Origin of the sequence: Porticoccus sp. W117 (assembly GCF_030341905.1) — a bacterium.
GTDB lineage: Bacteria > Pseudomonadota > Gammaproteobacteria > Pseudomonadales > Porticoccaceae > SCSIO-12696.
Genome location: NZ_JATAAF010000002.1, coordinates 57,672 through 288,357, shown reverse-complemented (window position 1 = coordinate 288,357; position 230,686 = coordinate 57,672). Strand labels below are relative to the sequence as shown.

Here is a 230,686-nt window from a genome sequence, read left to right as displayed (position 1 = left end):
AATCATTCCCCGGCATGCTCTACAGCACCGCTGGCGTGCACCCCCACCACGCCAGCGAGTGGAACACCAGCAGCAGCGATGCCATTCGCGCCCTTGCCGCTTTGCCACAGGTGGTGGCCATCGGCGAAACCGGGCTGGACTTTAACCGCAACTTTTCCACGCCTGAAGAACAACAACGAGCCTTTGAAGCACAACTGCAACTGGCCGCAGAACTGAGACTGTCGGTATTTATGCACGAGCGCGATGCCCACCAACGGCAACTGGAAATACTCCGGGAATATCGTGATCACCTGGTTGACGGCGTTATCCACTGTTTTACCGGCAGCAAACAAGCACTGTTTAACTACCTGGATATGGATTTGCACATCGGCATTACCGGCTGGGTGTGCGATGAACGCCGAGACACAGAGCTGCAAAAGTTGGTGAAAAACATTCCCCTGGAACGCCTGATGCTGGAAAGCGACGCCCCCTACCTGCTGCCCCGCAATATCGACCCTATGCCCAAAGACCTTAAAAAAAGCCGTCGTAATGAACCGGCATTTTTGCCTTGGGTGTTAAAGGAAATGAGCCGGCATTATGGGTTATCGGAGGAGGAAATTGCGGTGGGGACTACAGCTACGGCGAAGAGGTTTTTCCGTTTTTGAAATCCCTTATCTGTATTTTTCACAGCTAAAACCTGAAAGCCAATCTAAAAAATCATGACTTTTCCAATCTATCCGTTGGATGATCCTCACCATCCAAAACTGGAACATCTGCCAATACAAAAGGATCAACACCGTCCAAACATGCAATATTAAAAGCATACTGCTCAGGGTTAGAACGCCTTTGATGGTGTGTATAAATGCCGCACTTTGAACAAAAGAAATGCTTGGCGGTATTCGTGTTGAATTGATACAAGCTCAAAATCGATTCACCCTCATCGATTGTCAGGTCTTTGAGCTGAACAGAAGCTACAACGGCACCACGCCTCTTACACATTGAACAGTTGCAGCGGCGTGGATCAATTAAGCCGTTTTTTAGATTAACTGAAAATTTTACGCTACCGCAATGGCACTGCCCTTTGTGAACGGCTTTAACGTCAATGTAATCAACCAGCGGTTTTTTGCTGAGAGTGTAGTTGATACCCATATGTCACTCCTTGATTGTTCGCAAAAATAAATGCCTCTCGTCATTGCGAGGAGCCTTTCGTTTTAAAGAAAGGCGACGCGGCAATCTTGTGGATCTTGCTGCCAAATTCAGGAGATTGCCGCGTCGCCCTTCGGGCTCCTCGCAATGACGGGGAACGTTACTATCTCAAGGCTTTCGAAACTTCAACGTCCAACGATCCGTATTACCGGTTACCGTTTTGCGCCCTACTTCGTAACGCAGTTCATCATCGAGTTTGTAGTGCAAAGGCGAATAATCCACCAGCTCAAAACCAGCTGCCTGAATTTCCAGAATCGCCTGTACAGGGTCGAAGCGGCGGCGGTTTTCTCGCGTTAGCTCCTGCATATGGCGGCGGGTGTGATCCACCACCCCATAAATACCACCGGGCTTCAGCGCTTTAAATACTGCGTCGTTGAGCGCTGTGCGGGAGTCTGTATCCAGGTTGTGGTAGTTGCGAAAGGTCAGCACCATATCGGCGTTTCTCTTACCCAGATCAACATCACTAAGGCTGTATAGCAGGGGTTCGGCAGTGGAACGGGCAAAAGTGGATTTTTCACTGGCAACTTTTACATCGCCAAATCCTGGCTGTTGCAACTGTTCGCCAAGTCGGGATGTACCAAGCGCCACGGTGAGCTTGCCTTTATCTGCCAGTGCCGGCGCCAGCAGTTTGGTGTACCAGCCGCGGCCAGGCATTAGCTCAATCACCTTCATATTGTCTTTCAAGCCAAAAAACGCCAGCGTCTCTACAGGCCTGCGGTTGCGGTCCCGTGCTACTTCCTTTTCGCTGCGAATATCTGCCTTCATGGCCTCAGCCAATTTCGCTGCTACCGGGTCTGGCTCGGCGGCAATGCTGAACGTGCTGGTGGCAAATGCCAATGCGGCAATAATTATTTGAAATTTCATACTTTCCCTCCAAAAAAATTAATAAATATCGGTCTGAAAAACGCTCAACCTGAACAACTACAACCGACCGGATAACTATAGCCGCTTTTTAACCCTTGCGGTGGGTAATGCTTGCAGCGGGTCATCCGGCCATGGGTGCTTGGGATAACGGCCTTTCATTTCTTTTTTTACCTGCTGGTAACTGCTGTGCCAGAAACCCGCCAAATCCTGGGTAATTTGTAACGGGCGCCGCGCTGGCGACAGTAGGTGCACGGTCAACGGTACTCGCCCCCCAGCAACGGTCGGGGTTTGTTGGCAACCAAACATTTCCTGCAGTTTCACTGCCAATACTGGTGGCGACTGACTGTAATCCACTGTGATGTTGGAGCCTGACGGCACTGGCAACGTAACCGGAGCCAGCTCATCCAATTGTTGCGGCAACGGCCAGGGCAGTAGATTGGCCAGTATCGCCTTCAGATCCAGCTGCTGAAAATGGCTAAGGCGAGTGACCGGTTCTAAATAAGGCGCCAGCCAGCCTTCCAGGCTATTCAGCAGTGCGTCATCAGAAAGATCCGGCCAAGGGTCACCGATGGTGCGATGCAATAGCAGAACCCGGTGGCGCCACTGTTCCAGCGCTTTAGTCCAGGGCAGTAGCTGCAAGCCCTGCTTTCGCACCAAATCCAGCAAGGCGGCGGTTTTTTGTTGTGGGTCGATGGTGTCCAGTGGCCGGGAATTCAACAGTATGGCGCCAACCCGCTGCTGACGCTGGGCAACAAACTGCTGGCTGCGGTCATCCCAATGGGCTTTGTCTTCGGTTTTTAGCAATCCGCAAAGGTGGCTATCAAACAGCGCTTCAGATAACGGCACAGCGGTGTAAATGCGATCTTCCGCACTGCCTGCTTGCCCGCCCAGATCCGCTACCACCAACCAGGGCTCGCCTTGCAGATTCCCCTGCCCCGACAGGCGCGCCCTGCGGCCATTGCTCAACTGGTAGCTATCACCGCTTTTGTGCCGGGCAATACGGTCGGGATAAGCCATACCCAACAACAACCCCGGAGCCATATGAGCATCCACCGGGGCATCTGTTTGAGTGCCTTTTGTTTGAGTATCTTTGCAAATAGCCAGAAAACGACGGGATTGTTCGCGCACCCGCTGTTGCCAGCCTTTCAGGGTGGGCGGGCAACCACTGGATGACAACAACACAAGAGCGTCAATCAAGTTAGCACCACAAGTCACAGGGGTGCGTTCAGATAAGAGCGCCGCCAGATCACTGGCGCTTTTTTGCAGCCCCCACTGCTCTGAAAGCAGCAGCATATTGGCCAGACGTGGATGACAGGGAGTGGCGGCCATGCGCTGGCCGTGGGGCGTCAACTGCCAGCTGCCGTTATTGGTGCGTTCAATGGCAGCGAATGCCGCTAGCAATTCCAAGGCCTGCTGCCAAGGGCCACCAGGGGGCGCATCCAGCCATTGTAGTTCGCTGGCATCACCTACGCCCCAAGCCAGCAATTGCAACACCATTGGTGCCAGATCCGCCTGTAGAATTTCCGGGGTAGCATGCGCGGCAAGCTGCTGTTGCTGCTGGTCACTCCACAGGCGATAACACCTGCCAGGCCCCAGACGGCCAGCACGACCGGCCCGCTGCACACTGGATGCTTTGGATATACGCCGGGTGCGCAGGCGGGTCATGCCGCTATTGGGATCAAACTGCGGCTCCCGCGCCAGCCCGGAGTCCACTACCGTGGAAATTCCATCGATGGTGATACTGGTTTCAGCGATGTTAGTACTCAGCACGACTTTGCGCACACCTGTACCACAAGGCTCAATGGCACTGCGCTGCTGTTCAAGGCTGAGCGAGCCATAGAGTGGCGCCAACACCACATCATCCCTATCCACCAAGCGCTCGCGCAAACTGCTGGCCACCCGATTGATTTCCCCCTGCCCCGGCAGAAAGACCAACAGGCTACCGGACGTTTCCGACAACGCGCGCATTACCGTGGCAACCACCAGTGGCTCAATGGGGTCGCCAGCTTTGTGGTTCCTGCCGTAGACAATATCTACCGGATAACTGCGCCCCTGGCTGGTCACAATGGGTGCATCGCCCAACAACTGTGCCACCCGTTCACCATCCAGAGTGGCAGACATGACCAGCACTTTCAGCGATTGTTGCTGATCCCGAAACAATTCTCGCCCTTGCAGTGCAAGCGTAAGGCCAAGGTCCGCATCCAGGCTGCGTTCGTGAAATTCATCAAAGATCACCAGGCCAACCCCGTCCAGTGACGGGTCGTCCTGAAGCATTCGGGTAAGAATGCCTTCGGTAATCACTTCGATACGGGTTTCAGCACTTACCTTGCTCTGCAGACGCATGCGGTAACCCACGGTTTTGCCCACTGGTTCACCCAGCAGTTGCGCCATGCGCTCCGCCGCCGCTCGGGCAGCCATGCGGCGGGGTTCCAACAACAGGATTTTCGGTTTGTTCAACCAAGGCTGTTTCAGCAACTCCAATGGCACAACGGTGGTTTTACCGGCACCGGGTGGCGCCTGCAGTACCAGCTCATCATTGTTGGCGAGGTGTTGGCAGATATCCGCCAGCACCTCGGTAATGGGCAATCCGTCATTCACGATTTGTACAAGTCGCCAGAACCGGCACCACAGGCAATGATGGTGCGCATCATATCTTCCAGTTTGATGTCCGGGCGCAGCTCAACTTGATCCGGTTTCAGGTGGTACATATTGCCGGAAGTGGGATTGGGGCCGGTGGGCACAAATACGGTAAAGTCGCCGCTATCGTGTCGCGAAGTCACAATAGCAGTCACCGAGGTGGGGCACTGGGGGCCGAAAATTTTTACTCTGGCCACTTCACCATTGGCAAACGGCGATTTGCTGGCATCGCCAAAAAACTGGGCAATCACTTCCTTGACCATGCGATAGCCCGGCGCCAGCTTCAGCAAGTAGCGGTCGAACAACCGGTGAGCCCAGGCACCAATGCGAGTTGATACCAGGGTTCCCACCACAAAGCACAGCACCAGAATAATGGCAATTACAATCAGGTCGCCCACCAGTTCCGGTAGCCGATTATCGGCAACTACCAGGTTGGTAAGTGGCTGAATCCAGTTGGTAATCAACGCAAACAACCACTTGAACGCCGCCGCCAGTATCACTACGGGCAGCAACACCATGACACCACCGATAAAGATTTTTTTCATAGTTAGTTATCCCTCAATTTCAAAAAGCATGAATCGGGTGCAGTTAGCAGTGACCGCGGCCAGCAGGGCAGATTTTTGCTCCTGCAAAATCTGCATTTCCGCCATCCATGGCGGTCAGATGCTGGCCACGAGCCCCCATGGAAGGGCTTTCTCATAAAAAGAAAGCGGCGTGTCACGGCTAACTGCACCCGGTTCATGCCAACTCCGGAAAGCATTGTAACGGAGAAAAACCGCAATTCGATTCAGCTTGTATTCAGGTTCGCAGCGCTAATCTTGTCAGCAAGTCGGAAGAACCGGCTCTACACCCTGAGGAGATTGATCATGAAATCTATCATTCTGAAAACAGCATCTTTCAAATCTGCCGTGCTAAAACCGGCATTGGTGGTTATGGCGCTGGTCACTCTGTCTGGCACTGCCATGGCCGGAGGCCATCGCGACTACCACGATCGCCATTACGACAGACACCACGACAAGCACCATTACCGCGGCAACCATACGGACTACGCCCGGGTCATCAGTGTGAAACCCATCTACAAGAAGGTTCGCACTTACCACAGTGACTATCGTTATGACGACGGTTACGACTACTACGACCGCGGCTCCTCCAAAAAACCGCTGATCGGTGCCATTATTGGCGGAGGCGTGGGCCATGCACTGGGCAACCACAAGAAAAGCAAACGTGTGGGTGCGGCAGTCGGTGCCGTACTGGGCGCAGCTATCGCATCGGATGTCAGTAAAAAGCACCGTCACCATGACTATCACGACCGCGGTTACTACGACTACCATAAGGAAATCGTCGGGTATAAAGTGAAATACCGCTACAATGGCCGGGTGTACAAAACCCGCACCAACTACGACCCCGGCAGACGCATCAAAGTAGTGGTAGATGTGCGCCCCGCACACCGTTATTAATAATCAGCTTTTGTCCCACAAGCAGAGGAACCTGTTATGAACTGCCTAGTAAAAGTTACCAGCAAGTTCCTCTGCGCCTGTTTACTGGGCAGCACCATTACTCTGGTCAGCCCACCCGCCGAAGCAGACATTAACCGCAAGCAGGCGGCTGCCATCGCCAGTAAACAGGGTGGCAAAGTGTTGAAAGTTACCCCCATCAAGCACAACGGCAAAAAAGCCTTTCGCGTTAAAGTGCTTACCCCGTCGGGGAAAATTGTGCAGCTGGTTATCGATGGCAACAGTGGAAAAGTGATCAGGGGCAGATAATGCGAATTCTGATTGTTGAAGATGAAACCGCGCTGCGCGAACAGTTACAAAGCGCATTGACTGCCGAAGGCTATGCGGTAGATGCCGCCGCCGATGGCAACGAAGGGCTCTACCAGGGCAGTGAATACCCTTACGATCTGGCGGTTGTGGATATTGGCCTGCCCGGCATGGACGGTATTGAGTTAATCAAAACCCTGCGCCAGAAAGATCACCAATTCCCCATTCTGATTCTTACCGCCCGTGGCAACTGGCAAGACAAAGTAGCCGGGCTGGAAGCGGGTGGCGACGATTACCTGGTAAAACCCTTTCATCCGGAAGAGTTGAAGGCCCGCATTCATGCTCTGTTGCGCCGGGCTGCCGGCCGCGCCAGCTCAGCCCTGACGTTTGGCCCACTACAGATAGACACCGCCAGCAAACAGGTCACCCTGGAAGGCGCACCTCTGGAGCTGACCAGTTACGAATACAACACCTTGGAATACCTGAGCCGAGAGCCCGGCAAAGTGGTTTCCAAAACCGAGCTTACTGAACACCTCTACGACCAGGACTTTGATCGGGACAGCAATGTGATTGAGGTGTTTGTTGGTCGCCTGCGTAAAAAACTCGACCCCGGCGGTACCCTCAAACCCATCGCCACTGTGCGCGGCCAGGGGTATCGTTTTACCCTGCAAAGCACGGCTACGGGCACTATAGAATGACGGCCTGGCTACACTCTCTGGCTGGCCGTTTTGTATTGGCCTCTTTGTTATTGCTGCCTTTGTTTTTGGGCCTCAGCGGCCTGGCACTGGAACGCAGCTTTCGCCACAGTCAGGAATCCGCCCTCGAGGAGCAACTGAAAAGCACCGTATACCTGCTGATGGGAGCCGCAGAACTGGAAGGTGAGCAATTGTGGATGCCGGAACAGCTCACCGAACCGCGTCTTAACCAGCTCAATTCCGGCCTGCTGGCCACTATCGGCGACAACCAGCAAGTACTTTGGCAATCGGCCTCCTCTCTGGCCACTACCCTGCCCCCTTCCACCAACTCCCTGCGCACTGGCCAGCAGCAATTTCAAAAGCCTGCCAGTGACGAGCAACGCTATTACCAGTTTCACTACGATGTCAGCTGGCAACAGGCGTCCGGCGACAGTCGTCAGCTGCGTTTTAGTGTCGCTCAGGATCGCACTCCCATGCATACGCAACTGAGCGCCTACCGCCAACAGTTGTGGCAATGGCTCGGCGGCCTCGGCCTGTTTCTGCTGGCTATACAACTGTTGATTATGCGCTGGGGTTTACAGCCGTTGCGCCGAGTGGCTGAGGATTTACAGGCCATCGAACAAGGTGAACAGCAGCAGTTGCAGGGCAATTACCCACGGGAAATCACCCCGGTGACGGAAAACCTCAACCGTGTACTGGAAAGCCAGCACCAGCAGCGCGAGCGCTACCGCAATACCATGGCAGATTTGGCCCACAGCCTGAAAACACCGTTGGCGGTGATGCGCGGCCAATTACAGGGCGATGGCTCAGATGTGGACATGGATCAGCAGCTGGAACGTATGGACCAGATTGTGCGCCACCAATTACAGCGTGCGGTCGGCGGCAGCAGCGCCAGCCATCAACTGTTACCGGTGGAACCAGTGGTGCAGCGTTTGGTCAGCACACTGGAAAAAATTTATCAGTCTTCGGACATTCAATTTACCACCGAGCTGGATACCAATTGCCAGTTTCGCGGTGATGAAGCGGATTTAATGGAATTGCTGGGCAACCTGCTAGACAACGCCTGCAAATACGGCGCAGGGAAAGTGACTGTCGGCGCCGAACTGGATGGTAAGCGCTTGCAGCTAACCGTGGACGACAACGGCTCCGGCGTGCCGCCACAACAGCGCCAGGCCATTCTGCAACGGGGTACCCGCGCCGACACCAGCCAGGCCGGGCAAGGCATTGGTTTGGCGGTGGTATTGGATATAGTCAGCGGTTACGGCGGTGAATTGCATATTGAACCGTCGCCGTTGGGCGGAGCACGATTTCGGGTGGTGCTGCCGATTTGAATCGGCTTCGGGCTGCGGGCTTCGCAATACCTTTTCTCATGTCATCCTGAGCGCAGCGAAGGATCTCTTACTTCGCATCGCTATCGAGATTCTTCGCTGCGCTCAGAATGACAACATCACTCGGGTTGCGCGCGACACGAAACCCACAACCCGAAACAATGTTTAACAAGCGTGCAACACAAACTCCAAACGCCCATCCAGCATCAACACCCCGCGCTGAATGGTAAACCCCTGCAACTGCCTCTCCACCGATGCCTGAGCATGACAGTGCTTTTGCAAGCCCTGCCGCGTGCAGGGTTTGATGGTAAAACTGTTTTCTGATCGCACACCGTAGCCATAATCCGGCGGGGTTTTCTGGCGGTCCCGCTGCACAAAGCCGTGGCCGCGACTGCCTTTGTGCAAGTGGGGTTGCAGTGCCTGAGAGAGTGCCGCCAGGGCGCTGCTGTCCAGATAATTGAACAGATCCCAAAACAAAATCAGGTCAAAACGGGCATCCGCTGGCAAAGCCAGTGCTTCAGTAAACTGTTGCTGCAATTGCTGTTGTTTCTGCTCCTCCGTCAGACCCTCTTCCGTGGCCGCCATGGGCAACAGGTCAAACAGATCAGCAAACTGCAGACGGCAGCGATAGGCGGAGAAGAATTCCAGGGTGGCCGCCACACCGGGGCCAATGTCCAATACGGAAAGCGGCTGCTCAGGCTCCAGCCGTTCCGTCAAGGTGGCAAAAAGCTGGCTCTGCTGCACGGTGGCAGCAGAGCCAGTGTCGCCGCTTTCCTGACGGGGTGGTGGTTCCGCTGTGGTCTTGCGAAACACCGGGATCAAGAAGCGCTTTTCGCCGCCTCACCGGGCTTGTTGTCTTTGTGAAGCTCTTTCACTTCAGCGGCTTTAGGCGCCTTGGGAGCGGCTACAGCGCCATTGCCTGGGTCCATATCAATGCTGCCCTTGAACTTGGCACCGTCTTCCAGAGTCACTCTGGGCGCCACAATGTTGCCGCGCACATTGCCACTTTTGGAAACCGTCACTTTCTCGTGGCCGGAAATGTCCCCTTGAACCTCGCCGTCAATACGCACGGTTTTGGCGGTAATATCTGCTTTTACAGTGCCGCTTTTACCAACAGAGAGTTCGTGGGAGCTAAGATCAATGGTGCCGTCTACCTTGCCATCGATCACCAGGTTCTCACCACCGCTGATATCGCCCTTGATATGAATGGTAGAGCCAATCATGGCGCAGGCGCGGGCTGGTGAGGTAACGCTGGTGGCCGCCAGATCGCCACGGTCAACCTGGCTGCTGCTGGTGGCGGGTTTGCTTTGCTTGTCATCGGTTTTTTTATCGAACATAGCTGTGCTCTCTCATGCGTTGCGAAAAGAAATACGGACGTGGAATCATCAATGCAATGGCAACAGCTTACCAGTGCGCAAGTCACAGAATAAATAGATAGAAAGGGTATCTGTGGCTACAATTCGTGCCCCATTCACAGCCAGCGGTCATATTCACAGCCATGCGACTATTTCTCGCCCCCATGGAGGGGGTGGTCGATCACCATATGCGCGATCTGCTCACCGGTTTGGGGGGTGTGGATATCTGTGTCACCGAGTTTGTGAGGGTCACCGATGCAGTGCTGCCGGAAAGGGTCTTCAAAAAACTCTGTCCGGAACTGGCCAATGGCTGCCAAACACCTGCGGGAACACCGGTACGGATTCAGCTGCTGGGCAGCAACCTGGACAAACTGGCCCGCAACGGCGCCAAGGCCGCGCGCATGGGCGCCAGCGCGGTGGATTTAAATTTCGGCTGCCCGGCAAAAACCGTCAACAGCAGCGATGGCGGTGCCACCTTGTTGAAAGACCCGCAACGGGTGTACGACGTGGTCAAGGCAGTGCGCGATGCGGTACCGCAGCATGTGCCGGTCACCGCCAAGATCCGTCTCGGTTTTGCCGACCGCAGCGCTTACCTGGGTAACGCCACTGCCGCCTGGCAAGGGGGCGCCAGTGAACTGGCGGTACACGCCCGCTCCAAAGCAGACGGCTACAAACCACCGGCGTACTGGGATTACATCGGTCGTATACGCCAGGCAGTGGAAATACCGGTGATTGCCAATGGAGAAATCTGGTCGCTGGAAGACTATCAACGCTGTAAGCAGCAAACCGGCTGCAGTGATTTTATGCTGGGGCGAGGTTTATTGGCGCGGCCCGATCTGGCCCTGCAAATCAAACATTTTGAGGCGGGCACTGCTTACACTCCCCTGCCCTGGGGCGATGTCTGTCAATTGCTGTACGGTTTTTACCGGGAAACCGGTGCTGCCTATCCGGAGAAATTTCTCGGCAACCGCGCCAAACAATGGCTGATGTATTTGCAGCGCACTTACCCCCAGGCAAAGGAGCTGTTTGAAGAAATAAAACGCTTTCGGGAACACGAGGATTTTCAGGCGGCGTTTGACCGTCAGTTTGACAATAGCCGGGATATTGAGCAGATTGGCGACACAATAATTTAGAAAAGGAGCACCACCATGACCGACAACCCCTACTCTACTCCGCAGGCAGATATATCCGGCCCGCAGTCCGGGCAAGGTATTTCTCAAGATGTTGTTGATAAATTAACAGGTACTCGGCCTTGGGTTTTGTTTATTGCAATAGTCGCCATGTTGTTCGCTGTATTGATGACAATCATTGGGCTAGTATTTTTCTTTGGAGGTGCAGCTCTAGGGCTGAGCGATGGAGCAGGTATTGGGTTTGCCGGCATAGGTTCAGTTATGGGGATTATGTACCTTGTGATTGGCTTATTTTACTTTTTCCCCGCAATCTACATGATTAAATATGCCAGCCGTATTAAAGATGTGGTTAGAAACCCTAATAATTCATCTTTGGCGATAGCGCTGGATCAACAACGTAAACTTTGGAAATTTCTGGGCATACTCACAATTATTGCCATCGTGTTCTTTATAGCGAGCACAATCATTATGCCCATCGCCTTAACAGCAATGGGTGGAGTTTCTGGAATATAAGTTACCGTCATCCTGAGGGAGCGAAGCGACCGTGAGGATCTCAGGGTCTGAAAGTTGTGAGATCCTCACGTCGCCCTCCGGGCTCCTCAGGATGACAAGAGCGGCGACACGCCGCTCTTGTCACTTCAAACTCTTCGACACCACCTCATAGACATCTTTCGACAATTCTTCTGTTGCCAGAATCCGGCTCAATTGCTCTTTCATCAATTGCTGCCTTTGCGGAATTTGCTTTTGCCATTTACTCAGCGGCGCCAGCAGGCGGGCGGCAATTTGTGGGTTGAGGGTGTTAAGTTCGATCACCATATCCGCCAGCAGTTGGTAACCGGCGCCATCGGTGCGGTGGAAGTTAACGTGGTTGTTGGCGCAGAAAGCACCGATCAGGGAGCGCACTTTGTTGGGGTTTTTGATATCGAACGCCGGGTGCTGCATTAATTCTCTCACCCGCTCTACAGCCCCCTGCTGCGGTGCGATGGCCTGTACGGTAAACCATTGGTTGACCACCAACGCCTCTTGTTGCCATTTTTCATAGAATGCGATAATTAATTCAGCGGCCTGATGTTGCGCTTGCGGTTTGTCGCTGCATACCAACAGTGCCAGTGCGGCGGCGCTGTCGGTCATATTGTTGGCATTGTCGTACTGGCTGCGTGCCAGTGAAATGGCATCATCGTCCGCCAGCATCAAATAACCGAGCGCAACATTTTTCAGGCTGCGCTTGGCGATCTGTGCGGCACTGGGTTCGTAGGGTTCACTCACCTGATTGCTATCGTAAGCGGCTTGAAATTCCGCTTTCAGTTGCTGCGCCAGTTGGTCGCGCACAAACTCACGGGCGTTGTGAATTTCATCCACATGGATAACGTCCGCTTCTTCTGCCAGGTAGGCTTCGCTGGGCAGTTTCAGCATCAGCGCCACCATGGCTGGATCCAGAGAGTCATCATTCAGCACAGTACGGAATGCTGCCACCAAGCTGCTATCCAGCTCCATGGTGGCGCCATCCAGCTGAGCTTGCACCAAACCTTCAAGGATACCTGTAGCAAGTTTCTGACAAGCGTCCCAACGGTTAAAACCGTCGCTGTCGCGGCTCATCAAAAAAGTCAGGTCAGCATTGCTGTAGGGAAAATCCAGTTTTACCGGGGCCGAAAAGTCTCGCAGCAATGACGGCACAGGTTGCTCTGTGACGTTTTCAAAAACAAAACTCTGCTCGCTCTCGGTAATTTCCAGCACCATATCCGTATAGGTTTCGGTTTGCTCAACACCCTGCAATGTCAGTGGCAAATCCCCCTGCTGACCCACCAGACCCAAGGTTACCGGGATATGGAAGGGTTGCTTTTCCGCAGACTCCGGCGTGGCCGGACAGCTTTGGGCAAAGTTCAGGGTATAGGTTTGCGCGTCGGCGTCGTATGAGCCATTCACGTCCAGCCGCGGAGTGCCCGCCTGGCTGTACCAGCGCTTGAATTGCGTCAGGTCGCGACCGGACACTTCTTCCATGCAGCGGGTAAAATCTTCGATGGTGGCCGCCTGGCCGTCGTGGCGATCAAAGTAGAGGTCACTGCCCTCACGGAATAATTCCGGCCCCAGCAAAGTGTGATACATACGCACCACTTCGCAGCCTTTTTCGTACACGGTAAGGGTGTAAAAGTTGGATATTTCGATAAAACTGGCGGGCTGCACTGGGTGAGCCATGGGGCCGGCGTCTTCGGAAAATTGAGCGGTGCGCAACAGGCTGACATCTTCTACCCGCTTCACCACCCGCGAGCCCATATCTGCTGAAAACTCGGCGTCACGAAATACGGTAAAACCTTCTTTCAAACTCAGCTGGAACCAATCGCGACAGGTGACCCGGTTGCCGGACCAGTTGTGAAAATACTCGTGGGCAACAATAGCTTCCACTCTTTGAAAAGCCGCATCGGTGGTGGTTTCGGTTTTTGCCAGCACCGCTGACGTATTAAAAATATTGAGGCCTTTGTTTTCCATGGCGCCCATATTGAAAGCGTCCACGGCGACAATCATAAAAATATCGAGGTCGTACTCACGGCCATACACTTCCTCATCCCAGGCCATGGATTTTTTCAGGGAACGCATGGCGTGGTCGCATTTATCGATGTCTTTTTCTTCCACAAAAATGCGCAACTCAATATTGCGGCCGCTCATGGTGGTAAAACTGTCTTCGATGTATTCCAGGTCACCGGCCACCAATGCGAATAGATAGCTGGGTTTTTTAAACGGGTCGTGCCAGGTAACAAAATGACGGCCGTTATCCAACTCGCCGCTGTCGATGGGGTTGCCGTTACTGAGCAACACCGGGTAGCCGGCTTTGTCCGCCACTACGGTGGTGGTGTATTCGCTCATCACATCCGGGCGATCCAGGTAATAGGTGATTTTGCGAAAGCCCTCTGCCTCGCACTGGGTGCAAAACATGTCATCGGATTTGTACAGACCTTCCAGGGACGTGTTTTCCTGGGGTTTGATAAAGACGGTAGATTCCAATACAAACTCAGCGGGCACCTGTTCGATGGTCAGGCTTTCTGCATCGGCGTAATACTCATTGGCATCCAGAACACGGCCATCAATTTTTAACTCGCGCAGTTCCAACTCAATACCATGCAATAGCAATGGCGCGTCTTCACCTGCGTGGCTGTTGCGGCGCATCTTGAGTGTGGCGGTTACCGTGGCGCCCTCCTCCATTAATTCCACCCGCAGTTCGGTGGTATCAATCAAGTAGTTTGGCGGCTGGTAGTCTTTCAGGTAGATGGTTTTGGGTTGTGCGTTTTTCATGGTCAATCCTTTTGGTGGATTACGCCTTCAGCTAATCCACCCTACGGGTAGGGTAATGGTGTATTGTAGGGTGGATTAGCGAAGCGTAATCCACCGTTTGCTTAAAAATTGACAGTAATGTTATAAGCGGTAAATTTACGAATATTGATTACCCCGGTATCGAACATCAGGTACTGGCCTTTAATGCCCATTAAACGGCCTTCAACCACCGGGGTTTTGTCGAAATTAAAACTGGTGACTTTGGTGGTGTACTCGATCACCGGGTAATCGATATTTATCGCCTCAGCGTCGTCGACAGGCTGGATGGCGTTAATGCCAAAGCGGTCGGTCAATTGCGCCAGTTCGCTATTGCACAGGTCAAACAGTTCGTCCCGTTTGGCGGCCAAATCCATTTCCACCACATCATTTTTAAGCATGGCGCGCCAATTGGTTTTGTCCGCTACATGCTGGCGCAGCGCGTCTTCCACCAGGCCGGATTGCTGCCGTGTGGCAACTCGCAAAATCGGTAACGCCTGTACCGCCCCCTGGTCGATCCAGCGAGTGGGAATCTGATTGATGCGGGTAATGCCCACCTTGATACCCGATGAGTTTGCCAGGTAGACAATGTGGTCGGTCATGCAGAACTGTTCGCCCCATTCCGGCTCCCGGCAGGTGCCTTGTTCGTAGTGGCATTTTTCCGGGCTGATAATGCAGCTATCGCACTGAGCCAGACGACTAAAACAAGGGTAACAATAACCTTGATTAAAGCTTTTTTTGGTTTTGCGGCCGCAGTGATGGCAGTGAATGTCGCCGGCGTATTCCAGCCGTAGCTGCTCCCCCACCAGCGGATTGAGGTCTATTCGTTGATCGTCCAGAGGCAATTGATAGTGCACCTTGTCGGCCAACTCCACGATCATTTTTTTCAGGTGGCCGCTATGGCAATTGGCATTCATCTACTGCTTCCACTTCAGGGTTTCGGCATCATCCAGAGACAAGTCTGTTTCGCAATCAGTGGGTTTGGGGGGTACATAACCGCTGCGCTTTTCCGGGGGCAGATGCTTGTGCTCGTAGGCAATCACTGCCTGCATACACAGCTCTCGCTGTTCTGCGGTCAGGGCGTTGCCATCGGGCCATTTGCCCAGTTCCACCGAGCGCTTGAGGTTTTGGTAGATATCCGGGGTGATATTATTGAGAAGCTGCTGAAAATCCATAAATCTGGCCGGGCTTATAGAAAAGACTGCGGATTATATCAGCGCTTTGGCGCTGGCGACGACATCAGTGCCAACGCCATACCGGTGAGTAAACCACCGAGGTGGGCCCCGTTAGCAATGGCAGAGCCAAACAGCTGCCAAAGAGTACCGGTTATACCAAGCACCAGAAAGATAAACATTATGCCGTAGAGCATGGGGGGCAGATTCAGTAGAGGATGCGGTTTCAACTTCTGGCGCACACACAGATAGCCCATTAACCCAAATACAACGCCGGACATCCCCCCAAAAGATACTGACTGGCTCCATAAATACTGCGCAATATTGCCACCCAACCCAGTAAGAGTGATAAGTAAGAGTAATTTAGCACTACCCAGAACGTGTTCTAAACGGCTGCCAAACACCCACAGCCAAAGACAGTTAAATACCACATGGCTGATGCCAAAGTGCAAAAAGATAGGAGTTAGCCAGCGCCAAATTGTAGATAGAGACCATTCCTCTGTTGTTGGAAAGTAAAAAAAGCTTACAAGATGATCAAACCTCGCATCTAATAGAGCGCCAGCCAAGCTGAATGTAATGGCCCACATCACCACTGGAAACTGGCGAAATAGATTTCCAGCCTGAGAAGCCAACTTCTTTATATCTACGTTATGCGATTGTCTTCGCAGTGGAGTAGCACTGCCATAACGCCAAGGGTCTTGAGCGGCTCTGCGCTCCGGCTCCTGAACCTTACGCACCAGTTGATCCACTTCCACAATATGTTCTGGCTGTTCGATCCATAGGGATTGACGCTGTTCGTCACGCACAATTCGGTGATTGATGCCCCGACGCTGTAACTCAGCCAGCAGTTTTTCCGGATTCCAATCCAGGGAAAACTGCGCCACCAACGTCCAGCTGTTTTCGTTGACTGTCATTTAGGGGTTTTTATTATTGCGATGGATGGCGCCAACGCGGCTGCCCCAGCCCAATTTGCTGCGGCAAATTTCGTAGAAGTTGTGATCACTGGGGTGAATCAGGCGCAGTTGCTTGGCCTTTTTGCGAATACTGATAACGTCCCCCGGCTCAGTTTCCACATGGTTCTGGCCGTCGCAGGTAACAAAGGGGTGCAGTTCATTGAGGTCGCTGACGCGAATTTCAATTTCGCTGTTGCCTGGAACCACAATGGGGCGGCTGCTGAGGGTGTGGGGATTCATGGGCACCAGCACGATGGCGTCAAGGTCCGGGTTCAATATTGGGCCGCCTCCGGAAAGTGCGTAGGCGGTGGAGCCGGTGGGCGTGGCCACAATCAAACCGTCAGACCGCTGGCTGTTGACGAAGTGGCCGTCGATATAGAGTTCAAATTCCATCATTCGCACCGACTGGCCGGGGTGCAGTACCACATCGTTAAGAGCAATTCCCGCACCTATCTCTGTGCCATTACGCGTCACGGCAGTTTCCAACAGAAAGCGGCTGGATTCGATGTAATTCCCCGCCAGCACCTCGCGCACCCGCGGGCCAATTTCATCCGGGTAAATGTCGTTGAGAAATCCCAGACGACCGCGGTTGATACCCAGCAATGGCACATCAAAATCCACCATCTCGCGGGCGGCACTGAGCATACTGCCGTCCCCTCCCACCAGGATGGCAAGGTCAATACAATCAGCAAATTCCTGGCATTCGCACACCGGGTAGTCGATGCCCTCGTCGTCAAGACTCTCTTCCTTAAGAAAGGCAGCCGCACGAGCCTCAACCATCAGGCTGTGATCAGCACCCAAATCGCTGATCAGGTAACGCAACGAATCCACAACTTCGGGATATTGAACTCGGGCCATCAGGCCAATGCGGGGAAATGAGGGCATACCATGCTCTTGTGATAATCGTTGAAACACCGATTATACACAGGGATTCTCCGACATGGGCAGCGCCATTCAACGAACAAAAGAAGGATCAACCTCGCCCTTCAGGCAAGCCATCATGTAGGGAAATTCTTCGGTGATGTAGTAGCCGTAAACGCCGTTCACGGTCATACCATTGCACTCGTCGAGATCACCCAGGCCATCCACGTATTCGTAGTCGTCGCGGTAGGTACCATCGTAACTACCACCGGGGCTGCCCTCTCCGGTGGGCCGATTGCCGTTTCTCAGGCGATAGCTTGAGGTGGCTTGACGCACTGAGCCATTGTCATCGAACCAGGTGCCAAATATGGGGAAGCCGTCAGCGGCAAAACCCACCACCGGGGATTCAATATTGGTGTGAGTATGAAACAGGGCATTGGGTGAACCGTGGTAGTGGTAGCTGCCGTTGGGCTGGGCATGGGCGTTGTGGCTGTCCAAAGAAAAGGCGCTGTTTTCAAACACCGGGTCGAAGCGCCAGGGCTGATCCATGTTGTTGCAGCCGGTACGCTCATCCCCCACCCCAAAACAGGCGGCGGCCAGCAGATCGACTTTAACGCCGTTGAGCATCACACCATTATCCGAACCAATGGCAATGGGGGTTGCCTGGGCGGCAAATTGCGGGCTCACCGTGATTTCGTAATTCTGGTTTTGCTCCGACACGTCGTTGGCAAAGCTGCGGCTGCCATCGTTGAAATCGTGGTTGGGAATGCCATTGGACTGAATCACACACTTGTCGCCATTGACGCTGATGGTCAGCGCCCCGGTAAACAGCACATTGTTATTCACGTCCCGCGCCGACGACTCATAGTTGTTGATGTAGTCCTGGCAATTGGCGCTCAGGTTGGTGAGTATGGTGCCGGTTATATCCACCGGTTCGCCGCTGGGAGGAATACCGGTGCCACCCCCTGCCCCCTGGCGAATTTGCAGTGCTTCGGTGCGCAGCTGATCCACAGTGGTGGAGAAATCCAACCCGCTCAACAACAGGTCATTGGTTTCATCCGGGTTATCGATTAAGTCATACAGTGTTTGGCTGCCATCACTGAATTCCACCAGTTTGTAGCGATCATTGCGAATGGCCCAGCCGGAGAACTGATCGCTGTCAAAATCGGTGTAGATATACTCCCTGGATGGGCTGTTGGCATCTGCAAGCAAACCGGCAAAACTCTGGCTGTCGTGAATCGAAGTAGTACTGCTGCCCGCCAATTCAGTAATGGTGGCAAACAGATCGGTGCTGTTCACCAGGGCAGTCTCGCGCTGGTTCTGCCGGGTAATACCGGCACCGGAAACCACCAGCGGCACGCGCACACCACCTTCGGTCAGGCTGCCTTTGGAGCCGTTGCTGTACACCAGCTGATCGGTAACCCTGGCTGGGCTGCCGTTGTCGCCAATGTACAAAATAATCGTGTTGTCTCGCTGTTCCTGCCCCATGGAATTCAGCAGTCGGCCAATTTCTGCGTCCATGGCTTCAATGGCGGCCAGGTAATAATCCCGCGAATTGTTGCCAATGTCTGTATCCGTTCCCGACAGGTTTGCGCTGTGTAAATCCTCAGGTGGTAAATGAAATGGCGAATGAGGCGCGACATAGGCGAGCCACAAAAACCAGGGGCCAGACTGGGATTGCATCCAGTCGAGCGCCTGGTCAGTCAATGCTGTGGTGTTGTAAGTGGTGGATTGGGACGTTTGCCCATTGACAGTGAAATTCCACTGGTTGTAGTCGTTCAAACCCCCACCCAGTAAACCGGCAAAGTGCGGGATGCCCATGTCGTTGGGGTGACTGTCTGCAACGCCGCCCCCACCCAGGTGCCACTTGCCCACCAGGGCAGAGCCGTAGGTCGCAGTGGCTGCATCGTTGGCGAGAAACGAATGCAACGTCACCTCGTCGTCGGGCAGGCGATCGCCAATAGCCGTCACGCCTGTATTCACACCGTATTTGCCGGTGATAATGCTGCTGCGGGTTGGTGTGCAACCCGGTGTTGCCCAGAAGTTATCAAACACCAGGCCGTCATCCGCCAAAGCATTCAACGTTGGCGTGTTGGGAGGGTCCATGGACAGGTCGTATTGCGCCGACGAATCCAGACCTTGATCGTCAGAGATAATCAGCAGGATATTAGGCCGAGAGGGGTCGACGCCACCGGGAGGGTTGGGGTCTGGATCTGGGTCTGGAACAGGATCGGGGTCAGGAACCGGAACAGGATCCGGCGTACCACTGCCGCTGCTGTTGTCGGAACCACCACCACCGCCACAACCAGCAATCACAAAAACCATCAACGCCAAACACACTACCCGCAATTTCATAACTTCGCCCCATTTGTTTTAGACGCTTAGAGTGTATGAGGGGCTTGTGCAAGTTTGGGTATGCTGACTGTAAGGGGTGGGTAAATTTTGTGTAAAGGCACTCATCGTTGGCTCACCGCCATAAAAAAACCCGCCTCTATCGAGACGGGTTTTTTTATGGCGGTGAGCCAGGGATTCGAACCCTGGATACGGATCAACGTATACACCCTTAGCAGGGGTGCGCCTTCAGCCACTCGGCCAGCTCACCGTTAAAACTGTATTCCGGTAGTTTCTCCAACCTTGAAGGCGCACCGGTGCGCGTTGCTTCGAGCCTTACGGCTCTTGTCCATTGTAAATGGTCGGGACGGCAGGATTTGAACCTGCGACCACTACACCCCCAGTGTAGTGCGCTACCAGGCTGCGCTACGCCCCGAAAGAGGCGCATATGATACTGATTGGCCACGGCAATGCAATGAAATTTTACGGCCCTGTGGCAATTCCTCGTTAACTTTTGGTATCCGCTTTTCAAAACTTTGCTATGTTATCGATATGTAGCGATTTCAATGGCTGATTATGAATTCAAAACAGATATTGATAACCGGTGGTACGGGCTTTATTGGCAAATATCTCTGTCGACGTTTGCTGTCCGATGGACATGGCGTACATGTGATCAGTCGCCACCCCGACAGAGTTGCTGCGAGCATGCCCGATGGCGTCAAGTTGTATTCGTCTCTGACAGAGCTGGATTCTTCGATGGCCTTTCAGCAGGTCATCAACCTGGCTGGTGAGCCATTAGCTGCAGGGCGCTGGAATGAACGCCGCAAGCAACAGTTTCGCGACAGCCGTATTGAAACCACCAAACAGCTCTACGACTTTTTTGTACAGGCACCCAGGCCGCCGCAGGTGTTGCTTAATGGCTCCGCCATTGGTTATTACGGCCCTCAGGGTGAGGAACCGTTAACGGAGTATTCCTCAGCACAGGACTGTTTTTCTCATCGCCTTTGCCGCGACTGGGAGTCGTCAGCCAACGCGTTTGCCAGCCTTGGTTGTCGGGTCTGTTGCCTGCGCATCGGTGTGGTTCTGGGAGCCGGGGAAGGCGCTCTGGCTCGAATGCTGCCAGCATTCAAAATGGGGTTAGGGGGTAAGTTGGGATCCGGTGAGCAATGGTTTTCCTGGGTGCATATCGATGACCTGGTGAACATGCTTATCTATTGTCTGAACCACCCGGAAATGCGAGGCGCGGTTAATGGCACGGCCCCTTGGCCGGTCACCAATCTGCAGTTCAGTCGCCAGTTGGCCTGCACCCTGAATAGACCCATGTTGTTGCCCATGCCCGCGCCGGTGGCGAAAATATTGTTTGGCGAAATGGCGGAGGAATTACTCCTGACCGGGCAGCGAGTGGTGCCACAGAAAATAACCGATGCCGGGTTTCATTTTCAGTACCCGGAACTGGCTCAGGCACTGCGCAACCTGCTGGGTAAAGAGGATCAATCGCCGCGGTAGACGCAGCCGCTGGTACAGGTTTCGCGAATCACGATTTTTGACAGCTCCGGCAACTCTGGCTTCAAACGTTGCCAAATCCAGCGGGCGATATTCTCACTGGTGGGATTTTCCAAACCGTCGATATCGTTCAGATAATAGTGATCCAGCTGATTGTAGATGGGCTTAAACGCTGCCTTGATATCGCCAAAATCCATTACCCAACCAGTGTCTTCCCCAACCGGGCCAGCCACGTAAATAGCCACCAGAAATGAATGACCGTGAAGGCGCGCACACTTGTGCCCCTGAGGAACATTAGGCAGGCGGTGGGCTGCTTCGAAGCTGAATTCCTTGAATATTTCCATGGTGTTTGCCGTTGTTTTGAACAGGTTGATCAAGGGTTGAACAGGCGGGCTATGGTAGTCCTGCAGTGGGTCTGTGTATAGCATTTACTGCTGTAAAAAATTCTTCAAAAACCGTTTGACAGTCCATCGGAATTGGGTAGAATGCGCATCTCTTTCGAGGGGTGGTTAGCTCAGCTGGGAGAGCAACGGCCTTACAAGCCGTAGGTCACAGGTTCGATCCCTGTACCACCCACCACTTACTTTAGGCGAACAGCCTTTCTGTGACAGGCAAGTAAGTGAAACGAAAGAAAGCACAGCGGCCCGGTAGTTCAGTTGGTTAGAATGCCGGCCTGTCACGCCGGAGGTCGAGGGTTCGAGTCCCTTCCGGGTCGCCATATACAGATCAAAGGCTTGCGGTTTACCGCAAGCCTTTTTTCGTTGTTTTTATATAGATAGCCCTTCTGGTACGAATTGCCTCTCAGATACCCCAGATACAACAAAGGCGAGAAATTTCTTCCTCGCCTTTGTTCGATTACCACCGAATTTACAAGATACGACTCAGGATTGCCCCTGCATCATTTTCTCTTGTTGAATGCGCTGGTAAATCTCTTCACGGTGTACCGATACGTCTTTAGGCGCATTAACACCCAGGCGAACCTGGTTGCCTTTAACACCCAATACGGTAACGGTAACGTCGTCACCAATGACCAAAGTTTCACCGACTCGGCGAGTAAGTATTAACATGGTTTAACTCCTATACTGCTTTCCTGCGATGTCCACATCGCATGCGTTTACAGGTTGGCTATTGTATTGTTATGGGCCAACCCCCCTTCCAGAAAAAGAGCCAATCACACTCTTTTTCCAAAAATTCTGTTAATAGAATCGTCCTTTATTCCATGAGCAAGCGCTGTTCAGGCGTTGCTTTTTTCAACATCCAGTTCAAAGGCATCGTGCAGGGCGCGCACTGCCAATTCCAGATACTTCTCCTCAATCACTACGGTAATCTTGATCTCGGAGGTGGTGATCAGCTGAATATTGATATTGTGGTCAGAAAGCGCCTTAAACATAGTGGAGGCAACACCGGAATGGGATTTCATTCCCACACCCACCACAGACAGTTTGGCGATCTGATCGTCTGTTTCAACGGCTTTCGCCTGCAGCTCTGCCGCAACCCGCTCGGCAACCGCTTTTGCCTGAGGCAATTCACTGCGGTTAACGGTAAAGGTCAGCGAGGCTGGGGCATCATCCTCTGCCACATTCTGACAGATAACGTCCACGTCCACACCCGCCTCCCCCACAGGGGCGAGCACATTGTAGGCCACACCGGGATGATCCGGTATACCACGCACTGTTACTTTGGCTTCTTCACGGTTGAAGGCGATGCCGGTAACGACCGGTTTTTCCATCTCCTCTCTCTCCTCAAAGGTAATCAGGGTGCCACCGCCCTCTCCAAAACTGGACAGCACGCGCAGCGGTACTTTGTATTTACCTGCAAATTCAACAGAGCGAATTTGCAGCACTTTGGCGCCCTCACTGGCCAGTTCCAGCATTTCCTCGAAGGTCACTGTATCGAGGCGGCGGGCATTGGAAACCACCCGCGGGTCTGTGGTGTAGACGCCATCCACATCGGTGTATATCTGGCACTCATCGGCCTTGAGCGCAGCGGCCAGGGCCACTGCGGTGGTGTCGGAGCCACCGCGCCCCAGAGTGGTGATATTGCCCTCGGCATCGGTTCCCTGGAAGCCGGCAACCACGACCACTCTGCCACGATCCAGATCGTCTCTCATACGATGGACATCGATATCTTCAATTCGTGCCTTGGTATGGGCACCATCCGTCAAGATGCGAACCTGGGAGCCAGTGTAAGAACGGGCGTCACAGCCGCGCTTGTGAAGTGCCATGCTCAGCAGAGCGATTGTCACTTGCTCACCGGTAGACACCAATACGTCCATTTCACGGGGGGTGGGCTCGTGGTGAATTTCCCGTGCCAGGCCAATCAAGCGGTTGGTTTCTCCACTCATGGCGGACAACACCACTACCATGCCGTGGCCTCGGCGGTGAAAATCCGCCACCTTGTCAGCCACCGCTTCGATGCGCTCTACCGAGCCCACAGAGGTGCCACCGTATTTTTGTACAATCAGATTCATCAGTTAAACAGTTGCCTGAAAGGCCTCATTTGCAGCTTCGTAAAAACGAGCCGATTAAACAGCAATTTGACGAAAAAGTTAAGATTTTTCATCAAATCGACAACGCTAACACTACAGTTTGTCCGCAACCCAACCAATCACACTGTCCACCGCTGCGGGCAGAGCGGCCACATCGGTGCCACCACCCTGGGCCATATCCGGTCGGCCACCACCTTTACCGCCCACTTGCTCGGCAACAAACTTCATCAAATCACCAGCTTTGACCTGGCCAGTAACCGGCTTGGTGACACCAGCCACCAGGGAAATTTTATCGCCACTGGTGGCGGCCAACAGGATGACTCCCTTATCCAGTTTAGACTTAATTTGGTCCATAAGGTCTCTCAGGGCTTTGCCATCCACGCCCTCGACCACGGTAGCCAACACTTTCACACCCTGAATATCTTGTGCCTGGGCGACCAGATCACCACCGGTAGAGCTGGCCAGTTTGGCTTTTGCGGCATCCAGTTCTTTACCCAATTCCCGGTTGCGCTCTACCAACTGGGTGACCTTGTCTGCCACTGTAGCCACCGAGCTTTTTACCGTTGCCGCAACCGTTTGCAGGCGACTGTCCAATTGATCGAACAGTGCGATGGCGCCAGAGCCGGTCACCGCCTCAAGACGTCGAACACCGGCGGCAATGCCTGACTCCGCGGTAATACGCAGCAAACCAATATCGCCAGTGCGCTGTACGTGGGTACCGCCACAGAGTTCTACCGAGAAGTCGCCGCCCATGGTGAGCACCCGCACTTCTTCGCCGTACTTTTCGCCAAACAACATCATGGCGCCACTCTCTTTGGCAGCGTCCATGGTCATTACCTCGGCAGTGACCGGTGTGTTGCGGCGTATCTCGGTATTCACAATTTGCTCAACTTGCTTCACTTGTTCAGCGGTCATGGCTTCAAAGTGCGAGAAGTCAAAGCGCAGGCGCTCCGAATCCACCAGTGAGCCTTGCTGGGTCACGTGGTCGCCCAACACACGGCGCAGGGCCGCATGCAACAGGTGGGTAGCAGAGTGATTCAGAGCGGTGGCTGTGCGCACATCTTCATTCACTGAGCTGGTGGCAACATCGCCCACGTTCGCTGTGCCTTTCTGCAGCACACCAACATGCAAATGGTTGTCGCCCTGCTTGATACAGTCGTGAACTTCAAAGCGGCCATTGGCCAACTCCAGGTAACCGCTATCGCCTACCTGGCCACCACCTTCGGCGTAAAAGGCAGTTTGGTCGAGCACGACCACAGCTTCCTGCCCTGCAACCAATTCCTCAACGGACTCGCCCGCCACCAACAGGGCCGTTACTATGCCCTGCTGTTGCAGCTGTTGGTAACCGGTAAATTCGGTAGCGCCATCCAGATTTACCGAAGCGCTGTAATCCACTGAAAAATTGCTGGCGGCGCGAGCACGAGCCTTTTGCGCCTCCATCTCTTTCTGGTAGCCGTCAAGGTCAATGCCTAAATCGCGCTCGCGGCAGATGTCGTTGGTCAGGTCTGTCGGGAAGCCGTAGGTATCGTAAAGCTGGAACACTACTTTGCCGGGCAGCTCATTCCCCGACAAATCATTCAGGGCTTGCTCCAATACAGCCATGCCCTTATCCAGGGTTTTGGCGAATTGTTCTTCCTCAGCTTTGAGGACTTTTTCCACTTGACCCTGACGGCTGGCCAGCTCTGGATAAGCCGCTCCCATTTCGGCAACCAACGCCGCTACCAAGCGGTAGAAAAATGGTTCGCTCACACCCAGTTTGTGCCCCTGGCGCAGGGCACGGCGAATAATGCGGCGCAATACATAGCCGCGGCCTTCGTTGGACGGCAATACGCCATCAACAATCAAAAACGCTGAAGAACGTATGTGGTCGGCAATCACCCTGAGTGCTTTGTTCTGCAGATTGTTCTCGCTAGTGACTTCTGAAGCGGCAGCAATCAGGTTGCGAAACAGATCGATGTCGTAGTTGTTGTGTTTCCCTTGCATCACCGCGGCGATGCGTTCCAACCCCATGCCGGTATCGATGGAAGGCTTGGGCAGCGGCGTCATGGTGCCATCCGCATCCCGCTGGTATTGCATGAACACCAGGTTCCAGATTTCGATGTAGCGATCCAGGTCGTCGTTTTCGCTGCCAGGGGGGCCGCCGGGCACATCCGCCCCGTGGTCATAAAAAATTTCCGAGCTGGGGCCGCAGGGCCCCGTGTCACCCATGGCCCAGAAGTTGTCTTCATCCAGGCGGGAAAAACGCTCCGGGCTGACGCCCATTTCCTTTAGCCAGATATCCGCCGCTTCATCGTCGGAAATATGCACCGTTACCCACAGGCGTTCTTCCGGCAGGCCAAGCACCTTGGTAAGAAATTCCCAAGCGTATTGAATGGCATCGCGCTTGAAGTAATCGCCAAAGCTGAAATTGCCCAACATCTCAAAAAAGGTATGGTGACGAGCGGTGTAACCGACGTTTTCCAGGTCGTTGTGTTTGCCACCAGCGCGCACGCAACGCTGGGAACTGGCGGCCCGGCTGTAGCTGCGTTTCTCATCACCCAGAAATACATCTTTGAAAGGCACCATGCCCGCATTGGTAAACAACAAGGTGGGGTCGTTGCCGGGAATCAGCGAGCTGCTCTCCACCACACTGTGGCCTTTGCTTTCAAAAAACTTCAAAAATGCGTCGCGTATGGCTGCGCTTTTCATAATTTAACTTTCCATAAATTCATGAGGCCTGCCCAGCCTCTGCGAGGTAATGCAGTCAAAAGTGCTTAAAAGCCCAGCTGGGCTTCGGAGAATTGTTTGTCACCAAGGATGTGAAAGTGCAAATGAAACACCGTCTGCCCGGCGTCAGCGCCATTGTTGGCGATCAGGCGAAAGGCGTCGCCCACACCAGACTGGCGAGCGATTTCGCCAGCTGCCAACATCAAGTGGCCAAGCAATGCCTTGTCTTCCTCGGCGGCATCCACCAAACGGGGAATGGGCTTTTTGGGAATCACCAGCAAGTGAACCGGTGCCTTGGGTGCGATGTCTTTGATGGCGATACAGTGATCGTCTTCGTAAACAATATCCGCCGGGATATCGCGATTGATAATGCGGGTAAATAAGGTTGGCTCAGACATGTCGCTCACTTCAGTTTTTCGTCACTGCTCAAGGTGCGTGCTTCGCTCTCCAACATCACCGGGATGCCGTCTCTGATGGGGTACGCGAGGCCACTGGCGCGACACACCAGTTCCTGATTATCACGATCGTATTCCAGTGGCGCTTTGGTTACCGGGCACACCAGAATGCTTAACAGTTTTTTATCCATTTCAGCTTCACTGAATAAAATAGAGAGGGGCGATTTTACGGCAAAGAAGTGTGCAACACCACGTTGTATCTGGATGCGAGTGGGGCTTCTACTCCGCTGGCAGTGCCTTGAGCACCAGTTGCGGATCGATGCGCACATCCAACCAATTCATGCGCCAATCCAGATGGGGTCCGGTGGAACGGCCGGTAGAGCCCACCCTGGCAATGGGGTCGCCAGCTTCCACTCGCTGGCCATCCTTCACCAGGGATTCACTGAGGTGGATAAAGGTTGATGAGAGGCCATGGCCATGATCGACAATGAGGGTTCCGCCGGAGTAATACAGGTCGTCGTGCGCAAAGGACACCACACCGGGGGCCGGTGCCCGTACGATTTCGCCTTTAGGTGCCGCAATATCAATGCCGTAGTGAGGGCTTTTGGGGACGCCATTGTAGATACGCTGACTGCCGTAAACACCGGTGATAGTGCCTTTCAGTGGCCAGACAAAGCCCTGCAGAAAATCCACTCTCTGATCACGGCGGCTGCGTGCTTCACGCACTTGGGCGGATTCACGGCGAATTCGCTCAAGCACTTCTTGCGGAGGATTTACCGTGCGGGCCGGCACACCATCCACACGTTGCACTTGATAGTCGCGCTGATGTATTGGGTAGCTTTGGGTAACCTCTTCACCAAAGGGAGATATGGAAGTTAGTGAGACACTTTTGGGAGCATTACGCCCCAACCCAAGCAAAAATTGCCCTTGCGGCCCCTGGCTCAGCAGAAGGTCACCAAAACGCACTTGATAACCCTCTTCCGCCTGCCCCAGCAGCAAGCCACCCTGCTGCCATTCGCCATTAAGACTAACACCAGGTAGTTTGACAGTAGCGTCCTTAACCTCTGCCACACTAACCATGGCGGTCAATATAAACGGCAGAAACAGCGCTCTGGCCACAATGCGATCAATCATTCGCAATAGCCTCTGGTGCCTCTTCAGGGAGCAGGTAAGGTTCAAAACTTTTTATCTGGCAGCTGGCGCCGGTTTCCAGTGATGTGATGCGATCAAAGCGTTCGCAGAGTTTGCCAGTGCGGGTTTCATAGGAGATACCTCGCCGGCGGACACCTCGGCAAGGGCGAGCCAACGTCATCAGAATGTACTTCTTGCCGCTTATTTTCAGAATGGCGCTCTGATCATCCACAAAGTTCATACTGCGAATGCGATTAGTGTTGATGCAACCACTGTGGATACCCCATTTTTTAGGATCCAGGTCATAGTCATCAGGAAGGGGTTCCTGCTCTGCCATAACTAAAGCAGAAGCCAGCCAGCTAACCGTGAAAAAAATGTATCGCAACACAAAGCGCAGCACAGACAGTCATCTCCAAACAATGAGTTCAGAATCAAAAACGGAAGTGTATAAGGATTCGTTGACGGTGCCTACCGGCGCAGAGTGACTTTACAGAGAAGATTATGTCTGTTGGCAGTGTTCCAGAGCATAGCGAATCTGCTCACCACTGAAGCCTCTGTACTGAAGAAAGCGGGCTCGCTTACTCTGCTCTTTGATGTCAGCGGAGCTGTTTACCCCAAAACGGCGCTGGGCCACCTGGCGGGCTAACTCGAACCAATCAGTCTCTTGTTGCTGAAACAGCTCGTCCATCACCTGCGCAGATACACCGCGCTGTTTGAGCTCATTGCGAATACGATACGGCCCCTGCCCTTTGCGCAAGCGGCTGCGCAAAAAGGCTTCAGCAAAGCGTTGATCAGATTGCAAACCCTGTTGTTGTAAAGCCTCCAGAACCGGGGCAATTTCGTTGCAATCGCCGTAACGTGCCGCTAACTTACTGCGTAACTCGCTCAGGCTATGTTCCCGGCGAGCCAGCAGGTTCATGGCAGTCAGCCTGACGGTATTGGTATCCACATCGGACATAATTTTGCCTCAAACTAAAAGCCCCGCGACGGCGGGGCTTTCGAGAGAGTAATCAGTCGACCAGTTCCGGTCCTTTGTCTTCCTCACTGGCAGTGGTAGCGCTGAGTAGCTGACTGCGTATGGCGCTTTCGATCTCCTGGCCAATCTCGGGGTTTTCCCGCAGGTACTCACAAGCGTTGTTCTTGCCCTGGCCAATCTTGCTGCCTTTGTAGGAGTACCAGGCTCCGGCTTTGTCCACCAGACCCAGCTTAACGCCCATATCAATGACTTCGCCCTGGCGGTTAATGCCCTTGCCGTAGAGTATTTGGAATTCGCTTTGTTTGAAGGGTGGCGATACCTTGTTCTTCACTACTTTCACACGGGTCTCGTTGCCCATTATTTCGTCGCCCTCTTTCACCGCACCGATGCGGCGAATATCCAAGCGTACTGAGGAATAGAATTTCAGGGCGTTACCACCGGTAGTGGTTTCCGGGTTGCCAAACATAACACCGATCTTCATACGAATCTGGTTGATAAAGATCACCAGGCAGTTGGCGTTCTTGATGTTGCCGGTAATTTTGCGCAGTGCTTGGGACATCAAGCGAGCCTGCAAACCCACATGGTGGTCGCCCATTTCACCCTCAATTTCCGCTTTGGGCGTCAGTGCGGCCACGGAGTCTACTACCAACACATCAATAGCGCCGGAGCGCACCAGCATATCGGTCACTTCCAGCGCCTGCTCACCGGTATCCGGCTGGGACAGGATCAAGTCGTCTACATTAACACCCAGCTTTTCCGCGTAGATAGGATCAAGGGCGTGCTCCGCATCAATAAAGGCACAGGTACCACCCTTTTTCTGGGCCTCGGCGATCACCGACAGAGTCAGGGTGGTTTTACCGGAGGATTCCGGGCCATAGATTTCCACAATACGCCCTTTGGGCAAACCACCGATGCCGAGAGCTACATCCAGCCCCAGAGAACCCGTAGATATGCTGGGGATAGCCACCTGCTCCCGCTCCCCCATGCGCATTACGGTGCCCTTGCCAAACTGACGGTCAATCTGGGACAGCGCCGCCTGCAATGCTTTCTCTTTATTGGCGTCCATTTTTATCTACCTCGTTGCTAGCCGTTATTGGGGCCCCGCCCCTTCTTTGCCGAATTACTGTACAAAAAACCAGTATTTGATGAGCAATATAAACCAAAAAAACAAAACTGTATAGCCATACAGTAAATTATTTAAGAAGATGAGTTGGCTATCATCAATATTCCATTAAGCGCATGAACTACCGCCTGCTGTCTCACCGATTGACGATCACCGGAAAAGTGGCACATCTCAGATGCACAACTGGCGTCGCCAAGCTGCCAGGCAAACCATACCGTACCAATCGGCTTGCCCTCACTGCCTCCATCTGGGCCGGCAACACCACTGATGGCTACCGCCAGATCAGCATTGGCAAAAGCCTGGGCTCCCTGAGCCATTTCCCGCACCACTGCCTCGCTGACTGCGCCATGACTGGCCAGGGTATCACCAGACACTCCCAACAGCTGCTGCTTTACGGCGTTGGAATAGGTAACAAAGCCCGCCTCAAACCAGCGAGAGCTGCCGGGTACAGAGGTAATTGCCTCGGCAACCCCACCACCGGTACAGGATTCCGCACAGGTTACCTGCCAGCCTCGGCGCATCAAAACATCGCCAAGTTGCTGAGCCAAGCTGTTTGAAGAATCAGACATGGGGCCATTATCGGTATTTTGCCCAAAGCCGCCAATGACATATTTTCCCTGATGGACTCGGCAAGTAATTTTTTTGGTCTGACTGCATCCAAAAAACCTGTTGGTTGCGTCTATAAAAGTTGAGACAAACCGTTTGCCAATCGTCTATAGAACGACGGAATTGCCGGGAAGCCAGGGATATCATCGTGAAACGAGCACACAAAATCATCCTGCCAATCGCTGTATTGGCTGTGAGCGCCATTGTTGTCGGCGGACTTAACGCGTTTAAACCAGAGCCGGAGAAAAAAGACGACTCAGATCGGCCTTTGAGCGCCTTTGTGGAAACCGTCAAATTCCAGCCTACAGTACTGCAGGTACAAACCCGTGGCGAGGTGCAGCCACGTACAGAAATTGACCTGATCAGTGAGGTCAGCGGCCGTATTCAGGAAGTATCCAGTCAATTCGTGCGGGGCGGCGCAATCACACCGGATACGGTACTGATACGAATCGACGATGCTGACTACCGACACGCGGTGACCCGCGCTCAAGCCAGAGTTACCGCGGCTGAGGTACAGATTCTGCAGCGGGAAGCCGAAGCCCAAGTGGCCAAAACTGAGCTGGAGGGGAAACCTCACACCCCACTGGGCTTGAAAATCCCACAATTGAAAAATGCCCAGGCAGAATTGTTGGCAGCTCAGGCCGATTTGCGTCAGGCCCAGGAAAACCTGGCTCGTACCCGTATCCGCCTGCCCTTCAACGGGCGAGTACTGGAGAAGCAAGCAGGCATTGGAGAATTTGTCAGCGCCGGAACCCGCCTCGGCAAAGTGTTTGCCACCGATGTGGCGGAAGTTCGCTTGCCCCTGACCGACGAACAGCTGGCCTTGCTGAACCTGCCCATTGGCTACCAAGCCAACGACAACAATGGTCCGGAAGTGCGCTTTGAGGCAGAGCTGGCTGGGCAAAACCACCAATGGTACGGCCGCCTGGTACGTATCGAAGCCACTATTGACCCGCAAACCCGGCTGATCCACGGGGTAGCCGAAGTCAAAGCGCCCTACAGCCCGGCCTCAGCCAGCCAGTCCGGGCAACCGTTTGCTGTAGGACTGTTCGTTTCCGCCACCATCGACAGCAAAACCATTGAAGCCCACGTGATCCCCAGCGCCGCCCTGCATTCCGGCAACACTATCTACGTGATTGAGAATGACCGCCTGCAGATACGGGAAATCGATGTGCTCAGCCACCTCAACAACCAAGTGATTGTCAGTGACGGCCTGGAAACTGGCGAGCGAGTGGTGATATCCCCCATCAAGGACCCTATCAACGGCATGTTGATCAACCCGGTGGATAACCTGCAGCCGGCATCAAGCTCTCCGGATAACAGCGCCGCAGGCGGCAACGGAGTCAGTGCACGATGAACAGTGCAATCGCCTGGTGGGCGAAAAACCCGGTGGCCGCCAACCTGATGATGGTAGGCATCGTGCTCTCCGGAATACTCGGCTACCTGGGCATGGAGCGGGAAATCTTCCCTACCTTGCGGGTACCGCTGGTGCAGGTAACCGTGCCCTGGCCCGGTGCTGGCACTCAGGACGTGGAAGAGCAAATTGTTATCCGCGTGGAAGAGGCGCTGTCAGACATGGACAACATCGACCGCCTGCGCTCCACCGCCAGCGAAGGCATTGGCCAGATATCCGTGATTGCCAAGAACGATGTGGATATGGCCCAGTTTGTCAACGACATCAAACTGCGAGTGGATTCTATCAGTTCGTTTCCGCGCAATATCGAACGCCCGGTGGTGCGGGAATTTGTCACCCGGGAAGAGATGATCCGCATTGCCGTACACGGCCAGGTAGGCGAGCGGCAGCTAAAGCGCCTGGCGGAGCAAATTCGTCAGGAAATGACGGTTTTGCCCGGCGTGGCCATTGTCGATTTATTTGGCACCCGTCTGGAAGAAGTGTCCATCGAACTGTCTGAGCAGGCCATGAGCCGCTACGGGCTTACCTTTGACGACGTGGCCAACGCCATTCGCAGCCACTCCATCAATCTATCCTCCGGCCAGGTGCGCACCGCCACCGGTGACTTGCAGCTGCGCGCCCGCAATCTGGCCAATAATCAGATGGATTTTGAAGCCATTGTGGTACGCCAGGGCGCCAGCGGCGGCACCGTCTACCTGAAAGACGTGGCGCGAGTTATCGATGGTTTTGAAGACAACGAAATTCTCGCTACCCTCAACGGCGAACCGGCCATACTGGTTCAGGTAATGACCACGGAAAACATGGACGTGGTCAAAACCAGCGAATCGGTTAACGAATGGCTGGACGGCGCCAAAAAGAGAATGCCGCAAGGGGTTGGCCTAACCCTGTGGTGGGACGCAGCCACTCTCTATGAAGACCGCATGAACACCATTATCGGCTCCGCAGGCTATGGCCTGATATTGGTGTTCCTGGTATTGCTGTTAACCCTGCGCCCGAAAGTGGCCCTGTGGGTAACCGTGGGCATTGCCACCGCCTATGCCGGTGCCTTTGCCCTGCTACCCGCCAACGATGTTTCCCTCAACATCCTCTCCACTTTTGCCTTTTTGCTAGTACTGGGGATTGTGGTGGACGACGCCATTGTGGTGGGCGAAAGCATTCACCAGGCGGGCAAAACCGAACCCGATTCCAGCAAAGCGGCAATTCTCGGCACACAGCTGGTGGCAAAGCCGATTCTGTACGCGGTACTCACCACCATGATTGCCTTTATGCCCTGGTTCTTTATCTCCGGGGTGGAAGCACAGATTACCCGCCAGATATCCATCATTATCGTGGCGGCACTGTCGTTCTCGCTGATTGAAGCGTTTTTTATTCTCCCGGCTCACTTGCGCAAGCTGCAACCCCGCAGTCACGAACAGCAACAGCGCAATCGCTTTACCCGTTTGCAATACAAAGTGGAGCACAGCATTACCAAACTGGCCACCGCCCGCTACCAGCGTTGGGTCAACAGCGCAGTGAAACACCGCTACCTGACTGCCAGCGTATTTTTTGGCTTTTTTGTTGTCAGTGTTGGCCTGTTCAATACCGGTTGGGTGAAATTCTCGTTTATGCCGGAGATCGAGAGCGAACAGATCATCATCAATGTGGACCTGCCGGACGGCACCCCCTACTCCCGTGCGCTGGAAATACTGGCCCAGCTGCAAAATGCAGAAAAGGCGCTGGAGCAGGAAGTTAACGACATGGCCGAAGATAATCAGGGCGAACTGGTGGAAAACTGGTACACCCGCTCTCGCCGGGACAGCGTGATCGCCATCGTTAAATTGGCACCACCGGATGTGCGCGACCTCAGTGCCAAACAAGCCGCCGAACGCCTGCGGGAACTGATTGGCGAAATTCCCGACGCCGACGACATTACCGTGCAGTACACCACCAACAATCAGGATCCGGATCTGCAGTACTCCGTCAGCCATCCGGATCTGGATGCCCTGCGCAATGCCGTACTGGACCTGCAACAACACCTGCGCAGTTACGAAAGCGCCTACGATGTGCACCACGACCTGCAAAGCAACGCCCGTGAACTGCGCTTTACCCTGTTGCCCGGTGCCAGCAAGTTGGGGCTGACCCTGGCAGATATCTCCCGCCAGGTACGCCAGGCCTACTACGGCGAGGAAGTGCAGCGCCTGCCCCGCAATGGCAACGACGTCAAAGTGATGGTGCGCTACCCCAAAGAAAGCCGCACCAGTCTGCAAAGCCTGCAGGACTTTCGGGTGCGCACCGCAGACGGCCGTCAAGTGCCACTGCTGGCGGTAGCGGAAGTGGAATACGAGCAGGGTTCCAAGCGCATCAACCGCCGCGAACGTCGCCGCTCCGCCGTTATCAGCGCCCGCCTGAAAGGCGACATTCGCCACCAGATTCAGACAGACCTGGACGACAACTTTTTCCCGGAATGGAAACAGCGTCACCCCGGTATCATTCTCGGTGCGGTGGGCGAGGCGGAAGGTGAGCAGGAATTTATTCAGGAAGTCACCAGCCTCTACCTGGTGGCGCTGTTCCTGATGTACGCCCTGATTGCCGTGGCGTTCCGGTCCTATTGGCTGCCCTTGCTGATTATGACCGCCATCCCCTTTGGCTTTATGGGGGCGGTATTTGGCCACCTGATTATGGGGCAATCCATGGCGCTGTTTTCCTACTTTGGCATCGGCGCCGCCGTGGGCGTGGTGGTGAACGACAACCTGGTGCTGGTGGACTATGTGCTCAGACTGCGAGCGGAAGGCAAAAACGCCATCGAAGCAGTTACTCAAGCCGCGGTAAAACGCTTCCGCCCGATTTTGCTCACCTCGCTGACCACCTTTATCGGCCTGATGCCAATGATGGCAGAGCGCTCGATCCAGGCGCAGTTCCTGTTGCCCACGGTGATATCCCTGGCTTTCGGCGTCGCCTTTGCCACCTTTGTCACCCTGCTGCTGGTACCGGCCTTGTACGCCATCAGCGACGACTGGCTACAACGCCTGCGCCGGTTGCGTCCCAAAACTGCCGTTCAGGAACCCAGTAGCTCCGTGTGATTGATTCTGAGTCACCCTCCATCACTGAAAGGTGACTCAGAAATCACTCTTTCCCCAAAAACCGCATTTGCGGTTTTTTCCCGCGCCCCTATCCCGTAGAATTTCCTCTTTGCCGTAACCACTCTGTTAGACATTCCATGACCGTCAAAACCCTGGAACAACACACCCCCATGATGCAGCAATACCTGCGCATCAAAGCCGAACACCCTAACGAGCTGGTGTTTTACCGTATGGGGGATTTCTACGAGGTATTTTTTGACGACGCCAAAAGAGCCGCGCAACTGCTGGATGTGACCCTCACCGCTCGGGGCAAATCCGGCGGCAACCCCATTCCCATGGCGGGAGTGCCCTACCACGCGGTGGAAGGCTATCTGGCGCGCCTGGTGAAACAGGGCGTATCAGTCGCTATTTGCGAGCAGATCGGCGACCCGGCCACCAGCAAGGGGCCGGTGGAACGCAAAGTGGTACGCATCGTTACTCCCGGCACCATCTCCGACGAGGCCCTGCTGGAAGAACGCCGCGACAACCTGTTAGCCGCAGTGGCCTGCCAGGGGGAATTCTTTGGCATTGCCACTTTGGATATCGGCAGCGGCCGCCTGCAGGTGCAAGAAGTGATCGGCAGTGAAGGCCTGCTGGGTGAACTGCAACGGCTGAGCCCGGCAGAGCTGCTGCTCAGTGAGGAATTCCCTGCCATTGATGCTATCGAACAACGCTCAGGCACCCGCCGTCGCCCACCCTGGGAGTTCGACAGCGACAGCGCCCGACGCCTGCTGTGCAGCCAGTTTGGCACCCATGACTTGAGCGGTTTTGGCTGCGAGGAATTGCAACTGGCGGTGTGCGCCGCGGGCTGTTTATTGCAGTACGCCAAAGACACTCAGCGCACTGAGCTCCCCCATATTCGCGGCATCTCCGTGGAGAACCGCGACGACGCCGTGATTCTCGACGCCGCTACCCGCCGCAATCTGGAAATTGACTGCAATCTCAGCGGTGGCATCGACAACACACTATTGGCGGTGATGGACAACACCAATACCGCCATGGGCGGCCGCCTGTTGCAACGCTGGCTCAACCGCCCCCTGCGCAATCTGCAAACCCTGGTGGGCCGCCAGCAGGCCATCGCCGAGCTGCGCAGCAACTACCGCTACGAATTGCTGGCGGAGCAGCTGCGTCAGGTGGGGGATATGGAGCGTATTCTCGGCCGGGTAGCGCTGCGCTCTGCCCGCCCCCGCGACCTTACCCGCCTGCGGGATTCCCTGGCGGTACTGCCGCAACTGCAAAACGAACTGAAATCCACAGAAGCCCCTCAACTGAAGCAACTGGCGCAAGAAGCCGGCGAATTCCCTGAACTGGTCGACCTGCTGCAAAAAGCGGTGATCGACAACCCGCCGGTGGTGATTCGCGACGGTGGTGTGATTGCCGAGGGCTACGACAGTGAGCTGGACGAGCTGCGCGGCATCAGCGCCAATGCCGGCGACTATCTGGTGCAACTGGAAACACGCGAGCGCGAACGCACTGGTATCAGTACCTTAAAAGTGGGCTACAACCGGGTACACGGCTACTACATCGAAATCACCAAGGCCAATTCCGAGCAGGCCCCGGCGGAGTACATCCGCCGCCAGACCCTGAAAAACGCCGAGCGCTTTATCACCCCGGAACTGAAAGAGTTTGAAGACAAAGCCCTGTCTGCCAAAAGCCGTGCCCTGGCGCGGGAAAAAGCCCTGTACGAAGCGCTGGTGGAAACGCTTAATGAACAGTTAGGGCCGCTGCAAATCTGTGCTGCTGCGGTATCGGAACTGGACGTGCTGGCCAACCTGGCAGAGCGCGGCGACAGCTTGAATCTGATGCAGCCGCAGCTCACTGAGGAACCGGGGCTGGCCATTCAGGCAGGCCGTCACCCGGTGGTGGAGCAAGTGCTGGACACGCCCTTTGTGGCCAACGATCTCAGCTTTCACGATGACCGCCGTATGCTGATTATCACCGGCCCCAATATGGGCGGTAAATCCACCTATATGCGTCAGGCAGCGCTGATTACCCTGCTGGCCCATATCGGCTCGCCGGTGCCCGCGGAAAGCGCCACCATCGGCTTGGTGGATCGCATCTTTACCCGTATCGGTTCTTCCGATGACCTGGCCGGTGGCCGCTCCACCTTTATGGTGGAAATGACCGAAACCGCCAATATCCTCCACAACGCCACGGATCGCTCATTGGTACTGATGGACGAAATCGGTCGCGGCACCAGTACCTTCGATGGCCTGTCACTGGCCTGGGCCTGCGCCGTGCACTTGGCTGAACAAGTGCGCGCTTTTACCCTGTTCGCCACCCATTACTTTGAACTCACCGCGCTGCCCGAAAAAATGCCCACCGTGGCCAACGTGCATCTGGACGCCACCGAGTACAACGACAGCGTTGTGTTCCTGCACGCTATTCAGGAAGGCCCGGCCAGCCAGAGCTACGGTATTCAAGTGGCCAAGCTGGCAGGGTTGCCAAACAGTGTATTGGCATTGGCCCGCAAGGAACTGGCGATTCTGGAATCCGGCAGCCACCAGGCGGTAGCCGCTGTCACACCAGAGGCTCCGGCCAAAGCACCGCTGCAGCCTGCTCAGGCCGAGCTGTTTAGTGACGACAGCGGCAAAAAACTGCGCCAGGCTATCGCCGCTATTGACCCCAACAACCTGACACCGCGCCAGGCTCTGGATGAGCTGTATCAGCTGCAAGAATTATTGAAAAAGGTATAATGCGCGCGATTTGAAAACACCGTCATCGCGAGCGCAGCGCGGCGATCTCCATACAGGCACTCCGAAATCAGAAGATTGCCGCGTCGCCTTTCCTTATATAAAAGGGCTCCCCGCAATGACAGCAATAGTAATCAGGAGACATAGCCATGACCTTTGTGGTGGGTGAAAACTGCATCAAGTGCAAACACACAGACTGCGTTGAAGTGTGCCCGGTAGACTGCTTTTACGAAGGCCCCAACTTCCTGGTGATTCACCCGGATGAATGCATCGACTGCGCCCTGTGTGAACCGGAGTGCCCGGTTGACGCCATCTTCTCCGAAGACGAACTCCCGGATGGCCAGGAAGTGTTTCTGGAATTGAACGCCGAACTGTCAGAAGTGTGGCCCAATATTACCGAGATGAAAGAGGCTCCGGCGGATTCCGCGGAGTGGGATGGTAAGCCGGGGAAATTGGCGTTGCTTGAGAGGTGACTCAGCCGCACGTCTGACGTCGCATGTCGCACGCTAAAATCGAAAACAGGAGCCATCGGCTCCTATTTTTGGTTTAAGGCTATGTGTTTTGATCAAAATATTTCAGTTTGCGATACAACTTAACCAAAGACAGCGGTCGCAGTATTAAAAATATGCCTACAAAGAATAAAAAGACCCTTCCAATGCTCAACAAGTCATAAATCGACTGATTAGTAACAAGGTAAGCCTGCATTGCATTAATTAGAAAGTAGCCGCTATAAACTAGCAGATACACACCCAAACAGAACATAGCGGCAGAAACCAAAGCATAATCCGTTAGCTGTTTTTCACCACTATCCTCATCAATTCCCAGGCTGATCTTTCGAGATATTTTCGGTGCAGAAACCCACAGCAATATCGAGACAATGAAGGATAGCCCCACAAAAAGTACCAGCAAAACTACAGATTCGCCCCCTACACGAAGAGTGTGCGGCAATGCTGAAAGAGCCGGAATACCATCTTTTATTCCAATACCGAAAAAATAGATTGCCAGTAATCTAATTGCTAGCAAAGATATTGCATTCATTCCTCAAACACCGTATCGCTATCCAACCCCTGCCGCTTCAACAGCTCTTTCAATCGTTTTAACGCATCAATCTGAATCTGCCGGACACGCTCACGAGTCAACCCTACCTCACGACCAACCTGTTCCAAAGTAGACACTTCGTAGCCCTGAATACCAAAACGGCGGGCGATGACTTCCCGTTGTTTTTCCGGCAATTCGTCTACCCAGTGTTCCAATGCAGACACCAGGTCGTCGTCTTCCACCAGGTGCTCCGGGTCGTCGCCCTGTTCATCGACGATGGTATCCACCAGGGTACGGCTGTTGTCGTAGCCCAGGGTAATGTCTACTGAACCCACCCGCTCATTGAGGCCCAGCATTCGGTAGACCTCGTCGATGGGCTTGTCCAGCAAGTCAGCGATTTCGTCGGCGGTGGGGTCGTGATCGAGTTTTTGCGCCAACTGGCGAGCAGCACGCAGGTAGACGTTGATTTCCTTGACCACATGAATGGGCAGGCGAATGGTACGGGTCTGGTTCATCAGCGCCCGCTCGATGGTCTGGCGTATCCACCAGGTGGCGTAGGTGGAAAAGCGGTAGCCCAGTTCCGGGTCGAATTTTTCAACCGCCCGCATCAGCCCCAGGTTGCCCTCTTCGATCAAATCCAGCAGTGCCAGGCCACGGTTAACGTAGCGACGGGAGATTTTTACCACCAGGCGCAGATTACTTTCAATCATGCGCTTGCGAGCAGCTTCATCGCCAGCGCGGAACTGGCGGGCAAAATAGACTTCTTCTTCGGCAGTCAACAACGGCACAAAGCCAATCTCCTTCATATAGAGACTGGCGGCATCCATGACCTGCTCGTTATGTTCGACAGAGGTATTCTCGGTGGCCTCTTGCCCGGAACCTGAGTTGCTCCGTTTCCCCATGCACAACCCTCGTAATTTTTATTGGGTTGGCATCAAAGGTACACCTCATTCAGCGCTTGGGCAACAATCGAAGAGGGTCGGTAGATTGGCCGTTGCGGCGAATTTCAAAGTAGATGCGGTCGCGGTTGCTGATATCACCGCCCACTTCTGCCAGTTTCTGGCCCGCAGTAACCCTGTCGCCTTCTTTGACCAACAGTTTGCGGTTAAGGGCGTAAAAGCTCAGATAAGCGTCGCTGTGTTTGATAATCAGGGAGGGGCCATAGGTGGGCAGACCATTGCCCGCATATACAACCTCGCCGGGGGCAGCGGCGCTTACCGCGGTACCTTGTTTGGCGTGCAGATAGACGCCTTTGAAGCGTTTATTGGCATCGTAATAGCGCACTAGCCTACCCTTCACCGGCCACTGCCAGCGCCAGTTTTTTGCAGTAGCCGTTACGGGTTTTCGGGTTGCGGGTTGCGGGTTGGCAGCCGGCTTAGTAGCTTGAGGCTTTGCTACTGGCTTCGGCACAGGCTTGCTGGTAGATGCTGAAGATACAGGCTTGGGCACTGTTTTGACGGGCGCTGCCGCCACCTTGGGTGCACTGGCCTTTGATGTATCCAGAGTCAAGCGTTGGCCAGGGAAGATGGTATAGGGTGCACGAATACCGTTGGCTGCTGCCAGTTTGCGGTGCTCCAACCCATAGCGCCAGGCGATGGAGTAAAGGGTTTCACCACGGGAGACCCAGTGAGTGTCGATGCGGTCCGGCCCCACCACATCACGGTCGGAAATGGGAGCAATGCTGTGATTGGAACAGGCTAGTTGCAGCCCCAGTAAGGCAACCAGCAACAGCCCGCTAAACGCTTTTAAGGGTGCTTCTAAAAATAGTGATATTTTGGTGAGAGCAAGGCGGCAGCGCACGGAGGCCCGCAGTGTATAAGGCATACATGAGGAGCCGAGTACGTTGCCAACGCAGCTATCGCAGAAATAGCGCATTTTTAGACGCGCCCTTTATGACGTCCACCGAGGCGCTCCAGACCCAATACCAATGCAACCCCCAATAAGGCCAGTAAAATCGCCGGCCAGGTTTGCGGGTCATCGCCAAACAGCTGCCAGTATTCGCCGGGCAACAGGTTGCGCTGCTCCAGTACCACTTCTTTACCGGAGGCGGTAAACATCACAATGAGTTTCTCTTTCCAGGGCCAGACTATGGCCAGAGAACCCACCAGAAAGCCGGTGAGCAACCCCAGGGTGGTGCTGCGGTAATGTTCCAACAGCCACCCCAGCAAGCGAGAGAAGCTCATCAGCCCCACTAAACAACCACCGGCGAAGACCATCAGCACCACTACCTGTAGTTCGCTAATGGCCTCTATCAGCACCGGATACAAGCCGATTAGCACCAGGATAAAACTGCCGGAAATACCCGGCAGAATCATCGCGCATATGGCCACCGCACCGGCGGCAAAAATCATCAGCAGAGATTCGCTGGCTGCCGCCCCTGGCATCCAGAAAAGGCCTGCTGCTGCTGCCGTACCCACGATGATCGCCAGCCCTTCCTGCCAGCGCCAGCGATCCAGGTTGCCCAGCATCCAGATAATGGACGCCACAATCAGGCCAAAGAAAAACGACCACAGCAAAATGGGGTGTTCCTGCATGCCGTAGCTAACCAGCTTGGCCAAAGAGAGGATGCTGAGCAAAATGCCGGTGAACAGTACCGCGAGGAAGGTGCCGTCGATGACTTGCCAAAAGCCCTTGATATCACCGCACAACAAGCGCTTGAGATTGGCCAGATTGACCGCGCGAATGGCATTGAGCAGGCGCTGGTATATGCCGCTGATAAACGCAATGGTGCCACCAGACACTCCCGGCACTACATCCGCAGCACCCATGGCAGCGCCTTTGAAAAACAACAGCAGGTAATCTACAGGTCCGCGCATAATCTTGTTGCGGCCCTGTTATCGAGAAAGGCCGCTAAGCAGCGGAACAAAACGTACCGGTTCGATCACTTCTTCGGAAAAGTTGTTGCTGTCACCTTCACGGATGATCATGCGCAATTCCTGTTCGCCATCCGGGCCGATCGGAATAATCAAGATGCCATCCGGGGCCAATTGATGCAGCAATTCTTCCGGCAGGCTCTGCGGCGCAGCAGTGCTGATGATGCCGTTATATGGTGCGTAATCCGGCCAGCCAAAACCGCCATCGGAAAGCGCAGCGGAAACATTGCGATACCCCAGGCGGCGCAACAGGTCACGAGAACGATTGAGCAATGGACGAATGCGCTCCACCGTGTACACCTTGTTCACCAGTTGGGCCAACACCGCCGTCTGGTAGCCGGAGCCGGTACCAATTTCCAATACTTTATCCAGAGGGCCGCGGGACAGTAACAGCTCGGTCATACGCGCCACAATGTAGGGCTGAGACAGGGTTTGTTTGTGGCCGATGGGCAATGCGGTGTCTTCGTAGGCGCGATGAGACAACGCCTCATCCAGAAACAGGTGGCGCGGAGTGGTGCGAATAACGTCCAGCACTTGCTGGCTGGTGACGCCCTGCTCCACCAAGCGTTGTATCAAACGTTCGCGGGTACGTTGCGAGGTCATACCAACCCCACCCACTTTGGCAGACAGCCCAAAGGTACTCAACGGCGGCTCCTGTTACAGATGAAAAGATGGCGCGACTATATCATGGCTCGACGGCACGATCACGATCGGTAGACACTGTGGTTAGCTCGCGAATAACCGCGGTGGCATAAGCACCCGGCGGCAGCGAAAATTGCAGCAGCAAATCCTCACCGTCAAACCGCCATTCGAACCTGTCCGGCAATAACTGTAGTGGCCTGCGCTCCTGGCCAAGGCCGCTGTGTTCCAAGGCATCACACCAGCCAGGCAGCGCTTGCACCACCATCTGTTCCAGTTGCCTCACCGCTTCTGGTGCAGAGCTGCGCCCCCGCCCCCACATAGCTCCTGTAGGGATTTCTTCACCAGGCAACGTCGAATACCAGTTGCCCTGCTCCACCCGTTGTGCCAACACGCGATTAAACAGGTAGGAGCGCCCCGCAGATAGCACAATACCTCCGTCACCACCGGGACGACGCCCACGCCTGCGTTGGTTGGCACGGGCATCACCAGACTGACCCACAAAGCGTTTTTCAAATTCCCGCAGGTTGTTGCCATGGTGGCCAAAACGCTGCTCGCCAAAATAGTTGGGCACCCCCTGCTCAGCTATTTGCTCAAGGCGTTGTTGCAGTTGTTGCCGATCACCGGTTATGGCCTGCAGGCGAATTTCAAAGTGATTGCCAGCGTGATCGCCACGGCGCAGTTTGCGGTTGTGGCGGTCACTGGCCAGCACGTCAACCCCCTCAATGGCGTGAACTCGCGCCATGTCCAGCTCCTGCTTTGGCAGGTAGAGGCTAAACCACTGGCTAGTGACCGCACGGCGATCTTTCAGGCCACAATAACCCACATCCATTGGCCGCAGTCCGGCAATATCCGCCAACTGTTGTGCCAGCCAACGGGTATTCTGGTTGCGTTTGCGCAGGTGCAGCAGCAGATGTTCACCGTCGCCGCAAGGTTCGAAGCCCAGCGCTTCGTCAACCACAAAGTCTTCTGGCTCGGTACGAAAACCGGCGCTGCCGAGGGGGCCGCCGTGGGCAAAGGGAAAATCCAGAGAGTAGTCAGTCAAGGGAAAATCCAGTCGTGTCATCCTGAGCCGCGCAGCGGCGTGAGGATCTCAGGGTCTGAAAGTTGTGAGATCCTCACGGCCACTCCGTGGCCTCAGGATGACGCTGCAAGAGCGGTTATCAACACCACCGCATGGCAGGCAATGCCTTCTTTACGGCCCTCAAAGCCCAGCTTTTCGGTGGTGGTGGCTTTGACATTGACGCAGCTGGCATCCGCATTGAGATCGGCCGCGAGATTGGCCGTCATAGCTTCTATATGAGGCGCCATTTTCGGGGCTTGGGCGACGATGGTTATATCCGCATTGCCCAGCTGCCAACCTTTTTCAGCCAACAACGACACCACATGCCTCAACAACTGGCGGCTGTCGATGCCTTTATATTTGGAGTCGGTGTCGGGGAAATGGCGACCAATGTCACCCAGACCAGCTGCGCCAAGTAATGCGTCGCAGAGGGCATGAATTAACACATCGCCGTCGGAGTGGGCGACAAAGCCCTGGGGGTAAGGAATGGCCACGCCGCCCAGCATCAAATGATCACCGGGGCCAAAGGCGTGTACGTCATAACCGTGGCCAATTCGTATCATTTCGTTTCACCTTGAGCTGTGAGGATGGCGGCGGCTATTGCCAAGTCTTCCCCGCGGGTAATTTTGATATTGTCCCGTTGCCCTTCTATCAGCTTGTGATCAAGGCCTAATTGCTCAATGGCCGAGGCTTCGTCAGTGGGTTGAGTGCCATTCTGCCCAGCACTTTCCAGCGCTTTGCAGAGAATGCCATAGCGGAACATTTGCGGCGTTAAAGCACTCCACAGTTGGCGGCGATCTTCTGTGGCGATAACCTGGTGGTCGCCGCTCACGCGCTTCACCGTGTCGGCAATAGGAGCCGCCAGCAGTCCGCCCACAGGGTGGTTTTGCAATTGCTGCATCAAGTTGGCGATATCCGCTGCTCTGACACAGGGGCGGGCGATATCGTGCACCAAAACCCAGTCATCTTGCCCCGCGCGGCCATCCAGCGCCTGCAGAGCCAGGCGCACGCTGTCTGCCCGCTCGGCACCGCCAATGGTGGTTGTAATACGAGGGTTATCGAGCCTCAGTGTTGGCCAATAGCCATCCTCCTGGCCAAGGGCCACCACGCACTGTTCTATGTTGGGCAGAGACAAGAGGCGCTCCAGCGTCCAACGCGCCACTGGTTTGTCGAGAAGGTTTTGGTATTGTTTTGGCTGCGAACCACCAAAGCGACGACCTACGCCGGCCGCTGGGACAACAGCCCAGTACTTGGGTTGAGCATTGCTCACTTGTCGTCGTCCTTTTTGTCTTGATCCTTTTCCACCACAATATAAAAGGTTTCGCCTTCTTTGATCATACCCAGGTCACTGCGAGCCCGCTCTTCTATAGCATCCATACCATTTTTCAGGGCTTTCACTTCCTCGCCAATGGCCTGATTGCGGGCTTCCGCTTGCTGATTGATGGCTTGCTGCTCGGCCACGGCTTTTTCCAGCTCGACCTTCTGGGCAACACTGCCCTCGCCAAACCACAGGCGATACTGCAGGGCGATAAGGAAAACAATCAGAATTGCGATAAGCCAGCGCATGGCACAAGTTTAATGTAAAACGGCGGGGATAGCCCCGCCGTTTTAACCAATATTGTCATCCTGAGGAGCGCAGCGACGTGAGGATCTCAGACTCTGAAAATTGTGAGATCCTCACGCGCCTGCGGCGCTCAGGATGACAGAGTTGGCTAGGCCAACTCTGTCAGTTTTTAAACTCACCCCGACCGCGATAAGGCGCCTTGTCACTGCCCAGCTCCGCTTCGATACGCAGCAGACGGTTGTATTTGGCAACACGGTCAGAGCGACACAGAGAACCGGTTTTGATCTGGCCTGCAGCGGTAGCTACCGCCAGGTCGGCGATGGTGGTGTCTTCGGTTTCGCCGGAGCGGTGGGAGATCACCGCGGTGTAGCCGGCGTCTTTGGCCATCTGGATAGCATCCAGAGTCTCTGTCAGGGAGCCGATCTGGTTGAACTTGATCAGGATGGAGTTACCCACGCCCTTGTCGATACCTTCTTTCAGAATCTTGGTGTTGGTCACAAACAGGTCGTCACCCACCAACTGGCACTTGTCGCCGATTTTATCGGTAAGTACTTTCCAGCCGTCCCAGTCGCTTTCGTCCAGGCCGTCTTCGATGGAAATAATCGGGTAGCGGCCCACCAGCTCCGCCAGGTAGTCAGCAAAGCCTTCGGAATCAAAGACCTTGCCCTCACCAGCCAGGTCGTATTTGCCTTCTTTGTAGAATTCAGAAGACGCGCAATCCAGCGCCAAAGTCACGTCTTTGTCCAATTCATAACCGGCATCGGCCACCGCATCGGCGATCACCGCCAAAGCTTCTTCGTTGGAAGCCAGGTTAGGCGCAAAACCACCTTCGTCACCCACTGCGGTATTGAGGCCGCGAGCTTGCAGTACTTTCTTCAAAGAGTGAAAAATTTCGGCACCCATACGCAGGCCTTCAGCGAAGCTGGGTGCACTGACGGGCTGTACCATAAATTCCTGAATATCCACGTTATTGTCGGCGTGCTCACCGCCGTTGAGAATATTCATCATCGGTACCGGCATGGTGAACTGACCGGCGGTGCCGTTAACTTCGGCGATGTGAGCGTACAGAGGCATGCCCTTGGCCTGAGCCGCCGCTTTGGCCGCTGCCAGGGAAACCGCCAGAATGGCATTGGCACCTAGATTGGCTTTGTTGTCGGTGCCATCAGCAGCAATCATCTGGCCGTCAAGTTCGCGCTGGGCAGTCACATCCTGGCCCACCAGCAAATCGCGGATAGTGGTGTTGATATTGGCCACCGCAGTCTGCACGCCTTTGCCCAGATAGCGGCTCTTGTCACCATCGCGCAGTTCCAGAGCTTCACGGGAGCCGGTGGAGGCACCGGAGGGCGCACAGGCGGAGCCCACAATGCCGTTTTCCAGCACCACATCCGCTTCAACGGTGGGGTTGCCGCGGGAGTCCAGCACCTCGCAGGCGCGAATATCAGCAATAGTAGTCATTTAAGTTGTCTCTCTTACAAATATAAAAATTAGAAATTCGTCATTGCGAGGAGCCGAAGGCGACGCGGCAATCTCCTGAATCCTCTGCCACACTCGCGGAGATTACTTCGCTTTGCTCGCAATGACAGGGTTATTCGATGTTCAGCTCTGGAAAATTCTTCACCAAATCATCCACCGCTTTCACTTGTTGCAAAAACGGCTTTAGCTTATCCAGTGGCAAGGCGCTGGGGCCATCGCACAGGGCTTTGTCCGGATTCGGGTGCGCTTCCAGGAACAAACCGGCAATACCCACGGCCATACCCGCGCGGGCCAATTCCGCCACCTGGTGGCGACGGCCTCCGGAGGCAGCGCCCATTGGGTCACGGCATTGCAAGGCGTGGGTCACATCAAAAATCAGCGGTGCGCCTTTGCTTACCTCGATCATGGTGCGGAAGCCCAGCATATCAACCACCAGGTTGTCGTAGCCAAAACAGGCACCGCGCTCGCACAGCATCACCTGCTCGTTGCCACATTCGGCAAACTTCTCTACCAGATTATTCACCTGAGGCGGGCTCATAAACTGAGGCTTTTTAACATTGATGACCGCGCCGGTTTTGGCCATGGCTTCTACCAGATCGGTCTGGCGCGCCAGGAATGCGGGTAACTGAATAATATCCACCACATCCGCCACCGGCTGGCACTGCTCAATTTCGTGCACGTCGGTAATCACCGGCACATTGAAGGTGTTTTTGACCTCTTCAAAAATCTTCAGACCTTCGTCCATACCGGGGCCGCGGAAAGAATGCACCGAGGAGCGATTGGCCTTATCGAAGGATGCCTTGAACACGTAGGGAATACCCAGCTCGCCGGTGACCTTTACGTAGTGTTCGGCGATTTCCATGGCCAGATCGCGAGATTCCAATACGTTCATACCGCCGAACAATGCAAATGGCTTGTCGTTGGCGACCTCGATACCGGCTACATTGATAATTTTTTGCATAACTGCTCCTTACTCGCCTTTGTGCGCTTGTTCATTGTAGGAAAGCGCTGCACGAATATAACTGGAAAACATCGGGTGACCATCCCGTGGCGTGGACGTGAACTCCGGGTGGAACTGACAGGCAAAGAACCAGGGGTGGTCGGCAATTTCCACCGTTTCCACCAAGTGATTGACCTCAGACCAGCCACCAATTTTCAGACCCGCCGCTTCCAACTGGGCCACGTAATTGTTGTTCACCTCATAGCGGTGGCGATGGCGTTCCATCACCACATCGCTGCCGTAAATTTCCGCTGCTTTGGAACCCGGCACCAGCAGCGATTGCTGAGTGCCCAGACGCATGGTGCCGCCCATATCGGAGTCGGTATCGCGCACTTCCACCTGGCCGGTTTCGTCCACCCACTCGGTAATCAGGCCGACGATGGGGTGGTCAGTTTCCGGGTCAAACTCGGTGCTGGTAGCACCGGCAAGGTCACACATATTGCGGGCATATTCGATCACCGCCACCTGCATGCCCAGGCAAATGCCCAGATAGGGAACCTTGTTTTCACGGGCGTAGCGGACGGCGGCAATTTTACCTTCCAGACCGCGCTGACCAAAGCCGCCAGGCACCAGAATGGCATCGGCGTCTTTCAGAATTTGAGTGCCCTGCTGCTCCACATCCTCGGCGTTAATGTGCTGAATATTCACCTTGGTTTTGTGGTGAATGCCGGCGTGACTCAGCGCTTCGTTCAAGGATTTATAGGCGTCCAACAGCTCCATGTATTTGCCTACCATGGCCACGGTGACTTCTTTCTCCGGGTTCAGGTAGTTATCCGCTACCCAGTCCCAATCACTGAGGTCTGCCACACCACATTCCAGGCGCAAACGATCCACCACAAACTGATCCAGACCCCAACGGTGCAGATAGGCAGGTACGTGGTAAATGGTTTTGGCATCCAGCAAGGGAACCACCGCGCGCTGTTCCACGTTGGTGAAAAGGGCGATCTTTTTCAGCTCCGACTCGCTCACTTCCACTTCCGAGCGGCACAACAGCACATCCGGCTGCAAGCCGATGGAGCGCAACTCTTTCACCGAGTGCTGGGTGGGCTTGGTTTTTACCTCGCCGGCAGTAGCAATATAGGGCACCAGAGTCAGGTGCATCAGCATGGCGCGCTCCATGCCCAGCTCTACTTTCAACTGGCGAATGGCTTCCAGGAAGGGTTGTGATTCGATGTCACCTACAGTACCGCCGATTTCAACAATGGCCACATCGTAGCCTTCACCACCAACCAGCACCCGACGTTTGATTTCGTCGGTCACATGGGGGATCACCTGTACAGTGCCGCCCAGGTAATCGCCACGGCGTTCGCGGCGCAAAATAGTCTCGTACACCCGACCACTGGTGAAGTTATTGCGTTTGCTCATTTTCGAACGCAGGAAGCGCTCGTAGTGGCCCAGGTCGAGGTCAGTTTCAGCACCATCTTCGGTAACAAACACCTCGCCGTGCTGGAACGGACTCATGGTGCCCGGATCCACATTCAGATAAGGATCCAGTTTAAGAATAGTCACCTTAAGGCCACGGGCCTCAAGCACCGCGCCCAGGGAAGCGGAGGCAATGCCCTTGCCCAGAGAAGAAACCACACCGCCAGTTACAAAAATAAAACGTGTCATAAAAGCTCGCCCAGAGCTGCTGTTACATACGACAACATGCCCTAAAGTGTTCGGTTGTTATTTTGGGTCGTTCAAGATAGCGAAAGAGAGGTTTTAGGCAGGAACATTCGCCTGTGCCCATCTCGATCAAGATGGGAGCGCAGGATACCAGAAAGGCCAAATGGAAGCCATAGCGTACCCCCCTATAACATCAAGCCCATAATACTCTGACAGCGACAATAACACTGCCAATGGGCCAAAGCATTAAGGCTGCTAAAACAACTAATGGAAGTGCCTGAGACCATGATTCCAAACCTGCCCAATACCGTAAAACGGTGGCCCCAAGAAAGACTCCCAATATCCACAAGCCTTCAATTTCAGGAAACGCCAACAACGTCATAAGGGACATAGGCAGCCACAAATACCGCAGCCGAATATCCAGTTCTAGAAGACGAGCCGCCAGAACACAAGCAAATACCTGACAAAAAATTCCCGCGATCAGCAGCAAGCCACCTAAAATGAATACTCCCTGCAAGGGGCTTAACCGCGACAGCTAGCGGGCAGGTACATGTTGTCAAGATCAGTGCGATCTTCGCCGACAGCTTCCATTCCATCGACCACAGCCCCTTTGCCACACAACCATGAAAAGGGGCTGGCGGGACTGCCTGTCACAACCATTGGGCGCAAGGTGAGCTGTTTACCTGACAGTTCCTGATTGATTTTATTGCCCAGGCTTACATGAATAGCGCCATCCACAACCTTCATGCCCGCCACATAGTTACCCAGCAGTTTGTTTTCAGGCGGAACACCGGCTTCATTATTATTTACTGGAAAACGCCCTCGATCGCGATAAAACTCTTTAATGGCTGGTTTGAGCTCTTCAGCCAAGGTAATCGCTTCTACCAGCTGAGCTCTCACTATATATTGCTGGTATGCAGGTAATGCAATTGCCGCCAAAATACCGATAATTGCCACCACAATCATCAGTTCAATCAAGGTAAAACCCACTTGTCTGTTCATTTGTTCTCCTTGTCAAATAGTGCCGCCGAGGGCAAAGATGGGCAAATATAACCCTGCCAACATAGCGCCAACAAAAATCAAGATAATAATCTGCAACACCAACGTAAATAAGCGCACGGTGTAGTTACTCGAGGTTATTATCCGCCGGGAAATGTGCACCAACCCCTGCTCCAATTCGATCTCTCCAGCATCTAATGCCTCACCAATGCGATACATAGCCAATACTTCTTCCGTCAGCAAAGCACTAAATTCACTCGTTGGCGACTTCAACATACCTGCCTCCGCCATGGCCTTAACAGCTTTTTGCTCGCAACCATTACTGCCAATACTGGCATCAGATGCTTTTAGCAAACTCTGGTAAGCAAGTACGGTGTAAGCCGTAGTCAGAGTTTTCACCGGCCAAAGGAAAAACAGCTTTTCGGCAATAGAAAAGTCACTGTAGCGTTGGTGTTTAAGCAGCACCAAGACGAAAAATAGAGCAGCCAAAAGTATAAGCAATAGCGCCATCCATGGAGATAAGCCGCCGCCGACATTGAGTACAAGTTTAGTAAACTCAGGTAATTCAGAACCAAAGGCTTCAAAAGCCGATTCAAAAGAGCCTGCAACTTTGGCAGATATAATTCCTAATATAAGCAGCGCAACCGATAAAACCGCACAGGCATAACCAACCGAAGTGACCAACCTGGCTCTCATCAAAGCCAAGACATCCCAAAGAGGCGACATGCGCTCCCGATATCGCTCGTAAGACAGACTGGCTGCATTTTCAGCCAACTGCTCTTGCAGATGTATATACCCTCTATCCATACCCAAAGGAGCAATGGTGCGAGCAATCTGGAAAGCCGACTCTCCCCTGGCAACAGCTTCTCTGACTTTTGCTATCAAATAGTCCCCAGGCTTACCCAATTCATCTGACAGAATATCCACCACTGATTTCAATGGCCTACCTCGTGAGCTGGCCAATAAAAGCTGTCGGCAAATCAGCTCCCGCATCAATCCATCTTTGGTCATTTGTTATCCTCTGGCGTTTTCAATGGATGGCATAGAAAGCGAAATTTATATAAGGCTTTTGCATTCATTGCTGTATCGGTGCTTGGTTGACTACAGTTCCAGCGCCTGAAATGACTGACGTCATTGTGCAGTGGCCCAAAAATCAGCTGATGACCTGAATAATCAAGGCTGTCTTGATCAAAACTCAAAGTTACGTCACCTTGCTCAGATAAGTCCGCGAAAATTCCAAAGCTGTTATGTTCTTCAATTTGTGTAATAAGGGATTCAGGCAAATCTTTCTCTGAGGGCCAATAGCCACGTTCAGAATGAAAAAGCGTCATCTCTTGTTTCAAAGTTCCCAAGTCACTGAAGAGTTCACTGGCGTATGCCGTCGTGGTCAGACCGGGCCAATGGGCGAATGCCAGTAACAGAAGCACAATAATTATCAGCACGGCGCTAAGAACACTGGCTAGCAAGCGCTCAATGTAGGATTCGACAGGGGAACTATCAATCAGAGGAAGTGAAGTATTCCGTAGCATTTTTATCCAGACTCCATTCAACCTTTGGCAAACCCGCTTCACTAAACAGGTCAGCCGCCGCTATCAATTGATCGCATTTATACAGTAACGGCACTCTGTCTCGCAACCAAGGCTCCAAATGGTACTCCTGTAGCAATTTTTTCAGGGTTTGCGAGCTGTTGCGCCCATCGGGTTGGCAGCGTTCGCCGCCTTGGCGAAAGCGTACGGTTACCGGCTTGGCGAATGGTTCAGCGGCGGTTAGCTTGCCGCAGCCTTCTATATAGAGTGGCTGCTTTCCATCCCAGGTGATTTCCGTGCCCTCAGCAAGGGCTGGTGGCAATGGCGGCAGCAGGTAGACTCGGTTGTTGTAGCGGCGCAGTTGGCAGTCGCCGAAATCGACAATTGGGCTGGCATCGGCTTTGGCTTCCAGCAGTTCCCGGTGAATAAGCTCCAGGCGTTTTTTTGGAGGCATCGCGTAGTGGTGTTTTTCCAGCCAGAAGCGAATCAAATTGTGGCGGCGCAAATGACTCAGTTGCGCCAGTGCTTGCTGTTCAATACTGACACCGAGACGCTCCTGCCTTTCATTGCCGGCTTGTAAATCCGTTGTCGCCAACTGGCGGTTGAGTTCGTCGCTGTCGGCACACAGCGTCGCCACTTGGGAAAGACGCTTTGCAAGGTCTGGCCAGCGTTTTTCTATGGCCGGCACCACACTGTGTCGCAGGTAGTTGCGGTCGTAAGTCAGCTGCTGATTGGACTCGTCCTCCACCCACTGCAGGCGGTGATGCCTGGCGTATTGGTGCAACTCCTCACGGCTGATGTCCAGCAATGGCCGCAGCAGCTGGCCTTTGCCCAGTGAGCGGGAACGCGGCATACCTGCCAAGCCGCGGGGACCAGAGCAGCGCATCAGTCGGTACAGCACAGTTTCTGACTGGTCATCAGCGTGGTGCGCCAACAGCAGTAAATCCCCATCATCTAAAGCGGCTTCAAAGACTTTATAGCGAGCGTTGCGAGCAGCCAGCTCAATATTTTCGCTGGGCTCCAACTCCACTCGAAATGCCTGCAATGGCACATCCAGCTGGCGACATTGCTCAGCGCAATGGGCCTGCCAGTTATCTGCATTGGGAGAGATTTGGTGGTTGATATGCAGAGCTGTGATTTTCTCTGGTCCCAGCAGTGTGACCACAGCATGCAGCAGAACTTGGGAGTCCAGACCGCCGCTATAGCCCACATAAACTCGCTCTGCGTTTTGCAGAGTCGCAAGATCGGGAGCCAGCAAATCGGTAGTGAACATGGAGGCAGTGTAACCAAAAAAGCCAGAGCGGTGCTCTGGCTTTTATTGCTTTAGTTAACCCCAAACTATTTAAGGGCTATCTACTAATGTATTTATTCCGGATTTCCGTAAGCCATCAAACGCTCAAAACGTTTTTCCAGCAGCCGCTCCATGGGAATATCTTTCAGGTTTTCCAGCTGGGTGCTGAGCCTGTCACGCAGGGTATCGGACATGGCTTCGATATCCCGATGTGCACCGCCCAAAGGCTCGGGAATAGTTTCATCCACAATTCCCAGAGACTCCAGAGTATCTGAGGTCACCCCCATGGCCTGAGCAGCGTCCGGTGCTTTTTCGGCGGTTTTCCAGATAATGTTGGCGCAACCTTCCGGTGAAATCACAAAATAGGTGGCGTATTGCAACATATTGAGGTGGTCACCCACGCCAATGGCCAACGCGCCACCAGAGCTGCCCTCGCCGATCACGGTGCAGATCATCGGGGTTTCCAGTCGCGACATCACCGCCAGGTTCTGGGCAATGGCTTCAGAAATACCGCGCTCTTCAGAATCAATGCCGGGGTATGCTCCGGGAGTGTCAATCAGAGTGATGATCGGCATTTTGAAGCGCTCGGCCATTTCCATCAGGCGCAGAGCCTTGCGATAGCCCTCTGGCTTGGGCATACCGAAGTTGCGATGAATCTTGTCGTTAACACCGCGACCTTTTTCCTCGCCAATCACCATCACCGGCATGCCATTAAGGCGGGCAGTGCCACCAACAATAGCGTGGTCGTCACCAAAGTGGCGATCACCGTGCAGTTCATCAAAATCGGTAAACACGCGCTTGATGTAATCCACGGTATAGGGGCGCTGGGGATGGCGCGCCACTTGCACTACCTGCCAAGGTGTCAGGCTGGAGTAGATGCTTTCGGTGAGTTTGTGAGATTTGTCCCGCAGCTTGGCAATTTCCTCGGTGATATTGAGGTCATTATCGTTGCCGACCAGCTGCAGCTCTTCAATTTTGGCTTCCAGGTCCGCGATGGGCTGTTCAAAATCGAGATAGTTAAGATTCATTCGCCGTTGATCCGTAATTATTAAGTGGCAAAAAACGGGTATATAGATGGCCGTAGAGTACTATTTGTTGCCTGAAATGGCCACTAACTTTGTTGGGTGGGTTATACCCGTGGGGTGTAGGCGCAAACCATTACTCCCGCGGGCGGCGATAACGGTTGGCACCCTTGAGTTCAGCGGTTTTCAGCTTGCCCGCTTCATAAGCCAGGGATACATTGTCTGCCCCCAGCTGTTCCCGAAGGCGATGGAGTAGCTCATCCCGAATCGATACCCGCCAGCCGTCACCAAGCACCACATCGCCACTGGCGCTGGTGTTGCTGCAGCTCACTTTGACGGCCACCGAGCCTTCGCGAAAGTCCGCCAGCGCCTCCGACAGGCGCTGAGCACTGTCGGCCTGGCGGTTCTCCGGGCAGTACCTTAAAGACAGGTCTTTGACCGCCATATCCCTGGCATCTGACAGGGTACGCACGGTTTCTGCGCGAATTGCCAGGCCACCGGAGAAATCATCGGTTTGTACTTCTCCTTCCATCACCAGGATTTCGTCTTTGGCGATTTTTTCCCGGTAGTCGCGGAAGCGATCGGCAAATACCAGTGCCTCCATACGGCCACTGCGGTCGTCCAGGCTGACGCTGGCCCAGGGCTCGCCCTTTTTGTTTTTGCGCACCCGCATATCCACCACCAATCCGGCCACCACTTGTACTTCGCGGGGCTTGGGCTGTAGATCACTGATGCGGGCGGAGACAAATTGCTTCAGCTCCCGGTCGTATTCATCCACCGGGTGGCCGGTCAGATACAGCCCCAACGTGTCTTTTTCACCACCAAGGCGCTCTTTGATACTAAGGCTGCGCACCCGGTTAAAGCTGGTATAAGTGATTTCCGGGGCACTTTCCTGAGGAGTGCTGCCAAACAAATCAGCCATGCCACTGTCGCGGTTGCGGGCGTTTTGATCCGCCAGTTTGACCGCTTCTTCCATGGCCGCCAGCATAATGGCGCGACTGCGACTTAAGCGCTGCTCATCGTTACCTTCAACTTCGGGGCCGATGCGATCCAGAGCACCACTGCGTATCAGTGCTTCCAGAGCGCGCTTGTTGACCTTGCGGGAGTCCACCCGGTTGCAGAAGTCGAACAGGTCTTTAAACGGGCCGTCTTTACGGGCTTCGAGAATATTGTCGATAGGGCCTTCGCCGAGCCCTTTGATGGCCCCCAGACCGTAGATAATGTTGTCCTGCTCGTCCACGGTAAAATAGAACTCACCGGTGTTCACATCCGGTGGCAGCAGGGTGAGCTCCATCTCCCGACACTCTTCGATAAACGTCACCACTTTGTCGGTTTTGTCCATATCCGACGACATGGTGGCGGCCATGAATTGTGACGGGTAGTGAGCCTTGAGCCAGGCGGTCTGGTAAGACACCAGCGCATAAGCTGCGGAGTGGGATTTGTTAAAGCCATAACCGGCAAACTTCTCCACCAAATCGAAGATTTTCATCGCCAGCTCGGGATCAACCCCCTGGCCCTTGGCGCCCTCCTCAAAGGTGCTGCGCTGCTTGGCCATTTCCTCTGGCTTCTTCTTACCCATGGCCCGGCGCAACAGGTCGGCACCGCCGAGGCTATAACCCGCCAGTTCCTGGGCGATCTGCATCACCTGCTCCTGATAGACGATCACCCCGTAGGTGGGCTCAAGAATCGGCTTGAGTTTATCGTGCTGGTATTTGGCGTCCGGGTAGGCCACTTCGGCGCGGCCGTGTTTGCGGTTAACAAAGTCATCCACCATGCCGGAATCCAGCGGGCCGGGGCGGAACAGTGCCACCAGAGCGATCATGTCTTCCACGTTGTCCGGCTGCAGGCGCTTGATCAGGTCTTTCATGCCCCGGGATTCCAGCTGGAATACCGCGGTAGTCTGGGCTTTTTTCAGCAGTTTGAAGGTCTCAGCATCATCCAAGGGTATGGCATTGATATCCAGTTCTTCTTCACCTTGGCGGGCTCTGGCTTTGTTTACCATAGCCAGAGCCCAGTCGATAATCGTCAGGGTGCGCAACCCCAGGAAGTCGAACTTCACCAGGCCCGCATCTTCCACGTCGTTTTTATCGAACTGGGTAACCAATCCCTCGCCGGACTCATCGCAGAACAGCGGCGCAAAGTCGGTAATGCAGGTGGGGGCAATGACCACACCACCGGCGTGTTTGCCCACGTTGCGGGACACCCCTTCCAGCTGCACCGCCATATCCCAGATTTCCTGGGCTTCGTCGTCGCCGTCCAAAAATTCCCGCAACACCTCTTCACCGGCCAACGCTTTGGCCAGTGTCATACCCACGTCCGGGGGAATCATTTTCGAGAGTTTGTCTGCAAGGCCATAAGACTTGCCCTGTACCCGCGCCACGTCGCGCACCACCGCCTTGGCGGCCATGGTACCGAAGGTGATGATCTGGGATACCGCGTCCCGGCCGTAGGTTTCCGCCACGTAGTGTATGACCTTGTCGCGGTTGTCCATGCAGAAGTCGATATCGAAGTCGGGCATGGACACCCGTTCCGGATTGAGGAAGCGCTCAAACAGCAGGTCGTATTCCAGCGGATCCAAATCGGTAATTTTCTGGGCGTAGGCCACCAGAGAACCGGCACCGGAACCACGCCCCGGCCCTACAGGAATATCGTTGTCCTTGGCCCACTGAATAAAGTCCATCACGATCAGGAAATAGCCGGGGAAGCCCATCTGCATAATGATGTCCAGCTCAAAACGCAGGCGCTCGTTGTAGGGCTTTTTACGGGCTTGGTAGTCCGGGCTGGCTTTATCGAGAATATCCTTTAAACGCCATTCCAACCCTTCGTAGGAAATTTTCTGGAAGAACACATTTGTACGCACCATGTCCGCGTATTCCGACTCCCCCTCCCTGCCCTGCCATTTTCCTGCCATGGCCTGTTTGGCAAAATCTTCCAACTCTTTGTAAGGGGTGTGATCTTTGAAAAACGGGTCGTTTTCAAAATCTTCGGGGATGGGGTAATCCGGCAGGTAATAAGTGCCCAGTTCAATATCCAGAGTACAGCGTTTTGCGATTTCCACGGTGTTTTGCAAGGCTTCGGGGATATCCGCAAACAGCTCCGCCATTTCTTGCGGAGAGCGCAGATACTGCTGCTCGCTGTAATTGCGAGCGCGGCGGGGGTCGTCCAGCACCCGGCCATCATGGATGCACACCCGTGCTTCGTGGGCGTCAAATTCATCAGCAGTCAGGAAGCAGACCTCATTAGTGGCCACCACCGGGCAGCCTAGTTCGGCAGCCAAATCCACCGCGGCGTGCAGGTAACGCTCTTCATGAGGGCGACCGGTACGTTGCAGTTCCAGATAGAAACGGTCGGGAAAATCTTTTTGCCAGCGAGCCAGAAATTCCGCCGCCTGATCGCGATTGCCAGACAGCAGAGCCCGCCCCACATTGCCCAGGCGACCGCCAGAAAGCGCGATCAGCCCTTCGGAAAATTCGCTCACCCATGCCTGCTGAACGATGGGCCGCCCCTGTGATTGACCCTCTCGATAAGCGCGGGAAATCAGCTTGGTAAGATTCTTGTAGCCCACAGCATTTTGCACCAGCAGAGTGAGCAAACTCGGCTCGTCTTCGCTGTCCTCTCCAGCCACCAGCAAGTCGCTGCCAGCAATGGGCTTGATGCCGCTACCCTGTGCCGCCTTGTAGAATTTAACCAGGCCGTAGAAGTTGCAGAAATCCGTAATCGCCAGTGCCGGCATGCCCAACTCGGCCACCTTAGCCACCAACGGCTTGATGCGAACCAGGCCGTCAATCAGTGAGTATTCAGTGTGCAGGCGGAGGTGGACGAAATCTGTTGTCATAGCTGGGGGAATTATTGTCTTTTGAAATAACAGGAAGAATCGGAATTCTAACAGTTATTTTAGGAGATGAGAGACGAGAGATGGGAGACGGGGCACATCTCTCGTCTCTCATCTCTCGTCTCTCATTCACACCAGCGGCAACTGCTCCACTTCCAACATCCCCTTCACCGGTTCAAAGGAACGGCGGTGAATATCACAGGGGCCGAGCTGCCTGATGGCGTCGGTGTGCTGTTGAGTAGCATAGCCCTTGTGGGCAGAAAATCCGTAGCCGGGATAGGTATCCTCAAAGGCGATCATTTCCCTGTCGCGGGTGACTTTGGCAACGATGGAGGCGGCGCCAATTTCCGCCACCTTGGCATCGCCCTTCACTACGGTTTCGCCGTTGTAAGGCCATTTGGGCATTTTGTTGCCATCCACCGCCACGTATTCCGGCTGTACCGACAAACCGGTGACGGCGCGGTACATGGCCATCATGGTGGCTTGCAGAATATTGTAGCGGTCGATCTCTGCCACACTGGCGCGGCCCACACACCAGGCCAATGCTTTATGGGTAATTTCTTCGTAGAGCTGTTCGCGTCGTTTCTCGGAAATTTTTTTGGAGTCACCCAAGCCTTCGATGGGTTGCAGGGGGTCGAGAATGACTGCCGCGGTCACCACATCCCCGGCCAAGGGGCCGCGGCCCACTTCATCCACACCGGCCAGCAGCTGGCCGTTGTAGTCCAGTTTGTAGGGTGCCTCTGATTTGGGTTTCTTCTTTGCCATAAACTGTTGGTGGGTTACGCCTGCGGCTAACCCACCCTACTCCGTTCTATCAGCTTGGAAAGTGAATCCGCAGCGGTTTCGCTGGCCTTGCGGCGCAACAGTTGGTGGAGCTGGGTAAATTCATCAACCAGTTGCTGGGTGCGCTCCGGGTTATTGAGGTAATTGAGCAGTTCCTCGCTGATATTGTCCACGGTGGCATCATCCTGAATCAGCTCTGGCACCAGGCGCTGATCCGCCAGTAGATTAGGCAATGCCACATGGGGGACTTTTACCAGGCGGGAGAAAATAGCGTAGGAACCCTTGCCCATTCGGTAACTCACCACCATGGGCTTTTTCAGCAACATGGCTTCCAAAGTCACCGTACCGGAAGCCACCAACAGCGCATCCGCCGCCGCCATCGCCAGCAAGGCATTGCCATCGGTGACGGTAATATCCAGATTGGGAAACTGTTTTACCAACTCGTCGATTTGCTGGCGGCGGTGGGGGTTGGCCGCAGGAATCACAAAGCGAATGCCCTCCACTTGCTGTTCCAGCTTTTGCGCCACTTGCAGGAACAGTGTGCCCAGTTGAGCCACTTCGGAGCCGCGGCTGCCAGGTAACAGCGCCAGCAATGGTTTGCCTCCGCTCAAACCCAATTGTTCCCGGGCGGCGGCGGTGTCGTTCTCCATAGGCAGCTTGTCTGCCAGAGGATGGCCCACACAGGTTTCCGGCACCCCGTGCTGTTGATAAAACCGCGATTCAAAGGGAAACAGGGTAAGAATATGATCAACGCTGCGGGCGATGGTTTTTACCCGTCCCTGACGCCAGGCCCACACCGACGGGCTGACATAATGGGCTGTGGTAACACCCGCACGGCGCAGTTTGCCTTCCAGGTGAATGGTGAAATCCGGCGAATCGATGCCGATAAACAGCGCCGGTTTGCTGTCGCGAAAATGTTTGTACAGGTTACTGCGCATGCGCAGCAGTTCCGGCAGGCGTTTCAGAGGCTCGACAATGCCCATCACCGACAGCCGCTCCATGGGGTAAAGGCTGTGAAAGCCTTCGGCGATCATCTTTTCGCCACCAACCCCTTCAAACCGGGCGTTTGGGAAACGCTTGCGCAGCGCGAAGATCAGCCCGGCACCCAGCTGGTCGCCAGAGGCTTCGCCGGCGACTATGCCGATGGTGATGGGAGTTGAATTATCCATTTTCGATGCTGAATGTAGGGTGCTTTTTTTAGGTAGATCGGCGCAGCGTAATCCACCGCGATGGTTATGGTGGATTACGCTGCGCTAATCCACCCTACGGGGTGTTGCCTTGTGCTAGCGAATAATCCCGCTCTTGGCCGCTTTTACGCTATCCACCATCACTTGCACCGCAGGCTCTGCATTGGCGGCCTTTTGCATTTCCGCCAGCGCATCTTCCAGCGATAGCCCACGACGATAGAGGGTTTTGTAGGCGCGGTTGATATCGCGAATTTGGTCTTTGCTGAAGCCGCGGCGCTTTAAACCTTCGATATTGACGGTCTTTGGCTCTGCCGGGTTGCCAGCAGCCATCACGTAAGCGGGCACATCACGATTGATAAAGCCGGCAGCGCCGATAAAGCTGTGGGCGCCCACTTTGCAATACTGGGCCACCATGGCATAGCCTGCCAGAATGGCCCAGTCGCCGATCCAGACATGACCCGCCAGTGCGACGTTATTCACCAGAATACTGTGATTGCCAATCACGCAATCGTGGCCCACATGAGCGTAGGCCATCAACAGGTTGTGGTTACCAATGGTGGTTTCGGAACGATCCTGAATGGTGCCCCGGTGGATGGTCACCCCTTCGCGAATGGTGTTGTGATCCCCCATTACCAGGCGAGTGGGCTCGCCTTTGTATTTCAGGTCAGGGGTGTCTTCGCCAACGGAAGAAAACTGAAAAATGCGGTTGTGCTTGCCAATGACCGTCGGGCCTTTGATCACCACATGGGGGCCAATAACCGTGCCCTCGCCAATTTCTACATCCGGGCCAATAATAGAAAAAGCGCCGACTTCTACATCGTCGGCCAGCTTTGCTGCCGGATCGACAATAGCATGGGGGCTGATCACAGGTTTATACCTGTTTGAGAGCGCACATCAGGGTTGCCTGGCAAGCCAGCTCACCGTCTACGGTAGCCTTTGCCTCAAACTTGAGGATATGGCGCTTGCGTGACAGCAGGCGGGATTCCAGTACCAATTTGTCACCAGGCACTACTTGGCGGCGGAAGCGTACACCATCGACACCGGCGAACAGGTACAGAGTATTCTCGTCGTGGCTTTCTTTCTCATCGGCAAAACCGAGAATGCCAGAAATCTGCGCCAGCGCCTCAACAATCATCACACCAGGAAAGATTGGAGCCTGGGGAAAATGGCCGTTAAACACCTCTTCATTCGCAGTGATGTTTTTGTAGCCCACAATGTGGTCACCGGACTCAATCTCGGTGACGCGATCGACCAGCAAAAACGGGTAGCGGTGCGGCAGATAGTGTTTTATTTCGTTGATATCCATGGGTACTCCAAAAAAGGGACTCCAAAAAGTTCTCAGCAACCGGGGCCGAATAAGCGGCGGATTATAAATCAAGTGATGTCGATATTGCGAACTGTAGGGCGGATTAGCGACAGCGTAATCCGCCGCCCCTGTGGTGGATTACGCTGTCGCTAATCCACCCTACAATTCACAAAATTTACTTTTCATTCTCTGCCAATTGTTTCTCTAACCGCCGCAGACGTTTACTCATCTCATCCAGCTGATTGAAACGGGCGGAATTGCGGCGCCATTCCCGAATCGGGCTTGTAGGCGTACCGGCACCGTAGGCACCGGGCTCATCGACACTTTTCATCATCACAGCCGTACCAGCCACATGAACGTTATCGCCGATATCAATATGGCCCACAGCCCCAGAACGGCCCGCCCAGGTGCAATTCTTGCCAATGGTTGTACTGCCGGAAATACCGGTAAAGGCCGCCATCGCGGTGTTTTCACCCACTTTGACGTTGTGGGCGATCATTACCTGGTTGTCGATAATCACGCCGTCGGCGATTTCAGTATTGCCCAGAGCGCCACGGTCAATGGTGGTGTTGGCGCCGATTTCCACCCGATTGCCAATCACCACACCACCCAGCTGGTGTATTTTCACCCAGTTGCCATCTGCGTCTGGGGCAAAGCCAAAGCCATCGGCGCCAATTACCGCGCCGCTGTGGATGGTTACCTGATTGCCCATTGAAACCCCGTGGTAAACCGTAACATTGGCTGCTAGCTGGCAACCCTCTCCTATTCGGGTGTTATCACCGATGGCTGTACCTGTACCTATGGCAGTGTCGGCGCCAATAACTACCCCTTCACCAATCACCACATTGGCAGCCACTGACACACTGGGGTGGAGCTGCGCACTGGCGGCCACCACCGCTGAGGGATGAATACCCAGATCAGCTTTGGGAGCATTATCCAGCAGTTTGGAAAGATGGGCATATCCCAGATAGGGGTTATCCAGCAACAGGGCGTTGCCGCTGTATTTGTCGGCCATTTTTGGGCTGAGAATAACGGCAGACGCCTCGGTTGTTTCCAAAAAGCGTTCATAGGCGGGGTTGGCAAGGAAGGATATCTGCCCTTCTGTGGCCTCTTGCAGTGTCGCCAGGCTGTGTACCTGGCAAGCAGCGTCCCCGCGCAACTCCGCACCCAGCTGTTGCGCCAGCTCACCCAGCGTCATTTGTTGTGGCATAACCCTCTCCGGCATATTTCATCAGCGGTTTTATGGCACCCATAATAAACGACCCGCAGTGTCAGCAACACTGCGGGTCGAGAATAAAGACAAGAAAGCTCAGATTAACTATTTATCGGCAGCAGACTTGTTGATGCGGTCGATCAGCTTGTTGGTGATATCCAGGCCAGCGCCATTGGACCAAACGGCATCTTTTTTCAGTAACAGCTCAACTTTTTCTTCGTCAATCAGCGCTTGTAACTGCTCAAAGGCCACTGGCTGAATAGCCTGAAGCGTGGTTTGCTGAACAACACGCTGCTCTGCCTGAATTTTGCGCTCCAACAATTGCAGATCCGCCCGAAAGGATTCCATCTCCCGGTTGGCTTTGGCCTTTTTGGCATCATCCCAACTTAAATTATTGGTTTCGAAATCCTTTTGCAGCTTTTGAGCATCGGCTACCAGGCCATCGCGCTCGGCCGCCAGTTTCGCCAGATTGGAGTCGGCGACAGCGGCTTCTGAGTGTTGTTTCCACATCTCTGAACTCACAATTGCTCGCTCCATATCGACAACAGCAATTTTGGTTTCCGCCACCGCCGTCAGGCTAAATGCTGCAATCAAGGCGAACAGTGTTGTTTTTAATTTACCCACGTTATTTCTCCAAAAATTCATCAGGTTAAGTAAAAATTAGAATTGGTTACCGAGAGAGAACTGGAAGCTCTCTTCTTCGTCCAGAGGGCCGGCGTTAAAGGGTTTGGAAATACTGAATGTAATTGGCCCAAAGCCAGACAGCCAGGTGGCGCCAAGACCAAAAGAATAGCGCAGCTCATCCACACTGGGCTTGGCACAATTAAATGCACTTTGGCCAGGCAATATAATTGTGCCTCGATTAACAGGGTTACCAAGGATATCTGTTCCAGTACGAGGATCAGTAAAGGTAGTGGTTTCAGAGCGGCATTCCGTATCAAAAATATTACCCGCATCCACAAAAAGACTGGCCTGAACCTGAGACTGATCTTTAATAAAGGGCAGTGGGAAAATCACTTCGGCACTGGCTTCAACAGACACATTACCACCAAACGGATCCGTGTTATTCGCATTGAAACCTCCGGGGAAAACCCTGTTAATTTCAGCGTTCAGTGCGTCTACGTCATTTGGATCAATATCATTAGCTGGAATCACTGCGCGAACAGTTCTTGGCCCCAAGCTATTGCGCTCAAAACCACGGATAGAGTTAAAACCGCCGCCGTAGAAGTTTTTATAGAACGGCAAGCGATCCGTATCCCCGAGGCCATCACCGTAGCCCAGCTCGGTACGTAAGCGCAGAGACCAACCATTAAGATACTTGCTCAGGCGATTTAACGGAAAGTACTTCTGGCCACTGTAGGTCAAACGGTAGTAAGAAAGATCGCTGGCACTGGGTGGGGCAACTTCCAAACCCAGACTTTGACGGGAGCCACTGGTAGCAAAAATACTGTTATTGAGGCTAGACTGAACCCATCCCAAATTAAGAGTAAAGATATCGTTTTTAAAGCCATTATCGGCGATAAATTTCAGTACATCAGCTGCCTGAGTACTATTGCCCAGTTTTTGAAATTCATAACCAAAACCATAACTGAGGCGCTGGGTATTAGACAGTGGGTAACTGAAATTAACGTTAATACCCTGATTCTCGGTATTAAAGCTACTTAAATTAAAGCGGGAAAAGTCGCTCTCCCTGGCAAAAATAGAGAAGCCGGCACTGACCCCGTCCACATTAAAATAAGGGTCGGTATAAGAAATAGTTAACGATTTTTGAAAGTCGTTTCTGTTGAGAGCAAAGCCAACGACTTTACCAGTGCCCAGGAAGTTGTTTTCCTGCAGATTGCCACCTAACTGCAAACCGGAGGTTTGCGAAAAGCCCAGTTGTGCGCCGATGGAACCTGAAGGCTGTTCCTCAAAAGACAGGTTCATATCTACCTGATCGTCCACCCCCGGTACTTCCGGGGTATCCACCTCAATGGAGTCACGCTTTACAAAAGCGGTGCGCTGCAAGCGCAACTTACTGCCTTCAATACGGGCGTTGGAAGCCACAGCTCCTTCCATCTGTATCATTTCCCGGCGCACCACATCGTCGGCAGTTTTGGTATTGCCACGAATATTGATGCGGCGCACATAAACGCGCTTTTTGGGATTGATGGCAAAGGTAATCTTGGCGGTGCTCTCTTCGCGATTCAGTTCAGGCACCACCTGAACGTCTGCAAAAGTGTAACCATCATTGCCTAGTAGTTGGGTAATTTGACCCGCACTCCACTCGGCCAACTCCTGAGAATAGGTTTGACCTTCACTAATAACTATAAAATAACGAATCTGCTCTTCGGGAAGCACTAAATCACCAGAAAGTGCCACTTCACTGACTTTGTAGAGGCTCCCTTCTTCAATATTAATGGTGAGGTACACAGACTCCTTGTTGGGACTCACTGATACCTGTGTGGAAGTGACGTTAAACCCCAGGTAACCGCGGTTTTTGTAATAGGATTCCAGCCGTTCCAGATCACCGGTGAGTTTTTCCCGGCTGTATTTGTCGTCGTTGCGAAACCAGGACAGCCAATTTGTAGTAGTGAGCTCAAAGTCTTCCCGCAGTTGATCTTCGTCGAAAACGTCATTGCCAACAATATTGATGTGTTTGATGGCCGCTGGCTTGCCCTCGGTAATATCCAGGTACACCGCCACCCGGTTGCGGGGAAGGTTTTCAATCCGGCTCTCTACAGAAGATCCGTACAGGCCGTTTTTGGCGTATTCCCCTTTCAGGCTTTGGGCGATACCGTCCAGTACGTCGCGTTTGAAGATGCGCCCTTCCGCCAAGCCATTGTCTTGCATACTGGACAGCAATTGTTCTTCAGGAATTTTTTTGCTGCCGTCAATGGTGATGGACTCCACCGCCGGGCGTTCTTTGATTTCAATAATCAGGCGGCCATTTTCTTCGGCGAAGGCAATGTCTTCAAAATTGCCAGTTTTGAACAGCGCCCTGGCTGCCTGACGCAGAGATTCCTCATCCACCAGGTCACCCACAGAGATCGGCAGCGAGGCAAATACCTTGCCCGCTGAAACCCGTTGCAAACCCTGAATATCAATATCGCGAACTTCAAATACTTTGCCGTATGCGGCGCCACTGAACAGAGCCAGCGCCAGACAAACTCCTACCCACTTGCGTTGCTGCATAGACTTCTTGCTTTTTATCATCGTTATTGTTGATCACTTATGTTTTGTTCGACCACACTGTCATCCGGAAGCTCGCGGCGAATGTCGTTGCCAATGGCAAATATCATCAGCCCCATTACCAGGAACAGACCAATTTTGTAGCCAATAACCTGTACTTTTTCAGATACCGGGCTGCCTTTGATGGCCTCAGCGATGTAATACACCAAGTGGCCACCATCCAACACAGGAATGGGAAGCAGGTTTAGCACTCCGAGATTGACGCTAAGCAGAGCCAGGAAGCCAAGGTAGTAAACCAGCCCCACCTCGGCGGTTTGGCCCGCAACTTTAGCAATGCCCAGTGGCCCACTCAAGTGCTCCGCGGAAATACGCCCGGTAACCAGTTTTTTCAGGGTAACCAGTGTAAGTACGGATTTATCCCAGGTGTCATTGAGAGCGCGGCCCACGGACTCCAGAGGGCCGTATTTATCCAGGCGCCAATAGCGGTTCAATGGGCCCACCCCCAGGCGGCCAATGGATTCACCATCTACCTCAACTCTGGCAGGCGTTGCCGTTAGCGGAAATTGCACACCATTGCGCTCCACTATCAAAGCAATGGGTTGTTCGGCCCGCGGTTTGATATGGTTTACCCACGCCTGCCAGTTTTCCATGGACTCACCATCAGCACTGACAATCCGGTCACCGGATTCCAAACCCGCCACATCAGCCGGGCTGTCGGACTCAACAGAACCTACTTCTGCCTCAAATTCTGGCAGGGATAGATCCAGGCCGATGGCTTTCAGCAGATCGGGCTTTTTGCTGTCTACCTCCCACTCACCCAGTGGAGTGGTATAGGTGTAAACCTCTTCAGAACCTGTGGGGGAAGCGCTAAAGGTTATATTTGACGTGTCTCCCAGGCGCAGGATCAATTGCTCGTGAAAGCTCTGCTGAGTTGGGGTTTGCACGCCGTCCACACTGAGAATTTCCAGCCCCGGCTGCAGTCCGGCACGGTCGGCAATGGAGCCTGGGGCTACCTGGCCAACAATGGCGGCAACGCCCACCACGCCCTGCATGGCAATAATCCAGTAGAAGAAAATGGCGAGCAAAAAATTAGCGGCGGGGCCGGCCACTACCACGGCTATGCGCTGCCACACCGGTTTGCGATTGAAGGCATAGGGCAAGTCTTCCGGAGCAACGTCATCTTCCCGCTCGTCCACCATGCGCACATAGCCGCCCAGAGGAATCCAGGCAATAGCGTATTCGGTGCCGAGCTTGTCAGTCCAGGTAACGATAGGCTTGCCAAAGCCAATGGAAAAGCGCAGCACTTTGATACCGCAGCGACGGGCCACCCAAAAGTGTCCGAACTCGTGAAAACTGACCAGCACGCCCAAGGCGAGAATGGCGTAAAAGATGGTCTTGGCAACTTCCACTAAAAATATTCCCCTTCTATCACAATAACTCTGTGGCTTTCTGGCGAGCCATCTGATCGCTCGCTTGGACAGCTTCAATGCTGTTCGGTTCACTGCCCTGCCATTGCTGCAGTACTTGATCTACCAATTCGGCAATGCGAGGGAACGCCAGCCGACCCTGTAAAAACGCCGCCACGGCCACCTCGTTTACCGCGTTCAGGGCAGCAGCCAGGTCTTTGCCCGCTGCGGCGGCCTGGCGGGCCAGTCGCAAGCTGGGGAAGCGCTGTTCGTCCGGCACTTCAAATTCCAACCGTGCAGCCGCCACCATATCCAGTGATGACACACCGGACTCTATGCGCTGGGGCCAGGCCATGGCGTGGGCGATGGGGGTACGCATATCCGGGTTGCCCAATTGCGCCAGCACACTGCCGTCCACGTATTCCACCATGGAGTGCACCACACTTTGCGGGTGCACCACCACTTCCACCCAATCTGGACTGACGTTAAATAACCAGCAGGCCTCAATCAGTTCCAGTCCCTTATTCATCATGGTGGCGGAATCCACCGATATCTTGCGCCCCATGGACCAGTTGGGGTGGGCACAGGCCTGATCCGGGGTTACCGCTGACAGTTCCGCCAATGGCGTGGTGCGAAATGGGCCACCGGAGCCGGTGAGAAGAATTTTGCGCACTCCCGCTCTGTCAAAGTGGTCATACCCCTCTGGCAGGCACTGGAAGATGGCATTGTGTTCGCTGTCGATGGGCAACAGCTCAGCGCCGCCGCGCTGCACCGCCTGCATAAACAGGTTGCCCGCCATCACCAGGGATTCCTTGTTGGCCAGCAATACGCGCTTGCCGCTTTCTGCCGCCGCCAGAGTGGGCAGCAGACCGGCGGCGCCGACAATCGCCGCCATCACCATATCCACCTCATCGGCAGAGGCCACATCACAGAGCGCTTGCGGGCCTGCCAACACCTCCGTGGGGATATCTGCCAGCGACTGTTGCAGTTTGGTGGCCTGGTCTTTATCGGAAGTCACCGCATAACGGGGCACAAACTGGCGGCACTGTTGCGCCAACAGTTCCACCTGGCTGTGACAGGTAAGGGCAAACACAGAGTAGCGATCCGGATGGCGAGCCACCACGTCGAGAGTACTAACGCCAATGGAGCCAGTGGCTCCCAACACTGTGAGTTGCTTTATAGCCATGGTTCAGCTGGCCAGGAGGTATATCAGTGTAAATATGGGGAATGCAGCGGTCATGCCGTCCACCCGGTCGAGGATGCCCCCGTGCCCCGGCAAGATCGAACCACTGTCTTTGATATTGCGTTGACGTTTAACCATGCTTTCCAGCAGATCGCCCAACACAGAGGCTACCGACGTACAGGCAATCAACAGCGCCAGCAGCAACCATAGATTGGCATCCGCAGACAGCTGCCAGCCGAGAAACAGCAGCAGCAAGCCATTTACCAGCAGCCCGCCAACCACACCCGCCCAGGTTTTTTTCGGGCTTACCTGAGGAGCCAACTTGCGGCGACCAAAGTGCTTGCCAGCAAAGTAGCCACCGGTATCCATCAGTACCACAATGGTGACCACAGTAAGCAACGTCCAGCGACCGGCATTTTCACTGGGCAGTGAAGCAAAGCCGTTGGAATACAACAGAATAACCATGGCCAACCAGGTGGGTGCCAGCACAAACCAGCCCATCAATACTTTGACCCAGGTATTGGCCCACAGCACCGTGGTTTTTGGGAAGCCCTTGACCCACAGTAGGGCGATCAGCCACCAGCCGCCAGCACTGGCCAACAGCGCCAACTGGCTATCGCGCTGGGCATGAAGCACATAATCGTTGGCCAACCACATCAACAGGCCACTGCCGACCACAAAGGCCAGCCGCGCCAACAGGGAGCGCAGGCCCGCCAGGTTGCTCCATTCCCAGGACGCCAGCAGCACCAGCGCCGCCGCCAGCCAGGCAAACCCGGCTTTGGGCAGATAGAAAAGTGCCGCCAGAAACAGGCCAATCAGCACCAGGCCAGTGGCAATGCGTTGTTTAAGCACCAGGTGCCTCCTCGGCTTCTATCTGCTCGGCGGTCATACCAAAACGACGCTGGCGATGGCGGTAGTCGCGCACTGCGTCACCAAAAGCCGCGGCGTCAAAATCCGGCCACATCAGTTTGGAAAAATGAAATTCCGCATAGGCCATCTGCCACAGCAGGAAGTTACTGATACGTTGTTCAAAGGCAGTGCGAATGCACAGATCTACCGGTGGCAAATCCGCCAGGGAAATTTCTGTAGCGAGCAAGTCCTGATCGATCTGGTCGCTGCTCAGTTCTCCGCGCTCCACGCGGGCGGCCAACTTTTGCGCAGCCTGGGCAATATCCCAGTGGCCGCCGTAATCCACCGCCAGCACCAGAGTCTGGGTGCCGCCGCGGGTTTGCTGTTCGGCGTCTTCTATGAGTTTGCGCAAACGGCCGCTGAAACGTTCACGGCAACCAATCACCCGCAGTGCCACCCCTTTCTCTTTGAGGGTTTTGACTTCTTTCTTCAGGTAGGAGGCAAACAGCGACATAAGCCCCTGCACTTCCACCGCCGGGCGGCGCCAGTTTTCGCTGCTAAAGGCGAACAGGGTGAGCACCTCAACGCCGTGCTCTTTGCAGGCTTCCAGGGCATCCCGCACTCGCTCCACACCCGCCTGATGACCGGCGAGGCCACCAAGGCCGCGCTGTTTGGCCCAGCGGTTATTGCCGTCCATAATGATCGCCACATGGCGCAACGGACATTGGTTGAGTGCGCTGCTCATCGCGACAACTCAGAATGTACAGAGAACCGGGCGGACATCAGATTTCCATCAAGTCCTTTTCTTTGACCGCCAGCATCTCGTCCACCTGACCCACAAAGCGATCGGTGATTTTCTGCACATCGTCCTGGGCCTTGCGATCTTCGTCTTCGGTAATCTCTTTTTCCTTGAGCAGTTCTTTGACATCGGAGAGCACATCGCGGCGAATATTACGGATGGAGATACGGGCGTTTTCCGCCTCGCTGCGGGCCTGCTTGGTGTAGCCCTTGCGGGTTTCCTCGGTGAGTGGCGGCATGGGAATGCGGATCAGCTCACCGGTGGTCACCGGGTTGAGGCCCAGGTCGGACTTCATAATGGCTTTTTCAATTTCCGGCACCAGCTGTTTTTCCCACACGCTGATGCTCAGGGTGCGGGCATCCAGTACAGAGATATTGGCCATCTGGTTGAGCGGTGTATCGGCGCCATAGTAAGACACATTGATACCATCCAGCAGGCTGGGATGAGCGCGGCCGGTACGAATTTTGGAAAATGCGGTGGTCAGGGCGGAGATGCTTTTGCCCATGCGCTCTTCGGCGTCTTTTTTCAGATCGTTGATCACTCTTCTACTCCCTTCTGTTCTTCAATCAGGGTGCCCTCTTCGCCACCCACAACAATACTTAACAGGGCGCCGGGCTTGGACATACGGAACACCCGCAGGGGCATCTCCTGTTCCCGGCACAGGCAGATAGCGGTGAGATCCATCACCCCCAGTTTTTTGTCCAGTACCTCGTCGTAGGTGAGGTGGGTGAACATTTTTGCCTCTGGATATTTCATCGGGTCAGCATCGAATACGCCGTCCACTTTGGTGGCCTTGAGCACCACATCCACTTCCACCTCGATGCCTCGCAGGCAAGCGGCAGAGTCGGTGGTAAAGAACGGGTTGCCGGTACCGGCGGAGAAGATAACCACTTCGCCCTGTTCCAGGTAGCGCATGGCCTTGCGGCGGTCGTAATGCTCCACAACACCACTCATGGGAATGGCGGACATTACCCGGGCAGAAATGTTGCTGCGTTCCAGGGCGTCGCGCATGGCCAGTGCGTTCATCACTGTTGCCAGCATGCCCATGTGGTCGCCGGTGACACGCTCCATACCCGCTTCACTCAGGGCCTGGCCACGGAACAGGTTGCCGCCGCCAATCACCAGCCCCACCTGAACACCAATGCCCACCAGCTGGCCAATTTCCAGGGCCATGCGGTCGAGCACTTTGGGGTCGATGCCAAAACCCATTTCCCCCATCAATTCTTCACCGCTGAGTTTCAGCAGAATGCGTTTGTACTTCTTGTCCTTGGTGGCGGCGCTATTGGGCATGGTTTCTCCGGTTGGCTATTTGGTTATAAGGCAGGCGACATGGGCTTTCAAGACACGCCGTACTTTCTTTATCAAAGTAAGCGTCCATGTAGGCTCGACTGCGGCATCCATGCCGCAGACGGTCTTGAAAACCCATCTCACCTACCTTTCGTGCTTCCAGCAAGTGCTGGCAGATACAAATACGGGAGCCCAATTTTGGGCTCCCGTATTGTACAGATTTTCTGTCTGTTGTCCTCGGTCTTATGTGCCTTGAACAGCAGCAGCTACCTCGGCAGCAAAATCTGTTTCTTCTACTTCAATGCCCTCACCCACTTCGTAACGGGTAAAGGAGGCCACTTCGCCACCGGCGTTAGCTACCAGCTTGCCAACTTTTACGTCCGGGTCTTTTACGAAAGGCTGTTCCACCAGGCTGTTTTCCGCCTTGAATTTGTTCATACGGCCAACAATCATCTTCTCGATGATTTCTTCCGGCTTGCCACTTTCGCGAGCCTGGGCGGTGAAGATTTCCTTTTCTTTGTCCAGAACGTCCTGAGGCAGATCTTCTGGCTTGGCCACTTGCGGGTTAACCGCAGCAACGTGCATGGAAACGTCTTTGGCCACTTCGTCGCTGCCGCCAGTCAACGCGGTGAGAACGCCAATGCGGTTGTTGCTGTGTACGTAACCGCCAACCACAGTGCCTTCTACAACGATAGCGCGACGTACGGAGATGTTTTCGCCAATTTTCTGTACCAGCGCTTCGCGAGCGTTTTCCAGGTCACCGTCCATCAGGGCAGCAACGTCGGTTTGCTTGTCGGCGAATACTTTTTCGGCAACGGTATTAACAAAGCCCAGGAATCCTTCGTCGCGAGCAACGAAGTCGGTTTCGCTGTTCACTTCAACCAGTACGCCGTAGCTATTGTCGTCGGCCACTTTAATGGCAACAACGCCGTCGGCGGCAGTGCGACCGGCTTTTTTGGCTGCCTTCATACCGCTGGACTTGCGCAGCTCTTCAATCGCTACTTCGATATCACCACCGGCAGCAGCCAGTGCTTTTTTACATTCCATCATGCCGAGGCCAGTGCGCTCGCGCAGTTCTTTTACCAATTTCACTGACATTGATCAGTCCTCATAAAATTGCTTGAGTTGTTACTGTCACGGCAGCAGCCGCAACTTAATAGAATTTCAAAAAAGGGGCCTATAGCCCCTTAATTACACCGTCATTGCGAGCGAAGCGAAGCAATCTCGTAATGCAAGGAGATTGCCGCGTCGCCTTTAAAAGGAAAGGCTCCTCGCAATGACGAGGGGCAGGGATTACTCCGCTGCAGCTTCCTTGGCTTCCGCTTCCACCTCGACGAATTCGTCTTTGCTGGTGATGCTGCTGCCTTTTTGCTTGCCTTCCAATACAGCGTCGGCAATGGCTGCGGTGTACAGCTTGATGGCGCGGATAGCGTCGTCGTTGCCGGGGATGATGTAGTCAACACCGTCCGGGTTGCTGTTGGTGTCAACAATACCGATAACGGGAATACCCAGCTTGTTGGCTTCCTGAATGGCGATGCGCTCGTGGTCAACGTCAACCACAAACAGCACGTCCGGCAGGCCAGCCATGTCTTTGATACCACCGATGGAACGATCCAGCTTTTCCATCATGCGAGTGCGCATCAGCGCCTCTTTCTTGGTCAGCTTCTCGAAAGTACCGTCCTGGCTCTGAGCTTCCAGGTCGCGGTAACGACGGATGGAACCACGGATGGTCTTGTAGTTGGTGAGCATGCCGCCCAGCCAGCGGTGGCTGACAAAAGGCATGCCGCAACGCTCGGCCTGTTCGCGAATGGATTTCTGAGCGGCGCGCTTGGTGCCAACAAACAGAATCTTGTTGCCGTGGGCCGCCAGATCGTGAACGGCTTGCAGGGCGTCGTTGAACGCGGGAACAGTTTGCTCGAGGTTGATGATGTGAATTTTGTTGCGGGCACCGAAAATGTATTGACCCATTTTCGGGTTCCAGAAGCGGGTCTGGTGACCAAAGTGAACACCAGCCTGCAACATGTCTCTCATAGAAACAGAAGCCATGATAAATCCTTAAATTGTACGGGTTGGGTCTTCCATATATCCCACTATTCAACCTCATACCCTTTTCTCATCAACGATAAGCAGGGGAAAGGCACCCAGAACAGCGTGTCGATATATGTGCGACGTTTATTAGCCTTCACAGGGCGTACCTTGCTCGGCGGCGCGCTTTATACCACAGATGGGAGCAGCAGTAAAACTCTCTGTCTTGATTATTACAATCGGCGGTTTTGTTGAGTCACGTTTACAGCAAAGCCCCATTATTTAAGGAAAAGGTCGAAGGGCAAGGTCAGCGACTTCTGGCCGTAGTCAACCCTGAAAACTGAGATACAAGGTTGCCGCACTAACGACAGTTACCAACAGCAGCGCAAGGTACAGAAGTATCTTCGCCGGGATTCCGGGGCGAAGTTCTGCGGGCAGCAACTTTCTTTCCAGATAGAGTATCCCTGCGATCAGAATCGGGCCGGTTAGCGCGGTGTTGATACCGCCAATAATGATCAGTAGCAGCGGCCTTTCGAACGTCAGGTACAGGGTTAAGATATAGAAAGGTAAAAAGTAGCCGAACCCTCGGATGAGTTTTCGTCGCAGAGCTATGTCATCCCGCACCATGCCCGTTTCAATCAGGTAGTCCGGCAGCTTGCGACAAAGCCCTCCAAGGGCGCTAAGTACCGTAGAGAACAACACCATAAACGCAGCGATCAGAAACAAGTCTTTCGCCCATTCCCCCAAAATCTGCGAATACATGGCCGAGAGCACGGAAATCATGGTGTTGTTGTCAGGCACGGAACCCATCTTGTGCAGTACCGCTGCCCCCAGAAGATAGAACGGTACCGTCGCCAGGGTGAGCAATACCAAGGTCAACCAGACATCCGTGCGCAGCACCCGCAACCAGCCACGGGCCCGCGCCAGTCCACTCGGCGTTGATGAATCACCGATATTTCGCCCATAACCTTTGTCCAGGCAGAAATAGCTATAGGCAACGGTTTCTGTGCTGTTAACCCCTGTGTATCCGAATACAGCCAACGCGAGCGAGAGGTAAATAACATCGAAATGGATGGATTGCGCGCTGACAATCTCGGTGACGGACACCGCATAATCAGTAAATTGCAAGGCAACCGCGCAATACACCGTAATTGCGGTGAATGAGCTGACGAGGACAAGCAACAAGGTCTCAAGCAGACGGTAGGAACCAATGCCAAGAACAATAGATGTGACCAGTGCTATCGATACCGCTGCTACCGTGCTTGACACGCCCGGTACCACCAGGCTCATTGCCTGTGCGGTACCGCCAAGAATTCCACCGGCGCCCAACATGCTGATCATGGTCGTCACTAACAACAGCCAGACTATCCAGGACGCCCGCTTGTGCCTGCCCGGTAAGGTTCCCGGCACATGGTTAAAGGCATTCAGGTAGGTCTTGTCGCGAACGATGCAGATTTTGGCCAACTCTGCCTGGACGATGGATTTGGACCAACACGCCAGCAACAAAAACCACAACAGAGCGAAGCCAACAGCCGCGCCCAGTGAAGAGGTGAGGATAAGTTCGCCAGAGCCAACAATACTGCCGGCAACCAGCACGCCCGGCCCCAAGTGCCGCAACCGGCCAATAAAAGTGGAAGGAGCATCCTGCATAAAGTTATGGTAGGCGAATCAAGACAGCGGTGTCGAGCACACCCTTTACGATAAAAAGCAGGGCTCAATACGAAGAACCATAAAAAAAGCCCCGCCACATGGCGGGGCAAAAAGTCTAACCCGATCGGTTGAGTTTGGGGATACTCTTGGAAAAACAGCCGAATCAAAGCTGATAAACCCGACTGCTGCCGAATTAGACTGGTAACCCAACATGACAGTAAAGGGCTACACACCCTTCAATCATTAGTGGGCGCAATGGCCACTCAAGTTCAATAAAAATTCACCAGCAGCCCATTGAACCTTTTTCCGGGCAGTGGCCACTAACAGGTGTCGAAAACAGATGGATGTGGATTATTGAATAGCCAGGTTCAAAAACAGGATCAATTGGATTTGCAGTTATTGCAGGCATCGGGCGCGGGCGACAAGCAGGCATTTTCGGCGCTGTATCGTCGCTACTACCCACTGCTGACGCGCTTTGCCTACCGCTACCTGAAGCAACTGGATGTGATCGAGGAGGTGGTCAACGATAGCCTGCTCACTACCTGGCAAAAGGCGGGCGACTTTCGCGGTGAATCCCGTGTATCCACCTGGATTATGGGCATCGGTATGCGCAAGTGCTGGGAGGCAGCCCGCAAGTTGGAGAAACACGCCAGCCAGGATCTGGATTCAGTACCGGAGCAGGAAGCCCCGGCTAACGACATGGAGCGCTGGGATAACCGCCAGCAGATTGAGCAAGCCATGCAGCATCTGTCACCAGAACAGAGAAGTTGCGTTGAGCTAGCTTACCAGTCTGGCTACACCTGTGAAGAAATCGGGCAGATTATGGAATGTCCAGCCAATACGGTAAAAACCCGGCTGTTCCATGCTCGCAAGATATTTAGAAAGGTATTCGGCCACGAAAACGTGCCCATACCGTCTATAAAGGGGGAAACACCATGAGAAGCGACGAATTGAGGCCGCTTTACCACGATCAATGCCAGGCTCTGCTGCCAAGTTTTATCAACGGCCAGCTGGATGCCGGGCAACAACGCCAGGTGCAGGAGCATGTGGCGCAATGCGAGGCCTGCTTTGCCGAACTGCAGCAAGCCCAGCAGGTGGTGGATGCCATTCGCAGTGAGCCCGCCGAACTGGAAGCACTGCTCGCCACTGAACGCATGGAAGCCAACCTGGAAAAAACCCTGCAGGCGATGGAAGGGCAAAGCCCACAAGACACTCACGGAGGCAAGGTGACCTGGCTGTCCAGCTGGCGGCGCCAGTGGGCCAGCACGCCCGGTGTATCGAAAACTGTCGTCTGGGCTCAGGCCGCCTGCCTGGTACTGGTTGTGGGCTTTTTAATGGTGTTGCCAGCGCAACAACCAGCACAACAACAGGGCGTGACCCTGGAAACCTATTCCAGTGACGATTCCCTGGTGCGCTCCGCAGCGGAACACAGCCAGGTGTATCGGGTGATTTTTCAACCGGCAGCCACCGAAATGAACATACGCACCCTGCTCAACACCGTGGACGCGCAAATAATCAGCGGCCCATCTAATGCGGGGCTGTACACCATATCCACCCTTAAGCCCTCGGCCCAGCAGGAACTCATTTTGCAAAATTTGCGTGGCAGCCCCTGGGTAAAACTGGCTGAGCCTTCGGTGCATTCCCTCAAGGCGTCACAGCAGGATGTGCAGCAATGATGACGGCGGCTCACAAGGTGAAGGCATACGCAAAAATAATCGCCGTTGGCGCAGTATTGTTGCTGGCAGCCTGTGGCAATGCCCAGCTAAACAGCCCGACTAATCTGGCACCACTGTCAGGGATTACCGTACCCAGTGGCTATACGCCAATCCTGATTACCCTGCACCACAACGCTAATCAGGAACAAGCAGCGGTTCGCTCTTTTGGGCGCAACTACCAAGCCCCCCTGAACTACAGCAGCACACTGCTGGTGCGGCGCCAGGTAAAAGAGATCGCCCGCGACTACAAATTGCGCGAGGAAAAAGGCTGGCTGATCAACTCCCTGTCCATTTACTGTGTCTTGCTGGGCGTACCAAATGATCTGGTGCTGGCGGATGTAATGCAGCAATTGCGCAACGACGCCAGAGTTGAATCGGTGCAGCACATGATGAGCTACTCCGTACAGAGCAGCCCCTACAACGACCCCTACTTTGAACTGCAATACGAAAACAGCCGGGAACATATAGCCAGGCTCCACCGGGAGGCCACCGGCCGCGGCGTCAGGGTCATGGTGATCGATACCGGCGCCGACGTCAGCCACCCGGAATTAAAGCCGCAAATAAAAACGGTGGAAAATTTTGTCGACAACAACCGCCAACGCTTCAGGGCGGATATTCACGGCACCGCCATCGCCGGCATTATTGCTGCCCAGCCCAACAACGAGCTGGGCATTGTTGGTTTATCCCCCGACGCCGATGTATCGGTGTTAAAAGCCTGCTGGCAGCTGGGAGGCAGCACCAGCAAGGCCCATTGCAACAGTTTTACCGTAGCCAGTGCCATCAGCCACGCCATTGACAGCAAGGCGGACATCATCAACATGAGCCTGGCTGGGCCTCAGGACCCACTCATCGCTCGCCTGGTAGCGCAAGCTCTGAAACAGAATATTCTGGTAGTTGCTGCAGACCCCGGAGATGCCGCCATAGGCTACCCTGCCCGCCTGCCGGGGGTGATCGGTGTTTGCCGCCATCCCCCTGAAAGCGGTGACGAAGGCCGCTTACTTATTCATCTCAATAGCGCCAATGTGCTCACCACCGCCCCCGACGGCGGTTTTGACTTTTTTTCCGGTTCCTCCATGTCGGCGGCCAAAGTATCTGCAATGGCGGCATTGATGCGTGAAAAACAACCGGATCTTGACCCTGGGCAGGTAGTAACAAACCTTCAGCACATGGTGCCCGCTGAGATCAACACAAATAACAGGAGCAAAAAGAAGCTGCCTTGAAAATACTGTTGTCGATAGTGGCTCGCCCCTGGCGACAGCTCCTGGTAGTGGGGCTGTCCGTATTGTCGTGGGCAGCAGCTGCCCAGACTGATAACGACGCCCACGACTCATGGCAATTTAGCGGCGACGTCTCGCTGTCCTCCGACTACATTTATCGCGGTATATCCTTGGCTGAAGGTACCACCAGCCCGCAGATAAAAGCCTGGTTGGGGCACGAATCCGGCTGGTTTGCCTCGGCCTGGCTGTCAAAAGCAGACATTGGCGGTTTGGGAGGCCAGGCACGATCACGGGACTGGGAAGCGGAATACAGCGTCGGATACCGACACTTGCTCAACGCCGACTGGCAACTCAGCGTCAGCAATGCCTGGCTGGAATACCGGCAGCAAAACCTGCCGCGCAATGCAGATTATCAGGAACGCCGTGTTCAGTTTGATTACCAGGAAAAACTGACTTTGTTTGCCGCCTACACCGACGCCATCTGGAACACCCGGCACAGCCAGTTTGTGGTTGCCGCCAGCGCCCGACAGCACCTGCCCTGGCAAAGTATCGGTGAGGTGGAAGTTGGCTTGGTGGACCTGGGGCAACTGGATGGCGATCAATACCACTACGCCCGGGTCAGCATCGGGCGGCCTTTCGCCAAACGCTGGGTCGGCTTACTGGAATACCACTACAGCGGCAACACCAGCGGTTTTTTCAACAGTGCACGCACCGGCAGCCAGGTAACTGTGGGCCTGAGCTACCATTTTGCGCATTAGCCGCTAATGCCTGATGACCCCAGGCATACGAAACAATGTACTGCGCCACACCATCCACACAGCAGCCAAGATCGTCAAAGAACCAAACAGCGCCACCGCGGGCAGCAGCCCCACCCAGGCCACCAACTGACCACAGCTCCAGGCACCCAGAGGCGCAGCGCCAAACAGGGACAGCTGGTAAACAGACACCATTCTCGACGCATGAGTTTTCGGGGACAAGTCGTGCACCATGGTGCGCCCCAGCACCATGGACCAGCCGGAAAACAGCCCCCACAAAAAGATCACCGCAAACAGCGCCCAGGCAGACAAATGGCAAGCAAGCAGCGCCAGCAAGCCGCCGCGAATCAGCAAACTGATCACCATAAAGCGCCCCGCCCGCCAGTGGCTGCCAACACCGCGAATCACCAGCACATTGGCGGTAATAACACCGGCAGTAAAGGTGAGTTGCAACCAGGCGAAAAAAGCAGCGCCACCGCCGTAAAGCTCACGGGCCAACAACGGCAACACCACCAGATAAACCCCCAGCCCCAGAAAGCCGGTGGCAAACACGGCTGCCATCAAATGGCGCAGAGGCAACGTCTGCCAGGCCAGCTTTAGCCCTTCGCTAATGGCATGGCGAGAGCGAGTGGCGACGGCTACTGACGGCGTCTCTGTCAGCAGGCTGCGCCGCAATAGCAATCCGGTAGCTACTGCCAGAACCAGCTGTACAACAACCAGTGTGACCAGCCCAACACTGTCCAGCCAGCCCGCGGCAAACATACCCACACTCTGACAGGCAAATTGAACCAGGCCCATACGCGCCACCGCGCGATCGAGCTGCTCGTTGGCCACCTTGGGTAACAGGCTCTCCCGCGCTGGCTGCACAAAGGCAGTGATGGCGCCATAGGAAAAACCAAACAGCACCACCAGCAGATAACTGAGATGATCTCCCAGCGCCAGCCATAGCAATAGCCCGAAGGGAATCAGGTAGAGCAGGTAGAGACGCAGCAACAGGCGCCCCTGATGGCGATTTTCCGACAGCGCGCCACCCAACAGCACAAACAACAGCGCTGGCAACATAGCCGCCATCTGGGCGACGCCCACGCGCTCGGCACTTTCGTGAAGCACCCCCACCACCAGCCAGGGGTAGAGCACAATCTGCAGGCCGCCCAGCAGTGAACCGGTGCCGACGCCGGAGAGGAAGTAGCGAAAGCCTTTTTCAGGAGCCCCGGTATCACTCATTTAAAACAACTCGTCATTCCCGCAAAGGCGGAAATCCAGGTTTTTAAGCCCATATCAACATGGATCCCCGCTTTCGCGGGGATGACGCAGCGGTGCTTAGAGGCTTTCAACATCAGTGGTCGCGATTGCGCCACTTGCGAAGCAGAGCAAGTAAGGTACCCGCCAGAAAGGCAATACCCACAACCACCAGCAAACCCACCACCAGTGTCAGCACTGTTCTCAGGGCACTGTCCGGTGTATCAAAGATATACAGAATACCCACCAGCAAAATCACGCTGGCGGCCAGCCCAAGCATCAGGGTTTTTGGATTTTTAAATTTTGCCATGATGTTTATCTTCAATGGATTTTTGTCATTCTGAGCGTAGCGAAGACAAATAAAAGTAACTAGAGCTGCAATCCTTCCCGATTCCACTCACACTGCAGCCGTAAATCATCATCACCTGGTGCGTGAAAGTCACCATCCACCTGCCAGTTAAAGCTGTGCACACCGTAGAGTTCAGTTTCCAGCTGCACCGTGGCGGATACCCAGTACATTTTTTTCAGCAAGGTTTCAAAACGCTGCAACCACTGGGCCCATTCGTATTCCACGCCGCGATAGCAGGCACCGAAGTGCACCACCTGGCAACCCAGTTCATCGTCTTGCATGGGCAGCGCAAACATTTCCCGGCTGAGCAGCGGATAGCCGTCTCGCTCCGGCAGAGTTTGCAGTGCACAGCAGTTATTTTCGTGACGATTGTCGCCGTCACCAAAGCTCATGTCGCGGATGCAGCCATAAACCAGGCTTTCAGAACCCATCGCTCTCATTGGTGACCCTTCAACATGTCAATCAATTGTTGTTCATCCATCACTTCAATTCCCAACTGCTGTGCCTTGGTCAATTTGGAACCGGCCCCCGGCCCCGCCACCACACAGCTGGATTTGGCAGATACGCTGCCGGCCACCTTGGCTCCCAGTTGTTGCAGTTTTTCCTTGGCTTCGGAACGGCTCATGGATTCCAGCGTACCGGTAAGCACCCAAGTCTGGCCTGCCAGTGGCAACTCACTTTCAGAGCGAGGGGTAATGGCGGGCCAGTTGACCCCAGCCTGTTGCAGTTGCTCGATTACTTGTCGGTTGCTGGGGCTGGCAAAAAAGTCGGCAACAAAGTGCGCCACCACCGGTCCCACATCATCTACTTCCTGCAAGGCTTCTTCATCGGTTTGAAACAAGGCATCCAGCGAGCCAAAGTGATTGGCGAGACTCTGCGCGGTCGCCTCCCCCACTTCGCGAATACCCAGCGCATACAGAAAACGGGGTAACGTGGTGTCGCGGCTTTTTTCCAGAGCTGCCACCAGATTGGAAGCGGATTTTTCCGCCATACGTTCCAGATCGGCAATTTGTTCCACGGTCAGAGCAAACAAGTCGGCGGGCGTTTGCACTAAATCCCGATCCACTAATTGTTCAACAATCTTGTCACCCAGGCCATCCACATCCAACGCCTTGCGAGAGGCGAAGTGCTTGATGGCCTCCTTGCGCTGAGCCGGACAAACCAGACCACCGCTGCAACGGGCTACTACCTCCCCTTCAATTTGTTCCACCGGAGAGTCGCAGGCCGGGCATTTATCGGGAAATGCAATGTCTTGAGCATCGTCCGGGCGACGGTCTGCCACCACGCTCACCACCTGGGGAATCACATCGCCGGCGCGACGAACCACCACAGTATCAAGCACCTTTAAGCCAAGGCGTTTGATTTCATCGCGATTGTGGAGCGTAGCATTGGTGACCGTCACCCCACCGACAAACACCGGTTGCAGACGCGCCACCGGGGTTATGGAGCCGGTGCGACCCACTTGGAATTCCACATCCATCAGTTGGGTCATTTCTTCCTGAGCGGGAAACTTGCGGGCAATGGCCCAGCGCGGCGCCCGCGCCACAAAGCCCAGGCGGTTCTGCAAACTGAGGTCATTGACCTTGTAAACGATGCCGTCGATATCGTAGTCCAGACCATCCCGCAATTGTGAGAGTTTCTCGTAGTAACTCAGACAGCCGTCGATATCACCCACCGCCTGCAAATGTTCATTTACCAGAAAACCCCACTGCGCCAACTGGGCCAATACACCAGTGTGCGTCTCTGCCAACTCGCCGCCTTCCACGACGCCAACACTGTAGGCACACATTTCCAGCGGGCGGCTGGCGGTGATTGTCGAATCCAGTTGCCGCAAGCTGCCTGCGGCGGCGTTGCGAGGATTGACGAACGGCTTCTCTCCTGCATCGCGAGCGGCCTTGTTCATGGCTTCAAAACCGCTGCGGGGTAAATAAATCTCGCCACGTACTTCCAGCAGTTGAGGATGGTCGGAACCCATGAGGCGCAAGGGAATAGAGCCGATGGTGCGCACATTTTGGGTAATGTCTTCGCCGCTGGTGCCATCGCCTCGGGTGGCACCCCGCTCCAGCACACCGTCGCGGTAAATCAGGCTGGCGGCAATGCCATCCAGTTTTGGCTCACAGGCGTACTCGATGGCGCCATCGCGATTGAGGCGCTCCGTTACCCGGCGGTTGAAATCGAGCACTTCGTCATCGCTGAATGCATTATCCAGGGAGAGCATCGGCATCAAGTGCCGGGCTTGCTGGAACACATCCAACGGAGGCGCCCCCACTCGCTGGCTTGGAGAGTCCGGCGTTTTTAGTGGCGGATACTGGCCCTCCAAATCCTGCAACCGACGCAGCAGGCGGTCGTATTCCCCATCGGGAATTTGCGGGTCATCGAGTACGTAATAAAGGTGATTGTGGTGATTAAGCTGGTCACGCAGGCGGCTGGCTTCGGCAGCCGCTTCGGCGGGAACGGAATCCGCTGAAGACATCAAACGCGCTCAGACAGTGCGCGGCGCTGAAAATCCCGCACCCGCTGCTTGTAGTGTTCCACGGTCTGTTTGGTTACCGCACTGCCGGTTTCATCCTTCAGCTCACCACCCAGTTTTTCCATGCAACCAGCGATGGTTTCCAGCATGGTACTGAAGGCCGCTTTGGGGTCATCCACTGAGCCCAGATCGATAAAAAAGCTGATGCCGGGGGTTTCCAGATCACCGATGGTATTGAGATCAAAAGTCCCCGGTTCCACGCTGTTGGCAATGCTGAACAGCACATCGCCAGAACCATCACTCTCGCTGTGGCGGTGAAAGATATCCATGGCACCAAAGCGCATGCCCTCTTCCACCAGAGTTTCCAGCAGCTCCTGACCGGCAAATTTGTTGTCTTTGCCAGAGCGCAGGTGGAAGGCGATGACTTCCTGGGGGCCGTCGCGCTTTTGTTTGGCGGGGCTTAGTTCCAGGGTAGCCTGCTCGGGTTGCGTGCTACGGGTTTCGCGTTTCGGGGATTTGGCTGCGGGCTTCGGGCTGCGGGCTGCGGGCTGTTCAGAGCGGGTTTCGGGTTGCGGGTTGCGGGTTGCGGGCTGTTCGGTGGCAGCTTCCGGTTGTGGTGCTTCTGGCTCGCGCACTGCCAGAGGGGCAGCGTCTTCCTTAGATGTTTCGGGATCAGGAATTTCCGCTTCCGACTTCTGACTTCCGACTTCCGACTTCTGGAAAGCAAGTTTTGGCTTGCTTTCCTCAGCGGATTTGCGAATTTCGCCGTGCAGTTGTTCGGCGTCCTGGTCGTCGCGAACGCTGATAACGCGAGCACCGCCGTTAGGCAGTTCGCTGCCGTAGTTGTTAAAACCGTCGTCGCTGTCTTCGTCAAAAATGGGCTGTTTGCGACGCGACATCCGAATGCGATCGTGACGAGAGTGGCGCGCCCGCCGTATGCCGTCGATCAGAATGGCAATGATCAACAGCGCGCCCAGTGTAATTAGAAGTTCCTGGCTCATGGTTCTGTCTGTCGTTACGCTTCCGCCAATTCTACTGCTTCGTTGACATCCACGGATACCAGGCGCGACACACCCGGCTCGTGCATGGTCACACCCATCAGCTGATCCGCCAACTCCATGGCAATCTTGTTGTGGGTGATGTAAATAAACTGCACCTGCTGGGACATCTCTTTCACCATGCGGATATAGCGCCCCACGTTGGCGTCATCCAGCGGCGCATCCACCTCGTCCAGCATACAGAACGGCGCCGGGTTGAGGCGGAAGATGGAAAACACCAGAGAGATGGCGGTCAGCGCCTTCTCGCCACCGGACAGCAGGTGAATGGTGGAGTTTTTCTTGCCCGGTGGCCGCGCCATAATGGCCACGCCGGTGTCCAGCAGGTCTTCACCGGTCAGTTCCAGATAAGCGTGGCCGCCGCCGAACATTTTCGGGAACAGCTCTTGAATACCGCTGTTGACCGAATCAAAGGTTTCCTTGAAGCGGGTACGGGTTTCCCGGTCAATCTTGCGAATGGCGTTTTCCAGTGCTTCCAGTGCTTCTTCCAGATCGTTGTTCTGGGCGTCCAGGTAGTTCTTGCGCTCTGACTCCACTTGGTACTCGTCGATGGCCGCCAGGTTGATGGGGCCAAGGCGGGATATACGCGCCGCCAGGCGTTCCAGTTCCTGTTCCCAGGCTTGTTCGTCGGCGTCTTCCGGCAGATTTTCCAGCAGGGTGTCCAGGTCGAAGTCCTGTTCCATCACCTGCTCGCGAATGGTGCCGCTGCGGGTGGCGATTTCCTGAGCCGCCAGGCGCTCCTGTTCCAGCTTGGAGCGCACCACCTGCAGTTGTTGTTCCAGTTCGTTGCGGCGCTGTTCGTGCTGGCGCATCTCGTGCTCGACGCTTTCCAGATTGCGGCGGGCTTCACCCAATTCCTGTTCCACGCTCAAACGCATTTCCAGCTTTTCTTCCAGCTGGATTTTCAGTTCTTCGCCGGGGTTGTCGTTTTCGGTAAAGCTGGCGCGCAGCTGGTCGCGGCGCTCCTGCAATCGCTGGGCCTGCACTTCCAGGCGGGAAATGCCATCGCGAATCGACTGCAGCTGGGTGCGGATGGACTGTTCGCGCATGGCCAGCTGGTGCTGGCGATCGCGCTCATGGCGGGCGTTCTGGCGCGCCTGATCGAGTTTGGCGCGCAGCTCATCGCGCTGCTGCATCAGGATTTCGCGGCGATTGGTGTCGTCCTCCATGGACTCGATGGCCTGCTCCAGCAATTGCCGTGCCTCCGCCAGGCTCTCCTGTTCCAGCTGTTGTTGCTGCTGGATTTCCGCCAATTCCTGCTCCGCGCGCTGGCGACGGGCGCCGGTTTGCTCCATTTGCACTTCGCTGGCGCTGAGGCGGGAGCGCAGTTCACCAAAACCGCGCTGCTGTTCGCTCCAATCCCGGTTGTGAGCTTCGCGCTGCTGCTCCAGCTCCGCCAACTGTTGAATGTGCTGCTGGTGTTGAGTGCTAAGCTGTTCGATTGTTTGTTCCTGCACGGCAATAGCAGCGGTCAGTTCTTCCAGCTCTTGCTTGCGTGCCAGCATACCGACACTGGCATCGCCCTTGCGGCTGACCCGCAGCCAGTTGCTGCCCAGCCACAGACCGTCGCGGGTAACCACGGATTCACCGCCCTGCAATTGCGGGCGCAGGGCCAGCGCCTGTTCCAGGCCGTCTACCGCATAAATGCCCGCCAGCAGTGCGCTGGCGGCATCGCTGCCACTGGCTTTGCTGGATAACGTATCGGCTTTGCCGCTGTCAGCGGCTGTCGGGGTGGCACCATCCACCAGGATCAGCTCGCCCTGCTCAAAATTCTGCGCCAATTGCGCCACCGCATCGATCTGGTCGATGCAGGCCGCCTGCAAATAGCTGCCCAGCACGGTTTCGATGGCGGTTTCCCAGCCTTCGGCCACGGTCAGGTTATCCGCCAGCCGGGGGTTGGCGGCGAGGCTGTTGCCTTCCAGCCAACGCTGAGCACCGGCCTCCCCTTCCATGGCCGCCTGCTGCAAGGCTTCCAGGGACGCATGGCGGCCACGCAGGCTTTGCAATTGGCCGCGAGCGCTGTCCAGTTCGCTGGCGCAGTGGTTGCCCGCAGCACGGCTCTGCTCAATGCGTTCGGCGTAGCCATCTACCTGCTGTTGCAGGGTTTCCAAGGCCAGTTCTTGCTCCGCCAACTGCTCTTTGAGCAGTTCGATTTCTTCCTGCATGGGGCTGACGCTGAGGCCGGTAGACTCGTCGCGCAGTTTTTCCATGCGCTCGCCCAGGCGGCGCAGCACCTGTTCCAGGTGCTGGATGCGGGACTGCTGAACTTCAGCCTGTTGCCGGGGAGCAGCGGCGGTCTGGTTGAAGTCATCCCATTGCAGCTGCCAGCTGTGCATGCCCTCTTCCGCTTCCTGCAGGGTCGCGGCAGTCAGTTCTTCCGATTGCTGGGCGGTTTCCAGTTGCGGGGCTATTTCTTCCAACTCGGTTTCCCAAGTGGCAATTTTTTCCCGATCCTGGCGCAGGTGTTCGTCGGTTTCGGCGAAGTTTCGCTCAGTCTGCTCCAGGTCTTGTTGCAGCTCGCGGGCGCGATCCTGAGCGTGCTGGATGGCCTGTTCGATTTTCGCTACTTCGGCGCCGATGCCGTAGTAACGGCCCTGCACTTCACCAAAGGCATCTCCCAGGTCGGTGTAGCTGCCGCGGAGTTTTTCGATGGCGGTATCGCCGCTCTGGCGCTCGGTCACCAGGGCTTCAACACTCAGCTCAAATTCAGTGATTGCCTGCTTGCGGGCCTGGTTTTGGTCAGCCAGTTGCTTAAAGCGCAAGGCGTGCAGTTGGGCTTTTTGCTGACGCTCTTCCTTCTTGTACTCGGCGTACTTTTCCGCCGCTTTCGCCTGGCGCTCAAGGCGACTCAGCTGGCGACCCAGCTCCTCGCGGATATCGGTAAGGCGCTCGAGGTTTTCGTGAGTGCGGCGCATGCGGTTTTCGGTATCGCGGCGGCGCTCTTTGTATTTGGAGATGCCTGCCGCTTCTTCGATATACACCCGCAGTTCATCGGGCTTGGCCTCAATCAGCCGGGAGATCATGCCCTGTTCGATAATGGCGTAGCTGCGCGGCCCCAGGCCGGTGCCCAGAAAGATGTCGGTAATATCACGGCGGCGACATTTGTTGCCGTTCAGGTAGTAGGTGTTCTGGGCATCGCGGGTAACTTTGCGCTTGACGGAGATTTCCGAGTAGCTGGCGTACTCGCCGCCGAGGGTGCCGCTGGTGTTGTCGAACACCAGTTCGATAGAGGCCTGGCCTACCGGTTTGCGGCCACCGGAGCCGTTGAAGATCACGTCGGTCATGGACTCGCCGCGCAGGTGTTTGGCGGAGGACTCCCCCATCACCCAGCGCACTGCGTCGATCACGTTAGATTTGCCACAGCCGTTGGGGCCGACAACCGAGCACATATTGCTGGGAAAACTGACAGTGGTCGGGTCAACAAAGGATTTGAACCCGGCCAGTTTGATGCATTTGAGCCGCATGAAAATACTGATCCGACAAACAGAAGTTAATTGCGCGATTTTACACGCTCAGGGCGCAGGCACAACGGAAGAAAGTCGGGTTTTGGGAGCTCGGTTGAAAGTTGGGTGGCGATCCGAAGCCAATGGTGCTTTTACAGACACGCCGTGAATGCATCCATGCAGGCTCTTCTGCGGCATCCATGCCGCAGACGGTCTGTAAAAGCACCATTGGCTCCGTATCTTCGCATTAACCTTTTTACAACTGGCGATCAATCAACACATGGGCAGGCTTTCCGGTACCAACCGGTATTTTCAACTGTTGCCCTTGCAAGTCACCGGACTGCCCTTTGACTCCGCCTGAATAGGAAATGCGTGCGGTTACCGTAACCACTCCGGCTTGCGACAATGAGGTATCCGGCAACATCAAGTTGCTGTCGTCCAAAATCACTTCTACAGGCAGATTGGCATTGAGAATGCGTTTCACGGCCAATGGCGGGCCGGCGGTTTGCCCCGCTGGGCGGGCGATAACAAACAGTGTAGCGTTTGGCTTTAATTCAAGCTCCGGGGCCAGTTTGATTACCAGTTGCAGCTGACCTTTGGACTGCTCCTGACGCTGTTCCGGGGTCAGCCCAGCCTCCGCCTTGGCCAGTTCCGCCTTAAGCTGTTGCGCGGTGGCGTGTTGAGGTGGCAGCGCCTGCAACACCTTGCGCCAATCCCGCACAGCGGTGGGAAAATCGCCCTCCTCAAAAGCGATGCGGCCGTTGAGCCCCAGCACTGCCAAATTATCAGGCACCTGCTGGAGAATCCGGCTGGTGAGGGATTTGAGCTCTGCCAATTCCACCTGATCGCGCAGGGCAAAGGCCACTTGCAGGTATTCCCGCATTAAGGTGATGTCCTGGCCGCCGGACAGCTCGTCCGCGCGGCGGTAAGCGGCCAGCGCTTTGTTGAGTTGTTCCTGTTCTGTGTTGAGGCGGCCACTGAGTACCCAGTAGTAGAAGTTATCCGGCTGATCCAGCAAGCGTTGTTCGATGCGCTCAAGTACGTTGGCCCGCATAGGCAGTGCTTCCGGGTGCCCCTGGGATTGCATCAGGGAGCTGCGCTCCAGCTGGTCAACAATGGTGAGGTCGTCGCTGGCACCCAGTTCCAGATACAGCCACAGGGCCACCACAGGTAAAGCCACCACCAAAGAGAGCATCAGCCACAAGGGCTTGCCTGCTTTCGAGGCTGCCTGCGATCCGGAGTTTTGACTCTCCACCAGTAAACTGCGCTCAAGCTCGGCGCGTAACGCTGCCAGTTCGGCATCATCAATCTGGCCCTGCTGGTGTTGAGATTCCAATTCCGCCAGATGCTCCTGAAACAACTCCGCATTGGCACGGGATTGCTGTACCTGAGGGCCGTTTTTGGTGGGCCGCAACAGCGGAAAACAGACAAACAACAGCGCCAATACAACCAGCGCCGCCAACGGCCACCACAGTTCCGCCATTAGCGATTCTCCTGTTTGTCAGTACCGGAATTACTGAGCAGTTCTGCCAGCTGTTGTTGTTCACTCTCGTTGAGGTCTGACGGCACAGTAACCCGGCGCTGGCGGCGTACCACCAGCACGATCACCACCGCGCCCACCAGTGCCAGCAGCAGTGGCAGCAGCCACAAGCTGTAAGTGCCGGACTTGAACTGAGGCATGTAGATAATAAAGTCGCCGTAGCGATCAACCAGAAAATCGATAATTTCCTTATCGCCCTTGCCCTCCTCCAACAGGCGCAATACGGTGCGTCGCAAATCCACGGCGATAGCGGAATCGGAATCACTGAGGTTCTGGTTCTGGCACTGAGGGCAGCGCAGATCGTCAATCAGGGCCAGGTAACGGGCGCGAATATCCTCACTGGAGAAAGTGTCCAGATCCGCACACCATGAAACAGGGGCGATCAACAACAGGGCAATAAGGTAAAAGCGACTCAGGGCGCGCAACACGGGCTCGGCCTCAACGAAAATGGGGGTGGAAGTATATCGACAAACCTGTGGCTGCCATAGGGACGTATGCACACTCTTTAACCCGACAATCAATAAGTGAGTGCATTCTCGGTCATGGGCGTTAATTCCAGCGCATCCTCAGGTGGGTGGTCACCGAAATACAGATTGCCCTCAGCATCCCGCCAGCGATACACCGGGTTGCCCGGCTGCTCGAAGACTTCCACCTCCTGAGCCACCGTCTGCAAATCCGCCGCTGATTGCTGAACAGACTCTGTAGCATCCTCCGCCAGCTGGCTGGCCTGGGCTTTCAGGGACTGGATGGTATCAGTTACTTTTTGAGATACCTGCGCAAACCATTCGCCAGGATTCACGTTTGGAACCGGCATCTGGCCAGTGCGCAGGTAGGTTGCGTAGAGGAATAAACCAAACAGGATAACGGCCAGCATTATTCCTTTAACAAACAGGCGTTTTTTCATTTTTTGTATTCAAGTTATTCGTTTTAACGCTCAACAACAGGTTGTTGCCGAGCCTGTGAGATTGGCCTACACTTTGTAATAACATTAGTTATAACCAAATTTAAAGGTCATCGCCATGTTAAAAGTAAAAGTTACTCCGGTAGGTAACTCTATGGGAATTCTGCTTCCCAAAGAAGCACTTAGCAAGATGAAGGCGGCAAAAGGCGACACACTCTACCTGGTGGAAAACCCGGACGGCTACACGCTCACCCCCTACCAGCAAAATTTCAGCGAGCAGGTGGAAGCTGCTGAAAACATTATGAAGCGCTATAAAAACACACTGCGTGAGCTGGCAAAATGAAAGAGCCAGTATGGATACTGGATGATGTAGTGCAGGCTGTGCACACCATGTTGCTGGCAGAACACGGCGGCGGCGATGGCATCCGAGATAAAAGCCTTCTGGATTCAGCACTGGCACGAGCCAAACAGAAATACGCCTACCAACCAGACATATCCATCTATGAACTTGCCGCCACCTACAGTTTTGGCCTCGCCAAGAATCACCCGTTTGTGGACGGCAATAAGCGCACAGCGTTTGTTATTGGCACGCTGTTTCTTGAATTAAATGGCTATACCCTTGAAGCCTCGGAGCCCGATGCGGCGGTTGTTTTTGAGAAACTGGCAGCTGGAGAAATTAATGAAAGCGAGTTGTCGGGTTGGTTTAAAAAGCACTGCAGTAAAGACTAAAAGTTAAATTTTAGGCGTAAACCAACACTACTCTCTAGCTGCTGTGTGAACTTTAATTTTTTTATCAAGGCACTGCAAAACACTGCCAGAAACATTGTGTTGGATATCTATATTAGCCGGGTGTATTACTTCCAGATTGTTGTCATCAATCCAGCGTAGCCTAAAGTTTAACCCAGTTCCGTAAGCAGACACCGACCCGCTTCCACACCGACCTGAGTCAATATCAATAACAACCTGAGTTAAGCCCTCAGCCCCCTCACCGTATTCATACACATAAGCGTGCATATGGCCACCCGGCGACGCTGTATGAGCATACTCGTGAATTGGGCTTAGCTCGGTACTGTCTTGAGAACACCCCCATAAGCCCAAGCCCAGTAACCCAAAAATCGCCAAAAATCTAACAATCATTAGAAAGCCGCTGCCTGGTGACTTTACTGTAAAACATAGATACTCCAATGTCCGACCAAGTTACTGGCCCAAAAACACAATCCGCTCACCGTCCAACCCTACTCGCACAGTATCATCTGGCGCAAAACGCCCGGCCAAAATTTCCTGCGCCAGTGGGTTTTCCAGCAGCTTCTGAATCGCCCGTTTTAGCGGCCTTGCGCCATAAACCGGATCAAAGCCTGCTTCTACCAGCTGCTCCATCACTTCATCGCTGATTTCTAAACCCAGCTCTCGTTCTGCCAGGCGCTTGCGCAGGCCAGCCAGCTGGATATCGGCAATACCTTTGATCTGCTCTTTGCCCAGAGGATGGAACACCACCGCTTCATCGATGCGGTTGATAAATTCGGGGCGGAAGTGCATACCCACGACTTCCATCACTTTTTCACGGATGACTTCTTGCCTGTTCTCATTTTCTATTGAGTCATCTAATTCAAGTTCACCATCAAAGCTGACGGTATCGTAGGAACGATCATTGACCAGGTTTTGGATCACATCAGAGCCCAGGTTGGAGGTCATTACGACTACTGTATTACGGAAGTCTACTGTGCGACCTTGGCCATCAGTGAGACGGCCGTCTTCCAGCACTTGCAGCAGAATATTGAACACATCCGCGTGGGCTTTTTCCACTTCGTCCAGCAGCAGCACGGAATAGGGTTTACGGCGCACCGCTTCGGTCAGGTAGCCGCCCTCTTCGTAACCCACGTATCCGGGAGGAGCTCCGATCAGACGGGCCACAGAGTGTTTTTCCATAAATTCCGACATATCGATACGCACCATGGCTTCTTCGGTATCGAACAAAAACTCCGCCAGGGATTTACACAGTTCGGTTTTACCCACCCCGGTTGGCCCCAAAAACAGGAAGGAGCCGTTGGGGCGATTAGGGTCGGAGAGCCCGGCGCGGGAGCGGCGAACGGCGTTGGATACCGCCACCACCGCTTCGCTCTGCCCCACTACGCGCTGGTGCAAAAAGTCTTCCATACGCAGCAGCTTGCCCCGTTCCCCTTCGAGCATTTTGGAAACGGGTATACCGGTCCATTTGGAAACCACTTCAGCGATTTCTTCGTCAGTAACTTTGTTGCGCAGCAGCTGTTTTTCTTCCGTCTCTGCCTGAGACGCCGCACTCAGCTGTTTTTCCAATTCAGGGATTTTGCCGTATTGCAGCTCGGACATTTTCGCCAAATCGCCAGCGCGGTGGGCAGCGTCTAATTCCAGACGCGCCTGTTCCAGATCACTTTTGATTTGGGTGGCACCCTGCACCGAGGCTTTTTCTGCTTTCCAGATTTCTTCCAGATCGGCGTACTCTTTTTCCACTTCGGCAATGTCGGTATTTAATTTTTCCAAGCGTTTTTGCGCCGCTTCGTCATCGTCTTTTTTTACCGCTTCCCGTTCGATTTTCAGTTGAATCAGACGGCGGTCGAGACGATCCATGGATTCCGGCTTGGAGTCGATTTCCATACGGATACGACTGGCTGCTTCGTCGATCAGGTCGATGGCTTTATCAGGCAATTGCCGGTCAGTGATATAGCGTTGCGACAGTTTAGCAGCGGCTACAAGAGCAGAGTCGTTAATTTCCACCCCATGGTGCACTTCGTAGCGCTCTTTCAGGCCACGGAGAATAGCGATGGTGTCTTCTTCGCTGGGTTCATCCACCAACACCTTTTGAAAACGGCGCTCAAGAGCGGCGTCTTTTTCAATAAACTGGCGGTATTCATCCAAAGTGGTGGCACCCACACAGTGCAATTCGCCGCGAGCCAGAGCGGGCTTGAGCATATTGCCCGCATCCATGGCGCCTTCCGCCTTACCGGCGCCCACCATGGTGTGCAGTTCATCGATAAACAGGATAATACGACCTTCCTGTTTCGACAGTTCATTGAGCACTGCCTTCAGGCGCTCTTCAAAGTCACCACGAAATTTGGCCCCTGCCAACAGTGCGCCCAAATCCAGGGACAGGATGCGCTTGTCTTTTAGGCCTTCCGGTACTTCGCCATTAATGATACGCAAGGCCATGCCTTCGGCGATGGCGGTTTTACCCACACCGGGTTCGCCAATCAGTACCGGGTTATTTTTGGTGCGCCGTTGCAATACCTGGATGGTGCGGCGGATTTCTTCATCGCGGCCAATCACCGGGTCCAGCTTGCCCTGTTCGGCGCGCTCGGTGAGGTCGATGGTGTACTTATCCAGCGCCTGACGGTTGCCTTCCGCTTCCGGGTTGTTCACGTTTTCGCCTCCGCGCACGTCTGCAATCGCCTGCTGCAGTTGTTGTTTGTTGCCATAGTGGTTCAGTGCCTTGCTAACGTCAGAACGATCGTCGAAGGCCGCCAGCAACACCGTTTCACTGGCAATATATTGGTCGCCCTGTTGCTGGGCAAGTTTGTCCGCCAGGTTAAACCAGCGGCCCAAGTCCGCAGACAAACCCACTTCACCGGTAGGACTTTGTATACGCGCGACCCGTTCCAGTTGTTGTTCAAGGTCTGTTTGCAAGCCTGACAAATCAAAACCCGCTTTGGCCAGTAACGGACGCACTGCCCCGCCCTGCTGATTGAGCAAGGCCAACAGCAGGTGTACCGGTTCGATGGCATTGTTATCACGCCCTACTGCCAGAGATTGTGCGTCAGCCAGGGCTGCTTGCAGAGAATTGGTAAATTTGTCGATGCGCATGGAATTGCCCCCAAAAATCTATCTTATGAATGAGAGATAGGGGCGGCAGTAGGAGTTTTCAAGAAAGGGTGATGGTTAGTGTGATTTGCAATGACCCATGTCTACTGATGAGTAGCCCGGGTGCAGCGCAGCGAAACCCGGGGCCAGAACATGATAGGTTGTGTGTTCCCGGGTTTCGCTGCGCTGCACCCGGGCTACAAATATAAGTTTACGGCAACGCCTGCCCACTAACATAAGGCGCACCCGCCGCTTTCAGTTTTTCCTCTACCGCAGGAATGGCCACCTCAACGATACGACGCAGCTTTTCACCTTCTTCCGTCAGCTGTCGTTGCGCCCAGGCCAAGCTTTCTTTATGGGTGGGCGTTGGCCCATAGGAAGAGAACGCAGTGCCACTTTCCGCCACAAAAATCAAGTTTTGAATGGTCTTGGCGTTGGACAGGTACACCTCCGCTTTTGACTGATCACCGTTCAGGCGGTGGTTAATCTCCAATAGCTGACTGCGCAGCTGGTGCAATTCCGCATCCAAACTACCCGGCTCAACGCTGGATTGTTGGATCGCCAGTTGCAGCATAGCCACTTTATCCGTAGCCGCTTTCAACCCCTGGTAAACCGCACCGGCATCCCGCTTGGCCTGACTGACTTCCTTCCAAAATGCGACGGTGGCCTCCATCGGCGAGCCCGGCAGTGCGCCCTGGTTCATTTTCTCCACAGTAAATTGTTGCGGGCCTTGCAATACCGTTACCTGGCCGTTTACCTCTTTTGACAAAGTGACGCTGTATTCGCCGGGGGCTGCCATAAAACGGGATTTGATGTAGCGATTATCCGCCGCTGGTTTCGGACTAGTTATCACATTAACTCCTGGCAATGCCAAATCCCAGGCGACTCGGTTAACGCCTTTTTTATTGCTGCCCTCAACCCGGCGAACAACGTTGTTGTCACTGTCTTTTACAGTCAGCCAGATTTTAGGCGGCTGCTCGCGGCGCTCGGCTTCCACCGCCTGCCAACCGGGAAAAACAATGTTCTTACCGGCTTCTTTTAAGGGTTTTTCTTTTGCCTGACGGCGTTCTTTGGCGCTTTTCATCTTGTCGTTCAAGTAGTAGGTAAACACCGCACCAAAGGGCGGGTTGGGCGCTGCGTAATAGCTATGGCCTTGGGAGCCTTTGAATTCAAAACGATCAACCGGCCCCTTTTCCACATACCACCAGGCTTTACGGGTGGGGAACAGTTGCGCTTCATTGTTAAGACTGGCTTCAGAAATATCTCGCAGTGCGCTGTAATCATCCAACACAAAAAAGCCGCGGCCAAAACTGGCCAACACCAAGTCGTTTTCCCGACGCTGAATGCCAATATCACGGAAGGCGATGGTGGGTAACCCGCCGTTCAATTCCAGCCATTTTTTGCCGCCGTCCACGGTAAAGAACACGCCAAATTCGGTGGCGGCAAACAGCAGTTCCGATTTGACATGGTCTTGCACCAAACGCCATACCAGATGTTTATCTGGAAGTGTTGAGCTAATGGATTTCCAGCTTTTGCCCCGGTTGGTACTTTTCAGCAGGTACGGTTTGTAGTCGCCAAATTTGTGATTATCCAAGGCGATGTAAACCGTGTTGGCATCGAACAGGTCGGCGCGAATGTCGTTGATAAAGGCACTGTCTGGCACGCCGGGCAAGCTACCCACTTTGGTGCTGCGCCAGTTGTTGCCACCGTCTTCACTCACCTGAATCAGACCATCGTCGGTGCCCGCGTACAGCAGACCTTCCTGTAATGGCGATTCCGCCAACGAGGTAATGGTGCTGTACTCAGACATCGCCCACATATCCCAAGCCGCATCCCAGCCGGGCTGGCCATTCATAATCGGCTGTTCAATGCGCTCCAGATTTTTGGTGAGGTCGCCGGAAATGGGCGTCCAGCTGTCGCCACGATCTTCACTGCGCCATACCCGTTGAGAAGCGTAGTAAAGACGGCTGGGTTTATGAGGGCTGACCAGAATGGGCGCATCCCAGTTAAAACGCTCTTCTGGCTCACCAGGTTTGGGCTGTGGCTGGATATACACCAGCTCGCCGGTGGTGCGATCGATGCGCATCAAATTACCCTGCTGCCACTCACCGTACATAATGTCCGGATTGCCCGGCTCAGTGGCGGGCTGGTGGCCGTCGGCAAACAGCACCATTTCCCAATCGGCGTTGCGAATGCCATTCGCGTTGTCGGTGCGCGACGGCCCACCCTGGGTACCATTGTCCTGGGTGCCGCCATAGATGTTGTAAAACGGCTCGCTGTCATCCAGTGCCAGTTTGTAGAACTGGGTCACCGGCAGGTTATCGATAAAACGCCAGTGCTCGCCGTTGTCAAAACTTTCGTAGATGCCGCCGTCGGAGCCCACCATCATGTAGTCTTTGTCATCTGGCAGAAACGCCATGGCGTGGTTGTCCGGATGTTTAAACTCTTCCCTCATGGGAGCAAAGGTTTTGCCGCCATCGTTGGATTGCAACATGCGGTTGTTGGCGAGGAATATCTGGTCGAAATTGTGGGGGCTGGCGTACAGTTCCTGGTAGTAGTGCGGGCCGGTGGCGCCGGCCACAGCGTCAGACATTTTGGTCCAGCTGGCACCGCGGTCACTGCTGCGATACACACCGCCAGTACGGCGATCCAATTCAATGGCGGCGTAGAGCACATCCGGGTCGATAGGCGATATGGCCAAACCGATTTTGCCCATATCCGACCCTGGCAAACCGGTTTTAAGTTTTTGCCAGTTCTCACCGCCATCTTCACTGCGATACAACGCGGTACCAGGGCCGCCATCCACCAGCGCGGCCACGGTGCGGTGACGTTGCCATGTTGCTGCATACAGGCGATCCGGGTTGCGCGGGTCAATCACCAGATCCGTAGCACCAATCCACTCTTTATCACCAAGAACCTGCTTCCAGGTGTCGCCACCATCGGTGGTTTTGAATAAACCGCGGTCGCCGCCCTTTGACCACAGCGGCCCCTGCGCAGCCACCCAAACCGTGTTGGGGTCAGTGGGGTGAACAATGATTTCAGAGATATGTTCGGAATTCTCCAGCCCTTTGTTCTCCCAATTCTGGCCGCCATCAGTGCTCAAATAGATACCATCACCAAAACTCACATGGCGACCACTGACGTTTTCCCCGGTGCCTACCCAAACCCTGGCGGAGTTGCTTGGGTCAATCACCACTGCACCGATGGAATACACCGGCTGCTTGTCGAATACCGGCGTCCAGGTGGTGCCCGCATTGGTGGTTTTCCACACGCCCCCTGAACCCACACCCACAAACCAGGTGTTGCGGTTGTTGGGGTCGATAGCGATATCGGCGATGCGACCGGACATAAACGCGGGGCCGATATTGCGAAATTCCAGGCCGTTAAAGGTTTCTGACTTCATCGGGCCGTCTTTATCGGCGGCAATTGCCTGAGGAGGAGAAAACACAAAAAGGCCGGCTAACAAAGTACAGATAAGAAACTGACTGACGGTATTCATGAGCAAACTCCAAGGCTGAGGCGAATGGAAATCGAATTTAGTATTAATGGGACGAAAAGTCTGTGGCCGACCTCAATCAAGACCGTTCACCGGGGTTTACAGCGCCATCAGGCAGCCATTTACTTTACAGCCCATACCTAACTAGGGTTATATAGGCGGCGTTGGAGTGCGCCTCTATAGGCAAACGTGGGAGCAACAGGGTTGTTATTTCTGAACACGCTGTACTTTATTTAACCAAAATAAGCATCCGTGTAAGCTCGTTGCCAGCATCCCTGCTGGCGGCGGTTCAGAAATAACAACCCTGTTACTCCTTACAGTCCGAGTAAAGTCGCACAAGCAGTACTGACAAATAACCAATAAATAGCAGTATCACCAACTCATCTACCGGGGGTATCCATGTTTGACAACCCTGCCCTGCTTCCGCCCCTTCTCGGGGTTGTGGGCCTGATCGTTGCCTTTTTTATCTACCGAATTGTTGTGCGTTACCCGGAAGGGGAAGCCAGCATCAAAAAAATCGCTGACCAGATTCATATTGGCGCCATGGTGTTTATGCGTCGGGAATACAGCATGTTGGCGATTTTCGCTGCTGTGCTACTGGTGCTGATTTACTTCTCTGATTTGGGAGGTGGTACTGCCCTGGCATTCCTTGTGGGTGCATTGAGCTCCGCCATTGCCGGCTGGTTGGGTATGTTCTCCGCCACCAAAGCCAATGTGCGCACCGCTACGGCGGCCAATACCAAAGGGCCGGCTGCTGCATTGTCTGTAGCGTTCTTTGGCGGTTCTATTATGGGACTGTGTGTGGCTTCTCTTGGCCTTGTTGGCCTCGGCTCACTTTACTACTACTTCGGTGGCGATCCTCACACCGCACATACCCTGCATGGCTTTGGTATGGGTGCCTCGGTAGTAGCGCTGTTCTCCCGTGTGGGTGGCGGCATCTACACCAAGAGTGCCGACGTGGGCGCCGACTTGGTAGGTAAAGTGGAAGCTGGCATTCCCGAAGACGACCCCCGCAACCCCGGCGTGATCGCCGACAATGTGGGCGACAATGTGGGTGATGTGGCTGGTATGGGTTCGGATATTTTCGAGTCCTACTGCGGCTCTATGATCGCCTCTATTGCCATCGCCGCTACTGTTAACAGCAGCGAACTGATGTTCCTGCCACTGGCGCTGGCCTCCATTGGCTTGGTGGCTTCGGTATTGGGCATCTTCCTGGTGCGTTTGCGTTCCAACTCAGCGCCCAGCGCAGCATTGCGCACCGGCACCTTCGCCGCACCCATCATCTTTGTTATCGCCGCCTGGTTTCTGATGGACTGCATGGGCATTGAAACCAACGTCTGGTACGCGGTACTCAGCGGCGCTGTGGGCGGCATCCTGATTGGCTTGGTGACCGAGTACTACACCGGCGGCGGCCCGGTTCGCAAAATTGCCCGCTCCGGTGAAACCGGCCCGGCCACTATTATGATTACCGGCCTGGCAGTGGGCATGCAGTCGGTGGTACTGCCGATTCTGTTTATTGGCGCCATTATTTACATTTCTACCGCTCAGGCAGGTTTGTACGGTGTGGGCATCGCCGCAGTGGGTATGCTGTCTACCGTGGGCATTACCATGGCCATCGACGCCTACGGGCCGGTAGCGGATAACGCTGGCGGTATCGCCGAGATGGGTGGTATGGGTGAGGAGACTCGCGAGATCACCGACTCTCTGGATGAGCTGGGCAACACCACTGCCGCTATTGGCAAAGGCTTCGCCATCGGTGCTGCTGCACTGGCAGCATTGGCAATTATTGCTGCTTTTATCGAAACCGTGCAGGTGAACGTGCCAGATTTTTCACTAGAACTGTCCAACCCGCTGGTGCTGGTGGGTATGTTTATCGGCGGTTGCATTCCGTTCCTGATTGCCTCCATTACCATGACCGCTGTGGGCGACGCGGCTTTCGATATGATTCGCGAAATCCGCCGCCAGTTTAAGGAGATCACCGGTCTGCTGGAGGGCAAAGCAGAACCCGATACTGCACGTTGTGTAGATATCGCCACTACGGCTGCACTCAAGCGCATGTTGCTGCCCGGCGCTATTGCCGTCGCCGCCCCGCCACTAGTGGGCTTTGGTTTAGGCGCAGAAGCACTTGGTGGCTTACTGGGTGGCGGTCTGTTGGGCTGTGTGCTGCTGGCCCTAATGATGGCCAACGCCGGTGGCGCCTGGGATAACGCCAAAAAATACGTGGAAAAAGGTAACCTGGGCGGTAAAGGCTCCGATGTTCACTCTGCCGCTGTGGTGGGTGATACCGTGGGCGACCCGTTCAAGGACACCTCTGGGCCTTCCATGAATATTTTGATTAATGTGATGGCAATTGTCAGTTTGGTGATTGCGCCATTGTTGTAAGGCACAATGCCACAAAAAAACCTGGCTATCTTCAAGATAGCCAGGTTTTTTAATGAGTCCAAGTGCTTATGATAAGCTGTCATGGAATTTATGAGAGTTAGCCTAGTTGCATTAATATTACTGCTAGCCTCCTGCGGGAAAGCCCCTGCCGGGGGTGTTTTACCTCTTGCGAAGGTGCTGGTTGACCCAGAGTCTTGTGCTGGAAGTGAAGTCGTCGTTTCTGGTTTTCTTGGAAAGGCTGGTCACCTCCAACTTTTTCTGACGAAAGAACATTGGGAAATGATAGATTTCGGTTCTTCAATTGGTATTGTTTACCCAGAGGGAAATGAACAATTTATTGAGCAAGAATGCAAGAATACTTATGTAACGATCACCGGAGTAGTAACTAAGCTAAGTGATCCTCGATTTAAAAACATCAATATTGTTCATGCATTTAGACTATCTGACATCAAGAGCATCCTTAAAGTAGACGCAAGCGGAAAGCGGATTGAATGTTGGCCACAGTAGGAACAGAGAATGGATTTGCATTTACTGTTCAATCATTCACCAAATAAATTTCAACATCCGCTTTAATAGCTGCCTTTCTTAAATCCTTATCCAGTGTTGCCAGCGGCAGACCCTCCCTTATCGCTAATTCTAAATATGTACTGTCATAACCTGATAGTTTATATGCTCTGGACAGACTTAAAGTTCGGCTAAACGCTTGATGAGCTGTCAAGTGATCAACGTCTATTGGCAAGTTTTCCAGCTGCGCGATAAAGCGCTCGACGTCGGCAGCCTGCAAGCCCCCGCGTTTTTCTTCTGCCAATAAAACACTGATCGCTTCGATATGCCACAGGTGAGGAACAACGGCGTTTGCATCAACAAGGCTTTGCAGCACGAGCTCAGCGTATTTCTGGTCAGCTTTTTTGGGGCTTTCAAGCAACCATCGCATGGCTACAGAGTTATCCAGGACAAACCGTTTCATTTTCGGCCTTCTTTTTTCAGCTCATCCAGGTATTCATCTGAAACTGGATGTTTCTTGGCCGACAAGATATTTTCAACCGCTGTTTTTACCGATGAACGTTTGCCGCTCTGGCTGGGAACAACATCAGCGACAGGCCGTCCGCGCTTGGTAATGGTAAATGACTCACCCAACTCCACCCGGCGCAGGATTTCCGCTAATTTGGTTTTTGCATCATAGCTGCCTATTTCTTCGAGCATGTTATAACTCCCTGCCTAAAATTAAAGACCAGTCTATTAGACCAGTTATAAATTATCAAACCATAGCTACCCCAATCTTAAGTTTATGACTCAATGGTCACAAACCGTCACCAATACTACAAAAACACCCTAGTCAACCAAGCGTTGGCCTGGGTGTTTGTTTATTGTGTATTCAAGTTTTGCCAGAAAGGCGACGACTAGACTGTATCAAGGTTTAATCGGGGCATTTTTTACAAAGGTTAGCCTTAAAAATATAGCCGACTTTCAGCGGCGTTGCCTGAAAAGACAAAAGTGTTATTTAAGGTAAAAATAGCACCAGATAGAAAAAAGTGGGAGTTAAATCAGCAACGAAAGGTCAGAAATGGTACGGAGGAGAGACTCATGACTATTTTCAGCCATTACCAGCAGCGCTACGAAGCCACACAGATGGAGGAATACAGCATTCAGGAGTATCTGGAGCTGTGTAAAAGTGACCCTTCAACCTACGCCACAGCCGCCGAGCGAATGCTTTTGGCCATTGGCGAGCCGGAGATGGTAGACACCTCCAAAGACCCCAGATTAAGCCGCATCTTCTCCAACAAAATCATCAAACGCTACCCGGTGTTTGATGATTTTTTTGGTATGGAGGAATGCATTGAGAGCATCGTCAGCTTCTTCCGCCACGCCGCTCAGGGTTTGGAGGAGAAAAAACAAATTCTCTATCTGTTGGGCCCAGTGGGGGGCGGTAAGTCCTCGCTGGCTGAAAAGTTGAAATCCCTAATGGAAAAGCAACCCATCTATGCCCTGAAAGGCTCTCCAGTATTTGAGTCTCCACTGGGGTTGTTCCAGGCCAGCGAAGACGGCGCCATTCTTGAAGAAGAGTACGGCATTCCCAAGCGCTATCTGAGTACAGTGATGTCGCCCTGGGCGGTAAAACGCCTGCACGAATACGGCGGCGATATCAGCCAGTTTAGGGTGGTCAAACTGACTCCCTCCATTCTCGACCAGACCGCTATATCCAAAACCGAGCCCGGCGATGAAAACAACCAGGACATCTCCTCCCTGGTGGGTAAGGTGGATATTCGCAAGCTGGAGGAATACCCGCAAAACGACCCGGACGCCTACAGTTTCTCCGGCGGCATGTGTACTGCCAATCAGGGGTTGATGGAGTTTGTGGAGATGTTTAAAGCGCCCATTAAGGTGCTGCACCCACTGCTGACCGCTACCCAGGAAGGCAACTACAACGGCACCGAAGCCATCGGCGCCATCCCCTTTGAAGGTGTGGTATTAGCCCACTCCAACGAGTCCGAATGGCAGACCTTCAAGAACAACAAGAACAACGAGGCCTTTATCGACCGGGTGTATATCGTCAAGGTGCCCTACTGCCTGCGCGTTACCGAAGAAATCAAGATTTACGAAAAACTGCTGCAAAACAGCTCCCTGTCTACCGCCCCTTGCGCACCGGACACCCTGGATATGCTGGCGCAGTTTACGGTGCTGTCGCGATTGAAAGAGCCGGAAAATTCCAGCGTTTATTCCAAAATGCGCATCTACGACGGCGAAAGCCTGAAAGATCGCGACCCCAAGGCCAAGTCCATTCAGGAATACCGCGACAATGCGGGTGTGGACGAAGGCATGAACGGACTGTCTACCCGCTTCGCGTTTAAAACGCTGTCGAAAGTGTTTAATTTCGATTCCACGGAAGTAGCCGCCAACCCGGTACACCTGCTGTATGTGTTGGAAAACCAGATTGAGCAGGAGCAGTTCCCAAGCGAAGTTCACGACCGCTACCTGAACTTTATTAAAGAATTCCTGGCCCACAATTACATCGAGTTTATTGGTAAGGAAATCCAGACAGCTTATCTGGAATCCTACTCCGAGTACGGCCAGAACCTGTTTGATCGTTACGTCACCTACGCGGATTTCTGGATTCAGGATCAAGAGTACCGCGACCCGGAAACTGGCGAAATTCTTGACCGCGCCTCTCTCAACGACGAACTGGAAAAAATCGAAAAACCGGCAGGCATCAGCAACCCGAAAGACTTCCGCAGTGAAATTGTCAACTTTGTACTGCGCGCCCGAGCCAACAATCAGGGCAAAAACCCTGCCTGGACCAGCTACGAAAAATTGCGTTCAGTGATTGAGAAAAAGATGTTCGCCAGCACCGAAGACCTGCTACCAGTTATCTCTTTCAACGCCAAAGCCAGCGCCGAAGACCAGCAGAAACATCAAGACTTTGTGCAACGGATGGTAGAGCGTGGCTATACCGAGAAACAGGTTCGGTTGTTGTCGGAGTGGTATTTGAGGGTGAGAAAGTCTCAATAAATTGCAGAAGCTGAAAGTAATGAGTGCCTGGCTGGAGGCCGCACGTCGCCTTACGTTTAAAAGGAAAGCTGACGTCGCACGCTAAAACAAGGCACCCTGTAGGTCAGGCTTTAGCCTGTCGAGATAGTCGCAAATAGCGGCCACTCTTAAATGGCAAAGCCCAAAAAATATTTAAGTTGGGTTTTAGCGTGCGACGTGCGACGTCAGACGTGCGACCCTTGGAGTCCTGCGCAAATGTCTAACTTTTTTATAGATCGGCGAAAGAACTCAAAAAACAAAAGCGCTGTTAATCGCCAGCGATTTTTGCGCCGTCATCGAGCCCAGATAAAGGAAGCGGTGGCGGAGCGTTTGCGCAAACGCGGCATTACCGATATTGAAGGTGGCGAAAAAATTGGCATTTCCGGAAAGGACTTAACCGAGCCGGTTTTTCAGCACGGCAGCGGTGGCCGTAACACTCATGTGCTGCCTGGCAACAAAGAGTTTGTTCGCGGTGACCAATTACCCCGCCCGGAAGGTGGTGGTGGCCAGGGCGCTGGCGAAGGCAAAGCCAGTAACCAGGGCGAAGGCATGGACGATTTCGTGTTTGAAATCAGCCAGCAGGAATTTCTGGATTTCCTATTTGAAGATATGGCCCTGCCCAACCTCACCAAACGGCAACTGGCGGGCAACGAAGAATTTAAACGGGTGCGCGCCGGTTTCGCCAATCAGGGCACCCCCAACAACATCGATGTATTGCGTTCTATGCGCGGCGCCAGTGCCCGCCGCCTGGCCATGACCATGGGCAAACGCCGCCAACTGCGTCAGGCAGAAGCGGAACTGAAAACCCTGCTCACTACTCAGGACGACAGTTTCAAAGATCGCATTGCTGAACTGGAAGAAAAAATTGCCGGTCTGAAACGCCGTATCGACGCGGTACCGTTTTTGGACGATATCGACATTCGCTACCGTCGCCACCGCAAGGAACCGGTGCCAGTATCCAAGGCAGTCATGTTTTGTCTGATGGATGTATCCGGCTCCATGGATCAAAAAACCAAAGACTTGGCAAAGCGATTTTTTATCCTTTTGTATTTATTCCTGTCACGCAATTACGACAAAACCGAAGTGGTATTTATTCGCCACCACACCACCGCCAAGGAAGTAGACGAAGAAGAATTTTTCTACTCACGGGAAACCGGCGGCACCGTAGTATCCAGCGCCCTGGATTTAATGAAAGCCATTGTCGAAGCCCGTTACCCGGTGAACGAATGGAATATTTACGGTGCCCAGGCTTCCGACGGCGATAACTGGCCGGAAGACTGCGGACGCTGTATTGAAGTACTGGGCAACGATATTCTGCCCCTGGTGCAGTATTACTCCTACGTGGAAATCTCCAGTCGCGGTCCAAAACCGCTTTGGGAATCCTACCAACAAGTGCTGCAAAGCAACCCTCAAGCCTTTGCCATGCAACACATCACCGGGCCAGAGGATATTTATCCGGTGTTCAGGGAGTTGTTTGGCAAACCGTTGGAGGTGGCGTGAAAAACCTTGGTCGCACGTCTGACGTCGCAAGTCGCACGCCTTGTTTGTACCGTCATTCCCGCGTAGGCGGGAATCCACCTTCCTACTTCACCATAGGCATGGATCCCCGCCTTCGCGGGGATGACACAAAATTATCTGACAAGGCGCTTGGCTTTAGCGTGCGACGTAAAGCGTGCGACGTGCGACCACTAACCAACAGCCTCTCAACCCTCCTCTGGCACGGAGGCCACAAATGAGCAACAAGCCCATCTCCACCACCTCCGAATGGACGTTCGAACTGCTGCAGGAATACGACGACGCCATTGCCGCCATCGCCGACAGCTATCGGTTAAGCACCTACCCCAACCAAATTGAAGTGATCAACTCCGAACAAATGCTGGATGCCTACGCGTCTTCTGGCATGCCCATCAATTATCATCACTGGTCGTTCGGCAAGCACTTTATAAGCATGGAGAACAGCTATAAGCGCGGCCATATGGGGCTGGCTTACGAAATCGTAATCAACTCCGACCCTTGCATCGCCTATTTGATGGAAGAAAACTCCATGTGCATGCAAGCGCTGGTGATCGCCCACGCCAGTTACGGCCACAATTCATTTTTTAAAAATAACTATTTATTTAAGACCTGGACTGACGCCAGCTCGATCATTGACTACCTGCTGTTTGCGCGAAACTTTATCGCTCAATGCGAAGAACGCCACGGTGTGGACGAAGTGGAATCTCTGCTGGACGCCTGCCACGCCCTGATGAACTACGGTGTCGACCGCTACAAGCGGCCCTACCCGTTGTCTATTCAGGAGGAGCAAACACGGCAGCAGGAACGAGAAGCCCACCTGCAACAGCAGGTCAACGAATTGTGGAAAACCATTCCTGTTAAAGAAGCGGAAGAAACTACCCGGGCACACCCGGTTTTTCCATCAGAACCTCAAGAAAATTTGTTGTACTTTATTGAGAAAAGCGCGCCTTTATTGGAGCCCTGGCAACGGGAGGTGGTGCGCATTGTGCGCAAAGTGGCCCAATACCTGTACCCGCAACGGCAAACCAAAGTGATGAACGAAGGTTGGGCCTGCTTCTGGCATTTCACCATCGTCAACGACCTGTACAAACAAGGGCTGGTGGACGACGGCTTTATGGTGGAGTTTTTACAGCACCACACCAACGTCATCTACCAGCCGGAATACGACTCTCCCTACTACAGCGGCATCAACCCCTACACGCTGGGTTTTGCGATGATGCAGGATATTCGCCGTATCTGCGAAAATCCCACCGAAGAAGACCGCGAATGGTTTCCGGATATTGCTGATAGCGACTGGCTTACCACCCTGCACTTTGCCATGGAGAACTTTAAGGACGACAGTTTTATTTTGCAGTTCTTGTCACCCAAAGTGATCCGTGATTTAAAACTGTTCACCATTGTCGACGACGACCAGCAAGATCATCTGGAAGTAGGCGCCATTCACGACGAGCAAGGTTACAAACAAGTTCGCCAGGATTTAGCCGCCAGTTACAACCTGGGCAATATAGAACCCAATATCCAGATCAGCGAAGTAGATGTGCGTGGCGACCGCTCCTTAACTCTGCAACACTGCCAGTACAACAACCGTCCATTAGGTGACACCACCGAGCCGGTGATGCGTTACCTGCATCAACTGTGGAAGTTTGATATCAAGCTGGAATCCATCACCGATGACGAAGTGGTACAAATCTTTCACTATCCGCCCCGCCGTGAGGAAAAATCTGGCGAAGAATAACCGCAACGGCACTCTTTCCGCTTTTTTGTCAAAAAAATGCCAAAAAACATTCACATTTCAGGAAAACCCAATACACTAGCGCTATAACAATAAAAACAGGGTGTAAATACCCTCAAAGGCTGGGAGACCACGGTTTGAAACCCACCGATACCAAAGACCCGGAATATTTCCATCGGGTCGTCGATTGCCAATACGCCTGCCCGGCGCATACGCCAGTTCCTGAATATATTCGCCTGATTGCCCGCGGTCGCTACAGCGATGCCTATATGCTCAACTGGGAATCCAACGTGTTTCCCGGTGTGCTGGGGCGCACCTGCGACCGCCCCTGCGAACCCGCCTGCCGCCGTGGCCGGGTGGAAGAGCAACCAGTGGCCATCTGCCGTCTGAAACGGGTGGCGGCGGATTTTAAAGACGACATCAAAGACCGGCTGCCAGACATCACCCCTGCCAACGGCAAAAAAATTGCCCTGATTGGTGCTGGCCCGGCCTCATTGACTGTGGCGCGCGATCTGGCACCACTGGGCTACCGCATCGATATTTACGATCAGCAAAAGCTGGGCGGTGGCTTTATGCGCAGCCAGATTCCCTCGTTCCGACTACCGGAAGAAGTACTAAACGAAGAGGTGAATTACATTCTCGATATGGGCATTGCCACCCACTTCGATACCTATATCAGCAGCCTGAAATCCATTCTCGATAAAAATTATGACGCAGTGTTTGTAGGCTCCGGCGCACCCCGCGGACGCGACTTGGCAAAACTGCCCGGCCGGCAGGAAGCAGACGCCAATATTCATATCGGCATTGAATGGCTGGCTAACGTGGCCTTTGAGCACACTGCCAAAATTGGCAAAAACGTATTGGTTCTGGGCGGAGGCAACACCGCTATGGACTGCTGCCGCACCGCTCGCCGTCTAGGCGGCAGCGATGTAAAAGTTGTAGTGCGCAGCCCCGCCAGCGAAATGAAAGCCTCCCCCTGGGAAATTGAAGACGCCCAGCACGAAGATATCCCCTTTTACGATTGCCACGTGCCTTTAGAGTTTGTTACCGAAAATGGCAAATTGGTGGGCATGCACTTTGACAAGGTAGCGGCTGAATACGACGATGATGGCCGCCGCCAACTGAAATCCACCGGCGAACCGCCGGTGTTTTTCCCCTGCGACGACGTACTGCTGGCCATTGGTCAGGAGAATGCCTTTCCCTGGGTTGAACGGGATATCGGCATCGACTTTGGCAAATGGGATATGCCAGTGGTGGACGAAGTTACTTTCCAATCCAGCAACCCAAAAGTCTTTTTCGGTGGCGACGCCGCCTTTGGCCCCGCCAATATCATTACCGCCGTGGCCCATGGCCACCAGGCCGCAGTCTCCATCGACCTGTTCTGCAACGGCCAATCGGTGACGCAACGCCCGACTCCTGGCACCAATCTGGTCAGCCAGAAAATGGGCGTCCACGAATGGGTGTACGACAACCAGATTGAAAACAGCGAACGTCAAATCGTTCCCCTGGCAGACAAAGCCTGCGCCCTGCGGGATCGCAAACTGGAAGTGGAACTGGGCTTTAACCTGCAAACCGCGCTGGAAGAAGCAGAGCGCTGCCTGAACTGCGACGTGCAAACCGTATTTACCGAAAGCGCCTGCATCGAATGCGACGCCTGCGCCGACATCTGCCCCACCAGCTGCATCAACTTCACCGCCAACGGCGACGAAAACGACCTGCGCAGCCGCCTGAACGCACCGGCCACCAACCTGGAACAGGACTTAATGGTGTCCGATTTGCTAAAAACCGAACGGGTGATGGTGAAAGACGAAAACGTCTGCCTGCACTGTGGGTTATGCGCTGAACGCTGCCCTACCGGAGCGTGGGATATGCAGAAGTTTGATTACTCCGTTACCCAAGCTGGGCAGAATGAAATTGGCAGCTAACTCAGAAAATGTCATCGCGAGCGCAGCGCGGCGATCCAGTGCCTTTCAAGCCGCTGGATTGCCGCGTCGCTTCGCTCCTCGCAATGACGAAGTAGCCGCCTTTAGCGTGCGACGTCAGACGTGCGACGTGCGACCACTCTCAAACAACCACCGAAGTCTCCACCCATGAGCAAACACCAAATAACCTCAACAAACGACTTCGTTATCCGCTTTGCCAACGTTAACGGCACCGGCTCAGCCAGCGCCAATGGCCTGTTTGCCAAAGCGCTGTTTCGCATGGGCCTTCCCATCAGCCCAAAAAATATTTTCCCATCCAACATCCAGGGACTGCCCACCTGGTACGAAGTACGGGTTTCGGAAAAAGGCTATCTGGGCCGTCGTGGTGGTGTAGATATCTCTGTGGCTATGAACCCACAAAGCCTGAAGCAGGATATCGACTGCCTGCAAGCGGGCGGCTATTTGATGTACGACAGTACCAAGCCATTGGATATACGAGTGCAGCGGGACGATGTTCACTACCTGGGCATTCCTCTCACGGAGATGTGCCAACGGGAATACGACGATCCCCGCAAGCGTCAGCTGTTTAAAAACGTGATTTATGTGGGCGCCTTGGCAGCACTGCTGGATATGGATTTCAGTGTACTCACCGGGCTAGTGGCAGATACGTTTAAGGGAAAGGAAAAGCTGGTGCTACCCAACATTCACGCTTTGGAAATGGGTTACCAGTACGCTCAGGAGCACTTTCAGTGCCCCTTGGGTATCCGTGTGGAACGGCGCGATCTGACCACCGAAAAAATCATGATGAGCGGCAACGACGCTCTCGGCCTGGGTGCCGTATATGGCGGCGCCACCGTGGTGGGCTGGTACCCCATCACCCCATCCACCTCGGCGGTGGAGGCCTTTGAAAAGTACGCCAACAAATTCCGCATCTGTGAGCAAACCGGCTGTAAAAAATTCGCCCTGATTCAAGCGGAAGATGAGCTGGCCGCCATCGGCATTGTGCTTGGCGCCAGCTGGAACGGAGCCCGTTCCTTTACCGCCACTTCCGGCCCCGGCGTATCGCTGATGTCGGAATTTCTCGGCCTGGCGTATTTTGCCGAAGTACCAACGGTATTGTTCGATATACAACGTACCGGTCCTTCCACCGGCATGCCCACCCGCACCCAGCAGTCGGATATTCTTGCTGCCGCCTACGCTTCCCATGGCGACACCAAACACGTGTTGCTATTCCCGGCCACGCCCAAAGAATGCTTTGAAATGAGCGCCCTGAGCTTTGACCTGGCGGATCGCTTACAAACACCCATTATTCTGCTCAGCGATCTGGATTTGGGAATGAATGATGTAATGTCGGATCCTCTGGAGTGGGACGACAGTCGTCAGTACGACCGCGGTAAGGTTCTCAGCCGAAAGGATTTGGAGCGCATGGATACACCTTTTGGTCGCTACCGGGATGTGGACGACGATGGCATTTGCTATCGCACCTATCCGGGCAGCCACCCACAAAAAGGCGCGTATTTTACCCGTGGCAGCTCCCACAACCGGGACGCTGCCTATACAGAAAAATCCGAAGACTATGTGGACAGCATGGAGCGCCTGCTGAAAAAGTGGCACACCGCCAAGTCTCTGGTGCCAGCACCACAACGCTATGACAACCCTGATGCCAACAAGAGCACCGACCTTGGTATGCTGTTTTTTGGCACCACCACCGACGCGGCCCTGGAAGCCCAGAATATCCTGGCGGAGGAAGGCATTCATATAAACGCCTTGCGGGTTCGCGCCTTCCCATTTAACGACCAGGTAGAAGCCTTTCTCTCCGAACACCAACAGATATTTGTGATCGAGCAAAATCGGGACGGCCAGCTACGCACACTGCTAATGAACGAATGTTCAGCGGATCCATCCCGCTTGATCCCTTTAACGCTTTACGATGGCATGCCGGTGTGCGCTCAAGATATCAGACGGGAAATTCGCAAAACGCTTAAGGTAAATAATGTGATGCCTCTGCGCGCCCAAACCAGAGGAGACAGCTAGTGACCTATCACCGCCCCAGTTTCCGCCACCCGGATTTGCCCACCAATGAGCTGGGCCATACCCGCCAATATTACGAGGGAGCGCTATCCACCTTGTGTGCCGGTTGCGGCCACGACTCGGTGAGCGCCGCCATTGTACAAGCCTGCTTTGAGCTTGCCATTGAGCCCCATCATGTGGCCAAACTGTCCGGCATCGGCTGCTCCTCAAAAACCCCAGCATACTTTCTCAACCAGGCCCACGGTTTTAACTCGGTACACGGTCGTATGCCATCGGTGGCCACCGGCGCCAACGCCGCCAATCGGCAAATGGCCTATATCGGGATTTCCGGCGACGGCGACAGTGCCTCCATCGGCTTTGGCCAATTTTCCCATGTGGTACGTCGCAACCTGAATATGCTGTATCTGGTGGAAAACAACGGCTGCTACGGCCTCACCAAAGGCCAGGATTCCGCTACTGCGGATGTGGGCTCCGCCGGCAAACGGGGCATTGCCACCGCCTTTGAGCCCATTGACCTCTGCGCCCAGGCATTGCAGCTGGGTGCCACCTTTGTGGCGCGCAGTTTTTCCGGCGACAAACAACAATTGGTGCCGCTGCTGAAAGCAGCCATTACTCACAAGGGCTTTGCCTTTATCGATGTAATCTCTCCTTGCGTCACCTTTAACAACACCACCACATCCACCAAAAGCTACGACCATATGCGTGAGCATGTCCGGCAGGCGGATGTGGTCGACTTTGTACCCGCCGAAAAAGAAATCACTGTGGACTACGCCCCTGGCACTACAAAAGAACTGACACTGCACGACGGCTCGGTGATTCATCTCACCAAGGCCCAAAGCGACCTGGATACCTCCGACCCCCACGCGGCACTCAACGCCATCCACGACCACAAGGTGCGCGGCGAAGTGCTTACCGGACTGCTTTACCTTGATACCGAACTGCACGATTTCCACCGAGTGATCAACACCATGCCGACGCCTTTGCGGGATTTGCAGGAAAAAGACCTATGTCCTGGCGGTGATGTACTGCAAGGTATCAATAGTGGTTTGCGGTAACGCACATACACACTATTCTGCCCGTAGCCCGAAACCCGCCGCTTCTTTACAATCCCCCCATGGAAATCTATCTGGTGGGCGGCGCAGTACGCGATTCATTACTCAACTATCCCGTTGTTGAACGGGACTGGGTCGTAGTAGGCGCCACTCCGCAACAGATGAAAAACCAAGGCTACAAAGCCGTGGGCGCGGACTTCCCGGTATTCCTGCACCCGCAAACCGGCGAAGAATATGCGCTGGCTCGTACCGAACGCAAAACTGCCCCCGGCTATAAAGGCTTTCAATTCCACGCCGCAGAGGATGTCACTCTGGAGCAGGATTTGCTGCGCCGCGATTTGACCATTAACGCTATTGCCCAAGATGAGCAGGGAAATCTGTTCGATCCCTATAACGGCCGCGCCGACCTGGATGCGCGTATTCTGCGCCATGTGTCCCCAGCTTTTGCGGAAGACCCGCTGCGGGTCCTGCGGGTAGCCCGCTTTGCCGCCCGCTACCACCACCTGGGATTTACCATCGCACCGGAAACACTGGCGTTGATGTCACAACTGGCCGCCAGCGGTGAGCTGGATGCATTAACCCCGGAGCGGGTGTGGAAAGAAACCGAGCGCGCGCTCGGTGAGCGATCACCCCAACTTTTTATCGATGTATTGCGCCAATGCGGCGCTCTTAAAATTCTGTTCCCGGAAGTGGATGCACTCTTTGGCGTCCCTCAGCGGGCAGATTACCACCCAGAAGTGGATTCCGGCATACACACGATCATGTCACTGCAACAATCTGCCCTGCTCAGCGACGACACTGCCGTGCGCTTTGCAGTACTGGTACATGACTTGGGCAAAGCCATCACCCCCAGCGATATTCTCCCCCGCCATATCGGTCATGAAGAGCGTGGCGTGCCGCTGGTAAAAGCGCTATCCGAGCGCCTGAAGGTGCCCAACCGCTTTCGCGTGCTGGCGGAAAAAGTGACCCGCTACCACCTGTTGTGCCACAAAGCGCAAACCCTGCGTCCGGCAACTGTTTTAAAGGTATTAAAAGGGCTAGATGTCTTCCGCCAACCGGATCAGCTAGAACCATTTTTGTTAGCCTGCACTGCAGACGCTCGCGGTCGCACCGGTTTTGAAAACTGCGAATACCCATCTGCCAATTGGCTGCGAAGCATTTATCAAGAACTGAAAACTGTAAGTGCTAAAGAATTTGTAGAGCAAGGAAAAAAGGGGGCTGAGATTGCTGAGGCGATGGATAAGAAGCGCTTGGAAATTATCTCTGAGTTTAAGAAAACATTTTGTAGCAACTGACTAAAAAACGTCATTGCGAGGAGCCGCAGGCGACGCGGCAATCTCCTGATATCAGAGCACCTGTCTGGAGATCGCCACGCTGCGCTCGCGATGACGGTTAGTTTATTTCAACCGGCCACAACTTCTGTGGCCGATTATATTCTTGCCATAGTTCTTTATAAGTTTTTTCAACTTCAGGATGCGTTAATTCCGGAGCCAAGTCGGACATTGGCTTTAACACATAAGCGTTGCTCAGAATCTCCGGCCTCGGCAACACTATTCCGCCAACCGTTCCCACCACATCACCATAAAGCAAAATATCCACATCAAGGCTGTGGCAAGGGTCATCAGTATTGCGACAACGACCCTGCTGCTGTTCCAACTGTCGCAGTGAATCATGAAGTTCAGCGAGCGGCTGTTCGGTCTGCATCGCCACAACCAAATTGTAAAAACGCTCACACTCCACACCCACCGGTTCCGATTCGTACACAGGGGAAGTCTGCAAGCTGTCGTAACGATGCTCAAGCCATTGCAAGGCCGCGCGAATATTGTGACTGCGGTTTTGATTGCTGCCAATGCCCAGGTAAGCAGTAACCACTACGATTTACTGCCCCGCTCAATCAGCACACCCACATCACGAGCACCAGCCACGGCACCGGGTTTGCCCAAGCGCAGTTTTACCCTAGGCACAGAAAATTCATTGAGAATAATCTGGCAGATTTGCTCTGCCATGGTTTCCAGAAGTTGAAATTCACTGGCAGAAACAAACTCGATAAGGCGGTCGGAGACTGCCTTGTAATTGAGGGTGTATTGAATGTCGTCGCTGGTCGCCGCTTGGGCGATATCCCAGGCCATTTCCAGATCGAGCACCACGGTCTGGCGCACTTGGCGTTCCCAGTCGTAAATACCAATAACGGTATCGATACGTAGATCGCTGATGTAGACAATATCCATTGCTAACCCCCAATAGCACCCAGCTCATCCAGCGGCCAGCGCGGCCGTGGGTTCACCGAAAGCCCCTCATTTTGCCCCGCCAACAGCCGCTGGCAACCAGCATAAGCAATCATGGCACCGTTGTCGGTGCAAAATTCATGGCGTGCGTAAAAGACCTTGCCACCCACTTTGGCCAGTGACTGTTCCAGTTTTTCCCGCAGGCGGGTATTGGCAGACACACCACCGGCAATCACCAGGGTTTTATGGCCAGTTTGTTCCAGAGCACGACGACACTTAATGGATAAGGTATCCACTACGGCCTCCTGAAACGCGCAGGCAATATCTGCCATGGTTTGATCATCCGGCAACACATCATCGCCACGGTGCTCAGCAACAGTATTTAGAGTGTAAGTTTTCAGGCCGGAAAAACTGAAATCGAGGCCAGGACGATCGGTCATGGGACGAGGGAAGCGGAAACGAGTTGGGTCGCCCTGCTCTGCCAGGTGAGCAATATGAGGGCCGCCGGGATAATCCAGATCGAGCATTTTGGCAGCTTTATCAAAAGCTTCACCAGCGGCATCATCCAGAGATTCACCCAACAGGGTGTACTCACCAATACCTGCTACATCCACCAACTGGGTGTGGCCACCGGAAACCAGCAAGGCCACAAACGGAAATGCTGGGGATTTTTCTTCCAACATGGGTGCCAGCAAATGACCTTCCATATGGTGCACCCCAACTGCGGGTATTCCCCAAGCGTAAGCCAGTGAACGTCCCACACAGGCACCCACCATTAACGCCCCCACCAAGCCGGGGCCGGATGTGTAGGCAATGCCATCTATTTCCTCACGCTGGCAGCCCGCCTCATCCAACACCTGGCGGATCAACGGCAACAGCTTGCGCACATGGTCGCGGGAAGCCAGTTCCGGCACCACACCACCGTACTCAGAGTGCACCGCAATCTGACTGTAAAGCGCATGGCCCAACAGACCGCGCTCGCTGTGGTACAGCGCCACACCGGTTTCGTCGCAAGAGGTTTCGATACCCAGTACTAGCATTTATATAAAGCCAATCAATCGAAAGGGGTTGGGATGATACGATGAAGGCAGCCTTTGAGCCACTTTTCCCAGACCGTTGGCCGCAGGGATAGCGGCCACCGAGCGTACAGGGATGTCATTTACAGCGTGCCTGGGAAAAGTGGCTCACAGGCTGCTGACTGTGGCGCACAAATCACGAAAAACACCCTTTGCATTCCCCATTCGACCTGTATAGAATACGCGCCCTCAAAGGCCTGAGCCGGGTTTTCGGTGTTGAATTTGGCCGTACCCTAATAGACAAACGATACAACAGGATTTTTACATGCCAGCTGTTCGCGTAAAAGAAAACGAACCTTTTGACGTTGCCCTGCGCCGCTTCAAGCGCTCCTGCGAGAAAGCAGGAATCCTGGCGGAAGTACGCCGTCGCGAGTTCTTCGAAAAGCCCACTTGGGCTCGCAAGCGCAAAGCCGCTGCCGCTGTTAAGCGTCACGCCAAAAAAGTACAGCGCGAGTCTCGCAAGTTCGTACGTATGTACTAATGCCGTACCGGGGTTAATCGCCCTGACGGTAGCTGTACAAGCACTACGAAAGTTGTATCTAAAGCGCCGATGGAAACATCGGCGCTTTTTGCGTTTCCAATTTTTTGTTTATAAGAACGGCCACGAGCAACTGGCTTCGAGGGACGAGCAGATCGGCGCTAGACAGCAATAACGTGCCGGTAGCTGCGTATAGATGTAAACTCCCCCTCCTGAGCTTATCAACCGGAGCAAGTCATGAGCGACACCCTGAAAGACCAGATAAAGAGCGCCATGAAAGACGCCATGCGTAGTAAAGCAAAAGATCGCCTGGGGGTTATTCGCCTTATTCAGGCAGAAATCAAGCGCATTGAGGTGGACGAACGCATTGAGCTGGACGACACCCGCACCCTGGCAATACTGGATAAGATGAATAAGCAGCGCCGTGATTCCCTGGCACAGTTCCTGTCTGCAGACCGCCCGGATCTTGCTGCCCAGGAACGCTATGAAATTGACATCATCAGCGAATTCCTGCCCGCATCCCTCAGCGATGACGAAATCGACCAAATTGTCACTGAAAGCATTGCCCAAACCGGCGCCAGCGGCATGGCGGATATGGGCAAGGTAATGAGCATGGTGAAGCCCAAGGTACAGGGCCGTGCAGATATGGGTGCGGTGAGCAAGCTTGTTAAGGACAAGCTGGCGTGAGACGAGAGATAGGAGACGAGAGACGCAGGCGCTACGTAACAACCTCGTCTCACTTCTCACATCTCACATCTCCCGCCTGACGGAGTCAGGCCTAAATGCCCGGAAAAATCCCCCAACATTTTCTCGACGACCTGCTGGATCGCGTGGACATAGTCGACGTGATCAACAGCCGGGTGCAGCTGAAAAAAACCGGCAAAAACTACAGCGCCTGCTGCCCGTTCCACGACGAGAAAACTCCCTCTTTTACCGTCAGCCCCGACAAACAGTTCTACTACTGCTTCGGCTGCCAGGCCAGCGGCAATGCCGTGGGTTTTTTAATGGATTTCGATCGCTTCAGTTTCCCGGAAGCGGTGGAACAGCTGGCCAACTACATGGGCATGGAAGTGCCCAGAGAAGAAACCACCCCATTTGAAGACGAACGCGCCAAACACAAAAAGCGCCTGTACGACACGCTCGATAAAGCCGACCGTTTTTATCGCCAACAATTGCGCAGCCACCGCGCCGCTCGCAACGCTGTCGACTACCTGAAATCCCGCGGCCTGAGCGGCAAAATCAGCGCGGCTTTTGGCATCGGTTTCGCCCCGCCGGGATGGGACAACCTGCTACTGGAACTGGGAGAAGACGCGGCGTCACTGCGCCTGCAAGTGGATACCGGCCTGCTGATCGAAAAACCGGAACAAAACAAACGCTACGACCGCTTCCGCAACCGCATTATGTTCCCCATCCGCGATACCCGCGGCCGCACCATCGCCTTTGGTGGCCGGGTGCTGGGGGACGACAAACCCAAATACCTGAACTCCCCGGAGACCCCGGTATTCCACAAAGGCCGCGAACTTTATGGCCTTTACGAAGCCACCCAAAACCCCGGCGAACTGAAAAACGTGGTTGTGGTGGAAGGTTATATGGACGTGGTGGCCCTGGCTCAATTCGGCATCGACAACGCTGTGGCCACCCTGGGTACCGCCATCACCGGGCCGCACCTGGAAAAACTGTTTCGCTACACACCGGAAGTGGTGTTCTGCTTCGACGGCGACCGCGCCGGTCGCCAGGCCGCCCATCGCGCCCTGGAAAACAGTCTGCCGATGATGGAAGACGGCCGCTCCGCGCGCTTTTTGTTTTTGCCGGAAGGTCACGACCCGGACAGCATGGTGCGTGAAAAGGGTGCAGAGCGTTTTCGCGACCTCTTGTCCGGCGCCCAGCCTCTGTCGCAATTCCTGTTTGCCACCGCTGGCGAAGGTATCGATACCGACACCCCGGATGGTAAGGCACGACTGGCCAAGAACGCCGCCCCATACCTGAACAACATCCCAGCGAATATCTTTCGGGAGTTAATGGTTGGAGAACTGGCAAACCTCACCGGAATGAATGCCGACAAACTGGATCAGCTGATTCGCACCAGCGAACCTCTGCCAGAAGCGGAGCCAGCACCCAAAGACACCACCGCTGCTGACATTCCGCACATGGATATGGGCCATCTTGAGGAGCCACCTCCCTGGGATCATCACGACCATTACGAGCCAGAAAGTCCACCGCAAGCCACCGTAGCACCCACCCTGAACCGCAGCGGCAAAATTCAGCTCACTGCCGAACGCACCGCCATCGCCATACTGCTCAACCACACTCAGCTGGCACAGCAGGTCGGAGATACAACCGCACTGGAGCAATCCGAAAACCCGGAAACACAACTGTTGGCAGGCTTGATTCACTACCTGCAAAAAAACAGCGACGCCTCGTCTCACCAGATACTCGGCCACTGGCTGGGCATGCACCGGGATGGCCAGGGAACACTGCTGGCAGAGATCGCCGCCTGTGATGCCATCTACCCGCCTCAACACAGCGCACGCGACAACGCTGCCGAATTCCAGGACGCTCTCAACCTGACCCAAAGGCGCGCCATGGAAGCCCTGCCGCTGGAACAACGGGTGGCGTTTTTGGTCAATAAAAGCGCTCCCGATGAGCACGACATCAAAGCCGCCCTGCGACTGCTTCCGGAAGCCCTGCGCAGCGATCTGGATAACGAGATAAAACAGCAGCTAAATCAGCTAATTAGGCAGAAAAAGTAGCCCGCACAGAACGCTTCTGTGAGTGTTGTAACAAAAGCCACCAAAAGCCTTTAAATCGCGCGACAAGACCCCACATATTCAGTATAATCCCCCGCTATTTTTCGCCACCCTCAAACCCCTTCGGGCAGACACCTTCGGGATTCGGTGGTTCATTACGGAACGAATACGAGCAGAAATGACTGACGCCAGCCAACAACAATCGCGCATTAAAGAGTTGATCGCAAAAGGCCGTGAACAGGGCTACCTGACCTACGCCGAGGTCAACGACCACCTGCCGCAAGACATCTCTGATCCCGACCAGGTCGAAGACATCATCCAGATGATCAACGACATGGGCATCAACGTATTCGAGACCGCCCCGGATGCAGACCAGCTGTTGATGTCCAGTGGTGACAACACCACCGACGAAATCGCCGCCGCCGAAGCCGCCGCTGCCCTGGCCGCGGTAGAAACCGAGCAACACCGCACCACCGACCCGGTGCGCATGTACATGCGCGAAATGGGCTCTGTTGAACTGCTGACTCGCGAAGGCGAAATCGAAATCGCCAAGCGCATCGAAGACGGCACCCGCGACACCATGGCCGCCCTGGCGGAATGGCCCGGCGTGGTGGAAGGCCTGCTGTCGGAATACGATCTGATCGCCAAAGAAGAACGCAAGCTGGTAGACATTATCAGCGGCTACCTGGACCCGGTTGAACACGTACCCTCTGCCCTCAGCAAAGCGCAACAAAAAGCCGAGTCCGGCGACGACGATGACGACGAAGAAGAAAACACTGGCCTGGATCCGGAAGAAGCCAAAGAGCGCTTCGAGGCCATGCGCAAGCAGCACACCAAGACCAAGCGCTCACTGAGCCGCAACGGTCGCGACTCCGCCGCGGCACAAAAGGCACTGAAAGAACTGGCAGAAGTGTTCAAGTTCTTCAAGCTCACCCCGCGCCAGATGGACCCCATGCTGGAGAACACCCGCAACGCACTGAACGACGTGCGCCGCGAAGAACGCACCATCATGACCCTGTGCATCCGCCACGGCAAAATGCCCCGGGGCGAATTTATCAACACCTTCCCCGGCAACGAAACCAACAGCAAGTGGCTGGCCAGCGTACTCAAGGGCAAGCCAGACTACGCTGCGACCCTGAAAGCCATGGAAGCGGATATTCTGCGCAGCCAGCAAAAAATGGCGCAGATTGAAGAAATCCAGCAGCTCACCATCGGTACCATTAAAGACATCAACCGCCGGGTGTCCATCGGCCAGGCAAAAATGCGCCGCGCCAAGAAAGAAATGGTGGAAGCCAACCTGCGTCTGGTGATCTCTATTGCCAAAAAATACACCAATCGTGGTTTGCAATTCCTCGACCTGATCCAGGAAGGCAACATCGGCCTGATGAAAGCGGTGGACAAATTCGAATACCGTCGCGGCTACAAATTCTCCACCTACGCCACCTGGTGGATTCGCCAGGCGATTACCCGCTCCATCGCCGACCAGGCGCGCACTATCCGCATTCCCGTGCACATGATTGAGACCATCAACAAACTCAATCGTATCTCTCGCCAAATGCTCCAGGAAATGGGCCGCGAAGCGACTCCGGAAGAGTTGAGCGAACGCATGGAAATGCCGGAAGACAAAGTGCGCAAGGTGCTGAAAATCGCCAAGGAACCCATCTCTATGGAAACCCCCATTGGCGATGATGAAGACTCCCATCTGGGCGACTTTATCGAAGACACTAACATCCACTCGCCAGTGGACAGCGCCACCAAAGAGAGCCTCAACGAGTCCACCAAGGACGTACTCAACGGCCTCACCGCCCGCGAAGCGAAAGTGCTACGCATGCGTTTTGGTATCGATATGAACACCGACCATACTCTGGAAGAAGTGGGCAAGCAGTTCGACGTTACCCGTGAGCGCATCCGTCAGATCGAAGCCAAAGCGTTGCGCAAACTGCGCCACCCCAGCCGCTCCGAACACCTGCGCAGCTTTTTGGACGAATAACCAGCAACTCGTCATTGCGAGCCGCAAAGTGGCGCGGCAATCTCCATCAAGTCGCGCCAAACCTTACACAAAAGAAAACAAAAAGGCTGTTGAAAGCCTCAACAGCCTGACTATAATCCTTTCCCCCAAAGGGCCTTTAGCTCAGTTGGTTAGAGCATCCGACTCATAATCGGCAGGTCCGCGGTTCAAGTCCGCGAAGGCCCACCATCTTTGTTTTATCACCTCCCCAATTGCCGCACAGCCCTTATAGGCTCTGCGATTGGGGCAGCTCTAAACCCTTCAGTTTTGCAGTACGGCAACTTACCGGCAAAAGTGAGTTTCAAGGCTATTCTTCTATCTGCTATATCTCCTGAGCGCCAGAGAATAAGTGGGTTTGCGAGGTGTTCGTAAGCGGTTCTAAAAGTTTCGTCGAAGTCAGGCAAGCGGCTACCACATTTTGATATTTTCTCTTCTTAAACAGCCTTGCTCTGCTCCAGTTCATTGATGTTTTTTTCGTATCTATCAGCCAATATCTCGTTTCTGTTTTCACAATACGATCCATAAGCCTCAGTATCTTCTTGTCCGCGTCTCCGATTTCTCTCTTGAGCGCCTCCATCTCTTGGCTGACCTTTTCCCCCTTACTATCCCATAGAGCGCGAAATGCCTTTAAGGCAATGCCAATTCCGGCTACATCACAGGAAAACTTGCGGGCCTCACCTGTCACGCTGCCTTCAAAACCCAGTGTATCGGCAATGGTATCGGCCAAGGCCGGATCAGTGAAAACACTTGCCAGCACCGAGAGAATCAGGCATTTAAAAAAGTCGTTTTTGCTAGGATTGGTTTAATTTAATAAACCACCTACCCCACAAACCGCCAAGTTATTGATTTTTAAGGAATTGGAGTTTTCAACTATGTCATGGAAAAGTCGCCCAAAAAAACGACCGTTTTTGTCTACCATTAACACACTGAAATTATTAGAACTTTTTATATTTTTTGGAGGGTAAAAGCGTGCGCTACGGCTATGTCAGAACCTCAACCACAGATCGCCAGATTAACGAGCTGGAGGGGTGCTGTGACAAGGTTTATATCGAAGACGGCGTTTCAGCGCGGAAGAAAAACCGCCCTGTTTTTCAAGAAGTCTATGCCAAGTTAAAAGCTGGCGATGCGTTTGTAGTCATATCCTATGATCGTGCTTTCCGCTCGACAGTAGAGGGGCTAAATTCTCTCGATGATTTGACAGAGCGGGGTGTAAAGCTGGAATCCCTTTCGCAGCGCTTTGACCCGACAACACCGGACGGACGATTTTTCTACACCATGATTATTGCTGCCGGTGAGTGGGAAATTGGCATTCTCTCTCGCCGCACAATCGACGGTCTGCAAGCAGCCATCAAGCGCGGGGCAAAACTAGGCAGACCGAAAAAGCAACGGAAGCCAAAATTACCTAAGGAGCAGGAGGCAAAAAGCCATGAACCACAGGCAAAAACAGCGGCATTATTGTGAGTCCATGAAAAACTATGCAACCATGATCGACAAAGCCGCAGATTCAAGGGAATGCCCGGAGCGCCTTATTAAAAGAGAAAATTTGCCGACTTTCAACCAAGCTTTGTTCAATTACATTGAGTAGTTTTTGGATAAATAGCTCATAAAAATGTAGTAAGTTCTAAGACTACAGAAAATCAAGATAACTGCGAATTTACTGCAAGTAATATCACACATCCGAAAAAAATCGCGCATAACAGCTGCCAAGTTCCCCGCCATAGATCGTAGTGTACGCCTTTACGACCGAAATTTGCTGAATGCGCAGAAGCAAGTAGAATGATTGGCCAAAGACAAAGCATAGCAAAGAACGTCCCAATTCCCCCTAGAATACATATAGCGACTAGAAAGACCCCATTGGGACGAGAGATGTCTTTTTTAATAGACTCACTCAAAGATGGATTTGCTAATTTAAGCGCGATCCTGAAATAGCTGGACGTTACAATTGTGCCTAAAACAACGTAGTCACCAATCCAAAGTGGTAAAGAAAAAGACAACCATTCTGTCAAAACCAAAAACATTGGTTCTACTATAGAACGATAGGATTCAAGCAGAACATTTATAAAACCTTTCCATTCTAACAATTGTTTGAACAGGTTTTCTGCAAAGCTTGAAAGACTAACAATTCCCGTAAATTTACAAAACCAATCCCACAATCTAGATAGCGGGCTTTTTTCAACGTTTTTCATTAAAAAGCTAATATTGAGTGATTAAAAACATATATTACATACTGACTTTTATCTCACGAGCAGCTATACAAAGAGATGACTACTCCTTCAGTGACTTTAGGGTTTGCAGCAAATAATAAAATCTAAGACATTATTTTTACCCTTCAGGTTTTGAGCGCCTGCAACATATTCACCAGTATTACACATCAACCTTCCGCCATTAACAGCGGAGTCTATAACTCGACAATCAGTTTGATTAAATTGTTTGAGAGAAGACATCTTACCCAAAGCTTCTTCTTTTTCACTTTGAATTAAATTATAGGCCAAACCTTTTTCTTCCAAAATTTCATTGAGAGCTTTTTCCTTAGCTATTCTGAAAGATTCGTAGTTCTTATCATTTTCAATAGCAACGACCCGACCATGTAAAGTTCCTATAAAAAATACACCACTTACAATCGCCAAGAAAAGAGTTACTACAAGACTAATTTCAACTCTATTCATAATAACTTCCTCATTGTAATTTAAATTTAGTATCTTATCTGTTAGTCAATTTCACTAAGAGTTAATGGCAACTTTTATTCAATAACTGTCATCACATCTCATAATTTTTTGATGAAAAACAAATTTATAAGCATACTGTTCAAGTTTTTTTCGACAACTTTCATACTCCATATATCAGCGCAGACCTAGATGTTGGATTAGCTGTGGATGACGAGAAAGTAGAACTTCTAGATGCCCCTTAGGTTCTAAAAAAACGATTGGGCGTTGCCCATTTTTATTTCGCTTGTTGTGTTGCTCAGTCCAGCGGATACCCATTTCTGTGAATGTACCACTAGTAACAATAATCACCTCATCAAAGGGAGGATCCCAAGTTTCCGCATCGTTTACTACACCGCTTATATCATCTTCGTTTAGAGATCGAGTAAGGTAATGTTTTGCCTGAATCATAACTCGGGCACCATTACTTTTTCTGTCGGCTGATATATCTCTCCCCCCGTCTGGGGCTCTAGTTTTTTGAAGCCATTGAACGTTGTCAAATTCATCTTCTCGCTCAAAGTACAATCGAAACATTAGACGTTCGAAGCCTTCATCATCAAAAATTTCCCAGTTGAAAGTTTGGCTTGTTCGTACAGGAGTAATTAAAGAACGCCCAGAAAAACCCCATCCTAGACTTTGAAAGTTTGGCAGTTGAATCTGAACCGTAATTTGTGGTTTTGAGTCAGAGATAATGCCAGAAGCGAAAACACTGCCTCCAGTTTGGTAGCTTGAGTCGCTGCCTGGCTGTTTTATAACCCAAATAAAAGGATAAGGTGCGTAACGATCCGCATGACCTCCAAGATCTCGTTCCATAAGGTCTAACAAAGCATGACAAAGAGGCAGGCAATCTGCACCAATACCAAATGGAACCAGAATTCTCCGATCTGGCTCCGCCCATCGTCCGTTAGGGCCCAAGCCACTATCTTTAGCGCTTTGAACCCATATATTTTCATCAGGTACCGAACGATTCTCATTGAATAACAACCAAGGCATTTGGTCTTTCCAATTGTGCCGGTATCTCATCAACACACCTCCATCCAGAAACTTGCCTATATCCCTAAACCCAGCATCTGGATCGGATTTTCGACAAGTATATTTCCCATACAGCGAATTATCACACCATGGTTCTCTTTTAGAGCCCACAAGCGCTAAGTTTATATTAGGGATGGTATGTAGAAGTGCCTTGTTGCTCCATGCCATTGTCCCTACTGGCTATACGCTTATTGTGCCGCGCTTTACACTGAATGTGAAGATTGTAACGATGGGATCTGAAGCCATATCTTTCAGTGCTCTAGTGCTCAAGACTGAGGCAAGGATAGTTGATGGCTCCTTTCTTGAAGTTGCGCTCATCGATACAAGACATGCTGTATAACCGAGGGCATATTATTAATTACTATAAATGCAACACTTTACATACTAGTTGGCATCCGCAATGATCGCCATAGCTTGTTAAAACCACATATGAACATTCAAAAATAATTAAACGCGCTTGGCTTACTAGACAATATCTGCTGCGAGCTTGCCCAGAGAAAAAATCAATTGGCTAGATTACTGCCCAAATAGCTTTGAGCTTAGGCTCTGTTTTTGACAAAAATTTTTGTGTAGGGAGCATACTTGGTGAGCGCTTTAAGCTGCTCGTTTTTTTCATATTCGAGTCTTTTGTATTTATTGGCCTGTCTAACAAGCTGATCAATGCTACTCATCTGCATAGCATAAAATTCCAATGCCTTATCCCACCAGGAATTTCCGAGTAGAGTAACAATTTCTGAAACGGGGTTATTTTTTGCTAAATAAGCAGCGGCAAGGTGCTCCTGATACGTCAAGTGTCCAAATGAAATATAACCTTCTTCATTCCGAAAAAGTAGTCCCCGTGATATGCAGTCAATGACAATGGAGTGGCTAGGCCCTCTAATTTCTCTATAGTAATCCTTTGATTTGTCAAGGGCCTCGCTATACGGTATTTCCCTTTTCTGCGCTGAGTGCATGTCATACGCCAAGTTTATAAGGAAAAGTTTGTATGCATCTCTTCTCTTCTTGGGCATGGTTCTGATGCCTTTCGCAGAATCCCACTGGCCCAGCAATAACTCCAACCTTCTCGAATACAGCTCTTCTTCTGTCTCGGGTAGCTCAATTTCTGCCCCATAAAGCACACATAAAAGGGCGGCAATCAATGGCGTTTGCGCCACAGCTTGGAGGCGTTTATGTGACGTCACCCACTGGATGAGTTCTTTTTGAGATGATGGTTGCGCATCGAACCACTTGCGTATAAATAATTCCAACTTTTTATTATCGAAGGGTTCTAATGTAAATTTTATTAAACCTTCCCAGTCAATACTTATGGTTTGTCTTGAGGTGATGATAATTGGTAGATCAGGAAATTTATGATGAAGGCTTTTTATAGCATCTATCGCGTCTTTGGCGTGACTTCCTGCCTCATCCAATCCATCGAAATGTAAACGAAACTTTCCGGAGCTGAGCAATTTGGATACGCTTGGCTTCCCGCTTTTATTTTTCCCCTCTACAATATACCCGCCCCTCACTAGCTGATCTGCAACATAATCGATGATTTCTTTCATCGTATGATTGTTTAAATAAAGTAGCGGTATAAATATAGGAGCTTGATGCTGAGTATCATTAGCAGCAATTTGAGTAATGTGCTTAAGAAGTGTAGTTTTACCTGCACCCGCGGGCCCTATAATACACACAGGGGCGCGAGAATAAAGTAGAGACTCTGAGCTTAGTCGAATTGATTTATGCTTGGTAACCGGGATCGAAATTTTCCATAAATTCTTCAAAAATGGTGATTTAACAATATTAAACAGGAATCTATTTATTTCTGAAAGCTCATGAAATCCTTTTTGTATCTCGGATTTTGATGCACTCTGTAGATTGTTAGCATTCAGGGTCTTTTTACATCTATTTGCCGCATCTATTAATTTTGCGAAAACATTCTGCGCAGAAAGCACAGCAAAAAAATCAAAATCATTTATTTCTTTTTCATTCTTAGGCCAAACCAAACTCTTCCTGAGCAGCTCTTTATGGTCTGATTTCAGCTTATCCAAGCTCAAAACGTCGTAACTAAACGAGAAATAAGACTTTGCCAGTTTCTCCAGCAAAGTGACGTTTTTGTCAGTCAACGCGCCAACACAATAGTTCGCATTTAGCGCAATCTCCGAATGCACCAGACTACTCAATATATTCCTGTTATCTGCCAAATATACATCAACATATATATCCTGGATCGTAAGTGATCTTTGGGTCTGAAGTGCTATGTTTGCTTCAGCTAGAGAGTCGCTATTATTAAAGCTATACCGTCGATAAGCGTCTTCTCCGGTTAAAAACTCTGGGAGGTATTCTCGGACAAAGTCTGCTAATTGAATACCATCTACAATGGTCACACCTCTAGACTTTGCGTTCGCCAAGCTACTTTCCAAAGAACTAGCCGCGGAGGTTTCCATTGGGTATGGAGTAATAAATATGAGTTGGTCAGGTTTTCGCCGATCCATTTCATTCGGAAATATGATTGGCTCGTCGATAGCCTGGTGAAGTTGAGCCAATAACCCTCCAAGCGAGTCTTTAGCCGAAATTTTACCCGACAGTTTGGTTTTCTTAATTTGAATGGCGTAGTAAGACGTCGAAAAGCCTTCTTTCCTAATTGCGGTTAAATCTTTACCCCGCTCATTAGAACCTGACCTATCACGCACATCTTTATACTCCATCGCCCGCAGTAGAGGCTCAACAACTTCGTGCTGAAGTTTACCCTCCGAATACGAAACAAGTTCTTGTTGAATAGGATCAGTGGTTTCTGATTTTTTCATAGTTGAACGACTGACACAGATTCATGTGTGGGTTGGCATGCAAGGCTGTCCAGACTATAGGAGTGACTAACGTTGAAAACTGGCCACCTTGAATTTGTACAATCTTCTATTTATCAATCTGATAGAGCTAAAAACTATTCGCCAAACTGGGCATTTTAGGGCACCAATACCTGGATATTTTTCGACGCCAATTGACAGGCAAAGAAACGAGCAACATAAAAAAAGCTTTCATAGTGATTTGTCCCTATAGGAAGTTCGCAGTGAGGGAAGCAATGAGAGTTTCTGGGGGGCTGGCAAAAATTTGCCACAAAAGCAGTTCACACCCTGTACTGCAATACGATACATGCCCACAACTACAAAGGGCGAAAGAGTGAGAACAGCATGAAAAATGGCGGCTTTCACGAGCCTTAAGCTCCTTGGCTCATACTAGAACCGTTGCTAATTCTTAACTTTTTTATAGCTGGGAGGGCAATTTATACGCCTGTTCAAATGAAATCGCAAGATGAGCCCGAACACCCTCTTCTTGCCTGTCAATAGAATACTTTTCAGATATGCATGTAATTTATTAACTTGAAGCTATTATTGGCTATAAATTAATAGTTTTTGTTGTCACTTATAGCTCAGGCTCGGATATATCTGTTGAATACACATCAGGGCAATATCGTTCCAAATAGGCATTCCAGTCAGCGAGAATATCAAATAGCTGGTTCAATTCATTTCCATAATTGCCCACCATTTCCCCGACATCCCCTCTACTTTCATAGCAAGCCATAAAGGCACTTCTCTGCCATGGTGCTGTCCATTTAACAGGCACTTTTCTATTCATATAACTCGGCACAGTAACTATGAAAACCCCATCCCGTGTTAATGCGGATTTTTCCAAACCCGCCGTGGTTCGTCCTGATGATTACCAATGGCTGCCTTCACCCATGCCTGGTGTGGAGCGCATGATGCTGGATCGAGTTGGGGAAGAAGTGGCACGAGCCACATCGATAGTTCGCTACGCGCCACACAGCGAATTTTCACCTCATGTTCATACCGGTGGTGAGGAGTTTCTGGTGCTCGATGGGGTGTTTGCCGATGAGCACAACCAATACCCCAAAGGCAGTTACGTGCGCAACCCGATTGGCACCGCCCACACTCCCATTATTGGTGCCGAAGGGGCGACCATTTTTGTGAAGTTGCAGCAGTTTGACAGTGACGATACCGAACAAAAAATAATCGACACGAACAACAGCATCTGGCAACCCGGCCTGGTGGACGGTTTAACCGTATTGCCGCTACACGAATTTGGTGCTGAGAGCGTCGCCTTGGTGAGGTGGGCACCAAACACCCGATTCCAGCCTCACACTCATTGGGGCGGCGAGGAAATTTTTGTCCTTGACGGCACCTTCCACGACGAGCACGGCAGCTATCCGGCAGGCAGCTGGCTACGAAGCCCGCATATGAGCACCCACAACCCTTTCAGCAAAGACGATGGCGCGCTGATTTACGTTAAAACCGGCCATTTACCTCCCGATGAAAGCCCTTAAAACCCTTGTATTTGCTATCGTCTTGCTGGCTTCCCCGGTACTCTTTTCAGAACCGGAGCCCCAGGTGATTATTGAGTTGCCTGGCGGCACATTCGCTATGGGGTGTGCAATTAATGATGTTCATTGCGATCCGGACGAAGGTCCAGCAGGCGGGGTTAGCGTTACGGTTCTACCATTTGCTATCGACCGCCACGAAACTTCGGTTGAGGAATACAAAGCCTGCGTAAAAAGTGGCCACTGCACACCGCCATTTGATTTCAAACGCAATAAATATTGCACCTACAACGGGCCAGGGAGGGATCACTTTCCCGTCAATTGCGTGAACTGGTTTCAGGCTCAAGCCTATTGCCAATGGCGCGGCGGCAGACTGCCTTTAGAGGCCGAGTGGGAATTCGCTGCACGCGGGGGTAGTACTGCTCGCTACCCATGGGGCAACGATGACGCCACTTGCGCTCACGCCATCATGGATGACGGAATAACCGTGGACAACACAGTGGGAGAAACTGACGGCTGTGGCCGGGATTTACTGTGGCCCAGAGGCAGTCGCCCAGCCAACGACTTTGGTTTGTACGATATGCAAGGCAGTGTTGCCGAGTGGGTGGCCAACCGCTATACCGCAAATTCCCACAACACACTCTACGCCAAGGGAGATTTAAACGGCCCTGAGCACGGTCGTCTACGGGTGATCCGCGGCGGCGCCTGGGACGAATCTGCCCAGCGCCAAACCCTTTCCAGTCGCTGGGCCAAAATCCCCATTGGCCATCGTAGTATTTATGGGTCCAATGGTTTTCGCTGCGCTTACGACGTTGAGCAACAGCAAATACCCGTCGATAAAAGCAGGCCTTAACCTCTACTGGTTAAACTCTCAATTGAGCAGTGGACACTGTCTGCAATGGCCACTATTCTTCAACACTATCAACAACATGGAATGACCTAATGCGCCTCACCAAAGTCGCCGTCGCCAACCTGCAACCGGGCATGTTTGTGGCTGAGCTGGATCGCCCCTGGCTGGAAACCCCGTTTGCCTTGCAGGGGTTTGTGGTGCGCGATCAGGATGAGGTGCACTACATATCCCAGTACGTCGACTACGTGTATGTGGACATCGACTATTCAGGTACCAAGGTTTTCCTGCCATTTACTTCTACTGCACCCAAGACGCCCAAACAAGATCCCCGCCTGCGTATAAAGGCAGACTTCCAGCAGGCCAAACTGTCCTTTGAAAGCGCCAGTGAATCTCTCGACCGGGTATTCGACTCACTCTCCAAAGGCCGTCATACCGACATTACTGTAGTGAAGAAAGCGGTCAATCCACTGATTGACGGCGTGTTTCGTAACAAAGAAGCAGTGGCCGCTCTGGTGCGGCTGAAAGAAGCCAGCGACTACCGCTACAACCACGGCATTTCCATGGCTGTGTGGGGTGCCATTCTCGGCCGTCATCTGGGGCTGCAACGCAGCGAACTGGAAAAGCTGGTTGTCGGCTGTGCGATGTGTGATGTGGGCATGACCAAGTTGTCTGGCGATTACCTGGAAAAGCCCGACCCGCTTACTGACGAGCAGCGCAATTCCCTGAAGGAACATCCACTGATTGGCTCAAAAATGGTGGCTGCCTCCGGCGACGCGGACATGGAAATTCTCGCCGTGATCGAGAACCACCACGAACGCTACGACGGTTCCGGTTACCCTCGCGGTGTAGACGGTGCATCCATACCGCTGCTAGCACGTATTGCCGGTCTGGTGGACACTTACGACGCCATGATCACCCCACGCCCCTACGCGCCGTCACGCAGCTCTTACGAAGCGGTGCAGGAGTTGCTGGATATCAAAGGTAGTAAGTTTCAGGAATCCCTGGTGGAACAGTTTGTACAGGCCATTGGCCTGTTCCCCACCGGCTCTCTGGTTGAGCTTAACAGCGGCGAAGTGGGCATTGTTGTCAAACAAAACGAAACCCGACGTTTGAAACCGGAAGTGGTGCTGGTGCTGGATAGCAACAAAGTGCGCCGCCCACAAGTGGAGCTAATGGACCTGGCGGCATCCGGCCTGGTAGGCGGCGACGCCCGCTGGATTGTACGTGAATTGCAACCAGGCACCTTTGGGGTAAACAGTGAAGAATTCTTTATCTAGCAGGTGTATCTGATGGCAAGCTATCTCGGCTTGGTGGATCTCGCCGACTACGAACACTTGGTGGATACCTTGGGTAGCGAAAGCGCCAAATACTTGCGCCAGGATTTTTTCAGCCGCCTGCAGGAATGGCCACGCCCGGACGACAAAACCCGCATCCTCAAAAACCAGCGCTTTCTGGTCATTTTCAAAGGCATGGACACGCCCGCCGCTCTCGAACTGGCCACCGCCAAACTGGCGCGCCTGTTTGAAGAACCCTGCGACCTGCTGGGCGACCCGGTGGCCATACCCATACACGCCGGCTTTACCCTGCTGGAGGACGACACCCAAACTGCCATTCAGGAAGCCCGCGCCGCCCTGCGCAGCGCCAAACGCAGTAGTACGCTCTATCAGCTGTACAGCCCAGAGCAACAGGGCCGTTTGAAAGACGAAGTGCAGCTTATCAGCAACCTGGAAGCTGCCGTTGAACTGGGCGAGTTGCAGCTTTATTACCAACCCAAAGTACACGCCCGCCACAATAACCTGGTCGGTGCTGAAGCGCTGGTACGTTGGCACACCAAAAACCGTAAAGTGCTGGAGCCAAGCCACTTTATCGACGCCGCTGAACGACACCAGGTAATTCGCCCAATGACCTGGTGGGCCATTAAGTCTGCCGTCGCTACCATGGCTCAGTGGTCACCGGAGTTGGGTATATCCGTCAATATCACCCCGTCACTGCTGATGGATGATGAAGTGCTGACCGTCGTCCGGGATGCCCTCGATATATTTTCAGTAACGCCCTCAAGACTGACTCTGGAAGTGACTGAAAACATCATGGCGGACAATCAGCAAGTGATGCTGGCGCAATTGGCGAAGCTGAGAAAAATCGGTGTCAGGGTATCGATCGATGATTTTGGCACTGGCTACAGCTCACTGGCCTACTTCCGGGATTTGCCCGCCGATGAATTAAAAATCGACAAGAACTTTGTGGTGAAAATGCTCGGTTCACCCAAAGATCAATCTATTGCCAAAACCGTTATCGAACTGGCCCACAATTTTTCCCTTAAAGTCGTGGCCGAAGGCGTGGAAAGCAAAGCAGTTGCTGTGCGCTTGAAAGAAATGGGCTGCGATATTCTGCAGGGCCACTACTACGATCAGCCGCTCCCGCTTAGCGAGTTTGACAAGCGTTATAAGCCAAATCAGCAGTAATTCAAAACCTTTGTCATTGCGAGGAGCCGTCAGGCGACGCGGCAATCTCGGCCAGTTTAGCAGTGACGTGATGGAGATTGCCGCGGCCTTCGGCCTCGCAATGACGACGTATTGTTATAGCTTCGCCCCACAAAACTTGCAATGCACCGCATCTCGGTCGTGGCCACTTTTATCGCAATTGCGGCAACCCCGGCCAACACGCTCTCGTTGCATTTCATTGGCCAATTCAGCGGTGAGAATACCGGTGGGAATAGCGATAATAGAATAGCCGGTAAGCATAGCCATACTGGCAATTACCTTGCCAAAAGCGGTCACTGGCACAATATCCCCGTAGCCCACGGTAGTGATGGTAACGATCGTCCAGTAAATACTTTTGGGGATACTGGTAAAGCCGTTATCGGCCCCTTCCACCAAATACATCAAGGTACCAAACACCGTACAGGCCACCAACACAGCGCTAAAAAAGATAAAAATCTTGCGCCGCGAGTGGTACACCGAGCGCATCAACACATTGGCTTCGCTGGTGTAACGCAGCAGTTTTAATACCCGGAATATACGCAACACTCGCAGCAGACGAATGACCAGAATGTAGTTGGCACCGTCGAAGAACAGCCCCAAATAAGTGGGCACAATAGACAGCAAATCCACCAGCCCATAAAAACTGAATATGTATTTCAGGGGCCGAGGCGAACAGTAAATCCGAACCAGATACTCCAGAGTGAAGAGCGCCGTAAAACACCATTCGATGGTACGCAGCTCAGAGCCATAGCGATCCCCCACAACGGTTACCGTATCTAACATCACCGCCACCACGCTGATACTGATCAGCCAGATCAGCACCAGATCAAAGCGTCGCCCCGCTGGCGTGGCAGTGCCGAAAATAACGGTATTTAATCGCTGGCGCAGAGTGGTATCAGGCATAATCGTTATATCCAAGGCGTATTGAATCGATTGTAGCACCGTGAGTACACCTATTGGATAAGCTACAATCCGGCTTCACTTCAAGGACACAACAATGAGCAAAAACAGCCGCCTGGTTTACTCCACCGATGGTGGGCGTATTCAACAAAAAGAACCCTCTGCCGAACGCCACAGTGGCGATGGCATAGTGCGTATACACCGGGAAACCAAAGGCCGCAAAGGCAAAGGGGTCAGTCTGATCACCGGTCTCGATTTACCGGATGCCGAGCTCAAAAAACTGGCGAAGCGACTGAAGCAATTGTGTGGAACCGGCGGCGCGGTTAAAGATGGCGTTATCGAAATCCAGGGCGACGCCAGAGAAAAAATTAAAACCGAACTGGAAAAACAGGGCCATACCGTCAAACTCGCCGGAGGTTAAAACCATGAACACTCCAAATAAGACTTTCGTAAAACTGCTGCTGTCACTGCTATTTCCTGCTCTCGCCTGTCAGGCATATGCAGGCGAACAACGCGATCTGGTGTCCCTCTACAAGCACCTGCACCAGAACCCGGAACTATCCTTCCAGGAACAACAGAGCGCCGCGCTGTTGACCGATGAATTGCGCCAACTGGGATTTAAAGTCACCCCCGGTGTGGGCGGCCACGGGCTGGTTGCCCTGCTACACAACGGCGATGGCCCCACAGTGATGGTACGCGCGGATATGGACGCCCTGCCCGTCAAAGAACAAACTGGCAAACCCTACGCCAGCACCAAAACGGTTACTGACGAAAACGGCAAAACCGTACACGTCATGCACGCCTGCGGCCACGATGTGCATATGACAGTTTTAGTGGGCACCGCCCGCCAGTTGGTGAAAGATAAAGACAGCTGGAGCGGCACCCTGATGATGATTGGCCAGCCTGCGGAAGAACGCGGTGCCGGTGCCAGAGCAATGTTGGAAGAAGGCCTTTTTGAACGCTTTCCGGTGCCCGACTACAACCTGATGATGCACGCCGACGCCACCCTGCCAGCGGGCAAAATTGGCTACACCCCGGAATACGGCATGGCCAATGCGCAAACTGCAACCATTCGAGTAAAAGGCATTGGTGGCCATGGCGCCATTCCCCAAAAAACCAAAGACCCGGTGGTACTGACCGCACAAATCATTACCGGGCTGCAAACCATCGTCTCACGAGAGATCTCCCCGCTTGACCCTGGGGTGATCTCCGTGGGTTCTATCCACGGCGGCACCAAAGGCAATATCATTCCCGATTATGTGGATTTGCAATTAACTATTCGCTCCTATCGGGACGACGTTCACAAGCAATTAACCGACGCCATCAGTCGCATTGCCATTGGCCAAGCGAAAAGCTATGGCCTGCCCGATGAACTCATGCCTGAAATCACTTTTCGAGCCAACTACACACCCGCCGTGTACAACACCCCGGCACTTACCGAACGTTTGATACCTGTCCTCAACAACATCTTGAGCAAAGACAACGTACTGGAAATACCCCCGGTAATGGCCGCCGAAGACTTTGCCCGCTACGGCCGCACCAAAGAACGCATTCCAACCCATATGTTCTGGCTGGGTGCGGTCAACCCGGCGCTGTACGCAGAGGCCACAAAGAAAGGCGAATCACTGCCCTCCCTGCATTCACCCTTTTTTGCCCCGGAGCCAGAACCCACCCTGAAAACCGGTGTTAGTGCCATGACCGCTCTGGTCAAGGAATTGATGGAAAAGAAATAATGAAAACGGCCTCTTACGGTTCCTGGAAATCCCCAATCACCCCGCAGCTGATTACCAAAGCCGCCCCCGGCCTGGATCAGCCCCACTGGGACAACGGCAATCTCTACTGGTTGGAGTCCCGCCCCTGGGAGAGTGGCCGCAATGTGGTGATGCGGCGCAGTGCCGACGGCACCGTTAGCGATGTACTTCCAGCCCCCTTGGGCGCCCGCAGCAAAGTGCACGAATACGGTGGAGCCCCCTATCTGGTGGCGGATGACGTGCTCTATTTTTGTCTGGATGCCGACCAGCGCATCTACCACCTGCCAGTGAATAACGAAGGCGCGCTACCCGAACCACTGACACCGGAAGACGACTCGCTGCGCTACGCAGATTTCTGTATCGACGTCACCAACCAGCAACTGATTTGCGTGTGCGAAAAACACGGCAGCGGCCATGAGCCCGAAAACACCCTGGTAGCGGTGCCTCTGGATGGCTCTCAGCAACTGACCACCATCGCCAGCGGTGCAGACTTTTACAGCAACCCCCGCATCAGCCCGAACGGCACAAAAATCAGCTGGCTGTGCTGGCACCACCCACAAATGCCCTGGGATGGCACCGAGCTGTGGTTAGCGGACTTTGCCAACGGCAGACCGCACAATGCCCACAAAGTGGCTGGCGGCCCTAACGAATCGATCTTCCAGCCCCAGTGGTCGCCGGACGGCAAACTCTACTTTGTTTCTGATCGCAGCAATTGGTGGAATATTTACCGGCTGGGAGACGACCTGCAGGCAACCAACATATGCCCTATGGACGTCGAATTCGCCACGCCCCAGTGGGTGTTTGGTATGTCTACCTACGGTTTTCTGGATGCCAACAGGATTGTTTGCTGTTACACACAACAAAGCTGCTGGCATTTGGCTACCATCGATTTGAACAGTGGCGATTTGCACAACCACCCCAGCGATTACAGCGATATTTCCGCGCTGCACGCTCAGGGCGGCAATGCTTTCTTTATCGCTTCATCCGCTACAACCGCGCCACAGTTGGCTCAGTTCACAGACAACCACATCAGCCCTGTTTACGGCGGCAAGCCGCTGCCTTTTGACGATGGCTTTATATCCCAACCACAGGCCATCAGTTATCCTTCCGTTAAAAAAGAAGGCACCAGCGATAGATACGCCCAAGCCATTTACTACCCACCCACAAATCAGGATTACCAGGCACCGCAAGGCGAATTGCCACCGTTAATGGTGATGTGCCACGGTGGCCCCACAGCGGCTTCCGGCACCAGCCTCAATCTGAAAGCACAATTCTGGGCCAGCCGCGGGTTTGCTGTACTGGACGTGAACTACCACGGCAGCACCGGCTTTGGCCGCCGCTACCGGGACGCTCTGAAAGGCAACTGGGGGTTGTGTGATGTGGATGATGTGGTGGCCGGTGCAAACCATCTGGCTGAAAAACAATTGGCCGATCCACAGCGCATGGCCATTCGCGGCGGCAGCGCTGGCGGCTACACCGTGCTGGCGGCACTGACCTTCCACAACACCTTTAAAGCCGGGGCCAGCCTGTACGGTATCGGCGATCTGGAAATGCTGGCCGGGGATACCCATAAGTTTGAAGCCCGCTATATGGACAGCCTGGTAGGCCCCTACCCGGAGAGCAAAGCGATATACCAAGAGCGCTCTCCCATCCACCATATCGAGCAGCTAGACAGCCCGGTGATTTTTCTCCAGGGCCTGGACGACAAAGTGGTACCTCCCAATCAGGCAGAGGCGATGACCGCAGCGCTCAACCAGAAAAAAATTGCCAACGCCTACGTACCCTTTATGGGCGAAGGCCACGGCTTCCGCAAAGCGGAAAATATTATTCGTGCCTATGAGGCCGAACTCTATTTTTACAGCAGAGTTTTCGACTTCGAGCTGGCAGAACCGGTGGAACCAGTCCGCATCAACAATATGGACTGACTATGGGCCGCTATCGTCCGCCGCAACCTAGAAGCTCTCCATACATCACCGCCGCCGGTGCCGCTCGCTTGGAAGCAGAACTCAAACAGCTGTGGAAAGTGGAGCGCCCCCAGGTAACGGCCGCGGTGCAGGAAGCCGCCAAAAATGGTGATCGTTCGGAAAATGGCGACTACATCTACGGCAAAAAACGCCTGCGGGAAATTGACCGCCGAGTGCGCTACCTGAGCAAGCGTCTGGAAAACCTCACAGTGGTAGATCGCATTCCCGACAATCGCGACAAGGTGTTTTTCGGTGCCTGGGTTACCGTGGAAAACAGTGCTGGTGACGAGCACCGCTACCGCATAGTTGGCGCCGACGAACTGGATCCGGCAAAAAATTACATCAGTGTGGATTCACCCATGGCGAAGGCGCTGTTGGGGAAAGAGTTGGATGATGAAGTTTCTGTAATCACCCCTTCGGGACAGGACGAGCTGGTTATTGTGGAGATCGAATATGAATCGAATTAACCCGTAGGGTGGATTAGCGTTAGCGTAATCCACCGCAAGGCAGTTGGCTCTGGTGGATTACGCTAACGCTAATCCACCCTACAGGAAACGGAGTTTAAAAAGGTGCAGACCCCGGCGTACGCGGAAATGGAATCGCATCGCGGATATTTTCCATACCGCTGATGTAGTTAATCAGCCGTTCAAAGCCCAAACCAAAACCGGCGTGAGGCACGGTACCGTAGCGGCGCAAGTCCCGGTACCACCACAGGTGTTCGCGCATTTCTGCATCCATACGGCTGTCCAACACATCGAGGCGATCTTCCCGCTGGCTGCCGCCAATCAGCTCGCCCACCCCCGGCACCAATACATCCATGGCGGCCACGGTTTTATTGTCGTCATTGAGGCGCATATAAAACGCTTTGATGTCTGTCGGGTAATTCTTCACCACCACCGGGCCTTTGGCGTATTCCTCGCATAAAAAGCGCTCGTGCTCCGACGCCATATCCACACCCCACTCCACTGGGAATTCAAATTTTTTGCCAGACTTTTGCAGAGTTTCAATGGCGTCCGTGTAATCCATGTGAACGAACTTGGAATCAATCACGTTTTGCAAACGATTGATGGCTTCCTTGTCCACCCGCTGGGCGAAGAACGCCATATCATCTTCACGCTGTTCCAGTACCTGTTGGAACACCTGTTTGAGGAAATCTTCCGCCAGCGCTGCATCATCTTCCAAATCCGCAAAGGCAATTTCCGGCTCCACCATCCAGAACTCCGCCAGATGGCGGGAGGTATTGGAATTCTCCGCCCGGAAGGTGGGCCCAAAGGTGTACACCTTGCTCATGGCCAGGCAGTAAGATTCCACATTGAGCTGACCAGATACAGTGAGGAAACTTTCACTGCCAAAAAAGTCCTGGCTGTAATCCACATCGCCTTTATCTGTGCGTGGCAGGTTGGCCATATCGAGAGTGGACACACGGAACAACTCCCCTGCCCCCTCGCAATCGCTGCTGGTGATCAGCGGCGTATTCACCCAATTGAAACCGTTGTTGTAAAAATAGTTGTGAATACTGTTGGCTACGGTATTGCGCAACCGGGTGATAGCGCCAAAGGCATTGGTACGCGGGCGCAGATGGGCCTGGGTGCGCAGGTATTCAAAGGTGTGGCGCTTCTTGGCAATGGGATACGCCTCTGGATCATCTACCCAGCCGACCACCTCTACAGATTCCGCCTGAATTTCCACGGACTGACCCTTGCCTTCGGATTCCACCAGAGTCCCGCTGATAATCACCGAACAACCGGCCCCCAGACGGGTCACTTCTTCATAATTGGCCAAGCTCTCTGGCACCACCGCCTGAATGGGGTCAAAGCAACTGCCGTCATGCACCGCCACAAAGGAAATACCTGCTTTTGAGGTGCGCCGGGTGCGCACCCAGCCTTTTACAACCACTTTGGAGCCGAGTTCACAGTCACCGCGAAACAGCTGAGCAATGGCATTGGTACTCATGGTTTTTATCCTTCTATCAAGTTTTTTGCAACTGGGCAGATGACCGCCAGTGGGTAATATTTTCCGGGGTTGGCGCCACTGGCACATTGGTGGCCAGCAGCAAGGATATCAATGCCATGCCGGCACCCAGCAGGAACACCAAACCCGGTGAAACCAACCAAATCAAACCAAAGGCAGCGGGAATCACCACCGCGGCAATATGGTTGATGCTAAAACTCACCGCCGCTGTGGCGCTGATGTCTTTGGGGTCGGCGATTTTCTGGAAATAGGTTTTCATGGCAATGGCCATGGCAAACAACACGTGATCGAGAATATAAAGCGCCGCCGCCACATTGGCGCTCTCTACAAAGGCGTAGCCGGTAAAAATCAGCGCCAGGCCAATGTACTCCACTCGCAAGGCAACACGTTCACCCACGCGGCTGATCCAGGCGCCAATTTTAGTGCCTAAAAAGGCGTTCAGCGTATGGTTGGCCAAGTAAAGCAAAGCCACATCCGCCACCGAATAGCCGAACTTTTCCACCATCAGGAAACCGGCAAACACTACAAAAATCTGCCGCCGCGCGCCGCCCATAAAAGTGAGCGCGTAATAGAGCCAATAGCGTTTGCGCAAAATGATTTTCTTGTGTTGCACGTGGGGCTGGGCAAACGTCGGAAAAGCCAGTGCCGCAAATAACACCAGGCCCATGGAAATCACTCCAGTGATCAGGTACACCCAGTGGTAATCCACCGCAAAGAACGTCGTCGCCAGCCAGATCAGGCCGTAAGCCAATACTGCCGCCGCCGATTTGCCTGCCACCAATTTACCCAGACTTTTGGCAGAGTTTTCTTGCGGGAACCACTGCAACGCCAGCGACTGCTGAACGGTTTCGTAGTAGTGAAAGCCGATGGACATCAACACCGTGGTGCAATACAGGCCAATGGCCGTCGGGAAGTAACCGGTAACCGCTACCCCCAACCCCATAATTCCCATGGACACCAGCGCCAGAGATTGCTCGCGAATCACCAACAGCAGAAACACCGCCGTAAACGCCAGAAAGCCCGGCACCTCACGCAGGCTGTGGAGAATACCGATTTCCTCCCCAGTAAACGCCGCCCGCTCAATCACAAAGTTGTTAAGCAGCGACAGCCAGGTGGCGAAAGACAACGACATGGCAAAGGTGAGCAACAGCAGGAACATTTCCGGGTTGCGCCAGCCACGAATATCGGAGGTGGGATGCATAATGGACATAAAACAGTGTTGGATAAACAAAGAGGCAATGATACCACCGACACGCTATCTCGACAGACGAATCGCGATTTCGCTATGATTGGCGACGATCAATTTTTGCACACTGAGGACAACATGGAACGACTGATTGAAGGGCTGCTGTACCGTGCCAGATGGCTGCTGGCCCCTATTTATCTGGGCTTGAGCCTGGCTGTAGTGGCGCTGGGTGTGAAGTTTTTTATGGAGTTGTATCACCTGCTGGTAGAAAGCCCATTTATTAGCGAAGCCAGTATGATTTTGATTGTGCTGTCGCTGATCGATATTGCCATGGTGGGCGGCTTGATCGTGATGGTGATGATGAGTGGCTACGAGAATTTTGTCTCCCAGCTGGACGTAGAAGAAGATGGAGACAAGCCCAACTGGCTTGGCAAGCTGGATACCTCATCGCTCAAAGCCAAGATAGCGGCCAGCATTGTGGCGATTTCCTCTATTCACCTGCTGAAAAAATTTATGGGGCTGGAAAAAATCGAACACTATGATCTTATGTGGTACGTGATTATCCACCTCACCTTCGTCGTTTCCGCCTTTGCCATGGGGTTTTTGGATCGACTCAAGAAATAACCAATCCGGCCGATAAACTGGCATTAGTTGGCAGTTTTAATGGCTGGGGCGAACTATTTTCCTCAGCTTGTGTCACCATCAAGTACACAAAACAATAATTTTTATGTCGCCCAATGGGCTTGGTGTGAGGGAAATCCATGTCGCTATTCAGCCGTTTGTATACGGGTCTGTTGTTGGCCTGTTTCTGCGCCGCAGCCAACGCCTCCATCGATATAGCCATTACGTCGAAAAGCGGCACACCGGTGCAGTTAGATCAGGCCATTGTCTACGCGGTCGCACACACCATCCCCACTGATTCCGCCCCGCAGACAGAAGCCACTATCGTTCAGCGCGACCTGCAGTTCGACCCTTATATATCCGTTATTCAACGCAACACCCAAGTGATATTTCCCAACCGCGACAACACCAGCCACCACGTTTACTCATTCTCGCCCGCCAAATCCTTTGAACTGCCGTTGTACAAAAAGCAGCTTCCCGGGCCAGTGTTGTTCGACAAATCCGGCCTGGTGGTTCTGGGCTGCAATATCCACGACTGGATGCTGGCGTACCTTCTGGTAGTGGACACACCATTTTTCACCCAATTGAGTGAGGGCAATCAGCAGCTAGTCGATGTACCCCCAGGTAAATATCAGCTGCATCTATGGCACCCGCGCCTGCACAAAAAAGACCTGGCGCCTGTGGAGGTAGAGGTTGTTGAAGGGCAACCGCTGACTGCGACCTTCAAGTTGACACATAAGCTGAAAAGCGCCTTCCGCCCGGAGGCGCCGGGTCAGCAATTCGATGACGATAACTATTAGGGGCTGTTGACGTGAAACTGCCAAAGCAATTTTGTACTCTGCGCTGGCGTATCTTTATCAGCTTTTTCCTGCTGCTGCTGGGTTTGCAGTGGGTTACCCTCACGCTCACCTACAAGGCCAGCCGCGAAAACCTCGACCAGACCATACGCAGCCAGCTGTTAGCGGCTCAACGACTTTTTGACAGCGAATGGCAATCCAGCAACCAGTACCTGCAGCGCTCCGTTGACACCATCGCCAAAGACTGGAGCTTTCGCGAGGCAGTTGGCAGCGATGATCCGGACACCATCAGCAGCGTGCTGCTCAACCACAGTGGCCGTATTGCTGCGGACGTCGCACTGTTTACTGATCTCGACGGCAACCCAGTGGCCCAGGCAGGGAAAAGCATCATTGCATTGGGAGAGGCACAGCGCACCCTGATGCAGCAAAGCCTGAATTCTCAGGTGCATCTGGTACACAGCAACAACGGTTTTTATCGTTTGGTGCTGGCACCGGTAAAGCTGCCGCTGCCTGTCGGTTGGGTGGGTATGGCTTTCGCAATTGACGATAACCACGCCCTTCAATTCAAACAATTGACCAATCTGGACACCAGCTATCTGTACACCGGCGGTGCAACACCAACGCCATTGGCCACCACCCTGCCAATAACGGAAGACAGCTCTTACTCCAGTCTGCTGACAAGCGTGGTGAGAAATGCAGGAACCATCGTTAACGTAGGTGGTTCACTGGCATTGCTAGAGCCCATGCCTGATGCCGATAGCCCACACTTTCAAATTTTATTATCGCAGCCTTTGGAACCCCTGTTATCCGGTTTCCGCTCCCAGTGGATGGAGCTGATTGTGCTACTGATTGTCGGCGCACTGCTGACCGTTGCGGTGGCTTACTTTGTGGCTCGCAGCATTACCAACCCCGTACAACAATTATTGCAGGCCATCGGCAATGTCGGCACCGGCAACTATTCTTCGGTGATCAGCGTTACTGGCAGTAGCGAGATCAACGCCCTGTCGGAAGAATTCAACCACATGCAGCGCAAAGTTGCCCTGCGTGAGCAAGAAATAGTTTTTCGCGCCAGTCACGACAGCATTACCGGCCTCTACAACCAGGCAGGTTTTTTGCGGGCCGTTGAACAGCAATTGAAATTCTACAGCCATGGCAGTGCCAAGGCTGACATTGTGGTGCTTGAAGTCAAACGCCTGCAGGACGTTAAACACACCCTTGGCCACAGCCTGGGCGATAAACTGCTGAAGCAAATCAGTGAGCAACTACAGGAAATCAGCACGCAAATTGTTCTCTGCTATCTGGGCAACGACAGCTTTGCCGCCTTTGTGCCGCAAACCCGCCAAGCGGGTAATGCACTGGAGGCCATGCTTAATCAATTCAAGCACCCCTTTCAATTACAAGGCATATCCATTCTGCTGGGGGCTCAGGCAGGCGTTGCCCGTTATCCAGAACACGGTGACGCCGCCGATGCGTTATTGCGGTTTGCCGAAATCGCTCTCAATGAAGCCACAGAAAAACGCGCCCCCTGGATGCTTTACGATCCGGAACACGACAGCCACAGCGTATTTCGCCTGGCCCTGTTGCACGAACTGAGCAACGCCATAAAAAATGACCAGTTGGAATTGCACTACCAGCCCAAGCTGGAAATACGCAACGGCCTTGAAGGCGCCCGCCCCACTCAAGTAGAGGCATTGGTACGCTGGATTCATCCAGAACACGGCTTTGTTGGCCCAGATCAATTTATTCCTGCCGCCGAGCAATCCGGCCTGATTACTGAGCTCACCGAGTGGGTCATCGACAAAGCCATACAGCAGAGTAAAAGCTGGCAGCAACAGGGTATCGACCTGAAAGTGGCGGTTAACATTTCTGCCGCTGACCTGTTATCTGGCGACCTTACCAAAGTGGTATCTGAACGCCTGCAGGCCCATGGAGTCGCACCCGCCAGGCTGGTGCTGGAAGTCACTGAGAGTGCCGTGGTGGAAGATCCGGAGAAAGCCGTCGCCCTGCTTAACAGGCTAAAAATACAAGGCGTTGGGCTATCAGTGGATGATTACGGCACCGGTTATTCGTCGCTGGCGCAACTCAAGCAATTGCCCGTACACGAGCTAAAGATCGACCGTGAATTTATCAGCGAGATCGCAGCCAACACCAGCGATGCACTGATCGTACAATCCACCATCAATCTGGGCCATCGCATGGGCATGGTGGTTACTGCAGAAGGCATTGAAGACGAGGCATCACTGAAAATGCTGGAACGCTTTAGCTGCGACTTTGCTCAAGGCTACTTTATCAGCAAGCCCCTGCCCGCCGCGCAGCTGGAACAATGGTGGCAAGAACATTACGGCGCTCAGCCGGTGGAGAGCAAGGGGTGACGCGTACTGCTCTGCTGTTGTTGATAAGCGCCTCCTTGCCCTGGCCCTGCACCTGGGCAGCCGAAAACGTGCACCAGCCGTCGCCTCTGGAGCTATCTGGCATTGTGGAATTGCAGTTATCCCACAACAATGGCCTCACCTCCTGGCTGGATCGAGGCCAAGGTAAACACCTACATGGCGGTAATAACAATAACCGAATTCAAAATGGCCTCAGCGGCCTGGAACTGGACTATCGACTGAGCCACAGCGCCCACCTGAAAGCCAGCGTGCTGTATAACCAAAAGCCCGGCAACCGCCTGGATGTTACCGAGCTCTACTGGCAGTATCGCCCCTTAAGGCAAAGCCGTTGGCGACCGAGTTACAAAGTTGGCTTCTTTTACCCGAACATCTCTCTGGAAAATCGTGGTCGGCTGTGGAGCTCCCCCTACACCATTACCTCGTCCACCATTAACAGCTGGATTGGCGAAGAGCTGCGCACTGCAGGTGCCGAGGTGCATTGGCGCAATCTGGGGCGCCAGCGCCAGTCTTTTCATGATTTTGGGGTAACCACTGCGCTGTTTGGGTTTAACGACAATACCGGCTCTTTGCTGTCATGGAGAGGATGGACAAACAGCGAACGACAAACCGGTATCGGTGGCCGACTGCCGTTGGCCAACCGGCCTACTTTTGCACCCGGCAGGGTGCTGGCGGATCAAACCCCGGAAGTTGAACCCTTTATCGAGCGAGACAACCGCATTGGTTACTACAGCGGCCTGCACTGGAACTACCGGCAAAGCACCAAGGCCGCGTTGCATTACTACGACAACAATGCAGATCCAAGCGCTTTTGAGCGCGGCCAATACGCCTGGCACACCCGCTTCTTGCACCTGGGGGCGCAACACAGAATCGATTCAAACTGGGAGTTGCTGGCGCAATATATGCGCGGCCGTACCCAAATGGATAACAGCGCCGGTAACGTGGTGTACAACCACTTCGATTCCGGCTACCTGATGCTGGCTGGCCGTTGGGGACCACAAAGATTGGCGCTGCGCTGGGAGAGCTTTCATGTGGATGACCTGGACGGTACTTTCATGGACAGCAATGGCGAAAATGGCAGCAGCGCCACTATCAGCTACAGCTATCGCGTCGGTGAGCACTGGAAATTCACAGGCGAAGCCATAAACATCCGCTCCGACCGCAGGGAAAGGCGTTATAGTGGGCTGTCTCAGCAGGCCGATGAAACCCGCTTGCTATTCAGCACCCGCTATTTCTGGGCGTCTTGACCAAACTGCTCGGTTATCGCCAGATACTGTTCAATAGTCGCCCGCTCTCTGGTTTTATCCGCCGTGGCTATAAAGCGTTTAATTTCCGCCATGGCCATGTCTTTTTCACCCTGTTTCCACAGGCTGTTAAATAACGCCACTGACGACTTGCCGTCGCCGGGCTCAAGCCCCACCAGTTTGGCGAACCACTTGCTGGATTCGGCGTAGTTGCCGGCACTGAAATTGGAACCCGCCAGCATCATTAACGCCGCGCGGTTTTTCGGGTCGTAATTCACCACCTCAGCCAACAGCATCCAGGCATCGCTGTGATTGCCTTTTTGCAGCAGTTTTTTGGCGTGTTCGAGAATTTCATTTAAATCCGGTTGCATAAAATCCAGTTCCTGTAGTTATAAGCATTGTTTATAAACATTGGTCATAAACAAGAGAGCCCGTATGCTGCCATCACAATACCCGAATCAGCCAGCATATGAGAGCAGCAGGGAATAGCCAACCCTCCCCTACTGTCTGCCATACGTTGCCAGCACACAGACACAAAAGCCAAAAATACAAATCCGATAACGAGCCAAGAAATCGGCAACAGGGTTGATAGCACCAATACATGGTAGCCAGCAAACACAACATGGGCCAGCGGCGTTTTCTCTCTGAGTGGAGCCCAGTGCACTTGTTCAAGCAGCGGGTGAATCAGGCCAAAATAAGGCACCATCAATAGTAACCCCCAGCCGGTCAGGCCATAGTCGGCCAACCACTGCGCGACATTAATCTCGGTAATAGCTGGCAGCAAAAAGTACATGGCTGGCCCCGCCAAAATGGCCGGCAGAGAAAACAGCACAAAACTCTTAACTGAAAAGCCGAAGAAAACCTGGCGAAAGTGCAGGTGATTCCAGAGCACTATTTGCAGGTGATAGGCCAACAACGCCAGCCATGCATTTTTGAAAACGCACCAGAACAGAATAACAGCTACCCAGGGGGCCAACATTTTCAATATCAATGTGGTTCCCTGTGATCTGCAGAGTGCAGGCATCAGAATTTTTCTGGGTATTTGGGCTGAAACTGGCGGTAGTAATTTTTGATTTCAACCAGCTGTTGATCGGTGTCTTCCCTGGCTTCAATCAAATCACCAAAGCAAATGCGCTTGTGTTTAAAATCCAGCGAGGCAAGCAGAACCGGGCAACCCGCCTTGTGGGCAATGCGTAAAAAACCGCTTTTCCACTTCTCTACTTTACTGCGCGTCCCCTCCGGCATAATGCCAATCACCAACTGCTCACTATCACGGATTTTTTCGGCAATCTGTTCAGCAATACCTTTGGTATTGCCGCGATCCAAGGGGATGCCTCCCAGGGCAAAAAACAGACGCTTGAACGGAAATACAAAAATAGTGTGCTTGGCCAGCCAGTTGGCCTTGATATCACAGGCCATCACTACCGCCATGGCGATAACAAAGTCCCAGTTCGATGTGTGGGGCGCGCCGGCAACAATAAACTTTTTCAGATCGGGAATACGCCCCTCCACCTGCCAGCCCATGGCATTGAGCAGGGTGCGACCAAACCAGCGGGTAAAACCGCTGCGATTAGCACGAAGGTGTTGAGGGACATCGGATGCGGTCATAGGTCGGCTACGGGCTACGGGCTACGGGCTACGGGCTACGGGCTACGGGCTACGGGCTACGGGCTACGAAACAGTTTAGTGCAAAATTCAGCTGTATAAAATTTCTCACAAATGCTCGCAGCCAGCAGCTCGTTGCTCGAAGCAGCATTTAATGCTCCCTCGTCGCCCGAAAACTCACATCCGGATAACGCTCTTCGGTCAGCGACAGGTTCACTCTCGTCGGCGCCAGATAAGTCAAATGGCCGCCACCGTCGACAGCCAGATTTTCCTTGCACTTGCGCTCAAACTCTTCCATTTTCTTCGGGTCATCACAATCTACCCAGCGGGCGGTATTCACATTCACCGGCTCGTAAATGGCTTCCACCTTGTATTCATCTTTCAAGCGATAAGCTACTACTTCAAACTGCAGCACCCCTACCGCGCCTACCACAATGTCGTTGCTGTTTTTCGGGAAGAACACTTGTGTGGAGCCTTCTTCGGAAAGCTGCTGCAAGCCTTTTTGCAGTGCTTTCAATTTCAACGGGTCTTTGAGGCGAATGCGACGAAACAGCTCCGGGGCAAAGTGAGGAATACCGGTAAACTTCAGGGCTTCGCCTTCGGTAAAGGTATCGCCAATCTGGATAGTGCCGTGATTGTGCAGGCCGATAATATCGCCAGAGATCGCCTCCTCCACATGGGAGCGATCCCCCGCCAAAAACGTCACCGCATCGGCGATTTTCACGTCTTTGCCAATGCGCACGTGCTTCATTTTCATGCCCTTGGAATAGGTGCCGGAACAGATGCGCATAAAGGCAATGCGATCCCGATGCTTGGGGTCCATATTGGCTTGAATTTTAAATACAAAGCCACTGAACTTTTCTTCCGTCGGGTCGATTGTGCGCTCGTGGGTTTCACGAGCGATGGGCGTGGGCGCCCACTCCACAAAACCATCCAGCATCTCGCGCACGCCAAAGTTGCCCATGGCAGAACCGAAAAACACCGGGGTTAATTCACCGGCCAGGTATTCTTCCAGGTCGAACTCGTGGCAGGCACCGCGCACCAATTCAATTTCTTCACGAACATCATCGGCGTAGGGACCTAATAGCTCGGTAAACTCGTGGCTGTCGATGCCTTTGATCTGGATATCGTCATTGATGGTGTGCCCCATGCCCTGCTGGTACACGTGCACGGTGTCGGTGTACAGGTTGTACACACCCTTGAATTCTTTACCCATGCCCAGTGGCCAATTGATGGGTGCCGCCTTGATCTTCAGCACTTCCTCAACTTCGTCCATCACTTCAATGGGATCGCGAATATCCCGGTCCATTTTGTTGATAAACGACAGAATCGGCGTATCCCGCAGGCGACACACTTCCATCAGTTTGATGGTTCGATCCTCCACGCCCTTGGCGCCGTCGATCACCATCAGTACAGAGTCAACAGCGGTAAGAGTGCGATAGGTATCTTCAGAAAAGTCTTCGTGCCCCGGCGTATCCAGCAGGTTCACCGTGCGCCCACCATAAGGAAACTGCATTACCGACGAGGTCACCGAGATGCCCCGCTCCTGCTCCATGCTCATCCAGTCGGACTTGGCGTGCGGCCCCTTCTTGCCTTTGACCGACCCGGCCAACTGAATGGCATTACCGAACAGCAGCATCTTTTCGGTAATGGTGGTCTTGCCGGCGTCCGGGTGCGAAATTATGGCAAACGTGCGTCTCTCATTGATTTTATTGAGAAAATTGCTATCAGCCATACCATTGAACCTGTTGTTTACCGAAGTGTGCAGTCGTTGATGAATGCCTCTGTCGTGAGGCGAGAAGCGGCGCATTATACGTGATGCATCTGGCAACGTGTAAGCCTTCGGTTCAAGCAGGCGATACGACCAACACGCCAGTGGTTGTCTCATATTCTTGTGACCGAGTGCATCTTTTGCGCCCCTCATTGTTCCGGGTGCGCCTATACATCCGCTGTTTGGTTAAAATACAATGGCGTCAGCTCGCGGGGGCACCCTCTCTTCACCCCCAACTCGACAAAATACTAACGGCCATCCGAACAACATGAACATTCAGCCCAGTATTTGTGCACATCGGGAAGCCAGCCAGAAAAATACGGATGATTTTGGCGAGGCTTTTATTCAGCGCCTTCAAACTGAGGCGTTAGAGTCGCTGGCAGTAAAGCACCCTTACTTACAAGCTATCGCCAACGGCGACTTTGCCAATATGGAAAGCGCACTCAAAGACTTTGCCTGCCAGTACGGTCATTACACTGCTCGATTCACCCAGTATGTATCAGCAGTTATCAGCAATGCTTGCCATGAGGCTCACAAAGCCATTCTGACCGAAAACCTGGAAGAAGAACTTGGCAATGCCCACGATGTGGATTTGCCGCCAGAGATATTGGCCACGATTGCTGATGAACCTCACACTCGTTTGTTCAAGCGCTTTCAAAAAGCTATTGGGGTGGATGAGCGCTATTCCAGGCAAACGCCAAGCTGCGATGCAGGGAGCGATTGGGCAAAGCAGTTTTTGCAGTTGTGCGGCACAAACCAGTATGTGGGCATCGGTGCAATTGGCATTGGTACAGAATTTATTGTTTCAGCCATTTACCGGCAGATACTTCAAGGGATAACGGAATACACCAGCCTTCAGCCTGAGCAGCATGTCTTTTTTGATTTGCACAGCGAGTGCGATGACGAACACGCCGAACAAATCACCCGGATAACCACAGACTTGCTGAACGAGCCCGGCGCAGCCGAACAAATTGAATACGGTGCCCGACAGGCACTGGCACTGAGAACCGCCTTTTGGGATGCCATGCTGGAAAGAAGTCAACAAGTCTCTCATCCTGAAAAACAACTTGTGGTGTAAAAGCACGTTGGACACAAAAACCGTTTACGACCAAAACGCCACAAAGTGGTTGCGTACCGCCCCTAGCTCCTTGTCAGATTTCACCGCGCGCCCGCTTGTTTTTGATGCCTGTGGCGAGCAGCTGGAAAGGCGTTCAGTATTGGACCTCGGCTGTGGCGAAGGCTACTGTGCACGAGAGTTGAAGCGCCGCGGCGCCGGTGCTTACCTTGGTGTCGACCTGTCTGATGAGATGATCCAGATTGCTCAGCAACAAGAACAACAGGATCAATACGGCATTGAGTATGTCAGCTGCGATGTCACCAATTTCAAGCCCGAGGGCCAATTCGACCTGTGCATTGCCGTATTTTTATTCAACTACCTGTCTGTGGAAGATATGCATCAAGTAATGGCAACCGCCTACGACGCAATCACTCCCGGTGGCCATTTTATTTTTTCTGTACCCCATCCGTTTTTTCCCTTTGTGCGCCAGGAAGAAGCGCCACCGTTTTATTTCTCCTCCAGTGGCAAAAACTATTTTGCTGATGTAAACCAGCAATTCGAAGGCAAAATCTGGAAAAAGGGAGGGGAAGCCTTACACGTACAATGTGTGCACAAAACCTTTGACGATTATTTTCGCGGTCTTCGCCAGGCGGGTTTTAACACCATGCCCGAATTGCAGGAACTGACCGTAACAACGGAACTTGCACAAACAGACCCGGAGTTTTTCTCACCACTGATTAATCAACCACTGCATCTGTTATTCAAAGTGTCCAGATAATGGCTGCGATGACGATGCCAAGTGAAGCGCCTCTACTCGATCGTCTCTACCACTTTTCACAGCAAACACCCCGCAAACAAGCGGTTGTTACCGACAACCATTCGTTAACCTACTCGCAGCTTGCCGGGTTTGTTGCAAAACAAGCGCAAAGGCTCTGTGAATCAGGCATTGATGAGCAATCTGTGGTGGGCATTAAATGCAGTGACGATACCAGTCATTTACTGCTTTGCCTGGCGGCCAGTTACCTGGGTGCAACCTCTTGCACGGTTCCTTCCTACGAACCTCAAGCCGCGCAGGACGCTATCGTTGCCCGATTGGCGGTCACTCATATTGTGGATCAGGACATCGCCATTGAGCTTGAGTCATCGACAGACGAGCAGCTACCGAAAAGCCCGAACAGAGATTCGAGTTTTATATTTTCATCGTCCGGCACCACCGGCGAACCCAAACTGGTGATTCACCATGCTTCTGACCTGGTTGCTCAGGCGCACCGGCATATCGACGATTCCAGCGAACGCTTTGTCTGCCTGGCATCCATGGAGCACAACTTCGCCAAACGACACCGACTCTATTGCCTGGCGCAAGGCGCCACCAATGTATTTATCGATGCAAGAGGCCAGGATTTTGTCCCTATCTGCCAACGTCTGGATGTGGGTGTTATACATGTCTCGGTTTTCCAGGCTCGGCAGCTGTTGGCCACCCCCAATATTTCAGCGCTTTCTCATATCCGTTTAAAGCTAGGCGGTTCTCACGCCACCCAGAGTTTGAGGCAGAGCCTCAGGCAAGAAATCACCCAAAATCTGCAGGCGGGTTATGGCACCACGGAAACCGGCGCCATTTGTTTTACTGACCCGCAAGATAAAGAAGCCAAAGAAAGTGTTGGCCAACCTCTGCCCGGTATTGAAATACGTGTCACCAACCCGGAAAGGCAACCACTGCCCACAGGTGAAAAAGGAGAAATCGCCATTCGCGGCAAAGGTATGTTTCGCGGCTACATGGGCAAACCGGAACTGACCGCATCCTGCTTGCAAGACAGTTGGTTTTACACCGGCGATATCGGCCATCTGGACGAAGAACAACGACTGTATCTGTGCGGCCGTGCCGATGATATGTTTGTTTTTAACAGCATCAATATATTTCCACAGGATATAGAGGCTCTGCTGTGCCAATACCCGGCGGTTTCAGACGCCGCTGTAATACCCAAAAAATCCACCGTTCATGGAGATATTCCTGTTGCCCTTGTGGTGATCGATACAACCAAGCCCCATAAAAATGAACTGGAGGAATTAAGGGCATTTTCGCGCTCACAACTTGGCCTGCGCTGTCCACAGCAGTTTATTGTTGTTGACAGTATTCCCCGAAATTCATCAGGCAAAATTGCCCGCCTTGATGCTCAGAAAATTTCCACGAAAAGCGATGACATCAGAGCAGATATTGTACAAACCCTGAAAAGCTCTGAAGTTTTGAATGACATTAAGGAGAAGGTTATTCAGGGTTTTAAAAACGGCGACAATGACATTTCCATGGACGATATTCACATGGACTCATTGGCGCAGATGAACTTGCTGGTGATGCTGGAAACTACTTACCACTGCATTATTCTGCCGCCGCAGTTTGCGCGTTTAAAATCACTGAATGATATTGTCGCGGCGGTTTTATCTAATCAGAATCAAGAGCCTGCAAAAGACAACGTAACCCGTGAGGGTCACCCCAAAAGCAACCTGTCTGAAACACAAGAGCTGCCTTATATCGTCAAATTTTTCAGGCGTGTTTTCCGCGACCGCAGTACCGTTGCAGAATTATCCAGAGCACTGGCCAGTTTTGAATACCGCTTAACACCGCAGGAACTGGAATGCCTGCACAAGTGGCATCAAAACCGGGAGCTTGCCCCACCCCATGCCGGAGATATTTTTAATAACGTTCTGGAAGAGTGGCTAATCTCAATAAAAGCCCAGATGCTTGCCAGCGGCAAACCGGAACCAGAGCCTTTCCTGTTCAAGCGAATCCGGCCCATGCTCAGCCGCTTTACTGGCCCTGGGCAGGCCTCTGAAAAAACACTGGTTATTTGTTTTTCCATTGCCCGCTCGCGGCAAATGATGATACCCAACACGGTGCTACTACAGCATACAGATGCCAGCCAGTTTGACTTGCTGTCGGTTGGTACTTTCAATGCGCGGGGCTTTGATGTCGGCGTGCCGGGCCTTGGCAACAGCACACTAGAGGTTGTCGATTTTTTATCGAACCTGAGCTTTGTGCACGGATACAATCATATCCGCACCGTTGGCTGCAGTGCGGGCGCGCCCATTGCCATCTTGTTGGCGAGCCGCCTGAATGCACAAATGGCGGTCAGCGTTGGCGCCCGTATCCACCGCATTCACCACCCGGCAAAAATCGCCAAGCGGTTTTACGAACTGCACAAAGGCATGGGCAAGCTGGACAAAACAAAAGTGATCTACAGCTACAGCGCCGGCAGACTGCGCGACGCCGGTTTTGCGAAAATCATGAGGCTTCTGTTTGGCGGACACCATCTGGCCCTGAAAACCGAAGGTCGAAAAGTCAGCCATACTATTTTGGAAGACTTGCTGGCAGAGCGCCAACTGGCAGATTTTCTCAGGCGCACGCTGTTTGCAGATTCTGTTAAAAATGCTATCTCTGAAAATTCCGTATTTGAAATTACATCAACCAGATAAGTCGAACCGCTGTTGTCCTATTGCCATTGCAACTTAAGGTCACGATGCGCCTGGGCACAATCACGAAGATACAAATTTATTAAGCTCTGATAAGGAATACCCTTATCTTCAGCCATGTTTTTAAAATAGGTGATCGTATCTTCGTCCAGGCGAATTGTAATTTGTTTTTTCAATTTTTGGGCGTACGGATTTGGGGTAGATTTTGAAAAGTCGTAGTTTTTACGCATGGCGATAACCTTCATAAATTGCACGTTCTTGTTTATCCGCTTTACGGGCAGAGATAATGCGGATCGAATCATTAACTCTGACACAATGACAAACGACCAATAGTCGTGACTCGATACTTGTGCCCAACAAGATAAACCTATCATTCATCGTCAGAATGATCAGGATCGACAATCAGGCGAGCAAATTGATCCGTAAAAACCGATTTCGCCTCACTAAAGGAAACGCCATGCTTCCTTTGGTTAGAAGCATCCTTCTTCTCGTCCCATTCGAATGTAAGATAGCTCATAACGACACTATAACTACAATATAATTACAGTCAAGAAATGAATGAGCATAGACCCTCTATGCCATTAGTGCGACACTTTGCCACATCCTCAAACACCCCTCCTGTAGCTACTATTGGCCCTGCGGTTTCTCACAGGACAGGCCACCATGAAGCACCCCCAAACGTTACTCTCCACCACCATCGCACTACTGAGCACAGCCCTATGGGCAGACGACCATATTGAAGAAATTGTGGTGAGCGACAGCCAGAAAAATCATGGGCAGCTGCTGGCGGATATTGCCCGGCGTACCGCAGCGGATAGCGCCCAGCTGTTACGCACGCTACCCGGCGCCAATGTCAACAGCATTGGCACCCTGTCTGGAATTGCCCAATATCGCGGCCTGTCTGGCGAGCGGGTTGCGGTGCAGTTGGATGGCGCACCGGTGTTCAGCGGCGGCCCCAACGCCATGGATGCACCACTGTCCTACGCCCCTTCCCTGCTGCTGAAACAACTTTCGGTTACTCGCGGTATTGCTCCGGTCACTGCGGGTCAGGAGTCTGTGGGTGGCCAGATTGAGGCGCAACTGGATCGCGGTACATTCGCCGATAGCGAAGCCTTCAGCGGAAGCGCCAAACTCAGTAGCCAATACCAATCGGTAAACAACGGCAATAGCAGCGCCCTGCAGGCCCAGCTGGCTAACCGGAATCACAAGCTGGCCTTGTTGACCAGTTACGACAACGGCAACAACAGTGAATTTGCCGGTGGCACACTGGCGGGCACTCAATTTGAGCGCAACCGCTACGACCTCAGCTACGGATACCGCAATGGCGACATCGACGCCCTGTTTTATGTGGGCAAGAACAATACCGACGACACCGGCACGCCAGCTCTACCCATGGACATTAACTTTATCGACACCGATCTGGCCGGGTTTGATATCACCGCTTCTATTGGCGATTGGAAAATTAACAGCTACGCCAGCTACAGTGACGTCAGTCACGGCATGGATAATTTTAGCCAGCGCCAGGCACCCCCATCGCCGATGATGTTTCGATCTATCGATGTGCAAGCAGATCACCTGGCGTTTGGCGTTAACGCCACCACCAAAAACCGTCACGGGCAGTGGCAACTGGGTTTTGATACCAGCCGCAGCGATCAGGACAGCGATATCTTTAACCCCAACAACAGTGCCTTCCTGTTACGCAACTTCAACGACATCGAGCGCGACATCGACGGTCTGTTTGCCCAATGGAGCACCGAAGCATCCGCCTGGAAACTACAAACCGGGGTACGCTACAATCAGATAGACGCCAGCGCTGGAGAAGTTGCCGGTGTTGCTGTACCTCCGCCCGTAGTAGCACTGGCCAATGGTTTTAACAGCAGCAACCGCGATCTGTCTTTTTCCTATGTGGATCTGGTGGCCAAAGCCAATTACACCCTGGACAGCCACCGCAGTATAGAAATAGGCATTGGCCGCAAGCACCGTGCACCTTCTTACCAAGAGCTTTTCCTGTGGGTACCACTGCCCATTACTGGCGGTTTGGCAGATGGTCGCAGCTATGTGGGCAATCTGCAGTTGCGCAAAGAACGCAATGACGAAGCCACTCTGGGCTTTAGCTGGCAAACAGAAAACGGCTACTTCACGCCGCAACTGTTCTACCGCCGGGTGGACGATTACATCCAAGGCACCGCTGCCACCAATGCCATGGTAAATATGGTCTCTATGGCACTCAGTGGCGCTCCGGCACTGCAATACAACAATGTGGACGCAGAACTGTACGGCATCGATGCGGGCTACGGCTTTGCCATTAATCAACACTGGCGCCTGAATGGCAGCCTCAGCTACGTGCAAGGCAAGCGTCGGGATGGAGTAGCAGACAACCTCTATCGCCTGGCGCCGCTTAATCACCGAGTGGCCCTGAACTACCAGAAGCAGCAACTGGGCTTGTCCATCGAATCATTGCTGTATGCCGCCCAAAACGATGTGGCCCAGTTCAACAACGAACAGGCCACCGGCGGCTACGGGCTAATCAATATCAGTGCCAGCTACGACTTAACCGATTCACTGGTGCTTTCTGGTGGCATCGGCAATCTGCTGGATAAACACTACCGGGACCACCTGGCTGGCTACAATCGCAACGGCAATAGCGATGTGGCGGTAGGTGAACGACTGCCTGGGGCTGGCCGCAGTCTCTATTTGGCGGTGGAGTTGGCTCTGTAGATTCCCCACTGGAGCCTCTACGAATACCCTATAATCGGCAGCCATGAATCTGCTGCTGATTGAACAGGAAGACCTGACAGATGCCGACCGGGCAGTAATTTCCGGACGGCGTCTTCAGCATATGCTGGAAGTGCATCGGGTCAATGCTGGCGACACGCTAAAAGCCGGGCTAATAGGTGGCAATATGGGTACTGCTACCATTCTCAGCCTGAGCAGCCAGCAGGCGGAATTGCAATTACACCTGGATCAACCACCGCCGCCCCCTCTACCTACCACACTGATTCTCGCCCTGCCACGCCCAAAAATGTTGCGCCGGGTGCTGCAAACGGTGGCTGCCATGGGCGTAAAACAGCTCTACCTGTTCAACAGCTATCGAGTGGAAAAAAGTTTTTGGCAGAGCCCTTTTTTACAAGCGGATGCCATTCGCGAACAGCTGATATTGGGCCTGGAACAGGCCCGCGATACCACCCTGCCACAAGTGCACCTGCGCCAACGCTTTAAGCCCTTTGTGGAAGATGAATTGCCCGCTATTGCGGAAAATACCAAGGCGTTGGTAGCACACCCCAAAAATGCCACGCCTTGCCCGATTGATGTTAGCGAAGCCACCACCTTGGCCGTAGGGCCGGAAGGTGGGTTTATCGACTATGAGGTGGACAAGCTGGTGAAGTGTGGTTTTGAAGCAGTTTCACTGGGGCCGAGGATTTTGCGTGTGGAAACGGCGGTGCCGGTTATTTTAAGCAGGGTGTATCCGGGCTAGGTTTCGGGTTGCGAAAAATTTCTCGTCATCGCGAGCGAAGCGTGGCGATCTCCAGATAGGTACTCCGAATTAGAAGATTGCCGCGCCGCTTCGCGGCTCGCAATGACGGTGGTTTCCCGAGATAAGAAGCCCGAAACCGCTTTACCCCACCATCTCCGCACCACCGGCAATAGAAATTTTGCCTTCGTCCAGCAGGCGCTTGGCGGTAACCATAATTTCCCGTTGCGCGGTTTCCACTTCGCTGACTTTGACCGGGCCGCCGGCTTCCATATCTTCCCGCAGCATTTCCGCCGCCCGCTTCGACATATTGCGGAATACTTTGTCTTTGACCTCCTGATCTGCACCTTTGAGGGCAATCACCAGTTGGTCCATTTGAATCTCCTGCACTAACGCCTGGAATTCCCGATCCGGCACGCCCACCAGATCGTCGAATACAAACATAAGTTGCTGGATATTCACCGCCATCTCCGCATCCAGCTCGTTGAGTTTTTCCATCAACTCTTCTTCCTGGGCGGTATCCAGGCTATTGACGATGGCGGCCACGGTTTTCAGGCCACCCAAGGTACTCTCGCCAGTGGTAGGGCTACTGCTGTCCAGTTGTTTATCCAGCACTTCGCTGAGTTCTTTCATGGCATCCGGGTGCAACGGCTGCAGCGACACCACCCGCATGACAATATCCAGACGAGTTTGCGAGTCCAGAAACGCCAATACTTCGGCACCCTTCTCCGGCTCCAGGTAGGACACCACAGTAGCCTGTATTTGCGGGTGCTCCCCCTGAATCAGATCGGCAATGGCCCGTGGTGGCATCAGTTTCAGTGCGTCCAGACCGGTGGCATCGTCGTTGAGGAAAATACGGCTGGTAATGCGCTTGGCCTCCACCTCGCCCACCGCTTTGGTGAGGGTGTCGCGAATATAATCCTCGGTGCCCACCTCAAAACCGATGGAGGACGTGGTCTCCTCCAGAAACTCGCCAATGGCGCCTTTGATTTCATCCAGGTTGACCCGCTTGAGCTGCTTCATGGCCTGGCCGATGCGCTGTACATCGGACTGGTGCAGGTAGCGGAATACCCCCGCCGCATATTCTTCCCCAACCACCGCCAGGAGCAGTGCCGCTTTGTCCAGCTTGCTTAAGTCCGCTGACATAATTCCTCTGTCTTTGTCTTTTTATTTTCTGGTTGCCAAAACGCTGGCAATTTTTTCCGCCATCTCATCAATGGCAACCACGTCATTGACTGCCCCAAGGCGTACCGCCTCGCCGGGCATTCCCCATATCACGCTGCTGTCTTCATCCTGGGCAACGGTGTAAGCGCCCTGCTGATGCATGGCCAGCAGCCCTTTGGCGCCATCTTTGCCCATTCCGGTGAGCAACACCCCAATAACCTGATCCAGCGAATGCGCTGCCAACGACTCAAACAATGCATCCACAGATGGTTTGCACTTGTCCCGCGGTGGGCCATCACCCAGTCGGCAGAAGTAATTGCCATCGCAGCAATCAACCAGTAAATGGCTGTCACCCGGTGCCAGGTAAACCCGGCCTGATTCCATTTGTTCGCCATTCTCAGCCAGAGACACTTGCAGCGAACCGGCTTTATTTAAACTGTCCGCCAATGCCCGTGCAAAACCGCTGTCGATATGTTGGGTAACGGCGATAATTGGCTCCACCGGCAAGCCGTATTGGGCCAATTGCCCAGGCAGTTGCGCCAGCAGTGTCGCCAGTGCTTTGGTGCCGCCGGTAGAGGCGCCCACCGCAACCAGTGACTGCTTTTCAGTGGCCATCAGCCCAGGGATTTGATGCGCTCTTTGGCGCTGGCCACCGACACAATGCGGGCGCCATAGCGCTCGCCCACTTCCACAGCTTCTGCCGTGGCCATGGAAATGCCGTTAATACACACATCTAGAGGGTCATCGGTATAGCTGTCCAACTCCACCACCGTTTCCGGCCCCCAGGTCAGCACTTCCCGTATGGTCAACTGGGTGCTGCCGACTACGGCGGAAATTGCCACCGGAATATTGAGAATCATGCCCAGATCTTGATCAGAGCCTTGAGCAGTACCTTGATCAGAACTTTCACCTGAGTTCTGATCAGTCTCCTGACCCGCTTCCACTTCGGTATCGTCAGACATTGTCTACTCCTCCCACAGTGCCCAGAATCCGCAGCGCCACCTTGCCGTTAGAGCTGCCAATGCGAGCGCGATAAACCGGCGAACCGTTGGCGCACAGGGTTGCCGGGTCGTTCATGGTAATGGGAATCACATCCCCCACTTTAAGGTTTTTAATATCACCAATGGTGAGTTGCGATTCCGCCATGGCGCAGCTCAATTCGACCTCTGTACCGGCAACGTGCTGTAACAGCGATTCCGTCCAGTTGTGATCAGCCACTGGGGCCGGTTCTTCGTTGCCGTCTGCCTGTTCCAGAATCGGCTCCAGCATACTGTAGGGCATGGCGATATCAATTTCGCCACTGACGTGATCCAGCTCCAGCTGAAAGGTGCTCACCAACCAGGGTTCGTCGGGACTGTGGGCAGCGGCCATCATCGGGTTCATTTCGCTGCCAGCGCGCTCAATCTGCAGTGGGAGGGTATCTTCCCAGGCTGCACTGATGTCTTCCAGTGTGCGCGCCAGCAGCTTGTCGATAATGCGGTTTTCTATGCTGGTAAACTCGCGACCATCGATACTGGCCTGGCGACCAGCACCGCCAAAAAACAGATCCACCAAGCCGAACACCAGGCGAGCGTCGAACACCACCATGGCGATACCCTGCAGGGGGTTAAGGCGCACGATATTGAGGCTGGTGGGCACATCCATACGCTGCAGATACTCGGAAAAGCGCAGTATCTCAATGGCCTTGCCTTCAATTTCTGCTTTGCGCTGCAGCAGGCTGAATACGGTCATGCGCAAGCGCCGGATATAGCGGTTATTGATGGCATTGATGGGAGCCAGGCGACCGTGAATCAGGTTCGCCTTATCGGTCAGGTCGCAGAGTTTGGCAGCGCCCGCGTATCCTCCTCGTTCCCTGGCGGCGGGCTTGCCCTCAGTGGGCACCTCGCCGGATTCCACCCCATCCAACAGAGCGTCCAGCTCATCCTGCGAGAGTATTTCTTCAGGTTCTGACAAGTGTTGCTCCTGGCATCATCAACGTAGGCAAGCCACAGCAGCGCCGGTAATCCGCCGCTTTGCATCTATATACGGGTGTTAAGCAAGGGGTATGCCAAGCTATGAGATCCTCACGCGGCTGCGCCGCTCAGGATGACATGCTTAGAAAACGTCAGACATTTGACGCAGAGATATTTAATCATATATGCGATTTTCCACATATACGACTTTTCATATATATGGAAATTCGCATACAATCCCACAAACTAATTTCAGCGAACCACTCTATGTCCCCCATTGAACTGTTTAAAAGCCTGGCGGATCACACTCGCCTGCGCAGCCTGTTGCTGATTCACTCCCAAGGGGAGCTGTGCGTGTGCGAACTGATGGTGGCTCTCGGTGAGAGCCAACCAAAAATTTCTCGTCATCTGGCCCAGTTGCGCGCCAACAAAATTCTGCTGGATCGGCGCCAGGGGCAATGGGTGTTTTACCGCATCAACCCTGAGTTACCGGGCTGGGTGCCTGATATTCTCGACACGACCCTGTCATCAAACCGCCCTATGATTGCCACCGAATTGCAGCAATTGCGCGCTGCCGGTGATCTGCGTGCCGATATAAAGGAGACACAACAATGACCATTAAAGTGGGCATCAATGGCTTTGGCCGCATGGGCAGGCTGGCTCTGCGGGCTGCCTGGAACAGTTCAGAATTCGAATTTGTAGCCATCAACGATCCGGGGGCTGACGCCAACACTCTCGCCCATCTACTGAATTTCGACTCCGTACATGGCACCTGGCACCATCAAGCCAGTGCCTCTGGTGACGGTATAGAAATTGACGGTAAATCGATTGCTGTCAGCCATCACCGAACAATTTCTGAAAATGACTGGTCAGGTTGCGACCTGGTGATCGATGCTTCCGGGCAATTCCGCACATCCAAATTGCTGCAGGCTTATCTGGACCAGGGAGTGAAACGGGTTGTGGTAACGGCGCCGGTGAAAGAGCCCGGTGTACTCAATGTGGTGATGGGGGTTAACGAACACCTCTACAATCCCGACCAGCACAGCATTGTCACCGCCGCTTCCTGCACCACCAATTGTCTTGCTCCGGCGGTAAAGGTGATTCACGAAAACCTTGGCATTCGCCACGGCTCCATGACTACCATTCACGCCCTGACCAACACTCAGACCATTGTCGATGCCCCCCACAAAGATCTGCGCCGTGCCCGTGCCTGTGGCATGAGTCTGATTCCTACCACCACCGGCTCCGCCACGGCCATTACCGAGATATTTCCGGAGTTAAAGGGTCGGCTTAACGGCCACGCGGTACGAGTGCCCTTGACCAACGGCTCTTTGACTGACTGCGTGTTTGAACTTGAGCAGACCACCATCGCAGAAGCGGTTAACGCGCTGTTCAAAGACGCAGCAGAAGGTTCTCTCAAAGGTATTCTCGGCTACGAGGAACGGCCCCTGGTATCCAGCGATTACCGCAGCGACCCCCGCTCCACCATCGTCGACGCCCTCAGTACCATGGTGGTTAACGATACCCAGCTAAAACTCTACCTGTGGTACGACAATGAGTGGGGTTATGTGAATCGTACGGTGGAGTTGGTCAGGATGGTTGGCGCGTAATTTGACAGGCCAGATGTCTGAAGTCGGAAGTCTGATGCACGCGGCTTCGCCGCGACGTACTCCCCTCGCGAAGCGAGTGCTTCCGACGTCAGACTTCCGACATCCGACCGGCCCAATAACCACTACAAACTATCAGCAATCAAATTAACCAAATGCCACTCCCCAAAAGCATCAAACAATACCTGCTAATCACTGGCAACTACTGGGCCTTTACCCTTACCGATGGTGCCCTGCGCATGCTGGTGGTGTTGCATTTCCACCAGCTCGGTTACAGCCCGCTGGCCATCGCCATGCTGTTTCTGTTTTACGAGTTTTTCGGTGTGGTAACCAATTTGGTGGGTGGCTGGCTGGGCGCGCGTCTGGGACTTAATCGCACCATGAATATCGGCCTGGCGCTGCAAGTGGTGGCGTTGCTGATGCTGGCGGTTAACCCCGCTTACCTGACTGTCGTCTGGGTGATGGCGGCACAGGCGCTCTCCGGCATTGCCAAAGACCTGAATAAAATGAGCGCCAAAAGTGCGGTCAAATCACTGGTTCCGGACAGCGCCCAGGGCAAACTTTACAAGTGGGTGGCGGTACTTACCGGCTCCAAAAACACCTTGAAAGGCGTTGGCTTTTTTCTCGGTGCCGGATTGCTGGTAACCCTAGGATTCCAGATCGCGGTAACGGCAATGGCCGGCGTACTGGCAGTTATTTGGGTGTTCAGTATTTTCTGCCTGCAAGCGGACTTGGGGCGGGCCAAAAACAAACCCAAATTCCGCCAGGTTTTGTCCAAAAGCCGAGCCATCAATATTTTGTCAGCAGCACGGCTGTTTTTGTTTGGTGCCAGGGACTTGTGGTTTGTGGTGGCGCTGCCGGTTTATCTGAGCAGCACCCTCGACTGGAGCCACTGGCAGGTAGGCAGTTTTCTCGCCTGCTGGGTGATTGGCTACGGCATCGTTCAGGCCTTTGCTCCCACTATCACGAGGCGTCGTTCGGGTCACACACCGGGGGCTCGCAGTGCCAGGAGTTGGGGAATTGCCCTGGCATTAACCGTCGGGGCACTGGCAGCCGCCATGGAGTTTGGAATCAGCCCTGGCGTTACGCTGATTGTTGGGCTGGCGCTGTTCGGCGGCCTGTTCGCTGTCAATTCATCGTTGCACAGCTACCTGATTGTCAGCCTTGCCAACCGCGACAGCGTGTCACTGGATGTGGGCTTTTATTATATGGCCAACGCCATGGGGCGATTGGTGGGAACGCTGTTGTCCGGGTGGGTGTTTCAGTGGGCCGGGATTGAAGCCTGCCTGTGGTTGTCTACCGGGTTTGTTGTGGTGGCGGCTGTTTGCGGAGGGTTATTACCGTCGGCCTCAGAGGAAAAGGCAGATTGCCAGCCTCAAGATTCCAACTGAAAATCCCGGCCATCCAGCCAACCTTTCATCCAGTCTGATGCGGACAATGCATCAGTGGGACAAGCCAGGTCAAATTGTTCGTTGCAGTTCACTTTAGCCAAATGAAGAACATCGACATTATGGGCACGAAGATAGTTGGCGACCGCCACCATGTACCCTCTTGTATAGGCTTTTTTGTTTTTCGCTTGGAAATATCGAGAACCAGAAAAAGGGGTTTTTTGAGTTTTTTGTGGCGAGCAAACACAGGCAGCCAACCGGCGGTTTTTCAACTCAATTCCGACTCGACGCGATGTATCCTGCTCATTGATCCCCATATAGAGAAGATACGCCAAACCAGCGAGCACCACGTAACAACATTGTAAAATCAGCGATTGCTGCTTTCATCCGGCAACGGTAACTCGACACAAATTCGCAAACCTTTTCCGGAAATATTGCTGGCACTGATATCACCACCATGACGGGCAATAACCGACGCCGACAAACGCAAACCAAGCCCTGCCCCTGAGATTCTATTGGAACGGGCATTTCTTCCCTGCCTGAACGCATCAAAAAGACTTTCCAGTTCTTCCTCACTGGCTCCTTCACCGCTATCGGTAACATCCACCTGTACCACACCGCCCTTGCAACAGGTTTCGATTTCTACAACGCCATTGTCACCGCCATATTTGATGGCGTTATCGATCAAGTTGAGAAAAGCCCGCTCCAGCATAACGGGGTCACCATTAATCAGAACCTCGTCATCCTGTCGAGTTAGCTGAAAGCGAATTCCGCGGCTTTTTGCCAAACTGAATAATTGCGCTACCGCAGAATCCAAAATGGAATCCAGCATACAGAAAGAAAAATTCAAATAAGCATTGGATTCAATCTTGGATAGATAAATAAAATTGTCTGCGTAGTTGATACTACGCTCCATAATATCTTCAATGGATTGCAGCAACTTGGCGTTCTCATTACGGCTATTGCTATCACCGATTAATGCCAGCACAGAACTCATGGGCGAGCGCAGGTCGTGAGACAGAAAGTTGATTGCCTCCAGGCGCTTTTTTTCCTCGGATTTCAGAAGGCTGATATCGGTAAGTGTGATTAACAGGAACGGAGCATCGGCATGGAACACTGCCCCATCACACTGCAACTCTCTACCGTCTTCGGCAACAGCTTCCACCGAAAAAGCATGCTCCCGAAATATCAGCTCAGACAGCAATCGCCGCCAACTGTTCTGCCCCTTGATGGAAAGCCTGGACAGGCTTTTATATAGACCGCAGCCATGGTCAATTTCGCCGAGAAGATTTATTCCCTGACGATTGATTTTTAACAATGCGCCACTGGGCTCTAACAACAGTACGCCATGGCCGATTTGATCCAGGGTGTTGAGCATCAACCGGCTACTGGTTTGCGCGCGCTTATTGGCCTCGGCAAGGGCTTCCATGGACTCATCAACCACCGTTTTTTGGGGAAGACGGTACTGCGAAAGCCAGCGTTCGATAGGGAAAACCTTGTGCAACAAGGAGGGTTGCATCGCGCCAACGTGATTTGTATCAGAATCCCATTGCAGTGCCAGATAAAAGCTATCGCTACCTACAGGGAGTTTTACCAAGCCGTGATTTTCAGTGACCTGCCACACCTCACTGTACTCAGACAACTCTGTTCCCAGCGAACATTCCCCCATTTTATCGATGGGCAAAAAATCTTCATCTCTGAGGCACCAGGCGGTCAGCGGATAAAACGATTGCAAGAACTGAATGCTCTGCAAAATATTGCTGAGAGGGGCAGTTGGCCGGGAAAAAATATCCTGTTTTTTCAGTCTGGCAAGTTCTTTGGTAAGAATTTTCAATTCGCCGCTAAGACGCCACCAATTCATTATGGGAAAGCAAATCACCAACGCCAGAGTAACCAGACCAAAAGGCAGCCAGTAACCACTGGCAAAACCCAATAGAGAAACCCCATTAAGGACTAACAGCGCCATCACTGTAGCAATGATGTTACGACGCACGGACGCTGAAAAAAGCAACAAGCTCCACAACAAAACAGCCAACAGGTTTGCCAGTAAAATGGTTGTATTCGACAGCGGCGTTACAAGGTGGTGATTGCGAATTCCATTGAGAATGTTGGCGTTCAGTTCCACCCCGGGCATCGGCCCCAAAGCGGTCACCACTGGGTCCATCCCCTGAGCCACGGCTCCCACCAACAGCGTTTTACCGCGCAAATCGTTGAGTCGGATACGCCCGTGGATAACATCGGTAAAGGAAACGGAAGGGAAGGTACCTGCTCCGCCCGCAAGAGGAATATAGTTTTTGTAATTCTTCACAAACCCGGCATTACTCTCTTGACCGGCCTCTGTAATCAGACCGGGCAAAGCGTTTGAAAATCCATTCACCAGTTGTTCCAGGGCCACCGAAAAGTGCAGCTGCCGACTTTCTCCCAAGCTGTGCAACAGATACACAGCGCGGTTTTTACCGTCGCCATCTACAGCCACCTGAACATGCCCCAATGCCGGAGCCGCTATCGCCAACTCAGCCATTGGCAGCACTTCAAGATAGTGATTACCTTTATCAAGAAACTCGATATACACCGGCAAAACTACCGTTGAAGAATTGGCAACCTGCGCTATCAACAACTCATCATCGGCGGGATTGAGGGAATGCTCTGCAAAAAGGATATCAAGGCCAATAGCTGTCGGGTTGACGGTATGAAGCTGTTGCAACAGTTGCGCGTGGTACTTTCTGGCAAACGGCCACTGCCCCAGTTCCAGAAGGGTTTTTTCGTCGATGGCAACAATAACGATATCGTCGAAAATTTCCGTAGGGAACAGCTCGACAGCCGCATCGTAAACCGTATTGTCCAGATTGGTATGCCAATCCTGCACATATAGCAAAAGCGCCAGAGCGATGGAAAACAGGGCCGTGAAAAAACGCTGTCGAAAACGCGGCATACGGGAAAATACTCAGGCAGGCTTTGGCCCCAATATAACAGTATTACAGTGCGATCAGCAGCACGGCTGCCACCGACGCCAGGATCGCCCCCCAATCCAGAGATTGGTGCTTGAGCTCTGTGGGTGCAGAGTAATCGCTCTCGCGGCCATCCTCAGCCACCGCTTTTACCCGCACGTAGAACGTACCCCTTAAATCAAGCGGTTCAGCAATGGTGGTTTCTGCCAGTTGCTGACTCCAGTCAATTTCCCCAAAATCCGCGTTGCGGGAAACTTCCAGCAAATAGTATTGAGTGTTTTCTACTGCCGACCAATTGATGGCCAATGTGCGTTTTTTGTAGCTGACGCTTGCTTCGTCGAAAACAGGCGCTGCCAACTTTTGCAGTGTTTGGAAATGAAACGGAGCGCTATCCCTGCCGCGCAAGCCATCACTGGCGATGGCACGCACCACCAGGCGATAGGCATGCACCGGCAGATTGGCAAACTGGTATTCGGCAGCAGCAGTCTCCTGCTGGTAGAGAATCGCTTCACCATCTGCCCCTTTGTAAAGCTCTAGCTGGTAGCCACTGGCTCCAACCACAGCTTGCCAGGAAAGAGTAACGCTGCCACTGTCAAAACGATTTTTTGCACCGTTAAACGTGGGGGCGGGTAACAATTTAACTGGCGTCTGCACCGGCTGCCCTTTAACCGCATTAACACCAAACCCTTCAGACACCAGCTGCCCGCCTTTACCAGCAGCCACATCAACTCCGCCTTCAAGAACTTCCACCTGGGTAGTCAAACCATCAGGTTTTGCAGACACCCGAAATTCCGTTCCGCGAACAGCGGCAACCGCCCCCGGAGTCAGTACACGAAAACGGTTCTCACCCTGGCGACGCGGTACATCCACATCAACGCTGCCGCGATTGAGTTTCAGCGTACTGCGCGCGGATTTATTACCGTGGGTGGTTAATGCCTGTAAAAACAACTCTGAGTGATGGCGTAACAACAACTCTGAACCGTCGTTAAAACGCAATACAGCACCGCCATCCAGCACTGTAATGCGGGTTCCCAGATGCAATTGATCTCCAGTCACTACTGGCAGTGTACCGCTGGCTCCATACTTTTTCTGGCGAACCTCCCCGCGAGCGAACTCCACCACGGCGGCGACGGGAATGTTTTGTATCCAGGAGATAGGGATGCGCAAACGAACACCAGGGTGCAACCGTTTTGGAATGCCAATGCCATTGTGCTGCTGGACACTCTTCCAACAGTTGATGACATCATTACGCCCCAAATAGTCGTTGCAAAAATCCCACAGAGTGTCGCCCTTTTTGACGTAGTAGATCCACTCGGCTTCCTGTGCTGAAGAAGTCTGTTCTGAGGAAGCCTGTTCCGAGTCAGTCTGTTTTGAATTGGCTTGTTCTAAATCGCCTTGTTCTATATCAGCTTGTTCTATACCAGCGAACAGCGATGGCGTGAATAACCAGAGATAGCTGGCAACCAGAGCCAGCCTGATGATTTTTGTCATATTTGTTATCAATCGTTATTAAGCTCTTCAAACCGGTAACCGTGCTGGTACACCGTTTTAATATAATAACCGGTCTCAGGGCCGATTTTCAGTGCCTTGCGCACTCGGCTCATGTGCATGTCCACGGTGCGGGTATCGATATCCGCATCCACTCCCCACACTTCATTGAGCAGGTATTCCCGGGTCAGTAGTTGTCCTTTTCTGGCCAGCAGGCAGGCAGCCAACTCAAACTCTTTGGGGCGCATTTTTACCGCTTCGCCATCCACATAAGCAGTTCGGGAAATCATATCCAGTTGAATGGGCCCCACCTGAAACACCGGTTCCGGCATGCGCCGCTGGTTAGCCCGCCGCTTCAGGGCGCTGACTCGCGCCACAAATTCTTTTTCCCGCAGCGGTTTGACAAGATAGTCATCGGCCCCGGCATCCAGGGCACGGACAATACAATCTTCGGTTTCCAGTTGAGTAGAAAACAGAATCGGCCCGCTAAACTGCCGATCCTGGCGGAGATATTTCAACACCTGAAGGCCATCTGTATCTGGCAGCAACCAATCCAGTACAAACAGGTCCACAGTCTGACTCTGCAATGTTTTCTTGAGCTGACTGCTCGTGTTACAACAAATAACCTGACACTCTACACCTGCCAGCCAGCTGGACATCATATCGGCTTGCAGTTGCTCGTCTTCCAGAATGCAAACTGTATAGTTTTCACCTGTACACTTATCACCTTGTGACCTCATCCGTCCCCCTTACACAAGGATGCTTTATAGAGAGTATATGGCACTGCCTGTGATGGATAGCATGCACTTCGGGATCATTTACATTTTTGTTACATTTGCACGCAGTATGCAGCAAGCCTGAGATTGACTAAAATCTCCTCCCCAACCAACAACTATCACAGCCATGCCTGCTCCACTTAACCGCCGTTTCTCCGTTGCCCCCATGCTGGATTGGACGGACAGGCATTGCCGCTACTTTCTGCGCCTGTTGAGCAAGCATACCCTGCTCTATACGGAGATGGTCAACAGCGGCACCATCAAATACGGCGATAAAGACTACCATCTGGGCTTTGACCCATCGGAGCACCCCGTAGCCTTGCAGCTGGGCGGCAGCGACCCGGCAGAACTGGCAGAGGCCTGTCACAGCGCCAGTGACTTTGGTTACGACGAGATCAACCTCAATTGCGGCTGCCCCAGCGACCGGGTACAGCGAGGCCGCTTTGGCGCTTGCCTGATGGCGGAGCCGGATGTGGTGGCCAGCTGCATCAGCGCCATGAAAAGCGCCTGTGATCTGCCGGTAACCGTCAAATCCCGCATTGGTATCGATGATCTGGACAGCTACCAGAACCTTTTGGATTTTGTCGGCCCGGTGCACGAGGCAGGCTGCGAGACTTTTATCGTCCACGCCCGCAAAGCCTGGCTGCAGGGGCTCAGCCCCAAACAGAATCGGGAAATACCGCCACTGGACTATCAGCGGGTTTACCAGTTGAAGAAAGATTTGCCGCACCTGGAGATCATCATCAACGGCGGTATCACGTCTCTGGATCAGGCAGAACAACATCTGCAACATGTGGACGGAGTGATGATGGGGCGCGAGGCCTATCACAACCCCTACATTCTGGCGGAGGTAGATCGGCGTTTCTTTGGCAGCACTGCGCCTACTCCCAGCCGCCTGGACGTGTACCAACAATTTCTTCACTACGTGGAACGGCAGCGGCACAATGGCATCAAACTCAGTCATATGAGCCGCCATATTCTCGGCCTGTTCCAGGGCATGCCCGGTGCACGCAAATTTCGCCGCTACATCAGTGAAAATGCCCATCTTCAGGATGCAGGGGTAGACACTTTGTACGCGGCCTTGCAACAACTCAACACTCAACCGGCTGTAACTGACCGATGATTGCAAAACTGCGCCAACTGCTGAACAGCGAGCCATCAGGCGATCAGCCATCGTCATCTGACGGGCTGCAAGTGGCGGCCGCCGCACTACTGGTGGAAGTGATGGTTGCCGATCGCGATGTAGACAGCCAGGAGCAACGGGTTATTGAGGAGGTTCTAAAAACCCGTTTCGCGCTTTCCGACAGCGAAGTAAAGGAGCTTTTTGCCGAGGCTCAAAGCGCTAACCGTGAAGCCACCTGCCTGTACCGCTTTACCCGCCAAATCAACGAGCGCTACGGCGCCGCAGAGCGCTTTCAACTGGTGGTGGAATTGTGGCGCACCGCTTATGCAGATGGCCAATTGGACAAATACGAAGAAGGCACCATTCGCCAAATTTGCGAGTTAATACACGTCTCGCACAGTGACTTTATTCGCGCCAAGCATTTGGCGAAGGATCAGTAATCTAACATTGCGCTCAGGATGACACTACCTGGTTACGTCATCCTGAGCGCAGCGAAAGATCTCAAAACCTGCCCAAGTCATCCCAATTGGGATTAACACTATTGACCAAAGCAATTTTCTTTTTCCGCAACCAGCCCTTTATCTGTTTCTCGCGAGTTATTGCAGCTTCCACAGAGGGTGTATCCTCAAAATAAACCAATTTATGGCAACGATACTTGGCAGTAAAACCTGGCACTTGATTTGATCTGTGTTCGAAAAGCCGGCGTTCCAGGTTATTGGTAACACCCGTATAAATAACACGGTTGGTTTTATTGGTTAGGATATAAACAAAGTATTGCGCTGGTTCAGACATGCCACTTCCTTATGGTCTTTTCAGTAAGAGATCCTTCGCTACGCTCAGGATGACAGAGCCGGGATTATGTCATCCTGAGCGTAGCGAAGGATCTATCTCTTAAACCGGCTTTTCCAAACTGCGAATCAGGTCAATAAAGTCATCGCGATTGGCAGGGTTGAGTTCGATCAGCTGACGGTGGGCTTCCAACACACGCTGGCGGCAGGTATCTTCATCCAGATCGCCGCACTGCAGTTCTGACCAGTTAAATTTCTCGCCGATCGGGCCTTCAAACAGGTCGAAAACTTCATCAAGCCCCATGACTTTGAGGGTGTGGTTAATGCCGTCGTTATCGCAAAACAGTTTCGGGCGCAGGCCGAATTGGCGGTTGCAGTGAATCGCCAGTTTGGCAAGCAAACCCAGGGTGGTGCTGTCTACACCGCTGGCTTCCAGCAAGTCCACCAGAACTTCACTGGCATCGCCGCGCTGAAAAATCGATTCGATGTAATCAGAAAGAGAGGTGCACAGCACCATGCGCACATCGCCAATAAATTTGATGTCGTAGAGCCCCTGTTGCTCGGCAACCAGAATACGCCCTCTTTCGTCACTCGCGCTCATTGTTCTCTCGTTTACAGCTGCCGACAGATGGTCAGCAGGGAAATATCGTCCGGGGCTTCCTGCACATCATTGAGACCAAGGCGATTGAGCATGCCCTGCTGAAAATCACCATTCGCGCCACAACCCTCCGCCTGGGCCGCATCGTACAGGCTCTGCTGCTTGTCGGCCATGGAATTTCCCGACATGTAATCAAACACGCCATCAGACACCATGCACAGGGAAAAGTGACGGGGCAGCTCAATTTCTTCCACTTCCCAACTGGCATCGTCAAACAAGCCGATGGGTTTACCCTTGCCCTGTAATACCTCGGCACCCTTGTCGCTAACCAGTATCGGCGCCGGCATCTGAGCACAGGTAACGTAGCGCATCACATGGCGCTTCATATCGATGGAACCGGCAAACAAGGTCATGTGTTTATCAAGGCCGGTGGCCAACATCTGGCGATTGAGGGATTCCGCCAGGCCACCGGGTGCCTGGGCGAGGTTGGCCTCGTCGCGGCGGATCACGTGTTTGCGAATGATCTTGTTGAGCATAAAGCGTAACAACACCGTGACAAAAGCCGAGGAAGCCCCATGACCGGAAACATCGGCAAAATAGAATGTCAGGTAACGATCCATCAAGGTGTGATAACCGACAAAGTCACCACTCAGGTACAGAGACGGCACAATGTGATGGGCGATGGTGTAATCGTGAAAGTGTTGTGGGGTTTTCGGCAGCATACTGAGCTGCACCTGACGGCCAGCCAACTGATCCTGGCGCAATACCTGAAGTTTTTCCTGCAGCTCGCGATTTATGGTTTCCAGCTGTTGCCGATAGTTCTGGCTGTCGCGCAGCAACTCTCTGGCCTTCCAGGCAGACTCTGCCACAATCAGCAAATTTCGGGGGTCAAACGGCACCAGCAATACATCACTGGCTCCGCGGTGGATACAGGTCAGTACCTGGCGCGCAGATGCCCCTTTGAGGATGGGCACCACGGTGTGGGCTTCGCTAAAGGCGATGCAGAAACCGAGCGTTTCAATAACCGAGTCGAACTGGTTGTCCACATCGATGTGGCTGCAGTCCAAAAGAATAACTGCGGGGTTTAAAGCCCGCAGTATTTCGTCGAGAGGATCATCCAGATGGGCGTATTTCACCACCCAGTTGTGATCGGACAGGTCGGTATTTTGAAACACCGAATCCGGCTTGTGGCAACCGATGTATAGGAGTTCGCGCGTACTGCCCTGCATCTCTGGCTGATACCTTGAGCTTGTTATTATTCAGTGTCGCCGCTCATCCTGTCAGGCCACCGCCAGACACCATCGGTCAATAATCGTCGTCTTCGTCACCGTAATCGTCGCCGAAGTCATCCTCAACCTCGCCATCGTTGATCAGGTACTCACGACGCTGAAGAAAGGCGTCTTTGATAAAAGTATAGCGGTCACCAGTGATCAATTCCTCCGATTCGAGTAATTGGGCACGGGTATCTATGGCACGCAGGCCATAAACGCTGTTGCGCAGGCTGATATTGTCTTCGTAACGCACCACATCAAAGGCCAGGCTATCCACCGCACCGGCCGGCAGATCGCGCAGGGTGCTGGGACCAAAGAACGGCACCACCACATACGGACCAGCGGGCACGCCCCATGAGGCCAGTGTTTGCCCCAGGTCTTCGCCTTCGCTCTTTTTCAGGCCCATGCCATCAGCCACTTCAAAAATACCGCCCACACCGATGGTGGTGTTCACCAGCAGGCGACCGGTGTCGTTAGCGGCCTGCTTGAACTTGCCCTGCAGCAGGTCGTTGGGGATATTGATCACTTCCTTGAGGTTGCCGAATACATTGCTGACACCCCGCTCTACCGGGTCGGGAGTGATCCACTTGTAACCCTTGGTCACCGGCTTTAACAACCACTTGTCCAAGTGATGGTTAAAACCGTGCATGGCGCGGTTAAAGCCTTCCAGGGCACCGCCCTTTTTCTTGGCCTCAACGGACTCTTCAGCAATGGCTCCGGTGGCCAACAGTGGAGTGGCCAACGCGATGACGCAGGCGATTTTTTTGAATTTCATGGTAGATAACCTCTGTTCCAGTCCCTGTTTGGGCCGCAATTGTAGCCCAGGGTTCCGTTTAGGTGGTAACAGCAAAATGGGTAGTGGTCGCAATGACGGGCTACTGGCTTACTAGCGAATGGTCACCACCGATACTGTACCCCGCTTCTCGTTGGCACAGAACAGGAAATAACCGCCCTTGGAGTCGCGGTAGAGCGCCAGACCTTCTGGCCCATAGGCCTTTGCCTTGTCTCCGGACATGCGCAGTGACACCACCGATTCCACCAGGGGTTTTTGCGGGTTATTAATATTCACCAGAGCCAGTGCATCGGCACGCTCCAGGGTAACCACGCCGTAGTGAGTCCCTTCCAGCTCCAGGTACACCACGGTTTCCGGCTCCGATCCCTTATTGTCGCTGCGTCCATCGGGGTAAATACCAACCGCGTGGGCCATGGCATCCAGCTGGTTGCCGGTGTCGCCCAGCAACTCGCCGCTGGCGGCATCAAAAATACTCAGGGTACGGCCACCACCCGCCTTTTGTCCGGCGTTGATTTTCGACGCCTTGGGCTCGGTATCGCCCTCATCGGCGGTCAACAGCCACTTGCCATTGTTGCCAAGGGCAATACCGTCTGGCTCCCGAAAGGCGGTCAATTCATTAACAAAGGCCACCCGCCCATCATCCTGGGTATCGGCCAAATGGCGTGTTACCCCCAGTCCAAATGAACGCTCCACCTTAGCCGTGGAGGTATCCACAACCACAACGGCGTTATTTTCCTGCAGGGCGACAAACAACGTTGCACCATCAGGGGTAAAAGCCAGGTATTCGGGTTCCAGATAGTCCGCAGTAGCAGCGCTAATCGGCACTTCCAGCTCTTCCTCATCGCCATCGATACGGCCATCGCCATTCAAATCGATGTCGCGTTCAAAGGAACGCTTGTCACTGGCTTGCAATACCCCTTCCACTGCGCTGAGGTCCGGCAGAGCAATCTGATGGACAGCGGCATTGCCCAGGTCGTGTTGTAAATCCACCAAGGTGATGCTGCCCGGTGGCGTCACCAACGTGCCGCCTTTTGTGGCCACAAAAGGTTCCCCTTCATTGGCCACCGCCAGCCAACGGCCATCGTTGCTGAACAGCACCGAGTCTGGCCAGTAACCGGCAGTAAAGCTGGCCAACCGTTTGCCACTTGAGGCACTGTGAATCACAACTTTGCCTGTGGCCAGAGGATCTGCCGGTATAACTGCCACCGCTACATAGTCTTCACTGGGGTGGAAAGCCACTGAGGAGATATCAGCAATGTTGTCCCCCTGAATGGCAATACGCAGCTGCCGCTGTGGCTGTGCCGTGTTGGCGAGGGACAGTATATCTACCTGATTTTTACCGGAGATAGTTAACGCCGCCCGGCCACTGTGCTGTTGCACGCTGATAATTTCGGCGCCCTTTGGGTAGCCGGTATCGTAACTGGCTATGCGCTGCAGTTGCGCGGATGACGCTGCAGTGCACAACATCAATAAACTGGTTAACAAAACGATTCGCATTATGATTGGACTCCATTCAGACCGTTAGCCGGAAATAAAAAGCCCCGCACAGGGCGGGGCTTCGGGTACATCGTCAAGTAATGGAATTACTTGTAAACGTACTGCATGCGAACGCGGAACTCTTTACCACCTTCACCAGTTACATCGTTTTCACCATCCATCAGGCTGGCACCGATGCGAATGGCGCTGTTGGGGTAGTAGTTTACGCCCAGAGCCAGTTGGTTACCGTCGGTGCGGCCCAGCTCGATGTCGCTGAAGTTACCGTCGCCCGCTTCGTAGCGAACAACCGCTTCCCAGGCACCAGCGTCGCTGGAAGGCTTAACAATTTTGAACTTGCCGTCTTTGTAGGGACGAGACTCGCCAGTCAAAATCCAGCCAGCTTGTACGTAGTAGCCACTCAGGTTGTCGCCGTCTACCTGGTCAGTGTCGAAGTACTCACCCTGGTAGTGGAAAGCGCCATTTACACCAGCGATTTCGTAAGCCATGGCAGACTCAGCGGCGTTACCGCTAACACCTTGAGTGCCGCTGCGCTCAGAGAACGCCAGACCCAAGTGCAAAACGTTGCCGTTTTCGTTAACTGGAGCGTAAGTAAAACGACCAGTAAACGCCAAGTCTTCAGCGCCACGGTCATCGTCAGCAGTTTCGTTTTCAAACACACCTACACCGTAGGTCCAGTTGCTGCCTTTACCGTGCAGCTGAACACCAGTGTTACGGCCAAAAGCGTGCTGCTCAGTCATGGCAGAGCGCTCCAGGATGGAGATGTCTTTAGAGCTGGTTTGCTCTTCCAGGCCGAAGGGCTCTTTTTGACGACCCACAGTCAGGTTGGCAGCTTTGCCCCAGCCCTTATAGCGAATGTACAGGTCTTCTACATCACCCGCTTCGGATTCACCGATGTTGAACTGAGCTTTGTAGTCCCAGTTTTTGTCAACGGTACCTTTCAGGAAGATACGGGCGCGGCGAACAGACAGGTTGTTCTCGTCCGGCTCGCTGTCGGAATCCGCTTCAGCGTTGTTGTAGTCCCACTGAATACGACCGCCAATGTTGAAGGCGTTCTTTTTGTCAGCAGTTTTAACACTGAAACCGCCTTTGGTTTGAACGATAACGTCGCCACCATCGGAAGTTACAGTACCGGCATTGGCACCAACGGAAATGCTGGCGATAGCCAAAGCGAGAATGGTCTTTTTCATCAGATATGTCCCCTATTTTTGGACGACCGATTAATGATCAAAGGATCCACAGGTTAGGTTTCGGATCGGGGCGTATTCTGATGAGGATTTGTGACAGGTATATGACAAGAAAATGGCTATTACCTTACAAAGGTAATAGCCGCAAAAGAAGAGGGATCAAGAAGTTTGCATAGTTATTTCAGCATATCTGGCGACAGAGAAAGTGGACAGAAAATGGAGAAGCGGCGTAAGAGTGTGGAGACGTTCTCAAATTCACTCGTCACTGCGAGGAACCGCAAATAATACTCAAATCTGCCAGCTTCCTCAGCAACTGCGCGCCACTGCTGACCACCTGCTCTGGCTGCGGGTGGTTCAGCTCCTGGGCGATCTGCTGCAAAGCCTGCTGGCCACTGAGAGTGGCATCGTCTTCCAACAGTTGCAGCAACCGAACAGTCACCGCATTGGCTTCCATAAAACGCACCCGCTCCTTGCGATTGCGATATACCACCAAAAAGGTGGGCTGCTCTGGTGGTTCCTGGGGCTGATTCTCCGGGCCCAACTGATGGACCGGGTACTGATAAGACAGCCGCCAGGCCAAGGGAGAGACCTGCGGGTGCTGCTGCAACAGGTCACTATCGCTGATCTCTTCCTCTGGTGGCAGAGATTCCGGCGACACATCCAGAGCCAGCTCGACCCACTCGTAATGGGCCAGTTCCAATAAAAACGGTGGATCGCAGGGCTGCGCTTTGTGCTCTTCCTGCAGATAGCGGAGAAACTCCTGGGAAATCTCCAGAAAATACGGAGTGGTGCTCTGGTGGCGGCTGACAAAATCTCGCACCATACTGTGCCAATCCGCCTCGCTGTACAGGGTTTTCAATACGGGAAAACCGCTGGCGATAAAATTCTCGATATTGTTGTAGATCAGCTCACGGTAGATGCCCATGCGCCGGTCTTCAATATTCTCTGGCGCCGGATTGTGCTCCGGGTCGCGGAGGTGAGCAGCAAAAGCAAACTGGCTATCCTGAAAAGAGGCTTCACCGGTTTTGAAAGAGCCTTGGTTCATCAGGCAGTAACCAGCTGAGCGGCGTGTTGTTGCTGGATGGCCTTGATGTGATTTACCTCGGTCAGCAACTCCGCCACCTGTGGAATATTGAAATCCCTCTCAAGCAGCGTAGGCATAACGCCGAACAGCTCATAGGCGCGATCCAGCAATCCCCATACCGGGTCAATCACATCGGCGCCGTGGGTATCTACCCGCAAGTCTTCCGCCTCGTTGTAATGACCGGCGATATGCACGTAGCTGACACGCTCTCCCGGCAAGGCCGCCAGGAATTCCTCCGGGTCGTAACGGTGGTTGATGCTATTGACGTAGATATTGTTAACGTCCAGCAGCAAGTCGCAATCCGCCTCTGCCAACACCGCGTTGATAAAGTCGATTTCAGGCATTTCCTGCTGCGGCGCGGCGTAGTAGGAAGCGTTCTCCATGGCGATACGCTGACCGAGAAAATCCTGTACCTGGCGAATACGCCCAGCCACGTATTTTACCGCCTCATCCGTAAAGGGAATCGGCAACAAATCGTAGAGATGACCGTTGTCGCTGCAGTAGGTGAGGTGTTCGGTATATGCCTTGATGCCGTGCTCAGCCATAAAGGTTTTGACGTCCGCCAGAAAGCCAAAGTCCAGTGGTGCCGGTGAGCCGATAGACAGGGAAAGGCCATGACACACGAAGGGAAAGCGCTCCGTGTACTGGCGAAATTTGCGGCCATGGCGACCACCCACATTGATCCAGTTTTCAGGGGCGACCTCCATAAAATGGACGTCATCAGTAGAAAGGGACTGGAAGTTGTCTAATTGACAACGTCGCAGCCCCAATCCGGCCCCCTCAACGGGGTATGACTTAACAGCCATATTCAGTGCCTATCACAAAAAAAACGGCGTGATTACTTATCACCGCCGCATTTGCCTTCACCGCACTTGCCTTCTTCACCTTTGTCACCGCCGCACTTCCCTTCGCCGCATTTGCCTTCACCACACTTGCCTTCTTCGCCTTTCTCACCGCCACATTTGCCTTCGCCGCACTTCCCTTCGCCGCATTTGCCTTCTTCACCCTTCTCACCTTCGCCACACTTGCCTTCGCCGCATTTACCTTCGCCGCAGCCACCTTCGGCCAGCTTGGAACTCAGGGTGTTGTAGCCAGAGCTTAATTCACTGGCCTGGAAGGGGTTTTCAGCCATTGCTGCGGGAGCAAGAGCAACAGAAGCCAGGAACGCAGCGCCAACTGCAGCTGCCAGAGGTTTAGTAGTTTGCTTAGCCATGATGGATCTCTCCTAATCGTTTTCTCAAGATATAGTTATGCAGCAAAGCCAACTCCGGCATTGCTGGGCTTTATGACCCTGAGGGTCAGGGTTAAGTTTCCACTATTTCTCCAATATTTCAAATTCTTTACGATTAGGTCAAAAACTCACTGTCAGGAAAACGCCGCCTTCACCTGTTTCCACTGGGCAGAGAGGCGTTTATCCGACACCGGAAGCGCCGTGCGCAACTGCTGGGCAAACAACGAAACCCGGTATTCCTGCAGCATATAGCGGTAGTGAGCCACTTCCCCCTGCTGTTCCTGACTCCATTCCAGCTGTTGTGAAGGCAACTCATCCAGCTTTTGTTGCAAGCCCTGTAACTGCAGGGTGTATTGGCGATCTTTGGCGGCATTGGTAGCGATTTTTTCCAGTCGTTGTTGCAATGCCTTGATATAGCGAGGGTATTGCTGCAGTAGTTCTCCACTCTGGTGTTGCAAAAAACCTTCGACAAACAGTTCATCCAGCTGTCCGTTAATATCCTCAACCGCATGAAACGCCGCCAAACCGGCTTTTTTGAGCATTTTGCGGATCGACGCCAGGGGTTCCAGTAGCGAGAGAACCATCTCCTCCAGCTCATTAGCCGTGGCGACAATATCACCACTCCCTTGGCTCAGCAGCGTTTCAAACTGCTCGCCGCTGCGGGGGGTGGGCTTGCCGGCAAACAGCGCCTGCTGATAGGCAGCAGCGCTGGCATCCACCGCCAGATCCTGGCGTTTGGGCAACCCCGCAGCCATCAATTTCAGGTCCGCCCCTTTGAACAGCTGCTTGTTGAGGTATTTGGCGGTTTGTGGGTGTTGCAGCAAAGCCAGACGCAAAACCCCGGCTGTGGTTCGGTTACGAGCCACTTCCGGGTGATCCAGCAATTTCAGCGACACGCTATCACCACAGTCCACCAGCGCTGGCCAGGCACGTACAGTGAGGTTACCGCTGCTGTGCTCGTACACTTCCGAAAGCTCACCAAAATCCCAACGGCGCAACTCAGTGCGTTCAAAATCTGGCGACGCGGTTTGCTGAATCGCACTCTGTACTTCACTGCGATAGTCACGTTGCAGGTGTTCAATATCTCGCGCCATAGCCAGCTGCTGGCCAGCATCGTCCAGCAAGCGAAAGTTCATGCGATAGTAGGCATCCAGTGCCTCCGGCTGCCAATCTGCGCCTTCCAGATCAACCCCGTAATGGCGCTTTAGCTGTTCCGCCAATGCGTCTGTTAGTGGACGATTGTCGGCCTTCATATCCCGCAGGGCTTTGTCCACTGCGTCTGGCACCGGGACAAACTGGCGACGTAGAGGCTTGGGCAGGGATTTGACCAGGGCGATGCATTTGTCCCGCAGAATCCCCGGTACCATCCACTCAAAACGGTATTTGGGAGCCTGGTGCAGCACCGCCAGAGGAATATCGGCGGTCACACCATCTTGCGGGTGGCCCGGTTCAAAGTGGTAATGCAGTCTGTAGGCAATGCCCTGCCATTCAATGCCATTGGGAAACTGTGCCTGGGAAGTATCGCTGACGGCCCGCTGCATCAGCAATTCGCGCTCCATGCACAACAGCTTTGGTTGTTTCTGCTCCGCCTGTTTGCGCCACTGTTCAAAGGCCACCAGATTGGTGATGTCTGCGGGCACACGCTGATCAAAGAAGTCGAATATCACCCGCTCCTCGGCGACGATATCCCGCCGCCGGGTGCGGGCTTCAAGCTGTTCCAGCTCTTCCAACAGTTGCTGGTTATGAGCCAGAAAAGTGCCTTTGCCACGGCGGTTTTTAGCGTAGCCCCCTTCCACCAGGCACCCCTGAATAAATACCTGACGGGACACCACAGGGTCGATATTGCCGTAGCGACAGCGTTTGCGCTCCACGATGGTGAGGCCATAGAGGGTCTGTTTTTCAAACGCCATCACCTCGCCACGACGGCTGTCGTAATGAGGCTCTGAGTAACTTTTGTTCACCAGGTGAGCGGCCAGCTGCGGCAGCCACTGGCTGTCGATGGCCGCCACCGTATGGGCGTAGAGTTTGCTGGTTTCCAACAGCTCGGCACACATCAGCCACTTGGGCTTCTTTTTGTAGACGCCCGAGCCGGGGAAAATCATAAATTTGCGGTTGCGGGTGCCCAGGTATTCGCGGCCTTCATGCAAGCGCGCCACCTGCCCCAACAGGCCGGTTAGCAAAGCACGGTGAATGGCATCCTGATTGTAATTCTGCGCAGCCAGCGGCTCGTCGTTTGCACCATCAGGCAAGCGAGCGCTGCTGTGGGGCAGCTTTAATTCCCGCACCACCTGGTGAAGTTGGTGGTGCAAATCGCGCCATTCACGCATGCGCAAGTAGGAAACAAAATTGGCTTTGCAGTATTTACTGAACTGGTTGCCCGACAAATCCTGGCGTTGCTGCTCCATGTGGTCCCACAGGTTTAGCAAGCTGACAAAGTCGGAACCCTTGTCACGCCAACGGGCGTGAGCCTGATCCGCTTGCTGTTGCTTGTCGGCGGGGCGCTCGCGCGGGTCTTGCAAACTCAAACCAGCGGTAATGATGAGCAATTCCCGCAAACAACTGCCCTCAGTTGCTGCCAGCAGCATGCGCCCCATGCGCGGATCAACCGGCAGGCGACACAGCTGTTTGCCAATGGCCGTTAACTGTTCTTTGTCATTGATGGCGCCCAGTTCTTTCAGCAAATTGAAACCATCGTTAATCAAGCGTTGATCTGGCGCGTCGACAAAATCGAAGTTGCGAATATCGCCAATGCGCAGATGCAACATCTGCAGTATCACCGCCGCCAAATTAGTGCGCACAATCTCCGGGTCGGTAAACTCCGCCCGACTTTGAAAATCTTCCTCGTCGTAGAGGCGAACACAAACCCCGTCACTCAAACGCCCGCAGCGTCCCTTGCGCTGGTTGGCACTGGCCTGTGATACCGGTTCCACCGGTAGCCGCTGCACCTTGGTACGGTAGCTGTAACGGCTGATGCGTGCGGTGCCGGGGTCAATCACATAACGAATACCCGGTACGGTAACGGAGGTTTCGGCGACATTGGTGGCCAGTACAACCCGTATGCCCCGACGATTACCCGCCTGAAAGACGCGGTTTTGCTCCGCCAGGCTGAGGCGCGCGTAAAGTGGCAATACCTCCAGTTGCGGCAACAGCCGTTGCGTGACCGCCCGGCGCAGCGTCAGTGCCAGTTCGCGAATATCCCGCTCGCCGCTGAGGAATACCAACACATCGCCCCGCTGAGGCAATGACAGCAATTCCTGCAGTGCGGTTGTTACCTGTTCTCCCAGTTCTTCATCGCCTTCCTGTGGCGGGCGATAGAGAACGTCTACCGGGTAAGTGCGGCCAGATACCTCGATAATCGGAGCACCATCAAAATGGCGAGAGAAACGCTCCACATCGATGGTGGCGGAGGTGATGATAATTTTCAGATCCGGGCGTTTGGGCAGTATTTGCTTCAGGTAGCCCAGCAGAAAATCAATGTTGAGGCTGCGTTCGTGAGCCTCGTCGATAATGATGGTGTCGTAGCGGTTGAGAAAACGATCGTTCTGAATCTCAGCCAGCAGAATGCCATCAGTCATCAGCTTGATAAAAGTGCTGTCGCCGCTTTGATCATTAAAGCGCACCTGATAGCCGACTTTGTCGCCCAGGGACGTTTTCAGCTCTTCGGCAATACGGCTGGCCACCGTTCGGGCAGCAATGCGACGGGGCTGGGTGTGGCCGATCAGCCCGCGTGTGCCACAGCCCACTTGCAGGCAAATTTTCGGCAGCTGGGTGGTTTTACCGGAACCGGTTTCACCGGCAATAATAACCACTTGATGCTCACGAATGGCGTTGGCTATTTCTTCCCGCCGGGCGGATACCGGCAGATCGGGATATTCAATGGCAGGTAACGCTGCTGTTCTTGCCGCTACCTGTTGTTGAGACTTTTCCACCAGCTCCAGCAAGCGCTGTAATTCTTTTTCCACCGGTTGCTTGCGCTTTAGTCGTTGCCGCACCCGTCCCAAACCAGCTAACAGGCGACCGCGATCAGATGACAGGCAGAGATCGAGCTGCTGGTAAAGTTTATTGATGGTGTTTTCAGGCATGACTTGCGGGGCTGGTAAAAGCCGGGGACTTTAGCATGAAATGGCAAGCCCGTAGGGTGGATTAGCCGCAGGCGTAATTCACCAGTAATTGCGGTATTCTATGGATTCGATTGGCGGCTTACGCCTGCGGCTAATCCGCCCTACAGGTTATCGTTGCCAATATTGGAAAGATGGCGGAGTTGATCCATACGATTGTGGGTAAGGTGTAACAAAGTCACCCCATAGTCTGTTTCCAGATAATAGATCAGGTGCTTTTCAAACGGGAAAACTCTTAATTTTTGTTCTTTGTAGGGAGGATAAATTTTGCCGAGTGTCGGCATTTCAGCAAGCAGTTGCGCCTGTTTTTCTAGTCCGTTCAGATATTTTTCAGCTTTTGCCACACCCCACTCCCCTGCGGTGTAGCCCAAAATCATATCGAGATCATCAATGGCCGATTGAGCATACTCAAACCTGGCCATTGAAATATTTCTTCCTCATGTCTTCATGAACCTCAAGCCCATCCCGGACACGGCCCGCTTGCACATCATCAAGTGCTTTATCAAGCCTCTGGTGCAAAAGTTGTTCACGAAGTGACTGGATACTCTCGTACTCATCCATGGACATCATCACAGCCACTGCCTGTCCGTTTTTGCTGATGCAAACGGGCTCTGATTGGGCTTTCATTACGACCTTGCCAAATGAATTTTTGGCGTCTACAGAATTGACTGTTTGCATAGTGCACCTGCCTTATTTTAATAAGGCCATAATAGCTCGAATGGCTTTATTGTCAATTAATTAGCAGAGATCAAGGGGCGCAGATCGGGCGGTGCCATCAGTGACCGCCGCCAGCAGGCATGCTGGCGACGAGCGTACATGGAAGTATTTACAGCGAGTCACAGATGGCGCCACCCGATCTACGCCTGGCACGCACTTTCAGGTTCGCAATTTCGCCCTCAAAACCTTCCCCACATTGGACTTGGGCAAGTCCTCGCAAAATTCAAATTGCTGAGGCACTTTGTAGCCGGTAAGTTGCTCCCGGCACCAGTCTTTGAGTTTGTCAGCAGTGAGTTCTGGATCGGTAATTACCGCAAACACTTTAATGGCCTCGCCGCTGTCATCATCAGGAATACCGATAGCGGCGCTTTCCTGTACATCCGGGTGGCTGTTGAGCACGTTTTCAATTTCATTGGGATAGACGTTAAAACCGGAGACAATGATCATATCCTTCATACGATCGAGGATACGCAGCAGGCCATTGTCATCGACGCTGGCAATATCACCGGTACGCAACCAGCCTTCGCCATCGAGGCACTCAGCAGTTTCCTCAGGGCTGTTCCAGTAGCCGCGCATCACCTGCGGCCCGCGTACCCACAGTTCACCACCTTCGTTGAGCGGCTGATCCATTCCCTCACTGACAATGCGCACTTCGGTTCCAGGCACCGCGACACCGATGGTACCCAGCACCTCATGTCCAGGGATATTTACCGACACCACCGGCGAGGTTTCCGTCAGGCCATAGCCTTCAGTGATGGTGCAGCCGGTCATTTGCTGCCACTGCTCGGCAACCACATCGGTCAGTGCCATGCCACCGGAAATGGTTAATTTCAGGGCGGAGCAATCCACTTTTGGAAAATCCTTGTGGCGCATCAATCCGGCAAACAAGGTATTCAAACCAAAGAAAATGCTGAAGCGGCTGTTGCGCAGCACTTTGATCATAGAGGGCAAATTGCGCGGGTCGGGTATCAGATGCACATGGCCACGAAGGTAGAGCATCAGCACCATACTGCCCATAAACGCGAAGATATGATACAGCGGCAGCGGCGCAATAATTATCTCTTTACCCACTTTCAGGCCGCCGCCTTTGAGGATGCCCAGAATCTGGATGGTATTGGCCATCATATTGCGGTGGGTTAGCTCCGCCCCCTTGGCCACACCCGTGGTGCCACCAGTGTATTGCAGCAGTGCCAGGGTTTCCGGCTGAATATCCACTTTTGTACGGGCTTGCTTGCCTCCTTGAGCCAGTGCTTTCAGCAGAGCAACCTCGTTGTCTTGGCGCGCCACTTTGCGCCCTTTACCCAGTAATTTGATGGCAGCCCCCATCAAAACGCCCTTGGCAGGCGGCAGCATATCCACTGCAGAGGTGGAAATAATCAAGCCCACGTCGGTTTTGGGCAATGCTTCCAGAGAGTTGTGTAGCAGACTGTCCAGCACTACCAGCGCACGGGCACCGGAATCCATCAGTTGCTTTTCCAGCTCTCTGGGCGTGTAGAGGGGGTTGGTATTGACCAACACCATTCCCGCTTTGAGGGCACCAAACACCACAACTGGATATTGCAGCAGGTTAGGCAGTTGTATCGCCAAACGGTCACCGGGCTTAAGCGCTGTGTGGTGTTGCAGGTAACTGGCAAAATTATCAGAGAGTTTATCCAGCTTGCGATAGCTGAGCGTGCCGCCCAGAGCACTGAAAGCCGGTGCCTTTGGCGCCGTTTTAACACCTTGTCGTAGCACCTCCACAATGGTGGCAGGAATGCGTTCCGGTAAGTTGGCGGGAATTTCAAAACGCTCCCGCGCTGCATCAATCGCTTGTTGTACAGACATAACTTGTACCGAGATAAATGTATTCTGATTATTTTTCGTTACCATAGCTCGCTTATAAGACCGACCACAACTGTAAAAATTTCACTAGGGTAAAAAACCATGGCAAATACCGATATCGATATCGCTCGCAAAGCAAATATGCAGCCCATTATGGAGATTGGCGCCAAGCTGGGAATTCCCGCTGAAAGCCTGGTGCCCTACGGCCATACCAAAGCCAAAATTGGCCTGGATTACATCAATTCGCTGAAAGAGCGCCCCGACGGCAAGCTGATTCTGGTCACCGCCATCAGCCCCACTCCCGCCGGAGAAGGCAAAACAACCACCACCATTGGTCTGGGCGATGCACTCAACCGTATCGGCAAAAATGCCAGTATTTGTATTCGCGAACCCAGCCTGGGCCCCTGCTTTGGCATGAAAGGCGGCGCCGCTGGCGGCGGCTACTCACAAGTGGTTCCCATGGAGGACATCAACCTCCACTTTACCGGCGATATGCACGCCATCGGTGCTGCCCACAACCTGTTGTCTGCACTGGTGGACAACTACATACACTGGGGCAACGACCTACGCCTGGACTTGCGCCGCGTCACCTGGCGCCGGGTGGTGGACATGAATGACCGCCAGTTGCGCCATGTGATGACCGGCGTGGGCGGCCCCGGCAATGGTTTCCCTATGGAAGGCGGTTTTGACATTACCGTTGCATCGGAAATTATGGCTATTTTCTGTCTGGCCACAGACCTGGAAGATCTGCAGCAGCGGCTGGGCAAAATCGTTGTCGGTTATACCCGCGACAAACAACCCATTACCGCTGCACAAATGTCAGCGCCCGGTGCCATGACCGCCCTGCTAAAAGACGCTTTGCAACCCAACCTGGTGCAAACCCTGGAAAACAACCCCGCCTTTATCCACGGTGGCCCGTTTGCCAATATCGCCCATGGTTGCAACAGCGCAATCGCCACCAAAACCGCTCTTAAACTATCGGATTACGTGGTGACGGAAGCGGGTTTTGGCGCTGATCTGGGGGCAGAAAAATTCTTCGACATCAAATGCCGCAAAGCCGGGCTGAAACCGGATGCTGCGGTTATTGTTGCCACTGTGCGCGCCCTGAAAATGCACGGCGGTGTGGCCAAAGATGACCTGGCTGGCGAAAACGTTGAAGCGGTACAGAAGGGTCTGAAAAACCTGGGCCGCCATATTCGCAATGTAGGCCAGTTTGGCGTACCCGTGGCGGTGTGCGTTAACCACTTCACCGGCGATAGCGATGCAGAAGTAGCAGCGATTGAAGAATATGTGGCGCGCAAAGGTGCCAAAGCCTACGTATCCAAACACTGGGCCGATGGCGGCGCTGGTGCTGAAGCATTGGCAAATGCTGTTGTCGAAATGACCGAAAACAGCCAGTCCCAGTTCCGTACCCTGTACGATGACGACATGACCTTATGGGAGAAAACCCGTCATATCGCCCGTTCCATCTACGGTGCCGACGACATCACCGCCGACAAGAAAATTCGTGACCAGTACAAGCAGTACCAGGAAGCAGGCTACGGCCACTTCCCCATCTGTATGGCAAAAACCCAATACAGTTTTTCCACCGATCCCAAACTGATGGGCGCTCCCAGCAACCACGTAGTGCCGATACGGGAACTGGCGCTGTCAGCCGGTGCGGAATTCCTGGTGGCCATTTGTGGTGATATCATGCGCATGCCCGGCCTGCCACGGGTACCCGCAGCGAATAATATTTTCGTCAATGACAGCGGAGAGATTGAGGGATTGTTTTAAGAAGCTGCGAGCGACGAGCTTCTGGCTACGAGCAGATCGGGCGTAATTGTCATATCCTGAGCACAGAGATTCTTCGCTGTGCTCAGAATGACAAGCAGCCACCAGACAGGGAATAGAAATGGAAGAAAAAGAAAATATTTATAAAGCGCCGGAAGCGGAGTTGGTTGACGAAGGTGCACTGGTATCTGGGGGCGTCGAACTGGCATCGCGTTGGAGTCGTCTAGCAGCGAGTATTTTGGACTCCATTATTCTTATAGCCTTAGTCTTTGTAATCGTTTTCGTAGCCTCATCATTTGGTGGTGATTGGGTTTTAACCGCTTTTGAGGAAGAAAGTCTGATAAACAATATTATTGCAGTTTTAATTGGCATGGCCTGCTGGATGGGCTGTAATTTTTATTTAATGAAGACCAAAGGGCAAACAATTGGCAAGCTGGCACTGAAAATTCAAGTAGTCGACTTCGAATCCAGCAAAATACTGAAGCCAAGCCAGTCAGTAGGTATAAGGTTTTTTATACCTCAAACAATCGGTGCATTGTTTAACTTCTTTTTGGTAGTAGATGCCCTTTTTATTTTCCGGCAAGACAAACGCTGCGTGCATGATCTAATGGCAAAAACCAAAGTAGTGCAATACCAACCACCAGCGGTCGACTAACCCACGTCATCCCCGCGAAGGCGGGGATCCATTTCCAATAAATCCGGAAATGGTGGATTCCCGCCTTCGCGGGAATGACGGTTTTTTTTACCCGTCGCTCGCAGCCAGAAGCCCGCAACTGATTTAAACAATCCTCCGAAAAACCTCCCCTTTCTTAAACGCAATAAATTCCCCCGGCACCATTTTATTCCATTCCTCATTGGCCGTTAGCGGTTCGGTGGCTATTACGGTGCCAGCAGTTACCTGGGTATCTTTAAGTTTAAAATCCAATGTGATATCGGCGTCTTTCAGGGTTGCTTCGGCAAAGGGAGGCCGTCGGGTGTGCCAGCACAGTTTGGTAGAGCAGTAAGCATAGGTATAGCGGGAATCGCTGAATATCAAATTACAGACTCCCTGCTCGCGCAGCAAATCACACCATTCCTTGAGTTTTGTATGCAAGCGATTGGGACGTTTGGGAATCTCTGAAAACTCCTCATCGATCATTTTCATCAGCCAGCAAAAGGCGTGTTCAGAGTCAGTTGTGCCTACCGGCGTAAAACGCCCCAAGGGCCATTTTTTCACGCTTTTAAACTGACCATTGTGGGCAAATACCCAGTTGCGCCCCCACATCTCACGAATAAACGGGTGGGTGTTGGCCAGGCTCACCTTGCCCGCATTGGCCTGGCGAATATGGCCGATCACATTGCAGCTGCGAATGGGGTACGAGCAGACAAAGTCGGCAATTTTTGAACAGTGGCTGGGTTCCGGGTCGAGAAACGAACGCACCCCCAGGTTATCGTAAAAGGCGATCCCCCAACCATCACGATGCGGGCCTGCATCGCCACCGCGCTTCATCAACTCGGTAAAGCTGAAGCAAATATCAGTGGGTTGGTCGGTGGACATGCCCAACAATTCACACATGGTTTTGCCTATTAATCCGTAGATTAGGGTTGATAGTGGCCAACCGCTTCTTTTTTGGCTGGCGTATCTATGCCATTTTTCTGAATAGTACGGCAGATATCAATAACAAAATCCCCATACTTGTCTTCCACCACCTGCATCTCTTGCATGTGTTTCATCTGCTGGCGGAATTTGAGTTTTTTCCAGTCGTCGAGAATGGGAATATGCTCCAACTCTCCCGCTGCCCGGTGCAGGCTTTGATAGCGCTCCTCCGCCGCTACTGGCCCCAGTTGGTGCAGCAGGGCACTGAGGCGAATCACACACTCACTGATGCTCATTTGCTCTTCAATCATGGCGGCAGCAATTACTTGAATGCTATTGCGAATCTTGTCACTGCGTTCGCTAACCATCTGCTCTACTTCAGTGCGCCATTGGGCCCGTTGCCTGTCGCGACTGCGCAAGCGCAGCGCAAGGTGCAGTGCGTAGCCAGCCAGGCCAACAATAACAAGCGCAGCGATAATCCAAAAAATCGTTGTCATTTCTCTTCCGAAATTTGCAAATTTTCCGCTTCGTCCTGAGCTTTTTTCAGCGCTTCTTTGGCGATCTGTTTTTTCGCTTTGGCGCCCAGCACTTTGATGTCTTCGACACGCTTTATCAGATTGCCACGGCCACTGTGCAGCCGCTTGCTGGCGGTATCCCAGGCCAGTTGGCTGCGTTCCAGGTGTTTGCCCACGTCGTTAAACGCCTCAATCAGCAACACAAACTGGTCGTACAAACCACCCGCCTGTTTGGCAATTTTTTCCGCATTACGGTTCTGGTCTTCAAAGCGCCAGATATTGTGAATGGTACGCAAGGTGGCCAGCAGTGTGCTTGGGCTCACCAGAATAATGCCCTTGTCGTAGGCATCGCGAAACAAGCTGTGGTCATTTTCCAGAGCCACCATAAAAGCCGCTTCAATCGGCACAAAAATCAGCACAAAGTCCAGGGTGCGAATTTCTTCCAGCTGTTCGTAGCCCTTGCGCGACAAACCGGTAATATGGGCACGCAGGGAATTGATGTGGGCCTTGAGATGCTGCTGACGCTGGTCATCTTGTTCGGCACTGCAATAACGTTCGTAGTCGGTGAGCGACACTTTGGAATCGATCACGATATCGCGCTCATCCGGCAGGCGCACAATCACATCGGGCATTTTGCGCTTGCCGTCGTTGTCGGTGAACGACGCCTGAGTCTGGTATTCCCGACCCTGGCGCAAGCCGGATTCTTCCAGCAGCCGTTCCAGCACCACTTCACCCCAGTTGCCTTGCACCTTGCTTTCGCCTTTCAAAGCGTTGGTGAGGTTTTCCGCCCCCTGGCTGATCTGCTGTGCCTGTTTCTGTAGTTCGGTAATCTGGCCTACCAGGCGATTGCGGTCGGCGTTTTCCTTGTCGTAAACGTCCTCTACCTTTTTGCGAAAGCTCTTTAGTTCCTCACGCACCGGCCCCAGGCTGTGTTCCAGGGTCTGTTTGCTCTGCAGGGAAAACTTCTCCTGCTTGGCATCAAAGATGCGGTTGGCAAGGTTTTCAAACTCCTGGCCCAGTGACTGACGCGCCGCTTTTAACTCCGCCAGACGCTCCTCGTAACGCGTGGCGTTGGCCTGCAAGCGTTCCTGCAGTGCGGCAATCTCCACCGCTGCTGCCTGCTCGGCCCGGTTGGCTTTGTGGCGAGCGCTCAAATACCCGGCCAGCACACCCACAACCAGTGCCAGCAGAGATATAATCAGCCAATCAATTTCAATGGATTCAATCATGCCGGCATTCTACCAGCCTGACCGAGGCAACGGGTACCGATGAGCGCACCCAAAATCCTGGTTTTCGATTCCGGCGTCGGCGGCCTCAGCATTCTAGCGGAACTGCGCCACACCCTGCCTAAATGCCAACTGGTTTTCGCCTGTGATAATGCCGCGTTCCCTTACGGAACCAAGCCTGAGATAAACCTGATTGAGCGGGTGGAAATGGCCTTGAGCGCGCTAATTCACCGACTTGATCCAGACATTATCGTGGTAGCCTGCAACAGCGCCAGCACCCTGGTGCTGCCGAGAATTCGCGCAAACTTCCAGCGCCCAATCGTAGGGGTGGTGCCAGCAATCAAACCTGCCGCTATGCTAAGCACCAGCAAATGCATCGGCTTACTGGCCACACCGGGCACTGTGCAAAGGCCATACACACAAAAGCTGATCGACGACTTTGCCAGCCACTGCCAGGTTGTGGCTGTGGGCTCCGCAGAACTGGTGGAATTGGCAGAGCAAAAACTGCGCGGTGAAACACCAGATAACAACGCGTTAAAAACTATTCTGGCGCCTTTTTTAGCAGAGCCACGTCTGGACACCATCGTACTGGCCTGCACTCACTTTCCGTTGCTGCGGGAAGAATTGAGCAAAGCGGCAGAACGGCATATTAAATGGGTAGACTCCGGCGCAGCCATCGCCCGCCGGGTACTGTCGTTACTGGGGCAGTTACCCGATGAATTGCCACCACAACCACACAGCCTGGCGCTGTTCACCGCGCCCCAACCAGCGGCATTGGTTGCCGGGTTGAAACAATATGGTTGTGTGGAAACGGACGTTGTCGAAATTTAAAGCCCTTAAACCGTTTTAATCGGATAAGTAAACTCCCACTCAGTAATCCCAAAACCCACCTCCGCCGGCACATGGGCCACGCCCTTGCCATCGCGAAATGACAACACCGGCTTCACCGGCTCAACCGTTTGCCGCGCAGCGTCTGCCAACACCTCATCGACCGAGCCAAAAGCCATCAGGCGGTGGGCATTCATCATGGTGGGAAACATCAGCAAAAATTCACCACTGTGGGCTTTTGCCACCAAATCCCTGGGGGTTATCCAGCGATGCTCCACCAGTTCGCTGCCATCCACCTGTGGCTGCTGACCTGTGGGCATGGCCACAGCAAAAAAACGGGTATCGAAACGCATGGCCATCTGATCTGGAGCAATCCAATGAGAAAAATAGACAAGAGAATCAGCCGATTCGATATCAATGGCAATTTCTTCCTGAGTTTCCCGCAGCGCATTCAAGCGAAAAGGCAGCAATTCATCCGCCATATCAATTTTTTCAGCTGTCTCAACATCTGCTTCCTCAAGAGCGCCACCGGGAAATACCCAAAAATTACCCGCCATACGCAGTTCGGGATTGCGGCGGGCCACCAATACCTGCAAACCATCGGCGGAGTCCCGCAGCAAAATCAAGCTGGCAGAAGGAATAGCGGGGACGGGTTTAAAATCTCTCATGGCTGTTGCCTGTAAATAGCGGATTCGCTTTGATGAGCTTATGGGTTGTGCGATTATTCGCTCTCACACACGGACTGTCCACAACACCCGATTAACTCCATGCTCAAGCCCCTGTTCGACATCCAACCACTGCTGGCCGACATAGAATCAGGAAGTCTGATCCTGACGCCTAATAATCGCCTCGCCAGCAAGATGCTGGACGCCTGGGGGCAACATCAGCAAAAACAGGGTAAGCAGGCATGGCGCGCGCCTAACATCTACGCCATTGAAAACTGGCTGAGCGAACAGTGGCAACAGCTGGTGGCCGCTGCCCATCCGCAGGCGGATTGTCTGGTGCTCAGCAACCCCCAGGAGCTGCTGTTGTGGGAACAGATCATCGCAGCCGATGATGAAAAGCCCCCGCTGCTCAACGCCACCGGTTTGGCCAAAAGTGCCCGTGACGCTCTGCAGAGCCTGCAGCTGTGGTGCATTGACGACGCCGAACTGGAACGCCACCCGGAACCGGGAATCAACCTGCTACTGCGCTGGCGCCAAACCCTGCAACAGCACTTGCAATCCCTCAACGCCATTACCGCCAACCAGCGTCTGGGCCGTTTGAAAACTGCTTACGCAGACGGCCAGCTGCAGCCCTGCCAGCGCATCCTGCTGGTGGATTTTCAAACCCTGGCGCCGCTGTACCGCCAATTGCTACAGGCAGCCGGTAGAGAATTGCGGGAATTTCAGTGGCCCGAAAACACCCAAGACCGCAGCCAACAAACCCGCTTTAACGACCCCCAGCAGGAACTGCAACAGGCCGCCGTCTGGGCACACGAAAAACTCACCACAGAACCTCACAGCCGGGTCGGCATTATAATTCCCGATCTACCCAGCCGCCGCCAACAGGTGGAGCGGGTATTTCGCCAGCAGTTTGAATCCGGCTACAGCCACCCCAACGTCCCCCGCTATACCGCCCCTTTCAACATCTCCACGGCAACCCCGCTGGGCAACACACCGCTGGTGGCCTCAGCCCTGCAACTGCTGAAGCTCAATCTGCCCCACCAACCCCTGGACGATTATTGCCAGCTGCTGAACTCGCCTTTTTGGGGAAACTGGCCAGAGGAAATCCCCCTGCGGGCGCAAGTGGAAAAACAGCTGAGAAGCTGGGCAAAAGCCGAACCCAGCGGGGTGGAATTTCGTGAGTGTTGGAATCAAGTGGCAAGCAGTTTGACGTTCGATGTTGGATGTTCGACGAAGGAAAATTCCGCAGAGGATTCAGACAGTGGCACCTCGTCCAACGTCCAACGTCCAACGTCCAACTTGTTAAACCAACTTGAAACCCTGCGCCGGGAAGCCCCAAAACGCGGCAAGCAAAGCCATTGGCGCACCCTGTTCTGCGCCCAGCTGGAAACCCTCGGTTGGCCCGGTAGCCGCGCCTTGGACAGCACCGAATTCCAGCAAATGGAGCACTGGCAACAACTGCTGGATCAGTACGCCTCACTGCAGCTAGTTTCCCCGGACATGAATTTGCCCCAAGCCTTGGGGCAACTGGAACAACTGGCCCAGAAAACCCCCTTCCAGGCCCAGACCGAAGATTCGCCGCTGCAAATTCTCGGCCTTTTGGAAGGGGCCGGGTTGCGCTTTGACCACCTGTGGATGATGGCCATGGACGACCGTCAGTGGCCGCCACCACCAGAACCCAACCCACTGCTGCCCATTGCTCTGCAACGCCAGCACAATATGCCCAGAGCCAGCGCTGAACGGGAATTAGAGCTGGCTCAAAAACTACTGGTTACCTACCAGAGCCGTGCCGCTAAGCTGTTGTTCAGCCACAGTCAATTCGATGGCGACGTCGCCCTGTCTGCCAGCGGGCTGATCGCCCATATTCCCAACGCAGTGTTCACCTCGCAGCAGCAACCAGCCAAAGAGCCCCAGATTGAGCTGGTCGCCCTGGAAAACCCACCTCCTCTGGATACCGCCAACACACCGGTACGCGGCGGCAGCGGCCTGCTAAAAGACCAGGCAGTGTGCCCGTTCAACGCCTTTGCCCGCTGGCGGCTGGGCGCTCTGGAGCCGATGGAACCCACAGTGGGATTGTCATCGGCAGAGCGCGGCATCATTCTCCACGACTTGCTGGACAGCATTTGGCAGCAATTGCAAAGCCAAAGTGCCCTGTTGGCCATGGAAAGCGAACAGCTCGATGAACTGATCCAGCACCACTGCCGCCCCATTCTGCGCCGCTGGCAACAACGCAAACCAGAGCTGGGGCAGCGCTACTTTGAACTGGAACAAGAGCGCCTGACCAAACTGTTGCACAAATGGCTGGATATGGAAAAACAGCGCCCCGATTTTACCGTAGTCGCCAGGGAAGCAGAGATTGAACAGACATTCGCCGACCTGCCGCTGACCCTGCGAATTGATCGCATCGACCGCAGCGACAATGACGAAACCCTGCTGATCGATTACAAAACAGGCAACGCCACCATCAACGGCTGGCTGGGAGAACGTCCCAGCGAACCCCAACTGCCCCTCTACGCCCTGTTACAGGACGAAGCTCCCAGCGCCATCAGCTTTGGCATTATCAATGCGGATAAACAGGCCATGGTGGGCCTCACCGACAACCCGGAACTGATTCCAAACTACAAACCACCCCGCCAACCACTGCCAGAAAGCTGGCAGGAACTACTAGAACAGTGGCACGATTCCCTAACCCAACTGGCCACCAGCTATCGAAATGGCGAAGCGGAAGTCACCCCATATCATCCACAGGCTTTTTATTATCAGGGTGAACTGTTACCACTGAACCGTTGGCCAGAGCAGGCGGAAATCAGTCGAAAATTGGAAAGCAAAACGTGATTTTTAATACCGTCATCGCGAAGGAGCGAAGCGACTGCGGCGATCTCCTGGCCAATACACCAAGGCTTGGAGATTGCCGCGTCGCTGCGCTCCTCGCAATGACGGCCTCAGACAGTGTCACAGCAAGCACTACCGGAACCACTCCTTCGGGGATCCACCCTAGATTACGAGGCGTGTTTGGGGTGGCTTTTCAAAACCGTCAGCAGCATGGATGCTGCTGTCGAGCCTACAGGGACGTATGCACGGCGTGTTTTGAAAAGCCACCCCGAACGCGCCAAATCACCGTACACAATAATGACTAGCCAACCCGCCGACCACCAACAGCGCCAACAAGCCCTCGACCCCAACCGTTCATTTGCGGTGGCGGCGCCCGCCGGTTCCGGCAAAACCGGCCTGCTCACCCAGCGGGTACTCACCTTGTTGGCGGGTTGCCAGCACCCGGAAGAAGTTCTCGCCATTACCTTTACTCGCAAAGCCGCCGCAGAAATGCGTCACCGCATTGTGGAAGCACTGCAATTGGCGCAATCACCCAGTGCACCGGATAACGGCTACCAGCGACAAACCTGGGAGCTGGCCCGCAAGGTGTTGGAAAAAGATGCCGAACACAACTGGCAACTGCTCACCGCCACCAGCCGACTGCGCATCCAGACCATCGACGGTCTGTGCCGCAACCTGGCGCGGCAGCTGGTACTGGAAAACGGCCTGGGCGAACTGCCCCAGCCCAGTGACAACCCTCAGGCGCTTTACCAAGAGGCTGTCCGCGAGTTACTGAAAGAACTGGAAAATTCGGCTCCTGAAAGCACGGCAAACGCCCTGGCTACCCTGCTGCGCCATCTGGACAACAACATGCCACGGCTGGAAAACCTGCTGTCCGGATTGCTGGCCAAACGCGAGCAGTGGCTCAGTCATATCCTCTCCGTGCGCGACGCCCGCCCCTACCTGGAACAACAACTGCAGCAAACCATTGCCGAAACCCTGCAGCAAGCACAGCAACAACTGCAGCCATACGCCAGTGAGCTGGCTCAATTACTGGACTACGCGGCCAATAATCTGGCCAACAGCAACCCGGACCACCCTCTGTGCCAGCTGCAAGGCATCTGCGAACTGCCACCGGCTGACAGCGACAATGGTTATATCTGGCAAGTGCTTCTGGGGCTGCTGTTCACCGCCAAAGGCGAATGGCGCAAAACCATCGATGTGCGCAGTGGCTTCCCGGCTGGCAAAGGCGAACCCAAAGAGCGCAAGGAACAACTGCTGGCACTGATTGGCGAACTACAGCAGCAGGATGGCCTGCTGGAAACCCTGCAAGACATACTCACCCTGCCTTACCCCCACTACCCGCAAAAGCAATGGCAAGTGCTGCAGGCGCTCACCGAGCTGTTGCCACAACTGAGCGCCCGCCTGAGCCTGGTGTTTTTGCGCAACAACGCCTGCGACTTTACCGAAATCACCCTGGCCGCACTGCGTGCATTGGGTACAGAAGACAACCCCAGCGATACCGCCCTGCGCCTGGACTACCGCATTCGCCATATTCTGGTGGACGAATTTCAGGATACTTCCAGCAGCCAGATGCAACTGCTGCGCCGCCTTACCGCTGGCTGGCAACAGGATGATGGGCGAAGTCTGTTTATCGTCGGCGACGGCATGCAATCCCTGTACGGATTCCGCAGTGCCAACGTGGGCCTGTTTCTGGAAGCCCGACGCCATCCCATTGGCGATATTCAGCTGCAACCTTTGGACCTGAGCGTCAACTTCCGTTCCCAAAACAACCTGGTGGAATGGGTCAACCAGCTGTTTCGCCGCGCCTTCCCCCAGCGGGACGACATCGGTCGCGGTGCGGTGCGCTACAGCGATGCGGTGGGGTTTAAAGAATCACTACCGGGGGATGCAGTCACCATCGACGCCATTGTCGACGCCGACAGCCGACAGCAGGAAGCACAGCTGGTGGTTGAGAAAATCCACAGCGCCCAAAGCGCAGACCCAAACGGCTCCATCGCCGTACTGGTGCGCGGCCGCAGCCATTTGCGGGATATCCTGCCCGCGCTCTACCAGGCGGGGTTGACCTGGCAGGCCATCGACATCGAACCGCTGGCCACCAAAATGGCGGTGATTGACGTTCACAGCCTCACCAAAGCACTGCTGTCACCGGCAGACCGCATTGCCTGGCTGGCAATTCTGCGCGCCCCCTGGTGTGGCCTTCAGCTGGCAGATATTGAGTGCCTGGCCACAGAAACCTGCGACGCCAACCCCATCACCCAAGGGGAGTACTTCCCGCTGCTGCTGGGCCAACTGATGCACTGGCAGCACTTGCAGGGGCTATCTGAGGAAGGCCGCGACATACTCAGCCGTACAGTGCCGCCCTTACTGGCAGGCTTGCAACAGCGTGGCCGCAAACCCCTGCGCACCTGGCTGGAAGGGATTTGGCTGGCTCTGGGTGGGCCTGCGGCTCTGCTGGATAGCGGTGACCTGCAACATGTGCGCCGCTACTTCGACTTGCTGGAAGAACACAGCGGCGAAGGCGAAGTGCAAGACTGGCAGGCCTTTACACAAGCCGTAGACAACTTGTACGCCACACCACCAGCCACCAGCAGCGCGCAATTGCAGCTGATGACCATACACAAATCCAAGGGGCTGGAATTCGACACCGTGATTATTCCCGGCCTCGACAAAGCCACCGCCGGTAACGACACCGAAATGCTGTTGTGGCGCGAGCGCATTGACCACAGCGGCCAGCCGCAATTGCTTTTGGGGCCACTGCAGGCCAGCGGCGACAGCGACGACTTGCTGTTTGAACACTTGAAGCAGGAAGCCAAACTGAAAACCCGCCTGGAAAATGCCCGAGTGATCTACGTGGGCGCCACTCGCGCCATCAAGCACCTGCATTTGCTGTTCCACCTGAAAAGCAATCCTAAAGAAGGCTACAAAGCACCGGCCATTAATAGTCTGCTGGCACCGCTTTGGATGGCACTGGAGCCTGAGCTGGAACAGTCCGTGCAACTGCATCACGTAGAACAGGCCGCAGAAGAATCACCTACTCCCAGCCTTACCCATTTCAGCCGCCTGCCTCCCGGCTGGCAGCCTGAGCAACATCACAACGACTCCATGCTGGCGGCTTACCGAGGCCGCGCTGAAGGCTATGAAGCGGATCCTGAAACGGAACAACCAGACCCCAGCGCCCGCCATGTGGGCACCGTGCTGCATCGCACCCTGCAACAGGTAGCGACAGAAGGTACAGCGCAGTGGAATCAGGCACGCATTGAGCAACAACAGGGATTCTGGCGAGTGCAACTGCAACAACTGGGGGTACCGCAAGATGCACTGCCTGCCGCCATCGACCAGTTGAGCGCCGCCCTCAACAACACCCTGGCTGACGACCGCGGCCAGTGGATACTCAATAACCGCCACCAGGACAACCAGTGCGAACTGGCACTGGGCTACAACGCCAACAACAACCACAAGATGGCAGTGGTGGACCGCACCTTTATTGCCGATGGCGAACGCTGGATTGTGGACTACAAAAGCGCGCAACCGGCTGGCGGGCAGGATCTAAATGACTTTAGCCAACAGCAGATAAGTCATTACCAGGCGCAACTGCAGCACTACGGCAAGTTGTTTGCGGCCATGGAAAACCTGCCCGTGCGTCTGGCGCTGTACTTCCCGCTGGTACCCTATTGGGTAGAAGTACCATTTGGCACTACCAACCCGTAGGGTGGATTAGCGTCAGCGTAATCCACCAGATTGTTGCATCGACAAAGTTTGCGGTGGATTACGCTGCTTCGCAGCTAATCCACCCTACATCTGCGTTAGCAATGACAGCCTCAAGAGACACAATTAATATAGGCATCAAAAAATTCCAGTATCATAAATTTTAGCTATTTCCCTGCAGCCCGCAGTCTCCCTAGTATTGCCTGCTTATTTTGAAATTACCTGCACCAACGGATGTAAAAAAGACATGTCGCCACAGCTGTTAGACAACCTGCGTATTGCCTCACAAGAGACCCTGATCACCCCCCGGCAACTGAAAGAGCAACTACCGCTCAGCGACGCCGCTGCTGCCGTGGTGAGCAAAGGCCGCCAGGACATTCAGAATATACTCGACCGCAAGGATCACCGCATGATGGTGGTGGTTGGCCCCTGCTCCATCCACGACGTGGATGCGGCCATGGAATACGCCCAACGCCTGAAAGAACTGGCCGCCAAAGTGGACGACACCCTGCTGCTGGTGATGCGTGTGTACTTTGAAAAGCCCCGCACCACCGTGGGCTGGAAAGGCCTGATCAACGACCCTTACCTGGACGACTCGTTCAAGATTCAGGACGGACTGGGCATTGGCCGCAAGCTGTTGATGGATGTATCCGAAATGGGCCTGCCCACCTCGACAGAAGCACTGGACCCTATCTCCCCCCAGTACATGCAGGATTTGATCAGCTGGTCCGCCATTGGCGCCCGCACCACGGAATCGCAAACTCACCGGGAAATGGCCAGTGGCCTGTCTTCCGCCGTAGGCTTTAAGAACGGCACCGACGGTGGCCTGGAAATCGCCATCCACGCCATTCAGTCGTCGTCCAAACCACACCGCTTTTTGGGCATCAACGGCCAGGGCCAGGTGGCGATTATCGAAACCGCCGGCAACCCCTACGGCCACGTTGTGCTGCGCGGCGGCAATGGCAAGCCCAACTACGACTCGGTGAGCGTATCCATGTGCGAGCGAGAACTTCTGCAAGCAGGCGTTACCCCCAACATCATGGTGGATTGCAGCCACGCCAACTCCAACAAGAACCATGAGTTGCAGCCACTGGTGATCGACAATGTCGCTAACCAGATCGCCGAAGGCAACAGCTCCATCATCGGCATTATGGTGGAAAGCCACCTGCACGAAGGCAACCAAAAAGCCGGCCCGGATATGGCCTACGGCGTTTCCATTACCGACAAGTGCATTGGCTGGGAAACCACGGAAAAATCGCTGATGGATATGCGGGATAAGATTAAAGGTGCGCTGGCTGAGCGTAATAAAAACCAGTAGCCCTTGCATTTTAAAATCAAAAGTATCGTCATCCCTGCGAAAGCGTACTACTGCCCGGGACATTCTTTCTACCGTCATGCCCGCGAAGGCGGGCATCCATAGACCACCGTATTTTCTGGCTTTAGTGCCATATTCACAATGGATCCCCGCCTGCGCGGAGATGACTAAGCGGCCGAAGGCCTACTCACTTTCTGAAAGATGCCCCTCCGGCACATAGCGGTAGTGGCCGGTAATCTCGTAGGCAAACAGCATATCGTCCAGGCTCGGCCCGGAGCCAATATTGTGAACAATCAGCGGCGTCCCACTGGTTTTCGATAGCCGATCGGTGACAATGCCAATATGGGGCAGATTGCCGGGCAACACCCAGGTCACCAAATCCCCCGGAGCGTAATCTTCTGCCTTTTCCGTTACTGGCAACACCTCTCCGTGCCGCTCAAAAAAAGTTTGCAGATTGGGCACCCGTCGGTGGTCGATATTTTTATCGGTTTTATTCAATCCCCAAATGCGCTTCGACGGATAAGCGGCAAAATTGGTGACCATATCCTCGTGCACTAAAACCTGCAAATCTACTCCCAGAGCGCGATAACAGCGAATCACCACATCCGTACAAACACCAATATTTGCCGGCACATCGCCGTTTGGGTATGAGATAGCGCGGTAGGAACCGTCGTAGATAACATGCTGTTTGGTGCGATCCATGGCGGCGGATACCATATCCTGCTGAAAACTGTCAGCGAAGCAAGGCTGGATCAGAAAAAAGGCGGAAACAAGCAGCATTTTATTCATAGAACTGTATTCATAAAAAAGCACAACCGGGCTAAATCCACACGTCATTATCAGCGGTTAACTGCCCACCTGCATCACCTGTATTGACAACCCCTTTGGGCTCCACAAGCATGACTTTACATGTGCTTTGAGCAAAGGGTTTGTGCTCAACACCTTTGGGAACAGCAGTTTTAATCTGTCCTCAATATTGAGGTCGTCTAGCTTCTTTTGTATCTGCTCAGTATTCATTGTTTACACATAACGCCAAGCTAAGCGGCGCGCGTCTTTTGCGCGTCCTTGCTTTAGCGCCTTGTTAACTGCTTGCTTCACGAATGGCACCGCTTCTATCAGTTTGCACAATAGTACCGCCATAAATATCTTCGACGGCTTCATTATCGAAATTTACATGATGCCAAAGCCAAACACCCTTGTACCCCATTGCCAAGTGCGTAATACGGAGAAATTCAGTAAGAGTTTCTTCGATAGCAGCTCTATCGTGATTTTCCAAAGCCTCTGTTTCGCGAATAGCTCGATTTAAGGCTTCAATTTCATTGTTTCCTTCTACTTGCATTATTGCTCTTGTACGATCTTCAAAACCTATTGTTACGGTATATAGATTCATGATTTCCTAAAGCAGTTAACGCCGTACTAAACGGCAGGCAAAGCGGAGCTTTGACTGTCCGGTGGAGGCGCGTAGCGCCGGAACGAATTTGAGCACCTTGTTAGGTTTGGTTTTCGATTAGTTCCAGTTTTATTGGGCTCAACTTCTTATAACATTGAAACTCAGCTGATGAGAACGCAGCAAAAAATGCTACCTGACCATAATCTGTATGGTTTGAGTATATTCTGATATCAGCACCCAAACTCTTTAGTAGCTCATCATATTTAACGATTATGTATGGGTCTAGCCAATCATTATCGACCGTAGCTTCCCATTTTATTTGTTTTCCTCTAAATTCAAACTGAACCCAAGCCGTACCTTCTTCTACATCCACATAGTCAGAGATATTAGTAAGGTCAAGAGCTCCGTTAGTCATAAGCTCTAATCGTTCAATTATTTCGATATAAGCTCCATGATCCTCAATTCTTTCGTAGTCGCACATCCATAGGTTGTTACTAATGGGGCTATATGGTTCTCTCTCTATTTCAGAGGCAAGAGCTTCGATTATTGGCTTATACGGGGCTGATTCAATCGCGCTGCGGTCTTCCCAAATAAATAAATCTTCAAGCGTGGAATCCGAGTTCATATGGATTCCACATTCTTGTATTTTGGAAAGCTGTTCTTCAACTGAAATTTTCTTTTTCCCGAATGGCCACATATCATTTCCTTGAGAGAATTGAGTGAAGAGTAAGCTTATTATAATTAATGTGATCAGCTTCATGATTAAACCTAACGCCCAAAGCAGCGGCGCGCGTTAGCGCGTCCAGCCCGCAGGATTATGCTGCCTTTATTTGTTAGGTGACAGTCTTAATGGCACTGAATTCATCTTTTAGCTCGTTGAGGCGAACATCATTTATCCAGGCTTTATTATTTGCCAAAATATGCCAGCCACCACTCACAGAGTGGTTTACCATTGCTGATTCAATGCGCTCACCATTTGGAAGCTTTCGCTCATCACTAAATATTTCTTTAATTACTGAGTCATCATCAGTAATTGTCACGTCAAATCCCATTAGATGGAAGTATTCATCTAGGGTCTTTGATTTCACTATTCCTGCGATAGATTGCTCAATTGCCCTGCCTCCAAATTCAGCAATTGCTTTCAAATCGTACTCTTTCTTAAAATGACTATCTTCAAGAGCAGGTTCAGAAAGAAGGTTCTTTAAGACCGACAAGTGCAGATTTACCTCTTCTTTTGGGTCTCCTGATCTCTGTATTATCTCCCTCGCTTCTTTGAGCTTTACTTCAACTTCTTCATTTTTTGTTTTTAGCTCAAGAATTACGTCATCTTTCGTTTTTGAAATGATGGTTTTGTAATTATCGATGTCTTCTGGAAGATCAGAAATTAAATTTTTATATATACCACCAACCTTTTCAGTTTCTTCGATTCTCTTATCCATCACATCAATCGTTTGCTTTTGTGCATTTATCACACCTTCTAAGCTATTTATTTTTGCGGATAATGACCTGAATAGGTAGTAAATAAATACACCAAGTCCTGTGACTTCTATTATTGATGCTACTGCTATATCCATATGATTCTCGTATATTCACCTAACGCCTCAAACACCGGATTGGTGAAGTTGGCGACTTTTTTGGAACAAAAAAGGTGACAGCTTTACCAAGTCCGCGTGCTTTGACTTGTTATGCGATTTCACGGCACCACCTTTAGTTCAATTTGAGCCCCGTCAGGAAGCTCTTCAATTTGCTTGCCGAGATCACCAGAAAACCGAATAATTTCTAACAGCGGTGCTACCTTAACATTTGAGCCGCCATACTCGCCGCCTAACACACCTGGGATTACCATATGGTATTTATACCCTGACTCAAGTTTTCCAAGTGCACTCTCAGCCTCTTGGACCATGGCTGACATAAACCAATCCTCGAGAAACTCTTCATCCTTAATGAGGGTATTATACTCATCGATTGATTGGGCAACGATCTCGCAGTAGACATCTTCTGGACACAAGCGCCAAAACTTATCGTCGAAATCTTTAACGATTAAGTTGCCAAACTCATTCTCAATTACGACTTCTTGAGGCTCTATACCAACCCAACCCCAAGCTTCTTTGATTTCGATAAGTATGCTCATGTCTCTCTTTTCGCATAACGCTCTGCCGCATGGGCGGCCAATTTATTGGCCGTCCTTTTTATGGCGGCACTTGTTACGTGTTGCCTGCTATTAGCCATAACTTTTTAATTGTTTTTAAAACTCGATCTCTGTTTTTACGAGACTTAACCCATTCAGGTAATCTTGATGCTGAGGACCTGTTAGACCAACCATACTCTTTATCTCTGCTTCTCTGCCTTAAATTGGCACTTACATAAGACTCGAGAAATTTTAGATGCTCTTTGTTGTAAGCAAATAACATATTCTTTCCGCAAGAAGCCTGAATCCATAGAGGGAGATTAAAATGGTCATCTTTTCCCTCTCTTCTCCAAAGTCTTGAAATGGAGGAATCTGCCCATGTATCACGATAAGTACACTTTAAACAAACAAGTTGCCTAGGTGCAAACCATCCTTTTTCCTCACCAGGAATAATTGATACTTTTGCACATTCAGAACATTTGGGACAGACGACAAAACATGGATTATTGAAATCTTCGAAATGCTCCTGTTTATCTACGTATCTATCCATATTCACCTACACGTAACGCCCAAAGCAGCGGCGCGCGTTAGCGCGTCCAGCCCGAAGGGCGATGCTGCCTTTGCTTGTTAGTTGTTTACTGCACATAGCTAAGATTGCCGTCGACGAAGCCCACAGCAAAAGCTTTTGCGGCCTTTAGCTTATGCGTGTTTTTCGAACTCGATAGAAAATACTGCTTAGCCATTGCAAGAATATTATTGTGAGCCTCTTCCCATGAGCTACCGTAGATTGCATTAGAAACTGATATTGACCGATTTTTCGGAACCCAATCTTCATTGCATGCCCAATCTTCATCATCCGGATCGAATTCACTGGAGCCAACTAGTTCAATATTGAATGGGGACTCATATATGTTGATATTGAAAGCAATAATATGATCGGGAAGCGCCTCATCCAATTGACTATCAATCCAGCCAGCAAAATCCTTCTCGTTTTTAATCATGCTCCATTCTCTCTTGGATAACGCCGCAAACATGGGCGACGCGGAGCGGAGTCCATGTGCTTTGCCTGGTTATATGCTTTAAACACTTATTTTTCTCGAACCTAAAAATTTTTAGTTCTTGCTGATTTTGTGCATGACATATACAACAAAAACAAAACTCCCCAAGCCAGACCATAATATATAAGGATACTTGGCTTTCCAAAAGCTAGCCATATAATTGGCATAACAACTACAGCACTATGAGCGCCAAATGCTATAAATGGAATGAACACCAACGGAATAAGTGTTAAGAGAAGCCCCCTTACATACCATATGTAATCTTTAGTGAGAAAAAAGAAAAGAACAAATACAGCCAAACCAATTAGCTGCCAAAAAACCAATATTGTCCAAGGAGAGATTTCCGCCACAATTAACACCTACTGCATATAACGCCCAAAGCAGCGGGCCAAAACCAGAGCGAAGCGGCGGTTTTGAGGTCCGCTGCCTTTGTTTGTTACGTGCTTACTCGCTTTCTGGATAGAGGGTGTCATAAGACGGCGCCGCATGCTCCCAGTTTAGTTCGTTGCTTATCAAATACTCGGTGACTTTGCCTAGCTCTATTTCAGGAGGTATATCCAAACAGATATATTTGGGGTTAGTCCCTTCATAGGTACAACCCATTGCCACCAGACTATCAAGTTGCTCTTTTTCCTTGCCATCTTCGTCAGCAGGATTCTCGAAGATAATACGTACCAGTTTGTGGCCAGATGGCTCTAGTACTTTAACAAAAGCTAGGCGCTCTTCCTCCTCGGAGTATTCGGCTGAGAATATATCTCCGTAGGCCAGATCGTAAAAATAGAACGGGCAATTTTCTAGTCGATACCGGCCATCACCTAAATCGGTAGCCCAAGGAGTTTCGACATAGACATCCTCTCCTTCTTCCAGTCGGAGAACTACCTTTACTAGATTATCTTCCATACTCTCCCTGACACGTAACGCCCAAAGCAGGCGACGCGGCAGCGGTCGCCTTGCCTTTGCTGGTTAAAAGCGCGGCGTGCCGCGCATGAACGAAACTGCGTTGTGGAGCGAAAGCGAAACCTGAACCCGCTAATGGCACACCGAACCAACGCACTGAAACTGACATTACCACGATTACCAGCAATGACAACCCAGCTTGCGAAGTGGCCAGCTTGTGCGCCTATAGGCGAACCAATTACGTGAAAGAATGCACCAAGGGAGTGACACAGAACGCCGCCGCTGAAGGTTGGCAACCAGCCAAAAAGGTGTTTAGAAGTTATTGCTGAAGCCACTGCATTTTCCTTGTGAAAAAGAACGATTAGGTTTACCGCCTTTTAACGCCCTGATAAGGGGCAGACAAACCAACGGTTTGGCTGTCCCGCGGAGGCTGCGTTTTTTGCAGCCGGAGTAAACTTGAGCAACTTGTTAGGCATTTTGTCAGTTAATATCCATTGTTTCATTAGATAATTCACAAATAAATTTTTGTACAATTGATTTATATTCTTCCAGCTCTAAAAGTCTAGGAGGTCTACGTTTTTCTTTCCAAGATGTGAATTCCCATTTTTGGGGCCTCGGCTCTATTCGGAATGTTCCAAGATAATCAGAATTTTCGGAATGAAATATAAAACACATAGCTTGCTGGCTGTCGTCTACTCTATCGGCCCAATCTGTTAACTGCCTAGACAATTCAGAAAGTGGGTAATTGCGCAATTTCAATAAAAGTTTGCCTTCAATTTCTACTTTAATGCTCCCCCAAAAATCGCCATCAATTACTTCACTAATTTTATAATGTATTGAACCGACTTCGTTTTCCATGCCTAACGCCCCAATAAGGGGCTGATAATGCTTGGCTATACTTGTGAAGCGAAGCGGAACCGAGCCAAGCTTTAGCAGTCCCACTTTATTGGCTTGTTATATACCGTTTACGCAAATGGCTCGACAATATACTTTTTTAATATTTCAGAATCTAAAAATTCACTATGTTGCTTAGGAATACGACCATTAAAAGATTGAGCATATAAGCTAGACCAATCTATAAAGTAACCTAAACGAACAGCGTAATCCCTAGCATCGTCGAAAGTTAATCCTAACTTTTGAGAAATATTTTCATATATTTCTCTGTTATCAAATGGAGGTTCATCATAATCCATTCCAAATACGTCAGCCTCAGTATACCAATTTTGGTGGCTAACTTGCTCGTTAGTAACACCTCCATTGATAAAAGACTCCGCTGTTCGTAGCGCAATTTTAAAAGATTCTTGAGGTAATAAATCTAATTTTTGTTCGCAGCAATCAATGTAGAAAAGTTGTAAATCCTTAACATAACCATTGAAACGTTCTTCATTATGATTTTTTAGCTCAGTAAGCATTAATATTACGTCTTTAGTTGAATTCCACTCTGTATTGTCCATAGGTATATAACAGCTCGTTTAACGGGCCTTCGGCCCGATAACAATTATTATCGGGAATCCCGTTTAATATATTATCGGGCCTCCCACCAAAACCTTAACCAACTGATTTATAAATCAAAATATCTATATCAAATATTTTTGATCTTATTATCGGGCCGTTTTGACCGCTGTAGTTACTTGACATTTACAGAGAAAAATATACTGTACATAAAAACAGTATTCATGGAAAGGAGATCCAAAGATGAGTCAATCGCCATTCCTTCGGTCAATCTACGAGCACATGCTGGCCAGGCATTACAGCCGTAGAACTATAAAAGCATACCTGTACTGGATCAAGGCGTACATCAATTTCAATAGCAAGCGGCACCCATCCGGTCTTGAGGCAGCGGAGGTGCAGCGATTTCTCACCCATTTGTCTGTGAACCGCAATGTGGCGCCAGGTACACAAAGCGTGGCGTTGAATGCCCTGGTCTTTTTATACAAGCAAATTCTCAATCGGCCGCTGGGTGATATTGGTGAATTCCGGCGCTCAAAGCGAGAGCCCAAATTACCAGTTGTATTGACTGAGTCGGAGGTGTCTCGGCTATTGGGGGCACTTGAAGGCGTGCACTATCTGATGGCCGCCCTGATGTACGGTTCCGGGCTGCGCCGCATGGAGTTGGTGCGGTTGCGGATAAAAGACGTGGATTTCGACCACATGTTGTTGAGAATCTGGCACAGTAAGGGTGGAAAAAGCCGGGCAACCACTCTGGCACAGGAGCTAATTCAGCCGCTAAAGCAGCAGATTTTACGAGCCGAGGAGTATATGCAGCAAGATCGGTTGCTGCCAGATTATTGCGGTGTTTTTCTTCCCAATGCATTGGCTCGAAAATACCCCAACGGGCCATTTCAACGGGGCTGGCAGTATCTGTTTCCTTCCTCGAAGCGCAGTGTGGAGCCGGGCACAAGCAACATTCGGCGACACCATGTGGATGAGTCCGGTATCAACAAGTTGATACGCCGGGCACGCACGAAAGCGGGCATTGAGAAAGAGGTAACCAGCCATACGCTGCGACACTCCTTTGCTACGCACTTGCTACAGGCTGGCGCTGACATCCGCACGGTTCAGGAGCAGTTAGGCCATTCGGATGTCAAGACAACGGAGACTTATACCCACGTACTGAAACGAGGAGCACAAGGAGTGCAAAGCCCGCTGAGTCGGTTGCGGCAGCATTAAAAACCATCACCCTCACACGCTATAACATGTACGTGCAACCACTTCCCCGCGAGGCATAAGCCACTAGATCGCCGCAGTCGCGCTGCTCCTTCGCGATGACATTAGCTGAATAGCCAAAAATTTGGATGCCCGCCTGCGCGTACTACTGTCCGGAATAAATTAAAGGCCTGACTGTAAAGCCTTGTTGTGTAAGCTCTATTGCCAAATGGATGGCAGAGAGACTTAAAAATTTCGTCATCGCGAGCGCAGCGCGGCGATCCAGTGGCTTTGCTTATAAATCAGCGTGTTAAAAGACACTGGATTGCTTCGCTGCGCTCGCAATGACGGCCTGGGAGTTTATTCCGGACAGTAGTGCGCCTGCGCGGGCATGACGATGAAAAATTACCCAACAAACGCCCGCGCATTCCTGAACATGCGCATCCATGGGGAGTCTTCCCCCATATCATCCGGCGCCCAGGAGTTGGTCACTGTGCGAAAAATACGCTCCGGGTGGGGCATCATAATGGTGACTCGCCCATCGGTGCTGCACACGCCGGTAATACCTGCTGGTGAGCCATTGGGGTTTGCCGGGTAGCGTTCAGTAATGTTCAGCTGGTTGTCGATATAACGCAGGGACACCAAACCACTGTTGTCGCAATGATTGCGCGCTTCGGTATTGGCAAATTCCGCGCGCCCTTCTCCATGAGCAACTGCTACTGGCATATGAGAACCAGCCATCCCTTTGAACAGCACCGAAGGCGATTCGGGCACTTTCACTAGCGAGAAGCGCGCTTCAAATTGCTCTGATTGATTGCGTACAAAGTGCGGCCAATGATCGCTGCCGGGGATCAGTTCTTTGAGGTTACTCATCATTTGGCAGCCGTTGCAGATGCCCAAACTGAAAGTATCTTCACGTTGAAAGAATTGGCGGAAGGCTTCGCGAGCATCGGTATTAAACAGGATGGATTTGGCCCAGCCTTCACCGGCACCCAGTACGTCACCGTAGGAGAAGCCGCCGCAGGCCACCAGGCCTTTAAAGTCGTTCAGGTCAACACGACCCGCCAGCACGTCGCTCATATGCACATCGACAGCGGCAAAGCCTGCTTTGCTAAACGCAGCGGCCATTTCCACATGGCCGTTAACGCCCTGCTCGCGCAGCACAGCCACTTTAGGGCGTTGGTTTTCTGGTGTGTTGGCAATCAGTTCGGCGACAATGTCGTCCTGGGCGTCGTAGCTCAGATTCACCGACAAGCCGGGGTCATCTGTGGCAATGGCGTCAAATTCAGACTGGGCGCAATCGGCGTTATCGCGCAGCGCCTGCACCCGGTAGCTGGTTTCGCTCCACGCCAGCTGCAGGTGTACCCGCTGGTGGCTGTAGTGCATCAGGTCGCCTTCAAATACCCGCAGCTGGTCCAGGTCATTTACCGTGCCGACGCTGTGTACGGCAACACCGGCATCAGCAAACTGCTGTTGAATTGCAGCACTATCAGCGGTATTCACTTGAATCACCGCTCCCAGTTCTTCACTGAACAAGGCCGCCAGTTTATCCGCGCCCAAGCCGGCAATATTCAGGTCCACGCCGCAGTGGCCGGCAAAGGCCATTTCAGCGATGGTGGTAAACAGGCCGCCGTCGCCACGGTCGTGGTAGGCGAGGATTTTTTCCGATTCCAGCAGGTTTTGAATTTGCTCGAAAAAGGCTTTCAGTTGTTCGGCGTTATCCACGTCTGGTGTATCGATGCCGATCTGGTTATACACCTGTGCCAGGCAGGAGGCACCCAGTCGGTTTTTGCCGTTGCCCAGGTCGATCAACAGCAGCTCTGTATCGCCCTCTGTTTTCAATTGCGGGGTAACGGTTTTGCATACATCCGGTACCGGCGCAAACGCGGTGATTACCAGTGATAGTGGCGCAGTCACAGCTTTGTCTTCACCGTCATTCCAGGCGGTACGCATAGACATGGAATCTTTGCCCACCGGAATGGTAATGCCCAGCTGCGGGCACAATTCCATGCCCACCGCTTCCACGGTGCGGTAGAGTTTTTCGTCTTCGCCGGGGTGGCCTGCGGCACACATCCAGTTGGCGGAGAGTTTGATGTCGGAGATTTTTTCAATTCGGGTGGCGGCAATATTGGTAATCGCCTCGCCAATGGCCATACGGCCGGACGCTGGGCCACTCAATAGTGCTGCCGGGGTGCGTTCGCCCATGGACATGGCTTCGCCAGCTGTCGAATCGTAGCTCGCGGTGGTCACTGCACAGTCCGCCACCGGCACCTGCCAGGGGCCAACCATCTGGTCGCGGTGCACCATACCGGTTACCGAGCGATCGCCAATAGTAATCAGGAAATTTTTGCTGGCCACAGTGGGCAGGCGCAGCACCCGCTCTACCGCATCGTGAATATCGATACCATTGGTATCGAACGGTACCAGATCGTAGTTGCGTTTTTCTGCAGTGCGGTGCATTTTTGGCGGTTTGCCAAACAGCACATCCATGGGCAGATCGACGGGATTGTTTTCGAAGTGAGTGTCCCCAAGGCGCAAGTGTTGTTCGTCGGTGGCTTCGCCCACCACTGCGTAAGGGCAGCGTTCCCGTTCACAGATAGCTTCAAATTGCGCCAGGTGTTGGGGCGCCACCGCCATCACATAGCGTTCCTGGGATTCATTGCACCAGATTTCACGGGGCGACATGCCCGGTTCGTCGTTGGGCACATTGCGCAGTTCAAAATTGGCGCCGCAGCCGCCGTCTTTGGCCAGTTCAGGGAAGGCGTTACTCAAACCACCGGCACCCACATCGTGAATAAAGGCAATGGGGTTGGCGTCGCCCAGTTGCCAGCAGCGGTCGATCACTTCCTGGCAGCGGCGTTCCATTTCCGGGTTTTGGCGCTGTACCGAGGCAAAATCCAGGTCTTCGCAGGAAGCACCGCTGGTCATGGAAGACGCAGCACCACCACCCAGGCCGATCAGCATGGCCGGGCCACCCAACACTATGAGTTTGTGGCCGGCGTCGAATTCGTGCTGGTCTACATGCTCGGCGCGAATATTACCGTAGCCACCGGCCAACATAATGGGTTTGTGGTAGCCGCGACGCTCACTGCTAAAGTTCTCTTCAAAGGTGCGGAAGTAACCGCAGATATTGGGGCGACCAAATTCGTTGTTGAAGGCAGCACCACCGATGGGGCCTTCGATCATAATATCCAGAGCGGTAACGATGCGCTCCGGCTTGCCATAGTCGTTTTCCCACGGCTGCTGGTGACCGGGAATCTGCAAGTTGGACACGGTAAAGCCGGTCAGACCCACCTTGGGTTTGGAGCCGCGGCCTACCGCGCCTTCATCGCGAATCTCGCCACCGGAACCGGTGCCCGCGCCGGGGTACGGGGCAATAGCGGTTGGGTGGTTGTGGGTTTCCACCTTCATCAGGATGTGAATATCTTCGTGGCTAAAGCCGTACTGGCAGGTTTGCGGGTCTGGATAGAAACGCCCTGCTTTGGTACCAGTAATCACCGAGGCATTGTCGGCATAGGCCGACAGTACGTCTTCGCCACCCTGTTCATAGGTGTTTTTGATCATTTTGAACAGGCTGCGGGGCATCTCCTCCCCGTCCAGTGTCCAGCTGGCATTGAAGATTTTGTGACGGCAGTGTTCGGAGTTTGCCTGGGCGAACATCATCAGCTCTACATCTGTGGGGTTGCGCTGCAAACCTTCAAAGCTGTTGACCAGATAGTCGATTTCATCTTCCGCCAGCGCCAGACCGAGCTGGACATTGGCTTGTTCCAATGCAGCGCGACCACCACCCAATACATCCACCGATTCCATTGGCTTGGGCTGCTCGTGGCGGAACAGTTGCTCACCCGCTTCCAGGCTGTTGTATACCGACTCCACCATACGGTCGTGTAGCAACCCGGCGATGGCCTCGCGGTCGATATCGTCACTGTCTATTTGTACGTAGTAGGCAATGCCTCGCTCCAGGCGCAGGATTTTATTCAGCCCGGCGTTGTGAGCAATATCCGTGGCCTTTGACGACCAGGGCGAGATAGTGCCGGGGCGCGGCACCACCAGGAACAGTTCACCCTCTGGCTCTTCCGAACTGGCTTTGGGGCCGTAGGTGAGTAGCGCGTCCAGGGTATCCAGCTCGCCGTCGGTCAATTGGCTATCCGGCCCTTCTTTCAGCTCCGCCAAGTGGATAAAATCGGCGTACACCGACACCACTTCCGGGAATTTTTCGGTGAGTGTGGAAAGCAGTTTTTGCCTGCGAAAGTCGGACAGTGCCGCGGCGCCACGGAGGATCAGCATTCGTTGGGGCTCTTTGTGTTGAGTGGGTAGGAAAGGCGGGCAATTGTACCGGAATCCGGTGATTTTGGGCAGTTCTGGCAGCTGGTCAAAGGGAGTTTTTTAGCCTACTCTTTCAAGACCCAGTCGTTTGGAATTAGCGAATGAAAGGCTCCCTGGCGAGAAGGATTATCGGTACTGCCCTGTTACGGGTGATGCGCCTTGGCAGCCTGATGATTCCGCTGGCCTGCACTGCGGCCCTGTTGCACAGCAGTACCACCATCAGCGACCTGCAACGGGTGCAAGCCCGTGGCTACCTTAAAGTCATTACCATTCCCGGCCCGATCACCTATTACCAGAACGCCAAGGGCGACACCGGCTTTGAGTACCTGCTGGCCAAAGGTTTTGCGGATTATCTGGATGTAAAGCTGAGAGTCAGCCAGGTAAACAACCTCAATGGGCTGGCGGTTTCCCTCGGCGGCCCCAATGGTGATTTTGCCGCCGCCGGTCTGTCCACCACTCTGGAACGCCGCAAATACATGCTGTTCAGCGATTCCTATGGCAACACATCCCAGGAATTGCTCTACAAACTTGGCACCAAACGCCCCAAAAGTTTTGCCGAACTAAAACCCGGCAGCACACTGCTTTCCATCGCCAATAGCGCTGGTAGTGAACAACTGCAGGCAGAAGCCAGCAACTTGCCACAGGTCAATTGGCAACAGGTACAGCTGGCGGATACGTTAGGGTTGATGGAGCAGATACACAGTGGCGAGGCAGAGTACGCGGTGGTGGATTCCATGGCCCACGAGGTCAACCAATCTCTGTACCCCAACGCTCGCATTGCCTTTCAGGTATCTGAGCAGCAAACCACTGCTTGGGCTTTTCCATTCCGCAATGACACCAGTCTGCTGGACGCAGCCAACGACTATCTACGCACCATCGAGGCAAACGGCAAACTGGAAAAGCTCCGAGAGCAGTTTTTTGGTCACAACGAAAGATTCAATATTGCCGGCTCACAGCTGTTTATGCGCCGGGTTAACGACCGCTTGCCAAAGTTTGAAGAATTGTTCAGAGAAGCTGCCAGCGAATTCAACACCGACTGGCAGCTACTGGCAGCCATCGCCTATCAGGAATCCCATTGGAACGCCAAAGCCAAGTCCCCCACCGGGGTGCGTGGACTGATGATGCTCACCTGGCCCACTGCACGGGAAATGGGCGTTAAAAACCGCCTGAACGCCCGCCAGAGCTTGATGGCAGGCACCCAGTACTACCTGAAAACCAAAAAGCGTTTGCCGGAACGCATTACCGAGCCAGACCGCACCTGGATGGCACTGGCGTCTTACAACGTCGGCTTTGGCCATCTGGAAGACGCCAGGGTATTAACCGAGCGTGCTGGCAAAAACCCCGACCTGTGGGAAGACGTGCGCGAGCACCTGCCACTACTGGAGCAGAAAAAATACTACAGCACCGTAAAGCGCGGCTTCGCCCGCGGCCGCGAGCCGGTGTCCTACGTACAAAACATCCGCCACTACCGCGACATACTGCAATGGCACCACCTGGAAAAAGAGCGTAAGGAAATGGAGAAGGAAGAGCAGGAATTTGCGGAGAAATTGGCGGCGGATATGTGATACCTGCTACGGGCTTCGAGCAGCGGGCGACGAGCTGTGTGGCAGTGAATTTAACTACAGAGACATAGGGAAGTGTGATGCGTTTTGAGAATTTAGAGGTATGGAAACTTGGTTGCAGATTATCTGTGGAAGTTTTTGCTACTTTTAGGGAATTGAAGGATTTTGGGTTTAAAGATCAGATAACTCGGTCTGCACTTTCTGTACCCAGCAACATTGCCGAAGGCTTTGAACGGGATTCGGAAAAAGAAAAAGCACGCTATTTACGTATCGCCAAAGGCTCACTGGGCGAGTTCAAAACCCAAACCTACATTGGTATAAAAATCGGCTACATTCCCATTGAGATCGGGCAGCGATGGCTGAAAACATCCGAAGACCTGGGTGCTCGAATAGGCAGTTTGATCACCAAGTTAACCTCGATCAGCCCGTAGCTCGCAGCTCGTCGCCCGCAGCTATTTCTTCCTCTTACCCCTAAAAAACCGCGAAATAATCCCCGAACACTCGTTTTCCAACACCTCACCCTGCCAACTGATTTTGTGATTGTAGTGGTCGTTGTCGAGCAGTTGTAAATGGCTGCACACCGCGCCGGCCCGTGGTTCTCTGGCACCAAACACTATGTGTGCCACGCGGGCGTGGATCATGGCGCCGATGCACATGGTGCAGGGCTCGATAGTCACGTACATGGTGGCACCGGAAAGGCGGTAATTTTGCAGTTTTGCCGAGGCATCTCGCATGGCAACAATTTCTGCATGGGCACTGGGATCGCACCCTGAGATGGGACGGTTCCACCCTTCGCCAATCACCTCACCATCGCGCACCAATACTGCCCCTACAGGTACCTCGCCCTGCTCCTCGGCACGGGCCGCCAAAGCAAGTGCGCGAGACATGTAGTCACTGTGCTGTTTATCACTCATGTAAACAATGCTTCACTTCAATCTGGGGTTATCAGAAATAAAATTGCACCTTGGCACGGCATTTTAGCCTAACAGCCTAAGTTCCACAGCAGGCAACCATTTAGATTACACGTAAAGTAAATTACTTAGGTAATTTTTCTTTTCTCCCCGCAGGGTATCGCCAACAGGTCTATATTTAGGTAGAGTTTTTGACTCCTGAGAGGTAACAGGCTCAGTCCATCAAACTCAGTCCATAAAAAATGTCGCAGCACTTAGCCGCGATTGTATATAAAGCAGAGGGTATCCAATGAAGAAGCACACACTCCATTTACGTCCTATATCTGCCGCAGTTATTGCGGCGGCAAGCGCACTTTCAGCATTGCCAACCTATGCTGAGGAAGAGAGAGTCATTGAAGAAGAAATCATTAGCACCGGTACACGCCGTGCTGGCACATTGCCCACCGAAACGCTGTCCCCGGTTGACGTGGTTGGCGGCAAAGACATTGCTCAACAGGCGTCGTTCGACGTTACCGATTCTCTCAGCAAAGTTACCCCTTCACTGAATACTCAACGCTTCCCGATTGCCGACGGCACTTCCTTCATTCGCCCGGTGACTCTGCGTAACCTGTCTCCCGACCAGACGCTGGTGCTGGTAAATGGCACCCGACGCCACCGTTCTGCACTGGTGAACTTGCAGTTGGCGCCAGTGGGCACCATCAACCAGGGCGCCCAGGCCGTGGACTTTTCTGCCCTGCCCTCCGCTGCCATTAAGCGTGTAGAGATTCTGCGCGATGGTGCATCGGCACAATACGGCTCAGATGCCATCGCCGGCGTAGTCAACGTCATTCTCAATGATGCTGATGAAGGCTTCACCGTTTCCAGCCAATACGGCAGCTATACCCGAGGTGATGGCGGGCGCCTGTCTACAAGCGTGAACGGCGGATTCGCCTTGGGTGAAAACGGTTTCCTCAATGCCACTCTTGAGTACTCTTCTTCCAATACCACATCACGTGGCGAAGCAAGGCCAGATGCCGAGCAAGTAGCTGGTGTTGTCGGTGCCGAAAATACCCCATTTAACGGTTTAGGGCAGCGCTGGGGCGACCCGGATGTAGATGCCTTGAAGTTATTCCTCAATGCCGGTGTTGATCTCAGTGAAGACACTGAGCTCTACGGAAACCTGAGCTTTATGAAGAACGAAACTGTATCCGGTTTCTTCTACCGCGGTCCGGTTTTGGATCCATCGGAGCAATTTAATGCAAGAACCACACTGCAAATCGACAACGACGGCGATTTCCTCCCTGATGAGGCACCGCAATCCCTGCTCGATAGCATTACAGCCGCAGGCTTCAATGTTGCCGATTTCCTGGTACCTGTAGGGGATGTGCCAGGCGCTACCAGCGCTACCGGGTTCGTGCTGAGAAACCCAATCTTTTCTCAGTTCCCTGGCGGTTACAACCCCAGCTTTGGTGCTGACCTGGACGACTACGCCATTGTCTTTGGTGGCCGCGGCGAGACCGATGGCGGTTTGAGCTGGGATATTCGCGGGCGTTTTGCCGAGAACGAAGTAAGCTATGTCATTTCAGACACCATTAACCCTAGCCTGGGCGGATTATCTCCAACAAGTTTCAATCCCGGCACACTGACTCAAGAAGAGTACAGCCTGAACGCAGACTTTGTTCAGGAAGTAGAAGCTGGACTGGCATCTCCTCTCAGCATCGGTTACGGCGCTGAGATTCGCAATGAAACCTACGAAATTGGCCTGGGTGATCTGGAGTCGCGGCAAGCTGGGCCAACCGCTGCTATTTTTGGTGTTGGCTCTGATGGATTCCAAGGTTTCCCTGACGATTCCGCCGGTAGCTTTAGCAGTGACAGTTTCGCCGCCTACGTGGATTTTGAAGCCGACTTGACTGAACGTTTTTCTGCAGGGTTGGCAGTGCGCTACGAGGATTTTGACGAATTCGGTTCCACCACGGACTGGAAAGTGTCTGGCCGCTTGGAAGTCACTGAAAAGCTCGCCCTTCGTGCCACAGCCAATACCGGCTTCCGGGCACCAACCCCTGGGCAAGTAAATACGCTGAACGTTACCACTGCTGCAGACGCCAATGGCAATCTGATCCCGAATGGTACGTTCCCGGTAAACAGTACCGTTGCCCAGGTATTAGGCGCTGTACCACTGACACCTGAAGAGTCCGAGAGCTTTACTATTGGCTTGGTCTACGATTCTGGCGAAAACACCACTGTCACCCTGGACTATTACAAAATCGATATTGATGACCGTCTAGGCTTACAGAACAATATGGTAACCGCCGCGGATGTCACTGCCCTGACCAATGCTGGTGTACCAAATGCGGCGCTGCTACTGGGTAGTAATGCTAACTTTTTCTCCAACGCATTCGACTCCGAAACCACCGGCGCCGACCTGGCTATTACCAGTTCCTACGAACTGAGTGGTGGAGAGGTAATTGTTGACCTACGCCACAGCTGGAACCAGCAGGACATTGTTCAGGTGGATGCCAATACCATCGACGGTTCACGAGTATTCGACCTGGAAAATCAGGTGCCGAATAACAACACGGTGTTAACCCTGAACTACGCCGATGGTGAATCATTCAGCGGCCTGCTGCGTTTTAATCGCTACGGCAGATGGGACAGCACCGGGGGCTTGTTCGGCCCTGGAGACGGCAGTGATGGCGCGGGCTATTCTGGTGAAACTCTGATTGATATAGAGGCTACTTGGAACTTTGGCGAAGACACCGAATACACCGTAACAATTGGCGGTGACAATATTCTCGACACAATGCCAGACCCAGAGCAAAACGGCGTATTGCAGTTCTTGGGCGTACGCCAATCGCTAACCTCTCCCTTTGGCTTTAATGGTTCCTTCTGGTACCTGCGAGCTTCTGCCAGTTTTTAATAACAACTGAGCAAAAAGGGGCGCATCGCCAGATGCGCCCCTTTTTTTGCGACTCAATATCTTCGGTACTGGTCTATTGGAGAGGAGGTATCCTGAGAATCTCGCAGCTAACTGTATTTATAACAATTTAATAATATTCTGTTAATTTCTCCGAAATTCACCGATTATTGCCAGATTGCAACCAGCAGTTGACAAACTTCCAAACCAGATTGCTAGTATGCAACCGGATGAATTCCTAATCTTGCTGCCATTACTACACACGGAGAAATCGCAATGATATTAGCAGACAAGATTATCAAGTTAAGAAAGCAGCTGGGCTGGTCACAGGAAGAACTGGCTGAAAAAATGGGGGTATCCCGGCAATCGGTATCGAAATGGGAAAGCACACAGAGCATTCCCGACTTAAACAAAATCCTTAACATGGCCGAGATTTTCGGGGTTTCTACGGATTTCCTTTTAAAGGACGAGCTGGAGGCTGCCGAATTCACCGAAGGCGATAAAGGCACAAATACTCGCCAAATTGGCCTTGAACAGAGCTTGGAGTATGTAAGCACCAAACTGGCCATGGCTGGTTTAATCGTCAAAGGCGTCGCTCTGTGCGTATGCTCACCCACTCCGCTGATTTTTCTATTCGCCATGCAGGCTGCAGGGCAATTCAACCTGTCGTCAGGCATGGTCGCAGCGTTTGGTATTGTGGCGCTTCTGATTATGGTATCCATCGCCATCAGCTTTTTTGTGCGCCTCAATCAGCATCAGGTCGATATAGCCTCGATTGAGAACAACCGGTTTGAACTGTCTTACGGTGTTCATAGCGTATTGACAGAAAAGCGGCAATACTTTCAGCCGGCTTACAACAGGAAGTTATCTTTCGGTATCGCCCTGTTTATTGGCAGTATTGTTCCCTTTATGTTGGTCGCCATCTTGTCCGGCAGCCCGGATAAAACTTTGCTGATGCTGGTTGTGATGTTCCTGATGATCACCGCGGGACTGTTTATGGTTATACCGGCCTCAGCACAGCTGGAAGCCTACGACTTGCTATTGAGCGAAGGGGATCGTGACGCTGGGAAAAGCGAACATACCAAAAACGCTGAAAAACTGGCCGCATTCTATTGGCCACTTTTGATTGCTATTTATCTGGGGTGGAGTTTGTGGACGATGAACTGGGACATCACATGGATCGTTTTCCCAGTGGGGGCAGTGACCTTTGCAGCACTGGTGGGGCTGATGGGATTATTGAAGAAAGATGATAGCCGACAGGCTGGATGAAATGTTTAACCTGACCCGCAACAATATTACTGTTTTAAAAACAACGAAACCCAGCGATAACGCTGGGTTTCGTATATAGAGGGTATTGATCAGTTATTCCCACTCAATCGTCGCCGGCGGCTTGCTGGACACGTCGTAAGTTACTCGGGAAATACCGGAGATTTCATTGATAATCCGGTTAGAGACTTTCTCAATAAACTCGTAAGGCAGGTGTGCCCAGCGGGCGGTCATAAAGTCGATGGTTTCCACGGCGCGCAGTGCCACCACATATTCGTAACGGCGAGCATCGCCCACTACGCCCACTGACTTCACCGGCAGAAAGACCGCGAACGCCTGGCTGGTTTTGTGGTACAGGTCGTTTTTGTACAGTTCTTCAATAAAAATCGCATCCGCTTCCCGCAGCAAGTCGGCGTATTCTTTTTTCACTTCGCCAAGAATACGCACACCCAGGCCGGGGCCGGGGAACGGGTGGCGATACACCATATCGTAGGGCAGCCCCAATTCCAGGCCGATTTTGCGCACTTCATCCTTGAACAGTTCACGCAGCGGTTCCACCAGTTTGAACTGCATATCTTCCGGCAGGCCACCCACGTTGTGGTGGGATTTAATCACATGGGCCTTGCCAGTTTTGGAGGCGGCAGATTCGATCACATCCGGGTAGATAGTACCCTGTGCCAGCCAGTTCACGTCTCGCAGTTTGGTGGCTTCGGCATCGAATACATCGATAAAAGTATTGCCGATAATTTTGCGTTTCTTCTCCGGGTCTGCTTCGCCTGCCAACTTACCCAGGAACAGGTCTTCCGCATCCGCGCGAATCACCCGCACGCCCATATTTTTGGCGAACATGTCCATCACCTGGTCGCCTTCGTTTTTGCGCAGCAGGCCATTGTCCACAAACACACAAGTCAGCTGGTCGCCTATAGCTTTGTGCAACATGGCGGCAACCACGGAAGAATCCACGCCACCAGACAGGCCCAACAATACTTTGTCGCTGCCCACTTGGGCGCGAATGGTGGCAATGGCATCTTCAATAATATTGGCTGGCGTCCACAGAGCTTCACAGCCGCAAATGTGCAAGGCGAAGTGCTCGAACATGCGCATACCTTGCAAGGTGTGGGTAACTTCCGGGTGGAATTGAATGCCGTAGAATTGTTTTTCTTCGTTGGCAATGGCGGCAATGGGGCAGCTGTCAGTGGACGCCACCAGACCAAAACCTTGGGGCATTGCAACCACTTTATCCCCATGGCTCATCCACACGTCCAGCAGCGCGGCGCCGCTGTCGTGGTCTACGTGATCCTTGATATCGCGAAACAGCGCGCAATCCCGTTCGATTTTTACCTGGGCGTAACCAAATTCGTGCACGTCAGAACTTTGCACTTTGCCGCCGAACTGCTCGGCCATGGTCTGCATGCCATAACAGATGCCCAGTATGGGCAAACCCAGGCCAAATACACACTCAGGCGCCCGCGGTGAATCCGCCGCATGCACCGACTCCGGGCCACCGGAAAGGATAATGCCTTTGGGGTTAAATTCGCGGATTTCTTCCTCAGTAATATCCCAGGCGCGAATTTCCGAAAACACGCCCACCTCGCGAATACGGCGGGCAATGAGCTGAGTGTATTGGGAGCCAAAATCGAGAATAAGGATTTTTTGGTCGTGGATATTGGTCATTGTTCGTCCTGGTAGTGCGAGCCAATTTCACGGCTCATCGTTAATTCAAGCTCAGGCGTTCTTAACACCGGGTCGCACGTCTGACGTCGCACGTCGCACGCTTAAAACCAACCACTGATTAAACACCGAGGAATCGCCGAAGCTGCTCTGAGACTTGCACTTGCGGGAAACCGCTTTTAGCGTGCGACGTCAGACGTGCGACGTGCGACCAGTCAAAAAACACAACGGGGCCAGTTGGCCCCGTCACTCAATCAAGCGTCAATCAACGCCCCCCCACCGGGTAATTGGGCGCTTCTTTGGTAATCTGCACATCGTGTACATGGCTCTCGCCCATACCGGCAGAGGTCACACGCACAAAGCGGGGTTTGCTGCGCATTACATCCAGGCTAACGCTGCCGGTGTAGCCCATGGCGGAGCGGACGCCGCCCATCATCTGGTGGATGATATTGGCCACCGGTCCTTTGTAGGGCACGCGCCCTTCAATACCTTCCGGCACCAGTTTCTCGGCACCGGCGCTGGCGTCCTGGAAGTAGCGGTCGCTGGAACCCTGTGTGCGCGCCATGGCACCCAGAGAGCCCATACCGCGATAGGATTTGTAGGAACGTCCCTGGTAAAGCTCAATTTCGCCCGGAGCCTCTTCAGTACCGGCAAACACGGAGCCCATCATAATGGCGTGGGCACCGGCCACGATGGCTTTGGCAATATCGCCAGAAAAACGGATGCCGCCGTCGGCAATCACGGGAATGTCCCAATCCTGCAGAGCTGTGGCCACTTCGTTGATGGCGGTAATTTGCGGCACACCAACACCGGATACGATGCGGGTGGTGCATATGGAACCGGGGCCAATGCCCACTTTTACGCCGTCGGCGCCGGCTTCCGCCAATGCCAGTGCGGCTTCGCCCGTGGCGATATTGCCGCCGATTACCTGAATATGCGGGTACAGGTTTTTGATACGGCTGACACGATCAATCACATTTTTGGAGTGTCCGTGGGCGGTATCCACCACCAGCACATCCACACCGGCAGCTACCAAGGCGGATACCCGGTCATCGGTATCCGGGCTGGTACCCACAGAGGCGCCAACTCGCAGACGGCCCTGATCGTCTTTACAGGCATTGGGGAATTTTTCCGCCTTGTCGATATCCTTCACGGTAATCAGGCCGCAGAGGTCAAATTTGTCGTTGACTACCAATACTCTTTCGATGCGATGCTTGTGCAGCAGCGCGCGAACCTCATCAGCCGGCGCCCCCTCTTGCACGGTAACCAGCTTATCTTTGGGGGTCATGATGTCGCCAACCGTTGCATCCAGATTGGGTTCAAAACGCACATCCCGGCGGGTAACGATGCCCACCAATTCGCCGTTGTCCAGCACCGGCACCCCGGAGATATTGTTCTGCCGGGTCAATTCCATCAATTCACGGATAGAAGTTTTCGACTCAATAGTGATAGGGTCTTTGACCACCCCGCTCTCGTACTTCTTGACCGCACGCACCTGGGCGGCCTGATCCTCAATGGACATGCTTTTGTGAACAATGCCGATGCCGCCTTCCTGAGCGATGGCAATGGCCAGGCGGGACTCGGTAACAGTATCCATGGCCGCAGAAACCAGTGGTAGATTGAGTTCGATATCGCGAGTCAGGCGGGTTTTCAGGCTGACGTCTTTGGCCGTCACCTCGGAATAACCGGGAACCAGCAGAACATCGTCAAAGGTGAGAGCTTCGGTAAGGGTGTGCAAGGCGCTTCTCCAGAATACGTTGGAAGTGGGCTTGTTTTAAGGGTCGTTGGAAAAACCGCGCATTATAGGTTTTTTTGGGGGCCGGGGATAGTCGGATTTGTACGCTCTCGTCATTCTGAGCGCAGCGAAGAATCTCATACTATTCGCGGCACATAGATCCTTCGCTGCGCTCAGGATGACAGGGTTTCGCCAAGCTGCTCGCAGCCAGTAGCCCGAGGCCCGATGCTTCTTTACAATCCCGCCATGACTATTGATACAACCCAACGCCAGGTTCTCTCGGTTTCCCAACTCAACCGCCAGACCCGCCAACTACTGGAAACCCATCTGCCGTTGATATGGGTGGAAGGAGAGCTGTCCAACTTTGCCAGCCCCGCATCCAGTCACTGGTATTTCACCCTCAAAGACGATGCTGCCCAAGTACGTTGCGCCATGTTTCGCAACCGCAACAGCCGGGTGCGGTTGCCGTCGGGGAACCGACCCGGCAATGGGCTGCAGGTGATGGTGCGCTGTCGGGTCAGCCTGTATGAAGGCCGCGGCGAATTCCAGCTGATTGTCGAGCATATGGAGGAGGCCGGGCTCGGCGCACTGCAGCGGCGCTTTGATCAGCTCAAAGCCAGTCTGGGGGCTGAGGGGCTGTTCGCTGCCGAACACAAACAATCACTACCATCATTGCCCAACCGCATCGGCGTGGTGACATCACCCAGCGGAGCGGCCATTCACGATATCTTGCAGGTTCTGCAGCGGCGCTTTGCGGCTATTCCGGTGACCATTTACCCCACCGCCGTGCAAGGTCAGGAAGCCGTAGCCGGTATTGTTAATGCCATCGAAATCGCCAACCAGCAGAAAAGCTGTGACGTACTGATTGTGGGCCGTGGCGGCGGTTCTATGGAGGATTTATGGGCCTTTAATGAAGAGGCGGTGGCCAGGACGGTGTTCGCCAGCGACATTCCCATCGTCAGTGCCGTGGGCCACGAAGTGGATTTTACCATTGCGGATTTTGTCGCTGATCTGCGCGCCCCCACCCCTTCTGCAGCGGCAGAGTTGTTGAGTCCGGATAGCGGTGAGCTCAGCGCCACCATCAACGGCTACCAGCAGCTTTTGGCAGACAAGCTAAAACAGCTGCTTAGCTTTCATCGCCACAACTTGCAACACTTGCAAAAACGCCTGCGTCACCCTGGGGAAAAGCTGCGTCAACAAAGTCAGCACCTGGATAATCTGGACATGCGCCTGCAGAGCGCTATGAAGGAAAATCTTCAACGTGCTCAAAGGCCGCTGGATAAGCTCAATAGCCGCCTGGCTCGTTTCCACCCCCAAGAGAAAATCAATGCCCTGACCCAGCGTTGTAATAATGCCGCGCAAAACCTGCAAACCGCTCTTGGTCACCTGTTGGCACAACGCCAGCAACGGCTAGGTAACGCAGCGCAGTTGTTAAACGCCGTGAGTCCGTTAAATACCTTGGGGCGGGGTTACAGCATTACCTTTGATAGTGAAGGCAACGTAGTGAAAAGCGTTAATGACGCAAAAGCTGGAAAGAAAATTGTGACAAGAATTCAAGATGGAGAGCTGCACAGCACGATCAACCTCATCCAAAGCAACCCTACACCTTAAACACCCCAGCTTTAGTGCCATATTAAAGATGGATCCCCGCCTGCGCGGGGATGACGACTTTCTGCGCGCAACTGATTAGAACTTATAATCCAACGAAATCGATGTCAGGGTATCGGTTTTCTCCGTACCCACCGGCACATCGCTGTTGTTGCGCACCAGGTAACTGACTTTCAAACCCAGGGTTGAATTGATCGCCACCCGCGCGGCAATTTCGTTTTCCAGGAAGGTATTATCGGAAGCAGTTTCCACGCGGAAGTTATTGCTCAGCTCCGTGGTCTCTGTAGCTTGGTAGCCCCACTTGGCACTACCCACAAAAGTTGGCTCGGTGGTCTTGATGCCCGTACCCTGCTCCTCACTGCGGCGATAACCGACACCAGCTTCCAGGTTGAGGTTATGACCTTCTTCCTTGATCACATTCCAGCCCAAACCGGCACTGAGCGTAGTTTGAGTGCGGAAGCCACCAAACTTGTCGTCGTTGTGGCGCAGGTTGCCAAACGCGTAGTAGGCGTCGCCGAACTCGCGGTTGGTTTGCACCTCGAAAAGAATGCTCTCTTTGGTGCGCACGCTGTCTTCAGAGCTGCGAATGGCCTCGATTTTGAACTCGTTGCTCCACTTCAGAAATTTTTTGTTCACAACCACACGGGCCAACAGGTTATCGGTTTCAGAGTTGCCGGTGGAACGGTTAAAACCCAGTTCTGCACCACCACTCCAGCCATTGTCATCCTCAGCGAGTACGACTGGCGTCGATGCCAATAAAAACCCTGCGGTCAATGCAGTGGCAATTGCTGTTTTCATTGCTGTATTTCCTATTCGTTAGTTTAAAAAGCCATATCCAGTGAAACTGCCGTCAGGGTGTCGGTACCACTGATACCCTCTGGCGCCTGGCTGCTACTGCGCAGCCGATAACTCAATTTAAGCCCCAGGTCGGCGGTAATTTTTAACCGCAATGCGGCTTCCGATTCTACCTGGGTATTTTCCCGGCCCGATTCCACGTGTAGATTTTTAATCACTTGGGTGGTATCGGTCAGTTGATACTGCCAATCGATTTTGCCTCGCATCACCAGTTCGGAATCCCGTTGCTCAGTGAGCTGCTGTTCGCTGTGGCGCACACCCACACCACCTTCCAGGGCAAACTGGCGACGCTCGCCCTGAAACGGCTTCCAGCCAATACCCGTTGACACACTTGCCTGGGATGCAAAGGCTCCAAAACGATCATCCATATAGCGAACATTGGCAAAGCTGTAGCTGTGGTCAGAAAAGCGATAACCCGCCTGGGCTTCTACGGTAGTGGTCTGGCGATTTTTTTCGCCATCGGCAGAACTGACAATGGCCTCCAGTTTGATGTCTGAATCCCACTGGCGACCGTCCCGTTGAAGGCGCAGCTTACCCAGCAAATTTTGCGTACTGCTGTTGCCTGTAGAACGATTAAAACCGAGGGATCGTTCGCCATACCACTGGTAGAGCTTCGATTCAGTGTCAGTGTTATTCGCTTGTGCTGTTGAGACCAGCCCTGTCATCAACAGCAGTACTCCTTGAAGTACGGTTTTCATTATTATTTTTTTCCACTATTTTTTGCCGTTAGGCCTCTTTGCTCTGGCCTGCTTGGTTTTATCCAGGCGGCGCTTTTTAGCCGCCTGGCGATCGGATAATTGCTGTTTGTCCCCGTAGGGGTTTGCACTGCCCTTGAACTCAATACGCACCGGTGTACCGTGCAAATCCAGTGCCTCGCGGAACGTCTTTTCCAGGTAGCGCACATAGTTGTTGGGCACCCGGTCGGTCTGGTTGCCGTGAATCACAATCAGTGGCGGGTTCTGGCCACCACTGTGTGCGTAGCGCAGCTTGATGCGCCGTCCCTGTACCATGGGCGGCTGGTGCTGGGCCACGGCGTCTTCCAGGATGCGAGTTAACCAGGATGTAGACAGTTTGTCTGTAGCCGCGGCGTAGGCCCGCTCAATGGAGGGGTAGAGGTTACCAACTCCGCTGCCGTGAAGTGCGGAGATAAAATGGATATCGGCGAAATCCGCAAACCGCAGGCGGCGTTCCAGCTCCGCTTTGATGGTGTCTTTTTGTTCCGCTTGCAAACCGTCCCATTTATTCACTGCCACCACCAGAGCGCGACCGGCATCCAGCACATGGCCCATCATGTGCAAATCCTGATCCACCAGCCCTTCACTGGCATCGATTAACAGCACCGCCACATTGGCGTCTTCGATGGCCTGCAGGGTTTTTACAATAGAGAATTTTTCCACCGCCAGCTTGACGTTTTTACGGCGGCGAATACCGGCGGTGTCGATCAGGGTATAGGGTTTGTCGTGGCGTTCATAGTCGATATAAATGCTGTCGCGAGTGGTACCGGGCATATCGAACACCACTACCCGGTCCTCACCAAGCAGGCGGTTCACCAAGGTAGATTTACCCACATTAGGGCGCCCTACTACGGCAATTTTGATACCGCGATGGTCATCATCCTCTGGCTGTACTTCCTCTGCTTGATCGAAAGGCTCCAGCACCTGCTCGATCATGGTTTTTACACCGCGACCATGGGTGGCGGTGGTGGGGAATACGGTTTCAAAACCCAGCTCGTAGAATTCCGCCATGGCCACATCGGGATTAACACCGTCGATTTTATTGGCCACCAGCAGCGCCTTGCGGCCCTTGTTGCGAAGATGCTCGGCAATCATACGGTCGGCGGATGTGAGGCCAGCGCGGCTGTCTACCACAAACAGCACCACATCCGCTTCATCCATCGCCTGAAGGGATTGCTCGGCCATTACCGAATCGATGCCCTCCTCGTCGCCACTGATACCGCCGGTATCAATCAACATAAAGCGCTTGCCCGCCAGCTGCCCCTCGCCGTATTTACGGTCACGAGTAAGCCCCGAATAGTCCGCCACCAACGCATCGCGGGTTTTGGTCAAACGGTTAAAGAGCGTGGATTTACCCACATTAGGGCGCCCCACCAGGGCAATTACCGGCAGTTTCACAATGACCTCAAGGGGTTGTAACAGGCAAACAAAAATGGCCGACTAACGAAAGTCGGCCATTTTAACAGAACAGTGTTGTATGCACTTGTAAAAAGTTGGTTTTACTCGCGGTGCACCCATTTAAGACTACTTTGTCATCCCCGCGAAGGCGGGGATCCATTTTCAAAAATAACGAAAATGGTGGATTCCCGCGTTGTACGGCTTACGCCTCAGCCTAAGGGCTGCCCAAATCAGAGATTTGTCGCGGGAATGACGAATGGTTTTTCGTCAAGAATATTAGCTACTTGGGCGTCACCTGATAACAGCTCAAACCGCCACCGTGATCCTGAATATAAAGTCGGTCGCCATCGCCAATCATGGGTACGCGTACACCGCTGCCATCGACTTTTTTACGGCCCACAAAATGGCCATCACCGGAATCCAGCAAATGCAGGTAGCCCTCGGCATCGGCCACCGCCACATAACCGGCCACCACTGCCGGGGCATTGAGGCCACGCAGTTTCAGTTGGTCGTTTTCCCACAGTGGTTGCATGGCAGTACCGCGCAGGGCGCGTACATAGTCGCCCTCTTCCACCACAAACACTCGTGAGCCAGACACGGCCGGGCCGTGGTAACTGGAGCTTTTCTGACTGCCCAGTTGGGAGCCTCGGCTGCGGCTCAGAGCCACGGTGGTTCCCTGGTAAGAGGTGGCGTACAGCACCTGGCCATCGACGGCAATTTCGCCGTCCACATCGCTGAGCTTTTCCAACTCGGTGCGGCCTCGAGGGTTTGAAATGCGGTTCTCCCACAAGCGCGAACCAGTCTCCGCATTGAGGGCGACAACCTGGCCATCGGCAGTACCCACGATCACCAAATCGCCAATCAACAGTGGTGAGCTGGTGCCGTAGTTGGTCAGCGGCGGGGTTTGCGTCTTGTACTGCCACAGTTCTTCGCCGCTTTCCGCAGACAACATGTAAATAAGCCCGTCTTTGGTTTGCACCGCCACCCGTTCACGGTCACCGCTGGCAGCAGAGAGAACTTCACTCCTCAAGCTCACCTGCCACTGCTGAATACCATCGCTGGCACTGAGAGCATACAGACGGCCTTCAATATCGCCGACATATACCTGGGAACCACCAAAACCGACACCGCCGGAAAGGCCCTTGACCACCTTGGCTTTCCACAGGCGTTTACCCGTTTCACTATTGAAGGCAGACACCCGGCCCTTGCCACTGGCCGCGTAAATAACACCATTGCGCAACACCGGGCGCATACCGGTGAGGTATTTGTTGTGAGCGCCGCCCACACCTTGGCTCCACAGCCGTTTGATGGTCACTTCCTGAGGAAATTTGACCAGCTCTGCCGGTTGCTCTTTGTCGTCTTTGGAGCTGCACGCGGCCAACAGTAAAAACATCGCCGCTGCTGCCAGGTATTTCAGTGGAGGGGTCACTTGCATGAGTTATCTCGTTTTTGTTGTCCCGTTTTATTGGTTGCTGTCAGCATCGGTGGAATCAGTTTCCGCCACCGGTTCGGCATCCTCAGTTGGCGTTTGCGACGCGTCCAGTGGAGTGACGCGGTTGAGTTTCAGACTCAACAACTGGTTGTCTCCGGAGGAGCTGTCATTGAGGGCTTCCTGGTAGGCAAGGCGCGCGGCATCACTATCACCTTGCTGGCGATGAATATCGCCACGCAGCTCCGCATAAGCGGCAGCCATGTCACCGTTATCCTGACCATTCAGCAGCGCCAGTGCCTGCTCGGTATTGCCGCGAGTGGCTTCTACTTTGGCCAGGCGCAATCTGGCAATGGCGTTGAGGCCATCATCGCCGGAACCATCAATCACGTACTGCAATTCGCTGGCCGCCGTATCGTAATCCTGTTTTTCAAACGCCAGCTTGGCCAGCATCAAGGCTGCGTACCAACCGTACTGACTGCCTTCCGCCTGAGTTTTCAGAGTGCTGGATTTATTCCACAGCTCGGTCTGCTGTTGCTCGCTGATGCCTGTGGCAGCGGCCAACTGTTGAACTTCGATGTACAGCAAAGAGTTATTTTCCTGCTGGGCCTGCTGCTGTTGATTCCACTGCTGCAGTCCCCACCAGGCAGCCACCCCCACCACCACGGCGACAATAGTGGTGCGGCCATTGCGCTGCCACCACCGCTTGAGGGCTTCTACCTGTTCTTCTTCACTTAAATGTGCGCTCACGCTAACTCCTGGTACTTGATTCGATTGACTGTGAGATCCCTACGCCGCTTCGCGGCTCAGGATGACACTTTCCAAAATAGTTGTTTAGCAGCTCATCCAATTGATCGGCAGCTACCGTGTCCTGGGGACGTTCTTCCCGCAGGTACTTCACCGTAACCGTGCCGGCGGCTACTTCATCTTCCGCCAAAATTAGCGCCACCGGGGCGCCACTTTTGTCGGCCTTTTTCATCTGGCTTTTAAAACTGCCGCCGCCACTGTGGCACTGGATACGCAAATCCGGACACTGGCTGCGCAGTTGCTCCGCCAACGTTAGCGCCGCTACCTGCACATCCCCCACCGCGGTGAGGTAGACGTCCAAATTTTGGCCGATACTATCCGGCACCACTCCCAGTGCGTCAAGCATCAATACCAGGCGCTCCACGCCCATACCAAAGCCCACCGCCGGGGTGGGTTTGCCACCCAACTGTTCCACCAAGCCGTCGTAACGACCACCGCCACAAACGGTGCCCTGGGCACCAAGGCTATCGGTCACCCACTCAAACACGGTGCGGCTGTAGTAATCCAGCCCACGTACCAGGCGCGGGTTCACTTCGTAGGCGACGCCAGCGGCATCGAGAATCTGGCAGAGGCGAGCAAAGTGTTCGCGGGATTCGTCGTCCATATAATCCTGCAAGCTGGGAGCGGCCTCTAGCAGGCTTTCCATGGCGGGATTCTTGCTGTCCAGAATGCGCAGTGGATTGGTTTCCAGACGGCGCTGGCTGTCGGCATCCAGCTGGTCGCGGTGCTGCTGCAGATACTCCACCAGCGCGGCGCGATGGGCTGCGCGGGATTGCGGTGTTCCCAGAGAATTGATTTGCAAAGTCACCCGGTCGGCAATGCCCAACTGGCGCCACAGGCGGGCGGTCATCAACAGAATTTCGCCGTCGATATCCGGTCCTTCCAGGCCAAACACTTCCACCCCAAACTGATGGAACTGACGCAGGCGGCCCTTCTGAGGCTTTTCGTAGCGAAACATGGGGCCCAGATACCACAGGCGCTGGGTCTGATTGTGCAACAAGCCATGCTGTTCACAGGCGCGTACCACGCCGGCAGTACCTTCCGGGCGCAGGGACACCTGCTCACCGCCCAAGGTTTCAAAGGCGTACATTTCCTTTTCGACGATATCGGTAACTTCGCCGATAGAGCGTTTGAACAGATCGATCTGTTCCACCACCGGAGTGCGCACTTCGCGGTAGCCATACTGGGTGAACAGGCTGCGAACCGTAGATTCCAGGTATTGCCACGTGGGTGAATCGGCGGGGAGCAGGTCGTTCATGCCCCGCAGAGATTGAATTTTTTTCAAGGTATTTCCTGCAGTAGAGTTAGCCTTCTGACCGGGCAATAATTTGCTCTTGTTCAGCGGCCTTGACGGCGGCTTTATCGCGAATCAATGTTTCCAGAGTATCCACCAGATTTTCCTGGCCGATTTTGTGATCCGGCTTACCGTCGATGTAAACCAGGTTGCTGGGTGACGCACCGGTTAAGCCCAGGTCGGCTTCTTTGGCTTCACCGGGGCCGTTGACGATGCAGCCGATCACTGCCACATCCATGGGCGTGGTGATATCTTCCAGGCGGGTTTCCAACTCGTTCATGGTTTTCACCACATCGAAATTCTGCCGGGAGCAGCTGGGGCAAGCCACGAAGTTGATGCCTTTGGAACGCAGCCGCAGGCTTTTCAGCATATCCCAGGCAACGCGAACCTCTTCCACCGGATCAGCCGCCAGAGACACGCGCATGGTATCGCCTATGCCTTCCATCAACAGCAGGCCCAGGCCGATAGAAGACTTCACCGCACCGGAGCGGAAACCACCAGCCTCGGTAATACCCAAGTGCAAGGGTTGTTCAATTTTGTCCGACAGCTTGCGGTAAGCACCCACCGCCATAAAAATGTCCGAGGCTTTAACGCTGACTTTAAAGTCCTGAAAATCCAGGCGGTCGAGAATGTCCACATGGCGCATGGCAGATTCCACCAGAGCATCCGGGGTGGGTTCGCCGTATTTGCGCTGCAGGTCTTTTTCCAGGGAACCGGCGTTAACACCAATCCGCAACGGGATATTGAGGTCGCGGGCTTTGTCGATCACCGCCCGCACTTTGTGCTCGCGACCGATATTGCCGGGGTTGATGCGCAGGCAATCAACGCCCAGATCCGCCACCCGCAGGGCGATGTTGTGGTCGAAGTGAATGTCCGCCACCAGCGGTACGGTCACTTGCTTGCGAATTTCGCCAAAGGCCTCCGCCGCGTCCATGGAGGGCACCGATACCCGCACTATGTCGGCACCGGCCTCCTGAATCGCCGTCACCTGGGCCACGGTAGCCGCCACATCGGTGGTTTCGGTGTTGGTCATACTCTGTACCGAAATGGGGGCACCGCCGCCCACAGGTACATCACCCACCATAATCTGGCGGGTTTTTCGTCTTACAATGGGGGATTCAAACTGCACGGACTACCACCGACTTATCTACTGATATCACTACCAAAAATTCTTACTGTCGCCCTTCGGGCGGCTCATCATGGCATCAAATAACTACTAATAACTACAAAAGCACTGCCAAAACCACAGCCACCAAAAACACCACACCGGCAATCAGCCAGCTTTTTGGCTGTTGCCACCAGGGCTGTTGCTTGGTCACCTGCCCCTCTGTTGCCGGCTTGCCGTGGCTGCCGGGCAGTTGCTGGCAATAGGCTTCGTAGCTTTCCAGCACCGGCTGTTCTTCCATACCCAGCAAGTGGCAATAGCTGCGTATATATCCGCGCACATACACATCCGTGGGCAGGCGTTCAAAATCATCACTTTCCAGCGCTTTTAACACGCCAATTCGCAACCCCAATTCCCGGCACACTTCGTCTTCCGTCAGGTTCTGGGCACGGCGTCCCTGACGCAGTGCAATACCCGGTGTCTGCCAGCTTTGTTTAGCCTCTTCCCTGTCACTGCTTTGATCTTTATTGTTATCTTGCATGTGATGCCTTTTGGGTAAAGGGGGCGCTCTCAATGGGTCAGTTGTTACTGCTGGACCCACTTTGACTCTCAGCAAGGCGCCGTGAGTGCCGTGTAGTCATTCTACATAAGCGAACGGCAACACCGCTGAGGGTCAAAGTGGGTCCAGCCCTTCGGGTTGCCCCTGAAATGGCGCCATACTGTGTTATTCGTCGCTCATTTGGAATGACCAAACCACACTCCTCATGCCTTGTCTGGCGCCATTTCAGGGGCAACAGAAATAACTGACCCATTGAGAGCGCCCCCTGCCTTATCGGCGTTTTCGCCACTGTTGGTAGGCGAGATTCTCCTTGGAACCAGGAAACATTTTTTCCAGTGCCAAACCGTAGCTGTCCTCAGCATCCCGGTTGTTGCGACGGTGTTCAACGCGCACACCCAGCCACAAACTTCTGGCATTGGGTCGCGGCACCAGGCGGCGGTAGTTGCTGAGGTAGTTAAAACTGTTTTGGTAGTTGCCGTCGGTGTATTCGAGTTCGGCAATTTCCAGGTAGGCCAGCGCCATATTGCCGTTCAGCCGCAAGGCTTTATCGAAAGCAGCCCGCGCCGCCTGAGCATTACCCAATTTGGTTTCTACCTGCCCAAGGCTTAAAAAAGCCAGTGCACGGTTGTTAAAGTCGACGTCTTTGGTAACTTTGGCCAGTTGCGCTCTGGCCTCGTCAATGCGCTGCTTTTCCAGCAAAAAAACCGCGTAATAAAAACGCGCCTGGGTATTTTTACCCGAGCCACTGAGAGCCCTGCGAAAATGCTTGTCAGCCAGCTCGCTCTCGCCTTCTTTGTTGTAAATGAGGGCAAAGCCGGTATTGGCACGGGCAGATTTGGGGTCAATATTCAGGGCTTTACTGAGGTGAAAACGGGCTTTTTCGAGATTATTGCGGCCGATGTAGCGAAAACCCAGATCAATCTGCTTTACCAAAACCTTCTGCTTGTCGATCTCCTCCACCGGGCCGCGAGAGGTGATTTCTTCGGTCACACAGCCAGACATTGCCAGCAACAGGCAAAATACCGAAAAACCTTTGAACCAACAGCTGAGCTTCACCCAAATCCCCTTTAATCAACGCTCTACAAAACGAACCGCCTGCTCATCAGCCACCTTTTCCGCGGCCTGCTGGCGGTAGCGTTCGCTGCGGCGGGTACGGTCATTTACAGTACCGGCCAGCTGACCACAGGCGGCGGCGATATCGTCGCCGCGGGTGGTGCGAACGGTCACAGTGTAGCCTGCCCGGTACAAAATATCCCGAAAGCGGTGCAAGGAATTGTTGCTGACCCGCTTGTAGTCAGACTGACTGAACGGGTTAAAGGGTATCAGATTGATCTTGCAAGGCACATCCCGCATCAATTCAGCCAGTTGCCGGGCGTGTTCAGGGCGGTCATTCACCTGGTCGATCAGGGTGTATTCCACCGTCACCTTGCGGTGGGTATCGGGCATTTTTTCCAGATAACGCCTGGTGGAATCCAGCAGTACGGCAATGGGGTATTTTTTGTTGATGGGCACCAGCTCGTTGCGCAGCTCATCGTTGGGGGCGTGCAGGGAGATAGCCAGGGACACATCGGTGACATCACCCAGTTTATCCAAAGCCGGCACCACACCGGAGGTACTCAAGGTCACTCGACGCTTCGACAAACCATAGGCGTTGTCATTGAGCATC

General features: G+C 53.4%; 206 protein-coding genes and 5 tRNA genes (2 of these 211 only partly in view). 69 read left to right on the top strand and 142 right to left on the bottom strand.

Annotated elements, in window-relative coordinates:
• Window positions 1–644, top strand: the 3' portion of a protein-coding gene (locus tag QSV34_RS03065; protein ID WP_289151883.1) for a TatD family hydrolase. Its footprint begins 181 nt before the window's first position; 644 of the gene's 825 nt are visible here — the last part of the coding sequence; its start codon lies off the left edge, out of view; it ends in the stop codon at window positions 642–644.
• Window positions 645–696: 52 nt separating this feature from the next.
• On the opposite strand, the gene QSV34_RS03060 is transcribed toward QSV34_RS03065, so the two are convergent.
• The 4 genes from QSV34_RS03060 to QSV34_RS03045 all read right to left on the bottom strand — a co-directional run bounded on the left by QSV34_RS03060 (window position 697) and on the right by QSV34_RS03045 (window position 5,231).
• Window positions 697–1,128: a GFA family protein gene (locus QSV34_RS03060; RefSeq protein WP_289151881.1), complete on the bottom strand. Its 432-nt coding sequence runs from the start codon at window positions 1,126–1,128 to the stop codon at window positions 697–699.
• Window positions 1,129–1,293: 165 nt separating this feature from the next.
• The gene (locus QSV34_RS03055) at window positions 1,294–2,049 is read right to left on the bottom strand and encodes a class I SAM-dependent methyltransferase (RefSeq protein WP_289151879.1); all 756 of its coding nucleotides are present in this window, start codon (window positions 2,047–2,049) and stop codon (window positions 1,294–1,296) included.
• Between the two features lie 75 nt (window positions 2,050–2,124).
• Window positions 2,125–4,647 carry an ATP-dependent helicase HrpB gene (hrpB, locus tag QSV34_RS03050; protein ID WP_289151877.1) on the bottom strand — a complete coding sequence of 841 codons (2,523 nt, stop codon included), beginning with the start codon at window positions 4,645–4,647 and terminating at the stop codon, window positions 2,125–2,127.
• Entirely contained in the window at window positions 4,644–5,231 is a 588-nt protein-coding gene (locus QSV34_RS03045; RefSeq protein WP_289151876.1) for a DUF502 domain-containing protein, read from the bottom strand. The genes hrpB and QSV34_RS03045 overlap by 4 nt, the downstream gene beginning before the upstream one ends.
• Before the next feature lie 321 nt (window positions 5,232–5,552).
• Here QSV34_RS03045 and QSV34_RS03040 point away from each other — a divergent pair, with 321 nt between their 5' ends.
• From QSV34_RS03040 to QSV34_RS03025, 4 genes are read left to right on the top strand one after another with little or no spacing between them, the layout of a single operon-like run.
• A complete protein-coding gene (locus QSV34_RS03040) occupies window positions 5,553–6,143 on the top strand; it encodes a glycine zipper 2TM domain-containing protein (protein WP_289151874.1) in 591 nt (196 codons plus the stop codon).
• Between the two features lie 36 nt (window positions 6,144–6,179).
• Window positions 6,180–6,449 (top strand): PepSY domain-containing protein, encoded by a 270-nt coding sequence (locus QSV34_RS03035; RefSeq protein ID WP_289151872.1) that lies wholly within the window; start codon window positions 6,180–6,182, stop codon window positions 6,447–6,449.
• Complete coding sequence (locus tag QSV34_RS03030; RefSeq protein ID WP_289151870.1) at window positions 6,449–7,144, top strand: response regulator transcription factor; 696 nt, start codon at window positions 6,449–6,451, stop codon at window positions 7,142–7,144. The genes QSV34_RS03035 and QSV34_RS03030 overlap by 1 nt, the downstream gene beginning before the upstream one ends.
• Complete coding sequence (locus QSV34_RS03025; RefSeq protein WP_289151868.1) at window positions 7,141–8,472, top strand: ATP-binding protein; 1,332 nt, start codon at window positions 7,141–7,143, stop codon at window positions 8,470–8,472. The genes QSV34_RS03030 and QSV34_RS03025 overlap by 4 nt, the downstream gene beginning before the upstream one ends.
• Window positions 8,473–8,634: 162 nt before the next feature.
• Here QSV34_RS03025 and QSV34_RS03020 read toward each other — a convergent pair whose 3' ends face one another.
• Together QSV34_RS03020 and QSV34_RS03015 are read right to left on the bottom strand one after the other, a co-directional pair.
• Window positions 8,635–9,282 (bottom strand): methyltransferase domain-containing protein, encoded by a 648-nt coding sequence (locus QSV34_RS03020; RefSeq protein ID WP_289152006.1) that lies wholly within the window; start codon window positions 9,280–9,282, stop codon window positions 8,635–8,637.
• 5 nt (window positions 9,283–9,287) lie between these two features.
• Window positions 9,288–9,806: a bactofilin family protein gene (locus tag QSV34_RS03015; protein ID WP_289151866.1), complete on the bottom strand. Its 519-nt coding sequence runs from the start codon at window positions 9,804–9,806 to the stop codon at window positions 9,288–9,290.
• A gap of 161 nt (window positions 9,807–9,967) precedes the next feature.
• On the opposite strand from QSV34_RS03015, the gene QSV34_RS03010 reads away from it, so the two are divergent.
• Complete coding sequence (locus QSV34_RS03010) at window positions 9,968–10,957, top strand: tRNA dihydrouridine synthase (RefSeq protein WP_289151864.1); 990 nt, start codon at window positions 9,968–9,970, stop codon at window positions 10,955–10,957.
• Between the two features lie 15 nt (window positions 10,958–10,972).
• Window positions 10,973–11,467 carry a DUF5362 family protein gene (locus QSV34_RS03005; protein WP_289151862.1) on the top strand — a complete coding sequence of 165 codons (495 nt, stop codon included), beginning with the start codon at window positions 10,973–10,975 and terminating at the stop codon, window positions 11,465–11,467.
• A 120-nt stretch (window positions 11,468–11,587) separates the two neighbouring features.
• Here the strand turns inward: QSV34_RS03005 and pepN are convergent, their stop codons facing one another.
• The 8 genes from pepN to QSV34_RS02965 all read right to left on the bottom strand — a co-directional run bounded on the left by pepN (window position 11,588) and on the right by QSV34_RS02965 (window position 20,007).
• Window positions 11,588–14,239, bottom strand: coding sequence for an aminopeptidase N (pepN, locus tag QSV34_RS03000; RefSeq protein WP_289151861.1), 2,652 nt, complete (start codon window positions 14,237–14,239; stop codon window positions 11,588–11,590).
• Between the two features lie 101 nt (window positions 14,240–14,340).
• On the bottom strand, window positions 14,341–15,171 hold the full coding sequence (locus QSV34_RS02995) for a DUF2797 domain-containing protein (RefSeq protein ID WP_289151859.1): 831 nt from the start codon (window positions 15,169–15,171) through the stop codon (window positions 14,341–14,343).
• Window positions 15,172–15,429: a YeaC family protein gene (locus tag QSV34_RS02990; RefSeq protein ID WP_289151857.1), complete on the bottom strand. Its 258-nt coding sequence runs from the start codon at window positions 15,427–15,429 to the stop codon at window positions 15,172–15,174.
• Window positions 15,430–15,467: 38 nt separating this feature from the next.
• The gene (locus QSV34_RS02985; protein ID WP_289151856.1) at window positions 15,468–16,310 is read right to left on the bottom strand and encodes a rhomboid family intramembrane serine protease; all 843 of its coding nucleotides are present in this window, start codon (window positions 16,308–16,310) and stop codon (window positions 15,468–15,470) included.
• Between the two features lie 30 nt (window positions 16,311–16,340).
• Window positions 16,341–17,264, bottom strand: coding sequence for an NAD(+) kinase (locus tag QSV34_RS02980; RefSeq protein WP_289151855.1), 924 nt, complete (start codon window positions 17,262–17,264; stop codon window positions 16,341–16,343).
• A gap of 69 nt (window positions 17,265–17,333) precedes the next feature.
• The gene (locus QSV34_RS02975; RefSeq protein ID WP_289151854.1) at window positions 17,334–19,595 is read right to left on the bottom strand and encodes a YHYH protein; all 2,262 of its coding nucleotides are present in this window, start codon (window positions 19,593–19,595) and stop codon (window positions 17,334–17,336) included.
• Between the two features lie 157 nt (window positions 19,596–19,752).
• Window positions 19,753–19,842, bottom strand: a tRNA-Ser gene (locus QSV34_RS02970).
• Between the two features lie 88 nt (window positions 19,843–19,930).
• Window positions 19,931–20,007, bottom strand: a tRNA-Pro gene (locus QSV34_RS02965).
• A gap of 140 nt (window positions 20,008–20,147) precedes the next feature.
• Here QSV34_RS02965 and QSV34_RS02960 point away from each other — a divergent pair.
• Complete coding sequence (locus tag QSV34_RS02960; RefSeq protein WP_289151852.1) at window positions 20,148–21,077, top strand: TIGR01777 family oxidoreductase; 930 nt, start codon at window positions 20,148–20,150, stop codon at window positions 21,075–21,077.
• Here QSV34_RS02960 and queD read toward each other — a convergent pair.
• A complete protein-coding gene (gene queD, locus QSV34_RS02955; RefSeq protein ID WP_289152004.1) occupies window positions 21,062–21,418 on the bottom strand; it encodes a 6-carboxytetrahydropterin synthase QueD in 357 nt (118 codons plus the stop codon). The genes QSV34_RS02960 and queD overlap by 16 nt on opposite strands.
• Window positions 21,419–21,577: 159 nt before the next feature.
• Between queD and QSV34_RS02950 the strand changes: the two genes are divergently transcribed.
• Both QSV34_RS02950 and QSV34_RS02945 read left to right on the top strand, forming a co-directional pair.
• Window positions 21,578–21,653, top strand: a tRNA-Val gene (locus QSV34_RS02950).
• A gap of 62 nt (window positions 21,654–21,715) precedes the next feature.
• Window positions 21,716–21,792, top strand: a tRNA-Asp gene (locus QSV34_RS02945).
• Between the two features lie 163 nt (window positions 21,793–21,955).
• Here QSV34_RS02945 and csrA read toward each other — a convergent pair.
• From csrA to pncC, 10 genes are all read right to left on the bottom strand, one after another.
• Complete coding sequence (gene csrA, locus QSV34_RS02940) at window positions 21,956–22,141, bottom strand: carbon storage regulator CsrA (protein WP_289151850.1); 186 nt, start codon at window positions 22,139–22,141, stop codon at window positions 21,956–21,958.
• Window positions 22,142–22,308: 167 nt separating this feature from the next.
• Window positions 22,309–23,544, bottom strand: coding sequence for an aspartate kinase (locus QSV34_RS02935; RefSeq protein ID WP_289151848.1), 1,236 nt, complete (start codon window positions 23,542–23,544; stop codon window positions 22,309–22,311).
• A 111-nt stretch (window positions 23,545–23,655) separates the two neighbouring features.
• Window positions 23,656–26,250 (bottom strand): alanine--tRNA ligase, encoded by a 2,595-nt coding sequence (gene alaS / locus QSV34_RS02930; protein WP_289151846.1) that lies wholly within the window; start codon window positions 26,248–26,250, stop codon window positions 23,656–23,658.
• A gap of 65 nt (window positions 26,251–26,315) precedes the next feature.
• Entirely contained in the window at window positions 26,316–26,666 is a 351-nt protein-coding gene (locus tag QSV34_RS02925) for a histidine triad nucleotide-binding protein (RefSeq protein ID WP_289151845.1), read from the bottom strand.
• 5 nt (window positions 26,667–26,671) lie between these two features.
• Window positions 26,672–26,854 (bottom strand): Trm112 family protein, encoded by a 183-nt coding sequence (locus QSV34_RS02920; RefSeq protein WP_289151843.1) that lies wholly within the window; start codon window positions 26,852–26,854, stop codon window positions 26,672–26,674.
• Window positions 26,855–26,942: 88 nt separating this feature from the next.
• On the bottom strand, window positions 26,943–27,797 hold the full coding sequence (locus QSV34_RS02915) for a M23 family metallopeptidase (protein ID WP_289151841.1): 855 nt from the start codon (window positions 27,795–27,797) through the stop codon (window positions 26,943–26,945).
• Complete coding sequence (locus QSV34_RS02910; RefSeq protein WP_289151839.1) at window positions 27,790–28,131, bottom strand: DUF6491 family protein; 342 nt, start codon at window positions 28,129–28,131, stop codon at window positions 27,790–27,792. The genes QSV34_RS02915 and QSV34_RS02910 overlap by 8 nt, the downstream gene beginning before the upstream one ends.
• 162 nt (window positions 28,132–28,293) lie before the next feature.
• The gene (locus QSV34_RS02905) at window positions 28,294–28,752 is read right to left on the bottom strand and encodes a regulatory protein RecX (RefSeq protein WP_289151837.1); all 459 of its coding nucleotides are present in this window, start codon (window positions 28,750–28,752) and stop codon (window positions 28,294–28,296) included.
• Between the two features lie 52 nt (window positions 28,753–28,804).
• Window positions 28,805–29,836, bottom strand: coding sequence for a recombinase RecA (gene recA, locus QSV34_RS02900; protein ID WP_289151835.1), 1,032 nt, complete (start codon window positions 29,834–29,836; stop codon window positions 28,805–28,807).
• A gap of 131 nt (window positions 29,837–29,967) precedes the next feature.
• Window positions 29,968–30,462 (bottom strand): nicotinamide-nucleotide amidase, encoded by a 495-nt coding sequence (gene pncC / locus QSV34_RS02895; protein ID WP_289151833.1) that lies wholly within the window; start codon window positions 30,460–30,462, stop codon window positions 29,968–29,970.
• A gap of 185 nt (window positions 30,463–30,647) precedes the next feature.
• Here pncC and QSV34_RS02890 point away from each other — a divergent pair, with 185 nt between their 5' ends.
• The 4 genes from QSV34_RS02890 (at window position 30,648) to fdxA (ending at window position 38,177) form a co-directional block, all read left to right on the top strand.
• Entirely contained in the window at window positions 30,648–31,856 is a 1,209-nt protein-coding gene (locus QSV34_RS02890) for an efflux RND transporter periplasmic adaptor subunit (RefSeq protein WP_289151830.1), read from the top strand.
• Entirely contained in the window at window positions 31,853–34,972 is a 3,120-nt protein-coding gene (locus QSV34_RS02885) for an efflux RND transporter permease subunit (RefSeq protein WP_289151828.1), read from the top strand. The genes QSV34_RS02890 and QSV34_RS02885 overlap by 4 nt, the downstream gene beginning before the upstream one ends.
• A gap of 137 nt (window positions 34,973–35,109) precedes the next feature.
• Window positions 35,110–37,707 carry a DNA mismatch repair protein MutS gene (gene mutS / locus QSV34_RS02880; protein WP_289151826.1) on the top strand — a complete coding sequence of 866 codons (2,598 nt, stop codon included), beginning with the start codon at window positions 35,110–35,112 and terminating at the stop codon, window positions 37,705–37,707.
• Window positions 37,708–37,853: 146 nt separating this feature from the next.
• Entirely contained in the window at window positions 37,854–38,177 is a 324-nt protein-coding gene (gene fdxA, locus QSV34_RS02875; protein WP_289151824.1) for a ferredoxin FdxA, read from the top strand.
• Window positions 38,178–38,256: 79 nt separating this feature from the next.
• Here the strand turns inward: fdxA and QSV34_RS02870 are convergent, their stop codons facing one another.
• The 35 genes from QSV34_RS02870 to QSV34_RS02700 all read right to left on the bottom strand — a co-directional run bounded on the left by QSV34_RS02870 (window position 38,257) and on the right by QSV34_RS02700 (window position 74,491).
• Window positions 38,257–38,742, bottom strand: coding sequence for a hypothetical protein (locus tag QSV34_RS02870; RefSeq protein ID WP_289151822.1), 486 nt, complete (start codon window positions 38,740–38,742; stop codon window positions 38,257–38,259).
• Window positions 38,739–39,644, bottom strand: a complete 906-nt coding sequence (gene rpoS / locus QSV34_RS02865) for an RNA polymerase sigma factor RpoS (RefSeq protein WP_289151820.1) — start codon at window positions 39,642–39,644, stop codon at window positions 38,739–38,741. Before rpoS ends, QSV34_RS02870 begins: the two co-directional genes overlap by 4 nt.
• A gap of 49 nt (window positions 39,645–39,693) precedes the next feature.
• Window positions 39,694–40,566 (bottom strand): peptidoglycan DD-metalloendopeptidase family protein, encoded by an 873-nt coding sequence (locus QSV34_RS02860; RefSeq protein ID WP_289151819.1) that lies wholly within the window; start codon window positions 40,564–40,566, stop codon window positions 39,694–39,696.
• A gap of 53 nt (window positions 40,567–40,619) precedes the next feature.
• Window positions 40,620–41,558, bottom strand: coding sequence for a DUF368 domain-containing protein (locus tag QSV34_RS02855; protein WP_289151818.1), 939 nt, complete (start codon window positions 41,556–41,558; stop codon window positions 40,620–40,622).
• 18 nt (window positions 41,559–41,576) lie between these two features.
• Entirely contained in the window at window positions 41,577–42,218 is a 642-nt protein-coding gene (locus QSV34_RS02850; RefSeq protein WP_289152002.1) for a protein-L-isoaspartate(D-aspartate) O-methyltransferase, read from the bottom strand.
• An 82-nt stretch (window positions 42,219–42,300) separates the two neighbouring features.
• Complete coding sequence (gene truD / locus QSV34_RS02845; protein WP_289151817.1) at window positions 42,301–43,299, bottom strand: tRNA pseudouridine(13) synthase TruD; 999 nt, start codon at window positions 43,297–43,299, stop codon at window positions 42,301–42,303.
• Window positions 43,300–43,391: 92 nt separating this feature from the next.
• Complete coding sequence (gene ispF, locus QSV34_RS02840) at window positions 43,392–43,877, bottom strand: 2-C-methyl-D-erythritol 2,4-cyclodiphosphate synthase (RefSeq protein WP_289152000.1); 486 nt, start codon at window positions 43,875–43,877, stop codon at window positions 43,392–43,394.
• On the bottom strand, window positions 43,877–44,587 hold the full coding sequence (gene ispD, locus QSV34_RS02835; RefSeq protein WP_289151815.1) for a 2-C-methyl-D-erythritol 4-phosphate cytidylyltransferase: 711 nt from the start codon (window positions 44,585–44,587) through the stop codon (window positions 43,877–43,879). Before ispD ends, ispF begins: the two co-directional genes overlap by 1 nt.
• Window positions 44,584–44,883 carry a cell division protein FtsB gene (gene ftsB, locus QSV34_RS02830; RefSeq protein ID WP_289151813.1) on the bottom strand — a complete coding sequence of 100 codons (300 nt, stop codon included), beginning with the start codon at window positions 44,881–44,883 and terminating at the stop codon, window positions 44,584–44,586. Before ftsB ends, ispD begins: the two co-directional genes overlap by 4 nt.
• A gap of 160 nt (window positions 44,884–45,043) precedes the next feature.
• Window positions 45,044–46,336, bottom strand: a complete 1,293-nt coding sequence (eno, locus tag QSV34_RS02825) for a phosphopyruvate hydratase (RefSeq protein WP_289151811.1) — start codon at window positions 46,334–46,336, stop codon at window positions 45,044–45,046.
• Between the two features lie 130 nt (window positions 46,337–46,466).
• The gene (gene kdsA, locus QSV34_RS02820; RefSeq protein WP_289151810.1) at window positions 46,467–47,315 is read right to left on the bottom strand and encodes a 3-deoxy-8-phosphooctulonate synthase; all 849 of its coding nucleotides are present in this window, start codon (window positions 47,313–47,315) and stop codon (window positions 46,467–46,469) included.
• Between the two features lie 9 nt (window positions 47,316–47,324).
• The gene (gene pyrG, locus QSV34_RS02815; RefSeq protein WP_289151808.1) at window positions 47,325–48,965 is read right to left on the bottom strand and encodes a CTP synthase; all 1,641 of its coding nucleotides are present in this window, start codon (window positions 48,963–48,965) and stop codon (window positions 47,325–47,327) included.
• A gap of 190 nt (window positions 48,966–49,155) precedes the next feature.
• Complete coding sequence (locus QSV34_RS02810; RefSeq protein WP_289151806.1) at window positions 49,156–49,479, bottom strand: hypothetical protein; 324 nt, start codon at window positions 49,477–49,479, stop codon at window positions 49,156–49,158.
• 5 nt (window positions 49,480–49,484) lie between these two features.
• Entirely contained in the window at window positions 49,485–49,940 is a 456-nt protein-coding gene (locus tag QSV34_RS02805) for a pilin (protein WP_502928979.1), read from the bottom strand.
• A 36-nt stretch (window positions 49,941–49,976) separates the two neighbouring features.
• Entirely contained in the window at window positions 49,977–50,972 is a 996-nt protein-coding gene (locus QSV34_RS02800) for a type II secretion system F family protein (protein WP_289151802.1), read from the bottom strand.
• Window positions 50,969–51,490 (bottom strand): hypothetical protein, encoded by a 522-nt coding sequence (locus tag QSV34_RS02795; protein WP_289151800.1) that lies wholly within the window; start codon window positions 51,488–51,490, stop codon window positions 50,969–50,971. Before QSV34_RS02795 ends, QSV34_RS02800 begins: the two co-directional genes overlap by 4 nt.
• Window positions 51,459–52,760 (bottom strand): tRNA lysidine(34) synthetase TilS, encoded by a 1,302-nt coding sequence (gene tilS, locus QSV34_RS02790; protein WP_289151798.1) that lies wholly within the window; start codon window positions 52,758–52,760, stop codon window positions 51,459–51,461. Before tilS ends, QSV34_RS02795 begins: the two co-directional genes overlap by 32 nt.
• A 92-nt stretch (window positions 52,761–52,852) precedes the next feature.
• Window positions 52,853–53,806 (bottom strand): acetyl-CoA carboxylase carboxyltransferase subunit alpha, encoded by a 954-nt coding sequence (locus QSV34_RS02785; RefSeq protein WP_289151797.1) that lies wholly within the window; start codon window positions 53,804–53,806, stop codon window positions 52,853–52,855.
• Between the two features lie 130 nt (window positions 53,807–53,936).
• Window positions 53,937–57,635 carry a DNA polymerase III subunit alpha gene (gene dnaE, locus QSV34_RS02780; RefSeq protein ID WP_289151795.1) on the bottom strand — a complete coding sequence of 1,233 codons (3,699 nt, stop codon included), beginning with the start codon at window positions 57,633–57,635 and terminating at the stop codon, window positions 53,937–53,939.
• Window positions 57,636–57,761: 126 nt separating this feature from the next.
• Window positions 57,762–58,397 (bottom strand): ribonuclease HII, encoded by a 636-nt coding sequence (gene rnhB, locus QSV34_RS02775; RefSeq protein WP_289151793.1) that lies wholly within the window; start codon window positions 58,395–58,397, stop codon window positions 57,762–57,764.
• Between the two features lie 26 nt (window positions 58,398–58,423).
• A complete protein-coding gene (gene lpxB / locus QSV34_RS02770) occupies window positions 58,424–59,584 on the bottom strand; it encodes a lipid-A-disaccharide synthase (protein ID WP_289151791.1) in 1,161 nt (386 codons plus the stop codon).
• A 114-nt stretch (window positions 59,585–59,698) separates the two neighbouring features.
• Complete coding sequence (gene lpxA, locus QSV34_RS02765) at window positions 59,699–60,469, bottom strand: acyl-ACP--UDP-N-acetylglucosamine O-acyltransferase (protein WP_289151788.1); 771 nt, start codon at window positions 60,467–60,469, stop codon at window positions 59,699–59,701.
• 4 nt (window positions 60,470–60,473) lie between these two features.
• Window positions 60,474–60,908 (bottom strand): 3-hydroxyacyl-ACP dehydratase FabZ, encoded by a 435-nt coding sequence (gene fabZ / locus QSV34_RS02760; protein WP_289151786.1) that lies wholly within the window; start codon window positions 60,906–60,908, stop codon window positions 60,474–60,476.
• A gap of 175 nt (window positions 60,909–61,083) precedes the next feature.
• Window positions 61,084–62,118 carry a UDP-3-O-(3-hydroxymyristoyl)glucosamine N-acyltransferase gene (gene lpxD / locus QSV34_RS02755; protein ID WP_289151784.1) on the bottom strand — a complete coding sequence of 345 codons (1,035 nt, stop codon included), beginning with the start codon at window positions 62,116–62,118 and terminating at the stop codon, window positions 61,084–61,086.
• A 108-nt stretch (window positions 62,119–62,226) separates the two neighbouring features.
• Window positions 62,227–62,745: an OmpH/Skp family outer membrane protein gene (locus QSV34_RS02750; protein WP_289151783.1), complete on the bottom strand. Its 519-nt coding sequence runs from the start codon at window positions 62,743–62,745 to the stop codon at window positions 62,227–62,229.
• 36 nt (window positions 62,746–62,781) lie between these two features.
• On the bottom strand, window positions 62,782–65,295 hold the full coding sequence (bamA, locus tag QSV34_RS02745) for an outer membrane protein assembly factor BamA (RefSeq protein WP_289151782.1): 2,514 nt from the start codon (window positions 65,293–65,295) through the stop codon (window positions 62,782–62,784).
• Window positions 65,296–65,318: 23 nt separating this feature from the next.
• The gene (rseP, locus tag QSV34_RS02740) at window positions 65,319–66,701 is read right to left on the bottom strand and encodes an RIP metalloprotease RseP (RefSeq protein WP_289151780.1); all 1,383 of its coding nucleotides are present in this window, start codon (window positions 66,699–66,701) and stop codon (window positions 65,319–65,321) included.
• 19 nt (window positions 66,702–66,720) lie between these two features.
• The gene (gene ispC / locus QSV34_RS02735; protein WP_289151778.1) at window positions 66,721–67,884 is read right to left on the bottom strand and encodes a 1-deoxy-D-xylulose-5-phosphate reductoisomerase; all 1,164 of its coding nucleotides are present in this window, start codon (window positions 67,882–67,884) and stop codon (window positions 66,721–66,723) included.
• A 3-nt stretch (window positions 67,885–67,887) separates the two neighbouring features.
• Complete coding sequence (locus QSV34_RS02730) at window positions 67,888–68,733, bottom strand: phosphatidate cytidylyltransferase (protein ID WP_289151776.1); 846 nt, start codon at window positions 68,731–68,733, stop codon at window positions 67,888–67,890.
• Window positions 68,726–69,475 carry a polyprenyl diphosphate synthase gene (gene uppS, locus QSV34_RS02725; RefSeq protein WP_289151773.1) on the bottom strand — a complete coding sequence of 250 codons (750 nt, stop codon included), beginning with the start codon at window positions 69,473–69,475 and terminating at the stop codon, window positions 68,726–68,728. Before uppS ends, QSV34_RS02730 begins: the two co-directional genes overlap by 8 nt.
• A 37-nt stretch (window positions 69,476–69,512) precedes the next feature.
• Window positions 69,513–70,070, bottom strand: coding sequence for a ribosome recycling factor (frr, locus tag QSV34_RS02720; protein WP_289151772.1), 558 nt, complete (start codon window positions 70,068–70,070; stop codon window positions 69,513–69,515).
• A complete protein-coding gene (gene pyrH / locus QSV34_RS02715; protein WP_289151769.1) occupies window positions 70,067–70,819 on the bottom strand; it encodes a UMP kinase in 753 nt (250 codons plus the stop codon). Before pyrH ends, frr begins: the two co-directional genes overlap by 4 nt.
• A gap of 240 nt (window positions 70,820–71,059) precedes the next feature.
• Window positions 71,060–71,914 carry a translation elongation factor Ts gene (tsf, locus tag QSV34_RS02710; RefSeq protein WP_289151762.1) on the bottom strand — a complete coding sequence of 285 codons (855 nt, stop codon included), beginning with the start codon at window positions 71,912–71,914 and terminating at the stop codon, window positions 71,060–71,062.
• 195 nt (window positions 71,915–72,109) lie between these two features.
• Window positions 72,110–72,862 (bottom strand): 30S ribosomal protein S2, encoded by a 753-nt coding sequence (rpsB, locus tag QSV34_RS02705; RefSeq protein ID WP_289151761.1) that lies wholly within the window; start codon window positions 72,860–72,862, stop codon window positions 72,110–72,112.
• 306 nt (window positions 72,863–73,168) lie between these two features.
• Window positions 73,169–74,491, bottom strand: a complete 1,323-nt coding sequence (locus QSV34_RS02700) for an Nramp family divalent metal transporter (protein ID WP_289151760.1) — start codon at window positions 74,489–74,491, stop codon at window positions 73,169–73,171.
• 354 nt (window positions 74,492–74,845) lie between these two features.
• On the opposite strand from QSV34_RS02700, the gene QSV34_RS02695 reads away from it, so the two are divergent.
• The 4 genes from QSV34_RS02695 to QSV34_RS02680 are packed head-to-tail and all read left to right on the top strand — an operon-like array spanning window position 74,846 to window position 78,181.
• Entirely contained in the window at window positions 74,846–75,430 is a 585-nt protein-coding gene (locus tag QSV34_RS02695) for an RNA polymerase sigma factor (protein WP_289151759.1), read from the top strand.
• A complete protein-coding gene (locus QSV34_RS02690; protein WP_289151758.1) occupies window positions 75,427–76,167 on the top strand; it encodes an anti-sigma factor family protein in 741 nt (246 codons plus the stop codon). Before QSV34_RS02695 ends, QSV34_RS02690 begins: the two co-directional genes overlap by 4 nt.
• Entirely contained in the window at window positions 76,164–77,426 is a 1,263-nt protein-coding gene (locus QSV34_RS02685; protein ID WP_289151757.1) for a S8 family peptidase, read from the top strand. The genes QSV34_RS02690 and QSV34_RS02685 overlap by 4 nt, the downstream gene beginning before the upstream one ends.
• Entirely contained in the window at window positions 77,423–78,181 is a 759-nt protein-coding gene (locus QSV34_RS02680; protein ID WP_289151756.1) for a TorF family putative porin, read from the top strand. Before QSV34_RS02685 ends, QSV34_RS02680 begins: the two co-directional genes overlap by 4 nt.
• A 3-nt stretch (window positions 78,182–78,184) precedes the next feature.
• On the opposite strand, the gene QSV34_RS02675 is transcribed toward QSV34_RS02680, so the two are convergent.
• From QSV34_RS02675 to QSV34_RS02635, 9 genes are all read right to left on the bottom strand, one after another.
• Window positions 78,185–79,402, bottom strand: a complete 1,218-nt coding sequence (locus QSV34_RS02675; RefSeq protein WP_289151755.1) for an MFS transporter — start codon at window positions 79,400–79,402, stop codon at window positions 78,185–78,187.
• A gap of 112 nt (window positions 79,403–79,514) precedes the next feature.
• Window positions 79,515–79,727 carry a hypothetical protein gene (locus tag QSV34_RS02670; protein WP_289151754.1) on the bottom strand — a complete coding sequence of 71 codons (213 nt, stop codon included), beginning with the start codon at window positions 79,725–79,727 and terminating at the stop codon, window positions 79,515–79,517.
• Window positions 79,728–79,786: 59 nt separating this feature from the next.
• On the bottom strand, window positions 79,787–80,206 hold the full coding sequence (locus tag QSV34_RS02665; RefSeq protein WP_353738339.1) for a hypothetical protein: 420 nt from the start codon (window positions 80,204–80,206) through the stop codon (window positions 79,787–79,789).
• Complete coding sequence (gene ligA, locus QSV34_RS02660; RefSeq protein WP_289151753.1) at window positions 80,203–82,239, bottom strand: NAD-dependent DNA ligase LigA; 2,037 nt, start codon at window positions 82,237–82,239, stop codon at window positions 80,203–80,205. The genes QSV34_RS02665 and ligA overlap by 4 nt, the downstream gene beginning before the upstream one ends.
• A complete protein-coding gene (zipA, locus tag QSV34_RS02655; protein ID WP_289151752.1) occupies window positions 82,239–83,237 on the bottom strand; it encodes a cell division protein ZipA in 999 nt (332 codons plus the stop codon). Before zipA ends, ligA begins: the two co-directional genes overlap by 1 nt.
• 14 nt (window positions 83,238–83,251) lie before the next feature.
• Window positions 83,252–86,755, bottom strand: a complete 3,504-nt coding sequence (gene smc, locus QSV34_RS02650; RefSeq protein WP_289151751.1) for a chromosome segregation protein SMC — start codon at window positions 86,753–86,755, stop codon at window positions 83,252–83,254.
• A 235-nt stretch (window positions 86,756–86,990) separates the two neighbouring features.
• Window positions 86,991–88,217: a c-type cytochrome biogenesis protein CcmI gene (gene ccmI / locus QSV34_RS02645; protein WP_289151750.1), complete on the bottom strand. Its 1,227-nt coding sequence runs from the start codon at window positions 88,215–88,217 to the stop codon at window positions 86,991–86,993.
• Window positions 88,217–88,702 (bottom strand): cytochrome c-type biogenesis protein, encoded by a 486-nt coding sequence (locus QSV34_RS02640; RefSeq protein WP_289151749.1) that lies wholly within the window; start codon window positions 88,700–88,702, stop codon window positions 88,217–88,219. Before QSV34_RS02640 ends, ccmI begins: the two co-directional genes overlap by 1 nt.
• A gap of 89 nt (window positions 88,703–88,791) precedes the next feature.
• Entirely contained in the window at window positions 88,792–89,178 is a 387-nt protein-coding gene (locus QSV34_RS02635) for a hypothetical protein (RefSeq protein ID WP_289151748.1), read from the bottom strand.
• 115 nt (window positions 89,179–89,293) lie between these two features.
• Here QSV34_RS02635 and QSV34_RS02630 point away from each other — a divergent pair, with 115 nt between their 5' ends.
• The gene (locus QSV34_RS02630) at window positions 89,294–89,518 is read left to right on the top strand and encodes an AbrB/MazE/SpoVT family DNA-binding domain-containing protein (protein ID WP_289151747.1); all 225 of its coding nucleotides are present in this window, start codon (window positions 89,294–89,296) and stop codon (window positions 89,516–89,518) included.
• Window positions 89,515–89,904, top strand: a complete 390-nt coding sequence (locus QSV34_RS02625) for a type II toxin-antitoxin system death-on-curing family toxin (RefSeq protein WP_289151745.1) — start codon at window positions 89,515–89,517, stop codon at window positions 89,902–89,904. Before QSV34_RS02630 ends, QSV34_RS02625 begins: the two co-directional genes overlap by 4 nt.
• A gap of 468 nt (window positions 89,905–90,372) precedes the next feature.
• Here QSV34_RS02625 and clpB read toward each other — a convergent pair whose 3' ends face one another.
• Both clpB and QSV34_RS02615 read right to left on the bottom strand, forming a co-directional pair.
• The gene (gene clpB, locus QSV34_RS02620) at window positions 90,373–93,009 is read right to left on the bottom strand and encodes an ATP-dependent chaperone ClpB (RefSeq protein WP_289151743.1); all 2,637 of its coding nucleotides are present in this window, start codon (window positions 93,007–93,009) and stop codon (window positions 90,373–90,375) included.
• Window positions 93,010–93,217: 208 nt separating this feature from the next.
• On the bottom strand, window positions 93,218–96,505 hold the full coding sequence (locus tag QSV34_RS02615) for a VPS10 domain-containing protein (RefSeq protein ID WP_289151742.1): 3,288 nt from the start codon (window positions 96,503–96,505) through the stop codon (window positions 93,218–93,220).
• A 396-nt stretch (window positions 96,506–96,901) separates the two neighbouring features.
• Here QSV34_RS02615 and QSV34_RS02610 point away from each other — a divergent pair, with 396 nt between their 5' ends.
• Window positions 96,902–98,884 carry a sodium-translocating pyrophosphatase gene (locus QSV34_RS02610; protein ID WP_289151741.1) on the top strand — a complete coding sequence of 661 codons (1,983 nt, stop codon included), beginning with the start codon at window positions 96,902–96,904 and terminating at the stop codon, window positions 98,882–98,884.
• Between the two features lie 81 nt (window positions 98,885–98,965).
• A complete protein-coding gene (locus QSV34_RS02605; RefSeq protein ID WP_289151740.1) occupies window positions 98,966–99,391 on the top strand; it encodes a hypothetical protein in 426 nt (141 codons plus the stop codon).
• A 28-nt stretch (window positions 99,392–99,419) separates the two neighbouring features.
• Here QSV34_RS02605 and QSV34_RS02600 read toward each other — a convergent pair whose 3' ends face one another.
• Together QSV34_RS02600 and QSV34_RS02595 are read right to left on the bottom strand one after the other, a co-directional pair.
• Window positions 99,420–99,851 carry a type II toxin-antitoxin system VapC family toxin gene (locus QSV34_RS02600; RefSeq protein WP_289151739.1) on the bottom strand — a complete coding sequence of 144 codons (432 nt, stop codon included), beginning with the start codon at window positions 99,849–99,851 and terminating at the stop codon, window positions 99,420–99,422.
• Window positions 99,848–100,087, bottom strand: coding sequence for a type II toxin-antitoxin system Phd/YefM family antitoxin (locus tag QSV34_RS02595; RefSeq protein WP_289151738.1), 240 nt, complete (start codon window positions 100,085–100,087; stop codon window positions 99,848–99,850). The genes QSV34_RS02600 and QSV34_RS02595 overlap by 4 nt, the downstream gene beginning before the upstream one ends.
• A 381-nt stretch (window positions 100,088–100,468) precedes the next feature.
• On the opposite strand from QSV34_RS02595, the gene QSV34_RS02590 reads away from it, so the two are divergent.
• From QSV34_RS02590 to QSV34_RS02560, 7 genes are all read left to right on the top strand, one after another.
• A complete protein-coding gene (locus QSV34_RS02590) occupies window positions 100,469–102,391 on the top strand; it encodes a PrkA family serine protein kinase (RefSeq protein ID WP_289151737.1) in 1,923 nt (640 codons plus the stop codon).
• Window positions 102,392–102,625: 234 nt separating this feature from the next.
• Complete coding sequence (locus QSV34_RS02585) at window positions 102,626–103,909, top strand: YeaH/YhbH family protein (protein ID WP_289151736.1); 1,284 nt, start codon at window positions 102,626–102,628, stop codon at window positions 103,907–103,909.
• 232 nt (window positions 103,910–104,141) lie between these two features.
• Window positions 104,142–105,659: a SpoVR family protein gene (locus QSV34_RS02580; protein WP_289151735.1), complete on the top strand. Its 1,518-nt coding sequence runs from the start codon at window positions 104,142–104,144 to the stop codon at window positions 105,657–105,659.
• A gap of 134 nt (window positions 105,660–105,793) precedes the next feature.
• The gene (locus QSV34_RS02575) at window positions 105,794–107,581 is read left to right on the top strand and encodes an FAD-dependent oxidoreductase (RefSeq protein WP_289151734.1); all 1,788 of its coding nucleotides are present in this window, start codon (window positions 105,794–105,796) and stop codon (window positions 107,579–107,581) included.
• Between the two features lie 165 nt (window positions 107,582–107,746).
• The gene (locus tag QSV34_RS02570; RefSeq protein ID WP_289151733.1) at window positions 107,747–109,612 is read left to right on the top strand and encodes a 2-oxoacid:acceptor oxidoreductase subunit alpha; all 1,866 of its coding nucleotides are present in this window, start codon (window positions 107,747–107,749) and stop codon (window positions 109,610–109,612) included.
• Entirely contained in the window at window positions 109,612–110,664 is a 1,053-nt protein-coding gene (locus QSV34_RS02565; protein WP_289151732.1) for a 2-oxoacid:ferredoxin oxidoreductase subunit beta, read from the top strand. Before QSV34_RS02570 ends, QSV34_RS02565 begins: the two co-directional genes overlap by 1 nt.
• Window positions 110,665–110,723: 59 nt before the next feature.
• Entirely contained in the window at window positions 110,724–111,956 is a 1,233-nt protein-coding gene (locus tag QSV34_RS02560) for a multifunctional CCA addition/repair protein (RefSeq protein WP_289151731.1), read from the top strand.
• Window positions 111,957–112,053: 97 nt separating this feature from the next.
• On the opposite strand, the gene folK is transcribed toward QSV34_RS02560, so the two are convergent.
• Genes folK through tsaD form a run of 3 tightly spaced genes read right to left on the bottom strand, consistent with a single transcriptional unit; the run spans window position 112,054 to window position 113,926 of the window.
• Window positions 112,054–112,533, bottom strand: coding sequence for a 2-amino-4-hydroxy-6-hydroxymethyldihydropteridine diphosphokinase (gene folK, locus QSV34_RS02555; RefSeq protein WP_289151730.1), 480 nt, complete (start codon window positions 112,531–112,533; stop codon window positions 112,054–112,056).
• Entirely contained in the window at window positions 112,533–112,889 is a 357-nt protein-coding gene (folB, locus tag QSV34_RS02550; RefSeq protein ID WP_289151729.1) for a dihydroneopterin aldolase, read from the bottom strand. Before folB ends, folK begins: the two co-directional genes overlap by 1 nt.
• Window positions 112,890–112,891: 2 nt before the next feature.
• Window positions 112,892–113,926: a tRNA (adenosine(37)-N6)-threonylcarbamoyltransferase complex transferase subunit TsaD gene (gene tsaD / locus QSV34_RS02545; RefSeq protein WP_289151728.1), complete on the bottom strand. Its 1,035-nt coding sequence runs from the start codon at window positions 113,924–113,926 to the stop codon at window positions 112,892–112,894.
• A 301-nt stretch (window positions 113,927–114,227) separates the two neighbouring features.
• Between tsaD and rpsU the strand changes: the two genes are divergently transcribed.
• The 5 genes from rpsU to QSV34_RS02520 all read left to right on the top strand — a co-directional run bounded on the left by rpsU (window position 114,228) and on the right by QSV34_RS02520 (window position 119,384).
• Complete coding sequence (gene rpsU / locus QSV34_RS02540; RefSeq protein WP_289151727.1) at window positions 114,228–114,443, top strand: 30S ribosomal protein S21; 216 nt, start codon at window positions 114,228–114,230, stop codon at window positions 114,441–114,443.
• A 234-nt stretch (window positions 114,444–114,677) separates the two neighbouring features.
• Window positions 114,678–115,127 carry a GatB/YqeY domain-containing protein gene (locus tag QSV34_RS02535; protein WP_289151726.1) on the top strand — a complete coding sequence of 150 codons (450 nt, stop codon included), beginning with the start codon at window positions 114,678–114,680 and terminating at the stop codon, window positions 115,125–115,127.
• Window positions 115,128–115,222: 95 nt separating this feature from the next.
• Window positions 115,223–117,190: a DNA primase gene (dnaG, locus tag QSV34_RS02530; protein ID WP_289151725.1), complete on the top strand. Its 1,968-nt coding sequence runs from the start codon at window positions 115,223–115,225 to the stop codon at window positions 117,188–117,190.
• 175 nt (window positions 117,191–117,365) lie between these two features.
• Window positions 117,366–119,177, top strand: a complete 1,812-nt coding sequence (gene rpoD / locus QSV34_RS02525) for an RNA polymerase sigma factor RpoD (RefSeq protein WP_289151724.1) — start codon at window positions 117,366–117,368, stop codon at window positions 119,175–119,177.
• A 130-nt stretch (window positions 119,178–119,307) separates the two neighbouring features.
• Window positions 119,308–119,384: transfer RNA gene (locus tag QSV34_RS02520), tRNA-Ile, on the top strand.
• Window positions 119,385–119,517: 133 nt separating this feature from the next.
• On the opposite strand, the gene QSV34_RS02515 is transcribed toward QSV34_RS02520, so the two are convergent.
• A complete protein-coding gene (locus tag QSV34_RS02515) occupies window positions 119,518–119,922 on the bottom strand; it encodes a hypothetical protein (RefSeq protein WP_289151723.1) in 405 nt (134 codons plus the stop codon).
• Window positions 119,923–120,164: 242 nt separating this feature from the next.
• On the opposite strand from QSV34_RS02515, the gene QSV34_RS02510 reads away from it, so the two are divergent.
• Window positions 120,165–120,656 (top strand): recombinase family protein, encoded by a 492-nt coding sequence (locus QSV34_RS02510; protein WP_289151721.1) that lies wholly within the window; start codon window positions 120,165–120,167, stop codon window positions 120,654–120,656.
• Window positions 120,657–120,832: 176 nt separating this feature from the next.
• Here the strand turns inward: QSV34_RS02510 and QSV34_RS02505 are convergent, their stop codons facing one another.
• The 5 genes from QSV34_RS02505 to QSV34_RS02485 form a co-directional block, all read right to left on the bottom strand.
• A complete protein-coding gene (locus QSV34_RS02505; RefSeq protein WP_289151720.1) occupies window positions 120,833–121,381 on the bottom strand; it encodes a hypothetical protein in 549 nt (182 codons plus the stop codon).
• A 96-nt stretch (window positions 121,382–121,477) separates the two neighbouring features.
• Window positions 121,478–121,861, bottom strand: coding sequence for a hypothetical protein (locus tag QSV34_RS02500; protein ID WP_289151719.1), 384 nt, complete (start codon window positions 121,859–121,861; stop codon window positions 121,478–121,480).
• A gap of 174 nt (window positions 121,862–122,035) precedes the next feature.
• Window positions 122,036–122,890, bottom strand: a complete 855-nt coding sequence (locus QSV34_RS02495) for a restriction endonuclease (protein ID WP_289151718.1) — start codon at window positions 122,888–122,890, stop codon at window positions 122,036–122,038.
• Window positions 122,891–123,468: 578 nt separating this feature from the next.
• Window positions 123,469–125,715 (bottom strand): NACHT domain-containing protein, encoded by a 2,247-nt coding sequence (locus QSV34_RS02490; RefSeq protein WP_289151716.1) that lies wholly within the window; start codon window positions 125,713–125,715, stop codon window positions 123,469–123,471.
• Window positions 125,716–126,328: 613 nt separating this feature from the next.
• The gene (locus QSV34_RS02485) at window positions 126,329–126,541 is read right to left on the bottom strand and encodes a hypothetical protein (RefSeq protein ID WP_289151714.1); all 213 of its coding nucleotides are present in this window, start codon (window positions 126,539–126,541) and stop codon (window positions 126,329–126,331) included.
• Window positions 126,542–126,560: 19 nt separating this feature from the next.
• Here QSV34_RS02485 and QSV34_RS02480 point away from each other — a divergent pair, with 19 nt between their 5' ends.
• From QSV34_RS02480 to QSV34_RS02465, 4 genes are all read left to right on the top strand, one after another.
• Entirely contained in the window at window positions 126,561–127,247 is a 687-nt protein-coding gene (locus QSV34_RS02480; protein WP_289151712.1) for a cupin domain-containing protein, read from the top strand.
• Window positions 127,234–128,094: a formylglycine-generating enzyme family protein gene (locus tag QSV34_RS02475; RefSeq protein WP_289151710.1), complete on the top strand. Its 861-nt coding sequence runs from the start codon at window positions 127,234–127,236 to the stop codon at window positions 128,092–128,094. The genes QSV34_RS02480 and QSV34_RS02475 overlap by 14 nt, the downstream gene beginning before the upstream one ends.
• Before the next feature lie 89 nt (window positions 128,095–128,183).
• Complete coding sequence (locus QSV34_RS02470) at window positions 128,184–129,368, top strand: cyclic di-GMP phosphodiesterase (RefSeq protein ID WP_289151708.1); 1,185 nt, start codon at window positions 128,184–128,186, stop codon at window positions 129,366–129,368.
• 12 nt (window positions 129,369–129,380) lie between these two features.
• Window positions 129,381–130,553 carry a putative bifunctional diguanylate cyclase/phosphodiesterase gene (locus tag QSV34_RS02465; RefSeq protein WP_289151706.1) on the top strand — a complete coding sequence of 391 codons (1,173 nt, stop codon included), beginning with the start codon at window positions 129,381–129,383 and terminating at the stop codon, window positions 130,551–130,553.
• A gap of 114 nt (window positions 130,554–130,667) precedes the next feature.
• Here QSV34_RS02465 and QSV34_RS02460 read toward each other — a convergent pair whose 3' ends face one another.
• Entirely contained in the window at window positions 130,668–131,474 is an 807-nt protein-coding gene (locus tag QSV34_RS02460; RefSeq protein WP_289151704.1) for an ion transporter, read from the bottom strand.
• 94 nt (window positions 131,475–131,568) lie between these two features.
• Here QSV34_RS02460 and yciH point away from each other — a divergent pair, with 94 nt between their 5' ends.
• Genes yciH through greB form a run of 4 tightly spaced genes read left to right on the top strand, consistent with a single transcriptional unit; the run spans window position 131,569 to window position 135,653 of the window.
• Entirely contained in the window at window positions 131,569–131,892 is a 324-nt protein-coding gene (gene yciH / locus QSV34_RS02455; protein ID WP_289151702.1) for a stress response translation initiation inhibitor YciH, read from the top strand.
• 4 nt (window positions 131,893–131,896) lie between these two features.
• Window positions 131,897–133,204, top strand: coding sequence for an amidohydrolase (locus QSV34_RS02450; RefSeq protein ID WP_289151700.1), 1,308 nt, complete (start codon window positions 131,897–131,899; stop codon window positions 133,202–133,204).
• Window positions 133,204–135,147: a dipeptidyl-peptidase 5 gene (locus tag QSV34_RS02445; RefSeq protein WP_289151698.1), complete on the top strand. Its 1,944-nt coding sequence runs from the start codon at window positions 133,204–133,206 to the stop codon at window positions 135,145–135,147. The genes QSV34_RS02450 and QSV34_RS02445 overlap by 1 nt, the downstream gene beginning before the upstream one ends.
• A gap of 2 nt (window positions 135,148–135,149) precedes the next feature.
• On the top strand, window positions 135,150–135,653 hold the full coding sequence (gene greB / locus QSV34_RS02440; protein WP_289151697.1) for a transcription elongation factor GreB: 504 nt from the start codon (window positions 135,150–135,152) through the stop codon (window positions 135,651–135,653).
• Between the two features lie 94 nt (window positions 135,654–135,747).
• Here the strand turns inward: greB and asnS are convergent, their stop codons facing one another.
• Both asnS and QSV34_RS02430 read right to left on the bottom strand, forming a co-directional pair.
• On the bottom strand, window positions 135,748–137,139 hold the full coding sequence (asnS, locus tag QSV34_RS02435; protein ID WP_289151696.1) for an asparagine--tRNA ligase: 1,392 nt from the start codon (window positions 137,137–137,139) through the stop codon (window positions 135,748–135,750).
• Between the two features lie 16 nt (window positions 137,140–137,155).
• Entirely contained in the window at window positions 137,156–138,367 is a 1,212-nt protein-coding gene (locus QSV34_RS02430; protein WP_289151695.1) for an MFS transporter, read from the bottom strand.
• Between the two features lie 6 nt (window positions 138,368–138,373).
• On the opposite strand from QSV34_RS02430, the gene QSV34_RS02425 reads away from it, so the two are divergent.
• The 4 genes from QSV34_RS02425 to QSV34_RS02410 all read left to right on the top strand — a co-directional run bounded on the left by QSV34_RS02425 (window position 138,374) and on the right by QSV34_RS02410 (window position 143,395).
• Complete coding sequence (locus QSV34_RS02425; RefSeq protein WP_289151694.1) at window positions 138,374–138,967, top strand: TIGR00645 family protein; 594 nt, start codon at window positions 138,374–138,376, stop codon at window positions 138,965–138,967.
• A 137-nt stretch (window positions 138,968–139,104) separates the two neighbouring features.
• Window positions 139,105–139,764, top strand: coding sequence for a methylamine utilization protein (locus QSV34_RS02420; RefSeq protein ID WP_289151692.1), 660 nt, complete (start codon window positions 139,105–139,107; stop codon window positions 139,762–139,764).
• 11 nt (window positions 139,765–139,775) lie between these two features.
• On the top strand, window positions 139,776–142,133 hold the full coding sequence (locus tag QSV34_RS02415) for an EAL domain-containing protein (protein ID WP_289151690.1): 2,358 nt from the start codon (window positions 139,776–139,778) through the stop codon (window positions 142,131–142,133).
• Window positions 142,130–143,395 carry a hypothetical protein gene (locus tag QSV34_RS02410; protein ID WP_289151688.1) on the top strand — a complete coding sequence of 422 codons (1,266 nt, stop codon included), beginning with the start codon at window positions 142,130–142,132 and terminating at the stop codon, window positions 143,393–143,395. Before QSV34_RS02415 ends, QSV34_RS02410 begins: the two co-directional genes overlap by 4 nt.
• Here QSV34_RS02410 and QSV34_RS02405 read toward each other — a convergent pair.
• The 4 genes from QSV34_RS02405 to QSV34_RS02390 all read right to left on the bottom strand — a co-directional run bounded on the left by QSV34_RS02405 (window position 143,377) and on the right by QSV34_RS02390 (window position 146,732).
• Window positions 143,377–143,763, bottom strand: coding sequence for a tetratricopeptide repeat protein (locus QSV34_RS02405; RefSeq protein ID WP_289151687.1), 387 nt, complete (start codon window positions 143,761–143,763; stop codon window positions 143,377–143,379). The genes QSV34_RS02410 and QSV34_RS02405 overlap by 19 nt on opposite strands.
• 44 nt (window positions 143,764–143,807) lie before the next feature.
• A complete protein-coding gene (locus QSV34_RS02400) occupies window positions 143,808–144,416 on the bottom strand; it encodes a hypothetical protein (RefSeq protein WP_289151686.1) in 609 nt (202 codons plus the stop codon).
• Window positions 144,416–145,000 carry a 1-acyl-sn-glycerol-3-phosphate acyltransferase gene (locus QSV34_RS02395; RefSeq protein WP_289151684.1) on the bottom strand — a complete coding sequence of 195 codons (585 nt, stop codon included), beginning with the start codon at window positions 144,998–145,000 and terminating at the stop codon, window positions 144,416–144,418. The genes QSV34_RS02400 and QSV34_RS02395 overlap by 1 nt, the downstream gene beginning before the upstream one ends.
• A gap of 148 nt (window positions 145,001–145,148) precedes the next feature.
• Window positions 145,149–146,732: a peptide chain release factor 3 gene (locus QSV34_RS02390; protein WP_289151683.1), complete on the bottom strand. Its 1,584-nt coding sequence runs from the start codon at window positions 146,730–146,732 to the stop codon at window positions 145,149–145,151.
• Window positions 146,733–147,036: 304 nt separating this feature from the next.
• Between QSV34_RS02390 and QSV34_RS02385 the strand changes: the two genes are divergently transcribed.
• Genes QSV34_RS02385 through QSV34_RS02375 form a run of 3 tightly spaced genes read left to right on the top strand, consistent with a single transcriptional unit; the run spans window position 147,037 to window position 151,293 of the window.
• Window positions 147,037–147,846 carry an iron-containing redox enzyme family protein gene (locus QSV34_RS02385; RefSeq protein ID WP_289151682.1) on the top strand — a complete coding sequence of 270 codons (810 nt, stop codon included), beginning with the start codon at window positions 147,037–147,039 and terminating at the stop codon, window positions 147,844–147,846.
• A 7-nt stretch (window positions 147,847–147,853) separates the two neighbouring features.
• The gene (locus QSV34_RS02380) at window positions 147,854–148,603 is read left to right on the top strand and encodes a class I SAM-dependent methyltransferase (protein WP_289151680.1); all 750 of its coding nucleotides are present in this window, start codon (window positions 147,854–147,856) and stop codon (window positions 148,601–148,603) included.
• Window positions 148,603–151,293 (top strand): AMP-binding protein, encoded by a 2,691-nt coding sequence (locus QSV34_RS02375; RefSeq protein WP_289151678.1) that lies wholly within the window; start codon window positions 148,603–148,605, stop codon window positions 151,291–151,293. Before QSV34_RS02380 ends, QSV34_RS02375 begins: the two co-directional genes overlap by 1 nt.
• Window positions 151,294–151,310: 17 nt before the next feature.
• Here QSV34_RS02375 and QSV34_RS02370 read toward each other — a convergent pair whose 3' ends face one another.
• The 3 genes from QSV34_RS02370 to QSV34_RS15170 are packed head-to-tail and all read right to left on the bottom strand — an operon-like array spanning window position 151,311 to window position 151,807.
• Window positions 151,311–151,535, bottom strand: a complete 225-nt coding sequence (locus QSV34_RS02370; RefSeq protein ID WP_289151676.1) for a BrnA antitoxin family protein — start codon at window positions 151,533–151,535, stop codon at window positions 151,311–151,313.
• Window positions 151,513–151,668 (bottom strand): BrnT family toxin, encoded by a 156-nt coding sequence (locus QSV34_RS15175; RefSeq protein ID WP_353738338.1) that lies wholly within the window; start codon window positions 151,666–151,668, stop codon window positions 151,513–151,515. Before QSV34_RS15175 ends, QSV34_RS02370 begins: the two co-directional genes overlap by 23 nt.
• Window positions 151,661–151,807 carry a BrnT family toxin gene (locus QSV34_RS15170; protein ID WP_353738337.1) on the bottom strand — a complete coding sequence of 49 codons (147 nt, stop codon included), beginning with the start codon at window positions 151,805–151,807 and terminating at the stop codon, window positions 151,661–151,663. Before QSV34_RS15170 ends, QSV34_RS15175 begins: the two co-directional genes overlap by 8 nt.
• Before the next feature lie 146 nt (window positions 151,808–151,953).
• Here QSV34_RS15170 and QSV34_RS02365 point away from each other — a divergent pair, with 146 nt between their 5' ends.
• Complete coding sequence (locus QSV34_RS02365) at window positions 151,954–154,008, top strand: TonB-dependent receptor (protein WP_289151674.1); 2,055 nt, start codon at window positions 151,954–151,956, stop codon at window positions 154,006–154,008.
• Between the two features lie 43 nt (window positions 154,009–154,051).
• Window positions 154,052–154,765 (top strand): 16S rRNA (uracil(1498)-N(3))-methyltransferase, encoded by a 714-nt coding sequence (locus QSV34_RS02360; protein WP_289151672.1) that lies wholly within the window; start codon window positions 154,052–154,054, stop codon window positions 154,763–154,765.
• 141 nt (window positions 154,766–154,906) lie between these two features.
• Here the strand turns inward: QSV34_RS02360 and fliG are convergent, their stop codons facing one another.
• From fliG to fliM, 4 genes are read right to left on the bottom strand one after another with little or no spacing between them, the layout of a single operon-like run.
• Complete coding sequence (gene fliG / locus QSV34_RS02355; RefSeq protein ID WP_289151671.1) at window positions 154,907–155,908, bottom strand: flagellar motor switch protein FliG; 1,002 nt, start codon at window positions 155,906–155,908, stop codon at window positions 154,907–154,909.
• Window positions 155,909–155,929: 21 nt separating this feature from the next.
• On the bottom strand, window positions 155,930–156,541 hold the full coding sequence (locus QSV34_RS02350) for a CheB methylesterase domain-containing protein (protein ID WP_289151669.1): 612 nt from the start codon (window positions 156,539–156,541) through the stop codon (window positions 155,930–155,932).
• On the bottom strand, window positions 156,541–156,888 hold the full coding sequence (locus QSV34_RS02345; protein ID WP_289151667.1) for a FliM/FliN family flagellar motor switch protein: 348 nt from the start codon (window positions 156,886–156,888) through the stop codon (window positions 156,541–156,543). The genes QSV34_RS02350 and QSV34_RS02345 overlap by 1 nt, the downstream gene beginning before the upstream one ends.
• Complete coding sequence (gene fliM, locus QSV34_RS02340) at window positions 156,881–157,879, bottom strand: flagellar motor switch protein FliM (protein WP_289151665.1); 999 nt, start codon at window positions 157,877–157,879, stop codon at window positions 156,881–156,883. The genes QSV34_RS02345 and fliM overlap by 8 nt, the downstream gene beginning before the upstream one ends.
• Before the next feature lie 266 nt (window positions 157,880–158,145).
• Here fliM and QSV34_RS02335 point away from each other — a divergent pair, with 266 nt between their 5' ends.
• The 3 genes from QSV34_RS02335 (at window position 158,146) to arsJ (ending at window position 160,876) form a co-directional block, all read left to right on the top strand.
• Entirely contained in the window at window positions 158,146–158,493 is a 348-nt protein-coding gene (locus QSV34_RS02335) for a metalloregulator ArsR/SmtB family transcription factor (RefSeq protein ID WP_289151663.1), read from the top strand.
• Entirely contained in the window at window positions 158,490–159,488 is a 999-nt protein-coding gene (locus tag QSV34_RS02330; RefSeq protein ID WP_289151661.1) for an ArsJ-associated glyceraldehyde-3-phosphate dehydrogenase, read from the top strand. The genes QSV34_RS02335 and QSV34_RS02330 overlap by 4 nt, the downstream gene beginning before the upstream one ends.
• 152 nt (window positions 159,489–159,640) lie before the next feature.
• The gene (gene arsJ / locus QSV34_RS02325) at window positions 159,641–160,876 is read left to right on the top strand and encodes an organoarsenical effux MFS transporter ArsJ (protein ID WP_289151659.1); all 1,236 of its coding nucleotides are present in this window, start codon (window positions 159,641–159,643) and stop codon (window positions 160,874–160,876) included.
• On the opposite strand, the gene QSV34_RS02320 is transcribed toward arsJ, so the two are convergent.
• The 4 genes from QSV34_RS02320 to QSV34_RS02305 are packed head-to-tail and all read right to left on the bottom strand — an operon-like array spanning window position 160,861 to window position 166,049.
• The gene (locus QSV34_RS02320; RefSeq protein ID WP_289151658.1) at window positions 160,861–161,208 is read right to left on the bottom strand and encodes a hypothetical protein; all 348 of its coding nucleotides are present in this window, start codon (window positions 161,206–161,208) and stop codon (window positions 160,861–160,863) included. The two genes, arsJ and QSV34_RS02320, sit on opposite strands and share 16 nt — an antisense overlap.
• Window positions 161,209–161,240: 32 nt before the next feature.
• The gene (locus tag QSV34_RS02315; protein ID WP_289151657.1) at window positions 161,241–163,805 is read right to left on the bottom strand and encodes a CHASE2 domain-containing protein; all 2,565 of its coding nucleotides are present in this window, start codon (window positions 163,803–163,805) and stop codon (window positions 161,241–161,243) included.
• A gap of 43 nt (window positions 163,806–163,848) precedes the next feature.
• The gene (locus QSV34_RS02310; RefSeq protein ID WP_289151655.1) at window positions 163,849–165,312 is read right to left on the bottom strand and encodes a FecR family protein; all 1,464 of its coding nucleotides are present in this window, start codon (window positions 165,310–165,312) and stop codon (window positions 163,849–163,851) included.
• Between the two features lie 8 nt (window positions 165,313–165,320).
• A complete protein-coding gene (locus tag QSV34_RS02305) occupies window positions 165,321–166,049 on the bottom strand; it encodes a response regulator transcription factor (protein ID WP_289151653.1) in 729 nt (242 codons plus the stop codon).
• A gap of 163 nt (window positions 166,050–166,212) precedes the next feature.
• Here QSV34_RS02305 and dusA point away from each other — a divergent pair, with 163 nt between their 5' ends.
• Together dusA and QSV34_RS02295 are read left to right on the top strand one after the other, a co-directional pair.
• A complete protein-coding gene (gene dusA, locus QSV34_RS02300; RefSeq protein ID WP_289151651.1) occupies window positions 166,213–167,208 on the top strand; it encodes a tRNA dihydrouridine(20/20a) synthase DusA in 996 nt (331 codons plus the stop codon).
• Window positions 167,205–167,648: a tellurite resistance TerB family protein gene (locus QSV34_RS02295; protein WP_289151650.1), complete on the top strand. Its 444-nt coding sequence runs from the start codon at window positions 167,205–167,207 to the stop codon at window positions 167,646–167,648. The genes dusA and QSV34_RS02295 overlap by 4 nt, the downstream gene beginning before the upstream one ends.
• Window positions 167,649–167,709: 61 nt before the next feature.
• Here QSV34_RS02295 and QSV34_RS02290 read toward each other — a convergent pair whose 3' ends face one another.
• The 13 genes from QSV34_RS02290 to QSV34_RS02230 form a co-directional block, all read right to left on the bottom strand.
• Window positions 167,710–168,000, bottom strand: a complete 291-nt coding sequence (locus tag QSV34_RS02290; RefSeq protein ID WP_289151649.1) for a GIY-YIG nuclease family protein — start codon at window positions 167,998–168,000, stop codon at window positions 167,710–167,712.
• 99 nt (window positions 168,001–168,099) lie between these two features.
• Window positions 168,100–168,597 carry an STAS domain-containing protein gene (locus QSV34_RS02285; RefSeq protein WP_289151647.1) on the bottom strand — a complete coding sequence of 166 codons (498 nt, stop codon included), beginning with the start codon at window positions 168,595–168,597 and terminating at the stop codon, window positions 168,100–168,102.
• Window positions 168,598–168,608: 11 nt separating this feature from the next.
• Window positions 168,609–169,823, bottom strand: a complete 1,215-nt coding sequence (locus tag QSV34_RS02280) for a PP2C family protein-serine/threonine phosphatase (protein WP_289151645.1) — start codon at window positions 169,821–169,823, stop codon at window positions 168,609–168,611.
• Window positions 169,824–169,899: 76 nt separating this feature from the next.
• Window positions 169,900–170,640: an MlaA family lipoprotein gene (locus QSV34_RS02275; protein WP_289151643.1), complete on the bottom strand. Its 741-nt coding sequence runs from the start codon at window positions 170,638–170,640 to the stop codon at window positions 169,900–169,902.
• Window positions 170,641–170,751: 111 nt separating this feature from the next.
• Window positions 170,752–172,155, bottom strand: coding sequence for a choice-of-anchor I domain-containing protein (locus QSV34_RS02270; RefSeq protein WP_289151641.1), 1,404 nt, complete (start codon window positions 172,153–172,155; stop codon window positions 170,752–170,754).
• Window positions 172,156–172,241: 86 nt separating this feature from the next.
• Entirely contained in the window at window positions 172,242–173,342 is a 1,101-nt protein-coding gene (locus QSV34_RS02265) for an OprO/OprP family phosphate-selective porin (protein ID WP_289151639.1), read from the bottom strand.
• Window positions 173,343–173,601: 259 nt separating this feature from the next.
• Window positions 173,602–174,384: an HvfC family RiPP maturation protein gene (locus QSV34_RS02260; protein WP_289151637.1), complete on the bottom strand. Its 783-nt coding sequence runs from the start codon at window positions 174,382–174,384 to the stop codon at window positions 173,602–173,604.
• Window positions 174,384–175,229, bottom strand: a complete 846-nt coding sequence (locus QSV34_RS02255) for an HvfB family MNIO-type RiPP peptide maturase (protein ID WP_289151636.1) — start codon at window positions 175,227–175,229, stop codon at window positions 174,384–174,386. Before QSV34_RS02255 ends, QSV34_RS02260 begins: the two co-directional genes overlap by 1 nt.
• 32 nt (window positions 175,230–175,261) lie before the next feature.
• Window positions 175,262–175,636: an HvfA family oxazolone/thioamide-modified RiPP metallophore gene (locus QSV34_RS02250; protein WP_289151635.1), complete on the bottom strand. Its 375-nt coding sequence runs from the start codon at window positions 175,634–175,636 to the stop codon at window positions 175,262–175,264.
• A gap of 152 nt (window positions 175,637–175,788) precedes the next feature.
• A complete protein-coding gene (hrpA, locus tag QSV34_RS02245) occupies window positions 175,789–179,736 on the bottom strand; it encodes an ATP-dependent RNA helicase HrpA (RefSeq protein ID WP_289151633.1) in 3,948 nt (1,315 codons plus the stop codon).
• A 140-nt stretch (window positions 179,737–179,876) separates the two neighbouring features.
• A complete protein-coding gene (locus QSV34_RS02240; protein WP_289151631.1) occupies window positions 179,877–180,194 on the bottom strand; it encodes a type II toxin-antitoxin system RelE/ParE family toxin in 318 nt (105 codons plus the stop codon).
• Window positions 180,181–180,450 (bottom strand): type II toxin-antitoxin system Phd/YefM family antitoxin, encoded by a 270-nt coding sequence (locus QSV34_RS02235; RefSeq protein WP_289151629.1) that lies wholly within the window; start codon window positions 180,448–180,450, stop codon window positions 180,181–180,183. Before QSV34_RS02235 ends, QSV34_RS02240 begins: the two co-directional genes overlap by 14 nt.
• Window positions 180,451–180,648: 198 nt before the next feature.
• Window positions 180,649–182,313: an AMP-binding protein gene (locus QSV34_RS02230; RefSeq protein ID WP_289151627.1), complete on the bottom strand. Its 1,665-nt coding sequence runs from the start codon at window positions 182,311–182,313 to the stop codon at window positions 180,649–180,651.
• Window positions 182,314–182,412: 99 nt separating this feature from the next.
• On the opposite strand from QSV34_RS02230, the gene QSV34_RS02225 reads away from it, so the two are divergent.
• Together QSV34_RS02225 and QSV34_RS02220 are read left to right on the top strand one after the other, a co-directional pair.
• A complete protein-coding gene (locus tag QSV34_RS02225; protein ID WP_289151625.1) occupies window positions 182,413–184,086 on the top strand; it encodes a formate--tetrahydrofolate ligase in 1,674 nt (557 codons plus the stop codon).
• Window positions 184,087–184,204: 118 nt separating this feature from the next.
• Window positions 184,205–184,738 carry an RDD family protein gene (locus tag QSV34_RS02220; RefSeq protein ID WP_289151623.1) on the top strand — a complete coding sequence of 178 codons (534 nt, stop codon included), beginning with the start codon at window positions 184,205–184,207 and terminating at the stop codon, window positions 184,736–184,738.
• A 123-nt stretch (window positions 184,739–184,861) separates the two neighbouring features.
• On the opposite strand, the gene QSV34_RS02215 is transcribed toward QSV34_RS02220, so the two are convergent.
• From QSV34_RS02215 to QSV34_RS02205, 3 genes are read right to left on the bottom strand one after another with little or no spacing between them, the layout of a single operon-like run.
• Complete coding sequence (locus QSV34_RS02215) at window positions 184,862–185,638, bottom strand: class II glutamine amidotransferase (RefSeq protein ID WP_289151622.1); 777 nt, start codon at window positions 185,636–185,638, stop codon at window positions 184,862–184,864.
• A gap of 23 nt (window positions 185,639–185,661) precedes the next feature.
• Window positions 185,662–186,156 carry a DUF2489 domain-containing protein gene (locus QSV34_RS02210; RefSeq protein ID WP_289151620.1) on the bottom strand — a complete coding sequence of 165 codons (495 nt, stop codon included), beginning with the start codon at window positions 186,154–186,156 and terminating at the stop codon, window positions 185,662–185,664.
• Window positions 186,153–187,403: a DNA recombination protein RmuC gene (locus QSV34_RS02205; protein ID WP_289151618.1), complete on the bottom strand. Its 1,251-nt coding sequence runs from the start codon at window positions 187,401–187,403 to the stop codon at window positions 186,153–186,155. Before QSV34_RS02205 ends, QSV34_RS02210 begins: the two co-directional genes overlap by 4 nt.
• 39 nt (window positions 187,404–187,442) lie before the next feature.
• Between QSV34_RS02205 and murI the strand changes: the two genes are divergently transcribed.
• A complete protein-coding gene (gene murI, locus QSV34_RS02200) occupies window positions 187,443–188,231 on the top strand; it encodes a glutamate racemase (RefSeq protein WP_289151616.1) in 789 nt (262 codons plus the stop codon).
• A gap of 5 nt (window positions 188,232–188,236) precedes the next feature.
• Here the strand turns inward: murI and QSV34_RS02195 are convergent, their stop codons facing one another.
• Complete coding sequence (locus QSV34_RS02195; protein WP_289151614.1) at window positions 188,237–188,896, bottom strand: NUDIX hydrolase; 660 nt, start codon at window positions 188,894–188,896, stop codon at window positions 188,237–188,239.
• 99 nt (window positions 188,897–188,995) lie between these two features.
• Between QSV34_RS02195 and QSV34_RS02190 the strand changes: the two genes are divergently transcribed.
• The 3 genes from QSV34_RS02190 to QSV34_RS02180 all read left to right on the top strand — a co-directional run bounded on the left by QSV34_RS02190 (window position 188,996) and on the right by QSV34_RS02180 (window position 196,751).
• The gene (locus QSV34_RS02190) at window positions 188,996–191,728 is read left to right on the top strand and encodes a PD-(D/E)XK nuclease family protein (RefSeq protein ID WP_289151612.1); all 2,733 of its coding nucleotides are present in this window, start codon (window positions 188,996–188,998) and stop codon (window positions 191,726–191,728) included.
• A gap of 294 nt (window positions 191,729–192,022) precedes the next feature.
• On the top strand, window positions 192,023–195,436 hold the full coding sequence (locus QSV34_RS02185; protein WP_289151610.1) for a UvrD-helicase domain-containing protein: 3,414 nt from the start codon (window positions 192,023–192,025) through the stop codon (window positions 195,434–195,436).
• A gap of 244 nt (window positions 195,437–195,680) precedes the next feature.
• A complete protein-coding gene (locus tag QSV34_RS02180; protein ID WP_289151609.1) occupies window positions 195,681–196,751 on the top strand; it encodes a 3-deoxy-7-phosphoheptulonate synthase in 1,071 nt (356 codons plus the stop codon).
• 180 nt (window positions 196,752–196,931) lie between these two features.
• On the opposite strand, the gene QSV34_RS02175 is transcribed toward QSV34_RS02180, so the two are convergent.
• From QSV34_RS02175 to QSV34_RS02125, 11 genes are all read right to left on the bottom strand, one after another.
• The gene (locus QSV34_RS02175; protein WP_289151607.1) at window positions 196,932–197,537 is read right to left on the bottom strand and encodes a DUF1287 domain-containing protein; all 606 of its coding nucleotides are present in this window, start codon (window positions 197,535–197,537) and stop codon (window positions 196,932–196,934) included.
• Window positions 197,538–197,829: 292 nt separating this feature from the next.
• Window positions 197,830–198,138 carry a hypothetical protein gene (locus tag QSV34_RS02170; protein ID WP_289151606.1) on the bottom strand — a complete coding sequence of 103 codons (309 nt, stop codon included), beginning with the start codon at window positions 198,136–198,138 and terminating at the stop codon, window positions 197,830–197,832.
• Window positions 198,139–198,238: 100 nt separating this feature from the next.
• Window positions 198,239–198,898 carry a hypothetical protein gene (locus tag QSV34_RS02165; protein ID WP_289151604.1) on the bottom strand — a complete coding sequence of 220 codons (660 nt, stop codon included), beginning with the start codon at window positions 198,896–198,898 and terminating at the stop codon, window positions 198,239–198,241.
• A 73-nt stretch (window positions 198,899–198,971) separates the two neighbouring features.
• Complete coding sequence (locus tag QSV34_RS02160; protein ID WP_289151602.1) at window positions 198,972–199,712, bottom strand: prefoldin domain-containing protein; 741 nt, start codon at window positions 199,710–199,712, stop codon at window positions 198,972–198,974.
• Between the two features lie 119 nt (window positions 199,713–199,831).
• Window positions 199,832–200,269, bottom strand: a complete 438-nt coding sequence (locus tag QSV34_RS02155) for a T6SS immunity protein Tdi1 domain-containing protein (RefSeq protein ID WP_289151600.1) — start codon at window positions 200,267–200,269, stop codon at window positions 199,832–199,834.
• Window positions 200,270–200,342: 73 nt separating this feature from the next.
• A complete protein-coding gene (locus QSV34_RS02150; RefSeq protein WP_289151599.1) occupies window positions 200,343–200,816 on the bottom strand; it encodes a hypothetical protein in 474 nt (157 codons plus the stop codon).
• Window positions 200,817–200,901: 85 nt separating this feature from the next.
• Complete coding sequence (locus QSV34_RS02145) at window positions 200,902–201,267, bottom strand: hypothetical protein (protein WP_289151598.1); 366 nt, start codon at window positions 201,265–201,267, stop codon at window positions 200,902–200,904.
• 101 nt (window positions 201,268–201,368) lie between these two features.
• The gene (locus tag QSV34_RS02140) at window positions 201,369–201,674 is read right to left on the bottom strand and encodes a hypothetical protein (protein WP_289151596.1); all 306 of its coding nucleotides are present in this window, start codon (window positions 201,672–201,674) and stop codon (window positions 201,369–201,371) included.
• A 94-nt stretch (window positions 201,675–201,768) separates the two neighbouring features.
• Complete coding sequence (locus tag QSV34_RS02135; RefSeq protein WP_289151594.1) at window positions 201,769–202,224, bottom strand: DUF4265 domain-containing protein; 456 nt, start codon at window positions 202,222–202,224, stop codon at window positions 201,769–201,771.
• Window positions 202,225–202,701: 477 nt separating this feature from the next.
• A complete protein-coding gene (locus QSV34_RS02130; RefSeq protein WP_289151592.1) occupies window positions 202,702–203,079 on the bottom strand; it encodes a DUF7878 domain-containing protein in 378 nt (125 codons plus the stop codon).
• A 107-nt stretch (window positions 203,080–203,186) separates the two neighbouring features.
• Window positions 203,187–203,675 carry a hypothetical protein gene (locus QSV34_RS02125; RefSeq protein WP_289151591.1) on the bottom strand — a complete coding sequence of 163 codons (489 nt, stop codon included), beginning with the start codon at window positions 203,673–203,675 and terminating at the stop codon, window positions 203,187–203,189.
• 241 nt (window positions 203,676–203,916) lie between these two features.
• Here QSV34_RS02125 and QSV34_RS02120 point away from each other — a divergent pair, with 241 nt between their 5' ends.
• Window positions 203,917–204,891 (top strand): integron integrase, encoded by a 975-nt coding sequence (locus QSV34_RS02120; RefSeq protein WP_289151589.1) that lies wholly within the window; start codon window positions 203,917–203,919, stop codon window positions 204,889–204,891.
• Window positions 204,892–205,272: 381 nt separating this feature from the next.
• Here QSV34_RS02120 and purL read toward each other — a convergent pair whose 3' ends face one another.
• The gene (purL, locus tag QSV34_RS02115) at window positions 205,273–209,154 is read right to left on the bottom strand and encodes a phosphoribosylformylglycinamidine synthase (RefSeq protein ID WP_289151588.1); all 3,882 of its coding nucleotides are present in this window, start codon (window positions 209,152–209,154) and stop codon (window positions 205,273–205,275) included.
• Window positions 209,155–209,294: 140 nt separating this feature from the next.
• Here purL and mltF point away from each other — a divergent pair, with 140 nt between their 5' ends.
• Both mltF and QSV34_RS02105 read left to right on the top strand, forming a co-directional pair.
• Window positions 209,295–210,758, top strand: a complete 1,464-nt coding sequence (gene mltF, locus QSV34_RS02110; protein WP_289151587.1) for a membrane-bound lytic murein transglycosylase MltF — start codon at window positions 209,295–209,297, stop codon at window positions 210,756–210,758.
• A gap of 77 nt (window positions 210,759–210,835) precedes the next feature.
• Entirely contained in the window at window positions 210,836–211,186 is a 351-nt protein-coding gene (locus QSV34_RS02105) for a four helix bundle protein (protein ID WP_289151997.1), read from the top strand.
• A gap of 21 nt (window positions 211,187–211,207) precedes the next feature.
• Here QSV34_RS02105 and tadA read toward each other — a convergent pair whose 3' ends face one another.
• Window positions 211,208–211,669 (bottom strand): tRNA adenosine(34) deaminase TadA, encoded by a 462-nt coding sequence (gene tadA / locus QSV34_RS02100; protein WP_289151585.1) that lies wholly within the window; start codon window positions 211,667–211,669, stop codon window positions 211,208–211,210.
• Between the two features lie 286 nt (window positions 211,670–211,955).
• Here tadA and QSV34_RS02095 point away from each other — a divergent pair, with 286 nt between their 5' ends.
• Window positions 211,956–214,562: a TonB-dependent receptor plug domain-containing protein gene (locus QSV34_RS02095; RefSeq protein ID WP_289151583.1), complete on the top strand. Its 2,607-nt coding sequence runs from the start codon at window positions 211,956–211,958 to the stop codon at window positions 214,560–214,562.
• 273 nt (window positions 214,563–214,835) lie between these two features.
• Window positions 214,836–215,828, top strand: coding sequence for a helix-turn-helix domain-containing protein (locus QSV34_RS02090; protein WP_289151581.1), 993 nt, complete (start codon window positions 214,836–214,838; stop codon window positions 215,826–215,828).
• Window positions 215,829–215,921: 93 nt separating this feature from the next.
• Here QSV34_RS02090 and guaA read toward each other — a convergent pair whose 3' ends face one another.
• A complete protein-coding gene (guaA, locus tag QSV34_RS02085; protein WP_289151579.1) occupies window positions 215,922–217,499 on the bottom strand; it encodes a glutamine-hydrolyzing GMP synthase in 1,578 nt (525 codons plus the stop codon).
• Window positions 217,500–217,761: 262 nt separating this feature from the next.
• Window positions 217,762–219,234, bottom strand: coding sequence for an IMP dehydrogenase (gene guaB, locus QSV34_RS02080; protein WP_289151577.1), 1,473 nt, complete (start codon window positions 219,232–219,234; stop codon window positions 217,762–217,764).
• Window positions 219,235–219,477: 243 nt separating this feature from the next.
• On the opposite strand from guaB, the gene xseA reads away from it, so the two are divergent.
• Entirely contained in the window at window positions 219,478–220,842 is a 1,365-nt protein-coding gene (gene xseA, locus QSV34_RS02075; RefSeq protein WP_289151575.1) for an exodeoxyribonuclease VII large subunit, read from the top strand.
• A gap of 75 nt (window positions 220,843–220,917) precedes the next feature.
• On the opposite strand, the gene QSV34_RS02070 is transcribed toward xseA, so the two are convergent.
• The 10 genes from QSV34_RS02070 to rlmN all read right to left on the bottom strand — a co-directional run.
• A complete protein-coding gene (locus tag QSV34_RS02070; RefSeq protein WP_289151574.1) occupies window positions 220,918–221,637 on the bottom strand; it encodes a DUF481 domain-containing protein in 720 nt (239 codons plus the stop codon).
• Window positions 221,638–221,660: 23 nt separating this feature from the next.
• Window positions 221,661–222,392, bottom strand: a complete 732-nt coding sequence (locus QSV34_RS02065) for a DUF481 domain-containing protein (RefSeq protein ID WP_289151572.1) — start codon at window positions 222,390–222,392, stop codon at window positions 221,661–221,663.
• 15 nt (window positions 222,393–222,407) lie between these two features.
• Window positions 222,408–223,826: a ribosome biogenesis GTPase Der gene (gene der, locus QSV34_RS02060; protein WP_289151570.1), complete on the bottom strand. Its 1,419-nt coding sequence runs from the start codon at window positions 223,824–223,826 to the stop codon at window positions 222,408–222,410.
• Between the two features lie 280 nt (window positions 223,827–224,106).
• Window positions 224,107–225,261, bottom strand: a complete 1,155-nt coding sequence (gene bamB, locus QSV34_RS02055; RefSeq protein WP_289151568.1) for an outer membrane protein assembly factor BamB — start codon at window positions 225,259–225,261, stop codon at window positions 224,107–224,109.
• A 27-nt stretch (window positions 225,262–225,288) separates the two neighbouring features.
• Complete coding sequence (locus tag QSV34_RS02050) at window positions 225,289–226,005, bottom strand: YfgM family protein (RefSeq protein ID WP_289151567.1); 717 nt, start codon at window positions 226,003–226,005, stop codon at window positions 225,289–225,291.
• A 1-nt stretch (window position 226,006) separates the two neighbouring features.
• Entirely contained in the window at window positions 226,007–227,347 is a 1,341-nt protein-coding gene (hisS, locus tag QSV34_RS02045) for a histidine--tRNA ligase (protein ID WP_289151566.1), read from the bottom strand.
• A gap of 19 nt (window positions 227,348–227,366) precedes the next feature.
• Window positions 227,367–228,485 (bottom strand): flavodoxin-dependent (E)-4-hydroxy-3-methylbut-2-enyl-diphosphate synthase, encoded by a 1,119-nt coding sequence (gene ispG / locus QSV34_RS02040; protein WP_289151565.1) that lies wholly within the window; start codon window positions 228,483–228,485, stop codon window positions 227,367–227,369.
• A 94-nt stretch (window positions 228,486–228,579) separates the two neighbouring features.
• Window positions 228,580–229,002 (bottom strand): helix-turn-helix domain-containing protein, encoded by a 423-nt coding sequence (locus QSV34_RS02035; RefSeq protein ID WP_289151563.1) that lies wholly within the window; start codon window positions 229,000–229,002, stop codon window positions 228,580–228,582.
• Window positions 229,003–229,290: 288 nt separating this feature from the next.
• Complete coding sequence (gene pilW, locus QSV34_RS02030; RefSeq protein ID WP_289151561.1) at window positions 229,291–230,076, bottom strand: type IV pilus biogenesis/stability protein PilW; 786 nt, start codon at window positions 230,074–230,076, stop codon at window positions 229,291–229,293.
• 15 nt (window positions 230,077–230,091) lie between these two features.
• A protein-coding gene (gene rlmN / locus QSV34_RS02025; protein WP_289151559.1) for a dual-specificity RNA methyltransferase RlmN crosses the window boundary here: on the bottom strand, window positions 230,092–230,686 show its 3' portion. It continues 557 nt past the right edge of the window; the window shows 595 of its 1,152 coding nt (coding positions 558–1,152); its start codon lies beyond the right edge, outside the window — the gene reads right to left on this strand; its stop codon occupies window positions 230,092–230,094.

Bases quoted from the DNA above. Each gene is read 5' to 3' on its own strand.
- QSV34_RS02850 (WP_289152002.1), bottom strand. From the start codon at position 42,218: ATGACCTCGCAACGTACCCGCGAACGTTTGATACAACGCTTGGTGGAG.
- dnaG (WP_289151725.1), top strand. From the start codon at position 115,223: ATGCCCGGAAAAATCCCCCAACATTTTCTCGACGACCTGCTGGATCGC.
- alaS (WP_289151846.1), bottom strand. From the start codon at position 26,250: ATGAAAAGCGCAGCCATACGCGACGCATTTTTGAAGTTTTTTGAAAGC.
- QSV34_RS02500 (WP_289151719.1), bottom strand. From the start codon at position 121,861: ATGAATAGAGTTGAAATTAGTCTTGTAGTAACTCTTTTCTTGGCGATT.
- QSV34_RS02795 (WP_289151800.1), bottom strand. From the start codon at position 51,490: ATGCTACGGAATACTTCACTTCCTCTGATTGATAGTTCCCCTGTCGAA.
- QSV34_RS02145 (WP_289151598.1), bottom strand. From the start codon at position 201,267: ATGATTAAAAACGAGAAGGATTTTGCTGGCTGGATTGATAGTCAATTG.
- QSV34_RS02615 (WP_289151742.1), bottom strand. From the start codon at position 96,505: ATGAATACCGTCAGTCAGTTTCTTATCTGTACTTTGTTAGCCGGCCTT.
- QSV34_RS02180 (WP_289151609.1), top strand. From the start codon at position 195,681: ATGTCGCCACAGCTGTTAGACAACCTGCGTATTGCCTCACAAGAGACC.
- mltF (WP_289151587.1), top strand. From the start codon at position 209,295: ATGAAAGGCTCCCTGGCGAGAAGGATTATCGGTACTGCCCTGTTACGG.
- fdxA (WP_289151824.1), top strand. From the start codon at position 37,854: ATGACCTTTGTGGTGGGTGAAAACTGCATCAAGTGCAAACACACAGAC.
- QSV34_RS02450 (WP_289151700.1), top strand. From the start codon at position 131,897: ATGAACACTCCAAATAAGACTTTCGTAAAACTGCTGCTGTCACTGCTA.
- QSV34_RS02225 (WP_289151625.1), top strand. From the start codon at position 182,413: ATGGCAAATACCGATATCGATATCGCTCGCAAAGCAAATATGCAGCCC.
- QSV34_RS03010 (WP_289151864.1), top strand. From the start codon at position 9,968: ATGCGACTATTTCTCGCCCCCATGGAGGGGGTGGTCGATCACCATATG.
- rpoS (WP_289151820.1), bottom strand. From the start codon at position 39,644: ATGGGGAAACGGAGCAACTCAGGTTCCGGGCAAGAGGCCACCGAGAAT.
- QSV34_RS03055 (WP_289151879.1), bottom strand. From the start codon at position 2,049: ATGAAATTTCAAATAATTATTGCCGCATTGGCATTTGCCACCAGCACG.
- QSV34_RS02390 (WP_289151683.1), bottom strand. From the start codon at position 146,732: ATGGCTGATAGCAATTTTCTCAATAAAATCAATGAGAGACGCACGTTT.
- QSV34_RS02070 (WP_289151574.1), bottom strand. From the start codon at position 221,637: ATGAAAACAGCAATTGCCACTGCATTGACCGCAGGGTTTTTATTGGCA.
- QSV34_RS02915 (WP_289151841.1), bottom strand. From the start codon at position 27,797: ATGATTGATCGCATTGTGGCCAGAGCGCTGTTTCTGCCGTTTATATTG.
- QSV34_RS02210 (WP_289151620.1), bottom strand. From the start codon at position 186,156: ATGACAACGATTTTTTGGATTATCGCTGCGCTTGTTATTGTTGGCCTG.
- eno (WP_289151811.1), bottom strand. From the start codon at position 46,336: ATGACTACTATTGCTGATATTCGCGCCTGCGAGGTGCTGGACTCCCGC.
- QSV34_RS02855 (WP_289151818.1), bottom strand. From the start codon at position 41,558: ATGCGCGGACCTGTAGATTACCTGCTGTTGTTTTTCAAAGGCGCTGCC.
- QSV34_RS02990 (WP_289151857.1), bottom strand. From the start codon at position 15,429: ATGGATTTTCAGCAGCTTCTCAATAATATCACCCCGGATATCTACCAA.
- QSV34_RS02155 (WP_289151600.1), bottom strand. From the start codon at position 200,269: ATGAGCATACTTATCGAAATCAAAGAAGCTTGGGGTTGGGTTGGTATA.
- pyrG (WP_289151808.1), bottom strand. From the start codon at position 48,965: ATGACACGTTTTATTTTTGTAACTGGCGGTGTGGTTTCTTCTCTGGGC.
- QSV34_RS03025 (WP_289151868.1), top strand. From the start codon at position 7,141: ATGACGGCCTGGCTACACTCTCTGGCTGGCCGTTTTGTATTGGCCTCT.
- QSV34_RS02165 (WP_289151604.1), bottom strand. From the start codon at position 198,898: ATGAAGCTGATCACATTAATTATAATAAGCTTACTCTTCACTCAATTC.
- QSV34_RS02600 (WP_289151739.1), bottom strand. From the start codon at position 99,851: ATGAAACGGTTTGTCCTGGATAACTCTGTAGCCATGCGATGGTTGCTT.
- QSV34_RS02935 (WP_289151848.1), bottom strand. From the start codon at position 23,544: ATGAATCTGATTGTACAAAAATACGGTGGCACCTCTGTGGGCTCGGTA.
- QSV34_RS02385 (WP_289151682.1), top strand. From the start codon at position 147,037: ATGAACATTCAGCCCAGTATTTGTGCACATCGGGAAGCCAGCCAGAAA.
- QSV34_RS02925 (WP_289151845.1), bottom strand. From the start codon at position 26,666: ATGTCTGAGCCAACCTTATTTACCCGCATTATCAATCGCGATATCCCG.
- ccmI (WP_289151750.1), bottom strand. From the start codon at position 88,217: ATGGCGGAACTGTGGTGGCCGTTGGCGGCGCTGGTTGTATTGGCGCTG.
- xseA (WP_289151575.1), top strand. From the start codon at position 219,478: ATGACTATTGATACAACCCAACGCCAGGTTCTCTCGGTTTCCCAACTC.
- QSV34_RS02250 (WP_289151635.1), bottom strand. From the start codon at position 175,636: ATGGCTAAGCAAACTACTAAACCTCTGGCAGCTGCAGTTGGCGCTGCG.
- QSV34_RS02595 (WP_289151738.1), bottom strand. From the start codon at position 100,087: ATGCTCGAAGAAATAGGCAGCTATGATGCAAAAACCAAATTAGCGGAA.
- folB (WP_289151729.1), bottom strand. From the start codon at position 112,889: ATGGATATTGTCTACATCAGCGATCTACGTATCGATACCGTTATTGGT.
- rpsU (WP_289151727.1), top strand. From the start codon at position 114,228: ATGCCAGCTGTTCGCGTAAAAGAAAACGAACCTTTTGACGTTGCCCTG.
- QSV34_RS02120 (WP_289151589.1), top strand. From the start codon at position 203,917: ATGAGTCAATCGCCATTCCTTCGGTCAATCTACGAGCACATGCTGGCC.
- QSV34_RS02675 (WP_289151755.1), bottom strand. From the start codon at position 79,402: ATGAGTGATACCGGGGCTCCTGAAAAAGGCTTTCGCTACTTCCTCTCC.
- QSV34_RS02570 (WP_289151733.1), top strand. From the start codon at position 107,747: ATGAGCAAACACCAAATAACCTCAACAAACGACTTCGTTATCCGCTTT.
- QSV34_RS02480 (WP_289151712.1), top strand. From the start codon at position 126,561: ATGAAAACCCCATCCCGTGTTAATGCGGATTTTTCCAAACCCGCCGTG.
- QSV34_RS02420 (WP_289151692.1), top strand. From the start codon at position 139,105: ATGTCGCTATTCAGCCGTTTGTATACGGGTCTGTTGTTGGCCTGTTTC.
- QSV34_RS02305 (WP_289151653.1), bottom strand. From the start codon at position 166,049: ATGAGGTCACAAGGTGATAAGTGTACAGGTGAAAACTATACAGTTTGC.
- arsJ (WP_289151659.1), top strand. From the start codon at position 159,641: ATGCCACTCCCCAAAAGCATCAAACAATACCTGCTAATCACTGGCAAC.
- QSV34_RS03005 (WP_289151862.1), top strand. From the start codon at position 10,973: ATGACCGACAACCCCTACTCTACTCCGCAGGCAGATATATCCGGCCCG.
- ftsB (WP_289151813.1), bottom strand. From the start codon at position 44,883: ATGCGCTGGCTTATCGCAATTCTGATTGTTTTCCTTATCGCCCTGCAG.
- QSV34_RS02485 (WP_289151714.1), bottom strand. From the start codon at position 126,541: ATGAATAGAAAAGTGCCTGTTAAATGGACAGCACCATGGCAGAGAAGT.
- QSV34_RS02495 (WP_289151718.1), bottom strand. From the start codon at position 122,890: ATGCCTTGGTTGTTATTCAATGAGAATCGTTCGGTACCTGATGAAAAT.
- QSV34_RS03040 (WP_289151874.1), top strand. From the start codon at position 5,553: ATGAAATCTATCATTCTGAAAACAGCATCTTTCAAATCTGCCGTGCTA.
- QSV34_RS02535 (WP_289151726.1), top strand. From the start codon at position 114,678: ATGAGCGACACCCTGAAAGACCAGATAAAGAGCGCCATGAAAGACGCC.
- QSV34_RS02260 (WP_289151637.1), bottom strand. From the start codon at position 174,384: ATGAACCAAGGCTCTTTCAAAACCGGTGAAGCCTCTTTTCAGGATAGC.
- smc (WP_289151751.1), bottom strand. From the start codon at position 86,755: ATGCGGCTCAAATGCATCAAACTGGCCGGGTTCAAATCCTTTGTTGAC.
- QSV34_RS02235 (WP_289151629.1), bottom strand. From the start codon at position 180,450: ATGCAAACAGTCAATTCTGTAGACGCCAAAAATTCATTTGGCAAGGTC.
- QSV34_RS02980 (WP_289151855.1), bottom strand. From the start codon at position 17,264: ATGCCCTCATTTCCCCGCATTGGCCTGATGGCCCGAGTTCAATATCCC.
- QSV34_RS02310 (WP_289151655.1), bottom strand. From the start codon at position 165,312: ATGACAAAAATCATCAGGCTGGCTCTGGTTGCCAGCTATCTCTGGTTA.
- QSV34_RS02255 (WP_289151636.1), bottom strand. From the start codon at position 175,229: ATGGCTGTTAAGTCATACCCCGTTGAGGGGGCCGGATTGGGGCTGCGA.
- csrA (WP_289151850.1), bottom strand. From the start codon at position 22,141: ATGTTAATACTTACTCGCCGAGTCGGTGAAACTTTGGTCATTGGTGAC.
- QSV34_RS02400 (WP_289151686.1), bottom strand. From the start codon at position 144,416: ATGCCTGCACTCTGCAGATCACAGGGAACCACATTGATATTGAAAATG.
- QSV34_RS02215 (WP_289151622.1), bottom strand. From the start codon at position 185,638: ATGTGTGAATTGTTGGGCATGTCCACCGACCAACCCACTGATATTTGC.
- QSV34_RS02785 (WP_289151797.1), bottom strand. From the start codon at position 53,806: ATGAATCTTAACTATCTCGATTTTGAACAGCCCATCGCGGACCTGGAA.
- rpsB (WP_289151761.1), bottom strand. From the start codon at position 72,862: ATGGCTTCTGTTTCTATGAGAGACATGTTGCAGGCTGGTGTTCACTTT.
- QSV34_RS02860 (WP_289151819.1), bottom strand. From the start codon at position 40,566: ATGCCTTATACACTGCGGGCCTCCGTGCGCTGCCGCCTTGCTCTCACC.
- QSV34_RS15170 (WP_353738337.1), bottom strand. From the start codon at position 151,807: ATGAGCTATCTTACATTCGAATGGGACGAGAAGAAGGATGCTTCTAAC.
- QSV34_RS02370 (WP_289151676.1), bottom strand. From the start codon at position 151,535: ATGAAGGTTATCGCCATGCGTAAAAACTACGACTTTTCAAAATCTACC.
- QSV34_RS02135 (WP_289151594.1), bottom strand. From the start codon at position 202,224: ATGGAAGATAATCTAGTAAAGGTAGTTCTCCGACTGGAAGAAGGAGAG.
- ispC (WP_289151778.1), bottom strand. From the start codon at position 67,884: ATGGCTATAAAGCAACTCACAGTGTTGGGAGCCACTGGCTCCATTGGC.
- bamB (WP_289151568.1), bottom strand. From the start codon at position 225,261: ATGCAAGTGACCCCTCCACTGAAATACCTGGCAGCAGCGGCGATGTTT.
- QSV34_RS02800 (WP_289151802.1), bottom strand. From the start codon at position 50,972: ATGACCAAAGATGGATTGATGCGGGAGCTGATTTGCCGACAGCTTTTA.
- QSV34_RS02065 (WP_289151572.1), bottom strand. From the start codon at position 222,392: ATGAAAACCGTACTTCAAGGAGTACTGCTGTTGATGACAGGGCTGGTC.
- QSV34_RS02665 (WP_353738339.1), bottom strand. From the start codon at position 80,206: ATGAGAGCGATGGGTTCTGAAAGCCTGGTTTATGGCTGCATCCGCGAC.
- QSV34_RS02365 (WP_289151674.1), top strand. From the start codon at position 151,954: ATGAAGCACCCCCAAACGTTACTCTCCACCACCATCGCACTACTGAGC.
- fliG (WP_289151671.1), bottom strand. From the start codon at position 155,908: ATGTCAGCGGACTTAAGCAAGCTGGACAAAGCGGCACTGCTCCTGGCG.
- queD (WP_289152004.1), bottom strand. From the start codon at position 21,418: ATGGAAATATTCAAGGAATTCAGCTTCGAAGCAGCCCACCGCCTGCCT.
- dnaE (WP_289151795.1), bottom strand. From the start codon at position 57,635: ATGACAACAGATTTCGTCCACCTCCGCCTGCACACTGAATACTCACTG.
- uppS (WP_289151773.1), bottom strand. From the start codon at position 69,475: ATGAGCAGCGCACTCAACCAATGTCCGTTGCGCCATGTGGCGATCATT.
- clpB (WP_289151743.1), bottom strand. From the start codon at position 93,009: ATGCGCATCGACAAATTTACCAATTCTCTGCAAGCAGCCCTGGCTGAC.
- QSV34_RS02960 (WP_289151852.1), top strand. From the start codon at position 20,148: ATGAATTCAAAACAGATATTGATAACCGGTGGTACGGGCTTTATTGGC.
- QSV34_RS02580 (WP_289151735.1), top strand. From the start codon at position 104,142: ATGAGCAACAAGCCCATCTCCACCACCTCCGAATGGACGTTCGAACTG.
- QSV34_RS02130 (WP_289151592.1), bottom strand. From the start codon at position 203,079: ATGGAAAACGAAGTCGGTTCAATACATTATAAAATTAGTGAAGTAATT.
- QSV34_RS02360 (WP_289151672.1), top strand. From the start codon at position 154,052: ATGAATCTGCTGCTGATTGAACAGGAAGACCTGACAGATGCCGACCGG.
- QSV34_RS02195 (WP_289151614.1), bottom strand. From the start codon at position 188,896: ATGAGAGATTTTAAACCCGTCCCCGCTATTCCTTCTGCCAGCTTGATT.
- QSV34_RS02205 (WP_289151618.1), bottom strand. From the start codon at position 187,403: ATGATTGAATCCATTGAAATTGATTGGCTGATTATATCTCTGCTGGCA.
- QSV34_RS02470 (WP_289151708.1), top strand. From the start codon at position 128,184: ATGCGCCTCACCAAAGTCGCCGTCGCCAACCTGCAACCGGGCATGTTT.
- QSV34_RS02590 (WP_289151737.1), top strand. From the start codon at position 100,469: ATGACTATTTTCAGCCATTACCAGCAGCGCTACGAAGCCACACAGATG.
- QSV34_RS02175 (WP_289151607.1), bottom strand. From the start codon at position 197,537: ATGAATAAAATGCTGCTTGTTTCCGCCTTTTTTCTGATCCAGCCTTGC.
- QSV34_RS02375 (WP_289151678.1), top strand. From the start codon at position 148,603: ATGGCTGCGATGACGATGCCAAGTGAAGCGCCTCTACTCGATCGTCTC.
- hrpA (WP_289151633.1), bottom strand. From the start codon at position 179,736: ATGCCTGAAAACACCATCAATAAACTTTACCAGCAGCTCGATCTCTGC.
- QSV34_RS02275 (WP_289151643.1), bottom strand. From the start codon at position 170,640: ATGAAATTCAAAAAAATCGCCTGCGTCATCGCGTTGGCCACTCCACTG.
- QSV34_RS02335 (WP_289151663.1), top strand. From the start codon at position 158,146: ATGTCCCCCATTGAACTGTTTAAAAGCCTGGCGGATCACACTCGCCTG.
- QSV34_RS02560 (WP_289151731.1), top strand. From the start codon at position 110,724: ATGGAAATCTATCTGGTGGGCGGCGCAGTACGCGATTCATTACTCAAC.
- QSV34_RS02240 (WP_289151631.1), bottom strand. From the start codon at position 180,194: ATGGCCAGGTTTGAGTATGCTCAATCGGCCATTGATGATCTCGATATG.
- recA (WP_289151835.1), bottom strand. From the start codon at position 29,836: ATGGACGCCAATAAAGAGAAAGCATTGCAGGCGGCGCTGTCCCAGATT.
- QSV34_RS02405 (WP_289151687.1), bottom strand. From the start codon at position 143,763: ATGCAACCGGATTTAAATGAAATTCTCGAACACGCCAAAAAACTGCTG.
- QSV34_RS03015 (WP_289151866.1), bottom strand. From the start codon at position 9,806: ATGTTCGATAAAAAAACCGATGACAAGCAAAGCAAACCCGCCACCAGC.
- QSV34_RS02460 (WP_289151704.1), bottom strand. From the start codon at position 131,474: ATGCCTGATACCACTCTGCGCCAGCGATTAAATACCGTTATTTTCGGC.
- QSV34_RS02610 (WP_289151741.1), top strand. From the start codon at position 96,902: ATGTTTGACAACCCTGCCCTGCTTCCGCCCCTTCTCGGGGTTGTGGGC.
- rpoD (WP_289151724.1), top strand. From the start codon at position 117,366: ATGACTGACGCCAGCCAACAACAATCGCGCATTAAAGAGTTGATCGCA.
- murI (WP_289151616.1), top strand. From the start codon at position 187,443: ATGAGCGCACCCAAAATCCTGGTTTTCGATTCCGGCGTCGGCGGCCTC.
- greB (WP_289151697.1), top strand. From the start codon at position 135,150: ATGGGCCGCTATCGTCCGCCGCAACCTAGAAGCTCTCCATACATCACC.
- QSV34_RS02870 (WP_289151822.1), bottom strand. From the start codon at position 38,742: ATGAATGCAATATCTTTGCTAGCAATTAGATTACTGGCAATCTATTTT.
- QSV34_RS02490 (WP_289151716.1), bottom strand. From the start codon at position 125,715: ATGAAAAAATCAGAAACCACTGATCCTATTCAACAAGAACTTGTTTCG.
- mutS (WP_289151826.1), top strand. From the start codon at position 35,110: ATGACCGTCAAAACCCTGGAACAACACACCCCCATGATGCAGCAATAC.
- purL (WP_289151588.1), bottom strand. From the start codon at position 209,154: ATGCTGATCCTCCGTGGCGCCGCGGCACTGTCCGACTTTCGCAGGCAA.
- QSV34_RS02625 (WP_289151745.1), top strand. From the start codon at position 89,515: ATGAAAGAGCCAGTATGGATACTGGATGATGTAGTGCAGGCTGTGCAC.
- pncC (WP_289151833.1), bottom strand. From the start codon at position 30,462: ATGTCTGATTCTTCAAACAGCTTGGCTCAGCAACTTGGCGATGTTTTG.
- QSV34_RS02635 (WP_289151748.1), bottom strand. From the start codon at position 89,178: ATGAAAAAACGCCTGTTTGTTAAAGGAATAATGCTGGCCGTTATCCTG.
- QSV34_RS15175 (WP_353738338.1), bottom strand. From the start codon at position 151,668: ATGAATGATAGGTTTATCTTGTTGGGCACAAGTATCGAGTCACGACTA.
- QSV34_RS02090 (WP_289151581.1), top strand. From the start codon at position 214,836: ATGATATTAGCAGACAAGATTATCAAGTTAAGAAAGCAGCTGGGCTGG.
- QSV34_RS02280 (WP_289151645.1), bottom strand. From the start codon at position 169,823: ATGCAGGGCAGTACGCGCGAACTCCTATACATCGGTTGCCACAAGCCG.
- QSV34_RS03030 (WP_289151870.1), top strand. From the start codon at position 6,449: ATGCGAATTCTGATTGTTGAAGATGAAACCGCGCTGCGCGAACAGTTA.
- ligA (WP_289151753.1), bottom strand. From the start codon at position 82,239: ATGTCTTCAGCGGATTCCGTTCCCGCCGAAGCGGCTGCCGAAGCCAGC.
- QSV34_RS02685 (WP_289151757.1), top strand. From the start codon at position 76,164: ATGATGACGGCGGCTCACAAGGTGAAGGCATACGCAAAAATAATCGCC.
- dusA (WP_289151651.1), top strand. From the start codon at position 166,213: ATGCCTGCTCCACTTAACCGCCGTTTCTCCGTTGCCCCCATGCTGGAT.
- QSV34_RS02395 (WP_289151684.1), bottom strand. From the start codon at position 145,000: ATGACCGCATCCGATGTCCCTCAACACCTTCGTGCTAATCGCAGCGGT.
- lpxB (WP_289151791.1), bottom strand. From the start codon at position 59,584: ATGGATAATTCAACTCCCATCACCATCGGCATAGTCGCCGGCGAAGCC.
- QSV34_RS02910 (WP_289151839.1), bottom strand. From the start codon at position 28,131: ATGGCAGAGCAGGAACCCCTTCCTGATGACTATGACCTGGATCCTAAA.
- lpxD (WP_289151784.1), bottom strand. From the start codon at position 62,118: ATGCCACAACAAATGACGCTGGGTGAGCTGGCGCAACAGCTGGGTGCG.
- tsaD (WP_289151728.1), bottom strand. From the start codon at position 113,926: ATGCTAGTACTGGGTATCGAAACCTCTTGCGACGAAACCGGTGTGGCG.
- QSV34_RS02220 (WP_289151623.1), top strand. From the start codon at position 184,205: ATGGAAGAAAAAGAAAATATTTATAAAGCGCCGGAAGCGGAGTTGGTT.
- QSV34_RS02185 (WP_289151610.1), top strand. From the start codon at position 192,023: ATGACTAGCCAACCCGCCGACCACCAACAGCGCCAACAAGCCCTCGAC.
- QSV34_RS02170 (WP_289151606.1), bottom strand. From the start codon at position 198,138: ATGAATCTATATACCGTAACAATAGGTTTTGAAGATCGTACAAGAGCA.
- pepN (WP_289151861.1), bottom strand. From the start codon at position 14,239: ATGAAAAACGCACAACCCAAAACCATCTACCTGAAAGACTACCAGCCG.
- QSV34_RS02475 (WP_289151710.1), top strand. From the start codon at position 127,234: ATGAAAGCCCTTAAAACCCTTGTATTTGCTATCGTCTTGCTGGCTTCC.
- QSV34_RS02315 (WP_289151657.1), bottom strand. From the start codon at position 163,805: ATGCCGCGTTTTCGACAGCGTTTTTTCACGGCCCTGTTTTCCATCGCT.
- QSV34_RS02105 (WP_289151997.1), top strand. From the start codon at position 210,836: ATGCGTTTTGAGAATTTAGAGGTATGGAAACTTGGTTGCAGATTATCT.
- QSV34_RS02430 (WP_289151695.1), bottom strand. From the start codon at position 138,367: ATGTCCATTATGCATCCCACCTCCGATATTCGTGGCTGGCGCAACCCG.
- QSV34_RS02125 (WP_289151591.1), bottom strand. From the start codon at position 203,675: ATGGACAATACAGAGTGGAATTCAACTAAAGACGTAATATTAATGCTT.
- QSV34_RS02230 (WP_289151627.1), bottom strand. From the start codon at position 182,313: ATGTCTGTACAACAAGCGATTGATGCAGCGCGGGAGCGTTTTGAAATT.
- pyrH (WP_289151769.1), bottom strand. From the start codon at position 70,819: ATGCCCAATAGCGCCGCCACCAAGGACAAGAAGTACAAACGCATTCTG.
- QSV34_RS02345 (WP_289151667.1), bottom strand. From the start codon at position 156,888: ATGTCTGACGATACCGAAGTGGAAGCGGGTCAGGAGACTGATCAGAAC.
- QSV34_RS03045 (WP_289151876.1), bottom strand. From the start codon at position 5,231: ATGAAAAAAATCTTTATCGGTGGTGTCATGGTGTTGCTGCCCGTAGTG.
- tilS (WP_289151798.1), bottom strand. From the start codon at position 52,760: ATGTTCACTACCGATTTGCTGGCTCCCGATCTTGCGACTCTGCAAAAC.
- QSV34_RS02265 (WP_289151639.1), bottom strand. From the start codon at position 173,342: ATGAAAAAGACCATTCTCGCTTTGGCTATCGCCAGCATTTCCGTTGGT.
- guaA (WP_289151579.1), bottom strand. From the start codon at position 217,499: ATGACCAATATCCACGACCAAAAAATCCTTATTCTCGATTTTGGCTCC.
- QSV34_RS02290 (WP_289151649.1), bottom strand. From the start codon at position 168,000: ATGTCTGAACCAGCGCAATACTTTGTTTATATCCTAACCAATAAAACC.
- QSV34_RS02585 (WP_289151736.1), top strand. From the start codon at position 102,626: ATGTCTAACTTTTTTATAGATCGGCGAAAGAACTCAAAAAACAAAAGC.
- QSV34_RS02905 (WP_289151837.1), bottom strand. From the start codon at position 28,752: ATGTCCGATGTGGATACCAATACCGTCAGGCTGACTGCCATGAACCTG.
- QSV34_RS02285 (WP_289151647.1), bottom strand. From the start codon at position 168,597: ATGAGCGCGAGTGACGAAAGAGGGCGTATTCTGGTTGCCGAGCAACAG.
- QSV34_RS02465 (WP_289151706.1), top strand. From the start codon at position 129,381: ATGGCAAGCTATCTCGGCTTGGTGGATCTCGCCGACTACGAACACTTG.
- QSV34_RS02630 (WP_289151747.1), top strand. From the start codon at position 89,294: ATGTTAAAAGTAAAAGTTACTCCGGTAGGTAACTCTATGGGAATTCTG.
- tsf (WP_289151762.1), bottom strand. From the start codon at position 71,914: ATGTCAGTGAAATTGGTAAAAGAACTGCGCGAGCGCACTGGCCTCGGC.
- QSV34_RS02975 (WP_289151854.1), bottom strand. From the start codon at position 19,595: ATGAAATTGCGGGTAGTGTGTTTGGCGTTGATGGTTTTTGTGATTGCT.
- zipA (WP_289151752.1), bottom strand. From the start codon at position 83,237: ATGAGCCAGGAACTTCTAATTACACTGGGCGCGCTGTTGATCATTGCC.
- kdsA (WP_289151810.1), bottom strand. From the start codon at position 47,315: ATGCAAAAAATTATCAATGTAGCCGGTATCGAGGTCGCCAACGACAAG.
- QSV34_RS02670 (WP_289151754.1), bottom strand. From the start codon at position 79,727: ATGGCAAAATTTAAAAATCCAAAAACCCTGATGCTTGGGCTGGCCGCC.
- QSV34_RS02605 (WP_289151740.1), top strand. From the start codon at position 98,966: ATGGAATTTATGAGAGTTAGCCTAGTTGCATTAATATTACTGCTAGCC.
- rnhB (WP_289151793.1), bottom strand. From the start codon at position 58,397: ATGGCAAAGAAGAAACCCAAATCAGAGGCACCCTACAAACTGGACTAC.
- QSV34_RS02700 (WP_289151760.1), bottom strand. From the start codon at position 74,491: ATGCAGGATGCTCCTTCCACTTTTATTGGCCGGTTGCGGCACTTGGGG.
- fabZ (WP_289151786.1), bottom strand. From the start codon at position 60,908: ATGGATATCAACGAAATAAAACACTATCTGCCGCACCGCTACCCGTTT.
- QSV34_RS02505 (WP_289151720.1), bottom strand. From the start codon at position 121,381: ATGAAAAACGTTGAAAAAAGCCCGCTATCTAGATTGTGGGATTGGTTT.
- QSV34_RS02350 (WP_289151669.1), bottom strand. From the start codon at position 156,541: ATGGCCACTGAAAAGCAGTCACTGGTTGCGGTGGGCGCCTCTACCGGC.
- QSV34_RS02270 (WP_289151641.1), bottom strand. From the start codon at position 172,155: ATGCGAATCGTTTTGTTAACCAGTTTATTGATGTTGTGCACTGCAGCG.
- QSV34_RS02095 (WP_289151583.1), top strand. From the start codon at position 211,956: ATGAAGAAGCACACACTCCATTTACGTCCTATATCTGCCGCAGTTATT.
- QSV34_RS02160 (WP_289151602.1), bottom strand. From the start codon at position 199,712: ATGGATATAGCAGTAGCATCAATAATAGAAGTCACAGGACTTGGTGTA.
- QSV34_RS02035 (WP_289151563.1), bottom strand. From the start codon at position 229,002: ATGCAAGATAACAATAAAGATCAAAGCAGTGACAGGGAAGAGGCTAAA.
- bamA (WP_289151782.1), bottom strand. From the start codon at position 65,295: ATGCAGCAACGCAAGTGGGTAGGAGTTTGTCTGGCGCTGGCTCTGTTC.
- yciH (WP_289151702.1), top strand. From the start codon at position 131,569: ATGAGCAAAAACAGCCGCCTGGTTTACTCCACCGATGGTGGGCGTATT.
- QSV34_RS02920 (WP_289151843.1), bottom strand. From the start codon at position 26,854: ATGGATAAAAAACTGTTAAGCATTCTGGTGTGCCCGGTAACCAAAGCG.
- asnS (WP_289151696.1), bottom strand. From the start codon at position 137,139: ATGAGTACCAATGCCATTGCTCAGCTGTTTCGCGGTGACTGTGAACTC.
- QSV34_RS03060 (WP_289151881.1), bottom strand. From the start codon at position 1,128: ATGGGTATCAACTACACTCTCAGCAAAAAACCGCTGGTTGATTACATT.
- QSV34_RS02330 (WP_289151661.1), top strand. From the start codon at position 158,490: ATGACCATTAAAGTGGGCATCAATGGCTTTGGCCGCATGGGCAGGCTG.
- QSV34_RS02190 (WP_289151612.1), top strand. From the start codon at position 188,996: ATGCTCAAGCCCCTGTTCGACATCCAACCACTGCTGGCCGACATAGAA.
- QSV34_RS02150 (WP_289151599.1), bottom strand. From the start codon at position 200,816: ATGGATAGATACGTAGATAAACAGGAGCATTTCGAAGATTTCAATAAT.
- QSV34_RS03035 (WP_289151872.1), top strand. From the start codon at position 6,180: ATGAACTGCCTAGTAAAAGTTACCAGCAAGTTCCTCTGCGCCTGTTTA.
- tadA (WP_289151585.1), bottom strand. From the start codon at position 211,669: ATGAGTGATAAACAGCACAGTGACTACATGTCTCGCGCACTTGCTTTG.
- QSV34_RS02885 (WP_289151828.1), top strand. From the start codon at position 31,853: ATGAACAGTGCAATCGCCTGGTGGGCGAAAAACCCGGTGGCCGCCAAC.
- QSV34_RS02995 (WP_289151859.1), bottom strand. From the start codon at position 15,171: ATGAATGCCAATTGCCATAGCGGCCACCTGAAAAAAATGATCGTGGAG.
- QSV34_RS02445 (WP_289151698.1), top strand. From the start codon at position 133,204: ATGAAAACGGCCTCTTACGGTTCCTGGAAATCCCCAATCACCCCGCAG.
- QSV34_RS02295 (WP_289151650.1), top strand. From the start codon at position 167,205: ATGATTGCAAAACTGCGCCAACTGCTGAACAGCGAGCCATCAGGCGAT.
- QSV34_RS02690 (WP_289151758.1), top strand. From the start codon at position 75,427: ATGAGAAGCGACGAATTGAGGCCGCTTTACCACGATCAATGCCAGGCT.